Genomic DNA, 228,707 nt, shown 5'->3' on the forward strand with positions numbered 1-228,707 from the left:
ATGTACACCGACCGCGCATCGGCGTCGGCCTGCCGAGTGAGTCTTTGAGGGGGAATAGGTCGATCGTCCAGGTCCCGGGGGCCGCGGTGGCGGGGAAGGTGATGGTGCGTTTCCAGGTGCCGTTCGTGGCGGTGCCTGCGGCGAGGTCCATGCCCCCGAATCCCGCGCTTTGGTCGGTTTCGTTGCTGCTGGCGGAGATGGTGGGGGTGCTGACCCCGGAGGGGTCGCTGGCTTTGACCGTGACGGTGATGGTCTTATCGCCGGTGGAGGGGCTCACGGTCGTCTTGTCGACGGACCCGCTGACGAAAACTGGACCCGTGATATCCGCGCTGACTTTCGCGGCCGACGCGCTTGTCGCTGGTGCGGGGGATGGAATGGGTGTCGGCGTCACGAACGAAGCCGTGGGCTGCGGGGCTGCCGCAGGGGTGGACTGGAGTGGCAAGACCGCCGCAGCCTCCGAGGGGCTGAAGCTTGGTGTTGCCCAAGCCGTGCCCGCTCCTCCACCAATAGTCACGACCCCGAGAGTGATCGCCACTGTAATGAGCGCGCGCAGGCGCAGCGAAAGTCCGTTCACGTTTCCCCCCGGGGCGTGGCATCCATGCACACGCTCCAGGCTGAACGTAGCAGTGCTCAGGCAGGACCGAAGACACAAGAAGAAGGACACATGGGCCTCCCCAGGGGCTCTGAAGCGAGGCCGTTGCGACGGAGTGTATTGCGATAGGCGACGCTTGTGGGCGAGACGCTGTGCCACCGCCCGGACAAGATCGTGATCGTAACCAGCACCGATTATGAGACAGTCCTCAGCGCCGTGCGACATCGCGTGAAGCCCGGCGAAGCCGGGGAGGACTCCTATCGACTCGACGGGGCCTTTCGTGAACTGAGTGGATTGTCCGGACACGTAGGACTGAGGGTCCGAGTAGATGAGAGTGACCCTCGCGAAGTCGCACCTTCGGAGCATGAGCGGCAGGGTGACTAGGTGGGGGGCGCATCATGCCCGTTATATCGATCGCGATATCGAGGCTCGGGTCGAGTCGCTGAAGCATCGCTCCCACGCGTCGAACGCCCCCTCGCTTGCATCCATCGACGTTCGTGCCTCCGTGAGCGCATAGATCTCGGCCCGTCGGCGAAGTCGTCGCTTGGAAGCCTGCGAGGTCTTGTCCCGCGGATGGATGCCTCGGAGAAGTTGGGCGTCTACTGGGCCATCGTCGATGACCTCGTAGCGGGCTCACGGGCGGAAACAGCCGGGGCGGGCATATTTGAACCGCACGGAGCGTGCACGGGCCCATGCTCCATGCGGAGGGCGTCTCGTTTCGCCGCGCTCGCCAGATGGACGAGGGCTTCGCTCGCTCAGTGGTCGGCAAGAGTAGGTCGGGGGCGACGCGAAAACTGCCTCTCGCCGGGCAAGGCAAAACCCCCGCGGATAGAAGCTCCGCGAGGGTTTCTGGGATGACGTAATGATCATCCGTGTGGCTCCGACGGGCGTCGATCCCGTGACCTCACGATTTTCAGTCGTGCGCTCTACCAACTGAGCTACAGAGCCGAACGGCATGTCTGCCGCTTCCGAGACGAAAGGCCTTCTCGAAAGAAGGCCCGTCGCTGTGGAGCGACCCTGACGGGACTTGAACCCGCGACCTCCGCCGTGACAGGGCGGCACGCTAACCAACTGCGCTACAGGGCCATGCGTATTAAGTTATTCCACCGGAAAGTGACCCCAACGGGATTCGAACCCGTGCTGCCGCCGTGAAAGGGCGGTGTCCTAGGCCGCTAAACGATGGGGCCGGATGAGCCTGAAACCTTACGATTTCATCCTCGCTTGCCGACGACCGAGCCTACTTCACAATCTCGGAGATTGCCAATCGAGGGCGTGGCGTCCGCGCCGACGGCGTGTCGTGGGCCCAGGATGGGGCGCGACAGCGGGAACTCGCCCTGTTGTACGTGTGACTCGTGTTGCTACTGTTGGCCGAGTTGCGAACCGGTGAGATGAGGTATTCCCGTGACGCTCGAGCGCCCCGACGAATCAGATGACTGCGGCTGCGCGCCCACTGCGAAGGAGCAGCGGCGCCTCTGGCCGTCGTTCGACCGACGCAGCGCGCTGAAGCTCGGAGCTTTCGGGGCTGTCGCCGTCGGCGCCTTCGGGGCTGCGGCGTCGAGCTTCGGTTCCCCCGCCTTCGCCGCCGACTACCCCTCGTGGGCCGATGTCGAGGCTGCGCGCGCGAACGAGTCGGCTAAGGCGGGTGAGATCTCGCGCATTCAGGGCCTCATCCAGGGTCTGCAGTCCGAGGTGGCGCGCACGCAGGCCGAGGTCATCGCGCGTTCCGACGAGTACTACGCGGCGCAGCAGGCGTATCTCGACGCCGACTACCGCGCTCAGCAGATCCAGTCGCAGGCCGACGCGAAGGCCGCCGAGGCCGTCGACGCCGCGAACAAGGCAGGCAAGGTCGCCGCGCAGCTGTACCGCGCGGGCGGTGACGACACCTCGCTCGACCTGTTCTTCTCGGGCTCGGCCGCGACGGCCGACGATCTGCTGGCCAAGCTCGGCACGATGGACAAGCTCCTCGACCGCAACCGTTCGGTGTACGCCGCAGCCATCACGGCGCGCGACTCCGCGCAGCAGCTGAGCAACCAGGCCGGCGACGCCCGCACCGAGCGCGACCGTCTGCAGAAGATCGCCGAAGAGAAGATGGTCGCCGCTCAGCAGGCCGCCGAAGCGGCTCAGGCCGCCCTCGCCGAGCAGCAGTCGAACCAGGTCGTGCTCGAAGCCCAGCTCGCCGCCCTGCAGGACACCACGGCCAAGACCGTCGCCGACTACCAGGCCGGTGTCGAGGCCGAGCGCAAGGCGCGCGAAGAGCGAGAGCGCCGTGCCCGCGAAGAGGCCGAGGCGCGCGACCGCGCCGAGCGCGAGCGTCGCGAGCAGGAAGAGCGCGACCGCCAGAACAACAACAACAGCGGCGGTGGTGGCGGTAGTAGTGGCGGCGGCGGCGGCGGAGGTGGCGGCGGCGGCGGCGGCGGAGGCGGCGATGTCGGCGGCTCCGGGTGGGCGCGTCCCTCGTCGGCGGGCACCACATCGGGCTACGGCCCCCGCTCCAGCCAGTGCAACGGCAGCTACTGCGCCAGCTCGTGGCACCTCGGCCTCGACTTCGGCGCGGGGTGCTACTCGCCGATCTACGCGGCTGCCGACGGGCGCGTCACGTACGCGGGCTACAACGGCGGCTACGGCAACTACATCCGCATCCAGCACGGCGACGGCTCGTCGACCGGCTACGCCCACATCGTCGACGGCGGTATCTACGTCTCGTACGGCCAGAGCGTGGGTGCCGGTCAGCAGATCGCCGCCACCGGTCAGACGGGTAACTCGTTCGGCTGCCACCTGCACTTCGAGGTCTACCCGCCGTGGGGCGGCACGACCGACCCGGCGGGATGGCTGCGCGATCGCGGCATCTACACCTGATCCGGTCCACCTCATCCGGTGAACGAGAGAACCCCCGGTCGATGACCGGGGGTTTTCTGCGTCAGACCGAGGTCAGAGGGTGTTGGGCGCTTCGCCCGAGCCCTGCGTCTTGGTCTGGGCGTCGTGCTCCTCGAAGCGCGTGAACGCCTCGCCCACCAGGCGCTCGGCCTCGGCGGCATCCGCCCAGTCGTCGACCTTGACCCACTTGTTGGGCTCGAGGTCCTTGTAGTGCTCGAAGAAGTGCGTGATCTCCTTCTTGGTCCAGTCGTCGATGTCGCCGACGTCCTGGATGTGGTCCCAACGCGGGTCCTTCGCGAGCACGGCCACGACCTTGTCGTCGCCACCGGCCTCGTCGCTCATCTTCAGCACGCCCACCGGACGGACCTTGGCGAGGATGCCGGGGTGCAGGTCGCGGTCGAGCAGCAGCAGCACGTCGAGCGGGTCGCCGTCTTCGCCGAGGGTGTTCTCGAAGAAGCCGTAGTTGGCCGGGTAGCCGAACACCGTGTAGAGGATGCGGTCGAGGTACACACGGCCGGTGCCGTGGTCGACCTCGTACTTCACGCGGCTGCCGCGGGGGATCTCGATGACGGCGTCGTACGCGCCCATACTCGTGCTCCTTAGATCTGTGGATTTCCGCGCCCAGCCTATCCGGCACGCACCTCGCCGCACGGGCGTGCACGACTCCGGCGTAACGCGCGCTCTCACGACCGGTGACGCCGCCGCGCGCACGGGCACGATGGTACGCGCGACACCGCGCGACCGCCGAGCCCGCCGCTACCGTGGAGGCATGGACCACCGCCCCGGGCTCGACCCGTCCGTCGCCGAGGTGCGCCGCGCCGTGCGCGCGGTGCTCGACACGACCGACGGCGCCGTCGTCGTCGCCCTCTCGGGTGGCGCGGACTCGCTGGCTCTCGCGGCGGCGACCGCGTTCGAGGCCAAGGGTCGCGGCATCCGGGTCGAGGCGGTCGTCATCGACCACACCCTGCAAGCGGGATCGGATGCCGTGGCGGCTCGCGCCGCCGAGGCCGCGCGCGGGCTGGGCGTCGGCGCGCGCGTCGTCGCCGTCGAGGTCGCGACGGAGGGCGAGGGGCTCGAGGCCGCGGCCCGCGCGGCACGCTACGCGGCCCTCGCCCGCGCGGCCGAGCAGGTCGGCGCCGACATCGTCCTGCTCGGTCACACGCTCGACGACCAGGCCGAGACGGTGCTGCTGGGGCTCGCGCGGGGCTCGGGCAGCCTGAGCCTCGCCGGCATGCCGGCGGAGCGACGCGACTCGACGGGCCCGCTGTGGGTTCGGCCTCTGCTGGGCGTGCGTCGGGGTACGACCGTCGCCGCGTGCGCCGCCGAGGGACTCGAGCCGTGGGCGGACCCGCACAACGTCGACCCGGCGTACGCCCGCGTGCGCGTGCGGGAGCGCGTGCTGCCCGTTCTCGAAGCGGAGCTCGGCCCGGGGATCGCCGAGGCCCTGGCCCGTACCGCGGAGCAGCTGCGCGAAGACGCCGCGGCCTTCCAGGACATGATCGACGAGACGATCGAAGACATCGTCGAGCACGCCGAGGCCGGGATCTCGGTCTCGGTCGCCGCCCTCGCCGCGAACCCCGCGGCGCTGCGCAACCGCATCGTGCGCTACGTCGTCGAGAGCGAGTTCGGGGTGTCGCTGTCTCGGGCCCAGACGCTCGAGGTGGCCCGGCTGGCGACCGACTGGCGCGGGCAGGGGCCGATCGATCTGCCCGCGTGTCTCGCCCGACGCGTGGGTGCCCGCATCGAGATCGTCGCGCGGGCGGCATCCTGATTCCCCCGACGTAGACTTTCGGAATGCGCGCGGCCGACATCTCCGACGACATCAGCGAAGTCCTCCTCACCGAGGAGCAGATCCATGGCAAGCTCGCCGAGTTGGCGACGCAGGTCGCCCGCGACTACGAGGGCCGCGACGTGGTGCTGGTGGGGGTGCTCAAGGGTGCGGTCATGGTCATGGCCGATTTCGCCCGGCACCTGCCGATCCACGTCTCGATGGACTGGATGGCCGTGTCGTCGTATGGCGCCAGCACGCGCTCGAGCGGCGTCGTGCAGATCCGCAAAGACCTCGACACCGACATCACCGGCAAGCACGTGCTGATCGTCGAAGACATCATCGACTCCGGTCTCACCCTGAGCTGGCTGCTCGAGAACTTCGCCTCGCGCGGAGCCGAGTCGGTCGAGGTGCTGGCGCTGCTGCGCAAGCCCGACGCCATGAAGGTGCAGGTCGACTGCCGGTACGTGGGCTTCGACATCCCCAACGACTTCGTCATCGGGTACGGCCTCGACTACGCCGAGCGCTACCGCAACCTCCGCGACGTCGCGGTGCTCGCGCCCCACGTCTACTCCTGACCGCGTCGAGAGCGGGCGTGTACGCCCATGACGAACGCACAGGCCCGGCATAGTTCGCGGGCGTTAGCCTAATTCGACCGCATTCTGCGGAGGATCACGAAAGGGCTGGGCTCGCCCACCATGAATTTCAAGAAGATCACGCGTAATCCGATCATCTACGTTCTGCTGGTCGGTCTGCTTCTGGTCATCGGCTTCTCGCTCATCTCCAACCTCAGCGGTGCGCGTCAGGTCTCCACCCAGGAGGGTCTGCAGCTGCTCAAGGGCGGGACGGTCACCCAGGTGGTGACCAACGACCCCGATCAGCGCGTCGATCTCACGCTGTCGCAGCCCTTCGAGGGCGCCGATGACGTGCAGTTCTACTACGGGCAGGCCCGCGCGAGCGAGGTCGCCACCGCGATCGATTCCGCCGCCCCCTCCGACGGCTTCAACGACGTCGTGCCCAAGGCCAGCTGGTTCGACGGCCTGCTGGGCCTCATGCTCCCGCTCATCCTCCTCGGCCTGCTGTTCTGGTGGCTGCTCTCGAGCGCCCAGGGCGGGGGGAGCAAGGTCATGCAGTTCGGCAAGTCGCGCGCCAAGCTCGTGACCAAAGAGACGCCCACGGTCACGTTCCAAGACGTCGCCGGATCCGACGAGGCCATCGAAGAGCTCGAAGAGATCAAAGAGTTCCTGAAGGACCCGAAGAAGTTCGAAGAGGTCGGCGCCCGCATCCCGAAGGGCGTGCTGCTGTACGGCCCTCCCGGAACCGGCAAGACCCTGCTCGCCCGCGCCGTCGCCGGTGAAGCCGGTGTGCCGTTCTACGCGATCTCGGGCTCGGACTTCGTCGAGATGTTCGTCGGCGTCGGCGCGAGCCGCGTGCGCGACCTCTTCAACCAGGCGAAAGAGAGCTCGCCCGCCATCATCTTCATCGACGAGATCGACGCCGTCGGTCGCCACCGCGGCGCCGGCATGGGCGGCGGTCACGACGAGCGCGAGCAGACGCTGAACCAGATGCTGGTCGAGATGGACGGCTTCGACCCCAAGGTCAACGTCATCGTGATCGCGGCGACCAACCGCCCCGACATCCTCGACCCCGCTCTTCTGCGCCCGGGCCGTTTCGACCGCCAGATCGGCGTCGACGCCCCCGACCTCAAGGGTCGCCAGCGCATCCTCGAGGTGCACGGACGCGGCAAGCCGCTGTCGGACTCGGTCGACCTCGAGGTCGTCGCGCGTAAGACGCCGGGCTTCACCGGCGCCGACCTGGCGAACGTGCTCAACGAGGCCGCGCTGCTCACCGCCCGCTCCAACGCGCAGCTCATCGACAACCGCGCGCTCGACGAGGCCATCGACCGCGTCATCGCCGGTCCCCAGCGCCGCACCCGCGTCATGCGCGACAAGGAGCGGCTCATCACGGCGTACCACGAGGGCGGACACGCTCTCGCGGCGGCGGCGATGAACCACACCGACCCGGTCACGAAGGTGACGATCCTTCCCCGCGGCAAGGCGCTCGGTTACACGATGGTGCTGCCGCTCGACGACAAGTACTCCATCACCCGCAACGAGCTGCAGGACCAGCTGACGTACGCCATGGGCGGCCGCGTCGCGGAAGAGATCGTCTTCCACGACCCCACCACCGGCGCCTCGAACGACATCGAGAAGGCGACGAGCATCGCCCGCAAGATGGTCACCGAGTACGGCATGACGAACGAGGTGGGCCCGGTCAAGCTCGGCTCGTCGTCGGGCGAAGTGTTCATGGGCCGCGACATGGGGCACGGCCGCGACTTCTCGGAGCGCATCGCCGAACGCATCGACGCCCAGGTGCGGGCCCTCATCGAGCAGGCGCACAACGAGGCCTACCAGGTGATCAACGACAACCGTGCCGTGCTCGACCGCCTCGCCCTCGCTCTGCTCGAGAAAGAGACGCTCGACCACATCGAGCTCGCCGAGATCTTCACCGACGTCAAGCGACTGACGCCGCGCCCGCAGTGGCTGTCGTCGGGCGATCGTCCGGTCTCGACCCAGCCGCCGGTCGACGTGCCGCGTCGCGCGCAGCCCGCCGGTATCGCGGCCTCCACCGAGGCGCAGTCCCAGACGCAGGCTGCCACGCAGCCCCGTCCGAGCGGGCAGACGCGACCGGCCACCGCCTGAGGCGCCGTGGCCGTCGATCGGGAGCGCGTCGCCGCATTAGTACGCGAGTTGCTGGGGGCGATCGGGGAAGACCCCGATCGCCCCGGCCTGCGTCAGACGCCCGCGCGGGTCGCGGAGTCGTGGGCGGAGTTCTTCGCGGGCGTGGATCAGGATGCCGGCGTCCCCCTGCAGCACACCATCTCGGTGTCGCGCGGACCGGCGCCCGACACTCTGCCCTCGGGCGCCGTCATGCTGCGCGACATCTCGTTCCGCTCGATGTGCGAACACCACCTACTGCCCTTCCGCGGGCGCGCGCACGTCGCCTACCTGCCCGGTGAAGAGGTCGTGGGCCTGGGCGCACTGCCGCGGGTCATCGACATCCTCGCCGCGCGACCGCAGGTGCAGGAGCGCCTGGGCGAGCAGGTCGCCGACGCGATCGCCCACGCACTGGACGCGCGCGGAGTGCTCGTCGTGCTCGACGCGACGCACGAGTGCGTGACCATGCGCGGGGGACGCCAGACCGAGGCCTCGACGGTGACGATCGCCGCCCGCGGCGCCTACACCGAGCCCGCGGCCCGCGCCGAGCTGGTCGCGCTCATCGGAGCGCGAGCGTGACGCTCATCATGGGCATCGTCAACGTGACGCCCGACTCGTTCAGCGACGGCGGCCGCTACCTCGACCCCGATGCGGCCATCGCGCACGCGCGATTCCTGCGCGACCAGGGTGCCGACCTGCTCGACGTGGGCGGCGAGTCCACGCGCCCGGGTGCCCAGCGGGTCGCGCCGCGCGTCGAGCAGCAGCGCGTGCTCCCGGTGGTGGAGGCCCTGGCATCCGAGGGCGCGTTCGTGAGCATCGACACGATGAACGCCGTCACGGCGGTCGCCGCCGTGCGCGCGGGCGCTCGGCTCGTCAACGACGTGTCGGGGGGACTCGCCGACCCCGACATGCTGGCGGCGGTCGCCGAGACCGACGCCGAGCTGGCGCTCGGACACTGGCGTGGCCCGTCGACCGAGATGTACGCCCGTGCCGACTACGCCGACGTCGGACGCGAGGTGGCCGCCGAGCTGGCCGCGCGCGTCGAGGCGGCCGTGGCGGCGGGCATCGCGCCGACGCGCATCGTGGTCGATCCGGGGATCGGCTTCGGCAAGCGCGGGGCGCAGAATTGGCAGACGCTGCGGGCTCTGCCCGAGATCGCCGGCCTCGGACACCGCGTGCTCATCGGGACCAGCCGCAAACGATTCCTCGCCGAGGTGCTCGGCGACGACGCCGACCTCGGCCGCCGCGACCTCGCTACGGCCGTCACCAGCGCGCTCGCGGCCCGCGACGGCGCCTGGGCCGTGCGCGTGCACGATGTGCCGACCACACGCGACGCGCTCGCCGTCGCGCGCGCGTTCACCGATGCAGGGGAGTCCTGATGGATGCCGCCGACGAGATCACGCTGACGGGGGTGCGCGCCTTCGGGTACCACGGCGTCTACGCCGATGAGAAGCGCGACGGTCAGGAGTTCGTCGTCGATGCGGCGCTGGCCATCTCGCTGCGGCGGGCGGCCGAGACCGATGACGTCGCCGACACGGTGCACTACGGCGAACTCGCCGAGCGCATCGTCGCCCTCGTCGAGGGCGAGCCGGTCGACCTGCTCGAGACCCTCGCCCAGCGCATTGCCGACGACGTGCTCACCGACGAGCGGGTGGCATCCGTGCGCATCACGGTGCACAAGCCGCAGGCGCCGATCCCCGTGCCGTTCGGCGACGTCGCCGTGACCGTGCGGCGGAGCCGCGCGTGAACGTCCGACTGGCCCACGGCCTCGACGCCGCCCCGCGCGCGACCCCGGTCACGGCCGTCGTCGCCCTCGGCGCCAACCTGGGCGCGCGCGCCGACACGCTCGCCGCCGCCGTCGACGAGCTGCGCACCCTGCCGCTGACGGGCGAGGTGCGCGTCTCGGCGCCGCTCGAGACGGTGGCGGTCACGCTCACCGGAGAAGACGCCGACGCCCCCCGGTACCTCAACGCCGTCGCCCTCGTGCAGACGCGTCTCGCCCCGACCGAGCTGCTGGCCGCGCTGCACCGCATCGAGGCGCGCCACGGGCGGGTGCGCCGCGAGCGGTGGGGCGATCGCACGCTCGATCTCGACCTCATCGCGTACGGCGACGAGACGATCGACCGCGACGACCTCACCGTGCCGCACCCCCGCGCCCACGAGCGCGAGTTCGTGCTGGCGCCGTGGCTGGAGGTGGATCCGGATGCCGAGATCCCCGGCCGCGGCCGGATCGACGCTCTTCTGTCGGGGCTGCGGGGCAGCGCGTGAAGCGCACGGGGGCGGGCATCCTCGTCATCGCCGCGGTCATCGGGGCCGTCGTCGGATTCGTGACCGACACCCTGCTCACCGCGACGGGGCGCGCCACGTTCTCGCCCGCGGCGAGCCTGCCCACCATCCTGGCCCTGCTCGGCGTCGTCATCGTCGTTCTGGCCGTGCCGGTGTATCGGGCGACGCGCCGACGCGGCGCCCGCCGGATCGACCCGTTCCGCGCGCTGCGCATCGCCATGCTGGCCAAGGCGTCGTCGCTCGTGGGGGCGGCGGCCACCGGGTTCGGCATCGGACTTCTGGCGTTCCTGCTGAGCCGTCCGGTGACGCCGTCGATAGGCTCGATGGGATCGATCATCGCGACGATCGTGTGCGGAGTCGTCCTCGTCGTGGCGGGGCTCGTGGCCGAGCAGCTCTGCACCATCCGGAAGGACGACGATGACGATACCCCCGGAGACACCCCCGCCGGTCCCGTCGGAGCCTGAGCACCCGCTCGCGGCGCCGGCGCTCCCCGAGCAGCACGAGGCACCGGTCACCGCGACCGAGGCCGGGACCGACGTGCTCGACGAGCGCACCTACCCTCGCATCCTCGAGCCGCGCGCGGCGGGCCGACTCCCGCTCGGCGACGGCACGTGGCACCAACTGGCGCGGGCGTACGTGCGCGTGCAACTCATCTCGCAAGCGGCGGTGATCGTCGTCGTCGCGGCCGTCGCCATCGGCATCCAGGTGTTCACGCAGGTGCCGTGGCAGTGGATCCCCGCCGGGGTGATCCTGATCGTCACGACGATCGGCCTGATCATCACGCCGCGACAAGCGCGTTCGGTCGGCTACCAGCTGCGCCGCGACGACCTGGTCTTCCGCCGCGGCATCCTGTGGCAGCGGGTCGTGGCCGTGCCCTACGGGCGCATGCAGCTCGTCGACATCACCCACGGGCCCCTCGACCGCGGCTTCGGCATCGCGCAGCTCAAACTCGTCACCGCCGCGGCCTCGACCGGCGTGACCATCCCCGGACTCACGCAGGAGGCGGCCGAGCAGCTGCGCGACACGCTCATCGCCGTCGCCGAGACCCGCCGGACGGGACTGTGAGCGACGACCGCTCCGCGGGTTCCGCGGAGTCCCCGGGCGAACCGGAGTTCGCCGATGACGCGACCGGACCGGATGCCGAGGGTTCCGCCGCCGCGACTCCCGCCGCCGCATCGGGTGTCCCGGAGGGCGCCGCGGCCCCCGCCGGGCCGCTGCGGCGACCGGTCGTGCGCTCGCCATACAGCGACGGCGAATGGCACCGACTTCACCCGCTGACGCCCGTGCTGCGCGGTGGACTGTCGCTGGTCGTGATCATCGGTCTGCTCGTGGCGAACCTGCGGGAGCGACTGATCGAGTGGTTCTTCCCCGCCTTCACCGACCTGCCCCCGGGGGCGCTGCCGCCCGACCCGGTCGACTTCCTGTTCGCGAACAACCTCCTGCTGATCGCCGGCGGAATCGCCCTCGTGGTGGTGCTGGTCCTGCTGGGGATCTTCCGCCTGTCGTGGCGGTTCCACACCCTGCGCATCGGCGACGACGACGTCGAGGTGCGCTCGGGCGTGCTGTTCCGCACGCACCGACGGGCGCCCCTCGACCGGGTGCAGGGCGTCAACCTCACCCGGCCGATGGTCGCGCGTCTGCTCGGCCTCGCGAAGCTCGAGGTCGTGGGAGCGGGCCTCGATGCCAACGTGAAGCTCGAGTACCTCTCGGGCAAAGACGCTGAGGCGATCCGCGGTGACATCCTGCGTCTCGCTTCCGGTCGACGCCTCGCCGAGGCGGGGGCGCGCACCGCCGGGCGGTCGTCGGTGGCCCGCCAGGCCGCCGAGGCCGTGGGAGCGGGCCTGCAGGGACTCGTCGACGGAGAAGACCTCTCGGATGCCGAGCCCGAGAGCATCGTGCGGATCCCGATCGGGCGGCTCGTGGCATCCCGCGTCCTGAGCGGTTCCACGCTGGTGCTCATCGCCCTCGTCGTGGGCATCGTGGTGGCGGCATCGGTGTCGACGCTCTGGGTGCTGTTCACCGTCGTGCCCATGTTCCTCGCCTTCGGTGCGTACTACGTGCGCTCGATCGCACGGGGGCTGCGGTACTCGATCGCCCCCACGTCCGACGGCGTGCGCGTCACCTTCGGCCTGTTCACCACGGTGTCCGAGATCGTTCCGCCGGGCCGCGTGCACGCGATCGAGGTGCGTCAGCCCCTACTGTGGCGCCCGTTCGGCTGGTGGAGCGTGTCGCTGAACCGGTTGTCGGGGCGCGCGTCGAGCGACACCAGCAGCGACCAGTTCGCCGCGGTACTGCCGATCGGCACCCGCGCCGACGTGGAGCGTGTGCTGCGCATCCTCGCCCCGAGCCTGTCGAGCGCCGAATGGACACTCGTGTTCCGCGACGGCATCCTGGGTCCGGTGGACGACGACCCCTACGTGACGACCCCCGCTCGCGCGCGGCTGCTGCGGCCCCTGTCGTGGCGCCGCAACGGCGTGCGGCTGACCGACGACGCGCTGCTGCTCCGCCGCGGCTTCGTGTGGCGCTCGCTGACCGTGATCCCGTTGGCGCGACTGCAGTCGATCGGTCTGCACCAAGGTCCGCTCGCGCGAGCGCTTCGGACGGCCACCGTGACGGGACACGTCATCGCCGGGACCGCGCAGACCGCGATCGGAGCGATCGACCGCGACGACGCCGTGCGCCTGTTCGAGCAGACCGCTCTGACGACCGTGGCGGCGGCGGCGGGCGACCGCAGTCACCGGTGGGCCGGATGAGCGGCGGGCGCGACGGTCGTCTCGGCGTCGGCATCATCGGCGCGGGCCGGGTCGGCCCCGTCATCGGCGCGGCGCTCGCCGGTGCCGGTCACGCGCTGACGGCGATCACCTCGGGATCCGACGACGACCGCGTCGAGGCCATCCTGCCGGGGCTGCCCGTGCTGAGCGCCGACGAGGTGGTGCGCCGCAGCGAGCTGGTCGTCATCGCGGTTCCGCACGAGCAGCTGCCGGGCCTGATCGCGGGCCTCGCCGATGTCGGCGCGTGGCAACCGGGCCAGCTCGTGCTGCACACCGACCCGGCCTACGGCGCCCGGGTGCTCGACCCCGCTGCCCAGCGCGGCGCGATCCCGCTCGCCATCCACCCGGCGATCGTCTTCACCGGGGCCTCGTCGATCGATCTGCGCCAGCTGGCCCAGGCCTACGCGGCGGTCACGGCGCCCGGCCCCGTTCTGCCGATCGCCCAGGCGCTGGCCGTCGAGCTCGGGTGCGAGCCGGTGGTGGTGGCCGAGGAGGACCGCACGGTCTACGCCGAGGCGATCGCGACGGCGACCGAGTTCTCGCGTTCGATCGTGCGCCAGTCCTCCGACCTGCTGACGCGCGTGGGCGTGGACAACCCCGGGGGGTACCTTTCGGCGCTCGTGCGCTCCAGCGTCGACCAGGCTCTGATCGAGGGCGCGGGACTTCGAGGGCTCGACGGCGACGATACGATCGACGGATGATCCGCACCCTTCAGGATCTGCGCACCCGACTCGGAGAAATCCGAGGCGCAGATCGACCGGCGGGCGGCCCGCGCGTCGCCCTCGTCTCGACCCTCGGCGCTCTGCACGACGGTCACGTCGATCTGATCCACGAGGCCCGCTCGAACGCCGATGTCGTCGTCGTGTCGACGTTCGTGAACCCCCTGCGCTTCCGCACCGCGGAAGAGACGGCGAGCTACCCGCGTTCTCCCGACGCCGACGCGCGCGTCCTGGCCGAGCTCGGGGTCGACGTCGTGTTCGCCCCGACCGCCGAGGAGTTCCTGCCCCGGGGAACGACCACCACCCGCGTCTCGGCGGGCGATGTCGGCCTGCGGTACGAGGGGCGCGTGCGTCCGTTCTACTTCGATGGCGTCCTGACCGTCGAGGCGAAACTTTTCCATCTGGTCGCCCCCGACGTGGCCGTCTACGGCGAACGCGACGCGCAGCGGGTGTTCCTGGTGCGTCGCATGATCCGCGATCTGGACTTCGCGATCGACGTGGCCACCGTGCCGACGGTGCGCACCCCCGACGGGCTGCCCGTGTCGAGCCGCGTCGCGCTGCTCGACGATGCCGAGCGCCGCGCGGCCTCGCTTCTGCCGCGCGCCCTCGAAGCGGCCGCCTCGAACGCCGATCTGGGCGTCGACTCCTGCATCGCCGCGGCCCAGTCGTCGCTGATGGGCGAGCAGCGCATCACCCTGGAGTACCTCAACGTGGTCGACCCGGCCACGTTCCTGCCCGTCGACGAAGGCCACACGGGGCGTGCCCTCGCCCTCATCGCGGCGACGGTCGCGGGACACCGCTTCATCGACAACACCGAGATCTCGCTGCGCTGACGCGGAGGCGGTGGCCGCGCGGGGGCGGTTGCGCTGTCGTCGCCGAGCGACGTCTGGGCCGCGCCACCGCGCATCGGTGCCGGGCGCTCGCCGACGTGTCTGTCGCAGGACACCGGGCGCGGGGCGCTGCGCGCCGGGCGTGGGGCGCCGTGCGCCCGTCGCTGCGCGCCGGTCGCCGCGCGCCGCGCACCTACCGGCCGCCACGGCGCCGGTGATCCCGGCGAATAGACTGGAAGCGACCCCGAGGAGCATCCCTGATGACCGACGCGCCCGCGAACGACACCGCCGAACCGACCGAAGACGAGGTCTTCGAGCAGAAGGCGGTCCGCCTCGCCAAGCGCGAGCGCCTGCTCGCCGAGCGCGCCGACGCGGCCGGTGGGCCGTACCCCGTCGCGGTGCCCGTCACCACCACGATCTCGGCGTTGCGCGCACGGTTCGGCGATCTCGAGGCGGGTGCCGAGACCGGCGAGGTCGCGGGCGTCGCCGGACGTGTGGTGTTCAGCCGCAACACCGGCAAGCTCTGCTTCGCCTCGCTGCAGGCCGGAGACGGCAGCCGGATCCAGGCGATGGTCTCGCTCGCGAACGTCGGCGAGGAGTCCCTGCAGGCGTGGAAGGAGCTCACCGACCTGGGCGACCACGTGTTCGTCTCGGGTGAGGTCATCTCGAGCCGACGCGGTGAGCTGTCGATCATGGTGTCGGAGTGGACCATCGCGGCCAAGGCCGTGCTGCCGCTGCCCAACCTGCACTCCGAGCTGAACGAAGAGAGCCGCGTCCGCAGCCGGTTCCTCGATCTCATCGTCCGCGATCGGGCACGCGAGACCGTGCTCGCCCGGGCGAAGGTGAACGCGAGCCTGCGCCGCACGTTCACCGACCGCGATTTCGTCGAGGTCGAGACGCCCATGCTGCAGGTGCAGCACGGTGGCGCGAGCGCGCGTCCGTTCATCACGTCCTCCAACGCCTTCGACACCGAGCTCTACCTGCGCATCGCGCCCGAGCTGTTCCTCAAGCGCGCCGTCGTGGGCGGCATCGACCGCGTGTACGAGATCAACCGCAACTTCCGCAACGAGGGCGCCGATTCCACGCACAGCCCGGAGTTCGCGATGCTCGAGGCCTACCAGGCCTACACCGACTACAACGGCATCGCCGATCTGACGCAGACCCTCATTCAGGATGCCGCTGTCGCGGTGGCCGGTTCGACCACGGTGACGTGGGCCGACGGCACCGAGTACGACCTGGGCGGAGAATGGGACCGCATCTCGATGTACGACTCGCTGTCGCAGGCCGCGGGTCGGACCATCACCCCCCAGGCCTCGCTCGACGAACTGCGCGTGCTCGGCGCCGAGGCCGGCGTCGACGCCCCGCCGCACGAGACGCACGGCAAGTGGGTCGAGGAACTCTGGGAGCACTTCGTCAAGGGCGGGCTGACCCGCCCGACCTTCGTCATGGACTTCCCCGTCGACACGAGCCCCCTGGTGCGCGAACACCGCTCGATCGCGGGCGTCGTGGAGAAGTGGGACCTGTACGTTCGCGGCTTCGAGCTGGCGACCGGGTACTCCGAGCTCGTCGACCCCGTCATCCAGCGGCAGCGTTTCGTCGAGCAGGCGAAGCTCGCCGCGCGCGGCGACGACGAGGCCATGCCGATCGATGAGGAGTTCCTGCGCGCGCTCGAGCACGGGATGCCCCCCACCGGTGGCATGGGCATGGGCATCGACCGCCTGCTCATGGCCATCACCGGACTCGGGATCCGCGAGACGATTCTTTTCCCGCTGGTGAAGTAGGTCGCTCGAAGATCCACTCCGGCAGGCGTCCGGCGTCGAGCATGGTCAGCACGATCGCGCTGAGGCCGTGCGCACTGTCGATCTCGACGGCGGCCTGCGCGTAGGTGCCCGCGTGCGACGAGCGACCGGTGGCCCAGGCCAGCCAGGCGCAGGCCGATAACGCACCGGGACGCCGCTCGCGCGGAACCACCGACGCCACCCGTCGGCAGAGCTCCAGCGCGTGGCGGAGCCTGTCGGCGTCGGGAGCGGGGCCCTCGCCCCACATCGGCCGCGCCAGGTCGACCGGGAAGGGTTCACCGTCGCCGAAGGTCGTCTGTGCGTCGAACACGGCGTCGCCGACCGTGATGTCCCCCGCCCACTGCATGAGGGCGACGTCGCGCAGTGCGGGGCGCTCGAGGCAGAACGCGAGCGCGGCCAGCCGCGCAGGGGTGACCTCGTCGGGGCGGGTTCGGGCGGCGTCCTCGAGCAGCGCGGGAGGGTCGGCCAGGGCGGTGACGATGTCGTCGGCCGCCCCCTGGCGTGCAGCGCTGAGTCGCGCTCGGTCGCGGGGCCGGGCCAGCACCCGGTCGACGTCGTCGAGGAGGCGCGCGACCGCGCGGGCCAGTGCGGGGTCGGGGTCGGGGAGTTCTGCCGCCGAGAACTGGTCGGGCGCGACCAGCGTGTCGGGGGCGTCGGTCAGGGCGGATCCGATCTCGGCGAGGGGACGCCCGGCCGGTATCGACGGGTCGAGGTAGCTGTTCCAGGCGTTCGCGCCCACGACGAGCGCGTCGACGACCCTGAGCCCGCAGATGTCGGCGCGGGCCAGGACGGCGTCGACGAAGTCGCGGTGGGGGAGAGGGGCATCCCCGTTCAGCGTCTCGTCGGCGTAGACGGCGAGGGCGATGGCGTCGGTGCGGGCGACCTTGCAGGCGGTGCCGATGACGGTGGAGGCGATGCTGTCGAGCTCTGCCTGCCCGCGCCCGTGGGGCAGGTCGACGCGCAGAGCGCCGAGCGACCGGCCGTGGGCGAAGGGCACCAGCACGAGACTGCGGTGGGGCGTGCACTCCAGCAGGCGGGGGACGAGCGCGAGGAAGGACGACGAGGACGAGGCTCGGACGACGGTGGTGGTCATGGGTCGAGAGTGCCGCGGAGGGAGCGGTCCGCGCGGGCCGAAATGGCTCGACGGTGGACAGTTCCCCAGGGTGCAGGGGTGGGGAGGACGGGTGCGGCGACCGTTGATCCCGGCTGCCCGGGTATTCTGGGGGCATGGATGCCACCTGGGTCGCGATGCTGTGGGCGATCCTGCCGACCCTGGTCGTGTCGGTGGTGTTCTTCTTCATCCTCCGCAACGTCATCCGCATGGATCGCACGGAGCGCAAGGTGTACGCCCGCATCGAGGCGCAGGAGCGCGCGAAGCGCGGACTCCCGCCGGTCGCCGCGAGCAGCGAGGGTTCCGCGAACTGACGGACGCGCGGTCGATGTCGGACGCCGTCGCTACGCTGGGTCCACAACCCGTCCAGGAGGACCCGTGATCAACGCCGCGTTCGAAACGAGCTGGCTCGTCATCACGCTCTTCGTCGTCGACCTGGTGGTGCGCATCGCCGCGATCATCATCGTGCCGCGCAATCGGCGCCCCACGGCCGCCATGGCCTGGCTGCTCGCGATCTACTTCATCCCTTTCGTCGGCGTCTTCCTCTTCCTGCTGATCGGCAATCCGCGGTTGCCGCGCAAGCGCCGGCGCAAACAGGCCGCGATCAACGAGTACATCCACGACACCAGCGCCTCGCTCGAGTTCGGCACGCTGCAGCCGAACGCACCCGACTGGTTCCGCGCGCTCGTGGGCTTGAACCGCAACCTGGGTGCCATGCCGCTCGCGGGCGACAACGCCGCGACGCTCATCGCCGACTACCAGAGCAGCCTCGACGCCATGGCCGACGCCATCCGCCAGGCCCGGCGCTACGTGCACGTCGAGTTCTACATCCTGCAGTCCGATGACTCGACCGACAATTTCTTCCGCGCCCTCGAAGAGGCCGCTGCGCGCGGCGTGGTGGTGCGCGTGCTGCTCGACCACTGGGCGAACCGGGGCAAGCCGTTCTACAAGCAGACTCTGCGACGGCTCGACGCGATGGGGGCGCACTGGCACCTCATGCTGCCGGTGCAGCCGCTGCGGGGCCGCTACCAGCGTCCCGACCTGCGCAACCACCGCAAGCTGCTCGTGATCGATGGCGACGTGGCCTACATGGGGTCGCAGAACGTCACCGACTCCTCGTACAACCTGCGCAAGAACATCCGCCGCGGCCTGCACTGGGTCGACCTCATGGTGCGCGTCGAGGGTCCGGTCGTGGCGAGCATCAACGCGGTGTTCCTGTCGGACTGGTACAGCGAGACCGACGAGACCCTGAGCGACGAGATCGACCTGTTCAGCGTCACCTCGGGTCCGGGCGAACTCGACTGCCAGATCGTTCCCTCGGGTCCGGGCTTCGACTTCCAGAACAACCTCAAGCTGTTCCTGGGGCTGCTCTTCGCCGCCCGTGAGCGCATCATCATCGTGAGCCCCTACTTCGTGCCCGACGAGGCACTGCTGCTCGCCATCACCACGGCCTGCCAGCGTGGGGTGCACGTCGAACTCTTCGTCTCCGAAGAGGGCGACCAGGCGATGGTCTACCACGCGCAACGCAGCTACTACGAGGCGCTGCTGCGCGCCGGCGTCACGATCTGGATGTACCGCAAGCCGTACATCCTGCACAGCAAGAGCGTGACCATCGACGACGAGGTGGCCGTGATCGGCTCCAGCAACATGGACATGCGCTCGTTCGGTCTGAACCTCGAGGTGTCGCTCCTGGTGCGCGGCGAGGGATTCGTGCACGACATGCGCGAGGTCGAGGGGCGGTACCGCGAGCTCAGCCGTCAACTGACGATCGAGGAGTGGCGCACCCAGCCCCTGCGCTCCACGATCCTCGACAACCTCGCCCGCCTCACCTCCGCTCTGCAGTGACGCGATCGCGGCATTCGCCGCTGGCATCCAGGATCTTCGGCCATCATGAGCCGGAACGTCCCCCCGTTGGAGGTTCCATGTCTCGTCGCTCGCTGTCCCTCGCCGGAGTCATCGGTGCCGCCCTTCTCGCCGCGGGAGCGCTCACCGGTTGCGCGACCGGTGCCGCCTCGTCGGCCGCGTCGGCCGATCCCTCGGTCTCGACCCCGGATGCCACGGCCGCGGCGCCCGCCAACGAGATCGGTGCCGCGTGGCTCGAGGGAGGCCGCTCGATCGCGCTGGTCACCCAGGGGAGCTCGTCGTGCCCGCCCGTGGTGAGCGGTGAACCGTCGGTGGCGGACGGCACGGTGTCCGTGACGCTCGAGGAGTCGGGCCGCGACTCCTGCACGCGCGACATGGCGCCGCGCGCGACGCTGGTGGGACTGCCCGAGGGGACCGACGTCACCCGCGCGTGGACCGTCTCGGTCGACGGTGTCGCGCAGGGCGAGGTGTCGCTCAATGGGCTGCCGTCGGCGGCCCCCGCGGGACTGACCGACTTCGCCCCCAGCGCCGGATGGGTCGATGACTCGCTCGTCGCGATCCTCACCTACGGCAGCTCGGGATGCCCGCCCACGGTCGAGTCGGTCACCACGTCGGCGAGTGACATCGCCGTGCAGTTCGCCACGCCCCCGAGCGATCAGATCTGCACGATGGACATCGCTCCCCGCGTCACGCTCGCCGATGTGGGCGGCAACGTCCCCTCGGGCGATGCGTCCGTCGTGCTGTCGGGGGGAAACGTCGAGACGACGGGCGCGATCGCGGTCATCGGCACCCGCTGACGGCGGGGGTCACCGCTCCACCACCAGCAGGTCGCCGACCTCACACTCGAGCACCCGGCAGATGGCCGAGAGCGTCGAATAGCGAACGGCGCGAGCGCGGTCGTTCTTCAGGACCGAGAGGTTCACGACCGAGACCCCGACGAGTTCGCTCAGACGGGTGAGCGTCATGCCGCGTGCCTCCAGGAGCTCGTCGAGGCGGCAGTGGATGCCGGTGGGGCCCTCGTCGCTCGCCGCGGGACTCATACCAGCCCCTCCGTGTCGCGCTGGAGGCGGATGCCGCGCGAGAAGACGAGCGACAGCGCCAGCACGCCGAGCCCCACGAGAGCCCACACCAGGTCGAATGACGTGCCGACCACGAAGACTTCCCCCGCCGCCGGGTTGAGTTCATCCGCGGCCATCATGCGCCCGAGTCCGGACAGGCCCGCCGAGAGGATCCCACCCACCAGCAGAGCGCAGCCGGCGACCTGCGTGGCCAGGACGAGTGCACGGTGGAACGGCCGCCGCCACAGCAGCAGCAGGAAGAAGAGCACGACGGCGCCCACCGTGATCAGCACCGTGAGGGCGCCGAACGAGGCGCCCAGCACCAACAGGGTGCGCGCACCCGTGCTGAGCACCGTGGCCACGACCCAGGCGGACTCGTACCGCGCGGACGCGATGCCCGCACCGCCCGCGGCGGCGGAGTGTTCGACCTCGGCATCGGTGAGAAGACTGAACCCGCCGTCGCCCGTCGCGATGCCGATCGCCGCCCGAACGCCCGGAAGCGCCAGGGTGAGGCCCATCACGGCGCCCGCCGCGACGAAGAGCCAGACGATGCCGCGCTCCATGCGCGGGGAGACCCAGGAGGGATTCGACATCAGACCAGCCCCTCGGTGTCGCGCTGTAAGCGGTCGCCCACGGCGAAGACCGTGCCGACGAGGGCCACGACGAAAGCGACCCCGATGAAGCTCGGCAGATCGATCTGCGACACGGTGCCGCGGTCGTAGGTGCGCTCCGAGAGCCAGGCGATGGCGCCGTTGGCGACCATGTTGTGGAAGAACGGCACACCGGCCACGCCGGCGAGGGCGACGATGCCCGCGGTCGACACGAGGACCGTCTGCCGCCGGCTGAAGATCCGCCCGCGCAGCACCGAGGTGGTGACGAGCAGCAGCAGCGTCACCACCGTGACCACCACCGCGGCGAACAGGCCCTCGGCGAGGAAGAGCGCCCACAGGGAGGGGGCGGGGAGGGACGGGGCGGTGACCACGCCGCCGGTCAGTTCGATCGGCACGGGGGCACCGGCGGGGCCGATGGGTGCCTGGGCGGCGGTGTCCACGAAGGGCATCGGCACGCGGACGTTGCGGTTGGGGATGGCCGCGACGATGTTCGCGACGCTGCGGACGACGGCCCACACGGCGATCGCGACGCCGACGACGATGAAGAAGACGTAGCCGGCGGTGTCGCTGGGGGAGAGGACACGGGACGTCGGACGGGGGGAGGTCATGACAACTCCTTATCGATGATCGTTGTTATCGGTTGTCGATAAAGTAACGACTATCGATGTGTTGCGCAAGACCGGCCGGCGTCTCGGTATGCCCACGGCGAACATGGGTCCCCGGCATCCGGCCGCTGGTTACTCTCGATGTACGGCGCGCGGAGGCGTGCCTGTCAGCCCATTTTTGGAGGGACTGAGGATGTTCGAACGATTCACCGATCGTGCTCGTCGTGTAGTGGTGCTCGCCCAAGAAGAGGCGAAGATGCTGAACCACAACTACATCGGCACCGAGCACATCCTTCTGGGCCTCATCCACGAGGGTGAGGGCGTGGCTGCCAAGGCGCTGGAGTCGCTGGGCATTTCGCTCGACGCCGTCCGTGAGCAGGTGCAGGACATCATCGGCCAGGGGCAGCAGCAGCCGACCGGCCACATCCCCTTCACGCCGCGTGCGAAGAAGGTCCTCGAGCTGTCTCTGCGCGAAGCGCTGCAGCTCGGCCACAACTACATCGGGACCGAGCACATCCTGCTCGGTCTCATCCGCGAGGGCGAGGGTGTCGCAGCCCAGGTGCTCGTCAAGCTCGGCGCCGACCTGAACAAGGTGCGCCAGCAGGTCATCCAGCTGCTCTCGGGCTACCAGGGCAAGGAGCCCGCGGGCGTCGCTTCGGGTGCCGGCGAGCAGACCTCGACCGGCACGCAGGGCGGCTCGGCCGTGCTCGATCAGTTCGGTCGCAACCTCACGCAGGCCGCGCGCGACAACAAGCTCGACCCCGTCATCGGGCGCGAGAAAGAGATCGAGCGCGTGATGCAGATCCTGTCGCGTCGCTCGAAGAACAACCCCGTCCTCATCGGTGAGCCCGGTGTGGGTAAGACGGCGGTCGTCGAGGGCCTCGCGCAGGCCATCGTCAAGGGCGACGTGCCCGAGACGCTCAAGGACAAGCAGGTCTACTCGCTCGACCTCGGTTCGCTGATCGCCGGGTCCCGCTACCGCGGTGACTTCGAAGAGCGCCTGAAGAAGGTCACGAAAGAGATCCGCACGCGCGGCGACATCATCGTCTTCATCGACGAGATCCACACCCTCGTGGGTGCGGGTGCCGCCGAGGGCGCGATCGACGCCGCGTCGATCCTCAAGCCCCTCCTCGCCCGCGGTGAGCTCCAGACCATCGGTGCCACCACGCTCGACGAGTACCGCAAGCACTTCGAGAAGGACGCAGCCCTCGAGCGCCGCTTCCAGCCGATCCAGGTGGCCGAGCCGAGCCTGCCCCACTCGATCAACATCCTGAAGGGGCTGCGCGACCGGTACGAGGCGCACCACAAGGTGCAGATCACCGACGGCGCGATCGTCGCGGCGGCCAACCTCGCCGACCGCTACATCAGCGACCGCTTCCTGCCCGACAAGGCCATCGACCTGATCGACGAGGCCGGTGCCCGCCTGCGCCTGTCGATCCTGTCGTCGCCGCCCGAGCTGCGCGAGTTCGACGAGAAGATCGCCAAGGTCCGCGAGCAGAAGGAGCTGGCCTCCGAGGAGCAGGACTTCGAGAAGGCAGCGTCCCTGCGCGACGAGGAGAAGTCTCTCCTCGCCGAGCGCCTGCGCCTCGAGAAGCAGTGGCGCTCCGGCGATGTCGCCTCGCACGCGGTGGTCGACGAGGGTCTGATCGCCGAGGTGCTCGCCCAGGCGACCGGCATCCCGGTGTTCAAGCTCACCGAAGAAGAGTCCAGCCGCCTCATGTTCATGGAGAAGGCGCTGCACCAGCGTGTCGTCGGCCAGGAAGAGGCGATCGCGGCCCTGTCGCGCACGATCCGTCGTCAGCGTGCGGGCCTCAAGGACCCCAAGCGTCCCTCGGGCTCGTTCATCTTCGCCGGCCCCACGGGTGTCGGAAAGACCGAGCTCGCCAAGGCGCTCGCCGAGTTCCTCTTCGACGACGAGGGCGCGTTGATCTCGCTCGACATGTCGGAGTTCGGTGAGAAGCACACCGTCTCGCGTCTGTTCGGTGCCCCTCCCGGGTTCGTCGGATTCGAAGAGGGCGGCCAGCTCACCGAGAAGGTGCGCCGCAAGCCGTTCTCGGTCGTGCTCTTCGACGAGATCGAGAAGGCCCACCCCGACATCTTCAACTCGCTGCTGCAGATCCTCGAAGAGGGTCGCCTGACCGATGGTCAGGGTCGCGTCATCGACTTCAAGAACACGGTGATCATCATGACGACGAACCTCGGTTCGTCGGCGATCGCCGGGGGCCCGGTCGGCTTCCAGGTCGAGGGCAACGCCCAGACGTCGTACGAGCGGATGAAGGGCAAGGTCGACGAAGAGCTCAAGCGCCACTTCAAGCCCGAGTTCCTCAACCGTGTCGACGACGTCATCGTCTTCCCGCAGCTGAGCAAGCCCGAGCTTCGCCAGATCGTCGGCCTGTTCGTCAAGCGCCTGGCCGACCGTCTGCTCGACCGCGACATGACGGTGGAGCTGTCGGACGACGCGAAGGACAAGCTCATCGAGATCGGCTTCGACCCGACCCTCGGTGCGCGACCGCTCCGTCGCGCCATGCAGCGCGAGGTCGAGGACCGCCTCAGCGAGAAGATCCTGCACGGCGAGCTCGAGGCGGGAGACCACGTCAAGGTCACCGTCGAGAACGGTCAGTTCGCGTTCGAGACCGCCCCCCGCGGCGAGAAGGTCGCGATCGGGGTCGGAACCGCTGGCGAGATCGCCGCGACGCCCGACACCCTGGCGGGCAGCTGATCGCATAACAGACGAGGGCCCGGATGCCATGGCATCCGGGCCCTTCGTCGTCGCGGCGTACGCTGGGTCGATGACCTCTTCCGCGCCGTTCGCCGTCCGCCCCGCCGGTACCGCCGACGTGCGACGCATCCACGAACTGCTCGAGCCGTTCGTGCAGAAGCGCATCCTGCTCGGCAAAGACCTCGTGGTGCTCTACGGGTCGGTGCAGCAGTTCGTCGTGGCCGAGGCCGACGGCGTCGTCATCGGCTGCGGCGCCCTGCACGTCATGTGGGAAGACCTGGGTGAGGTGCGCACCCTCATCGTTCACGACGAGTGGCTGCATCACGGCGTGGGGCGGGCCATCGTCGAGATGCTCGAGGAGCGGGCGCGCGAGCTGGGCGTCAGCCGCCTGTTCTGCCTGACCTTCGAGGTCGACTTCTTCACGCGTCGGGGGTTCGCCGAGATCGGCGAGCAGGTGGTCGACCCCGACGTGTACTCGCAGCTCGTGCGCAGTCCCGACGAGGGCGTCGCGGAGTTCCTCGACCTCGCGCACGTCAAGCCCAACACCCTGGGCAACACGCGCATGCTCAAGCAGCTCTGAGCGCGCCGTGGGCGGGGACTCAGCCGTGACGCCTACCCTGGAACCATGACCGATGCCCCCCGAAGGCGGAGGCAGTCCCCGGCGGTCTATCGTCGACGTCGTCTCGCGGCAGGGCTCTTCGCCCTGATCGTGATCGGCCTCGTCGTGTGGCTCGTCGCGGCTCCGCCCTGGCGCGCCGTCCCGACGGCCGAAGAGACGCCTGCCACCGCCGAGAGTGCCCCCGACCCCGCCGTCTCGTCGGCTGCTCCGCCGGCCGCGGCGACTCCGAGTTCCACCCCGACGCAGAGCGTGTCGTCGGGGCCCGTCGAGTGCACCGCCGCCGACATCTCGGTCGAAGCGCTGTCGGACAAGGCCGAGTACGCGCAGGGCGAGAACCCGCAGCTCTCGATCCGCCTCACCAACTCGTCCGCGAACGCCTGCACCATGAACGTCGGAACGAGCGCGCAGTCGTTCACCGTGACGAGCGGCTCCGACGTGTGGTGGCGCTCCACCGACTGCCAGTCCGAGCCGAGCGATCTCGAGGTCACCCTCGCCGCCGGCCAGACCGTCACCAGCTCGGCTCCTCTCACCTGGGACCGCACGCGTTCCTCGGTCAGCTCGTGCGAGAGCGAGCGGCCGTACGCGCCGGGTAGCGGAGCCACGTACCACCTGAGCGTGTCGATCGGCGGCATCCCGTCGGCGGGGACGGCGTCGTTCGTCCTGCAGTGACGCGTACAGCGACGAACGGAGGGGTGGATGCCATGGCATCCACCCCTCCGTCATCACCGGGTCAGCTGCGCGGGGAATCCTTGCCGAACACCTCGCCCTGCAGAGCGTCGTAGCCCTCCTTCTGCGGGTCGCCGTGCAGACCGCCGGAGAGGGCGTACTCCTCCTCGGGCGAGAGCACGAGGCGGTGACGGCCGTAGACGGCGAAGGCGACGAAGATCACCGCGTAGACAACGATGATCGCGACGATGGCCAGCAGGTAGGCCGAGTTCAGCAGCAGGCCGAAGAAGACGACGGCGGCGATGATCGCCGCGGAGTAGGCCCCGAACAGGCCCCACGGGCTCTTGTACGGACGCACCGCGTTCGGGAACTTCTTGCGGAGCACGATGAACGAGACCATCTGCAGGAAGTACGCGAGCACCGCGCCCCAGACGGCGATGTTCAGCACGATCGCGCCGGCGGGGCTGGCGTCTCCTCCCGCGGCCTGCACGATCACCAGGGCGAAGAAGCCCAGCACCGCGCCGAACACGAGGGCGACCCACGGGGTCTTCCGGGCACCGGTGAGAGAGAGCCAGCGCGGGTAGTAACCGGCGCGCGAGAGTGAGTACATGTTGCGGCCGTAGGCGAACATGATGCCCATCAGCGACGCGAGGAGCCCGACCAGGGCGAGCAGCGACAGGAGTGCCGCGGCCTGGTCGCCGACCATCGCGCGGAAGCCGTCGAGCAGGGGTTCGACGGAGGTCCCGGTCTCTTCGGCTCCGAGCACCCCGGTGTTGAGGAACAGCACGATGAGACCCGTGACGATGAGCGTCCCTCGGGCCCAGAGGCCGGCCCGCGGGATGTCGCGAGCGGGGTCGTGCGACTCTTCGGCGGCCAGCGGCAGCTCCTCGATGCCGAGGAAGAACCACATGGCGAAGGGGAGGGCCAGCAGGATCGCCCCGACGCCGTGGGGGAGGAACTCGGTCTGCCCCGCATCGGGGACGATGTTCCACAGCGAGGCCCAGTCGAACGCCCCCGTGACCAGGGACATCACGCCGAAGACCACGATGATGCCGATCGAGATGATCGACACGACGATCGCGAAGCCGAACGAGATGTTCGCGCCGGCGGCGTTGAGGGCGATGAAGAGCGCGTAGAGGATGATCCACCACACGAACGCGGGCAGGCTCACGCCGGTGAGCAGCTCCAGCGCCGAATCGGCGTATTGGCCGGAGAAGTAGACGACGACCGCCGTCGTGGCGACGTACTCGATGGTCTCGGCGAGGCCCGTGGCCAGGCCACCCCAGGGGCCCATCGCGGATCGCGCGAACGAGTAGGCGCCACCGGTGTGGGGCATGGCGGCGGCCATCTCGCCGATCGAGAACGTCAGCCCGTAGTACATGACCACGAGCAGCACGAAGGCGATGAGCATGCCGCCGAAGCCGGCGTTGGCGACGCCGAAGTTCCACCCCGAGAAGTCGCCCGAGATGACGGCGGCGACCGCGAGGCCCCACAGCCCCCAGACGCCGGCCGAACGTTTCAGGGTGCGTTTCTCGAAGTACGTGGAGTCGGTCGCCGTATAGGTGGCGCCGGCGACCTTTCTGCGGGAACTGCTCGAGGTGGACATAGGGCCTCCAGACGGTAACGGGCAGGCTTCAGGAGCGCCTGCGCAGAATCATGGCCTTCTATTGGTCGACCTGTCTACCTTTGGCGTGTAAGTTCCTCGTTACGACCTCCGCACGCGAGGTCGCGACGAGCAGGCGAGAGGGACACCATGGCGGGCAATCTCACCACCGCAGAACTGGATGCCGCGATCGAGGCCGGCGAGATCGACACGGTCGTCGTGGCCTTCCCCGATGCGCAGGGCCGCCTCGTCGGCAAGCGCGTCGCGGCGCGTTTCTGGCGCGACGAGGTGCTGCCCCACGGGGCCGAGGCCTGCAACTACCTGCTGTCGGTCGACGTCGACCTGAACACCGTCGACGGCTACGCCATGTCGAGCTGGGAGACGGGCTACGGCGACATGCTGCTGGTCCCCGACCTCGACACGCTCCGCCGCCTCCCCTGGCAGCCGGGCACGGCGCTGGTGATGGCGGATCTCGCGTGGGGGGACCGTCGGCACGTCGGGCAGTCGCCCCGCGGCATCCTGAACGCCCAACGCGCGCGTCTGGCGGAGCGGGGACTCACCGCCTACGCGGGCACGGAGCTGGAGTTCATCGTTTTCGACGACTCCTTCCGCGAAGCCTGGGCCAAGGGGTACACGGGCTTGCGCGCCTCGACCGACTACAACGTCGACTACAACCTGCTCGCCACCACGCGGCTCGAGCCGCTGCTGCGCGACATCCGCATCGGCATGGACGGCGCGGGCATGTACTGCGAGGGCGTGAAGGGCGAGTGCAACCTCGGCCAGCAGGAGATCGCCTTCCGCTACGCCGAAGCGCTCGAGACCGCCGACAACCACACGATCTACAAGAACGGCGCGAAAGAGATCGCCGACCGCCACGGCAAGTCGCTGACGTTCATGGCCAAGTTCAACGAGCGCGAGGGCAACAGCTGCCACATCCACCTGTCGGTCCGCGGCGACGGCGGCGACGCCGTGATGGCGGGCGACGGCGCGCACGGCTTCAGCCCCCTCATGGAGCACTGGATCGCCGGCATTTTGGCGACCCTGCGCGAATTCACGTTGCTGTACGCGCCGACGATCAACTCGTACAAGCGTTTCGCGCTGGGCTCATTCGCCCCCACCGGGGTGGCCTGGGGCGTCGACAACCGCACGTGCGCGCTCCGCGTCGTCGGCCACGGCTCCTCGCTGCGGGTCGAGAACCGCGTGCCCGGCGGAGACGTGAACCCCTACCTCGCCATCTCGGCCATCATCGCCGGCGGCCTGTACGGCATCGAGAACGAGCTGCCGCTTCCCGAGCCCCTCTCGGGCAACGCCTACACCTCGGGCGTCGACACGCTGCCGACGACCCTGCGGGAAGCGGCGGAGCTGTTCCGCGCGTCGACGATCGCCCGCGCCGCCTTCGGCGACGACGTCGTCGAGCACTACCTCAACCAGGCGCGCATCGAGGTCGAGGCCTTCGACGCCGCCGTGACCGATTGGGAGCGGGTGCGTGGTTTCGAGCGCCTCTGATCCGACCCGGACCCCCGTCGTCGGGCTCACGACCTACCTGGAGCGAGCGAAGCAGGGCGTGTGGGACGTGCGGGCATCGTTCCTGCCGCAGCAGTACTTCGACTCCGTCACCGCCTCGGGGGCCAGCGCCGTGCTGCTGCCGCCGCAGCCGCGCCCCGAGCGAGCGGCCGCCGCCGTGCTCGACGGGCTCGACGGCCTCATCCTCACCGGGGGCCTCGACGTGCAGCCCGAGCTGTACGGCGCCGAACGTCACCCGCTCACCGACCCGGCGCGCGCAGACCGCGACGCCTGGGAACTCGCTCTCCTGGCGGGGGCGCGGGAACGCGGCATCCCCATCTTTGGCATCTGCCGGGGGCTGCAACTTCTCAACGTCGCCCTCGGCGGCACGCTCCACCAGCACCTTCCCGAGGTCCTCGGCACCGAGCGGTACCGCGTGGGCGGAGGCGTCTTCGCCGAGAACGTCGTCGAGGTGGATGCCTCGACCCGACTCGCCGGTCTCGTCGGCGCCGGAGTGCTCACCGTCCACAGCTACCACCACCAGGGCGTCGACCGGCTGGGCGCGGGCCTGCGGGTGACGGCGCGCACCGACGACGGACTCGTGCAGGCCGTCGAGGCCGAGGGCGACGACTACCTCGTGGCCGTCCAGTGGCATCCCGAGGAGAACGCCGAAGACCGGCGGCTGTTCCTGGGACTCGTCGCCGCGGCGGCGGCGTATCGCGCCGCGCGTTCCGGCACCGACATCTCCACCTCCGAGCACCAGGGAGCTCTCGCATGAGCACGTTCACCGTCACCGACCCCTCGACCGGGTCGCCGATCACCACGCTCGAGCGCGCCGATCTCGCCCAGGTGGATGCCGCCGTCGCCGACGCCGTGCGCGCCCAGCGCGCGTGGTCATCCCTCGCCCCCGTCGCCCGCGCCGACGCACTACGGTCGTTCGCCCGGGTCGTCGAGGCGCACGTCGACGAGCTCGCCGCGCTCGAGGTGAAGAACTCGGGCCACCCCATCGGCTCGGCCCGCTGGGAGGCGCAGCACGTCGCCCAGGTGCTCAACTACTACGCCGGGGCGCCGGAACGCCTGATCGGGTCGCAGATCCCGGTCGCCGGAGGGCTCGACGTGACCTACCACGAGCCCTACGGCGTGGTCGGGATCATCGTGCCGTGGAACTTCCCCATGACCATCGCCGCCTGGGGCTTCGCGCCGGCGCTCGCCGCGGGAAACGCCGTCGTGCTCAAGCCGGCCGAGCTCACCCCGCTGACGGCGATCCGGCTCGGCGAGCTGGCGCTCGAGGCCGGGCTGCCCGAGGGGCTCTTCCGCGTCGTTGTCGGCTCGGGCTCGGTCGTGGGCCAGCGCTTCGTGTCGCATCCCGACGTGCACAAGGTCGTCTTCACCGGCTCGACCGAGGTCGGCACCGAGGTGGCCGCCGGGTGCGCGCGAATGCTCAAACCGGTGACCCTCGAGCTCGGCGGCAAGAGCGCGAACCTCGTCTTCGCCGACGCCGACCTCGAGAAGGCGGCGGCCGGCGTCCCGGGCTCCGTGTTCGACAACGCCGGGCAGGACTGCTGCGCCCGCAGCCGCCTGCTCGTGCAGCGGAGCGTCTTCGACCGGTTCCTCGAGCTGCTCGAACCGGCCGTGTCGGCCTGGAAGGTCGGCGACCCGACGCGGGAGGACACCCAGATGGGGCCGCTCATCTCGGCCTCGCACCGCTCCACCGTGCAGGGCTTCCTCGACGGGGCCGACGTGGCGTTCCGGGGATCCGCGCCCGAGGGCGACGGCTTCTGGTTCGCTCCGGCCGTGGTGCTGGCGCAGCCCGGCGACCGCGTCGCCCGCGAGGAGGTGTTCGGTCCGGTCCTGGCCGTGCTGCCCTTCGACGACGAGGCGGATGCCATCCGCCTCGCCAACGACAGCGCGTACGGCCTCGCGGGCTCGATCTGGACCGAGAGCCTGGGCCGTGGCATCCGGGTGTCGCGCGCCGTCCGCAGCGGCGTGCTGTCGGTGAATTCGCACTCCTCGGTGCGGTACTCGACGCCCTTCGGCGGCATGAAGGCGTCGGGCCTCGGTCGCGAGCTGGGTCCCGATGCCGCCGAGCACTTCACCGAGGTGAAGAACGTGTTCTACGCCACCGAGTGAACCCGTCGTCCTGACCCCCATTCCCCACTTGCCCCCGAACACACAGGGGGACGCGGTACCGCTCGAAAGGAACCACCCGCAATGACCATCGACCTCACCCAGCGTCTCGGCGGCCGCGTCGCCATCGTCACGGGCGGCGCGAGCGGCATCGGCCTCGCCACCGCGCGCCGCTTCGCCGCGGAAGGCGCGCGCGTCGTGATCGCCGACCTCGACGAGACCACCGGCACCGCGGCCGCCGCCGAGGTCGGCGGCGTCTTCCGTCAGGTCAACGTGGCCGACGAGGTATCGGTCGACGCCCTCTTCGACGGCGTGGCCGCCGACCTCGGCAGCGTCGACATCGCGTTCAACAACGCCGGCATCTCGCCCGCCGACGACGACTCGATCGAGACGACCGAGCTGCCCGCGTGGGACCGCGTGCAAGACGTCAACCTGAAGAGCGTCTACCTCTGCTCGCGCGCCGCCCTGCGGCACATGGTGCCCGCCGGCCGGGGGTCGATCATCAACACGGCGTCGTTCGTGGCGCTGCTCGGCTCGGCGACCTCGCAGATCTCGTACACGGCGTCGAAGGGCGGCGTGCTCGCCATGACCCGCGAGCTCGGCGTGCAGTTCGCCCGCCAGGGCATCCGCGTGAACGCCCTGTGCCCCGGACCCGTCAACACCCCGCTGCTGCAGGAGCTGTTCGCCAAAGACCCCGAGCGGGCGCAGCGTCGGCTCGTGCACGTGCCGATGGGGAGGTTCGCGGAGCCCGACGAGATGGCCGCGGCGGTGGCCTTCCTGGCATCCGACGACGCGTCGTTCATCACCGCGACGGCGTTCGTCGTCGACGGGGGAATCACCAACGCCTACGTCACGCCCCTGTGAACCGGTGACATGACAGGCTGAGACGGTGACAGACGCGCCGCTCGACGACCTGCGCCGAGCCGTGTACCGGCCGGTGCGCAGCGGCAACGCGCTCGAAGACACCACGGCGCGCATCGTGCAGACCGTTCGTCTCGGCCTGGTCGCTCCCGGGGAGTCCCTTCCGGCGGAGCGCGAGCTCGCCGCGCTGTACGGCGTGAGTCGCGACACCGTGCGCGAGGCGATCCGCGAGCTGGCCGACGCCGGATGGCTCGAGACGCGGCGCGGACGCTACGGCGGTACGTTCGTGATCGACCCCGTGCCGCGTCCGTCGGAGCCCGCGGTGGTGGCGCCGACCGAGCTCGCCGACGTGATCTCGCTGCGCGGCGTGCTCGAGACCGGGGCGGCGTGGGCCGCCGCGGGCCGCGCGCTGTCGGCCGACGAGCGCGATGTGCTCTGGGCTCGGCACGAGGCGGCGGCCACGGCCTCCGGCGCGGACTACCGGCGCCTCGACACGCTGCTGCACCTGACGATCGCGGAGTTCGCCGGCATCCCCTCGCTCGTGCCCCTCGTCGCCGACAACCGGGCGCGCGTGAACGCCTGGCTCGACACGTTCCCCCTGCTGCCGCGCAACATCGATCACTCGACCTCGCAGCACGCGGCGATCGTGTCGGCGATCCTGGCGGGGAGACCGGATGCCGCCCACGCGGCGATGCGGGATCACCTGGCCGGGTCGGAGGCGTTGCTGCGGGGGTTCCTGGCGTAGCGAGCGGGGCCTCGGCCTCGAGTCGCCCGGCCGCGCGGTGCGGTTCCGCGACGCGTCGCCGCGGGGCCGCGGAGCCGCGGTTAGGCTCGGAGGATGGCCGGAGGCAAGAAGCGCAAGGGGAAGAAGGTCGCCGTGGACTTCAAGAACACCGCGCTGACCGATGCGTTGCAGACCCAGGACATGGCGGCGATCGCCTTCGCCCTGCGGCACGGCCCGACGGTGGTTCCGCTGATGAGCGCGGGAGACCCCGACAACCCGCTCGACGTCGGCGAGGTGTGGACGTACCGCGACCCCGACTCCGGCGAGATCGCACTGCTGCTGTTCAGCGACGCCGCCCACAAGCCCGAGACGCTGCCGCCGCACGTGGCGCTGCAGTCGCCGCAATGGCTGCGCGCGTTCCTCGGAGCGCACCAGGATGCCATCACCTCGGTGTTCCTCGACATCGCGGGGCCGCACCCGATCCAGGCGTCGCCCGCCGATCTGATCGCCGCGCTCGACGCCTGAGACCCGACCGCGGACCGGCCCGCGCTCGAGGGTGAAGTATCGGACTCGCGCGGGTGAAGGACGCGTGCAAGACTCGGGGACATGGAGTTCCTGATCGCCGGTGCCGTGTGCGCCGCCGGACTTGTCATCCCCGCGGTCCTGGGTATGACGTCGCCGCACCGCCGCCGGCGGGCCGCTCCTCCCGGTCGCTGATCGACCACGCGGGTTTATCTTCCGGGGGATCTTTCACGCCCTCACCCGGCCCGGTTCGGGTCGTCCGCTGCTCAGCGCAGCGTGATCCCACCGTCGGGGGACCTCGACGGCGGCGCCTGAGCGCGGCGTCGAGATCGCGGTGCCTCGACCGTGGCACCTCGACCGGGGCGTCGAGATCGCGGCGCCTCGACCGCGGCGTCGCGGCGTCGGTCCGAGTGGCTCAGAACCCCGGTTCGCTGTCGTCGCGCGGCATGCCGCGCACCTGCAGCTCGTTGAGCGCCTGCGCGAGCTTGCGCGACGAGGCGTCGAGCACCGTGTGATAGCCCAGGCGCTTCGCTTCGGACGCCCTCTGCGCGGCCTGCGTGACGTTGCGGATCTCGCCGGTGAGCGTCAACTCGCCGATCGCGGCGAGGCGCTTCGACACCTTGCGGTTCTTCACGGCGTTGGCCACCGCGATGGCGATGGCGAGGTCGGCCGCGGGCTCGACCAGGCGCACCCCGCCGACGGTCGAGACGTACACGTCGCGGTCGGACAGGGTGAGACCCATGCGACTTTCGAGCACGGCGAGCACCATCGCGACGCGCGACGAGTCGACGCCGTTCACGATGCGCCGCGGGTTGGGTGCCGTCTGGCGCACGGCGAGTGCCTGGATCTCGACGGGCAGGGCCCGGCGGCCCTCCATCGCGATGGTGACGCACGTGCCCGGCTCGGGCTCGCCGTGCCCGAGGAACAGGGCGCTCGGGTCGGACACCTCGGAGATGCCGGTGCCGGTCATGTCGAAGCAGCCGACCTCGTCGGTGGGGCCGAAGCGGTTCTTGAGCGCGCGCACGAAGCGCAGCGACGTCTGCCGGTCGCCCTCGAAGTGGCACACCACGTCGACGAGGTGCTCGAGGATGCGGGGTCCGGCGATCGAGCCGTCTTTGGTGACGTGGCCGACGAGGATGACAGGCAGCCCGCGTTCTTTCGCGACACGGATCAGCGCCGACGCGACCTCGCGCACCTGCGCCGGCTGACCCGCGGCGCCGTCGCTGTGGGACGAGGACACCGTCTGCACCGAGTCGACGATGAGCAGGCCGGGCTCGACCTGGTCGATGTGCCCGAGGATCGTGGCCAGGTCGGTCTCGGCGGCGAGGAACAGCTCTTCGTGGAGCGCGCCGGTGCGCTCGGCGCGCAGACGCACCTGGGCGGCGGACTCTTCACCGCTGGCGTAGAGCACGCGGCGCCCCGCGCGAGCGCTTTGCGCGGCGACCTCGAGCAGCAGCGTCGACTTGCCGACCCCGGGTTCGCCGCTGAGCAGGATGGCCGCACCCGGAACGATGCCGCCGCCCAGAACGCGGTCGAATTCGCCGACGCCGCTGGTGCGCCGGGGGGCGTCTTGCGTGTCGATCTCGGTGATGCGCCGGGCCATCCGGGCCGCGCCCGGAGCGACCGGGGCGATCGATCGGACGATCCCCGTCTGCTCGGCGGCCTCGACCACGGTGCCCCACGACTGGCACTCCCCGCACCGGCCGACCCACTTCAGCGTCGTCCACCCGCACTCGGTGCAGCGGTACGGAGCGGGGGCTACAGCGGGACGTCGGGATGCCATGGCATCAGGCTACGCGGGGCCTCCGACATCGCCGGCGCCGGGCCGCGGCATCCGGGATCTGGCGTTGGGCGGCCGCTCGCGCATAAACGCCCTTCCTGCGGATAAACGCGGTGAGAGAGCGTTTATGCGCAGGATCGGCGTTTATGGGTGAGTCACCGTGCCGCGCCGGGCTTGAGGTGTAGCGCGGCGGGGTGCGACCGGGCGGGGGTGCGACCGGGCGGGGCGTGCTCGGCTGGGCGAGGGTGTGGCCGGGGCGGGTGTGGCCCGACCGGGCGCGGCGGCGGGCTGGGCCGGGGCGGCATCCGTGCCCCGCTGCCGGCGGCCCCCACGCATAAACGCCATTCCCGCGCATGAACGTGGTGAGAGAGCGTTTATGCGCACGGATAGCGTTTATGCGCGAACCGCCGCGCCGCGCCGTGCCGCACTCCGCGCCCGACGCCCGGCCCGCCGTGAAGAGCCCCGCGTCAGTCGCGCAGCGACTCCGCCACCGTCGTCAACGCGTCGGCCGAGCGGCGCAGAAGCCCGAGCTCGGCGTCGGAGAACGGCGTGCCGGCGAGGGGCACCGCCCCGCGCGCCGAGACGATCGACGGCACCGACAGGGCCATGCCGTCGATGCCGTGGAAGTCCTGCAGCACGGTACTCACGGGGAGGATGGCGTGCTCGTCGCGCAGGATCGCCTCGACGATGCGCGCGCTCGACAGGCCGATCGCGTAGTTCGTCGCCCCCTTGCCCTTGATGACCTTGTACGCGGCATCGCGGACGTCGACGGCGATGGCATCCAACTCTTCCGTGGTGAAGCGGCCCCCTCCGGGCAGCTCGAACTCGGTGATGGGGACGGATCCGATCGTGGCGGTCGACCACAGGGGGAACTCGGTGTCGCCGTGCTCGCCGACGATCCACGCATGCACGCTCGCGGTGCTGACCCCCGCCCGCTGGGCGAGCTGCCACCGCAGACGCGAGGTGTCGAGCACCGTGCCCGAGGCGAAGATGCGGCGCGTCGGCAGGCCGGTCGCCTGCTGCGCGAGCACCGTGAGCACGTCGCAGGGGTTCGTGACGATGACGTAGACGGCGTTCGGTGCGACCTCGAGCAGCTTCGGCATCATGTCGCGGATGATCCCGGCGTTCGTGGCGGCGAGCTCGGTGCGGGTCTGGCCCGGGTTCTGCTTCGCGCCGGCCGTGATGACGACGACGTGCGACCCCTCGGCCACCGACACGTCGCTGCCGCCGGTGATGTCGCTGGTGCCGGTGAACTGCGTGCCGTGGGCGAGGTCGAGCACCTCGGCCTCGACCTTCTCGGTGGCGATGTCGTAGAGCGCGACGTGCCGCGCCGATCCGCGGATGAGGGCCGCGTACGCCACGCTCGCCCCCACGCTTCCCGCGCCCACGACCGTCAGCTTGGAGTTCTCGATCACGCTCATGCTCCGATCCTGGCAGCGGTCGCGAACCGGTTCCAGGGGGGTGCTTCGACGGTGGACGAACGGATGCCGGGGACTCGGTGCCGCGGGCGGTGGCGGCCTGATTTCTCATGAGTTCGGCCAGGGGCCGACGCCGAGGGCCCCGTCGACCCGCTCGGATTCGCGGCATCCCGTCGAGTGTCGTAAGCTGTTCGGCGGTGACGTGTCCGAGCGGCCGAAGGTGCAACACTCGAAATGTTGTGTAGGTTCACCCCTACCGTGGGTTCAAATCCCACCGTCACCGCCACCACGAAGGCCCCGAATCCTCACGGATCCGGGGCCTTCGTCATTCCTGTGCGACGTCGCGGTGACCCCGGCGACGTGTCGAGCTCGGCGCGGAACCGACGCCCCATCCCCGCCCGGTCAGCCCACCCGCGGCTGCTGCTGGGTGATGCAGTGGATGCCGCCGCCGCGGGCGAAGATCGGACGCGCGTCGACCGTGACCACCCGCCGCCCGGGGTAGGCGTCGGCCATGATCTCGACGGCGCGCGCGTCGGCGGTCTCGTCGCCGAAGCCGCACAGCACGACGCCGTCGTTGGTGACGAGGTGGTTGATGTAGCTCCAGTCGACCCACCCGTGGTCGTCGCGCAGCGTCGTCGGCGCGGGCACTCCGGTGATCGCGACCGTGCGACCGAGTCGCGCGAAGGCGGTCTCGAGCTCGCCGCGGATGAGGCGTGAGACCTCGAAGTCGGGGTGCGCGGCATCGGTCTGCTCGTGCAGCAGCACGTGCTCGGGCGAGGCGAACGTGGCGACGATGTCGACGTGGCCGTTGGTGCCCAGGTCGTCGTAGTCGCGGGTGAGGCCGCGCGAGAGCCAGACGGCGTCGGTCGCGCCGAGGGTGCGCGCCATCTCGGCCTCGACGCGGGCGCGGTCGGCGTGGGGGTTGCGGCGGGGGTCGAGCTGCACGGTCTCGGTGAGCAGCACGGTGCCGGTGCCGTCGACGTGCAGTCCGCCGCCCTCGGCCACCAGCAGCGAGTCGATGCGTTCGGCGCCCAGATGCTCGGCGACGACGCGGGCGATGCCGGCAGAGGTCTGCCACTCGGCCCAGTCGGGGGCGCCCCACCCGTTGAAGATCCAGTCGACGGCGCCGAGGACTCCCGGGCGGTCGGGGTCGACGACGAACGTCGGTCCGATGTCGCGCATCCAGAACTCGTCGAGCGGGGCCTCGACGATCTCGATCGACGAGTCGAGCATGCGGCGGGCGCGGGTCATCTCGGTGGGGTCGACGACCATGCTCACCGGTTCGAACTCGGCGACGGCGTGGGCGACGTCGGTCCAGGCGCGGTAGCCCTCTTCGCGCGTCTCGGCGCCCTCGCCGAGCGTGATGCCCTCGCGGGGGAACGCCATCCACGTGCGCTCGTGCGGGGCGGATTCTGCGGGCATGCGCCACATGTCGTGCTCCTTGGCCGGTCGGTCGGTCGGGTCGGGTCGCGCGGGTCGCGCGGAGGGGTCGGTCAGAAACCGGTGGTCAGCACGCGATCCAGGGCGTCGACGAAGACGTCGACCGAGGCGCGCGTGATGACCAGCGGCGGCTTGATCTTGAGGACGTTCTGGAAGTCGCCGGTGGGCTGCATGATGACGCCGAGCTCGAGCAGGCGATCGCAGATGGCGGCGGTTTCGGCTGCGGCGGGCTCGAGGGTCTCGCGGTCGCGCACGAACTCCACGCCCAGGTACAGCCCCGAGCCGTGCACGGTGCCGATGATCGGGTGCGCCTGCGCGAGTTCTTCGAGACGGCCCTTGAGGTGCGCGCCGACGACGCGCGCGTTCTCTTGCAGGCCCTCCCGCTCGATGACGTCGAGCACGGCCAGGCCGATCGCCGACGAGACGGGGGAGCCGCCGGTGGACGAGAAGAAGTACCCCTGTGTGCGGTAGCGGTCGGCGATCTCGCGGCGCGTGATGACCGCCCCGAGCGGGTGTCCGCCGCCGATCGACTTCGCCACCGCGATGATGTCGGGCACGGCGCCCTGCTGCTGGAAGCCCCAGAACCACTCGCCCAGGCGGCCGAAGCCCACCTGCACCTCGTCGGCGATCGCGAGGCCGCCGTGGCGACGGATCGCGGCGTAGACGTCGGTGAGGTACCCCTCGGGCAGGGCCACGCCGCCGGCGTTGCCGAAGTACGTCTCGGCGATGAATCCCGCGGGCGCGCGACCGGATGCCGCGAGCTCGTCGATGACGGCGACGGCCTCGGGGGCGTAGTTCTCGGCATCCGTCCCCCGGTGCCGGCCGCGGTACGAGTTGGCCGCGTCGACGGTGTGCACCCACGCGGGGCGCGTGTCGAGGGCGAAGGGGTTGTCGGCGACCGAGGTCGACACGGCATCGCTGGCGTAGGTCCAGCCGTGGTAGGCCTCGCGCATCGCGACGATGTCGGGGCGGCCGGTCGCCGCCATCGCGAGGCGGAGGGCGAGGTCGGTGGCCTCGGAGCCGGAGTTGACGAGGAACACCGTGTCGAATCCGTCGGGCAGCGTCGCCGCCAGACGGTCGGCGTAGTCGGTGATCGCGCGGTAGTGGAAGCGCGAGTTGGTGTTGAGCAGGCGCATCTGCCGCGAGCCCGCTTCGACGACGTGCGGGTGGGCGTGGCCCACCGACGCGACGTTGTTCACCATGTCGAGGTACACGCGGCCGTCGACGTCGATGAGGTGTTCGCGCCAGCCGCGCTCGATGCGCGGGGGAGCGGAGTAGTAGTGCTCCTGCACCTCGGCGAGCACCTCGTGCCGCCGGGCGAGCACGTCGTCGTCGGCCGGGATCGCGGTGGGCATGCCGAGGGCCTCGCCGGGGTCGCCGGCGACGTTCCGCCATGCCGCGGCGAGGGCGGGCGAGACGCGCGCGGGCGGCACGGCGCCGTCGGCTGCACGCCGGACGACGAGGCGGGTGCGCGCGGGCAGGATTCCGGATGCCGAGTCCTCGGGCGTGCCGCTGACGATCACCGTCTCGTCGCCCGAGGTCCAGGTGACGGCGTCGCCGTCGACGGAGATCTCACCGGGGGCGAGCGGGGTCGGCTCGGCGAGCCAGAGCGTGACGCCCGTCGGGATGGTCGCCGTCGTCGACGGCAGGGGGTCGACGGTGCCCGTGAGCTGAGCGCGCCCGGCGGGCACGGTGACCATCGCGGCACCGGCGTCGAGGGCGTCGAGGGCCGCGGCATCCAGGGCCGACGGATCGAGCCAGGCCCCCGCGTCGTTCAGGGGCGATTCGGTCGTGGCGTCGAGTTCCACCCACGGCGAGGCGAAGGGCAGCAGGGTCCGACCCGTCCAGCCGCGCGCGTCGAGCGCGGGGCGACCGAGGGCGGCGCGCGTCGAGGCGGTGATCACCGGGAGGGGGACCGATGCCGCCTGCACGAGGATCCGGAACTCGCGGTCGAGTCCGTCGGTGGCGTAGGCGTTCTCGTCGTCGAGGCGCACCTGGGCGCGGCCGCTGAGCACGAGCACGGCGCCGCGCAGGATGACGAGCGGCCAGAGCGCGGTGATCTCGTCGTCGGTGAGATCGCGCAGCTCGTCGAACGCGCGGATGGCGGGGAGCGCCGACTCGGGGGAGGCGCCGTCGTGGTGCAGCACCGACGACACGGTCGTGGCGATCTCGCCCACGCGCCACGACGTGCACACGTCGCCGAAGTCGATGACCGCGTCGGGCACGACCGTGCCGTCGGCGCGCAGCACGTTGTCGTCGGTGACGTCGAAGTGCCCGGCCTGCACCGGCAGGGCGTCGGCCACCGGGGCCAGCGCCGCACGGGCGGCGTCGGCGGCCCGCTGCACGACGCCCCGCACCTCGGTGTCGGGTTCGAGGGGGAGCAGCGTGTCGATGACGCGACCGGCGTGCCGCAGGTCCCACTGCAGCACCCGGCCGCTGGCGGGGTGGGTGAAGTCGGCGAGCGAGAGGCTCACGGCGCCCGAGAGCGCGCCCAGCGCCGCGACGACGGTGGGGGAGAGGTACCCGGAGCCGTTCAGGGTGCGGCCCGAGATGTTCTCGATCACGCGGGCATGGATGCGGCCCTGCGACGACTCCCACCAGGCGGACATGACGCCGCGCGGACCCTCGACGATCCGGGGGATGCGCACGTGCGGGCTGCGCTCGGCCACGAGGGAGGCCGCGGCGTCCTGCATGTCGATCTCGGCCGCGCTGAAGACGGGGTTGCTGAGCTTCAACACGCCCAGCGGATCGCTCTCGCCCCGGGGGAACACGCGGAAGTTCTGATCCTGCTGGCTGCCGAGGGCGTGCACGTCGATCTCGACGCCGAAGACGTCGGCGAACAGACGGCGCACCTCGTCGTCGGACAGCGTGGGCGTGGGCAGATCGACCTGCGAGAAGTAGTCGAAGACGGCGGTCGTGTCGGTGGTCATGTCGATTCCTCGGAGACTCGGGATGTCAGAGAGAGGCGTGCGGGGTGGTCGCGACGGCGCCGGCGACGGTGCCCGCCGCGTCGCGGGCGACGACGACGACGAGCGGACCGGTGGGGGCGACCCATTCGCTCACGGCCTCACCGTAGGCGCCGGGGGCCACCTCGGTCGAGCCGCTCACGCGGTCGCCCTCGCGGCTCGTCTCGATGCGGATGCCGTCGACGTAGGCGACCACGTCGGCGGCGGGGCCACCGCTCACGATCGCGGTGAAGCGCACGCGCGTGCCGTCGAGCGAGACTCCGTCGACGCGCAGCGAGAGCGCGCCCTCGGCGGCCGGCTTCGGGTCGGCGAACACGGTCTCGTCGGGCAGGGTGGGCGTGCGCGGAGGTGCGGTGCGCCGCTCGCCGAGGTCGGCGATGGCCGAGCCCAGCTGCACGAGCCGGGTGTCGCTGTACGCGGGCCCGGCGATCGTCAGGCCCACCGGCATCCCCGTGTCGGCCATGGTGCCCATCGGCACGGTGACGGTCGGGATGCCGAGGTGGCGGGGCACGAGGTTGCCGTTGGAGACCCAGACGCCGTTGCGCCACGCGATGTCGGCCGAGGCGGGGTTCACGTCGGCGTCGGCGGGACCGACGTCGGACTGCGTGGGGAAGATCACGGCGTCGAAGCCCTCGGCCTCGAGCCAGTCCTCGAAGTCGACGCGGCGGGTGTGCTCGAGGCCCCGGAGGCCCCGCTCGAGGCTCGCGACGTCGTGCCAGTCGGGTTGCCACTCTCGGGCGCGCTGCACGTAGTCGGCGATGTCGTACGAGATGTCGAAGTGCCAGATGCCGTAGCGGTCGTGCAGGGAGCCGGGCGGCGGGGGGAAGATGAGCGCGGCGTCGGCGTCGGCGAGGCGGTGCAGCTCGGGGTCGCCGTTCTGACGCAGGAACGTGTCCATCGCCCAGACCGCCAGGTCGCCGACCTCGTCGTCGAGGAACTCGCGGGTGACGAACCCGCGGTCGAGGAAGTCCTCGTCCCCGTCGTGCAGCTTCTCGTAACGGTCGACGACGGGGAAGTCGGTCTCGACGACCTCGGCGCCGGCGGCTTCGAGGTCGGCGCGCAGGGACTCCCACAGTCGAATGACGCTCGCGCGCGTGGCGATGGGGATCGCGTTGTCGGGGTCGCCGTTGATGTAGATGCGGGGCACGGCGAAGCGCAGACCCGCGAGCGGCGGGGTCTCGAGCTCGGCGAACGAGGCGGGGCGTACCTCGGAGGGACGAGGGAGCGCGATCCAGGGCTGCGTGCGCCACAGGTCGCCCTCGGTCACGGCGTCGTCGGAGATCACGGCATCCAGGACGTGACGCAGGTCGGGCATCGAGCGGGTGTGCGGCACGACGACGTCCATGGTGGGCACGAGCGGCCAGTTGCCGCGCACCGAGATGACACCGCGCGAGGGGGTGTAGGCGACCAGGGCGTTGTGCGAGGCCGGCGCGCGCCCCGACGACCACGTCTCCTCGCCGAGGCCGAAGGCGGCGAAGCTGGCCGCGGTGGCCGTGCCCGAGCCGTTCGACGAGCCGGAGCCGAACGCCGAGGTGAGGTACTCGCCGTTGTAGGGCGACTCCGCGCGGCCGTAGACGCCGCGCTGCATGCCCCCGGCAGCCATCGGCGGCATGGTGGTGAGGCCGAGGAACACCGCGCCCGCGGCCCGGAGGCGCTCGATCGCGAAGGCGTCGTCTTGCGCGATGAGGTTTCGGAAGGCGGGGGATCCGGATGCCACGGGCAGACCTTCGACCCGGTAGCTGTCCTTCGCGGTGAAGGGGATGCCGTCGAGGCGACCGCGCTGCTCGCCACGGGCGCGGCGGGCGTCTGCGGCGCGCGCCTCGTCGAAGACGCGCGGGTTGAGCACGGGGACGGAGTTGAGGCGGATGCCCGAGCGGTCGTAGGCGCCGATGCGGTTGAGGTAGCGGGCGACGAGCTCGACGCTGGTGACGATGCCGGCGTCGAGGGCGGCGTGCAGTCGGTCGATGTCCGCCTCGACGACGGTGAAGGCCTCGGTGGTCATGGCGGTAAACATACACCGTTTGTTTTACGGGAACCAGGCTTTTCCGACACCCCGATGCGTAGGCTCGGAACGAACCCCGGAGGCCACCATCGCTCGACCCACGACCCCGCTGCTGAACCGCGATCTCATCGCGCGCACGGCGCTCGCGCTCGTCGACCGTCACGGCCCCGACGGGGCGAGCGTGCGCCGGGTCGCCGCCCGTCTCGGGGTGAACCCCGCCTCGCTGTACAACCACGTGCCCAACCGCGCGGCCATGGTCGAAGACGTGCGGGCGCTGGTGTCGGAGCACATCGACTTCGCGCCGCTGCGCGACCTCCCCTGGGAAGAGGGCCTGCGCGCCTGGGCGCGGTCGTACCGCCGCGCGTTCGCCCGTCACGCGCGGGCGATCCCCCTGCTCATGACCGAGCGGGCGTCGGCGCCGGTGCTGCTGGCCGGGTACGAGCACTTCGCCGTCGCCGCCGAGGCGGTCGGATGGCCGCAGCGCGACCTGCTGCCCCTGCTCACGGTCTTCGAGTCGTTCATCCTCGGCAGCGTGCTCGACATGTCGGGTCCGAGCGTGGTGTTCGATCCCACCGGGCAGGAAGAGACGGTGCCGCGCTTCGCGGCCGCGTTCGCCGCGCTCGCCGACGAAGATCCCGACGACCCGGTCGCCACCCGAGCGTTCGAGCTGGGGCTCGACATGCTCATCGCCTCGGCGCGTCCGCGCTGAGGAGTGGTTCGACGCCCCGGAGCAAGACCTCGCCGTCACGGCATCGGACCTGCGACGATTCCGGGATGGATGCCACCACCGACGCCGCCCTGCTGCCCGACCGGCCGCGGGTCGATCACCGCCGTCCGATCGCCCTCGTGGTGGGTGTCGTCGCCGCGGTGCTCTTCGTCGGACTCCGCTTCGCCGTCGAGCTGAGCGGATCGGCGCCGCTGCCGATCGACCAGTGGTGGGACGACGCGATGGCCGACCTGGCGAACCCCGTCGCGGTCATCGTCGCCTGGATCCCCGCGATCGTCGGCGGCACGATCGGCATGATCGTCATCGGGGTCGCGACCACCGTCGTCTTCCTGCTGCGGCGGCGACCCTGGGACGCGCTCGCCGTCGCGTCCTCCATCGCCCTGGTCGTGCTGATCGGGGCGCCGCTCGCCGCCGTGATCGCCCGCGCGCGGCCCGCGGACTCGCTGGCCGAGACCGTGGCCACCTCGTTCCCCTCGGGGCATACCGCCGTGGCGACCACCATCGCCGTGGTCCTCGGTCTGATCCTGCGCCGAGGCTGGGTGTGGACGGCGGGGGTGGTGTGGGTCGTGGTGATGATGTGGAGTCGCACGTACCTGCACGCGCACTGGTTGTCCGACGTGACGGCGGGCCTGCTCGAGGGGATCGCGGTCTCGACCCTGGTGTGGGCGCTGGTCGAGGTGTGGCGCGTGCGTCGAGCGCAACGCCTGGTCGCGACGGGCGAGTGAGCGTTATCGTTCGCGGATGACCTCCGCATCCGCCGCTGCCGGCAAGGCCCAGGATTCCCGCGCTTTCGAGGCCGCCGCACGCGTCGGCTACGTCGTGCTCGGACTGCTCCACCTGCTCATCGGCGTGATCGCCGTCGGCATCGCCACCGGTGGGGGAGGTGACAGCGCCGACCAGAGCGGCGCCCTGCAGCAGGTGCGCGATGCTCCCGCCGGCCTCGCCCTGCTCTGGGTGATCGCTGTCGGTCTCGCCGCCCTGGCCGTCTGGCAGATCGCGGAGGCCTTCGTCGAGCGCGACTCCGATGCCAAGAAGCGCTGGGCGCATCGGGCGAAGTTCGTCGGCACCGCGATCGCGTACGTGGCCATCGCGGTGACCGCGGTGACGCTGGCCGTGGGCGGCAGCTCCGACTCGTCGGAGTCGTCGCAGACCCTGAGCGCGCGCATCCTCGCGATGCCGGGCGGCGTCGCCCTGCTGGTCGTCGTCGGCGTGGCGGTCGCTGCCGTCGGCGTCGCGTTCGTCGTGCGCGGGTGCACGCGCGCCTTCACCAAGAACCTGTCGATCCCCGCGGGGACCGCGGGTCGCGGCATCCGGGTCTTCGGCACGGTCGGATACATCGCCAAGGGCGTCGCCGTGGGGGTGGCGGGTGTGCTGTTCGTCGTGGCCGCCGTCACGCACGACCCGAACGCCGCGGGCGGGATCGACGCCGCCCTGCGCTCGCTCGCCGCTCTGCCGTTCGGCCAGGTCGTGCTGTGGCTCGTGGGCGCGGGGCTGATCGTGTACGGCCTGTTCTGCTTCGCCCGCGCGCGCTACGCGCGCATGTGACCGCTGGTGCCCGCAATAAAGGGGGCGCAACCCCCGGGCCGTTTCCAGGTGCGGCGGGTATTCCGGAAGCCGAACCTTCCGATCGAGAGGAACCGCCATGCGGGGAGTCATCATGCACGCCGCCGGAGATGTGCGCGTCGAGGACCGCGCCGACCCGGTCATCGAAGAACCGACGGACGCCGTCATCCGCCTGGCCGCCTCCTGCATCTGCGGCTCCGACCTCTGGCCGTACCGCGGATCCGACGACGTGGATGCCACGCCCATGGGCCACGAGTACGTCGGTGTCGTCACCGAGATCGGCTCCGAGGTGAAGAAGGTCGCGGTCGGCGACTTCGTCGTCGGGTCGTTCATGGCCTCCGACAACACGTGCGAGATCTGCCAGGCGGGCTACCAGTCGCGCTGCGTTCACGTCGTGCCGATGGGGCGCGTGGGCACCCAGGCCGAGTTCGCGCGCATCCCGCACGCCGACGGCACGCTCGTCGCCACCCCCGGTCAGCCCGACGACGACCTCATCCCCTCGCTCCTGGCCGCGAGCGACGTGCTGGGCACCGGCTGGTTCGCCGCGGTGGCGGCCGAGGTCGGCCCCGGTAAGACCGTCGCCGTCGTCGGCGATGGAGCGGTGGGACTGCTCGGCATCCTGGCCGCGAAGCAGCTCGGCGCCGAGCGCATCATCGCGATGTCGCGGCACGCCGATCGGCAGGAGCTCGCCCGGCGGTTCGGTGCGACCGACATCGTCGAGGAGCGCGGAGACGAGGGCATCGCCCGGGTGAAGGAGCTCACCGGCGGCCTCGGCGCGCACTCGGTGATCGAGGCCGTCGGCACGCAGCAGTCGATGGAACAGGCCGTCCGCTCCACGCGCGCGGGTGGTCACGTCGGCTTCGTCGGCGTCTCGCACGACGTGACCCTCGAGGGTCAGGAGCTGTTCCGCTCGGCCGTGCACCTGCACGGCGGTCCCGCTCCCGTGCGGCGGTTCCTCCCCGCGCTCATCCAACTCATCTGGGACCGCGAGATCGATCCCGGCGCCGTCTTCGACCTGACCCTTCCGCTCGAGGAAGCGGCCGAGGGGTACAAGGCCATGGACGAGCGTCGCGCCACCAAAGTGCTGCTGACGATCCCATGACCACCGCGACGCGGGAACGTCGCGCGGGGGCGGCGGCGGGCCTCGCTCTCGCGCTGATCGCGCTCGCCGGCTGCACGGGGGAGAGGGCCGCGTCCCCCGCGGCGACGCCCGCGTCGACCCCGACGGCCGGAACCCCCGGGTTCGTCGTCCCCGACGGGGAGCCCGAGGTCGTGGCATCCGGATTCACCACCCCCTGGTCGGTGGCCTTCGTCGGGGACACTGCCCTCGTCAGCCAGCGCGACACCGGCGAGATCCTCGAGATCGTGGGCGACGACACCCGCGTGGTGGGGGAGGTGCCCGACCTCGTGGCGCGTGGCGAGGGCGGGCTGCTCGGCATCGCCCACGCCGACGGCATGCTCTACGCCTACGTGACCACCCCCGACGGCAACCGCGTCTCACGCTTCGCGCTCGAGGGCTCGGCCGGATCCTTCGCCCTGGGGGCCGCGCAGACGGTGGTGGACGGCATCCCCTCCGCGAACACCCACAACGGAGGCCGCCTCGCCTTCGGCCCCGACGGCATGCTCTACGTCACCGCGGGCGATGCCGGCGATCCCGACGCGGCGCAGGACCCGGAGTCGCTCGGCGGCAAGATCCTGCGCGTGACGCCCGGGGGTGACGTGCCCGCCGACAACCCCGTCGCCGGCTCGCCGGTGTGGAGCATGGGGCACCGCAACCCGCAGGGCCTCGGGTGGGATGCCGAGGGCACGCTGTTCTCGTCGGAGTTCGGCCAGAACACCTGGGACGAGCTCAACGTCATCGAGCCCGGCGCGAACTACGGCTGGCCCGAGGTGGAGGGCACCGGCGGCGACGACCGGTTCGTCGATCCCGTGCAGCAGTGGGCGCCGGTGGATGCCAGCCCCAGCGGTCTCGCGGTCGTCGACGGCTCGGTGCTCATCGCGAACCTGCGGGGCCAGCGCCTGCGGGTGGTCCCCACCGCCGACCCCACGAGCGCACGGGAGTTCTTCGTCGGGGAGTTCGGTCGCCTGCGCGACGCGGTGCTCGCTCCCGACGGATCGCTCTGGATCGTCACGAGCAACACCGACCGCGGCGGGGGCGGCGACGACGCCGTGCTGCGGGTGCCGCTGACGGCGGGCTGAGCGGCCCGTCCGGTCACCGGAGTCGGAGCGCGCCCTACGGCGTCAGCACCGTGACCCCCGCGTCGGCCAACGCTGCCGCGAGGTCGGGAGAGGGCGGCGCGTCGGTGATGAGGTAGTCGGCCTTCTCGAGCGGGGCGACCTGGGCGAACAGGCGCCGGTCGAGCTTGGAGGAGTCGGCGAGGATCGCCGTGCGATCGGCGCGCTGGATCATCTCGCTCATCATCGTGGCGTCGCCGAGGTTGCTGGTCGAGAAGCCCGAGGCGTCGACCGCGCCCACCGCGATGAGCGCGTAGTCGCAGCGGATCTCGACCTCGGGGGTGTGCGAGTTCATCGCGAGGGTCACCGGCCCCGTCGTCGCTTGCGTGATGGTGCGCACCGCTCCGCCGAACAGGAAGAGGTCGCGGAAGACGCTGGGGGAGATCTCGGCGGGGATGCGCAGGTTGTTCGTCGCGATGGTCAGGTTGCGGTGGTTGCGCAGGGCGCGGGCGACGGCGAGTGTGGTGGTGCCGGCGTTCAGTACCAGCACCGAGCCGTCCTCGATGAGGTCGGCGGCCAGCGTGGCGATGCGTTCCTTCTCGGAGATCTGCATCTGCAGGCGCACATCGAGGCCCCGGTCGCGGCCGGGAACCGACATCGCGCTGACGGCGCCGCCGTGCGTGCGGACGACGATGCCTTCGCGGTCGAGCTGATCGAGGTCGCGGCGCACCGTGTCGATCGAGACGCCGAAATGCGAGGCGAGGTCGACGACCGTGACCTGACCCGACTCGGCGACGTAGGCGGCCAGCTCGGCTTTGCGTCCCGCGGGCAGTCGCCTCTTCGTCGTGGCTGTGGCTGCGTCCATGCCGTCATCTCTAGCACAGAGCGGCAACCGAATCGGCACTCGTTGTGTGAAAACGGCATGGAAACGCAGTAAAGAAGCGTTTTTTGCTGCTTGTCGCGCAGTTCGATGCGGCAATTGTCACGAATCTGCATCGAACGCTTGACCGACCCCGCAGGTGAGCGCATACTCGTGCTGAAAGCAGCAATAACGCGCACAACAGCGCTAAATACAGCAAATCTCAATGAGGAGAAACGATGGACAACAGCGGGCGCCGGCGTCGGAACGCCATCAAGCTCGTCGGTGTCGCAGCAGCGGCCTCGACCCTCCTGGCCATGGCGGGGTGCTCGTCGAACGGCGCCGCCACCTCGGCAGACGGAGACGTCACGATCGAATTCGCCCAGTGGTGGGAGCCCGAGCTGGGAGACGGCCAGTTCCGTGGCCTCATGGACCAGTTCGAGCAGGAGAACCCGGGCATCAAGGTCGACCTGGTCAGCGGACCGTACGCGTCGACCAAGGAGCAGCTCTTCGCCGGAGCTGCCTCCGGCACCATGCCCGACGTCGTCGGTCTCGACGGCGCGTGGGTGAGCGACTTCGCCAAGCAGGGCGTCATCGCCGACCTGACGAAGCTCATGAGCGACTCGGGCTACGACGACAGCCAGCTGGCCAGCCAGATCCAGGTCGACGGCAGCACGTACATGATCCCCGTCGTGAACTTCGTCTACCCGATGTTCACGAACGACGGCATCCTCGCGGAGGCAGGTGTCAGCGCACCGCCGTCGACGCGCTCCGAGTTCGCCGACGCGGCCAAGAAGATCTCGGCGCTCGGCGGCGACGTCTCGGGGTGGGTGCTTCCGCTCTCGCTCGAAGCTCCCAACGGCGTGCAGAACGACGTCATGTCGTGGGCCTGGGCCTCGGGCGGCTCGATGCTGAAGGACGGGCAGCCCGACCTCACCAACGCCGACGTCACCTCGGCCACCGACTACATCCAGCAGCTGTGGAAGGACGGGGTCATCGCCCCCGGCTCGTTCACGATGAAGGAGCAGGACAAGGTCGAGGAGTTCACCAACGGACGCGTCGGCATGATGATCGACTCGCTCGCGCACATCAACCTCATCCGCGAGTCCAACCCCGACCTGACCTTCTCGATCTCGGCGATCCCCGCCGAAGACGGCTTCACCGGTGAGCGGGGCATCCCCTACGCCTCGTGGGGGATCGGCGTCGCCGAGAACTCCGAGCACAAGGACGCCGCGTTCAAGCTCGTGCAGTTCCTGATGGGCACCGACGTCAACAGCGAGCTGTCGACGATGGCCAAGGCCTTCCCCGGCAACACCGAGAGCGTGCCGACCTTCGTCGAAGACGACGCGCTGTTCAAGACGGCCTTCGACATCTACAAGGCCGGCTACCCCGCCAACGAGTTCACGGGCCTCCCCGTCGCCGAGGAACTCATGCGCCAGTTCGGCACCCAGTTCCAGTCGGCTCTGGACGGTCAGCAGTCGATGAGCGACGCGCTGAAGAAGACGCAGGACGAATGGACGTCGGAGTTCTGATCCGACCCCGAACCGGGATGCCGCACCGCCCCCACGCACGGTGCGGCATCCCGCTCAGCGAAAGCCGCACATCATGACCATGCGCACCCTCACACCCCCCGACACCGAGGTGATCGTCACCGGACGACCGCTCTCGCGCCGCACCCGCCAACTCCGCAAGGCCGGCGAGGCCTACGCGTTCCTGTCGCCGACCCTGATCCTGCTGTTCGTCCTGATGATCGTCCCGATCGTCATGGTGATCGGCTACTCGTTCCAAGACAACGTCATCCTGAACAAGAGTCCCCAGGTCGTGGGCGTCGACAACTACGTCGCGATCCTCACCGACCCGGGCTTCTGGAAGGCGACCGGCAACACCCTCTTCTTCACCCTCACCAGCGTCGCCGCACACCTCGTGCTCGGACTCTCCTTCGCGATGCTGCTGAACAGCCGGCTCATCGGCGCGATCCCCCGGGCGATCTTCCGCGGCCTGTACGTGCTGCCGTGGCTGTTCACCGTCGCCGTCATCGCCGTGCTCTGGCGCATGCTGCTCTCGCCGAACGGCATCGTGAACTTCCTGCTGAACACCGACATCGAGTGGCTCGCCTCTCCGTCGCTCGCGCTCGGCACGGTGACCTTCATCAACATCTGGGCCGGCTACCCCTTCTTCATGGTGAGCCTGCTCGCGGGACTCCAGGGGATTCCGAGCGACCTGTACGAGGCGGCGACCGTCGACGGTGCCAGCCCCGCGCAGCGGTTCTGGAACGTCACCATCCCGCAGCTGCGCCCCATCATCGTCAGCCTCGTGCTGCTCGACCTGATCTGGACGTCGCAGCAGTTCGCCCTCATCTGGCTGACCACGGGCGGCGGTCCGATCGACGTCACCGAGATGCTCAGCACCTACACCTACAAGCTCGCATTCGCGAAGTACGACTTCTCGATGGCCTCCACCTCGGCGGTGCTGGTCCTGGCGATGTCGATGATCATCGCGGTGCTCTACGTCCGCCAGCAGAAGGCGAGGGACTGACATGGCCCTGACCACCCCCGCGCGCCCGCGCGCCATGAGCACCGTCGCACGCCGCCGGTTCGCCCAGACCGGCGTGTTCATCGGCCTCCTCCTCGGTGCGGTCTTCGCCGCGGGACCGGTGCTGTGGATGCTGTCGAGCTCGTTCAAGTCGAACACGCAGATCTTCGAGCTCCCGCCGCGCCTGATCACCGAGACGTTCTCGTTCGACGCGTACATCTCGATCTTCACCAACCCCGAGACGGTGCGCTTCTTCATCAACAGCTACGTCGTCGCGGGAGCCGTGACGATCCTCACGCTCCTGGTGGCGATCCAGGCCGCGTACGCCTTCAGCCGCTTCGAGTTCCGCGGCAAACGCATCGTCAACGTCATCATCGTCAGCGTCCAGGCCGTGCCGCCCATCACCCTGCTCATCCCGTACTTCGGGCTCATGGTGGGACTCGGGCTGTACAACACCTACCCGGGCCTCATCTTCACCTACATGGTGTTCACGCTGCCCTACGCGATCATCATGATGACCGGGTACTTCAACACCCTGCCGAAGGAGCTCGACGAGGCCGTCCGCGTCGACGGGGCCGGATCCTTCACCGCCCTCTGGCGCGTGCTCGTACCCATCTCGATCCCCGGGATCGTCTCGGTGGGCATCTACACGTTCATGATCGCGTGGAACGAGTTCCTCTTCGCGCTGACCCTCACGCGCACCATCGACATGCGCACGGTGCCGATCGGCATCCAGTTGCTCATGGGACAGCACTCGTACGAGTGGAACCAGATCATGGCGATGAGCATCCTCGGCTCGATCCCCGTGCTGCTGCTCTTCCTGTTCTTCCAGCGCTTCTTCATCAGCGGCCTGACGGCCGGCTCGGTGAAGAGCTAAGCCACCCGACCCCACCCAACAAGGAGAATCTCCGTGCTCTACACCGGCAAGTCCATCCTCGACGTGGCGAACGCCCACAGCTTCGCCATCCCGGCCTTCAACATCAGCGACTGGTCGATGTTCACCGGGATCATGGACATCAGCGAAGAGAAGTCCGCTCCGGTCATCATCGCCATCCACCCCGACGAGGTCTCGCACATCACGACCGACCTGATCGCCGCGATGCGCTCCCGCGCGCACCGCTCGAGCGTGCCCGTCGCCATCCACTGGGACCACGGCGGAACCTACGAGCAGATGATCGTCGCGATCCAGTCGGGCTTCACCTCGGTGATGATCGACGCCTCGCTCGAGCCCTTCGAGCAGAACGTCGCCCTCACCCGCAAGGTCGTCGAGGCCGCGCACGCCGTGGGCGTGCAGGTCGAGGGCGAGCTCGGCACCATCGGCGCGAACGACAGCTACGGAGAATCCGGCGCCGCCGAGATCATCTACACCAACGTCGACGACGCGGTGCGCTTCGTCGAGCAGACCGGTGTCGACAGCCTCGCGATCGCGATCGGCACCTCGCACGGGCTGTACCCGGCCGAGAAGAGCCCCGAACTGCGTCACGACCTGCTCGAGCAGATCAAGGCCGCGGTCGGCATTCCCCTCGTGCTGCACGGCGGCTCGAGCAACCCGGATGCCGAGCTTCGCCGTGCGGTCGAGCTGGGCGTGAACAAGATCAACATCTCCAGCGACATCAAGGTGGCCTACCACGACCGCATGCGCGAGATCCTCGGCACCGACCGGCGCCTGCGCGAGCCCAACGCGATCCAGCCCGAGCCCATCGCCGCGATGAAGATCACCGCGGCGGAGAAGATCGACCTGTTCGGCGCCGCCGGCAAGGCCGACCTGTACTGATCGGACGGTGACCGACGTCATGGCAGAAGACCTCGTCCTCGGACTCGGCGGCACCGTCGACTACGAGATCCGATGGGATGCCGCGGTGCTCTCCGCGCTCGCGCAGGAGCACGGCATCCGTCGAGACGAGCTGACCACCACGACGCCGATCATCGACGAGCGCTCGCTCGTGATCACGGTGCTCGCCTTCCTCGCCACCGGCGGGGGAGGCGAGCGCTTCGTCCTGTCGTCGCGGATCGTCGAGCAGTTCGCGTCCCACTTCGACAAGGAGATCACGCTCGGCGGCACGGGCGTGCGCGCGGGCATCGCGCTCGATCGCATCGGCGTCCCCACCGTGCAGCACCTCGTGAGCATCGACGACAACGTGCGGCGCCTGCTGCCGGCCTCGATGCGGGTGGTGTCGTCGGCGACGCGCGACACCCTCGACCCGCACCTGATCGTGCAGTACCCCGAGGGGACGACCGTGCACCTCGCGGACGCGGCGGTGACCGCTCCGGCATCCAATCGCCTGATCTTCGCCAACGACGCCCCCAACCGCGAGATGGCGATCGCCGAGGGACTCGGTGAGGTGCTCGAGGGAGCCGCGGCGTTCCTGATCTCGGGCTTCAACACCATGCAGGATGCCGACCTGCTCGCGCGTCGGCTCGACGACCTCGTCGCGGCGATGGGCCACCTGCCCGCCGACGCCCTCGTGTACTACGAGGACGCGGGCTTCTACCAGCGGGAACAGTCTGCCCTCGTGCGCGCCCGCCTGCTCGATCGCATCGACGTGTACGGCATGAACGAAGACGAACTGCAGGAGTACCTCGCCCGGCCCGTCGACCTGCTCTCACCCGACGACGTGGCTGCCGCGCTCGCCGAGGTGCACGGCCTCATTCCCGCGCGCACTCTGGTGGTGCACACGAAGTACTGGGCGATCGCCGTGGGTCCCGCGGCCGCCGCGCACCTCGCGGGTCTCGACAGTGCGGTGCGCACCGCCGCGACCCGGTACCGGCTCGGCGATGCCTGCACGGCCGCCGACCTCGACGAGACCGCTCGTCTTCCCCGCCACGCGGGTGGGACGGCCGTGGTGGCAGCGCTCCGCGAGCGCCTGGGGGCCATCGGCGTGCCCGCGTTCGTCGTCGACACCGCCCACCCCACCACGATCGGCCTGGGCGACACGTTCGTCGGCGGATTCCTGGCCGCCGTGCCGGCTGCGGCGCGCACGGCGACGGGGGCTGCCCTGGAGCGTGCGCTCGACGCGGCGGCGACCGCGCCCTGACCGGGGCGGACCAGCGCGCACTGCCTTGGGCGCTCCGCGCGTGACGAGCGAGGCCCCGTCAGCGCGTCGCGGTGTCGGCGTCGGGGTCGGAGAAGGGGCCGCACGCGGCGATCACGCGGCGCAGGCTCACCGCCGCCTCCCACGCGTCGAGGGGCTCCTCATCGGCCGCGAGCTCACGCAGGCGGTCGGTGTACCGCGTGAGCGCCGTCTCGGCCTCGTGCAGCTGCGGGCCCGTGCTCTGCGGGTCGGGCGGCGTGACGGCCAGGTGCGACACGCTCTCGATCGCCTGGGCGAGCGCGCGCCGGGCGTCCGGGGGCAGGCGCGTGTCGACGTCGGGCCCGGCGGTCAGGCGGCCGAGGGCCGCCGCCAACTCGCGGGTGGCGTCGGCGATGCCGGTGAGGGCGTCGAGGCGGCGGCGGTTCAGGTCACGCGGAGCCTGCAGGCGCCGGCCGCGGGGGTTGTATCGGCGGCTCTCGTCGGCGAGCTCGACCTCTTCTTTCACGTCGGCGAGGGTGCCGGTGAGACCCTCCGAGGCCGCGTCGGCGGCGGCGGGGTCGAAGGCGTGACCGGCGAGCGAATCGGCGATCGCGCGCAGGGCGTCGCCGAGAGCATCGCGCAGGTGGCCCAGCCGGTCGTCGGCCCGCTGCACCCGCAGCGGGGGCACCACCACGAGGTTCACCACCACACCGACCACGACGCCGAAGGCCATCGTCATCAGGTACGACGACGAGTAGCCGTCGGGGTCGGCGCCGCCCAGCAGCAGCACGAAGAGTCCCGCGATGGCCACCCAGTCGCGGCCGACGCCGAGCGCGCGTACGCCGGCCAGCAGCACGCCGATCAGGATGACGACCGCGACCGCCACGATGCGCGGCAGGCCCGCTCCCACCACGGCGAGGCTCGCGAGGCCCAGCCCGATGCCCAGCGCGAGACCGACGACCGCCTGCACCCCGCTCGAGGCGGAGCGGGCGACGGTGGGGTACATGCTGACGAGCACGCCCAACGGGGCGTAGTACGAGTACTCGCTCTGCGCGAAGGGCACGAGGGGCGCGAGATACCAGGCGAGGGCGGCCGCCGCAGCGGTCTTGGCGGCCAGCAGGAGGCGGTCGGGGGTGACCGCGTCGGACCACCACCGTCGCGGATCGAGGGACGGGGACAATCTCATGAGCGATGAGTGCGCGGGCGAGTCGACACCGAACCCATCCTGCGGGCGTCGCGACGCGCGGTCGCGGGGGTTGCCGTGGCGCGGCGGGCGAGGTACCCCTCAGCTGCGTGGGCGGTAGGCCTCCCACAGCACCCGGGTGTGGCGCGCCTTGGCCTTCTCCACGCCCGTCTCGTCTTTGCGTGCCGCGCTGACCCACTCGGCGGCGCGGCTGGCCATGGCGCCGAGCACCATGCGCACGTCGGCGTGCGAGGCCGGGGGAACCACGGCGTCGGCCGCCGGCATCCGGCCCTTCGCCGCCAGCTCGTCGCGCACGTGCCGCACGACCAGGTCGGCCACGCCGACGGCGTGACTGTTCACGACGCAGTGTGCGGCCCCCTCGATCTCCCACCGGCGCGCGGAGCGGGCGCGGGCGACCAGACGCGAATGCAGCCGGCGCGGCGAGGGGCGGTCGAACTCGCCGCGCACGAGCAGCAGGGTCGCGTGAGCCGCACCGATGCGGTCCGAGATGCGGTAGCGCAGCATGTGCGGCAACGTCTCGAAGAAGTAGAGGAACCCGCACAACAGGTAGGCCGACACCGCCAGCAACGCGATGTGCACGGACTCGCGCAGCGTCGACTGCACGAAACGCACCGCTTGGGTGAGGGCGTGGGCCTCGCTCTCGTCGACGACGGGACTCACGAGCACCGCGTGCGAGAGGTCAGGCCGCCGCGCGAGCACCTCGGTGACCACCTGCGTGCCCATCGAGTGCCCGATGAGCACGGGGTCGTCGAGGTCGTAGTGGTCGAGCACCCCCTCGACCTGGTCGGCGAAGAAGGAGGCGGTGGGCTGCTCCCCCGAGGCGGGGACCCCGCCGAAGCCCGGCAGGTCGAGGGCGAAGACGTCGCCCTCGTTCGCGAGCAGCGGTGCGAGGAACTCGAAGTACGTCGATGCCACCCCGATGCCGGCCACGAGCACGAACGAGCGCCCCGTCGTGGCCCCGCTGGATACGCGGGTGACCCTGGTTCGCGCGTCGCCGCGCCGATAGGTCTCGACCTGGACGTCGGCGGGTCTCGGGTCGCGGGGCATCGATCCAGGATGCCGTACTCGCCTGGGCGCTCTGTCAATCCCGGGGGCCGTGTCGACCGCGTCGGCCTAGCCTCGACCCATGAGCGATTCCTCCCGAGAAGAAGAGACCCTGGGTGCCGTCCGCGACAGCGACAACCCCGCCGAGAAGGACCCCTCGGACTGGGTCACCGGCGACGAGCCGATGACCGCCCCGCAGCGCAGCTACCTCGACACGCTGGCACGCGAAGCCGGCGAGGAGATCCCCGCCGACCTGAACAAGGCCGAGGCGTCGGAGCAGATCGAGCGTCTGCAGGCCGAGACCGGCCGCTCCACCAACTGACGGTCGCCTCGCGACCCGGGCGTCCCGTCCGACCTGCTGGTCAGGTCGTGCGGGACGCTTTGTCGTGGAGCCGCAGCTCGTCGATGTCGTGGGTCTCACCGCGGGCGATGTCGTCGAGGAAGTCGGCCACGATGCGCCGCTCGGCGGCACCCAGACGCCCGGCGGCCGCGGAAGCCGAGGAGTGGCGCACCGCCAGCACGCGGCGGGCGGGGGAGTCGGCGTCGATGGTCTCGCGCACGACGATCGAACGGCGGTCGCCCGGGTACGGTCCGCGCTCCACCCACCCGGCTTCGGCCAGTCGATCGATGAGGGCGGTGGTCGCCGCCGACGAGATGCCCAGCATCTCGGCCAGCAGGCGCGGGGTGACGGGGGCATCGTCGGCGTCGCGCTGCAGCAGGAACCGCAGCACCTTGGCGTCGTTGGGGCCGATGCCGAGCGACTGGAGTGCGGCCCGCTCGGAGGCGACCCCGGACTCGGTGAGGTCGGTGAGGGCCTTGACGACGTCGTCTGCCGACGTGGTGTCTTCCATCTCGCCTCCCGCGATCTCTCGGCGGCCTAGTGTCTCCGAGGCCGATCAAGTAGACAGCCTCGCTACTAACCATGGTAGCTGTCCGCCTCGCGCAGGGGCAGGGGGCTGGGCGATTCCCTGTCATAGGATGCCCAGGTGGAGAACGACTCGGGCGAAACGCGCTATTGGTACGGCGCCGCGGACGAGGATCGTCGCCGACGCGCCATCGAGGTGCTGCAGGCCTTCCGCGTGTACCGCGCCGCCGAGGTGGCGATGCGCCGACGCACCCGCGAGTCGATGTCGATGGGCGAGAACGAGCTCCTCGTGCTGCGCTACCTGCTGCGGGCCGCCGGACAGCAGCGTCAGGTCTCACCGAGTGAGCTGACGCGGTACCTCGGTGTCTCGACGGCGTCGACGACCGCCATCGTCGACCGTCTCGAGAAGTCCGGCCACGTCACCCGCACGCCCCACCCCACCGACCGGCGCAGCATCTTCATCGTCGCCACCGCGGCCAGCGACGACGAGGTGCGCGCGACGCTCGGGACGATGCACTCCCGCATGATGAGCGCCGTCGTCGACATGACGCCGGAAGAGAGCGCCGCGGTCATCGCGTGCCTCGGCCGCCTGCAGGATGCCGTCGACCAGGTCGATCCGCACCCGGAACCGGTCGACTCCGAGCGGTGAGTCGCCGACCGACGTCAGCGGGGTGACGCTCGGGGCATCCGGGCGGCAGTCCGCCGGTCCGGGTCAGGACCCCGGGTGCTCCGGCTCGGGCACCAGCAGGAGGCCGCCCGAGGAGTTCGCGGAGTTCGCCAGGTCTTCGACCCACGCGCGGCTCAGCAACGCCGGCTCCGGCTCGTCGAAGACGAAGCGCAGGGGGATCGACGGGTGCAGCCACACCGTGCTGCGACCCACGTCCTGCCCCGGACCGTGCGTCCACGACAGCGTGAAGCTCTCGCCACGGCGGAGCTTGGTGGCGATGACCACCTTGAGGTGCGCGAGCGCGCGATCCTCGATGTCGATCGGTGTCGCGGCGTCTCCGTAGTAAAGCGTTCCCACACGCTCACGCTAGTCGTGTGGAGCGTGGAGCCCGTCGGGGTTGCCTCACCGCCCCGCGCCGTGGCACCGGATGGCGGATGCCGCTCTGCGTTCCTCGGCTAGGCTCGGACGCATGGGCAGATTCATCTACGACACCGTCGCGAACGCCGTCGACATCGATGACCGCACGCTCGCACACCTGCGCATCGTCGTGATGAACAAGCTGCGCCGCTCGGAATCGTTCATGTTCGACGTCGAGGTCGGTGACGGCAGTGGCCGCCGCAGCTTCTGGATGCACCCGTCGGTGCCCATCCAGTTCCACTTCTACGGGAGCCGTCAGCCCCGCATCAACCGCGTGTGGGTCGAAGACCTCATGCTCGCGGCATCCGGACCCAACGGCCTGGCCATCACGCCCGAGCCCAGCGAAGACGCGGGCGTCGAAGAGGGCTGATCGTCGGCGCGGCGCCGAGAGTGCCGCGGGTCGGGCGCGTTCAGTGCGCCGATGACGAGGCGTCGGCCTCGGCGGACGGCGCGATGTCTTCGGCGACGAGCATGATGCCGCCCGAGGAGTTCGCCGATTCGGCCAGCCGCTCGATCCACTCGCGACTCAGCATCGTGGGTTCCGCCTCGTCGAAGACGAAGCGCAAGGGAATGGCCGGGTGCAGCCACAGCGTGCTGCGGCCGCGCTCCTCGTCGTCGCGGTGACGCCACGAGAGCGTGAAGCTCTCGCCACGACGGAGCTTCGTCGAGATCACGACCTTGAGATGCGCGAGCGCGCGATCCTCGATGTGGACGATCGTGCCGCTTCCGCCGTAATGAATGGTCCCCATGCGGCCCACGATACGCGAGGGTCTCGCCGGATACGCCGAGGATTGCCCGGTGTCAAGACCGCCGGACGGGACGGGGTGCCCCTGAGATCGTGGGACCTTCACGGAAGGAGGGCGCCATGACTCATCCCCCCACGCCTTGGCACCCGGAACCCGGCGACGAATCCGACGATCTCCCCCACGTCTTCGACGGACTCATCGGCATCGACGTCATCGACGGCGAGCTCGTCCCCCGCGCCTCGGAGCCGCCACGCCGCTGATGCTCCCAGGGCCCTCGTAGGCGCGCTGGATAACGTCGAGGTCATGACGGACTCGCTGGACGAACAGCAGATCACCGTCTCGGGTGCGGCGTTGCGAGCCCTGAGGGACGATTTCCAACGGTTCCTCATGGAGTACCGCTTCGGGCTGGCCGAGGTCGAGACAAAGATCTCGATCCTGCGCGAAGAGTTCCAGGAGATGCACGCCTACAACCCGATCGAGCACGTGTCGAGCCGGGTGAAGTCACCCGACAGCCTGGTCGACAAGGTGCGGCGCAAGGGCGTCGAGACCGACTTCGACTCGATCCGCGCAGCGATCACCGACATCGCCGGCATCCGCATCACCTGCAGCTTCGTCGATGACGCCTACCGCTTGTCCGACCTGCTCACCCGGCAGGACGACATCACCGTGCGCGAGGTGAAGGACTACATCGCCGAGCCCAAGGCCAACGGCTACAAGAGTCTGCACGTGATCGTCGAGGTGCCCGTGTACCTCTCGACCGGCCGGGTCGACGTTCCCGTCGAGGTGCAGTTCCGCACCATCGCGATGGACTTCTGGGCCAGCCTCGAGCACAAGATCTACTACAAGTACGACCGACTCGTGCCCGACGATCTGCTCGCCGAGCTGAAGAACGCCGCCGACACCGCGGCCGAGCTCGACGCGCGCATGGAACGGCTGCACCGCGAGATCCGCGGAGCGCAGCCGGGGGTGGTCTCGCTCTGACGAGCCCGTCAGAATGGAACGATGAGCGACGACGCCGGCCTCCTCGACGAGGTCGCAGCCGAACTGCTCGTCCTGCCGCCCGCGCGATTCACCGCGGCCCGTAATGCGCGAGCTGCCGACGTGGCGGGACCGGTCGGTCGCCGCATCGCGCAACTGCGCAAGCCCACGGTCGCCGCGTGGGCGGTCAACCTGCTCGTGCGCGACGGGCAGCTGGGCGAGGCCGTGGAGCTCTCCCGCGCTCTGCACGAGGCGCAGGACGACCTGGATGCCGCGGAGCTCGCCCGCCTCGGACGTCAGCGGCGTCAGCTCGTCACCGCCCTCGCCCGGCGCGCGGGAGAGCTCGCCGCCGCGGAGGGCACGCCGCTGAGCGGCGCGATGATCGACGCGGTGCAGAAGACCATCAACGCCGCCGTCGTCGATTCCACGGTCGCGGCGGCCGTACTGACGGGACGGCTCGTGGCGCCCGTCGACCTGGCCGATCTCGAGGCCGATGCCCTGGGGGCCGCGGTAGCCGGGTCGGTCCCCGGCGTGGTGCCCGCCGCCGCTCCCCACGACGATCTCGCGGCCCGACGCGCGCGCAAAGCCGCCGAGCGGGCCGTGCGCGAAGCCGAGCGTGCGCGCGCCGAGGCCGATCGCGACCTGGCCGGCGCCGACAAGCGGCTGGACTCGGCGCGAGAGAAGGCCGATCGGGCGAACGAGCGGGTCGACGCGCTGCGCACCGACCTCGAGCGGGCGGAGGGCGACGCCGCGGCCGCGGCCGCCGCGGTCGATGCGCGTGAGGGCGAGCGCGCCTCGGCCGTCGAGACCGCTCGGTCGGCGGCCCGAGCGCTCGAACGGGCGGAAGCTGCGAGCGATGACGGAGAGAGCGCATGACCGAGTCCACGGTGACGGCGATCCTCGACGCCGCGCGTCGGCGCCTGACCGACGCCCCGCGCGAGCGCATCGGCGAGCTGCAGGAGGGGCGGCGGTTGCTCGGCATCCCGCGTGCGGCGCGCATCGCGCAGCGCGGGACGGCGTGGCACCTCGGGGTGCTGCTCGTGATCGACGACGGCGTGCTCGCCACGGGCGACATCGTGCGCTCGCACGAAGAGGTGCGCCGCGGTTTCGCCGCCGAATCGCAACGCCGCCGCGCCGAGCTGTCGGCGGCGGCGGCGCGCGGCGGAGTGCCCGAGGGTGAGACGGTGCACATCGGGTGGCACCCCATCGACCTCGCCGCCCTCGATGCGGCATCGAGCCCCCTCGCCGTCCGCGGGGGAGAGGCGCTCGTGCGCTGGAGCGCGGCCGGGGGATACCAGCCGCTCGCCCGATACCTCGAGGAGCGCATCGAGCTGCTGCGTCATCCACCTGAGCGCGCGTGACGCCCCGCGCATAGTCGGGGGTTCGCCGGGTGTCAACTCTCGCGTCCCCGGTCTGTTCCGCGAGCGACGCTGGTCTATCGTGAGCGACGTGCAGCAGGTATGGCCAGGATCCAGTTATCCCCTCGGGGCCACTTACGACGGTAACGGGACGAACTTCGCCCTGTTCAGCGAAGGAGCGGAGCGCGTCGAGCTCTGCTTCTTCGAAGAAGACGGAACGGAGACGCGCTTCGAGCTCGTGGACGTCGACGCGTTCGTGTGGCACGGCTACCTCCCCAACATCCAGCCCGGACAGCGGTACGGCTACCGCGTGCACGGGGAGTACGACCCGGCCAGCGGCAAGCGCTACAACGCGAGCAAGCTCCTGCTCGACCCGTACGCCAAAGCCGTCGAGGGGCAGATCGACTGGGGCCAGCCGGTCTTCAGCTACGAGTTCGGCGACCCCGACTCGTTCAACGACGAGGACTCCGCCCCGCACATGATGAAGGGCGTGGTCGTCAACCCGTTCTTCGACTGGTCGGGCGATCGCCAGCCCAAGATCCCGTACGCCGAGAGCTTCATCTACGAGGCCCACGTGCGCGGTCTCACCCAGCTGCACCCCGACGTGCCCGAGGAACTGCGCGGCACCTACGCCGGCATCGCCCACCCGGCCGTCATCGACCACCTGAAGAAGCTCGGCATCACCGCCATCGAGCTCATGCCGGTGCACCAGTTCGTCAACGACTCCACTCTGGAAGAGAAGGGTCTGTCGAACTACTGGGGCTACAACACCATCGCGTTCCTCGCTCCGCAGAACACCTACTCCTCGACCGGTGACCATGGTCAGCAGGTGCAGGAGTTCAAGGCCATGGTCAAGGCACTGCACGCGGCGGGCATCGAGGTCATCCTCGACGTGGTCTACAACCACACCGCCGAGGGCAACCACATGGGCCCGACCCTCTCGATGCGCGGCATCGACAACGAGGCCTACTACCGCCTCGAAGACGACGACAAGCGCTACTACACCGACTACACCGGCACCGGCAACAGCATGAACGTGGGCAACCCCCACACGCTGCAGCTGATCATGGACTCGCTGCGCTACTGGGTACTCGAGATGCACGTCGACGGCTTCCGCTTCGACCTCGCCTCGACCCTCGCTCGCGAGTTCTACGAGGTCGACAAGCTCGCGACCTTCTTCGAGCTCGTGCAGCAGGATCCGGTGGTCTCGCAGGTCAAGCTGATCGCCGAGCCGTGGGACGTGGGCCCCGGCGGGTACCAGGTCGGGAACTTCCCGCCCCAGTGGACCGAGTGGAACGGCAAGTACCGCGACACCGTCCGCGACTTCTGGCGCGGCGAGCCGCAGGCCCTCGCGGAGTTCGCCTCGCGCCTCACAGGTTCGGCCGACCTGTACGAGCACTCCGGTCGGTTCCCGGTGGCATCCATCAACTTCGTCACCGCGCACGACGGCTTCACGCTCCGCGACCTCGTGTCGTACAACGAGAAGCACAACGACGCCAACGGCGAAGACAACAACGACGGCGAATCGCACAACCGCTCGAGCAACATGGGCGTCGAGGGGTCGACCGACGACCCCGATGTGTTGAAGCGTCGCGCGCAGCAGCAGCGCAACTTCATCGCGACGCTTCTGCTGAGCCAGGGTGTGCCCATGCTGCTGCACGGCGACGAGCTCGGTCGCACGCAGGGCGGCAACAACAACGGGTACGCCCAGGACAACGAGATCACGTGGGTGGACTGGTCGAACATCGACACCCCGCTCATCGAGTTCACCGCCGCCCTCGCGCGTCTGCGTAAGCAGCACCCCACCTTCCGACGTAGCCGGTTCTTCGACGGCCGCCCCGTGAAGATGGAGGAAGGCGCTCCCATCCCCGACGTGGTGTGGCTGCGTCCTGACGGCTCACTCATGCAGCCCGAGGACTGGGACAACGGCTTCGGGCTCGCGGTCGGCGTGTTCCTCAACGGGCAGGGGATCCGCGAGCGCGACCGTCGCGGCGAGTCGATCAGCGACGACCACTTCCTCGTGCTCTTCAACGCGGGTGACGACAAAGTCGACTTCCGGCTTCCCGACTTCGAGTACGCCCCCAAGTGGGACGCCTACGTCGACACGGCGGGCGAGCGTGCCAACACCGAGCCGCTCAACCCCGGCGAGACGCTGCCGCTGGAGCCCAAGTCGCTCATGGTGCTGCGCGAGCACCACCTTCCCGAGCCCGAGATCGACCACTCGGTCGCGGCCTCGCTCACGGCGCAGATCCAGGTCATCGGCAACGACGACCTGCCAGGTCAAGCACCCAAGCCGGAGCTGTGAGCGAGATGCGGCATCCGCTCTCGACCTACCGCCTGCAGATCCGCGAATCGTTCACCCTCGACGACGCCGCCGAGGTCACGGGATATCTCCGTGACCTCGGGGTCTCGTGGGCGTACCTCTCGCCGATCCTCGAGGCCACCCCCGGCTCCGACCACGGCTACGACGTCGTCGACGCCACGCGCGTCGATTCCGCCCGCGGAGGTGCGGAGGGTCTCGACCGCTTCGCCGCCGCGGCGCGCGCCGAAGGGCTCGGCATCCTGATCGACATCGTCCCCAACCACATGGGCGTCTCGGAGCCGCGCTCGAACGCCTGGTGGTGGGACGTGCTGCGTCTGGGGCGCGCCTCGGCGCACGCGACCGCCTTCGACATCGACTGGGAGTTCGGCGGCGGCAAGGTGCGCGTGTCGGTGCTCGGCGACCACCTCGACGCCGTCATCGACGAGATCTCGTACGACCCCACGCCGGCCGACGACGCCCCCGACGGGCTCATCCGGTACTACGACCACGCCTTCCCGGTCGCACCGGGAACGGGGACGGATGCCGCGGCCTCGGGCTCGCGCGATGCCATCGAGGCGCTGCTCGACGCGCAGAACTTCGAGCTGCGGTTCTGGCAGGACGAGGCGGCCGAGCTCAACTACCGCCGCTTCTTCGCCGTCACGACCCTCGCGGGCGTGCGCGTCGAACGGCCCGAGGTTTTCCAAGCGACCCACGCCGAGATCCTCCGCTGGGTGCGCGAGGGTCTCGCCGACGGCCTGCGCGTGGACCACCCCGACGGCCTCGTCGACCCGGGCGGCTATCTCGACCAGCTCGCGGCCGCTCTCACCGAGGCCGGCGGCCCGGATGCCGGGTACGTGCTCGTGGAGAAGATCCTCGAGCACGGCGAAGCCCTGCCCTCGTGGTGGAAGACGGCCGGCACGACCGGATACGACGCCCTCGCCGAGATCGACCGCGTGCTCACCGACCCCGCCGGAGAGGCGGCGCTCGACGCCCTCGATGCGCGACTGCGTACCGCCAGCGATCTCGCACCGCTGACCGGCTGGCACGACCTCATCCACGACACCAAGCGCAAGATCGCCGACTCCATCCAGGTGTCGGAGATCCGCCGGATCGTGCGCGGCCTTCCCGCGCCGCTCCGCGAGGAGTTCGAGGTCGAGGTGCTGCAGGACGCCCTGGCCGAGATCCTCGCGTGCTTCCCGACCTACCGCTCGTACCTCCCCGCCGGTCGCGCGCACCTCGACGCCGCCGCGGGCGAGGCCGAGGTGCGCCGCCCCGAACTGGGGGACGTGATCGAGAAGCTCGTGCCCGCGCTCGCCGACACCGCGCTCGAGATCGCCTGGCGCTTCCAGCAGACCACCGGGCCCGTGATGGCGAAGGGCGTCGAAGACACGGCGTTCTACCGCTTCACGCGTCTCGGCTCGCTCACCGAGGTGGGCGGCGACCCCGGGCAGTTCTCGCTCGACGTCGCCGGCTTCCACGCGGCGCAGGCCGCGCGGCACGCCTCGTGGCCGACCGCGATGACGACGCTCTCGACCCACGACACCAAGCGCGGCGAGGACACGCGTGCCCGCATCGCGGTGCTCGCCGAGATCCCCGAGCGCTGGGCCGAGGTGCTCGAGGAGTTCCGCGGCATCGCCTCGACCGGGCACGGGCCCTTCGACGCCCTGCTGTGGCAGGCCATCGTCGGAGCATGGCCCGCCACGGCATCCACGCGTCACGGGCTGTCGGAATACCGCGAGCGTTTGCACGCGTACGCCGAGAAGGCCGCGCGCGAGGCGTCGGAGGTCACCGGCTGGTGGGAGCAGGACGAGGCCTTCGAGGACCGCATGCACGCCCTGGTCGACGCGGCCACCGGTCGCGCTGCCGACCGCGTGCGCGCGTTCGTCGACGAGATCTCGGCCGCCGGCTGGTCGAACGGCCTCTCGGCCAAGCTGCTGCAGCTCCTCGGCGCGGGTGTGCCCGACGTGTACCAGGGCTCGGAGCTCTGGGAGCAGTCGCTCGTCGACCCCGACAACCGCCGCGCGGTGGACTTCGCCGAGCGTCGCCGGCTGCTCGCCTCGATCGACGCCGAGGGTGCCGCAAGCCCCGCGGTCGATGAGACGGGCGCGGCCAAGCTGCTCGTGACCTCGCGCGCCCTGCGCGTGCGGCGCGAGAAGCCCCTCGACGTGTACCGGGCGCTGGAGGCTGCGGGAGTGGCATCCGATCACGTCGTCGCCCTGGACCGCGGCGGGGTGTTCGCCGTGGCGACGCGTCTGCCGTGGGGCCTGGCCGAGCGCGGGGGCTGGGGCGACACCGTGCTGCTGCTGCCCGAGACGCCGGTCACCGACGTGCTGACCGGCCGCGAGTTCCCCGGCGGCCCCACCCCTCTGTCGGCCCTGCTCGCGACGTACCCCGTCGCCCTCCTGGTCCGCTGACCTCTCGCGTGAGGCGCCGAGAATCGTCGCCTCACGCGCCCCCGAAGCGACAATTCTTGGCACCTCACGCGTAAGGAACGACCTCATGAGCATTGCCGTCTGGGCACCGAAGAGCACGCGGGTGCGGCTGCGCCGGCTCGACGACAGCGGCGACACCGTCGTCGAGGACATCGAGATGGCGGCCGGTGACGGCGGCTGGTGGACGTCTCCGACGCGCCTCGCCGACGGCGAACGCTACGGCTTCGTGCTGGGCGACGGCGACGACCTGCGTCCCGACCCGCGCTCGCGCCGCCAGCCCGGCGGCGTGCACGAGGCCTCGGCGTGGTTCGACCCGTCGGTCTACACGTGGAACGACACCGCCTGGACGGGCAAGCAGCTCGCGGGCGGTCTGATCTACGAGCTGCACCTGGGGACCTTCACCCCCGAAGGGACCCTGGATGCCGCGGTCGGCCGCCTCGAGCACCTCGTCGACCTGGGGGTGACCCACGTCGAGCTGCTGCCCGTCAACGGCTTCAACGGCACCTGGAACTGGGGATACGACGGGGTGCTCTGGTACACCGTGCACGAGGCCTACGGCGGACCCGAGGCGTACCAGCGCTTCGTCGACGCGGCCCACGCGGCGGGGCTCGCCGTCATCCAGGACGTCGTCTACAACCACCTCGGCCCCTCGGGCAACTACCTGCCCGAGTTCGGCGAGTACCTGCGCGAAGGCAGCCGCAACACGTGGGGAGACTCGGTCAACCTCGACGAGGACGCGGTCCGCTCCTACATCGTCGAGAACGCCCTGATGTGGATGAGCGACTACCACGTCGACGGTCTGCGCCTGGATGCCGTGCACGCGCTGCTCGATCACCGCCCGGTGCACGTGCTGCAGGAGATCGCCGAGCGCACCGACGCCCTGTCGGCGCACCGCGGCCTGCCGCTCACGACCATCGCCGAGAGCGACATGAACGACCCGAAGCTGATCCTGCCGCGCGAGGCCGGGGGCTACGGCCTCACCGCGCAGTGGTCGGACGACTGGCACCACACCGCGCACGTCGCGCTGACCGGCGAGACCATCGGGTACTACGAGGACTTCGCGGCGCTCGACGCGTTCGAGAAGGTCTCGGAGGGCGGCTTCTTCCACGACGGCAGCTACTCCACCTTCCGCGAGGAGAAGCACGGTCACCCCATTCCGGATGCCGTGCCCAACTGGCGTCTGGTCACCTTCGCCCAGGACCACGACCAGATCGGCAACCGGGCCGCCGGCGACCGGCTGTCGCAGTCGCTGCCCTACGACCGCCTCGCGGCGGCCGCCGTGCTGACGCTGACGGCGCCCGGCACGCCCATGCTGTTCATGGGCGAGGAGTGGGGCGCGACCACCCCGTGGCAGTTCTTCACCTCGCACCCCGAGCCCGAGCTCGGCAAGGCCACCGCCGAGGGGCGCATCGCCGAGTTCGAGAAGATGGGCTGGGACGAATCCACCGTCCCCGACCCGCAGGACCCGTCGACCTTCGAGAACTCGAAGCTCGACTGGGACGAGGTCGGCGAGGGCGACCACGCGCAGCTTCTCGGGCTGTACCGCGAGCTGGCGAAACTGCGCCGCGAGCGTCCTGAGCTCACCGAACCCTCCCGTGAGGGACTGTCGGCGTCGACCCGCGAGGCGTCGGGCGGTCGCGTCTACGAGCTGCGGCGCCGAGACCTCTCGGTGATCGTGAACCTGTCCGAGGTCGAGATCACGGCATCCGTGGCCCGCGAGGCCCGCGTGCTGCTCGCGACGACCGAGGGCGTGGTGCTCGACCGCGACACCCTGACGGTGCCGGCGGGAGCCAGCGCGATCGTCGCCCCCGCGCGGTAAGACACCACGACGGCCCCATCCCCGCGCGGGATGGGGCCGTCGTCGTGCGCGGCTCAGACCTCGAGCGAGCTGCGGCCCGTGTGCCCGGGCGGGAGGCCGGAGTGGTCCACGCGGAGGCGCACCGCCGGCGCGCGGCCGCGGTGTCAGTCGATGCCCGGACGCAGCAGTCGCAGGCCGCTCACGGCCACCGGCACCAGCAGCACGACGACGGCCACGATGATCGCGGTGATGCCGATCGGCGTGCTCTGCGGGGAGCCCGTGAAGCGCTCGACCGCGAGCCAGCCGAGACCCCAGGCCAGGGCCAGGGCCGGGGCCACGCGCCAGGAGCTGCGCCACGCGATGGCGAGTCCGATGAGGGCCACCACGATCAGAACGGCGATGCCGATGGCATCCGCCCCCTGCTCCCAGCTCGGCGGGACGACCGTGGTGAGCCAGGCGGCCGTGTTCGCGACGGTGGCGAGGGTGACCCACCCCAGGTGAAGGCCCGTGACGCCGTCGATCAGCACGGAATCGACCACTCCGCCGCGGGGCTCGCGCGTGGCGACGGCGACGCGGAAGGTCCACCCGAGGGCGGCGAGCAGCAGCACGATCACGACGACCGTGAGGAACAGCGTGCCGAAGCGCGCGGTGACCAGCCACAGCCCGTTCAGCGTCATGGTGAGGGCGATGAGCCAGCCGAGCGCCCGCTGGCGCGGATTCGCGCGCTGTCGGGGGAGGGCCTGCCAGATCGCGTAGACGATCAGTCCGAGGTAGATGAGCGACCAGATCGAGAAGGCGGGGCCGGCGGGGGCGAGATACGAACCGTCGGTGTCGAGTGCGCCGCCCTGCTGGTCCTCGACGGCGGAGTTGCCGAAGGCTCCGGCTCCGATGACCGCCGCGATGAGCATGAACGACAGCGCGGAGAGGACGACGATCTGGCGTGCGAGGTCGACCCCGCGTGATGGTGTGGAGGCGTTCATGTCTAGAAGACTAGATAAGCTAGCGAGTTTTACGCATCGGGCTTGACATCACGGCATCCGGTATCGACGCGGGGCGGCGCGGCTCGACCGCGCGGAACGGGATGCCGAGGAGCTCGGGTGCGGCCCGGTCAGGCCGAGACGACGCGGGCGGCGAAGGAACGCAGCAGCCGGGTGGGCTGCTCGACCGAGGCGGTGCGCACGTGCGCCGAGACCTCGTCGAAGGCGTCGGCGTCGAAATAGCCCGCATCGCGGTAGACGACCATGCGCGCCACGAAAGCGTCGGCCGTGGGCTCGGGGTGGAACTGCGTCGCCCACAGCCCCGCACCCGCGCGGTAGGCCTGCACGGGGCAGGCGTCGTTCTCGGCGAGCAGAGTGGCGGTGGGCGGCACGCTCGCGGTTCCCTCTTTGTGGGCGGTCAAGGCCTCGAACCGCGGACTCAGGATGCCGAAGAGTTCGTCGTCGCGACCGGCCGCGGTCAGGGTGATGTCGGTCGGTCCGGTGCCCTCGGGGTGCATCAGCGTGACCTCCCCGCCGAGCAGGCGCGTGACCACTCCGATGCCGAAGCAGGTGAACAGCGCGTTCGTGCGCCCCTCGATCGCCGTCGCGGCCAGACGCTCGAGGTCGCCTTCGAGCCGGCGCTGCGCGTCGGTCTTGTCGGGGTCGGTGACGTTGAAGGGGCTGCCGCCCACGACCACGGCAGCGAAGCGGTCGAGGTCGTCGGGAAGGGGATGACGCACCAGGTCGTGGTGGATGAGGTCGTCGTCGCCGACGCCCAGGCCGTCGCGGAACGACGCCCACTCGGCCGCAGCCGCCGTGCGCTGCGGCCGGGCGCAGACGTAGAGCAGGCGTGCGGTCATCCCGAAATTGTATGCGGGTGAGTGCGCGGCGGGCAGGCCCTGGACATACGGCGACACGAGGTTTCAGGGCCGTCGCGCGTGACGCGCCGCCGCGTCAGCCGCCGGCCGGCGACGTGACGGGTCGGGTCAGTGCGGGCACCGCGTCGACCCGGATCCGCACGCGGTCGCCGGGCGTGAGACGCACCTCGGCGGGGTGCTGCACGTGCACGCCCGTCCCGTCGTCCACGCGCAGCATCGAGCGCCGCATGCTCCCGAGGAACGTGCTGGATTCGACGACCGCGTCGACGCCGGAGTCGCCGGGCGCCACCACGCGCACATTCTCGGGGCGCACGAACACCTCGCACGGGCCGTCGGGGGCGGGGGCGAGCAGCGGCAGCCGCTGACCCCAGACCGACACCGTCCCCGCGGAGACGATCCCGGGCACCACGCTCGACGCTCCCACGAACGCCGCGACCTCGGCGCCGGCGGGCCGCGAGTAGAGGTCTTCGGGGCTCCCCACCTGCAGGATGCGACCGGCGCCCATCACGGCGACCCGGTCCGACACCGCCAGGGCCTCCTCCTGGTCGTGCGTGACGAAGACGGTCGTGGTGCCCAACCGCAGCTGGATGCGGCGGATCTCGTCGCGCAGCTGCACCCGCACCTTGGCGTCGAGGGCCGAGAGGGGCTCGTCGAGCAGCAGCACACGCGGCTCGGTCACCAGAGCGCGGGCGAGGGCCACGCGCTGCTGCTGACCGCCCGAGAGCTGGTGGGCGTATCGATCGCCGAGGTGGCCGAGCCCGACGAGGTCGAGGGCATCGCTCGCGCGCCGGCGGGCCTCGGTCGCGCCGACCCCGCGGCGGCGCAGTCCGAACGCCGTGTTGTCGAGCACCCGCAGGTGCGGGAACAGGGAGTACGACTGGAACACCATGCCGATGTCGCGCTTGTTCGTGGGGACGCGCGACACGTCGCGCCCGCCGATGCGCACCTCGCCGCCGTCGGCGTGCTCGAGTCCGGCGAGCACGCGCAGCGCCGTGGTCTTGCCGCAGCCCGAGGGCCCGAGCAGCGAGACGAACTCCCCGGGGGCGACGTCGAGGTCGACGCCGTGCAGCACGCGGGTGGATCCGTACTCCTTGACGACGCCGCGCAGTTCGACCCCCGCGCGGGTGCCGGTGGCGAGGGTGCTCGCGGCGGCGTCGGGGAGCGCCCGGATGGGGGTGTCGGCGGCGGTCATGGGGTCTTCCTTCCGGCGCCGATGCGTCCGACGCGGCCGATGACGAGGAGCAGCACGAACGCGAACGCCAGTGCGAGCAGGGTGAAGATGGCGGCGACCCAGCCGTCTTGCTTGTTGACGACCACGAGGGCCGTCTGCAGGGTCTGACGGTTCAGCAGCGAGGCGATCGTGAACTCGCCCAGCACCACCGCCACCGAGATGAGCGCGGCGGCGAGCAGGCCCTGCCGCAGATTCGGCACGATCACGCGCAGCAGCACGGAACCCCAGCCGGCGCCGAGGGTGCGCGCGGCCTCGGCGAGGGTCGTGACGTCGATGGCGTCGATCGAGGCCTGGATCGAGCGGTAGGCGAAGGGGAGCACGAGGATGCCGTACGCGAAGGCGAGCGTCCAGGCCCCGGTCCCGAGAGTGCGACCGATCTGCAGATAGATGGGGGTCAGCCCCACCACGAGCACGATCGCGGGCAGCGAGATCGGCAGCAGGGCGACGAACTCGAAGACGCGTCGCAGGCGCGGGAACGCGAGCGCCACCAGCACCATGGTCGGGGTGAACAGCCCCACCACCAGCAGCACGGTCACCCCCGCGAGGAGCAGGGAGTTGCCGAGGCCCGTCCAGACGGGGCGGTACTTGGCGGCGTTGGCGGGGTCGAACAGGCCGGCCCACCGGTCGAGGGAGAGGCCCGAGCCGCCCGGCAGCGGAGTCAGGGTGAAGAGCACCGTGGCCACGAAGGGGACGGCGAACACCACGCCGACGACGAGGCCGATGATCACGCGCACCGCGCGCGGGGGAGCGAGGGGGTTCACGACTGCCACCTCGCCGCGCGACGCTGGACGAGCGAGTACAGCGCCATGGCGACGGCCACGACCACGATCATGCCGAGCGCGAGGGCGCCCGCGAGGTTCTCGCGCCCGAGGACCGTCTCGCTGGTCAACGCGGTGCGGATCTGCAGCGGGACGATCTGCGACCCCTGGCTGGCGAGGGCGGCGGCGGTCGCGTACGACGAGAAGGCGTTGGCGAACAGCAGCAGCAGGCTCGCCAGGAACGAGGGGGCGAGCACCGGCATCCCCACGTGTCGCCAGAAGCCGGCGCGGGTTCCGCCGAGGGTCAGGTGCGCCTCCACCCACTGCGGCTTCAGCGCGGCGAGGGCGGGCATGAACGTGATGATCATGAGCGGCACCTGGAAGATGAGGTAGGCCAGCGCGACGCCCGGCAGGTCGTACAACCACACGCCGTTCTCGTAGAACGCGATGCCGGTCAGCTGCCGCACGAACACCGTCACCACTCCCTGCGCCCCGATCGCGGCGATGAGCACGAAGGCGAGCATGACGCCGCCGAACTGGGCGAGGACTCCGGATGCCGCGTCGACGGCCGTGCGGATCGCCCCCGTCTCGGGAAGCCCCAGCAGGGCCAGACACACCAGCGCTCCCACGATCGCCCCCACGATCGCGGTGACGAGCGACAGCGCCGCAGAGTTGACGAAGGTGGTCACCACCAGCGGGTCGCCCAGAGCGGCGAGGTTGGCGAGGGTGAACGCCCCGTCGCCGTCGACGAACCCCGACGCCACGGCGAGCACCGTGGGCAGGGCCAGGAACAGCGCGACATAGGCGACGAAGGGGAGCAGCCCCAGCCAGGCCCAGCTGCGGCGCGCCGCACCCCGCGGCGCCGGAGCGGAGGGCTCCGGCGCCGCGGGGGCGACGACCTGGTGAAGGACGGTCACTGCAGCGCCGTCGCCCACTTCTGCCCGAGCGTCTCACCGGCGGCCGTGGACTGCGCCTCGGTGGGGACGACCGTGTCGTCGGGGGCGGCGGGCAGGGCTGCGGCGAGCGTCGCGTCGATCGTGCCGGCCGATGTCATGGCCTCCATGCGGGCCGGACGCGCGCCGCCCTTGAGCCACAGGTTCTGCACGTCGTCGCTGTACAGGAACTCCTGCCACAGACGCGCTGCGGCCGGGTTCGGCGCATCTTTGTTGATGGCCTGGTTGTAGTAGCCGGCGTAACCGGTGCCGGGGAGCACGACGGTCTTCCAGGTGGGAACGGCCGAGGCCTGGGCGGCGTTGAGGTAGTCCCAGTCGAAGACGACCGGGGTCTCGCCGCTGGCGATGGTGGCGTCGGTCGGGTCGACCTTGAGGAAGTTCCCGGCGGCGTTGAGCTGCCCGAAGAAGTCGATGCCGGGCGTGAAGTCGTCGAGCGTTCCCTTCTGCTGAACCGTCGCCAGGCCGACGGCCGCGAAGGCCGAGCCCGCCTGCGTCGGGTCGCCGTTGATGGCCACGGCGCCCTTGTAGGCCGGCTTGAGCAGGTCGCTCAGCTGGCTGGGCGCGGGGAAGCGGGCGGAGTCGTAGCCGACCGACATGTACCCGCCGTAGTCGCCGACGAACAGGCCCGAGCTCTCTTTGAGCGCGTCGGGGATCTCGTCGAAGGTCGCGACCTTGTAGGCGGCGAAGGAGTCGGTGTTCTGCAGGGCGACGGCGAGACCGAGGTCGAAGACGTCGGGGGCGGTGTCGAGGCCCTGGTTGGCCGTGGCCGCCTGGATCTCCTCGGCGCTGGACACGTCGGGCGACTGCTCGTTGATCGTGATCTCGGGGTACCGCTCGGCGAACAGGTCGAGGATCTCGCCGTAGTTGGCCCACGTGCGCGGCAGCGCGATGACGTTGAGCTGGCCCTCGGCCTTCGCGGCCGCCTCGAGGTCGGTGAGGGTTCCGAAATCGGCGAGGCTCGTGGCCGTGGCGGCGTCGACGCCACCCTCGGACGAGGAGGCGGAGCTGCCGCCGGCGCACCCGGCGAGCGACAGAGCCGCGACGGTGACGAGGGCGATACCGGCGATGGACCGGCCGGGGGAAAGGCGCGGGAATGACATGGATTTCCTCTCGTGTCTCTCGGGGGATCGACGGGGACGCCGATACGAGACGGAGGAAAGCTATGGGCGGCCCGTGACCATTCGGAGCGGGACGGGTGAACTCGGCTCGTCCGCCGTCGAAACGGATGGGGGACGAGGCGAGGGCGTCGGGCGGTGCTCAGCGGGAGGAACGCGTCGCGCGACGGCGCACCAGCGCGGCGCCCAGTGCGAGGGCGGCGATCGCCCCGAGCGCGGCCGCCGACGAGAGCTCCCCACCGGAGCGGGCGAGTTCCCCGCCCGTGGCCGCCGTGGGGGAGGGGACCGGGTCCGCCAGCGAGAAGCTCGGTGCGACCGCGCCGATCGCCACCGGCCACCGGGCGTCCGCGAGGTAGGCGTCGAGGAAGGGGGCCCGATCCCCGGCGGTCGGCACATCGGCCGACGTGCCCTGCGCGTGCAGGGTCAGGATGCCGCCGTCGATCGTGACGGTGGTGTCGCGAGGGGAGGGCCGCCAGAGGAGGGAGTCCGTCGTCCCCACCGTCAGCAGCGCGGCGTGCCCCGGGGACAGCGTCCAGTCGATGGCGCGAAGGGTCACGACCGTCGTGCCGCCGGCATCCACCGGGGTGAGGGTCTCATCGATGAGGGTCGGGATGCCGTCGGCGCCGACGTCCCACAGCCGCACGTGCGCCGCGCCCTCGCCGCGGGTGTGGAGCACCACCGCGGCGCTGCCGGTCAGGCGCGTCTCCTCGGCGACGGGGAGCGACAGCGTCTGCGAGGCGCCGAGGGTCTCGGCGGTTCGCGGCGCCGTTCCGAAGAACGACCCGTCGCCGTCGTCGCCGTCGGGCAGGGCGCCGGCGCCCTCGCCCGTGTCGACGTACTGCGCGGGGGCGAGGTTGGACGTGACCTCGCGCGTCGCCCCCGGCCACTCCGCCTGGGTCCGCCAGCGACCGAGGTTGTCCTGCAGGGCGAACGAGGGCGCGGGACCCTGCTCGTCGCGAAGGTGGGCGTCGAAGAACGCGCGCACCTCGCCGAACCAGTCGGCGCGCCCCATCTGCAGGCGACCGGCGGAGTCGACGTCGTTTCCGGCGACGTGGTCCCACGGCCCCGCCCAGGCCGACACCGGCCCTTCCAGGCCGTCGACGACGTCGACCAGTCCGTCGGCGCGGGTGTTGCGCTCGGTCCAGCCCTGGGTGAACAGCAGCGGTACCGTCGACCCCTCCGCCCGGCTCGCGAGATCGCGCGCGGCCCATTCGGGTGACGCGCGCTCGGCGACGAGGGTGTCGGCGAGCAGCGACGTCGCGCACTCGGGGTGACGTTTCTCGTAGGTGGCGTTGTCGCGGTAGCGGTCGGTGTCGGGCGGGATGACGAGGCCGTCGACGTGTCCCGGGGTCGCGATGCCGGGAAGGGCGGCCATCTGCAGGTACGCCTCGGGCGTGGCCCGATTGTTCTCGGTCGGGATGCCGTTCTCCCACAGGTACGAGTACGGATCCCACACCGGTTCCTGACTGACGACGGCGGCGAGGCCGGCGGGACGCGCGGCCACCCCCATCAGGCCCGTCATCGCGTCGTAGGACTTCCCGTACATCCCGACCCTGCCCGTCGACCAGGCGGCGCTCGCCGCCCACTCGACGGCCGCCGTCACGTCGGCCTGCTCACCCGGACCGGCGAAGTCGAGGCACCCGGTGCTGCCGCCGAAACCGCGCAGGTCGACGAAGACCATCGTGTACCCGGCGGCCAGGAGGCCGCCCTCGTCGATGAGCGCGCGATGGCGCTGTGTCGGACCGGTGAAGGGCCGGTGCTCGTCGGCGGCGGCGCCGCTGTGCGAGAAGTAGGGACCGATCGAGAGGATGACGGGGGTGCGCGCATCCGGAGGCAGGTGCGCCGGCCGCAGCACGTCGGCGTGCAGCTCGACGGGGTCGCCGTCGGTGGAGGCGGCGGGCGAGGGCAGGTACTGCTCGGTCCACACCGCGCCCTCGGGGACGGAGGGGTTCTGCGCGTGCGTGACGCCGGAGGCCACGTCGGAGGCGGAGGTCGTCGTCGTCGGCGTCGCCGGGGCAATGGATGCCGCGGGTGTCGGCGCGATGTCGAGGTCGGGGGTCGCCGCGGACGCACCGCCCGCCCAGAGCAGCGTCATCACCACGCTCGACGTGACGATGAGCCCGGCCGTTCGACCCCGCATTCCCACTCCCTTTTCCCCCGCAGGTTATCGCGCGGCGGATGCGCGGATGCGAGAGCGCGAGCTGCCCCGGCTCAGCGTGAGGAACGCGCCGTGCGGCCCCGCACGACGCCCACGAACGCCTCGACATCGGGCGTCGTGTTCTCCCGCAGCCAGGCCAGCGCGACCGTGGACACGGGTCCGTCCCGCAGGACCCGGTACTCCACGTCGCGACGACGGTGCGCGCGAGCGAGGGACATCGGCACGATCACCACACCCACGCCGGTGGCGACGGTGGCGATCGCCTGGGCGGTGTCGCCCGGCGGCGCGAACGCGGGGGGCACGGCATCCGGGACGACGACGTGCAAGACGTCATCGGCCGCGGCGATCACCACCTGCCCCGCGAGGTCGGCGAGTGCGAGCTCGTCGGCGGCGGTGAGCTCGGAATCCGTGGACATCACCACGACCGGCTGCTCCTCGTAGAGCTCGATCACGTGGAGGTCCTCGGATGCCGCCAGAGGCAGGCGCACCAGGGCGGCATCGAGGTCGTCGATGGCCGCGCGCTGGTGCTCGACCGTGATCTCTCGAAGCTCCAGCGAGACGTGGGGCATGCGTTCACGCCACAGATCGATCCACTTACCGGGCGTGGCGCCGGGGACGGCGCCCAGGACGAAGGTGCGCGGCTCCTCCCGAGGCGGCGGGGTCGGGCGCGCGACACTCTTCTTCGCGGGTCGTGCGCGGCCCGCGGCGACGGGACGGGCGGGTCCGCCGCGCCGGGGCGCGCCGCCGCGTCCCCGAGAGCCCTTGCCGTTCACCATGACTCCAGGCTAGCCGCGGGAGTAACGTGAGAGCATGATCGGTATTCTGGCGCTCGTCGTCGCGGGACTCGCGGCCCTGCTGCACGTGTACATCTTCGTGCTCGAGAGCGTGCGCTGGACGAACCCCCGTACGCGGAAGGTCTTCGGCATTCCCGACCAGCAGACCGCTGAGATCACGAAGTCGATGGCCTACAACCAGGGCTTCTACAACCTGTTCCTGGCGATCGGCGCGATCATCGGGATCATCGTCTGGGTCGTCAGCGGAATCGGCGACCCGGTCGGGCGCACCCTGCTGGCCTTCTCGCTCGGCTCGATGCTGGCCGCGGCTCTGGTGCTCGTGAGCACGGGCCGCAAGAACCTGCGCCCCGCGGTGATGCAGGGCACCCTGCCTCTCATCGGGCTCGTGCTGACGTTCCTCGCCTGAGCTCCGCCCGCGCGGAGCCGACGGCGGCCGGGCCCGTCGGGTACACGAAAACCCGCACGCTCCGAAGAATCGTGCGGGTCGTGGATGCCGATGAAACGGCGGAGTCAGGCGGCCAGGCGCAGCCCCCGACGGTCGGTGGCGACGGCTTCGCCGTCGTTGATGATCTCGTCGTCGCCGATCAGCGAGCCGGTGGCAATGCGGGCGTTGTGGCCCACCTGCGTTCGCACGCCGATGTGAGCACCCGCGCCGATCACCGCGCCAGCGCAGATGTGCGCGTGCGGCTCGATGTGCGCCTCGGGTCCGATGACGGCGTCGGACTCGATCCAGACCCCACGACCGACGCGAACGCCCGCGGCGATCTGCACGCCGGGTTCGACGTAGGCACCGTTCTCGACCAGCGCCGACGGGTGGACCTTCGCGCCGTGCGCGACGAGTCCGCGACCGTTGACGTGCTTGCGGTAACGCAGCGTCTCGCCATGGTCGTTTTCGATGTCGATGTAGTTCTTACCCACGATCCCCTCCGGACGGCTATCGGGTCAGCCGACATGTATGACAACGGGTGCAGAATCGGCTTCATTCCCTCGAATGCTTCTTCGTCGCCCGTGCCATGATCGGTTTGCTCGACGTCGAGAGAAAGTGCGGCACGGTTCCCGGCGTCGGTGTCTTCCCCCGTTCTCCCACGGGGAAGCGAAAGGCGCGGGCGGGTTGACACGCGGGGCGTGCGGGTGGGGTGACGTGGCGTCGGCGCGCGCGGGTCGGTCCGCTCCGCTGCGTCACGCGGCGGGACACCTCACGCGGGCTGGCAGGTGGGGCACCAGTACACGTTTCGTTCGCTGGTGGACGAGGCGCCGAGGCTCGTGGCGCGGATGGGCGTGCCGCAGCGCCGGCACGGGGCTCCGTCGCGGCCGTAGACCCAGAACCGTCGTCCGGGGCGGCTGTCCCCGGTGAAGGTGCGTTCGGGGCGGGGGAGGTTGGCGCGGATCATGCGCTCGCCGAGGGCGATGGTGGCCTGCACGTCGATCTCGTTCGCCGGGGTGGTCGGCGCGATTCCGCGCACGAAGAGCAACTCGTTCGCGTAGACGTTGCCGAACCCCGCGACGTTGCGCTGGTCGAGGAGTGCGACGTGCGCGGCGCGATCGTCGGCCGAGACGCGGCGGACCGCCTCTGCCTCGTCCCAGTCATCGGCCAGCAGGTCGGGTCCGAGATGCCCGATCACGGTGTGCTCGTCGACCGTGCGGAGGACCTCGACCATCGCAAGGTCGAAGCCCACGGCATCCGCCCCGCTCACCCCGACGATCGCGCGTGCCTTGAAGGCTTGACGTCGCCACCGTTCGCCGGGCCGGTAGACGTCCCACCGGCCCTCCATCTTGAGGTGGGAGTGCAGCGTGTAGCCGCCGATGCGGTGCAGCAGGTGTTTACCGCGCGCGGCGACCTCGTGCACGGTCTCACCGCGCAGATCGGCGGTCGCGCTGCCGGGCACGCGGATGTCGAACCGCGTGACGACCTTGCCGGTCAGTGCCGCCGACAGCTTGGCGGCGGCGCGGTAGACGGTGTCGCCCTCAGGCACGGTGCACTCCCGGGTCGTGGGGCGCGGAGGGGTTCGCCTGGGTCTGGGTCTGGGCCGAGGCCGCCGCGGCGTCGGTCGCGCCGGATCCGCGTTCGGGCCGACGCGGCCGGACGAACGGCGCGGGCGACGTCGGTGCGGGGGCGGTGCGGGCCACCGGCCCGCCGCGCTCACGCACGAGCGGCCTCGCGAATGGCGTCGCCGGCGGTGAGTTTGCGCAGGGTCAGCCCCTTCGGGGACTCGACGAACCCCGCTTCGCGGAGCGCGCGTCCGACCGCGGTGCCGTACACGAACGCGCCGTTGACCTGCTCGACCGTCAGGGTCTCGAGGCGACGTCTCTTCGCCGTCTCGGCGAGGTCACGTGTCGCGGACTGCAGCTGCGCCTCGTCGTCGGTGAAAGCCAGCGCGCTGCGGCCGCCACGCTCGAGGTACAGCGTCAGGTCGCCGTCGACGAGCACGACGAGTCCGCCGGCCTTGCGTCCGGGGCGGTGCGTGACGCCCTCGATCGACGGCCACCCGAGGGCCGCACCGTAGGGATTGGCCGGGTCGGTGGCGGCGAGGGTGATTGCGCGTCGCGGTGGGGGGTCGGCGACCGCCGCGAACTCGCGCAGACGGTCGACGGTGGCGGAGGCGGCGAACTGCGCCGCCCCGAGCTTCTCGATGACGTACCCGCGGCGGCAGTGGCCCGCCTCTTCGAAGCCCGCCAGGATGCGGTACACCTGCGCGAAACCGCCGGGGACCCCCTCGGACTGCACCGCCCCTCGCGTGACGACGCCGTACCGATCGAGCAGCAGGCTCGCGGTGGCGGTGGCCCGGGCGGCGGGGTCCGGCTCGCGTTCGGGGAGCAGCGACCATCGGCCGCCCAGCGACGGCGGGCGAGGAGCCGAGGTTGCGCGCGGCATCGTCGCGCCCCGGTACATGCGTGCGCGCGGAGCCCGACGGGCGACGCGGTGGGACTGCCCGCCGCCGCTCAACAGGGTGCGCACCGGCGCGAAGGTGTCGTTCGTGACGCGTCCCGCCCAGGTGAGGGCCCACAGGGCGTCGTTCACCGACTGCTCGTTCTCGGCGCCGGCCAACTGCCTGAGCTGGGCAGCGAAGTACGCGCCCCCGCCGTCGAGAGCGCCGAGGATCCGCGCCTCCAACGAATCGGGCGCCGGATCGTCGGCGTCATCCGGGTCTTGCCGCGTGAAGGGGGCGGCCTCCGCCGGGTGCAGGGCGATCCAGCCGTCGCGGCCGGGCAGGGTGCCGTGTCCCGACCAGACGACCTCGCCCGTCGCGGTCAGCTCGTCGAGCAGGGCGGGGGAGTAGTCGGCGACACGCGACGGCAGCACCAAGGATTCCCACGCGCTCGCGGGGAGGGGAACACCCGCGAGTTGCTCGATCACCGCGAGCACGCCGTCGATGCCCTCGAGCGGGCGGCCGAGGTGCTGCCAGACCGGCAGGAACCGCGCGTAGGCGGCGGGGGGAACGGGTTCCACGCTGCCGCGGATCGCCGCCAGCGAGCGCATGCGCAACCGGCGCAGCACTTCGACGTCGCACCACTCGGTGGCGTCGCCGCGGTTCCCGCCCGACGCCTCGGGAAGGAAGAAGCCGCTCGCGAGGCGCCCCTGCGACTCGAGGCGCTGCAGCGTCAGTCGCGCGACCGCGATCCCCACGCCCAGGCGAGCGGCCACCGCGTCGGTGGTGAACGGCGCGTGCGTGCGCGCGTATCGGGCGACCAGGTCGCCGAGCGGGTCGGCAAGGGGCTCGAGGAAGGCGTTCGGGATGCCGACGGGAAGTGCGGCGCCCAGCGCGTCGCGCAGACGCCCGGCGTCTTCGATACCGGCGACCCGAGCGACGCCCGCGATCGTCAGGCGGATCGCGCGGCGGTCGTCGACGAGGGTCGCGAGGTGACGTTCCGCCTCGGCCAGGGCGTCGGTCTCGGCGTCCAGTCGCGCGGCCACCTCGCTCGCGTCGAGCGGGCCGAGGATGCGCAGCAGATCGGCGACGCCCTCGACGCCTCGCGCGCGACGGTCGGGGTCGAGCCGCTGGGCCTCGCGCTCGAACTGGGCGATCACGTCGGGGTCGAGGAGCTCGCGCATCTCGACCTTGCCGAGCAACTCGCTCAGCAGAGCAGGGTCGACCGACAGCGCGGCGGCGCGGCGCTCGGCGAGGGGCGAATCGCCCTCGTACATGAACGCCCCGACGTACCCGAAGAGCAGATCGCGGGCGTACGGCGAGGGCTGCGAGGTCGTGATCTCGACGAGGCGGATGCGCCGTTCGCCGATCTGCCGGGTCAGGCGCAGCAGCGCGGGAAGGTCGTAGACGTCTTGCAGCACCTCGCGGAGCGTCTCGAGGATGATCGGGAAAGCCGGGTGGCGCTTCGCGACCTCGAGCAGCTGAGCCGAGCGTTGGCGCTGCTGCCACAGGGGGGAGCGACGGTTCGGATTCAGTCGGGGCAGGAGCAGGGCGCGTGCCGCGCACTCGCGGAAGCGCGAGGCGAACAGCGACGAGCCGCCCACTTCGTCGGTGACGATCTGCTCGAGCTCGTCGGGCTCGAAGACGAAGAGGTCGGCCCCGGGCGGTTCGGCGGCGGCATCCGGAACCCTCGCGATGATGCCGTCGTCGCTCGCGACGGCGGCCCCCTCGACGCCCAGGCGCTCGCGGATGCGGGCGTTCACCGCGAGGGCCCACGGGGAGTGCACCTGCATGCCGTACGGGGAATGCAGGATGATGCGCCAGTCGCCCACCTCGTCGCGGCTGCGCTCGACGGTGAGCGTGCGGTCGGTGGGCAGGCTGCCGGTGGCCTCGCGCTGTTCGGCCAGGTAGGCGAGCAGGTTGGAGATGGCGTTGTCGTCGAGACCGGATTCGCGCAGGCGCTTCTCGGCCTTGGACCGGTCGCCCCCCGCCAGCTCTCTCGAGAAGGCGCCGAGTGCCTCACCCAGCTCGGCGGGGCGGCCGATGCCATCGCCGTGCCAGAAGGGCAGCTTGCCCGGTTGGCCGAAGGCGGGTACGACGTTCACCCGGTCGTGCGTGATCTCGACGATGCGCCAGCTGGTCGTGCCCAGGGTGAAGACGTCGTTGACGCGCGACTCGTAGACCATCTCTTCGTCGAGCTCGCCCACGCGGGCGTTCTGCGACTCGCCCGCGACGAAGACTCCGAAGAGGCCGCGGTCGGGGATCGTGCCGCCGCTGGTGACCGCCACCCGCTGCGCGCCCGGCCGACCGGTGAGCGTGCCCGCGTCGCGGTCCCACACCAGGCGTGGGCGCAGCTCGGCGAACTCGTCGGACGGATACCGCCCGGCCAGCAGGTCGAGGGTGGCTTCGTAGGCCGAGCGGGGAAGGGATCGGAACGGCGCGCTGCGCTTGACGGTCTCGAACCACTCCTCGACGTCGATCGAGCCGAGGGCGGAGGCGGCGACCGTCTGCTGCGCGAGGATGTCGAGCGGGTTCTGCGGCACCGAGATGGCCTCGATGCGCCCCGCCAGCATGCGCTCGGTCACGACGGCCGTGTGCAGCACGTCGCTGCGGTGCTTGGGGAACAGTGCCGCGCGGCTCACCTCGCCCACCTGGTGGCCCGCGCGTCCGACGCGCTGCAGCCCGGAGGCCGCGCTCGGGGGCGACTCCACCTGGATGACGAGGTCGACCGCGCCCATGTCGATGCCGAGCTCGAGGCTGCTGGTCGCGACGACGCAGCGCAGGACGCCCGACTTCAGTTCGTCTTCGACCTGGGCGCGCTGCTCCTTCGAGACCGAGCCGTGGTGGGCCTTCGCGAGGATCGCGGCGACGCCCGCCGACGAGCCGGCCTGCGCCATCTGCGCCGCCGGCACGGTCGGATCGGGCACCTCGATGCCGACCCGCTCGGCGTAGATCTCGTTCAAGCGCCCGGTGAGCCGCTCGGCCAGGCGGCGGGAGTTCGAGAAGACGATGGTCGATCGCCGCTCGAGGATCCGGTCGACGATGGCCTCTTCGACGTGCGGCCAGACCGACCCGGCCATCTCGGTGCTCTCGGGGCGATCCGAGAACCACTCGCCGTCGGCGGCCTCGTCGGGGGCGGGGCTGCCCGGCGGCGGAGGCGGATTGAGCATGTCTTCGATCGGCACGACGACCGACAGATCGAACGCCTTGGTGGCTTTAGGGGCCACGATGTCGACCGGCTGCGCACCGCCGAGGAACCGCGCGACCTCGTCGATGGGTCGAACCGTCGCCGACAGGCCGATCCGTTGCGCGGGCTTGTCGAGCAGCGCGTCGAGGCGCTCGAGGCTCACGGCCAGATGGGCGCCGCGCTTGGTCGCGGCGACCGCGTGCACCTCGTCGATGATGACCGTGTGCACGCCGCGCAGGGTCTCTGCCGCCTGGCTGGTGAGCATGAGATACAACGACTCGGGGGTCGTGATGAGGATGTCGGGCGGGGCGGTGACGAGCTTGCGGCGGTCGCTGGAGCTCGTGTCTCCGGAACGCACGCCCACGGTGACGGACGGCACCTCGATGCCCAGCCGGCGGGCGGACTGACCGATGCCGACGAGCGGGGAGCGGAGGTTGCGCTCGACGTCGACGCCGAGCGCCTTCAGCGGCGAGATGTAGAGGACGCGGGTGGTGGTCGGTGGGGTCTTCGCGAGGGTGGTCTTCGCGGCGCCGCGCGGGCGACGCGGCGGGGGAGCGGCCTCGGGCCCGTCGGGAGCCTTTTCGCGGAAGATGCGGTCGATCGCGAAGAGGAACGCCGAGAGCGTCTTGCCCGAGCCGGTGGGGGCGACCACGAGCGCGTTGCGCCCCGACGACACGGACTCCCACGCGCCCTTCTGCGCGTTGGTCGGAGCGGGGAACGCACCGCGGAACCAGTCCCGCGTGGCGGGCCCGAATCTGTCGAGTACGTCAGCCATGCCGCCATCCTCTCTCGGACCTCCGACATCGGGTCGGGGTTGACGTTCGCCCGTCGCGGAACGGCCGCTGCCCTCGGGTGTCCGTCCCTTGCTTCGCGGCCTCTCGACCGAACGATCGACCCCTGTCGTCACCCCTCGGCCGGGGTGCCCCCCTCGGCCAGACGCGCCTCGAGGAACGCGCGCACGTCGTCGAGTTCGTCCTGCGAGACCGAGTGGGTCAGCCCGGGGTAGACGCGACCGCTCAGCTCGCTGTGGGCCGGCAACCACTGGGCCGTCATGTCGACGAGGTGCGCGGGGATGACGTCGTCGCGTGAACCGCGTCCCCAGAACACGGGCGGTCGTCGCTCGGCCAGCACGGCGTCGCCCGGAAGCTCGCCGGCGGCGGCGTACCCGGCCAGCACGACGGTGAAGGCCACCGCGTCGGGGTCGACGCGCAGGGTCTGCACCGCGACGGCGCCGCCCTGCGAGAACCCCAGCAGCCCGACCGGCCGCGGCCCGACCTCTTCGCGGATCCAGGAGAGCAGCCCCTCGGCGGCGCGCGTGATCGCGACGGGGTCGCGGCCGTCGAGACCCTCGATCGGGTACCACGACGCCCCGGGGGTGGGCCACGGCGGGGTGTGCGGCGCGCGCACGCTGGCCATCACGAAGTCGGCGGGCAGGTGCGGCACGAGCCCGAAGAGGTCGTGCTCGTCGGACGCGTAGCCGTGCAGCAGCAGGAGCACCGGCCGATCGCCGCGTTCCTCGGGCGGCGCGGACCAGCGCACGAGGGCGGAGTCGAGGGGAGGGTGGGTGCTCATGCGGCCCATTGTCGCAAAGGCCTCCGACATCCGCTGTGGGCGAAGACACGCGGCATCCGGGGCGGACGGTTGATATACAGGGATCATGCCCGTACGCACCCCCGACCCCGATTCCGGCGACAACGGCGACGAGAACGAATCGTTGTCGGCGTCCTTCTCGGGCGCCTCGGGGGGCCCGAACCCCAACCCGGGGTGGTTGAGCGAGGTGGAGCTGGCCGAGGCCCGCCGCCGCCTGCCGATGCTGTACGTCGAGGCGCTCCCCGTGCGCACCGACGGCATGGGGGCCGTCACCCAGGTCGGCATCCTGCTGCGGGCGACGCCTCTCGGCGAGATGACCCGCACGCTCGTGTCGGGGCGCGTGCGCTACGGCGAGACCGTGCGCGACGCACTGTTCCGCCACCTCGAGAACGACCTCGGCCCCATGGCCTTCCCCTCCCTGCCCCCGTCGCCGACGCCGTTCACCGTCGCCGAGTACTTCCCGATCCCGGGCGTCAGCGCGTTCCACGACGATCGCCAGCACGCCGTCGCGCTCGCCTTCGTGGTCCCCGTCACGGGAACCTGCGAACCGCGTCAGGACGCCCTCGAAGTGACGTGGCTGTCGCCGCAGGAAGCGGCATCCGAGGCCCTCTCCGACGAGATGGAGGGCGGGCGGGGCACGCTCATCCGCCTGGCGCTCGCCTCGGTCGGCGCGCTGCGCTGATCCCCTCGCGGATGCCGTTCCGCGGCCTGGCGGAGGCGTCGTCGGTCCTCGACGTTGCCGGTGTCGGAGGTCGTCCCTAGGGTCGGAGGATGCCGCATCCTCCCCTCGAACCCCTGTCCCTCCCGCTCGACCGCGCCGGCTGGTTGAGCTTCGCCGGGGAGCGCCCGGCCGAGCGTCTCGCCCGCGTGGCCGAGATCGACCGCCGTCTCGTCGCCGAGACGGCGCTGACCACGAGCGAGCGCCTCGACCTCTGGAACGACGCCGACATCGCGCTCGCCGAGGCCGCCGCGCCGTCGCACCTGCTCAGCGAGTGCCACCCCGACTCCGACGTGCGCGCCGCCGCCGAGGCGCAGGCCCAGGCGATCGACGCGGCGCAGGCGCGCCGGCTGCTCGATCGCGACCTGTGGCACGTGTTCTCCGACGCCGACGCCGCGGGCCTCGACGCCGCGCAGCAGCGCCTGCTCGACCACCTCCGGCGCGATTTCCGCCGCGGTGGTGTCGACCTCGACGACGCGGGCCGCGCGCGCGTGCAAGAGCTCGCCGACCGCGACACCGCTCTGTCGCAGACGTTCTCACGCCACATCCGCGAAGGACGCCGCGAGATCCGCGTCCCGGCCGCCTCGCTCGACGGACTCCCGGCCGATTTCCTGGCCGAGCACCCCGCCGACGACGAGGCCATGGTGACGCTGACCACCGAGTACACCGACCTCATGCCGGTGCGCGAGTACGCCCGCGACATCTCTGTGCGTCACGCCCTCGTCGGGGCGTACAACGATCTGGCGTGGCCCGAGAACGAGGCCGTGCTCGCCGATCTGCTCGCCGTCCGCGCCGAGCGGGCCGCCCTTCTCGGCTACGGCGATTGGGCCGATTACGAGACCGAGACGCGCATGATCGGGTCGAGCGCCGAGGTGCGCGCGTTCCTCGATCGGGTGGCCGAGGCCGTCGCCCCCGCCGCCGCGTCCGAGTACGCCCGCGTGCTCGAGCGCCTCCGCCGCGACGAGCCCGACGCCACCGAGGTCACGATCGCCGACTTCTGGTACCTGCTCAGCGCGCTCAAGCGCGAGGAGTACGACGTCGACGCACAGCTCGTCCGTTCCTACTTCCGCTTCGACCGCGTGCTCGACGGCGTCCTCGCCACGACGGCGCGCCTTCTCGATGTCGAGTACGTCCCCGTCGACGCGCCCTCGTGGCACGACGACGTGCGCACCTACGACGTGGTCCGCACGGGCGAGCGGCTCGGCCGCATCCACCTCGACCTGCATCCTCGCGACGGCAAGTACAACCACGCCGCGTGCTTCGGGCTCGTGCCCGGCATCACGGGGCACGCGCTGCCCGAGGGGGCGCTGCTGTGCAATTTCTCGCGCGGTCTGCTCGAGCACGACGAGGTCGTCACCTTCTTCCACGAGTTCGGTCACCTCGTGCACGACATCCTCGGCGGTCATCACCGCTGGGCGTCCTTCACGGGGATCGCCACCGAGTGGGACTTCGTCGAGGCACCGAGTCAGCTGCTCGAGGAATGGGCGTGGGATGCCGAGGTCCTGGCATCGTTCGCGGTGAACGACGAGGGCCAGGCCATTCCCGCCGACCTCGTCGCGCGCATGCGCACCGCCGACGCGTTCGGCCGCGCCCTCGAGGTGACCCGGCAGCTCGGACACGCCACGACGTCGTACCGCCTGCACGTCGAGCGTCCGACCGACCTTCAGGCTGCGGTCGACGGCTACTACCGGTCGGCGAGCCCGGTCACACCCCTCCCCGGGTCGCACTCGTACGCCGGCTTCGGCCATCTCACGGGCTACGGCGCCTGCTACTACACCTACCAGTGGAGCCTCGTGATCGCGCGCGACCTGCTGTCGGCCTTCGCCGGCGACCTGTTCGACGTCGAGACGGCGCTCCGCTACCGGCGCGAGATCCTGGAGCCCGGCGGAACCCGCGACGCGCGCGACCTGGTCGAGGCCTTCCTGGGTCGCGAGAGCACGTTCGACGCCTACCGCGACTGGCTGGCGGGGGCGTGATGCGGTGAGGGCCGCGGCATCCTGGATCGGATGCCGCGGCCCTCACGGTCGGCGGGGTCAGGCCGTCGGCGGGGTCAGGCCGTCGGTGGGGTCAGGCCGTCGGTGGGGTCAGGCCGTCGTCTCGCGGGCGATCGCGGCGACGAACGCGTCGATGTCCTCGGCGGTGGTGTCGAACGAGCACATCCAGCGCACCTCGCGGCGCAGCTCGTCCCAATCGTAGAAGCGGAAGCTCTGGCGGAGGCGGTCCGCGACACCGGCCGGCAGGGTCGCGAAGACACCATTCGCCTGCGTCGGCTGGGTGAACTGCACGCCCTGGATCGAACCGTCGGCGAGCCCCGCTTCGACGCCGGCGCGCAGGCGCTGCGCCATCGCGTTGGAGTGGCGGGCGTTGCGCAACCACAGGTCGTCCTCGAGCAGAGCCACCAGCTGTGCCGAGACGAAGCGCATCTTGCTCGACAGCTGCATGTCGAGCTTTCGCAGGTAGGTCAGGCCGGTCGAGGCCGCCGGGTCGAGAACGACGATGGCTTCGCCGATCATCGCTCCGTTCTTGGTCCCGCCGAAGCTCAGCACGTCGACGCCGGCATCGCGGGTGAACGCCCGCAGCGGCACGTCGAGGGCTGCGGCGGCGTTGGAGATCCGCGCGCCGTCCATGTGCAGGCGCATGCCGTGCCCGTGCGCGTGAGCGGCCAGGGCGCTGATCTCGTCGACGGTGTACAGGGTGCCGAGCTCGGTCGACTGGGTGATCGAGACCACGAGCGGCTGGGCGCGGTGCTCGTCGCCCCAGCCCCAGGCTTCGCGGTCGACCAGTTCGGGGGTGAGCTTGCCGTCGTCGGTGGGGACGGTCAGCAGCTTGATCCCGCCGACGCGCTCGGGGGCGCCGCCCTCGTCGACGTTGATGTGCGCGGTGGATGCCGTGATCACGGCGCCCCAGCGGGGGAGCATCGACTGCAGCCCGACGACGTTGGCGCCCGTGCCGTTGAAGACCGGGTAGGCCTCGACGCCGTCGCCGAGCAGGCCGGTGAACAGCTCCTGCAGGCGGGCGGTGTAGACGTCTTCGCCGTAGGCCACCTGGTGGCCCTCGTTGGCCGCGGTGATCGCGGCGAGGACGTCGGGGTGGATGCCGGAGTAGTTGTCGGAGGCGAAGCCGCGCACCGATGCGTCGTGGAGGGGAGTCACCGCTCCAGCGTAACGACCAGGGGCGCAACCCCTCCTCCCCAGGGCGCGAAGTCGGACTCCGCTCCCCATTCGGCCCGGCGCGCCGACCGGAGGTCGTCTGACCCGACGAGAATGAAGGGATGCACATGGACCCCGAGGCGCTCAGCATCGCCGGCGAGTTGTTCTCGCCGTCGGCGATGGCGCGTGCCGACCGGCTCCTCGTGTACGGCTCCGTCGAGGTCGGCGAGGTCAGGACGCTCGACGGTGTCCTCGTGGTGACGGCGCAGTCGTTCGGAGCCGCGGGCTACGAGCACCTCGAGCTGCGGGTGCCCACCGACCTCTCCCGTCTCGCCGGGTGGTGCTCGTGCGGGCGCGGACCCGAGTGCGAGCACGGGTGCGCGGCCGCGCTCGTGCTGTTCGATCGCGTGCTGTCGGCGGGTCGCCCGACGCGTCCGGAATGGCAGCGGTCTCTCGACGAGCTCTTCGCGGTCGCGCCCGCGGCGGCCACCGACGAAGACCCCGTCGAGCTCTGCCTGTTCCTCGCCGTCCGTCGCGGGGGTGGGCACGGCCGCAGCACCGCCCTCACCCTCACGGCGCGTCCCGGCATGCGCGGAACGCGCGGAACCTGGATCAAGGGGCGGGCCGGCTGGGCGGCGCTGTCGTCGCTCCCCGCCGATCCGCGGGCGCGCGCCGCCCTCGACAGTCTGGGCCGCGTCGGTCGATCCGGCCCCGGCGCGTTCCTGTCCGACGAGTGGATGCCGTTGTCCGCCGTTCCCCCGCACTCGCTGTGGTTGCACCTCGAGAACGTGCTCGCGGCCGGAGTGCCGATCGTGTCGAGCGCGGGCGCCCACCACCCGGTTCACCTCCCCGACGACCCGGCGGTGCCCGCGATGGCCGTCGATCGCCGTGGCTCCGCGGTGCTCCTGCGGGGGATCGTCGAGGGGATGGCCGACGAGGTCGCGGCGCGGCCGTCGTGGGTCGTGGGAGACCCCGCCGTGGCGGTGGCCTTCGTCGCGGATCGCGACGGAGACGACGAGCGCATCACCCTCGCTCGCCTGTCGACGCCGGTGGCCGACCCGCTGCGCGGTCTGCTCGCGCGCACGGGAGCCCTCACCATCGACGATGGCGGGTCCGAGACCTTCTTGCGCGAGTATCTGCCCCGTCTCCAGCTCGAGGCGCCCGTGGTGTCGCCGCGCGGCACCGTCGAGCTCCCCCCGGCGCCGCGGCCGGTCCTCGAGGTGCTCGTGGCGCACGGCTCGGGCTCGGCGACGCTCGCCACCCGGTGGGACCGTTCGGCGACGCGCGGACGCCGCGACGACGAGCACGAGCGCGGGGTGATCGCCGCCGTCGACGCCATCGGCGCCGACCTGCGCATCTCCCTTCCCCGTCCCCCGGCGACGGGTACGACTCCCGCCCGGGCGCTGACGGCGGCCGATGCCGCGATCCTCGCCGTCGAGGCCGCACCGCGCCTCGAGGCGCTCGACCACGTGCGGGTGCTCGTCTCCGGCGACGCGCTGACCTACCGGATCGCGTCGGAGGCCCCGTCCGTGCAGCTGAGCACGGGAGCCGACGACGGGAGCGACTGGTTCGACCTCCACGCCCGCGTGACCGTGGGCGACGCCGAGGTCGACTTCACCGATCTCTACACGGCCCTCGCTCTCGGCGATCGGGCGCTCTTCCTCGGCGACGGAACGTACGTGCGGCTCGACACCCCCGAGTTCGACCGACTGCGCGCGGTCATCGACGAAGCGCGCACCCTCGCCGATCGCCCCGAGGCGGGGATGAAGCTCAACCGCTACAACGTGGGACTGTGGGACACCCTGGCCGAGATGGGCATGATCGCCGCGCACGAGGCCGAGTGGTGGCTGCGCGTCCGGGGCCTCACCGACGAGGCCGCCCTCGCCTCGATCGACCCGCCGGCCGGACTCCGCGCCACGCTGCGCGACTACCAGCGCGCGGGCCTCGACTGGCTGCACTTCCTGCGCGCGCAGGGGCTGGGCGGGATCCTGGCCGACGACATGGGCCTCGGCAAGACGGTGCAGACGATCGCGATGATGCAGGCGGCGCTCGAAGCCGATCCGCTCATGCCCCCCTTCCTCATCGTGGCTCCCACCAGCGTGGTGGGCAACTGGGCGCGGGAGTGCGCCACGTTCGCCCCCGGGCTGCAGACGGTCACGATCACGGCCACGCGGGCGCGACGAAAGACGAGCATCGCCGAGGCCGCCGCCGGGGCGCACGTCGTGGTGACCAGCTACGCGCTGTTCCGTCTCGAGCAGGAGCAGTACGCCGAGGGGGAGTGGTCGGGCCTGGTGCTCGACGAGGCGCAGCAGATCAAGAACCCCGCCTCGCGCGGGTACCGTGCGGCACGGGCCCTGTCGGTGCCCTTCACGCTCGTGGTCACGGGCACGCCGATGGAGAACAACCTCCTCGAGCTCTGGGCCCTGGTGTCGCTCGTCGCTCCCGGTCTGCTGGGCACCCGCGAGTCGTTCACGACGCTGTACCGCACGCCGATCGAGAAGCATTCCGATGGCGCACGGCTCGACCTGCTGCGCCGGCGCATCCGCCCCTTCCTGCTCCGACGCACCAAAGAGCTGGTCGCCGCCGAACTCCCGCCGAAGCAGGAGACGATCCTCGAGGTCACCCTGCACCCCGCGCATCGCAAGCTCTACGACCGTCGCTTCCACCGGGAGCGTCAGCGGCTGCTGGGGCTGCTCGACGACGCCGACGGCAATCGCTTCGCGATCTTCCGCTCCCTGACGATGCTGCGCCAGCTCGCCCTCGACCCGGCCCTCGTCGACGAAGGAGAAGCGCCGTCGGCGAAGCTCGACGCGCTCGAAGAGCTCCTCGTCGAGGCCGCCGCCGAGGGGCACCGCGTCCTGGTCCTCAGCCAGTTCACGCGGTTCCTGCGCGCGGCGCGGCAGCGGTGCACCGACGCCGGGCTCGCGTCGGGCTACCTCGACGGCACGACGACCCACCGCCAGGCCGAGATCGACCGCTTCCGCGACGGCACCGATCCCGCGTTCTTCGTCTCGCTCAAGGCGGGAGGCGTAGGGCTCAACCTCGTCGAAGCCGACTACGTCGTGCTGCTCGACCCGTGGTGGAACCCCGCGGTCGAGGATCAGGCCATCGACCGCGCCCACCGCATCGGGCAGACGCGCCCGGTGATCGTGTACCGGCTCGTGTCGTCCGACACCGTCGAAGAGAAGGTGGTGGCGCTGCGCGAGGCCAAAGCCGACCTGTTCTCGCGCGTGCTCGACGGGGGCTCCGACGAGGGCGACGGCGTCTTCGCGGGTGGCCCGCGCCTCACCGCCGACGACATCCGCAGCTTGCTCGACTGACCGTCCCGCCGGCGGCGCCGAGCGCCGGGGTCTGGCCGATGTCGGAGGTCGGGTCTACCGTGTGGCTATGTCCGCATCGCCGCCCTCCGCCACCGCCCCGGCCGGCGCTCCGACGACCGGGAACCGCACCTTCCTCGCGGTGCTCGTCAACACCGCCGCGGCGAACGTCACGACCAGCTTCCTGTGGTTCGCGCTCACGTTCTGGGTCTATCTCGAGACCCGCTCGGTGCTGGCCACCGGCATCGTCGGCGGGGCGTACATGCTGCTGCTCGCCGTCTTCGCGATGTTCTTCGGGTCGCTCGTCGACCGCCACCGCAAGCATCGGGTCATGGTGTTCTCCGGGCTCGTCACCCTGACGGCGTTCCTCGTCGCGGGCGCCCTGTGGCTGGCCTTCCCCGAGGCGGCGCTGCTCGATCTGGGCGGTCCCTGGTTCTGGCTCTTCGCCGGCGTCATCCTGGCCGGAGCGGTCGTCGAGAACATGCGCAACATCGCGCTGTCGACCACGGTCACGCTCCTCGTCCCCGTCGAGCGCCACGCGAACGCGAACGGTCTGGTCGGCACGGTGCAGGGTCTGGCCTTCGTGGTCACCAGTGTCTTCAGCGGCTTGTCGGTGGGCTTCCTCGGCATGGGCGGCACCCTGGCCATCGCCATCGCGCTGACATTCGTCGCGCTGGTGCACCTGTTGACCATCCGCATCCCCGAAGAGCGCCCGGCCGCGGGCGCCGAGCCCGGCCCCCTGGTCGACGTGCGCGGGGCGATCCGCGCGGTGCGAGCGGCTCCCGGACTCTTCGCGCTGCTCATCTTCTCCACCTTCAACAACCTCATCGGCGGCGTCTACATGGCCCTGATGGACCCCTACGGTCTCGAGCTGTTCGACGTGCAGGTCTGGGGCGTCGTCCTCGGCGTCACCGCGACGGGGTTCATCGTCGGCGGCGGGCTCGTGGCGCGGTTCGGACTCGGCCGAAACCCCATCCGCACGATGCTGTGGCTCGTCATCGCGATGGGGGCGCTCGGTGCGATCTTCACCCTGCGGGACTGGTGGTGGCTCTACGTCGCCGGCATCTGGGTGTACATGGCGCTCATCCCCCCGGTCGAGGCTGCCGAGCAGACGATCATCCAGAAAGTCGTGCCGTTCGAGACGCAGGGGCGGGTGTTCGGTTTCGCCGCCGCCTTCGAGTCGGCGGCCGCGCCCGTCACCTCGTTCCTCATCGCCCCGATCGCCGAGTTCGCGATCATCCCCTACATGCGGGGCGGTGAGGGTCAAGCGACGTGGGGCTGGCTGGTCGGCGACGGAGCGTCGCGCGGCATTGCGCTCGTGTTCGTCTTCGCCGGACTGTTCATGGTGGTGGCCGCGTCGCTCGCGTTCCTCACGCGCTCGTACCGCACCCTCTCGCGGCAGTACCGCACGGCCGAGGTCAACGCCGACGTGGCGGACGGGCCCTCTCCCGTCGATGACCGCGAGGTGTCGGTGCACAACGCCGCCGCCCCGCCGATCGCCGACGCCGCAGCGACGACCGCGGCGTCTCCCGCGCGGACCGCCGACGCCGCAACGTCGACCGCGCACGCGACGCCGACCGCGCTTGCGACGCCGGACGACCCGCGCGGCTGACCCTGTCCGCGACGCCGCGAGACGCGCGCGGCTGAAGCTATCCGCGACGCCGCGGAACCCGCACCGCTGACGCGGTCAGGCGGGAGCGTCGATACCGATCGTCACGTCGTTCCAGGCGGTCGCGTCGTCATCCCACAGGGCGATGAACGACGCGGCGAGGGCGTCCTCGAGCCCCGACAGGCTGGTGACGCGGAAGATGACCGCCGCGGCCGTCGGCTCCCGCCCGGCGTCGCGGGCCGCTTTCGCGTAGCCCTGCGCAACCGCGCGCACCCAGGTCTCCGATGCCGCCTTGGCCGTCGCGTAGTTCGCCCCACCCGCGAGCGGACGTTCCACCGCGTTCGACGACACGATCGCCAAGCGCCCCGCGGGGGAGGCGCGCAGGTCGTCGTCGAACGCGCGGCTCACGTGTCGGAGCGCCGTCACCGACTGCAGCAGGAAGGCGAAGTCGTCGTCGCTCTGTCCGGCCAGGCCCCCGCCGCCCCGCCATCCACCGACCAGGTGCAGCAGGCCGTCGATGCGACCGTGCCCGGCGCGCACGCGATCGCGCAATTCACCGACGGCGCGCTCGTCGGTCAGATCGCAGCGTTCGACGGCGATGCCCGGCAGGTCCGCCGCCATCATCGCCAGACGTTCGTCGGAGCTTCCCACCACGACGACGCGCGCCCCGGTGTCGAGCAGTGCGCGCGCACAGGCGTGTCCGGCGGCGCTCGTTCCGCCCGCGAGCAGCACCGTGCGCCCCCGCACTCCCTCGTCGTCGTTCCGTGCGTCGGTCATCGTCATCCCCTCGCCCCCGGCCGGCCCCGACGCCCGCGTCGTCGTTCCCGCGAGAGCCAGGGTACGGCCGTACCCCGTTCCCGCGTCAGTCCGTCCCGCGGATCCCCTCGGTCGACGCGATCACGGGCCGCATCTTCTTCTCGAGCGCTTCGAAGAACATCGACAGCGGGAACTCGTCATCCAGGACGGCGTCGGTGTACCCCTTCGGGAGCCCGGCGAGTACGTCGTCCGAGAGTCCCCGCGCCCACACCGAGGCGGGGTGCGGGGTGACGACCGCGCGCACGAGGTCGTACGCGGCGAGCCAGTGTGCGACCTTGGGGCGGTCGATCGAGCGCCAGTACAGTTCGTCGATCGCGTCGGCCAGCGCGATGACCGCGGCGGGCACCTCGTCCCAGTCGAATGCGAGCGAGGTGTCGGTCCAGTGCAGCACGCGGTGCTGGTGCAGCCAGGCGAAGAGCAGCTGTCCACCGAGGCCGTCGTAGTTGCGCACGCGCGAGCCGGTGATGGCGAAGCGGAAGATGCGGTCGAAGATCACGGCGTACTGCACGAGGCCGGCGTGCTCGCGCATGGCGATCTCGGCGGCATCCAGGTCGTCGCGGGCCGACAGTCGGGCCTGAAGCGACACGCACTCGCGGAACGCCGTGAGGTCGCAGCGCAGCTCCTCGAGCGAGTAGAGGAAGAACGGCATCCGCTGCTTGATCATGAACGGGTCGAACGGCAGGTCGCCGCGCATGTGCGTGCGGTCGTGGATGAGGTCCCACATGACGAACGTCTGCTCGGCGAGGTCCTGGTCATCGAGCAGACGCGCGGCCTCGGCGGGCAGCTCGAGCTTGGTGATGTCGGCGGCGGCGCGGGTGACGCGACGGTAGCGCGCGGCCTCGCGGTCCTGGAAGATCGCCCCCCACGTGAAGGTGGGGACCTCGCGCATGGCGACGGTCTCGGGGAAGAGCACCGCGGAGTTCGTGTCGTACCCGGGTGTGAAGTCGATCAGTCGCAGCGAGACGAACAGGCGGTTGGTGTACTCGGTCTCGAGACGCGCGATGAACTCGGGCCAGATGGCCTCGACGAGCACGGCTTCGACGTGGCGGTTGCTCGAGCCGTTCTGGGTGTACATCGGGAAGACGACGAGATGACGGATGCCGTCGACCCGGTGCTCCTGCGGCTGGAAGGCGACGAGCGAGTCGAGGAAGTCGGGTGTGCCGAGGCCCTCGTTCTGCCAGCGCCGGAAGTCGGCGATCGAGGCCGTGAGGTAGGCGTCGTCGTGGGGGAACAGCGGGGTAAGCGCGCCGATGGCCTCGACGATCTCGTCGACGAGGGGACCGGCGGCGGCGGTGTCGTCGATCGAGCCGTCCTTCGCCTGCAGCGTGTGCAGCGCGGTGGCGGCTCGCTTGAGCTGAGCCCACGCGGGGGTGTGTTCGACGTCGTCGACGGCTCGGCCGTCGAGCAGATCGTGCGCGGCACGGGAAGGCGTGGCGATGGTCATGGCATCCTCCGATCAGGCTGTAAATATTCCTGCTGAAGTGGCATGCTAACGGAAAACTTACGGACACCGCCAGGGTGGCCCCCGCACGCCCTGCTACTGTCGAGCGCATGACCGAGGCCCCTGCCCGCGCCGCGCGCCTGGAGGACTCCGTCGACGCCGCGATCGTCCGCGAGATCTCGCTCGACGCGCGCGCCACGCTCTCGCACCTCTCGGAGCGCGTCGGGCTGTCGGTGTCGGCCGTGCAGTCGCGACTGCGCCGACTGGAGTCGCGCGGCATCGTGCGCGGATACCGCCCCGTGCTCGACGCCGAGGCGCTCGGCCGGCCCCTCGCCGCCTTCGTCGAGATCACGCCGCTCGATCCGGCCCAGCCCGACAACGCCCCCGAACTCCTGTCGCATCTGACCGCCATCGAGGCGTGCCATTCCATCGCGGGCGAGGCGGCGTACATGCTCTTCGTGCGCGTGCCCACGCCGCGCGATCTCGAGACGCTCATCCGCGACATCCGGGCGGCAGCCCAGGTCAACACCCGCACCACGGTGGTGCTGCAGACCTTCTTCGAGGCGCGCCCGATCGAGCCCGCCGCCTTCCCCGCGTGAGCGCGGCCGAGATACATCGCGAGACGGATGCCCAGCCCACCCGCGGCGCGTAGCGTGGCCGCGATGTTCACTCCGCGCCCGCTGCAGCGATACCAACTGGTCACCGACCTCGGCATCGCCCTCGTCTTCGGCCTGCTCGCCATCGCCACAGAACTCGCGGGCGGGTCGGGCGCCACCGCCGGCGTGGACCTGGCCCTCGAGACGCTCGGCGGGATGCTGGTGGCCGTGGCCCTGACCGTGGCCGTGGCGCTGCGCCGCCTGCAACCGGCCCTGGCGCTGATCTTCGCCTGGGCGGGGGCGCTGCTGCAGATGGGTTTCGGGCGGCAACCGTCGCCCAGCGACGTCGCCATCTTCGCGGTCCTCTACGCCACCGCGGCCTACGGGACGCGCCGCGTGTTCTGGGGCGGCTTCGCCTCGGCGATCGCCGGGGCGATCATCGTGCCGCTGTACCTCGTCGGTCGCGGGGTGACGGCGCCACTCACCGCGAACGAGTGGTTCGCGGTCGCCGCGTTGCTGCTGGCATCCGGGTTCGCGCTCATGCTGGCGTGGGTGTCGGGGGCGCTGGTGCGCACGGCCATGCGTGCGACCGCCAACAGCAGGGCGCAGCGGGCGGCCGAGGCCGAGACGATCGCCGAGCAGCAGCGGGTGCGCATCGCCCGCGACATGCACGACGTCGTCGCCCACTCGCTCGCCGTCGTCATCGCGCAGGCCGACGGTGCGCGCTACGCTGCCGCGACCGACCCGCAGGCCACGACGGCGGCGCTCTCGACGATCTCGTCGACGGCACGCGCCGCCCTCGGAGACGTGCGCCTGCTGCTCACGCAGCTGCGCCACAGCCAGGCCGAGGGGCCGCAGCCCACCCTCGCCGACATCGAGACGCTGTACACCCGCATGTGCGCGGCGGGCCTCGTGGTCACCGCCGAGGTCGATCCCTCCCCGCCCGGCGAGCCGCCGGCCGCCATCCAGCTCGCGGTCTACCGCATCATGCAGGAAGCCCTCACGAACGCCCTGCGGCACGGCGTCGACCCACGTGTCCGCGTGCACCTGGCGTGGTGGCCCGACCGGGTGGAGCTGTCGATCCGCAATGCCCGTGCCACGGCATCCGTCGCCCCGGCCGCGCCGGGCGGTCACGGCCTCATCGGCATGCGCGAGCGCGCGCAGTTGGTCGGCGGCCGACTCACGGCCGAACCCGAGTACGGCGAGTTCGTCGTGCGGGCGACCCTGCCGATCGGGCGCCCGGCGTGAGCCCCGCCCCCGCCCCCGCCGGACTCGATCGGCGCAGGAGATGCCGCACCCTCGCTCGACCAGAAGAGGAACCGCCCGCATGACCGCTCCCATCCGTATCGTCCTCGTCGACGACCAGGTCCTGTTCCGCGCGGGCATCCGCATGGTGATCGACTCGCAGCCCGATCTCGAGGTGGTGGGCGAGGCCTCCGACGGGCGCGAGGGCATCGACGTGGTGCGGGCGACCCGCCCCGACCTCGTGCTCATGGACGTGCGCATGCCCGTCATGGACGGCCTGACCGCCACGGCGGAGATCCTGAGCGAACCCGCGCCCCCGCGCGTCGTCGTGCTGACCACCTTCGACCTCGACGAGGCCGCCGCGCGGGCCATCCAGCGCGGAGCGAGCGGGTTCCTGCTGAAGGACTCGGAGCCCGAGTTCCTGCTCTCGGCGGTGCGCACCGTGCACGCCGGCTCCGCCGTGATCGCCGCCGAGGCGACGCGGACGCTGTTCGCGCACATCGCCGACGGCGGCGCCGAGCCGGTGCCCGCGAGCTACACGAGCCTCACCGACCGCGAGCGCGAGATCTTCGCGCTCGCCGCGGCGGGCCTGAGCAACGCCGAGATCGCAGAGCGCGAGTTCCTGTCGGAGGCGACGGTGAAGACGCACATCAGCCGCGTGCTCACCAAGCTCGCCCTGCGCGACCGCGTGCAGCTGGTGGTCTTCGCGTTCCGCCACGGCCTGGCCTGACCCGCGCCCCGCGTCGACTCCGCGCCTGCCTGCACCCCACGCCGGCGCGAAGCGGTCAGGGCGTCGAGGGGGATGTCTCGGGGTCGTGGGCCCAGGTCGGGGCGAGCGCCCGGATGCGTGCCGCGCGCCACTGCCACGTCGCCCACAGTCCCGGCCAGAGCGCCGGGGCGGCGGCGCCGCCGATGGTCAGTCGCTCGCGCCAGAGGGTGCGGCCCGCCTCGCCCGGGGCGGCCGAGACCGCCATCTGGTGGTCCCAGACATCGAGGCTCGCCAGCGGGCCGGTCAACGGGACCCCCCAGTCTCGGAACACCCGCACGCGGCCGTTGCCGTCGTGGGTCTCACGATCGGCGACCGAGATCAGCTGCCGGCCGACGGGAAAGATGCCGGCGACGCTCATCTGCACCGGAACGTCGTCCCCCGACTCGAACGAGGTGGGCATCGTGCCGAGCGCGTCGACCTCGAGCAGGGGGCCGTACAGCTCCGCGACGGCGCGCGGGGAGTGCAGCGCCCGCCACGCGGCATCCGGGTCGCAGTCGATGACGAACTTCAGCAGAATGCGCATGTCACCGATCGTGCCCGACGTGGCCGTCTTCGCCGGTACCGCTTGACGAACACGCGGTGACGCTCCACCGTTCTAGGCTCGGAGGATGCCGAAACACCCCGCCCTCTCGCAGTCCGACTACCAGGTGCGGCTGGAGTGGGGTGGCGCGGGCCTCTCCCGCCTGGCCGACGCCCACGTCGTGGTCCTCGTGCAGACCCTCGGCCTGTCGGCGCGCGCCCTGGCGGCGGCCGAAGCCGGGGCGCCCCTCGACGCCGTCGACGATGCGGCAGCGGCCCTCGTCCGCGCCTCGGCCGCGACCGGGGCGCACGTCGTGGTGGGAGGCCTGCGCAACGCTGCCGCCGTCGCCGCGCACGTGCTCGAGGTGCAGCGCACGCGCGGCGAGCGCACGAGTATCTCGATCGTCGCGGCGGGGTACCCCGACGGCACGGATGCCGAGGGACTCCGCTTCGCCGTCGACGACCTGCTGGGCGCCGGGGCCGTCGTCGCCGCTCTGGGCGACCTCGGTATCGACCACGCCTCGCCCGACGCCGCCGTCGCCGGCGAGGGCTTCCGCGCTCTCGGCGGGGCCGTGCGCCACCTGCTCACGGCCAGCGGCACGGGGCGTCGGCTCGCCGCAGACGGGCGCCGCGATGAGGTGTTGGCCGCGGCCGCGCGCGACGCCGCATCGGTCGTGCCGGTGCTGCGCGACGGAGCGTTCGTCGCCCCCTGACGCGCGCTCAGCGCGGCGTGGAGGCGGCCAGGCGCACCGCGGGCGAGATCTCGCGCCGCACCCAGGACAGGGCGAAGCGCGGGTCGAAGGTGGGCGCGCACTTCGCGCACGAGGTGGGACGCGTGGCCTTGCGATGCCGGTAGGCGACGTGGCCGGCGGGACAGGTGCCGACCCACGGCGCGAGCTCGGTGGCCGTCTCGCCCGCGTGCGTCGTTCCGCCGACGTACCCCAGCTCGCGCGCGGTGCGTTTCCACGCCGCGCCGTGGCCGGCCCGGGCTCCGGCGAGCGCGTGCGCCACCTCGTGCAGCAGCGTCTGGTGGTTCGTGTCGTCGTCGTAACGCGCGGTGAGGTAGCGCGAGACGCTGATGCGCTTGCGGCCGTAGTCGCACAGACCCGCGCGGCGCTTGGCGTTGTCGAACGCGAACGTCCACGACGCGTCGAGGTGCAGGGCGATCAACGCCTCGGCCCAGACGCGTACGCGGTGCAGATCGGACATGACGGGAAGCCTAGGCGGGGCCTACGACACTCAGCTCGCGACGACCTCGCGCGTGCGTCGACGCTCGGCGGCGTCGATCGCCAGCAGGGTCGACTCGAGCTGCGCATCGGTGGCGCCGGCGTTCTGGCGCAGGAAGAGCGCCTGCTTGAAATCGCGACGCGCGGCGTCGTAGTCGCCCTCGTCGTAGTGCACCTTGCCGCGGTGCTGCAGGGCGAAGGCGGCGATGCTGGCCCACCCCTGGCCCTCGGCCTCGTCGGCGCACATGGTGAGTTCCTGCTCGGCGGCGGCGAATGCCCCGCGGCATTGCAGGATCGTGGCGTGCAGGATGCGGGCGCGCAGCAGGTCGCGGCGGGTGCCGGCCATGCGGGCGACGCGCACCGACTGGTCCGAGATGACGAGCGCCTCGTCGAAGCGGTCGAGCACCTTCAGCAGCCACACGCGTTCGAGCAGGGCGTGGAGGCTGCGCTGCGAACCGATCTCCTCGAGTCGTTCCGCGCACTCGCGAGAGTCGGTGACCTCGCGCAACGTGTCGGGGTCGTACCCGTGGATGTAGCTCACCGTCGCTCCTCTCGGTCGGGCAGGAGTTCCAGTTTGCGTGGCAGGCGCGCTCAGAACGCCCGCGCCACGCGGTCGGGGCGCGAACACGCCGCCGTCACCGTTCGAAGATCGACGCCGAGGGCTTGGGCGACGGCGTCGCGTCGGCATCGGTCGACGCCCGCGCCCCGCGCATGAACTCCTCGATCTCGGCCCCCTGGGCCACTTTCGCGGGGTGGGGACCGGCCGCCATGAGACGCGGGAGCCATTCGACGGGCAGGGGGGCGGCGGAGGCGGCGACGACGAGATTGCCGAAGCGGCGGCCCTTCAGCACCTGCACCTCGGCGAGCACGATCACCTCGGGCAGCACCGCGCGGATCGTGGCGACCTGTCGTCGGGCGAAGGCGAGGCCGGGGCCGTCCGACACGTTGACGAGCAGGACGCCGTCGGGGGCGAGCAGACGCGCGGCGTCGCGGTAGAACTCCACCGTGGTCAGGTGCGCCGGGGTCTGCGCGCCCGAGTACACGTCGCTCACGAGCAGGTCGACGGCGCCGGTGAGCCCGGCGGGGAGCTTGGCGAGACCGGCGCGCGCGTCGCCGATGCGCACGCGGATCGCGGCGCCGCGGGGAAGGGGGAGGTTCTCGCGCACGAGATCCCAGAGCGCCGGCTCCAGTTCGATCACCTGCTGGCGGGAGCCGGGGCGGGTGCTCTCGACGTAGCGGGGGAGGGTGAGGGCCCCCGCGCCCAGGTGCACCGCGGTCAGCGGCTGTCCCGGCATCCGCAGGCGGTCGATGACCGCTCCCATGCGCGCGACGTATTCGAAGTGCAGGTGGGTGGGATCGTCGAGGTCGACGTGCGACTGGGGGGTCGCGTCGACGACCAGCTCCCATCCCGAGACGAAGCCCGACGGCGACACCCGCGCGGTCGATCCGTCCGACAGTCGCGCCGTGGGGGCGTCGTCGGGTTCGATGCGCATGCGTGCCATCCCTCCACGCTAGCCGGGCCCGTCGCGCGAGATGCCGAACCCCGACGCACGCCCTGGCCGCGAAGCGACGACTCTCGGCTCCTCGCGCTGCCCGAGGCGGGCAGGGTGCGCACCGCGGCGGCGGGGGGATGGGCGGAATGCGCCATCGGTGGTCCGGGAGGGCATCAGGATGCCGGATTCTCGAAACACGATCGATACACGCGGGCAATGGGCACGACGCCGCCCGCCCTGTACGGTCGGGGGAACACAGCAAGCGGAGCGCGGCACGATGACGTGACAGCGCCGTCGTTCTCCTCCCTTTCCCCCCGGAAGGTGTACCGAAATGCTCAGTTCTCTTCGACGACGTCTGCTCGTCGGCGGCGCCACCGTCGCCATCGGCGCGCTCGCCCTGTCGGGCTGCACGAGTCAGCGCGACGACGACGGCGGCGGCGACGCCGGCGGTGACGTCGACTCCACATTCGTGTTCGGCGCCTCGGGCGATCCGTCCAGCCTCGACCCCGCCTTCGCCAGCGACGGAGAGTCGTTCCGCATCTCGCGGCAGATCTTCGAGGGCCTCGTCGGCGTGGAGTCGGGCACCGCCGACCCCGCCCCCATGCTCGCCGAGAGCTGGGAGCAGTCGGACGACGGCCTGTCGTACACCTTCACGCTCAAAGAGGGCGTGACCTTCCACGACGGCACCGAGTTCAACGCCGACGCCGTCTGCTTCAACTTCGATCGCCAGAACAACTTCACCGGCATCGCGCAGTCCGAGAGCCTGTCCTACTACTGGGGCAAGATCATGCGCGGCTACGCCGACACCGGCACCTCGATCTACGGCGGCTGCGAGGTGGGAAGCCCCACCGAGGTCACCATCACGCTGACCGAACCGTTCGCCGGTTTCATCCCCGCGCTGTCGCTGCCCGCGTTCGCGATGCAGAGCCCCACCGCGCTGCAGGAGTACCAGGCCGACGAGGTGGGCGGAACCTCCGAGGCGCCGACCCTCAGCGAGTACGCCCAGGGCCACCCCACCGGCACGGGTCCGTTCCAGTTCGACTCGTGGGAGCCCGGCGCCGAGGCGACCGTCAACGCCTACGAGGGCTACTGGGGTGACCAGGGCCAGGTGCAGAAGGTCATCTTCCGCGTGATCGGCGACACCACGGCTCGTCGCCAGGCGCTCGAGTCCGGCTCGATCGACGGGTACGACCTCGTGGCCCCCGCCGACCTCGGCGCGCTCGAGTCCGCGGGCTACATGCTCACCAACCGCGACCCGTTCAACATCCTGTACCTCGGCATGAACCAGGCCGACCCGGCGCTCGGCGACATCCGCGTGCGCCAGGCCATCGCCCACGCCATCGACAAGCAGCAGCTGGTCACCCAGGTGCTGCCCGAGGGCACCACGGTGGCCTCGCAGTTCATGCCCGACAGCGTCATCGGCTTCAACTCCGGCGTGACCACGTACGACTTCGATCAGGCCGCCGCCAAGGCCCTGCTCGCCGAAGCCGGCTTCACCGACGCCAACCCGCTGACGCTGACCTTCAACTACCCGGTCAACATCTCGCGCCCGTACATGCCGAACCCCGAGCAGATCTTCACGAACCTCCAGTCGCAGCTGCAGGCCGTGGGCATCGTGCTCAACCCGGTGTCCAACGAGTGGGGCGAGTACCTCGACCTGATCCAGGGCGGCAGCGAGCACGGCATCCATCTGCTCGGCTGGACCGGCGACTACAACGACCCCGACAACTTCGTGGGCACGTTCTTCGGCGGCACGTCCAACGAGTGGGGCTTCGACAACGCGGAGCTGTTCTCGGCTCTCACCTCGGCCCGCGGCCTCGCGACCGAGGCCGAGCAGGACCCGGCCTACCAGGCCGTCAACGAGCAGATCGCGACGTTCCTCCCCGGCATCCCGCTGGCCAACCCCGTGCCGACGCTCGCGTTCGCACCCCGGGTGAAGTCGTACCCCGCCAGCCCCGTGCAGGACGAGGTCTACAACGAGATCGAACTCACCGAGTGATCCGGATGCCGCGGGCTCCGCGTCGTGACGACGCCGGGGCCCGCGGTTCCGCGTCCCCCCGTTCCCGACACCCTGTGAGAACCCGTGCTCCGCACCATCGGCAGGCGCCTGCTCCTGCTCATCCCCACTCTGTTCGGTCTGTCCGTCCTGCTCTTCGCCTGGGTGCGCGCGCTCCCGGGCGGCCCCGCCGTCGCCCTGCTGGGTGAGCGGGCCACCCCCGCCGCCGTCGCTCGCATCAACGAGCTCTACGGCTTCAACGAACCCCTCTACGTGCAGTACTTCACGTGGCTCGGGCGTCTGATGACCGGAGACTTCGGCTCCTCGATCCAGACCGGCCGGCCGGTGCTCGAGGAGTTCGTGCGCCGCTTCCCCGCCACCCTCGAGCTGTCGATCGGCGCGCTCATCGTGGCGGTGGGCATCGGCATCCCGCTCGGCTACTGGGCCGCGCGCCGTCACGGCAAGATCTGGGATCACACCGCCGTCGTGCTGAGCCTCATCGGCATCACGATCCCGGTGTTCTTCCTGGCGTTCATCCTCAAGTACGTCTTCGCCGTGCAGCTCGGCTGGCTGCCCTCCGACGGTCGCCAGAACCCGCGCATCGACGCGACGCACTACACGAACCTCTACGTCTTCGACGGGCTCATCACCGGGGAGTTCGACGCGTCGTGGGATGCCGTGCTGCACCTGATCCTGCCCGCGGTCGCGCTCGGCACGATCCCGCTCGCGATCATCGTGCGCATCACGCGCGCCTCGGTGCTCGAGGTGCAGAACGCCGACTACGTCCGCACCGGCCGCGCCAAGGGCATCGGCCGCTCGACGCTGCGCAACCGCTTCATCCTGCGCAACGCCATGCTGCCGGTCATCACCACCGTGGGACTGCAGGCGGGCCTGCTCATCTCGGGGGCGGTGCTCACCGAGACGGTGTTCGCCTTCCCGGGCATCGGGCAGTTCCTCGCGCGGGCCATCTTCACGCGCGACTTCCCCGTGCTGCAGGGGTTCATCATCTTCATCGCGATCGCGTACGCGCTCATCAACCTGCTGGTCGACCTGTCGTACAGCGTCATCGACCCGAGAGTGAGAGTCCAGTGAGCTCCGGCATCCTCCCTCCCGCCCCCAGCGGCGGTCCCGTCGACGACAACGCGATCGTCGACGGCCAGCTCCTCGCCGCCCAGGCGCGCGGGGGCGGATTCTGGCAGGACGTGTTCCAGCGGCTCCGCCACAGTCCCGTCGCCTGGATCGGCGCGATCATCGTGCTGGCGTTCCTGCTCGTGGCGGCCCTCGCGCCGCTGCTCGCGCCGTACCCGGCCGAGTCCCTGCCCGGACAGCGTTTCATCACGCCGACCGACATCCCGGGGCCGGGCGAGATGGCCGAGTTCCCCCTCGGTCTCGACCGCTTCGGCGGCGACGTGCTGTCGAAGCTCATCTGGGGCGCCCAGGCGTCGCTGCAGATCGGTGTCATCTCGACGGCGATGGGCCTCATCGGCGGCATGGCGCTGGGGCTGCTGGCGGGCATGTTCGGCGGGTGGGTCGACGCGGTGGTCATGCGCTTCGTCGACATCCTGCTCTCGGTGCCGAACCTGCTCCTCGCCGTCTCGATCGCCGCCATCCTCGGCCAGAGCCAGCTCGCGATCATGATCGCGATCGGTGCGTCGCAGGTGCCGGTGTTCGCGCGGCTCCTGCGCGCCTCGATGCTGCAGCAGCGCGGCGCCGACTACGTGCTGTCGGCGCAGACCCTGGGCCTCAGTCGACGGACGATCACGATGACCCACGTGCTGCCCAACAGCGTCGGGCCGGTCATCGTGCAGGGCACGCTCACGCTCGCGACCGCCGTCATCGACGCGGCCGCACTGTCGTTCCTGGGCCTCGGTGGCGGACTGCCGCAGACCGCCGAGTGGGGCCGCATGCTCACGTACGCGCAGGCCGAGCTGGCGATCGCGCCGTGGCTGGCGTTCCTGCCGGGCATCTGCATCGCCGTGACCGCGCTGGGCTTCACGCTGCTGGGCGAGTCGCTCCGCGAGGCGATGGACCCCCGCACCCGCGCGCGGTAGCGGGCGCCCGTCCCCGGCCCGCTCGCGCGGGTCGGGGCCGCGGCGTTGTCGGCGCGGCATCCATGTCCCACTTCATGCAGTCTCATCGACCGTTTCTCCCACGAAGCGGGACATGCCCCGGCGCGTGAGCCGCTGCGCCGCCGGCGGTGGGTGCCGTGTCCCACTTCGTGCAGGTCTGCCGACCGTTTCTCGCACCAAGTGGGACATGCCTCAGCGCACGTGCCGCGGGGCCGTGGGCCAGCGGGTGCCGGGGGACATCGCCCGCTGCACCGCGCGCTGCGTCAGCCCGCCAAGCCCAGCTCGTTGCCCGGGATCGACGCGAGCAGGCGGCGCGTGTACGGGTCGCGGGGGTTGGTGAAGACCTCTTCGCTGGATGCCGCCTCGACCAGGCGCCCGTCCTTCATCACGCAGACGTAGTCGCTGATCAGGCGCACGACCGCGAGGTCGTGCGAGATGAAGAGGTAGCTCAGGCCGTACTCGCGCTGCAGGTCGCCCAGCAGGTCGAGGATCTGCGCCTGTACGAGCACGTCGAGCGCCGACACCGGCTCGTCGCACACGATCAGCTCGGGCGAGAGGGCGAGGGCCCGGGCGATCGCGACGCGCTGCCGTTGCCCGCCCGACAGTTCCGAGGGGTAGCGGCGCAGCATGGATGCAGGCAGGGCCACGTCGTCCATCAGCTGGCGCACCCGCTTCGCGCGTTCCGCCTTCGAGCCGCGCTTGTAGAACGACAGGGGCTCCTCGACGATGCGCTCGACGGTGAACATGGGGTTCAGGCTCGAGTACGGGTCCTGGAAGATCGGCTGCACCTTCTGGCGGAACTGCCGCAGGGCGTCGCCCTTCAGAGCCGCGACGTCCTGCCCGTCGAACGTGATCGATCCGCTCGTGGGCTCGACGACCTTCAGCAGCATGCGCGCGGTCGTGGTCTTGCCCGATCCCGACTCGCCCACGATGGCGACGGTCTGGCCGCGGGGGATCGCGAGCGACACGTCGTCGACGGCGCGGAAGTCGTCGCCCCGCCCCCTCGTCGGGTACACCTTGGTGAGGTTCGAGATCTCGACGATGTGGTCGCGCACCGGCTCGGCGGCGCGCGAGCCGCGGAAGTCCTCGGGGCGCAGTCGCACGGCCGCGACCGAGGGCGCCGCCGCCACCAACGACTTCGTGTACTCGTGCTGGGGGTTCTCGAGGATCTGGCGTGCGGGTCCCTGCTCGACGACGCGCCCGCGGTGCATGACCACGACTCTCGATGCGCGCTCCGCGGCGAGACCCAGGTCGTGGGTGATGAGGAGCACGGCTGCGCCCAGCTCGTCGGTCTGCTTGTCTATCTGGTCGAGGATCGTCTGCTGCACGGTGACATCGAGCGCGCTCGTCGGCTCGTCGGCGATCAGCAGGCGCGGCCGGCAGGCGAGGCCGATCGCGATGAGCGCGCGCTGGCGCATGCCGCCCGAGAACTCGTGCGGGTACTGCGTCGCCCGCTTCTCGGCATCCGGCAGTCCCGCGGCCTCGAGCGCCTCGACGACCTTGCCCTTGACGTTCGCGCGTTCGGCCAGGCCGTGGGCGAGCAGCGTCTCGGCGACCTGCGTGCCGATCTTCGCGACGGGGTTGAGGTTCGACATCGGATCCTGGGGCACCAGGCCGATCTGCCGGCCGCGTACCTGACGCATGCGGGCCTCGCCGAAGGTGGTGAGGTCCTCGCCGTCGAGCAGGATCTGGCCGCGGGCCACGCGGCCCCCGGAGGCGAGCAGACCGATGATCGCCATGGCGGTCGTCGACTTGCCGGAGCCGGATTCGCCGACGATGGCGATGGTCTCACCCGCGTGGATGTCGAGATCCACCCCATCGACGGCCCGCACGGGGCCGTCCATGGTGGCGAAGTCGACCGCGAGATCACGGACCGAGAGAAGGGGCAGGGGGGATGCCGGAGCGGGGGGACCGGCGACATCGGAGGTCATCCCACCATCCTCGCCCGCGCTGCGCGTTCTGCCCACCCCTTCCGCCCGATCGTCACACCCCCGTAACGCGCTCGGATCCGCACGACTCCGGCGGATGCGCCCGCTCACCGTCGGTGTGCGCCCGCCGCGCGGACGGTGCAGGAGCTGTGCGCGCCGTGCGCCGGCAACCGTCCGCGACGGGCCGCGCCGCCCCGCGCCGCCGACCCCCGTGCGCGCGCATCGCGGCGTTACGGTGGCACCATGCGCGTGGACCTCAACGCCGACCTCGGCGAGACCGTCGACGGGATGCCGACCGCCGACGACGAGGCCATGTTCGCCGTCGTCTCCAGCGCCAACGTCGCCTGCGGGGGACACGCCGGAGACGCCGCCTCCATGCGCGCCTCGGTCGAACGGGCGGCACGGTTCGGTGTCGCGGTCGGCGCGCATCCCTCGTACGACGACCGCGCGAACTTCGGCCGTGTCCGGCGCGACCCCGCCCCGGACGACCTCCGGGCGAGCATCGCCGCCCAGCTCGACGCGCTCGCCGCGGCCGGTGCCGACCTGCGCTACGTCAAACCGCACGGGGCGCTGTACCACGCGGTGATCGACGACGCCTCGCAGGCCGCAGCCGTCGTCGCCGCGGTCGCCGACCTCTCCGCCCGGCTCGGCCGCGCCCTGCCGGTGCTGGGTCTTGCGGGGGCGATCGCCGAAGCCGCGGCAGCGGCGGGCCTGCCCTTCGTGCGCGAGGCGTTCCTCGACCGCGGGTACGCCGCCCACGGGCAGCTCGTGCCCCGCGGGGAACCGGGAGCGCTAGTCGACGACCCCGCGCTCGTCGCCGAGCGGGCGCTGCGTCTGGTGCGCGAGGGCGAGGTCGTGGCCGTCGACGGTACGCGCATCGCGGTCGAGGCGGCCTCCCTGTGCCTGCACGGCGACACTCCCTCGGCGGTCGCGATGGCCCGGGCGGTTCGCGGGGCCCTCGACGCTTCGGGCATCGAGGTGCGCGCGCCGTGGTGACGCTCCGGCCGATGGGGGAGCGGGCCGTGCTCGCCGAGGTCGTGGACCTCGCCGCGGTCCTGGCGCTCCACGCCGCCCTCGCCGCCGATCCGCCCGCCGGGGTCGACGAGCTCGTCCCCGCCGCACGGACCGTCCTCGTGGGGTTCGATCCCGCTCGCACGTCGGCCGACGCCGTCCGCTCCTGGATCCGCTCCGTCGCCGGCACGACCCCGGATGCCGTCGCACCCGGCCCCCTCGTCGAGGTGCCGGTGCGCTACGACGGCGCCGACCTCGACGACACCGCCGCGCTCGTCGGCATCCCCGTCGCCGATCTCGTGGCCCGCCACGCCGGGGCGGAGTGGACTGTGGCGTTCACGGGCTTCGCCCCCGGGTTCGCCTACCTCGTCAGCGCCGATTGGCCGTTCGACGTGCCGCGCCTGACGCAGCCGCGCACCCGCGTGCCCGCGGGGGCGGTGGGGCTGGCCGCGGAGTTCAGCGGAGCGTATCCGCGCGAGACCCCCGGCGGCTGGCGCCTGATCGCCTCGACCGACGCCGTGCTCTTCGATCCGGATGCCGCCGACCCGGTGCTGCTCCCACCTCGCTCGCTCGTGCGGTTCGTGGCGCAGCGCGCCCGCGTCGCCGTCGTCGCACCCTCCGCGCCGGGATCGGGGTCGAGCGGAGGGCGAGCGGCGAGCGGAGGAGGGGATGCCGGTGACTCGCCCTCCCCTCCTCCCTCGCCCTCCCTTCGCCCCACGCCGGAGGCGGACTCCCCGCCCGCCCTCCGCGTGCTCGCCCCCGGCGGCTTCACCACCGTGCAGGACCTGGGTCGACCCGGCCGCGCCGCCCTCGGCGTCGGGCGCTCGGGCGCCGTGGATCGCGCCGCGCTCCGCATCGCCAACCGCCTCGTCGGCAACGACGAGGGTGCCGCGGGCCTCGAGATCGCTCTCGGCGGTTTTGGCGCCCGGGCCGAGAGGGACACGTGGGTGTGCGTCACGGGCGCGTTCGCCGAGGTGCGCGTCGACGGGAGGACTGTGGATGCCTACGCGCCGGTGCTCGTGCCCGCCGGAGCCGAGCTGCACATCGGGACCGCCCGCGCCGGGCTGCGCTGCTACCTCGCCGTGCGGGGCGGCGTCGTCGCGCCGGTGGCGCTGGGCTCGCGCGCGACCGACGTGCTGGCCGGGCTCGGCCCCGCGCCCGTCCGCGCGGGTGAGGGCGTTCGCGCGGGGGACCCGGCATTCCCGATCCCGGTCGTCGACGCGTTCCCGTGGTCGGTGCCGCCGACTGTGATCGACGTGCGCATCACCGCCGGTCCCCGCGCCGACTGGTTCGCTCCCTCGGCGTGGTCGACGCTGGTCGACGCGGAGTGGACCGTGTCGACCCACTCCGATCGCGTGGGCATGCGTCTCGACGGACCCCCGCTGGAGCGCACGCGTCACGACGAGCTGCCCAGCGAGGGCATGCGCCCCGGCGCGATCCAGGTGCCGCCGCACGGACGACCGGTGGTGCTGCTCGCCGACGGTCCGGTGACCGGGGGATACCCCGTGATCGCCGCAGTGGCGGATGCCGCGCTCGACGCGCTGGCGCAGGCGCGGCCGGGTGATGCCGTGCGATTCCGGCGTGCCTGACCGCCGATTCGGCCGCCCCGCCGGACAGGCGTGCGCGTTTATACCGCAGGTGTGCGAGGTCGTCAAGAATCGGACTGGACACGGCGCGTCCTCCCGCGTATGCTTGGACTTTGCGCTCCTCGATTCCCCCTGCCCTCATATGGTGGTCGGCTGAGCCTGCCCGTCCCCGCTTCATCGCGGTGTGCGACGGTGGGTTTTCGGGGCAGGAACGCACTCCACCTGACGACAAGGAATCACGAGCCCCTCGCCCGGGCTTCTGGAGGTTATTCCCTTGGCTGCTGCGAACACCGCATCCACCACCACCACCCCCAAGAGCGGACGCGGCGCATCCCGCCTCTCGTTCGCCAAGATCTCCGACAAGCTGACCGTTCCCGATCTGCTCGCCCTGCAGACCGAGTCGTTCGACTGGCTCGTCGGTAACGAGGCCTGGAAGGCGCGCGTCGCCGAGGCTCAGGCCGTCGGCCGGACCGACGTCCCCGAGATCAGCGGTCTGGAAGAGATCTTCGAGGAGATCTCCCCGATCGAGGACCTGAGCGAGACCATGCAGCTCTCGTTCACGAACCCCTATCTCGAGCCCGAGAAGTACTCGATCGAAGAGTGCAAGGAGCGCGGCAAGACGTACGCCGCCCCGCTCTACGTCGAGGCCGAGTTCATGAACCACCAGACCGGTGAGATCAAGACCCAGACGGTCTTCATGGGCGACTTCCCGCTCCAGACCGACAAGGGCACGTTCATCATCAACGGCACCGAGCGTGTCGTGGTCTCGCAGCTCGTGCGTTCGCCCGGTGTCTACTTCGACAAGACCCCCGACAAGACGTCCGACAAGGACATCGTGTCGGCCCGCGTCATCCCCTCGCGAGGCGCCTGGCTCGAGTTCGAGATCGACAAGCGCGACCAGGTCGGCGTGCGCATCGACCGCAAGCGCAAGCAGTCGGTCACCGTCTTCCTCAAGGCCCTCGGCCTGACCAGCGAAGACATCCTCGCCGAGTTCGCCGGCTTCGACTCGATCGAAGAGACGCTCTCGAAGGACACCATCCTCACGAAGGAAGATGCCCTCCGCGACATCTACCGCAAGCTGCGTCCGGGCGAGCAGGTCGCCGCCGAGGCCGCCCGCGCGCTGCTCGACAACTTCTACTTCAACTCGAAGCGCTACGACCTCGCCAAGGTGGGTCGCTACAAGATCAACCAGAAGCTCGGTCTCGACAAGCCGCTGAGCGACTCGGTGCTGACCGTCGACGACATCGTCGCCACGATCAAGTACATGGTGCGTCTGCACCGCGGCGACGCGTCGTTCGACGGCGTGCGCGGTGGCCAGTCCGCCGACATCCGCCTCGACACCGACGACATCGACAACTTCGGCAACCGCCGCATCCGCGCTGTCGGCGAGCTCATCCAGAACCAGGTCCGCACCGGTCTGTCCCGCATGGAGCGCGTCGTCCGCGAGCGCATGACCACGCAGGACATCGAGGCGATCACGCCGCAGACGCTGATCAACGTGCGCCCCGTCGTCGCCGCGATCAAGGAGTTCTTCGGAACCTCGCAGCTGTCGCAGTTCATGGACCAGAACAACCCGCTCGCGGGTCTGACCCACAAGCGTCGCCTGTCGGCGCTGGGCCCGGGTGGTCTGTCGCGTGAGCGTGCCGGCGTCGAGGTCCGTGACGTCCACCCCTCGCACTACGGCCGTATGTGCCCCATCGAGACGCCCGAAGGCCCGAACATCGGTCTGATCGGCTCGCTCGCCTCGTTCGCGCGCATCAACGCGTTCGGCTTCATCGAGACCCCGTACCGTCGCGTCGTCGACGGTCGCGTGACCGACCAGATCGACTACCTGACCGCCAGCGAAGAGAGCGACCACATCGTCGCTCAGGCCGGTGTCGCGCTGCAGGCCGACGGTCACTTCGTGGAGGACCGCATCCTGGCCCGCCGCGGTCAGGGTGGCGAGGTCGACCTGTTCCCGAACGACGAGATCGGCTACATGGACGTCTCGCCGCGCCAGATGGTGTCGGTGGCGACCTCGCTCATCCCGTTCCTCGAGCACGACGATGCCAACCGCGCCCTCATGGGTGCGAACATGCAGCGTCAGGCCGTGCCGCTCGTGCGCAGTGAGTCGCCCATCGTCGGAACCGGTATGGAGGGCTTCGCCGCCATCGACGCCGGTGACGTCGTCACCGCCGACAAGGCCGGTGTGGTGCTCGAGGTCTCGGCCGACGTCGTGACCGTCCAGCTCGACGAGGGTGGCACGCAGGACTACTTCCTCCGCAAGTTCGACCGCTCCAACCAGGGCACGTCGTACAACCAGCGCGTGGTCGTCTCGGCCGGCGAGCGCATCGAGGCCGGCGAGGTCATCGCCGACGGTCCCGCGACCGAGAACGGTGAGCTCGCCCTCGGCAAGAACCTCCTCGTGGCGTTCATGACCTGGGAAGGCCACAACTTCGAGGACGCGATCATCCTCAGCCAGGACCTCGTGAAGGACGACACGCTGTCGTCGATCCACATCGAGGAGTACGAGGTCGACGCGCGCGACACCAAGCTCGGTAAAGAGGAGATCACCCGTGACCTCCCCAACGTGAGCCCCGACCTGCTGAAGGACCTCGACGACCGCGGCATCATCCGCATCGGTGCCGAGGTTCGCCCCGGCGACATCCTGGTCGGCAAGGTCACGCCCAAGGGTGAGACCGAGCTCTCGGCCGAAGAGCGTCTGCTCCGCGCGATCTTCAACGAGAAGAGCCGCGAAGTCCGTGACACCTCGCTCAAGGTGCCCCACGGCGAGCAGGGCACGATCATCGCCGTCAAGGAGTTCAACGCCGAAGACGGTGACGACGAGCTCGGCTCGGGCGTCAACCGCCGCGTCGTGGTCTACATCGCCCAGAAGCGCAAGATCACCGAGGGCGACAAGCTCGCCGGCCGCCACGGCAACAAGGGTGTCATCGCCAAGATCCTCCCGATCGAGGACATGCCCTTCCTGTCCGACGGCACGCCGGTCGACATCATCCTGAACCCGCTCGGCATCCCGGGTCGAATGAACTTCGGCCAGGTGCTCGAGCTGCACCTCGGATGGATCGCCCAGCAGGGCTGGAAGGTCGAGGGCACGCCCGAGTGGGCGACGAACCTGCCCGAGGCCGCTCGCGAAGCAGCCCCCGGCACGAAGGTCGCCACCCCGGTGTTCGACGGTGCGTTCGAGGCCGAGATCGCGGGTCTGCTCGACTCGACGATCACGAACCGCGACGGTGACCGTCTGGTCGACTCCACCGGAAAGACGCTGCTGTTCGACGGCCGCTCCGGAGAGCCGTTCCCGGCGCCCATCTCGGTCGGCTACATGTACATCCTGAAGCTGCACCACCTCGTCGACGACAAGATCCACGCGCGTTCGACGGGCCCGTACTCGATGATCACCCAGCAGCCGCTCGGTGGTAAGGCGCAGTTCGGTGGTCAGCGCTTCGGTGAGATGGAAGTGTGGGCGCTCGAGGCCTACGGTGCCGCGTACGCGCTGCAGGAGCTCCTGACGATCAAGTCCGACGACATCCTCGGCCGCGTGAAGGTGTACGAGGCGATCGTCAAGGGCGAGAACATCCAGGAGCCCGGCATCCCCGAGTCGTTCAAGGTGCTCATGAAAGAGATGCAGTCGCTCTGCCTGAACGTCGAGGTCCTCTCGGCCGACGGCACGGTTGTGAACCTCCGTGACACCGACGACGACGCCTTCCGCGCTGCGGAAGAGCTCGGCATCAACATCTCCAGCCGCTTCGAGTCCTCGTCGATCGACGAGATCTGAGCTCCTAGCTCAGCGACCCAGCTCAGATTTCAGAGAATTCCGACACAGGAGAACCAGTGCTCGAATCAACCACTTTCGATCAGATCCGTATCGGTCTGGCCACCGCCGACGACATCCGTCGTTGGTCCTTCGGTGAGGTCAAGAAGCCCGAGACGATCAACTACCGCACGCTGAAGCCCGAGAAGGACGGCCTGTTCGGCGAGCAGATCTTCGGGCCCTCCCGCGACTGGGAGTGCGCCTGCGGCAAGTACAAGCGCGTGCGCTTCAAGGGCATCGTCTGCGAGCGCTGCGGCGTGGAGGTCACCAAGAGCTCCGTCCGCCGCGAGCGCATGGGCCACATCGAGCTCGCCGCGCCCGTCACGCACATCTGGTACTTCAAGGGCGTCCCCTCGCGCTTGGGCTACCTGCTCGACATGGCGCCGAAGGACCTCGAGAAGGTCATCTACTTCGCCGCCTACATGGTGATCTCGGTCGACGAAGATGCTCGTCACCGCGACCTCGCCATGCAGGAGAACAACATCCGCCTCGAGCTGAAGACGCTCGGCGACCGCCGCGATGCCCGCATCGCCGCCCGCCTGGCCAAGCTCGAAGAGGAACTCGCCGCCCTCGAGGCGGAAGGCGCCAAGGCCGACCAGAAGAAGAAGGTCAAGGACGCCGCCGAGAAAGAGATGACGGCCACCCGCAAGGGTGCCGACGAGCAGATCGCCAAGCTGGAGCGCGTGTGGGAAGACTTCCGCACACTCGAGGTCGGTGCCCTGAAGCCCGAGGACGACGTCTTCCACGAGCTGCAGGACCGCTTCGGTCAGTACTTCGAGGCCCACATGGGCGCGGAGTCGATCAAGCGTCGTCTCGAGATCTTCGACCTGGCCGCCGAGAGCGAGAACCTGCACCTGCAGATCTCCGAGGGCAAGGGCCAGCGCAAGATCCGCGCGATCAAGCGACTCAAGGTCGTCAACTCGTTCCTGCAGACCGGCATGTCGCCGGCCTCCATGGTGCTCGACGTCGTTCCGGTGATCCCGCCGGAGCTGCGTCCCATGGTGCAGCTCGACGGTGGCCGCTTCGCGACCTCCGACCTCAACGACCTCTACCGTCGTGTGATCAACCGCAACAACCGCCTCCGTCGTCTGATCGATCTCGGTGCCCCCGAGATCATCGTCAACAACGAGAAGCGCATGCTGCAGGAGGCCGTCGACGCCCTGTTCGACAACGGCCGCCGTGGTCGCCCCGTCACCGGTACCGGCAACCGCGCCCTGAAGTCCCTGAGCGACATGCTCAAGGGAAAGCAGGGTCGCTTCCGCCAGAACCTGCTGGGCAAGCGCGTCGATTACTCGGGCCGTTCGGTCATCATCGTCGGACCCCAGCTCAAGCTCCACCAGTGCGGTCTGCCCAAGCAGATGGCTCTCGAGCTGTTCAAGCCCTTCGTGATCAAGCGCCTGATCGACCTGGGTCACTCCCAGAACATCAAGGCCGCCAAGCGTGCGGTCGAGCGCTTCCGTCCCGAGGTCTGGGACGTGCTCGAAGAGATCATCCGCGAGCGCCCCGTGCTGCTGAACCGTGCACCCACCCTGCACCGTCTCGGCATCCAGGCGTTCGAGCCCCAGCTCGTCGAGGGCAAGGCCATCCAGCTGCACCCGCTCGTGTGCGCGGCGTTCAACGCCGACTTCGACGGTGACCAGATGGCTGTCCACCTGCCCCTGTCGGTCGAGGCTCAGGCCGAGGCCCGCGTGCTGATGCTCGCGTCGAACAACATCCTGAAGCCGTCGGACGGCCGTCCGGTCACCCTGCCCTCGCAGGACATGATCATCGGTCTGCACCACCTCACCACCCTCAAGGAGGGTGCGTCGGGCGAAGGCCGTGCGTTCGGTTCGGTGGGCGAAGCGATCCTGGCCAAGGACGAGGGCACCCTCGACCTGCAGGCCAAGGCGCGCATCCGCATCCCGGGTCTGACGTTCCTCGAGGGCCAGGCGCCCGAGGGGTACGAGAAGCACGGTCTCGTCGACGCCTCGCTCGGTCAGGCGATCTTCAACGACACGCTCCCCAAGGGCTACCCGTTCGTTCGCGAGCAGGCCGACAAGGGCAAGCTGTCGCAGATCGTCAACAAGCTGGCCGAGGAGTACCCCAAGGTCGAGGTCGCGGCATCGCTCGACCGCATCAAGGACGCCGGCTTCTACTGGGCCACGCGCTCCGGTGTGACGGTGGCGCTGAGCGACATCCTCACGCCCCCCAACAAGGGCGAGATCGTCGCGGGCTACGAGAAGCAGGCCGCGAAGGTCCAGGCGCAGTACGAGAAGGGTCTCACCACCGACGCCGAGCGTCGTCAGGAGCTCATCAAGATCTGGACCGAGGCCACCGACGAGGTCCAGAAGGCGATGCGGGACAACTTCCCCGCCGACAACACCATCAACCGCATGGTCTCGTCGGGCGCCCGTGGTAACTGGCTGCAGATCCGCAACATCGCGGGTATGCGCGGCCTGGTGAACAACCCCAAGGGTGAGATCATCCCGCGTCCGATCATCTCGTCGTACCGTGAGGGTCTCTCGGTCGCCGAGTACTTCATCGCGACGCACGGTGCTCGTAAGGGCCTGGCCGACACCGCTCTGCGTACCGCCGACTCGGGTTACCTGACCCGTCGTCTGGTGGACGTCTCGCAGGACGTCATCATCCGTGAGGAAGACTGCGGCACGTCGAAGGGCCTCGAGCTCCCGATCGCCGCGGCCGACTCGAGCGGCGCGCTGGTCATGGATGCCAACGTCGAGAACTCCGTGTTCGCCCGCACGCTGGCGACCGAGGTCGTCGACGCGCAGGGCACGGTTCTGGCCGAGGCCGGCGACGACGTGGGCGACGTGCTCATCGACAAGCTGGTCGCCGGTGGCATCGAGTCGATCAAGGTCCGCTCGGTCCTGACGTGCGACTCCGCCGTCGGTGTGTGCGCGAAGTGCTACGGCCGTTCGCTCGCGACCGGCAAGATCGTCGACATCGGCGAGGCCGTCGGCATCATCGCGGCCCAGTCGATCGGTGAGCCCGGTACCCAGCTGACGATGCGTACCTTCCACACCGGTGGTTCCGCGTCGGCCGACGACATCACGCAGGGTCTGCCCCGCGTGCAGGAGCTCTTCGAGGCCCGTACCCCCAAGGGTGCGTCGCCGATCGCCGAGGCCGACGGTCGCATCACGATCGACGAGACCGACAAGGCCAAGAAGGTCATCCTCACGCCCGACAACGGCGACGAGCCGGTGGTCTACCCCGTCCTGAAGCGCGCGACGCTCCTGGTCGAAGACGGCCAGCACGTCTCGGTGGGTGAGCCCCTCCAGGTCGGAACGCTCGACCCCAAGGAGGTCATGCGCGTGCAGGGTGCCCGCGAGGTGCAGAAGTACCTCGTGAACGGCGTCCAGGGCGTGTACCGCTCGCAGGGTGTGCCGATCCACGACAAGCACATCGAGGTCATCGTCCGTCAGATGCTCCGCAAGGTCACCGTCGTCGACCACGCCGACACCGACCTGCTCCCGGGTGAGCTCGTCGACTTCAAGCGGTACCAGAACATCAACCGCGCGGCGGTCGGCGAGGGCAAGCGTCCCGCGTCGGGTCGTCCCGAGCTGATGGGTATCACGAAGGCGTCGCTCGCGACGGAGTCGTGGCTGTCGGCCGCGTCGTTCCAGGAGACCACCCGCGTCCTGACGCAGGCGGCCATGGAGGGCAAGAGCGACCCGCTCGTCGGCCTCAAGGAGAACGTCATCATCGGAAAGCTCATCCCCGCCGGAACCGGACTTGCGAAGTACCGCAACGTCACGGTCGAGGCGACGGAAGAGGCCAAGAGCGAGCGGTACCCCAACCGCATCTTCGCCTCGGACGGCGCGTACAGCGACGCCGACCTGAGCTACGTCGATTTCGACAGCTTCTCGTCGGACGACTTCACGCCCGGTACGTACAACTGAATCGACGGATGCCGCACCTCGGTGCGGCATCCTGATTCCCCCGAAGGCCCCCGGTTCACGCCGGGGGCCTTCGTCGTGTCGGCGAGGATGGCGTGCGCGACCGGATCATGTCCGTGCACGGCGGCCGTCGCGACCGCGCCCCGTTCCGTCGATGTGAGAGCGCACGCGGGTCGGGCGCGCTCCCACGGCGTGTCGAGGACCGCTTCGGCGGGGGGAGTGCGCCTACCGTGGTCGAGGAGGAACGAATGGCTCGAATCGGGGGGCGGAGCCTCTGGCTCGCATGGCCGGCCGGACTGCTGTCGGCGGCCGCGGTCGCCGCGCTCTTCGTGCTCGCGGCCCCCGGGGTCCCCGCGCTCGTCACGTTCGTCGGTGACACCCTCCGCGCCGCCACTTCGTCCTCGCCCGCCGCCGCTCCCGAGCCGGTCGGGCCCGCGGAGGATTGTCGGCATCTGTACTCGCAGCCCCTCTGGTCGTCGCTGGTCTGGTCGCCCGAGGCCCTGCTGTCCCAGCGGCGCACGCCGGCGCTGTCGACACCCGAAGCCGTGGCGGCGGCGTCTCCGACCGTCGTGGTGACGTGCCACTGGCGGGGCGAGAGCGGACGCTTCGTCGAGACGACCGTGTCGACCGTCACGCCCGAGGCGGCGACGGCCGTGCCCGCCGTCTTGACGGCACAGGGCTTCGACTGCGAGACCGTCGAGGCCGCGACGCACTGCGAGCGGCAGGTGGGGGATCTCGTCGAGGTGCACGACCTGCGCGCGGACCGCTGGGTCTCATCGACCCTCTCGGGGTGGATGCCGACCGACTACGCCGCGATCGTGGCATCCCACGCCTTCGGCGAGTAGTACTTCTCCGCGCGCGAAGGGGGCGCTCAGGCGGACGGTGAGGGGGATGCCGTGGGCGACGGGGTCGCCGCGGGGAAGATCGAGGCGATGACGCTCGCCGTGTAGCCCGTGGGGGCGAGGTTCGAGTACTGGGTGTCGATGAGCACGCCGTCGCGCCAGAAGAGGGTGCGGCCGTCGTTGACGGGGTAGGTGTCGTTGATCCAGGTCTTCTCGCAGCGCGTGCCGTCGTCGGGCGTGTAGCAACTGAAGCCCTGCGTGGCCACGAGGTCGTTCAACATGTCGAGGGCGGGTCCGCGGTCCATCGCCGAGATGCGGGTGACGAGTCCGGTGGTGTCGGCGGCGGGGTCGCGCCAGATGCACACGAGGGTACCGTCGTCGAGCGTGCCCGAGGGGCCGGCCGCCGGATCGTTCAGCGGCGTGGATCCGAGCTGGGCCAGCACGTCGGCCGACAGCAGGGCGCGGCAGTCGGTGGGAAGTGCCACGGGTTTCGCCGACGGGGTGATCGTGGGGATCGGTGTCGGGCTCGCGCTCGTCGCCGCGGCGCTGGGTCTCGCGGGCGCGGCGTCGCCGCCGGTCTCGGGGGCGCACGCGCTGAGTGCCAGCGCGGCGACGCCGATCACCGCGACGGTGGCGACCTGGAGGAACGGGCGACGGGGCATGGGAACACCCTAAGCGCCGCCGCAGACACGGTCGAGACGCGGATCGCACGGCACGCCTGCGCGCTCGGGCGCGGTGCCCGGGATAGCCTTGCGCCGCAAGCACCGCGTGAGGAGACACCGATGAGCGACCACCAGTCGTACGGCAACCCCGTCGACGAGCCCAAGGATGAGCCGCGCGACGTCGTCGGGCAGGCCCACGAAGGCCTCGCCGATGCCGAAGCCGCCCGTCGTGACGCGGTCGACCCGGCGGTCGCCGAGGCCGCCTGGGACGAGCGCGAGGCGCACGAGCGCGACGCCACCTCCCTCGGCCAGCACGCCCCGGTCGAGCACCAGGACGCCGGCGACTCGTCGGCGCGGGGCGAACACCCCGCCCCGGTGGTGCACGACGCGTCTCCGGTCGAGCCGGTGACCGCGTCGGCATCCGCCGGTTCGTCCTCCAGCGACCTCGACGACGAAGACGCCCGCTGGGCCGCCTACGCCGCGTCGGCCGAGCCGGAGCCCACCACGACCTCGCGCACGTCCGACACGACGCCCACCACCGAGGCGCCTCGGTACGACGATGACCGCACGACGGCGTATCCCGCCGCCGCGGGGGTCACCGCCGCCGGCGCCGCCACTGCGGCGACCACCCCCGTCGCGTCCTCCGTCGCCGACGAGCCCACCCGCGTCGTCGGGGGCCCTCAGCCCATCTTCGTGCAGGCACCCGAGGCGCCTCGCCCGCGCGGCAACCGCGGCGCGGCCGGCGCGATCGGCCTGCTCGCCGCCCTCGTCTTCGCCGTGCTGTACCTGGCGGCCACGCTCGGTCTGCGTCTGCTGACCGGTGACGTGCAGGTCGCCGACCTCGGCCAGGCCGCTCTGTCGACGCTGGCCACCTGGGGCCTGTGGGTGCCGACCGTCACGTTCTACTTCGGTTTCTGGTTCCTCGGCGCGCTCATCAACCGCGGACGCTGGGGGCACTGGGTCGTCTGGGGCCTCGTCGTGGGCGTCATCGCGTGGCTCGGGCACCTGCTCGGCGTGCTGCTGGCCGCCCCGTTCTGGATGGTCACCGCACGCGAGTCGGCCGAACTTCTCCGCGACAACGCGCTGGCACCGTTGGCCATCGTCGCCTTCGTGCTCGGCCGTGAGCTGACGATCTGGTTCGGCGCGTGGGTCGCCGCGCGCGGTCGCCGCGTCACCGAGATCAACGCCGAGGCGCAGCGCGAGTACGAGCGCACGCTCGAAGCGGGTCCCCAGCTCGCGGGCTGACGGATGCCATGACGAACGAACCGCGACCGGCCGGGGTGACCCCGCCGGTCGCGGTCGTTTTCGCGTCGGTGACGTTCATCGCGTTGTCGATCGGCGGGCTCGGTGTCATGAGCCTCGTGCTCGACGCCGACGTCATCCCCGTGCGCGGGCTCGGCGCGATCCCCGGCGTGATCGGGCAGCTGCTGGCGCTGCTGGCCTTCGCCGGCGTGCTGTGGTGGGGCCTGCGCGCCGACCCGCCGGGGTACCTGACGGCGGTGCCCTGTGCGGTCGGTGCCTACGTCGGCGAGGTGCTCGGGATCGTCGTCGGCGCGATCGTCGGGGGTGCCGACCCCGCCCGCGGGCTCGCCGCCGCCGGCAGCGTCGCCCTCGGCTTCCCGGGTGCGGTCGTCGCGGGTGCGGGCCTGCTGGCGGGCCTGTTCGGGGTGCTGCTCGTCCGCTCGCGGTCGAACGGCCCGCGGTGGCGCTGGGAAGACGACGACGAGACGCGCTGAGACGTCGACGACCGGGGCGGGCCTGTCGTGCCGCCCGGGGATGCCGACGCGCCCGGTCGCGGCATCCTGACTTCTCCGGGCGTGTCGCACTAGCGTAGGGGCCGTGGAGCGGTCGCTCGAAAGCCAGGTCGGTCAGGCGGTGGATGCCTGGCTGCGTTGGCTGCCCCGGTGGGAGCCCGCCCATCACCGCGGCCGGGTCGCCCCGTGCCGTCGCTGTTTCGGTTCGCCCGTGCTCTCGGCGGCCGGACTCGGGTCCGACGTGCCCCACGGGGTGCAGCACGGCCTGTCGACACGGGTGAAGGCCATCGTCGATCACGCGGTCGCCGACTACACCGCCCGAAACCTCCCCATGCTGCAGAACGAGCTCGATCAGCAGGCCGATCGCAACCGGCGGCGGTCGTATCGGCCGGCTGAGGGGCTCGAGCCGGAGTTCGAGGGGATGCCGCTCGACCCCGACCCCGAGCCGGGTTCGCCGTTCCTGTTCACGCTGACGGGCCTGGCCGCCGAAGAGGAGGCATCGCTTCCGGTCCTGCCCCCGCTGTCGGATGCCGCGAAGGCGGCGCTGCGGCAAGAGGTGGGCCTCGCCGACGACTACGCCAATATGATCGGTCGCGAGGTGTGCACGGTGCTGCTGCACCATCGGCTGCGCATCCAGGCGGCGGTCGCCGAGTACGTGGAACCGCAGATCGCCGCGATGCTCGACGACCTGACGCGTTCGCTCGACGCCCCGTTCGATCCGCGCGAACCGGGCCCCTCGGCATCCTGAATCTCACGGCCCGGGAAACGCTCCCCGAGGCGGTCGCGGCGCTCGCGGCGTGCTGTGGGGGAGGGGTGGTGGGGACGAGCTGCGGGGCACACAAAGGCGCTTTTGTTAGCATGCTCCAGTTGTCCGCCCGCTGAGTCGCGGGCGCGTCGTCCGGGAGGGGGCTCGATGCCGCAGCGGCTTCCGTCGTCGCCGCCCATCCTGCCCGGGCTGGCCTACATCCGCCCGCTCGGCTCGGGCGGCTTCGCCGACGTCTTCCTCTACGGGCAGGACATGCCCCGCCGCGACGTCGCGGTCAAGGTCCTGCCCAGCGATGCGCGCGACGCCGACCTGCTGCGCATGTTCAACGCCGAAGCCGACGTGCTCGCGCACCTGTCGGCGCACCCGTCGATCGTGACCGTCTACCAGGCGGGCATCTCCGCCGACGGGCGGCCCTACATCGTCATGGAGTTCTGCCCGGGGTCGCTGGCGCAGCGCTACCGCGTCGAGCGCATGCCCGTGGCCGAGGTGCTCTCGATCGGGGTGCGCATGGCGGGAGCCCTCGAGTCGGCCCACCACGCCGGGCTCATCCACCGCGACGTCAAGCCCAGCAACATCCTCGTCACCACCTTCGGTGCCCCGGTGCTCGCCGACTTCGGCATCTCGTCGTCGCTCGCGCCGCACGGTGCCGACGAGATGCTGGCGATGTCGGTGCCGTGGAGCGCTCCCGAGGTGGTCGCGGAGCAGACCGCCGGAACCGTCGCGAGCGAGGTGTGGAGCCTCGGGGCCACCGTGTACTCGCTGCTGGCGGGGCACAGCCCCTTCGAGCGCCGCGAGCGCGGGCAGAACTCGCGCGAGCAGCTGCGCCGCCGCATCGCCCGGGCGACGTACACCGACATCTCGCGCACCGACGTGCCCCCCTCGCTGCAGGCGGTGCTGGCGACGGCGATGTCGCGCAACCCCGGTGATCGCCAACCCAGCGCCCGCGCGTTCGGCGAGGCCCTGCAGCGGGTGCAGTCCGAGCTCGGATCACCGGCGACCCCGCTCGAGGTGCCGGCGGCCGAGTGGACGCCCGGTGCGCGCACGGTCGACTTCGCCGACGCCACCCAGCGCGGGCCGGTGCGCTCCCGCCTCGAGCGCGAGGGATCCCGCAAGGTCCGCGGCGCGTCGGGCATGGCGGGCCTCGCGCGCGACGAGGACACCGACATCGCCTCTCCCTCCTCGCCGACGTACCGGGTGCTGCCCTGGGTGCTGGCCGGCGCCACGCTCGTGACCGCGGGCGCCGTCGCCGTGGCCGCGCTCTACGCCACGGGGGTGCTGTGATGAAGCGCCGGACCCTCGTCGGTCTGGGCTCGAGCCTCGCGGCCGTCGCCCTCGTGGTGACCGCCAGCATCGTCTGGCCCGGTCTCGACGCCCAGCAGACGCCCGAGGTCGACACGTCGGTGTGGGCGCTGCAGACGGGCGAGGGGCAGCGGTACGCCCGCGTGAACACGACGGTGGGCGAGCTCGACACCGTCCGCACCGCGGGCAACCCCAGCCAGGTGGCCCAGAGCGGCGACGGGGCGTACCTCTTCACCGACAGCTTCAGCAAGCTCACCCGCATCGATGAGGCCCAGCCGATCGATCTGCAGCGGGAGCAGCTCGAGTCCGCGCCCGACACCCCGGCCGGCACGACGTCGGTGGTGACGGCGGGCGACTACGCCGTGTACCGCACCGACACCGGCACGCTGTTCGCGGGTCGGCTGAGTCGGGCCGGTCAGAGCACGACCGAACTCGATCCCTTCGGAACGGCCGGCGACGAGGGCGCCCAGTCCTACACCGCGGATGCCATCGCGCTCGACGCGAGGGGAATGCTCTTCGCGTACTCCTCAGCGGACGCCTCGGTCATCCGATACGACCTCGAGGCCGACGAGGTCCGAGCCCGCGACGCGCTCGACGTCGACGTGGCGGCCCCCGTGCTGTCGGCGGCGGGAGACGCCTGGGTGCTCGTCGACCCCGACGCCGGACGCGTCTGGGTCCGAGGGGCGGACCCCGTCGACATCGACACGGGCGAGCAGACGGTCGTCGGTGAGGCCGACGCCGATGCGCGGTCGGTGTACATCGCCGACGAACAGTCGCTGTGGAGCGTTCCCGCCGACGGATCGGAACCCCGTCGCGAGGTGGGCGGTGGCGGCGCCGTGCTCGGTCAGCCCGCGCGACCGCTCACCCACCAGGGCGTCGCGTACGCGGCATGGCTGCTGCCCGGAGACGCGCGCGGCACGCTGTGGCGCTCCGACCAGGGCGAGACCGACCTCGACTACGGCGGGGCGACCATGCCCGACCAACGGCGACCGGTCTTCGTCGCGACCGACCACGCCGTGATCCTCAACGAGACGCGATCGGGGTGGGTGTGGACGGTGCCCGACGGCGCCCTCGTGGCCTCCAGCCAGAACTGGTCGCTCGACGACCGCACCGAGCAGGCGGCCGTCCAGAGCGAGGAACAGCTCAGCGTCGTGCTCGACCCGAAGCCGCCCGTCGCCGAACCCGACTCCTTCGGCGTGCGCGCCGGGCGCCTCGTCACGCTTCCGGTGCTGCTGAACGACCACGACCCGAACGAAGACGTGCTGAGCATCGTGGCCGAGAGCGTCACCGGTCTCGACCCCGGCTTCGGCTCCCTCACCGTCACCGACGCCGGGCAGCGCCTGGCCGTGCGGGTGACGCCCGGCGCGACCGGGACGGCGACGTTCTCGTACGCCGTGACCGACGGCACCACCGCCGACGGGCTCACCTCGCCCCCCACCACCGTGACCCTCACCGTCTCGCCCGCCGACACGAACTCCGCCCCCGTCTGGTGCGGCGTCGAGACGTGTCTGCAGCAGTGGCCGACCCCCGAGGTCGCGCGCGGGGGCACCATCACCGTCCCGGTGCTGCCCGGGTGGGTCGACCCCGACGGAGACCCGCTGCTGCTGCTGTCGGTCGACAACCCGGGCGGCGTCGGCACGGTCGCCGCGACCCCCGCCGGCGACGTCGTCTACCAGCACGCCGACGACGGCTCCGGCGGCGAGCAGAACGTCCAGCTCGACGTCACCGTGGCCGATACCGCGGGAGCGACCACGACGAAGCCGCTCGTCATCCGGGTGGCGCCCGACCCCACCCTGGCCGTGCAGTCGTTCACCCGGCTCGACACCGCCGGCTCGTCGCTGACCGTCGACGTCGGGCCCCACGTGACGGGAACGGCCGGTGACGTCACCCTGACCTCGGTGCGCGTGCTCGACGAGGCCACCGCCAACGCCACCGTCGTGGGCGGCAGCACCACGTTCGATTTCTCGGCGTCGCAGCCGGGGGTGTACCGCGTCGACTTCACCGTCAACGGCGGAGGACGCGACGCCAACGGCACCGCGCGCATCACGCTGCTCCCGGGCGACGCCCCCGCGCAGCTGTCGACCTCGCCGGTCGTGGCGTTCGTGCGACCGCAAGAAGACGCCACGCTCGACGTGTTCTCGGCCGTGTCCAACCCCACCGGCCGAGTCCTGCTGCTCAGCGACGTGCAGCCGGCCGCCGAAGACGGCGCGTCGTTGACGGTGGACACCGTCGGGCAGAACGATCTGCGCGTCTCGGGCAGCACGGCCGACGGCAGCGCGGGTCTGCTCGGAACGGTGGGGTACACCGTCAGCGACGGCACCGACGACGAGGGATCCCGGGTGACCGGCGAGGCCACCGTGTACCTCCTTCCGCCCGCCCCCGAGATCGCGCCCATCGCGGTCGACGACACCGTGACGGTGCGCGCGGGCGCGCAGATCGACATCCCCGTGCTCGACAACGACATCTCGCCCGCCGGGGGACGACCCACCCTCGACCCGTCGAGCGTGCAGGCTCAGCCGGCCAGCGACGCGCTGGCCTTCGCGTCGGCCGGGGTGCTGCGCTACCTCGCTCCCACCGCGCCGGGGTCGTACGAGGTGACCTACCGCGTCTTCACGACCGGCACCCCGGCGCTCTGGGACGAAGCGACGGTGCGCATCACGGTGCTCGGCGGCGAGGCCAACCGCGCCCCGCTGCCCGACACGCTCGAGGGCCGCGTCCTCAGCGGCGGGACGACCACGGTGGAGTTCCACGGCTTCGGCGTCGACCCCGACGGCGACGCCGTCACCCTCGATCGCATCGTGAGCCAGCCCGACCGGGGTACGGCATCCGTGACGCCGGATGGTTCGTCGATCGTCTACTCGTCGGTGCCGGGCGACCGGGGGCAGATCACGTTCCGCTACCGGGTCTCCGACACCGCCGGCGCGACCGGTGAGGGCACGGTGCGCATAGGCGTTCTCGACGCCGAGGCCAACCCGAGTCCCATCACCTTCACCGACTACGTGCAGGTGCAGGCGGGGGCCGACAGCGAGATCCGCGTCAGTCCCCTGGCCAACGACATCGACCCCACGCAGGGCCGCCTCACGCTCACCGGGGTGCGCCCCGATCTGCCGCAGACCCTGGTCGACGGCAGCGACAACCCGGAGTACGCGCGCCTGAACGGTTTCGTGCGGACCCTGACCGACACGGGCGTGGTCCTGCGCGCTGGTGAGTCGCCCGGCACGATGTCGTTCCTCTACGACGTCGAGTCGGACTCGGGCAACACCGGGCGCGGGCTCATCGTGGTGAAGGTCGTGCGCGAGAGCGTGCCCGACTACCCGGTCGTCGCCGACACCGTGCTGACCGTCGAGAACCGCGACGACTTCACCTCGGGCGTCGACGTGCTCGCGGGCAAGGCGACCTGGTCGGCGGGCGACGTCGGGTCGCTCGACGTGGCGCTGTGGGGACAGCCCGCCGATCTCCGTGTCGACGGGCGGCAGATCTCGGGCGAGCTGCCCGCCACCCGCCGCGTCATCCCGTTCGCCGTCTCGGGCCGCTCGGGTGACACCGACGTCACCACGTACGCGTTCCTGCGCGTGCCGGGCGACGACGATCTGAGCCTGTCGCTGCGCCCGGGCATGGCCCAGCGCGTCGACGAGCTCGCCTCGGTCGAGTTCGACATGGCCTCGCTGGTGGCCCTCCCTCGACGCGCGACCCTCGAAGTCGGCCCCGACGTCACGACCACCGGGGCCCGCGCCGAGGGCCGCTGCAGCGTGACCGGATCCGTGGTGCGCTACGACGCGGGTACCGGTTCCCCCTGGACCGATGCGTGCCAGGTGCCCGTGCGGGTCGCCGGCACGCAGGACTGGACCGTGCTCTCGGTGCCGATCGGTGTGATCGCCCGCGATCCCCAGCCCGAGTTGCGGCCGGGCGCGCTCAGCGTCGGACCGGGCGAGACGGCGACCTTCGACCTGCGTAACATGACGTCGTGGCAGCTGGGACGTGAGGACTGGGGCGCGATCCGCTACGCGCTGGAGTATTCGGGCTCGGCCTTCCAGGTCGCGCTCGACGGGTCGACGGTCACCGTGACCGGCACCGACCGCGCCGTGCCGGGTACCGACAACGCCGCCATCATCTCGGTCACCAGCCACAACGCCGTCGCCCCGGCCCGACTTGTGCTGCGCGTGGGCGCGGCCCCCTCGACCCTGCCGCAGGGTGGCACGACGTCGTCACAGTGCTCGCAGGCCTCGGGGTCGAGCTGCAGCATCGGTGTCATCGGCATCACGGGTGAGGTCAACCCGCTGCCGCGCACGCCGCTCGAGGTCGTGGGCGTGCGCCCGACGGCCTCGTGCACCGGGGTGACCTTCTCGGTGGCGTCGTCGTCCAGCATCGTCGCGTCGTGGTCGGCCGACGCTCCCGGTGCGACCTGCAGCGCCAGCGTCACCCTGCGCGACGCCCAGGGGCGCACCACCGCCGCCACCCGCGACGCGCGGGTCGTGCTCGATCTGCTGGGCTACCCTCGCGGCCCCGCGAGCGTGCGGCAGACCGCGTACTCCGACGGCTCGGTGACCCTGCGCATCGACCCGGGCGAGGCCCGCCGCGCCTACCCGTCACTGGCCGGCTACACGGTGCGGTGGCGCGGCGAGGTCGTCGCGCAGTGCGGCCCCGACGGCGCCTGCCCGACGATCGCCGCCCCCAACGGGGAGCAGCGCGAGTACGTCGTCAACGCCGTGAACAGCGTGGGGGAGTCCACTGCCTCGGTGCGCACGACCGCCTGGGCCTACGACACCCCCAACCGCCCGGCGGGGGCGAGCTTCGAGCCCGTGCAGACCGGGGGCGACGGCAAGGTCGCCGACCTGACCATCACCGGCATCGAATCGGCCGAGACCGGCACGCTCGAGGTCAAGAGCGCCTCGGGTGAGACGAAGAAGGTCGACGTCGGCCGCAATCAAGACAGCGTCACGCTGCGGGGCTTCACCGTCGGCAGCAACACCGGTACCGAGGTGTCGGTCACGCCCATCTCGCGCTTCACGGTGCCCCCCGGGCTCGGCGGATCGCAGACCGGGCAGGCGCTGGTGTTCACGGCCCACGGGGTGGGAAAGCCCACGCAGCTGGAGCTGAAACTCACGTCGACGCAGAACGGAGGCGGAAAGGTCACGATCAGCGCCGAGGGCTCCGCGTCGACCAACGGCGACGACTCGACCCTGCGCTACGGCTTCGCCCTCGACGGCGCCTGCCGGGTCGACGGCGAGAAGAAGCGCGCCGAGTTCCCCGGCAAGGACGACGGCAAGACGTACACGGTGCGGTTGTGCGTCGACTCGGTCTACGACGGGCGTGTGTACGGGTCGGAGACCATCGAGCAGACGGTCGACGCGAAGCAAGACCCCTCCGCGCCGCGCGGCTACACCTTCCGGGTCGGAGCGAGCCCCGACGTGGACGGCGACGAGGCGCGCTGGCGGATCAGCGGCATCCAGGAGGGTGACGATCCCCCGCGCAACAACGAGACCGTTTACGAGAACTGGGGTCCCGGAACCGAGGTGTTCGACCGTGACCCGAACATCGGCGTCTACTTCCAGCACGAGGTCTGGCCCACGCGGTCCGAGCGCGGCACCGTGAGCCCGGCCTCCGGGAGCGCGCCCTACCAGGTGCAGGCCCGCGCCTCCATCGACTCCTGCGTCGCCGGGAGCCAACTGAAAGCGGAGTGGGACACCAGCAACGGCATCGGCAACGGAACCCCGTCGTACGCCGGGGCGACCTACCGCGACAAGAACGACAAGAAGCTCGACCCCCAGGACGATCCCCGCACCGTTCCTCGCGGCGCCGTCAGCGTCACGGGCGTCACCGTCAAGATCGACTGGTCGTCGCGCGACTGGGGGCTCGAATCCGCGACTCTCGAAGTCAGCGGCAAGTGCGATCCCGGCAAGGCCGCCGAGCCCTCCCAGCCTCCCAAAGACACCCCGCCCGACTGACGCCCCGTCCACCGACGTCCGGCACCCGACACCCCGCCCCCCCCCCCGCCACAGGAAGACACCACCGACATGACGATCACCCAGGAGCAGGCCACCTGGTTCTCCCAGACCTTCTCGCAGATCGCCGACAACGTCGAGCGCGCCGTCCTCGGCAAGCGGCACGTGGTCGAACTGGTGCTCACGGCCATGCTGAGCGACGGACACGTGCTGCTCGAAGACGTCCCCGGCACGGGCAAGACCTCGCTCGCGCGCGCCGTCGCGCAGTCGGTGCAGGGCACGAACACCCGCATCCAGTTCACTCCCGACCTGCTCCCGGGCGACATCACCGGCATCACGGTCTACGACCAGAAGACGGGCTCGTTCGAGTTCCACACCGGCCCGATCTTCGCCAACATCGTCCTCGCCGACGAGATCAACCGCGCGAGCCCGAAGACGCAGTCGGCGCTGCTCGAGGTCATGGAAGAGGGCAGCGTCACCATCGACGGCGTCTCGCGCGAGGTCGGCGTGCCGTTCCTCGTGCTGGCGACGCAGAACCCCGTCGAGCAGGCCGGCACCTATCGCCTGCCCGAGGCGCAGCTCGACCGCTTCCTCCTGCGCACCTCGCTCGGCTACCCCGACCACGCCGCGACCATCCGCATCCTCGACGGCGGCGCCGTCGCCACGGCCGACCTCCGCCCGATCATCACGCCGCAGGCGCTCGTCGGCATGGCCGACCTCGCGGCATCCGTCTACGTCGACGCGCTCGTGCTCGACTACATCGTGCGACTCGTGGATGCCACCCGCACGGCCGACGAGGTGCGGCTCGGCGTCAGTATCCGCGGTGCGCTGGCCCTCACCCGCGCGACGCGCGCCCGTGCGGTGTCGCAGGGCCGCACGTACGCGACCCCCGACGACGTGAAGGCGCTCGCCGTGCCCGTGCTCTCGCACCGGCTGATCCTTCACCCCGAGGCGGAGTTCGACGGCGTGACGCAGGAGGCCGTCGTGGGTCAGGTGCTGCTCGACACCCTGCCGCCCACGCAGCGCGAAAGCGCGTGACGATGGCGGTGGCCGTGGCATCCGCACCCCCGGGGGTCGGGTCATGCCCGATGTGAACCTCACCGAGTCGCGTCTGACGCGCACGTCGGCCGGCACGATGGCGACCGGCTCGCGCACGTCGATCACCTCGACGTCGACCCGCCGGCAGCGCCGGATCGTGCGCGCGGTCGTGCAGGTCGCCGAGGCCTGGCGCGTGGCGACCGAGGCGGTGGCCGCGGCTGCGCGGTGGGCGGGCAGAACCGTGCGCCCGGCCGGTGCCGTGGTCGTGGTGGCCGCTTCGCTCGGGCTGGCGTTCGGACTGATCTTCGGCTGGGTCGAGTGGATGGTCGCGGGCAGCGCCGCCCTGCTGCTGCTGGTGATGGCCGTGCCGTTCCTGTTCGGCGCGCGCGCGTACGCCGTCGACCTGGCCCTCACCCACGAACGCGTGGTCGCGGGCCACGGGGTGACCGGCGAGATCGTCGTGCGCAACGAGAGTGCGCGCCCCACGCTCCCCGGTCGTCTCGACATCCCGGTCGGTCGCGGGCTCGTCGAGTTCGGGGTGCCGCTGCTCCGCCCGGGTCAGGACACCACCGAGCCGCTCGAGATTCCACCGCTTCCGCGCGGTGTCGTGCGGGTCGGCCCCGTCACGACCGTGCGCAGCGACCCGATCGGTCTGCTCCGGCGCGAGCACGCCTTCGACGACGTGCACGAGGTGTTCGTGCACCCCCGTACGGTGGGGCTCCCCTCCACCAGCGCCGGCCTCATGCGCGACCTCGAGGGCAACGCCACCCGCCGCCTGGTCGACGCCGACATGTCGTTCCACGCGATCCGCGAATACGTTCCGGGGGACTCCCGGCGTCAGGTGCACTGGAAGTCGACGGCGAAGACGGGCCGGCTGATGGTGCGCCAATACGAGGAGTCCCGTCGCTCGCGCATGGCGGTGGTGCTCGCCGCCGCGACCCAGGAGTACGCGGATGCCGACGAGTACGAGCTCGCGGTGTCGGCCGCCGCCTCGCTGGGTATCCGGGCGGTCCGCGACGCGCGCGACATCGACATCGTCACCGGGTCCGAGATCCCGCGCGTGGTGAAGGGGCGCCTGCGCGCGATCCGCCATGTGCCGGTGATCTCGCCGCGTGCTCTGCTCGACGGGTTCAGCGGACTCGACCGGCACGAGAACACGATGCCGGTCGAAGACGTCTGCCGCTTGGCATCCGAAGCCAACGAGCGCCTCTCGATCGCGTTCGTCGTCGTCGGGTCGGCCGTCCCGCTCGGGCGTCTGCGGCAGGCCGCGTTGGCGTTCCCGGTCGACACGGCGGTCGCCGCCGTCATCTGCGACGAACGCGCTCATCCGCGCATGCAGAGCATCGCGGGTCTGACGGTGCTGACCATCGGCACCCTCGACGATCTGTCCGGACTGCTCGCGCGGGGAGCAACGTCATGAGCGCGCGGCGCCGAGACACCTCGGCCCGTCGTCGACGCGAGGCGTCGATTCCGCGACGGGTCGCGGGGGCGTTGTTCACCGCCGCGTGCATCGTGCTGGCGGCGGTCGCGGCGTGGCCGATCTACGCGTCAGCGTCGTTCCTCGTGCTGGTCGTGGGGGCGTCGATCGTCGCGGCCACGGTGGTCGCCCTCGTCGCGTGGCGGCGCGGGGGCGGGTGGGCGCTCGCGGGCGGTCTGGCGGGGGCGTTCGTGCTCCTCGCGGTCCCGCTCGCCGTGCCGTCGCGCCTCACCTCGCCGCTCGACGCGCTGCGCGGCCTCGGAGAGGCCCTCGCCGGGCTCGTCGTCGCGTGGAAGGACCTGGTCACGGTCGACCTGCCGGTCGGCTCGTACCGCAACCTGCTCGTCCCCGCCCTCGTCGTCTTCCTGGTCGGCACGGGGGCGACCCTTGCGCTGGCGTGGCGCGGCGACCGTCGCGCGACCGGTGCCGTCGTGAGCGGTCTGGCCATGGTCGGCTTCGGTCTGTTCTTCGGCCGCACCGCGACCAGCGCGCCCCTCGTCGTCGGTCCGCTGACGTTGGCGTCACCGGTCGAGACGGCGGTCGGACTGTGCGCCCTGCTGGTGGCGGTGCTGTGGCTGGCCTGGCGCGCGCACGACGAGCGCCTCCGCGCGCTGCAGCGGGCGAGCGACGTGTCGGCGGCTCCCGTCGCGCCCGGCAGGTCGGCCACCGACCGTCGCCGCGCGGCTCTCGGGGTGGCGATGCTCGGGGTCGCGGTGGTGGCGACGACCGCGGTCGTGCCGTGGGTGGCGCGGGATGCCGACCGGCAGGTGCTGCGTTCCGCGGCCGGTCCCGACGCCCAGATCGCCGAGGCGGTGAGCCCGTTGGCCCAGTACCGCGCGATGTTCGCCGATGCGCGCGCCGACGACGTGCTGTTCCGCGTCAGCGGCGAGGGTTCCCTGCCCGAGCGCATCCGTGTCGCAACCCTCGACATGTACGACGGTGAGATCTTCCGCGCCTCCGGCGACACGGGCGGGGGGTTCCTGCGCCTGCCGTCGGTGCGCGACGCGGGGGAGGGGCGCCCCGTCGACGCCGACATCGAGATCGTCGACGGCGACGGGATCTGGATGCCGACCGCCGGGAGCCTCGCCTCGGTGACGTTCGAGGGGGATCGGCGCACCCTGCTCGCCGACCGGTTCTACTACAGCGCCGCCGCCGAAGCCGGCGTCCAGACCGCCGACGGAGGCCTGAGCCAGGGCGACCGCTACCGGCTGTCGGCCGTCGAACCGGAGGCCGTCGACCTCGCGAGCCTGACCCCGCCGGGAGTGGCCGACGGGGTGTCGGGCGGAGACAACCTGCGACGCTGGGTGCAGGAGCACGCCGCCGGCTCCGACGGGGCCGCCCTGCAGTCGCTGGTGCAGCTGTTGCGCGCTCGCGGATACCTGAGTCACAGTCTCGCGCCGCAGGGCTCGGCGACCCCGGCCTGGGCGGCCGAGCTTCCCGGGTACCAGGTGCAGCCGAGCGCCTCCGGGCACTCGCTGGCGCGCATCGACGCGATGTTCGAGCGACTGCTGGAGCGGGAAGAAGATCCACGGGCCGAGACCTCGGGCAACTTCGTCGCCGCCGTCGGCGACGACGAGCAGTTCGCCGTCGCGACCGCCCTCATCGCCCACGAGCTGGGATTCCCCGCTCGGATCGTCGTGGGCACGCGCCTCGTCTCCGCCGACGCCGAGCTGTCCACGTGCGCGGCCGGCGAGTGCCGCGCCCGTGATCTGAGCGCGTGGACCGAGGTGCAGGGCGTCGACGGGCGCTGGGCCGCCATCGACGTCACACCGCAGTGGGAGCAGTCGCCGAGTCTCGAGGTGACGCAGCAGCAGGACCCCGAGAACGTCACCGAGGTGCGTCCCGACACCGTCGAAGAAGTGGTGCCCCCGGCGCCCGTGCAGGAAGACAACGCGCTCGACGACGACGTCCCCACCGACGACGGCCTCGATCTCGCCTGGCTCTGGCCCGTGCTGCGGGTGGTGGGGATCACCGCGCTGGCGCTGCTGGTGCTCTTCGGCCCGTTCCTCGCCGTCGTCATCGCGAAGGCGCTGCGCCGGCGCGGGCGCCGCCGCGACCCCGACCCGCGTGCCGCCATCGCGGGCGGGTGGGACGAGTACGTCGACGCGGGCATCGACGCCGGCCGGACCGTTCCCCTCGCGCCGACCCGCAGCGAACTGGCCCGAGCCTTCGCCACCCCGTCCGCGACCCGTCTGGCCGAAGACGCCGATCGGGCGGTGTTCGCCCCCACCGCGGTGAGCGCCGACGAGGTCGCGGCCTTCTGGCGCATCGTCGACGCGGATCGCCGCGTGCTGCTGCGTCAGCGGGGTTTCTGGCGGCGCGTCCGCGCGGCCGTATCGTTGAGATCGTTCCTGCGGTTCCTCGCCCCACGCCGTCCGCGGCGGGGGTCGCCGCATCGCGACGAGAGGGGGAAGCGTCCCACCGCCCCGGCGGGACGCGACACGACATGACCGATTCCACCGGCTGGATCCTCGGTGCGGCTTCGCTCGCGCTCGCCGTCATCCTCTACCTCTGGCTCGCGCTCGCGCTCGCCGCGGTCTTCCGCAAGATCGGGGAGCCCACGTGGAAGGCCTGGATCCCCGTCCTGAACGTCGCGACGGTGCTGAAGCTGGGCGGCTTCTCGCCGTGGCTCGTGCTGCTCAACATCGTCCCGATCTTCGGCGGGATCGCTTTCATCGTCGTCTTCATCGTCGCGGTGCACCGGATCTCGGTCGGCTTCGGTGCCGGCGCGGGCATGACCGTCGTGGGTGCGCTGTTCCCCGTGATCTGGGCGAGCATCCTCGGCTTCGGCTCGGCGCGTTGGGAGGGCGACGACGCGGCCGCCCCCCGCTCGGCCGTCGACGAGGATTCCGCCCCGGCGCGCCGCGGTCGTGACTTCGACGGGCCGTACGTGCCGCTGATCGGCGGCTGGACGCCCGACCCCGCGGACTCCGCCCGTGATCAGGATGCCGAGGGCCCGGCCGAGTCCGTGCCCGCCGCTGTGCCGGGCACGGCGCCGGTCGCGGTGCCGTTCGCGGCCCCCTCCGGATCGCTCTCCGACGCCGCCCCGTCGCCGAGCGACTGGGCCCCGCCCGCCGACCTCCGCCCCGCGAACTTCGACGGTCCGCGCCGCGCGAGCGGGTTCCCGCCCGCCGCCGACGTCCCGTCGACCGCGACCTCAGCGGCCGACGCGCAGCCCGCGTCGCCCGCCGTCGAGCCCGCCCCCGTCGCCCCGACTCGCGTCGCCCCGACCCCGCCGGTACCGACGTCGGTCTTCGACGTGCTCGACGCCCTGCGCGACGAGGCTCCCGCCACCGGGGAGACCTCTCTTCCGCGCGAGCCCGCGGCCGCCCCCTCGGCACGCGGTGAGGTGCGACCGGACTCGCGCGAGACCGACGACGACGCCTCTCGCGTCCGCGACGACGGCTTCTCCCCGGTCAGCGACCGCCCGCTTGCCGGCGCACCGGCGCGCGGCGACGCGGCCCCGGCGTGGACCCCTCCCGCGACGTTCCCCGATGCCGCGTCGGCGGCCGGCGTCGACGAAGACTCCGACGGTTCCGAGGCAGCGCCGTGGGCGAACCCGCCGCGGCGCACGCCGCGACCGGATGCCGACGGCGCGACGCCCGCGTCGGGCTCTCCGCTCACGCGTCCGGCGCCCGAGCCCGTCCCCGCGCCGCGCGCAGCGGTCAGCGCCGTTCCCGACGACTTCCCCGAGCTGTCCGAGGCCGTGTCGGCGGTCTCGGAGGCCCCGGATGCCGGATCGCCGCGATCGGCGCGCACCTCGGTCTCGGCGTTGTACACCCAGCCGGAGGTGCCGTCCGATCAGGCCGACGACGACTTCGACGAGCTCGATCGCACCGTCGTCACGCGGCGCAAGCGCATCCCGTGGGCACTGATCCCGTCGGGTGGTACCCCCGTCGACCTCACCTCGTCCGTCGTCATCCTGGGGCGTCGCCCGGCCCTCGACCCGTCGCGCCCGGACGCGCAGCTCGTACCGATCTCGGATGACACCCGCACGGTGTCCAAGACGCACGCGCGCCTCGAGCTGCGCGGCGACACCTGGTTCGTGACGGATCTCGACTCGACCAACGGGGTGCTCTTCGCCACCCTCATGGGGACCGAGGTCGAGGCCCCTCCGGGGGAGGAGATCGAGGCCGGCGAACGCTTCTTCCTCGGCGACGCGGAGGTGCGTCTGTCGCGGAGGGACGTGTGAGCGGCCCCTACGACCGCCCCGACGATCCCGACGAGGTCACCCTCTGGTCCGGTCGGCTGCGGCCCTGGCCGGCGGCCCCGGTCCCCGAGGGAGACCTCGACGACGAGACCGTCCGCTCGGGAAAGACCGACCTCGACGACGACACCGTGGTGTCGGGTCGCCTCGCCCACGACGACACGGTGCGTTCGACGCGACCCGAGGTCGACGATGACACGCTCCGGTCGGCTCCCGCCCTCCCCGACGACGACACGGTCGTATCGCGAAGCGCGCGCATCGACCCGGGTGCGGCGGCTTCGGATGTCGACTCCTCGGATGCCGATGACCCGGCGGACGCCTTCACCACCACCGCTCCGCGCCGCCCGCTCGCGTCGATCCCCGACGTCGATGAGGTGACACGGCGTCGCGCGGCGCCGGTGCCCGATGTCGACGAGGTGACTCGTCGCCGTCCCGCGTCGGTCCCCGACGTCGATGAGGTGACGCGGCGTCGCCCGGCGCCCGCTCCCGATGTCGATGAGGTCACGCGCCGTCGCCCGGCCCCGGCCGCGACCCCCGCCCCGACCCCCGACGTCGACGAGGCGACCCGCCGCAGACACGTCGCGCCCGACCCCGACCTCGACGACACCACCGCGCCCGGCGTGCGAGCACGTTCTGCCATTCCCGACGGCGTGTCCCCCACGACGCCACCCGCTCCCGACCTCGACGACCAGACCGCCTCGGGCGCTCGTCGCCGCGCGGCGCGCGCGGCCGACGGCGCGGCAGGCGGCGCCGCGGCACCCGACCGCGAGGCACCCGATCGCGAGGCGCCCGCTCGCATCGCGCCCGACCGAGTCGCGCCCGACCGAGAGGTGCCCGGCACGGTCCGCGCCGCGCACATCCCGATCGCGGGGGAGCAGCAGGCCTACGCCCCGCGCACGGACGAACCGGTGCGGGTGGAACGCCGCCCATCGGCATCCGCGGTCCGTTCCGAGACCGACGTCCCCGCCAGCCGTCGCCGCACGGGTCGTCGCGGTGCGCTCCGTGCACTGGTCCTCGCGGGCGTGATCGTCGTGCTGCTGGGTGTCGCGGTCGCCGCCGCGGTGCTGCTGCTCGGCTGAGTGACCGGCACCCGGCACACTCCCAGCCCGAGGGGCCGCACACGTTTGCCCCGCTCCCGGGGAGCGCGTATCATTGGCCGGGTGTGCGTTCACGCGCGCCGTGCGTCATGCCTCCGGGCAGGTCGTTCGGATCAACGCTCGCACCATCTCAGGGATTGGCCTGCGAACAGGTCACCCCCACGGCATATCCACCACGACCGCGTCCGATCATTCTGGCGCGTGGCGGATTCCACGTGAGCCCGACACGTCACGAATCGCAAGATCCACGACGTTTCGGGGGAGACACGACGCTGTCACCGTGCAGCACCCTGCGCAGAACCGCAAGGAACCGCGCAGCACAATCAAGGAGAGAACGTGCCAACCATTCAGCAGTTGGTTCGCAAGGGCCGCTCGCCGAAGGTCACAAAGACCAAGGCTCCCGCGCTGAAGTCGAACCCCCAGCAGGCCGGCGTGTGCACCCGCGTGTACACGACGACCCCCAAGAAGCCGAACTCGGCCATGCGCAAGGTCGCCCGCGTGAAGCTGCGCAACGGCACCGAGGTCACCGCCTACATCCCCGGCGAGGGCCACAACCTGCAGGAGCACTCGCTCGTGCTCGTCCGCGGCGGTCGCGTCAAGGACCTCCCCGGTGTCCGTTACAAGATCGTCCGCGGTGCACTCGACACCCAGGCCGTCAAAAACCGTAAGCAGGCTCGCAGCCGCTACGGTGCGAAGAAGGGCTGAGTCAGATGCCTCGTAAAGGTCCCGTCACCAAGCGTCCGGTCGTCAACGACCCGGTCTACGGTGCTCCGATCGTCAGCCAGCTGGTCAACAAGATCCTCGTCGACGGTAAGAAGTCGATCGCAGAGTCGATCGTCTACACCGCCCTCAAGGGTGTCGAGGCGAAGAACAGCCAGGACGCCGTCGCCACGCTGAAGAAGGCGCTCGACAACGTCCGTCCCACCCTCGAGGTCAAGAGCCGCCGCGTCGGTGGCTCGACCTACCAGGTGCCCGTCGAAGTCAAGCCGCACCGCGCGAACACCCTCGCGCTGCGCTGGCTCGTGAGCTACGCGAAGGGTCGTCGTGAGAAGACGATGACCGAGCGTCTGCAGAACGAGATCCTCGACGCCTCGAACGGCCTCGGTGCCGCGGTCAAGCGCCGCGAAGACACCCACAAGATGGCCGAGTCGAACCGCGCCTTCGCGCACTACCGCTGGTAACAGCTCCTTCTTCGACGGGCTCGGGCGGCCGACCCGGCCCGCGAGCCCGTCGAAGAACCCACGACATCCGCCACCACACGTAAGGACACCCCGTGGCACAAGACGTGCTCACCGACCTCACCAAGGTCCGCAACATCGGCATCATGGCGCACATCGATGCCGGCAAGACGACGACGACCGAGCGCATCCTGTACTACACGGGAACCAACCACAAGATCGGCGAGACGCACGACGGCGCTTCGACGACCGACTGGATGGAGCAGGAGCAGGAGCGTGGCATCACGATCACCTCCGCTGCTGTGACGTGCTTCTGGGACAAGAACCAGATCAACATCATCGACACCCCCGGGCACGTCGACTTCACCGTCGAGGTGGAGCGTTCGCTCCGCGTGCTCGATGGCGCCGTCGCCGTCTTCGACGGCAAAGAGGGCGTCGAGCCCCAGTCGGAGACCGTGTGGCGTCAGGCCGACAAGTACAACGTCCCCCGCATCTGCTTCGTCAACAAGATGGACAAGCTCGGCGCGGACTTCTACTTCACCGTCGACACCATCATCAACAAGCTCAAGGCGAAGCCGCTGGTCATCCAGCTGCCCATCGGCGTCGAGAACGACTTCATCGGTGTCGTCGACCTCGTCGAGATGCGCGCACTCGTCTGGGCGGGCGACGCCAAGGGTGATGTCACCATGGGCGCCAAGTACGACATCCAGGAGATCCCGGCCGACATGGCCGACGTCGTCGCGAAGTACCGCGAAGAGCTCCTCGAGACCGTCGCCGAGACCGACGAAGAGCTCCTCGAGAAGCACTTCGGTGGCGAAGAGCTCACCGTCGCCGAGATCAAGGCCGCGATCCGCAAGCTGACGGTCAACTCCGAGATCTACCCGGTGCTCTGCGGCTCGGCGTTCAAGAACCGCGGTGTGCAGCCCATGCTGGACGCCGTCATCGACTACCTGCCGTCGCCCCTCGACGTGCCGGCCATCGAGGCGCACGACCCGAAGAACGAAGAGACGATCATCGAGCGGCACGCCGATCGTGAAGAGCCCTTCACCGCGCTGGCGTTCAAGATCGTCACGCACCCCTTCTTCGGTCGTCTGACCTACATCCGCGTGTACTCCGGTCACCTCGACTCGGGCGCGCAGATCGTCAACTCGACGAAGTCCAAGAAGGAGCGCATCGGGAAGATCTTCCAGATGTACGCCAACAAGGAGAACCCGGTTCCCTCGGTCACCGCCGGCCACATCTACGCGGTCATCGGCCTCAAGGACACCACGACCGGCGACACCCTCTGCGACGCGCAGAACCAGGTCGTCCTCGAGTCGATGACGTTCCCCGAGCCCGTCATCGAGGTCGCGATCGAGCCGAAGACCAAGGCCGACCAGGAGAAGCTGGGTCTCGCGATCCAGAAGCTCGCCGAAGAAGACCCCACGTTCCGTGTCGAGCAGAACAACGACACCGGCCAGACGGTCATCAAGGGCATGGGCGAGCTGCACCTCGACATCCTCGTGGACCGCATGAAGCGCGAGTTCAAGGTCGAGGCCAACGTCGGCAAGCCGCAGGTCGCGTACCGCGAGACGATCAAGAAGACCGTCGAGCGTCACGACTACACGCACAAGAAGCAGACCGGTGGTTCGGGTCAGTTCGCCAAGATCCAGTTCGCGCTCGAGCCCCTCGAGGTCACGGCCGAGAAGATCTACGAGTTCGAGAACAAGGTCAGCGGTGGTCGTATCCCCCGCGAGTACATCGGACCCACCGACCAGGGCTTCCAGGACGCCATGAACGTCGGCGTTCTCGCCGGCTACCCCATGGTGGGTGTCAAGGCGATCCTGCTCGATGGCGCGTCGCACGACGTCGACTCCTCGGAGATGGCGTTCAAGATCGCCGGCTCCATGGGCTTCAAGGAAGCGATCCGCAAGGCCAACCCCGTCATCCTCGAGCCGCTCATGTCGGTCGAGGTGCGTACTCCCGAGGAGTACATGGGCGACGTCATCGGTGACCTCAACTCGCGTCGCGGACAGATCCAGTCGATGGAAGATGCCCAGGGCGTCAAGGTCGTGCGGGCGCTCGTTCCGCTGTCCGAGATGTTCGGCTACATCGGCGACCTGCGCTCGAAGACCTCGGGCCGTGCCGTGTACTCGATGGAGTTCGACAGCTACGCCGAGGTTCCTCGCGCCGTTGCTGACGAGATCGTCCAGAAGAACAAGGGCGAGTAACACCTCCCTCGCGGATGCCGGGAGCCCCTGCTTCGGCACGGGTTCCCGGCATCCACTCAAACTGAATACCGACTCTCTAGTAATCTGAGAACAACCCCCGCGAAGAACCGGTCGCAATCCAGTGCCCGAGACCTCGCAACCAACGTCCTGAGGAGGACCCAGTGGCTAAGGCCAAGTTCGAGCGGACCAAGCCGCACGTGAACATCGGAACGATCGGTCACGTCGACCACGGCAAGACCACGCTCACCGCTGCCATCTCGAAGGTGCTCGCCGACAAGTTCCCGTCGGCCACCAACGTTCAGCGTGACTTCGCGTCGATCGACTCGGCGCCGGAAGAGCGTCAGCGTGGTATCACGATCAACATCTCGCACGTCGAGTACGAGACCCCCAAGCGCCACTACGCGCACGTCGACGCGCCCGGCCACGCCGACTACATCAAGAACATGATCACCGGTGCCGCGCAGATGGACGGCGCGATCCTCGTGGTCGCCGCCACCGACGGCCCGATGGCTCAGACGCGTGAGCACGTGCTGCTCGCCAAGCAGGTCGGCGTTCCCTACCTGCTCGTCGCGCTGAACAAGTCGGACATGGTCGACGACGAGGAGATCCTGGAGCTCGTCGAGCTTGAGGTTCGCGAGCTCCTCTCGTCGCAGGACTTCGACGGCGACAACGCCCCCGTCGTCCGCGTCTCGGGCCTCAAGGCTCTCGAGGGCGACGAGCAGTGGGTCAACGCCATCGTCGAGCTCATGGAAGCCGTCGACGAGTCGATCCCCGACCCGGTGCGTGACAAGGACAAGCCGTTCCTCATGCCCATCGAGGACGTCTTCACCATCACGGGCCGTGGCACGGTCGTCACGGGTCGCGCCGAGCGCGGTACCCTCGCGATCAACTCCGAGATCGAGATCGTCGGCATCCGCCCGACGCAGAAGACCACGGTCACGGGTATCGAGATGTTCCACAAGCAGCTCGACGAGGCCTGGGCCGGCGAGAACTGTGGTCTGCTCCTCCGCGGCACCAAGCGTGACGACGTCGAGCGTGGCCAGGTCATCGTGAAGCCCGGTTCGGTCACCCCGCACACCAACTTCGAGGGCACGGCGTACATCCTGTCCAAGGAAGAGGGCGGCCGCCACAACCCGTTCTTCACGAACTACCGCCCGCAGTTCTACTTCCGCACCACCGACGTGACCGGCGTCATCACGCTGCCCGAGGGCACCGAGATGGTCATGCCCGGTGACACCACCGAAATGTCGGTCGAGCTCATCCAGCCGATCGCCATGGAAGAGGGCCTCGGCTACGCGATCCGTGAGGGTGGCCGCACCGTCGGCGCCGGTACGGTGACCAAGATCGTCAAGTAAGTCTCTTTCGACTTCACTCGGCACAGGCCGGGCCTTCGGGCCCGGCCTTTGTCGTTCCTGCGCGAGGCATCGTCGCAGCTGTCACGGACTCCGGATGCCATGCACCCACCCGTTCTGCGTGATGGCGGACACTACGAGGCGAGGCCGTGCGCTCCGCGAATCGGGCCGCGCGGGTGAAACCCGTAAGCTGAACGGGTGAGTGACACCCCCTTCGAGCCGAGCCGACGCTCCCGTCGCGAGGCGCGGGCGGAGGTCGACACCGCCCTTTCCGAGCCCTCGCTGAGCGTCGGCCACGATGACCGTGGCGCGTCCGACCGTCCCGCCGACCGCCCGCGTGCCTCGAACGATCGCCCGGCTCGACACCCGGCAACCGGGTTCTTCGGTACCTGGAAGCCCCTGGTGGCCGCCGCCGCGGCGCTCGTCGTCGCCATCGTCGTCGGGCTGTTGGCCGGCGTCGCCTTCAACGGAGCCGCGGGTCGCAGCGTCGGCAGTGTGCTGGCATCCGTCGTCGTCGGGGGGACCGGCCTCGGGCTGATGGCCCGCACGCGGCCCGCCGGATTCTTCTCGCTGCGGGGCCTCGACGTTCTCTGGGCACTCGTGCTCGGCGCGATTCTGCCCTTCGTCGCCGGCATCGCGGCGGGGTCCCTCGGGTGGCCGGCGTTCGCGGCGCTGTCGCCGCGGTGGCTGCTGCTGGGTGTCGTGGCGCCGTTCGTCGTCACCGCCATGCTGGCCTTCTTCGCCATCGGCTTCGTCTTCCCGGCGGCTCTGAGCTATGCGTCGACGCGCTTCACCCCGACCATCGCTCGCGTGGTGGCCGGCGTCGTGTCTGCTCTCGCATTCGCGGTCATCCCGCTCGTCTTCTCGGGCACCGTGTCGGGCATGCCGACCGCGCTGTTCGTGGGCCTCGGCATCGCGGCATCCGTCTTCGTGGGGCTCTCGCTGCGCTTCTGGGGGCCGCTGCTGCTGAGCCTCGTCTTCCCGATGGTCTGGGTCGCGCTCTCGGTCGCCGGCTACCTGCTGGCCTGAGGGCTCAGCGTCCGCGGAGCACCGGTACGGCGGTGACCGACAGCGCACCCAGCACGGCGAGCTGCACCGCAGCGACACCCGCGGCCGCGCCCGCGACGCCGAGCGTCGATGCGCCGATGAGCACCGCGGGCACGATCAGCACCGCGCCGACGCACACCGCGGCGAGGTAGGCGCCGTCGCGCCCCGCGGGCAGCACGACGCACATGCCGAGCGCCGTGGCGATCGTCATCGCCGCCAACGCGATCCCGCCGAAGAGGGCGGTGAGTGACGAGATCTCGAATCCCGGGCCCAGCACGATGGGCGTGGCCCACGGGACGACGAGGGCGAAGCCGGCGCCGAGCGCGATCGCGAGCAGGGCGTGCAGGCCGACGGCGCGGCGCATGCGGCGGAGCCCCGCCTCGCCGGTGGCCGACGAGACCCACCCCTGGAACGAGCCGGTGATCATGTAGACGCCGATGTAGCCGTACTTCAGCACGCGGTCGAAGGGGGCGAAACCGATGGCCGCGGGCGCGCCGGCGATACCGAGCGTCGAGAGGGGCGCCGTCTCAGAGAACGTCAGCAGCCCGGCGGCCAACGCCGTGCGCCAGCCCCCACGGTAGGCCGCTCGCGCGTCGGCGATCGCCGCACGCGTCGAGAAGCGTTCACGCAGTCCGATGAGCCACGTGGCGACGAGGAACGCCGCGAGCGTGCCGACGAGCAGCACCGCCGGGTAGAGCAGAGGGATGCCGGTGGCCAGCGCCGCGATCGCTCCGGCGAGGTTGAGCACGATCCGGGGGACCGCGTCGAACACGAGCGCCAGGAGCGGTCGACCGACCCCGACGGCGTACCAGCTGAGCGACAGACCCTGCAGCGAGAACGCCAGCGCCGAGACGATCGCGAGCGCGTGATCGTCGGCGTGGCTGGCCAGGGCGGCGACGACGGCGACGAGGGGCAGAACGACGAGGCTGTTCGCCCCGCGCACGACGATGCTCGCGCGGAAGACCCGCGAGGGGTGCGCGGACCGCGCCGCCTCGACCGGGCCGCGCACGGCCCACCCGAAGGTGATGAGGGTGGCCGCGAGCGTTCCCAGGGCCTGCCCGATGGCGATCTCAGCGAAGCCGGTGGGGCCGGCGGCGCGCGTGATGAGCGGGAGGGCGATGAGGGGCGAGATCGCCGACAGCGCCGACACGGCCGTCAGCAGGGCGACGCTGCGGGCCCGGTGGGGCCGCGGCGCCTCAGGCGCGGCCGAAGACACGGCCGGGTTCGCGCGCGTCTCCGCGTCCACTGTCACGTGAGTCGTTGCGCTCGTCGTCACCGAGGGGGCGCAGGATCACCGCGATGAGGATCCAGGTGATCGCGAACCAGAACATGCTCGTGAGCGTCGCCGACAGCAGGTACGACGCCAAAAGGCCCGCGGCCACGGGTTTGCGTTCGCGGGGGACGCAGACGAACACGGTCACGAAGAGGGCCACGAGCAGGCCCAGGCCCACGATCCCGCCGTCGTAGAGCACCTGCACGGGCAGCATGATGATGTGCCCGCTGATGCCCGGGGTGCCCGGCTGCTCGTGCCGCAGCCCGAAGGTGTTCGTGCCGTTGCCGAACCACAGGTTGACGCCGTGCATCTCCTGCGCCGCGAGGCGGGCGACCTCGAGGCGGAAGCCGATCGTGCCGCCCTGGAAGTCGACGTCGCCGATCTTGTTCTGCTGTTCGGGGTTCGTGGGGTCGGGTTCGCGCGTGGGCGCGGGAGAGGGGGTCACCTCGTCGACCGGCGTCGCGGAGACGGATGCCGTGGGGCTCGCCGACGGAGGCAGAGTGCGGTCGGCGGGCTCGGTGCCGCCGAGGGCCGCGATGATGCCGTACGTGACGACCAGCGTCACGACCAGCACCCCGGCCGGGAGCACGCGGGTGAGGCGCTCGCGCCAGGCGGAGCGGAGCGAGAACACCGTGAACAGGACGAAGACGCCCAGACCCAGCACCAGGCTGAACACCGCGGTGCGCGTCTGCGAGGCGACGAGGCCGAGCGGCACGGCGATCGCGATGGCCGCGGTCTCCCACCGGCCGATCCCGCGTCGGGTGATCGTCAGCAGGGTCCAGAAGATCAGAATCGAGGCGTAGATGTTCGCCTCGATGGCCGTCAGGCGCGAGACGTAGACCTCGTACAACCAGTCGAAGTCGGTGCCGAGGGCGATCTGCCCGCGGGTGACGTTGGCGACGACGTAGGCGGCGAAGCCGACGAGAGCCCACGGTGCCACCGAGATGCGTCCGAGACGTGCCGCGAGGTCCGCGCCTTCGGCGAGAGCCATCATCGAGACGAGCAGCAGCAGGTCGATGACGAGCCAGATGAGGATCGACGCGCTCCACGTCAGGCTCGGCGAGAACACGAGCGTCGTCACGACGTTCCACGCCACGAACGCGGCGTACACGAGCGGCACGGGGTGACGGAGTGCGCGGAGGAACGCTCCGCGCAGCATCGGGTGCACCAGCATCCACGCCGCGAGCGCCAGCGGAACGACCTGCTCCACGCGTACGCGGAACCCGACGATCTCGGCGTCGTAGCGTCCGAGGAACGAGCTCACCACGACCGCGCCGATGAGGATGAGCGTGATGAGTCGCGTCCGAGCGCTGAGGCTCGGGCGGGCGTAGGCGAGGGCGGGGGAGAAGGTCATGAGCGGGGGACCAGATCCCAGAGTTCCGCACGAATACGGCGGTCGAACGTGTCGCGAGCGAAGAGTCGTTCGAACCGCTCGCGGGCTGCCGCGGCGGCGACTCGGATATTCGTCTCGTCGAGAGCGTCGAGGGCGTCCGCCCAGGCCTGGGCATCGCCCGGTGTCACCAGCAAGGGGCTCTCTCCCACGATCTCGCGGAGACCGCCGGCGTCGCTCACCAGCAACGCGCGCCCTGCCCCGAGCGCCTCGATCGCGATGGTCGGCAGGGGGTCGGGCAGCACACTCGGGACGACCACGACGTGTGCGGCGTCGAGGTGCGAGCGCACATCGGCCGTCCGACCGACAACGGTGATCTGCGAGCGCCGCGGAGACTCCCTGACGAGCTCGGGCACGTCGACAGCCTCCCCGATGGGCGGGGCGTCACCGAGGATCTCGAGCGTCATATCTGTGCGCTTCATGCGGCTGAATGCGTCGAGGAACACACGGTGTCCCTTCCACGCGTTCCATCGGCTTGCGATGACCACGCGGATGCCACCCGTGAACGGCGGGAGATCGGTCGGCGGTGCCGTGTCGAAGCCGTTGTGCACGACGGTCGTTCGTCCACGAAGGTGGGAGGGCAGCGCCCGCGCGACAGCGGAGCTGACGGCGATGATGTGGTGCGCGTAGCGCAGGAACGGGATGACGGAGCGGGAACGGGCGTCGATGTGCTCGTGCAGGTGCAGCACCACCCGCGCACCGGCGAGGCGTGCCGGCGGCGCCACCAGCGCAGAGGCCGCGGTGTTGACGTAGACCAGTGAGGGGCGTGCGGCGAGCAGGCGGAGCCCGGTGCTCACCGCCCGTCCGGCCAGGCCGAGCAGGCGAGTCGGGCGGAGGTATGCGCGACGCATGATCGGGAGCGGGAGATGTCGCACCTGGATGCCATGTTCCTCGAGCGTCCGCGAGAGCTCGCGCTCGGGATAGTCGATGTCGGTCGGCAGCCAGACCTCGAGATCCAGATCGTCGGGGACGGTGCGCAGCACCTCGAGGAGAACCCGATCGGCGCCGTACATCTCGTCGGACGGGTGAACCACGATTGCGCGACCGCGACTCACTGGCTGCTCCGGCTCTTGAGCTCCCGGGCGGGGATGCCACCGAAAACGGCCCCGGGTGGAACGTCGCGGGTCACGACGGCCCCGGCGGCCACGACAGCGCCGTCGCCGATCGTCACGCCCGACGTGATGGTCACGCCGCTGGCGATCCAGCAGCCCGAACCGATGGTGATCGGAGCCCATTCCACGCCCTGCGACTTCACATCGAGCGACGGGTCGCTCATCACGTGGTCTTCGGCGAAGACCCGGACGCCGGGACCGAGCATCGTCTTCTCGCCGATGATCACCCCTCCCGAGCACCCGATGTAGCAACCGGGGGAAAGACTGCTCCCATCGCCCATGACGAGCCCTACGCCGATGGCGCGTGAGTAGTAGCTGCTGGGACGGATCAGCGTGCCCGTGCCGATCGAGACGCGGTCACCGAGCCGGATTCCGTCGCGGCTGAGCCCTTGGATCTCGGCGAAGTCCTCGACGATGAGGTCCGAGCCGACGTGCACGAGGTGGGGGTTGCGCACACGAACCCCGCGGCCGATCAGGGGAAGGCCGCGTGCCGTCCCGAGGCGTGGACGCAGAAGCGCGCCGCGCGCCGCCATCGGGCCGACCTTGCCGGCGAGCTGAGCGCTGACGATCCTCCAGCGGTCGCTGCCGGCGCTACTCAGCCGCTCGCGCTGTTCGCCGACGATCTTGTGAAGAAATCCCATTATTCAGCGAGTCCTTTGGCGAAGCGGGCGAGGACGGAGGCTGAAACGTCGCACCGGAACCGATCGTTCATACGGGCTGAACACTGAGAGCCGCGCGACGCTCCCTGTTGCGCCCCCTGTGAAGTATCCCCGCTATCGAAAGGGAAATCTGGGATGTTCCCGAGAAAGGGAGCCCGTCGCGGGGAGAGGAGAGCGAACGTCATCTCGTCGCGTCCCCCGTTCCGTCAGCGGGAAAAGGGTCCGTGGGCGCTGGACTCGCTCATTCCCGGAATGCTTTGAACCGACTCAGGTAGCATACCGATCGCGCGGCAGGTGCCCGTCGCGCCCGACGCCGGATGACCGACTCGCGGCGTGATCGGATGAAAATGTCACGTAAGCCCACCCGTCGCCTTCGACCTCGCACGATCGCCTGGATCTCCCTCGGTGCTCTGAGCGCCATCCTTGTGGCGCTCGCTGCCGCGGTGGCGATAGGCGGTTTTGTCGCGCAGAAGGAACTGCGAGCGGCCGTGCCTGTCGTGTCGAAGATGCAGGACCAGTTCGATTCGGATGACCGTTCCGACCTCGCTGCGTCCATGACTGAGTTGCAAGGGCACGCCGCCGCCGCGCGGGGTGCCGCCGACACCCCGCTCTGGTGGATCGCCGAGCAGGCCCCGTTCATCGGGCCGTCGCTGCACGCCGTGCGGGAGTCGACCGTGGCCGTGGACGAACTGGCACAGGGGGTGCTGCCTGCGCTGATCGACGTGGATCCCGCGTTGCTGCGGCCAAACGGCGGGGCCTTCGACATCGCTGCGATCTCACAGCTCGCCGGCCCGGTGTCGCAAGCGGCCGCCTCGGGCGAGCGTGCCGCGGACGCCCTGTCCGGCGTGGATCTGAGTGACACCCCGGGAATGCTGCGCGGCCCGTTGTCGCAGCTGACCGGTGCCGTGGGGGCCCTGCAGCCCCCCCTTTCACGAGCGAACGCGCTTCTGCCCCACGTGCCGTCGATGATGGGTCAGGACGGGCCGAAGAATTACCTGCTCCTCGTGCAGAACAACGCGGAAGCGCGCGGAACCGGTGGTATCCCCGCGTCGGTCGTCGAACTCCGACTCGAGAACGGGAAGATGGACATCGTCCAGCAGGCGTCGAGTTCCGACTTCGCGAACGAGCGCGCCACGCCGATTCTTCCGCTCGACCCGCAGGTCGTCACCCTTTTCGACGACAAGATCGGTCGTTGGTCGCAGGATATGACGTCGACACCTGATTTCACCCTGTCGGCGAATCTCGCTCAGGCGTACTGGACGGAGCGATTCGGCACGTCGGTGGACGGCGTCATATCCATCGACCCCGTCGCGCTGTCGTACATCCTGAAAGCGACCGGACCCATCACGTTGGCGACCGGCGACAAGCTGACGTCCTCGGACGCCGTGAAGATCCTGCTGAGCGATGTCTACGCGCGCTACCCCGACAACAAGAACCAGGACCTGTTCTTCGCTTCGGCCGCGGTGGAGATCTTCGACGCGATCTCGTCGGGGGACTTCGCTCCCGTCCCGTTCGCCGCCGCGATCGTCAAGGCAGTCGATGAGAACCGGGTTTACTTCCATTCCTTCGACGAGGCCACGGAGGCGGCCTTCGACGGATCCCGTCTCTCGGGGCCGCTGCCCGTATCGGACGACGCCGAGAAGACCACGGTCGGTGTGTTCGTCAACGACCTCACCGAAGCAAAGCTCAGCTATTACACGAACATGAGTACGGAGGTGCTCGTCGACCGCTGCTCGGCGGTCCCGACGTACACGACCATCGTGACCTTCGAGAATGGCCTCGACGAGGCGACATCCAACGGGCTCGTGCGCTATGTGAACGCTGGCGCGCATTATGCCAAGGGAACCATCGGCACGGATCTGCAGTTCTATGGTCCGTCCGGTGCGACCTTCGTGAACGCGGCGATCGACGGCGTCGATGTGGCGATCACCACGGGTGAGCACCTCGGCCGCCCGGTCGGTCGCATGTGGGTGGTGAACCCGCCCCAGATGGTCCACACGCTCGCCGTCAAGTTCGCGGGGAGCCCGGGCGACGGCGACGACGTTGCTCTTGTTCACACCCCGATGGTGAACCCCGTGACGTCGACCGTCGTAGAGGTGCCCTGCGGCAACTGACCCGATACGTGTGGGCGGCCCTCCGCTCACACCGGGACCCGGTTTTAGAGGATGGCGAAGACGTACGCGTAACCCGCGAGCAGCCCGAGGTTCATGAGGCCCGCGATGGGGGCTAGGATGCCGAAGCCACGGCGGACGATGACCGCCACCACCGCGAGAGCGAGTCCGAGGAAAGCGCCGGCGGCACCGAGAGTCAGAGTGCTGGTTAGGGGGATCGTCTCGACGAACACCGCCCAGAGGCGCGCCACCACGATCAGCTGGACGCCCAGGGAGGCGAGCGCGGCGAGCAGCGACAGTGTTCCGAGGACTCGGGGGGCGGTCTTCACGGGCCGAGCCTACCCGAGGGCTGTTCCGCGGCCGGAATCGGACGGGTGGGCGGGAAGACGACGAAGTGGTAGAGCGCGAAGCGCAAAACGGTGATGAACGCGATCGACACGAGGTTGACGATGTTCAACCCCACGGGCCCCGTCTCTCCATAGATCGCCTCCAGCGCCCGAGCGCCACCCCAGACGCCCGCGGCGCCAGCTCCGGTGCAGAGGGCGTTGACCAAGAGGAAACGCAGCATCTGCGAACCGGCTCCCGTGCGTGAGCGGGAGCGGAACGCCCACTCCCTGTTGCCGAAGTACGCGTTGACGAGGGCGATGAGTGACGCGATCACCTTCGCAGCCACCGGTCCGACCCCCGCGAGCAGCAGCAGATTGAAGGCCGCGATCTCGATACCAGTGCTGACCGCTCCCACGATGAGGAAGCGCACGGACAGAGCGCCCGCGCGACCAAGATTCCTGGTGCGCCCCACGAGTGTCATACGCTACAGGTTCGGGGGAGATACCGGGTGAAAACAACCCGGAGAGAAGTGGGGATGCCAGGGTGCAGGCGCAAGACCATGTCGCGGTCGTGATACCGGCCTTCAACGAGGCTGAGGCGCTACCGATCTTCCTTGCGGAGATCAAGGCCTCCTTCGCGGTCGCGGGGCGGACCGTGTCTCTCATCGTCGTAGACGACGCGTCCACAGACCACACCGCCGAGGCGGGTTCCGCCTTCGCCGACGTCGTTCGTTCCCCCGTCAATCGCGGGCATGGCCCGACCGCCCTGACGGCCTATACGCAGGGTCTGCGAAGCGGCGCCGGCGTGATCGTGCACGTCGACGGCGATGGACAGTTCTACGGCGACGACATCGTCCGCGTCGCCGTCGCCCTGGACCGGGTGGACTCCGACGTCGTCCACGGCGTGCGCCGCGGGCGCGCGGACCCCTGGTTTCGTCGGTGTCTGAGCGCCCTCGTGCGCTTCGCCGTTCTCCTTCTCTGCGGCCGTTCGGTTCCCGATGTGAACACCCCGCTGCGCGCGTACCACCCGGACACACTCACGCGCCTGGTGGACGGGGTACCCTCCGATGCCCTTGTCCCGCACGTGCACTTCTCGATCGCGGAGGCGCGTAAGCGACTCCGCGTCCGGTATGTCGCCGTCGAGAGCATCCCTCGCCGCGGGACGGTGGTCCAAGGCACGATGTGGGGGACCGGACGATCCCGCGTGGTCCTTCCTCCTCGCCGTCTCCTTCGTTTCGCGGGCCGTGCGCTCGCGGAGCTCTGGCGCATCGACATCGCCGGTGCGCGGCGGTCGTCGCGGCCCGTCGCGACCGTGCGTGGCTGATCGTGCGCCTGTTCATCGCAGCTACCGGACTGGGGATGTGTCTGGTGGTGGTACTCCTGGCCACGCTGTCGCCCACCCCCATCGACCAGGGGTATGAATCCGCGATTGAGCGGGTCCTCTCGGTTCTCCACCGCAACGGGGTGCCGGCCTGGTTCGGTTACCGCTGGTTCGAGTTCTCTGCGAACGTGGCGATGTTCGTCCCGCTCGGGTTCTTCCTCGCGCTGGTGTTCCCGACACGCTTCCTGTGGATGGCCCTGCCGCTCGTCCCGGCGCTGTCGGCAACCCTCGAGATGGTGCAGTACTTCGTCCTGCCCGCGCGTTTCTCAACCGTGAACGACGTCATCGCGAACTCGATCGGCGGCTGGCTCGGCGTCGCTGTCGCCGGAATGGTCGTCCTTGCCGTCCATGTGCGCGACCGGCGCATCATCCGTGTCTGGCGGGAGAAGAACGTCATCGGCGTGAAAGAACCACTCGCATGACCCGGTTCCTGCCCCGCTCCGGCCTCGCTGCCGTGGCATCCGCTCTCCTCGTCAGCGCTCTCGCGTACGTCCCGATGATCCTCAGTGGGCACCTGACCCGCGATTCGGGGGTTTTCCTCTACACCGGGATGGTGGTGTCGCGCGGAGGAATGCCCTATGTCGAGTCGTGGGATCACAAGGGTCCGTTGCTGGCAGCGATCGAGGCCCTTGCGTGGCAAGTCGGCGGGGGGATCGTGGGTGCTCCGATCCTCGAGGGCATCGTGATGTTCGCCGGTCTCGCCGTCGCAGGGGTCCTCTGGTCGCGACTGATCGGGTACGCGGCCGTACCGGCGGTCCTCGTCGTCGGGGTCACCTATCTCGGAGTCTTCGAGGGAGGCAACTTCACGGAGACCTGGCTCTTCCCCGTCCAGCTCGTCGCCTACTCGGCGGCTGCCCATCTCGGGCTGCGGTCCGGTTTGGATGCGCCTAGCCGCGCAGCGGCGTCGGTGGGTCTCGTGCTCGGCCTCGCGCTGGCCGTGGGGCTGTTCACCCGCATGAACAACGTCGTAGGACTCGTTCTCGTCGTGTTGGTCGGCGTCGTCGTCCTGCGCCGTCGGTGGATCTTCGTCGCCGCGGCCGTCGCCGCTGTCGCCGCCGTGGGAGCGGCCCTCACCCTGTGGCTGTGGAGCGGCGATGCGCTCCGAGCCGGCATCGACCAGTACCTGCGGTACAACCTGTTCTACTCGGGTGGGACGACGACCTCGGACCGTCTCTCCGCGTTCGGCACCCTCGCGCAACTGCTCGTCTCCGGCGCCGTCGTGGTCGCCGTCCTCCTTCTTGCGGGCGCGTGGCTCGCCCTCGGGCGGAAACAGGGTGCCGTCGACGGTACGCCGACGTTCGTCTTGGCGGTGTTCTTCGCCGTGGGCGGTCTGGACGCGCTGTCGCAGATGGTTTCCGGTCGGCCCTACCCGCACTACCTCGTCGTCGCGATCGCCGGATTCGCGGTCGCGGGCATCGTCCTCGTGGCGTGCCTTCTTGCCCTCGCGTCGCGGATGCCCGCGTCGTCCGGCCGGCGGGGGAGGAGAGTCGCTCGGGCGATCGTGGTGGCCGGGGCGATACTCCTCGTCCTCGCGGGCTCGTCGTCGAGCGCTCTGCAGTGGGCGCGCATCGCGAAGGGATCCGGGGTGTTCGTCGCCGGGTCCTATCAGGCGCAGCTCGTCGATCGGGTCGTGGCGGAGACGACCCCGAACGACCGGGTGCTCGTGCACGGAGCGGAAACGTGGATCCTCGCGGCATCCGAGCGACTGTCGCCCACGTCGATCACCTACTCGCTCCCCGTGGAACAGGGGTACGGCGGACTTCCTGCTCAATACCTGGCCGACGTGACCTCCTTCCCCCCGTCGCTCATCGTCGAATCGCCCGAGTCGTGCGGAATCTCGATCGAATGCCCGCCCGACAAGGCGAACTTCACGGGGCTCGCTCCCTTCGTCGCGTCGTCGTATCAGCTCGAGGGCGAGGTCGTGGGGTTCCGGTTCTGGCGGCGGAACGCCGGATGACTCGTGCACGGAAACACACGCGGCACGGAGTGAGCAGTTCACGATTGACGGGAGACAGCATGGCCGATGCGGCAGTGGTGGGGAGTGGGCCGAACGGACTCGCGGCCGCGGTCACGCTCGCGCGAGCGGGGCTCGACGTCGTCCTCCTCGAGCGCAACGACACGCTGGGCGGCGGCGCGCGCACCATGGAACTCACGCTCCCGGGATTCCGCCATGACGTGGGCGCCGCCGTGCACCCCATGGGTCTGGCGTCACCCTTCTTCCGCGCATTCCAGCTCTCGGAGCGCATCCCCTTCACAGTGCCGGAGATCTCGTACACCCACCCGCTCGGCGGCGGGCGGGCCGGTGTCGCCTACCGCGACCTCGCGCGCACGGCGGAGCATCTCGGAGCGGACGGCGCCGCGTGGCGTCGGCTCTTCGGCCCCCTGGTCGCGCACGTGAACGGGCTGAGCGACTTCACCGCCTCCCAGCTCCTCCGCGTCCCGCACGATCCGATCACGGCGGTCCGCTTCGGTCTCCGTGTGCTCGAGCAGGGGTCAACCCTCGGCGGCCTGCGTTTCGCCGACGATGTCGCTCCCGCCATGCTCACCGGCGTCATGGCTCATTCGATCGGTCGGATACCCTCCCTCGCATCCGGGGGCGCGGGCCTGGTCCTCGCCGCGCACGCACACGCCCGCGGATGGCCCGTCCCGCGTGGCGGCACGCAGACGATCATCGATGCGATGCGCGACGACTTCCTCGCCCACGGTGGACGGATCGCGACGGGTGTCGACGTGGCCGACTCCCGCGACGTCCGGGCCCCGATCCGTGTCTTCGACGTGTCGGCGCAGGCACTCGCCCGTATCGGTGGAACAGAACTGCCGCCGTCTTACGTCCGTACGCTTCAACGGTTCCGATACGGCGACGGCATCGCCAAGGTCGACTTCGCGCTCGACGGACCCGTCCCGTGGCTAAACGAGGCGACCCGTCGCACCGGGACGGTACACCTGGGCGGCACCGCTTCGAGCATCCGCCGCGCGGAGGCCGACGTCGCAGCGGGACGGATCCCCGCTCGCCCCTACGTCCTGGTCGCCCAGCCGACGGTGCTCGACGACAGTCGGGCGCCGGTAGGCAAGCACGTGCTGTGGGCGTACGTCCACGTCCCGCGGGGATCCGACTTCGACCCGACGCAGCAGGTGACCGCGGCGATCGAGGAAGAAGCTCCGGGGTTCCGCGATCTCGTCCTCGCGTCGCACGCGATCACCGCGCACGACCTTCCCTCCTGGAGCCCGAACTTCGTCGGGGGCGACATCTCGTCCGGCGCGCTCTCGATGGTGCAGATGGTGAGACGACCAGTCCTCTCCCCTGTGCCGTGGCGCACCCCCACCCGCGGGGTCTACCTGGCCTCCTCGTCGACGCCGCCGGCGACGGGCGTGCACGGACTCTCGGGCTATTACGCGGCGCGTGCCGCGTTGCACGACATGTTCAGGTCGCCGCCGCCGGCTCTCGGCGTCGACGCCTGAGGGCGCGCAGCAGGTTCCGTTCCGGGAACCACCGGCTGAGCGGCAGGCAGAAGAACGCGGCGTAGGCGTAGAGGTTGTCGAAGAAGTCAATGCCCATCATAAGGAAGACACCCACGTGGAACGTGATGATGAGGATGAGGCCGAGACGGAACAGTCCCGGCAGGAAGACGGCGAAGACGAGCCATCCCTCGGCGAACAGGGTGACCCAGTCCAGCGCCTTCCAGAAGAGGGTGCTGTCGATGGACAGGGCGAACTCGCCGAACGGACCCGGAATCGGCCCGGCTACGTCGTCGCGGGCCACGAAGTAGCGCGTCGCCTCGCGCGCCGGGTCCAGCCAGCCCGCCGCCGCCTTCGGGACGGCCGCGGTGAACATCGCGAAGCCGACCACGGTGGCGAAAAGGAAGAGCGGGTAGCCCGACGTCGTCCGAGCGCGTCGTCGCGCGTCGAGAGACCATGCCGCACCCCATCCGGCCAGACCGCACGCGAGAGGGGTGAGATCGAACAGGATGAAATGGTCGACCTTGCCGTAGGAGTAGCTCAGCCCGGCCGCGAAGAGCAGCACGGCGGTCATCACCGTGGACGCCCAGAGCGTTTTCCATCCGACGAGGAGCCAGATCGCCACGAGAGCTCGGACGACCGTGAGCGCGATGAGTGCGCCCGCGGTGGGCTGCTCGCTCAGCAACACGAACGGTCCGGGCGGCGGAGAGAAGAACTGCGCGGGAACCTCGGTGATCCACAGCAGGTCGCCGGAGAACAGCAGGACCTTCAGGGCGAAGACGATCCGGAGCGCGGCGAACGCCCGTGGGGCGGGCCGGTAACCCCGGCAGATCCACTCGATGGCCGCTGAGACCCGATCCCTCATAGGTCGACCTTCCGTACGGTGGGCTCGCCCACAGGTTCGGCCGACACCTCGACGATGTCCAGGTCCACCGGCTGCCAGGTGAAGGTGACGCTCCGTGCCGTTCGGCCCTCACCCACGCGTGCCGCCTGGGCTCCGAGCCACTGCCGTGTCTCGTCCGAGAGGTCTTCGCCCGATTTGATGAGGTTCGTCATCGCGAAGCGGGCGCTCGAATAGTGGAACTGCTCGAACAGATCCTCCGGTTCGACGCTCAGGGTGGTGCCGTCGTCGTAGGCGACGTCGATGCGCACCGTGTCGATCTGGCGGTGGCCTTCTCTATCCGGGGCCTGACCGAACGTGGGCATGCTGATCGTCGGAAAAGCCTCCGTCGAAGAACGCCAGTCGATGACACCTTGGACGACGAGAACGACCGCAAGAAAGCCGAAACCCGCCGCTTTCCATGAAGAACGCGAATGCAGCGTCACGGATTTCCCCCACCCTATGAACCTCGACTGATCATAGCTTCGCCGAGCGGACGACCCGTGCGATGCGGGATGCCGGGAGGAACGCGATAGCGTCGTCGCCGAGACCGACAATGAGGAGCAGTATGCCCGCCGGCCCCGCAAAGAGCGTCCATGGCGCCTTCACCATCCCCTCGCTGGACGGGATCCGCGCCATCGCCGTGGCGATCGTCTTCATCGGCCACGGCTTCACTCTCGGTGGCCCCTGGCCCGGGCACGTGGGCGTGACGATCTTCTTCTTTCTGAGCGGATATCTGATCACGACGCTGCTGCGACGAGAATATGACGGGGCGGGGCGAATCGCCCTCGGAAAGTTCTATCTCCGCCGTGCGGTGAGAATCCTTCCGCCCGCGTACATCACCATCGCCATCGCGGTGATCGTGGGGCTCGTCGGGTGGCTTCCGTCGACGCAGAATGTGTGGGGCGTTCTGGCGGAGCTGCTTAATGTCACGAACTACTACATGATCTGGGCGAACAACGCGACCGGAGATGTCCACACGGGGCTCCCGCCGGAGACCAGCATGCTCTGGTCGCTCGCCGTCGAAGAGCACTTCTACCTGATCTTCCCTGCCGCACTCATCCTGATGCTCCGGCGACGGTTGAACTATCGCCGGATCGGCTACATCCTGGTGGCCGCATGTGTTCTCGCGGTGGGGTGGCGGGTCTTCCTCGAGGCGACGACCCAGGACTTCTATCGTCTCTACATCGCTAGTGACACACGGTTTGATGGTCTCCTCGCCGGGGCGGCGATGGCCCTCCTTTGGAATCCCGCTCTGGGCGATCGATCCCCGCTGGGACTCTCGGACCGCGTGATGCGTTACCTCGCCGCACCGATCGCCGGTCTGGTCTTCGTCGTCGCCGCGTTCGCTCCTGACCCGTTCCGACTCACCATCGCCGACTCCGCCATGTATCTGGCTCTCATCCCTCTCTTCTGGCTCGTTATCGTCCACCCCGGCGGCGCGACCGGGCGCATCCTGAACCAGCGGTGGATCGCACACGTCGGGGTGCTCTCCTTCTCGGTCTACCTGCTGCACCGACTCGTGCTGCACCTCCTCGGCCCGATCGTGCCGGTCGCGCCTCTGGCCGATGTGCTCTCCCTCGTGGTCACTCTGGCGGCGGCGCAGGTGATGTACATCGCCGTCGAGAAGCCGCTCGGTCGGCTTCGGAGGCGCCTGGAGGCGCGCTTGCCCGGTCGCCGGGGATCCGCCGGTCGCGGGTAGCCCACGGGCTCGTCCGGCGCGGAGACGGCATCAGGAGCGCTGCGGGGCCTCGTCCCGTGCACGGGAGGCCCACTCGATCAAGCGCGCGGGCGGTGCGTACATGAGCGACCCGGAGCGGGTCCGGACCAGCCCGCGATGCAACCACCACGCGCCGGCGACGGCCGCGGCGGTCAGCAGCAGGATCGACAGCCCCGCCGCGTTCCTGATCGCGGGGGCGGCGCCCAGCAGAGAGAGCGGCACCGTGCACGCGACGATGATCGGGATGTGCGCGACGTAGATCGGTAGCGTGTTCGAGCCGATTCGCGACATTCCCGGTACCCACTGGAGGAGGCGGGCGAGGGCGAACCCGCCGGCCACGCCCAGGACGCAGAGCGCGAAACGCCCACCGGGGAAATGCATGTTGATGATCCCCAGGGAGGTCAGACCTCCCACCGTCAGCCACGCGGCGAGAAATACGAGAAGCGTCGTGAGGCGCGCCTCGGTGTAGAAGCGCAGGATCCGTGCGGAGAACGCCACGCCGGCAGCAAAGAAGACGTAGTACTTAAGGGCGCCCTCCCAGCCGTCACCGATAACGCGAAGGAACCCCTCGGGCACGGACGAGGCGACGCTCATCCACGCCACGGAGAACAGCGCGGGAATGCCGACGCGGACCCAGATCGGTGCCCGGGCGGTCAGCTTCGCAAGGGCGAAGAAGAGCGCCAGTGCCCAGAGGAACCACATTTCGCCGTTGGGGCGGAAGGGGGAGAGCGCCACCTTGGCGAACTGCGTCGCGAAGGTGTTGTCCGGTTGGTCGGGAAGGAAGAGCATCTCCGCGACCTTGTATGCGAAGACGACGGGCTGCCAGATGAGGAACACCCACAGCAGGAGGATGAGCTTCCGCGAGAACAGCTCTTGCCAGGATCGGCGTTCGACCCACGAGACGGCGAAAAGCCCGGACGCGGCGAAGAACAGCGGCATCCGCATCGTAGAGGCGAAGTTCACGATGAACTCGATCGTCGGCGACGACGCGCCGAGGAAGCCGAGTTCGATCCGTGTGTGAAGGAGAACCACCATCAGGATGGAGAGTGCTCGTGCGCGGTCGACCCAGTCGATCCGCGCGCGCACCGGCATCGTCAATTCGTGCCCCCTGTGGTTGTTCTCGAGCGCGGCCCCCGCTGCGACCATCAGCGACTCTATCTGGTGGCTATGAAAGACTCCAGCCGTGCTAGATCGCGAGCACGGCGTCGCTCGACGGAATTACCGAATCAGGCGGAGGCGGCGCGAGCGGCTTTCGCAAAGAATTCGGCGACCTGGTACACCGCGGGCCGCAGTTCCTCGAAGGACCGTGCGTACGTTTCGTCTGAGCGGCGGTAGGGATCCACGATGTCGAACTCGTCGGGAGTCGCAGGGGGCTCCACCGTGCCGCGGAGTGCAGCGGCGAGTCCAACGGCGGCGCGCATACCCTCCTCCGGTGTGGACGCTCCGGAGTCAGCGACCGCTTGCTGCAGACGCGGCTCGATGGCATCCGCGATCCGTGCGAGCTCCCGCAGGGTGAAAGCGCGTCGCATCGAGGCCGGCAGCGACTCGACGACGAGGCGCCGGTGATCGCGCGCCATCGTCACGATGAGGTCGGCCTCGCGGATCATCGAGGTGTCGATCTGTCGGGCCCGGTGCGCGGTGGTGTCGATCCCCTCCGTGGCGGCCAGACGCTGTGCCTGCTCCGGCACGCCGCTGCCGACGAGGGCGCCGGTACCGGCGCTGGCGACATGCACGTCGCCGAACGGCGCCAAAGACTGCGCGAGGAGCAGCTCGGCGACGGGCGACCGGCAGATGTTGCCCGTGCAGACCGACAGAATGGAGAACGTCACTTCTCGTCCGCTCGATCACGCCGCGAACGACGATCGCCGCCCCCGCGCGGGGAAGAGGTCTCCTCGGGTGCACTGTACGAGTAGGCACCGTAGCCGTAGCTGTCGGGGCCCTTCGACGGCAGCATCGTCACGATCACGCCGAATAGACGACTGCCGATGGCCTGCAGCTTCTCAACGGCAGCGGTCAGCTGCGGCTTCTTCGTCGTTCCGGACGCGGCGACCATGAGCACACCACTCGTGAAGCGCGAGATGACGGCCGCGTCGGTGACCAGGAGCAGCGGGGGAGCGTCGACGAGCACATAGTCGAAGGCGTCGGAGAGCGCCGCGAGCGTCCGCTGCATAGCCTGGCTGCCGAGCATCTCGGACGGGTTGGGGGGCGTCCGCCCCGAGGGCAGGACGAAGAGCTTGCCCGTTCCCCACTGCTGGAGGACGTCGACGAGTTCGGCGCGGCCGATGAGGACGTCGGTCAGACCCACGCCGCCTTCGACACCCATGTAGTCGGCCACGCGAGGGAGGCGGAGGTCGCCGTCGACAAGCACGACGCGGGCGCCGGTCTCTGCGAGGGCGATGGCGAGGTTGGCGGTCGTCGTGGACTTTCCTTCACCGGGACCGGCGCTCGAGACCACGAAGGAGCGGGAGGAGCCGTCGACGTCCACGAATTGGAGGTTTGTGCGGAGGCTTCGGAATGATTCGGCTCGGGGGTTGCGCGGGTCCGCGTGAACGATCAGCGGACGCTTCTTCGCGTCGGGGTCCAGGGCGATGCCACCGAGAACCGGGGCCTCCGTGGCCGCCTCGATGTCGTGCAGCGAGTGGATGCGGGTGTCCAGAACGGAGCGAAGCACCGCGATGCCCAGTCCGGCGGCCAAACCAACGATCAGTCCGAGCGCGACGTTCAGCGGGGTGTGCGGCGAGGAGGGCGAGGTCGGCACGAGCGCCGGCGCGATCGTCTCGACGCGAACGAGGCTGGCAGCCTCTCCCTCGGGCTTCTCGAGGCGATTGACTACGACATCGGCAAAATTGGTACCCACCGAGTTTGTGATGGCGGCGGCCGTATCCGCATCTGCCGCCGTGGCGCGAATGGTGATGATCACCGAATTCTGCGGCGAAGAAGCTGAAATGGATCCGGCCAGCTTCTGCGCGGTCGTGTCGAGGTTCAGATCGTCGATCACGCGGTCCAGGACGACGGCACTGTCGACGACGTCGACGAAACTGACCACGGCCTGGCGGGCGAAGGTTGTGCCCTGCGCCAGCTCGCTGATCCCCGAGCTATCTGATCGCACGGACACGTAGAGCTGGCTGCTCGCCTCATAGGTCGGGGTCTGCAGCAGCGAGTACCCGAACGCTCCCGCCCCGCCGAGAATCGTCATCGCAAGAATGAGGATCCAGTTGCGGTGAAGGATCCGGAGATAGTCGCGCAGTTCCAAGCCTCGTCCATTCGCCAGTAAGCAGGTGATCGGGTGCCCGGCTGTCTTGCGCAGATTCTCGGGCTATTCTTTCCCGAAACAATCCGCGCCGTCACGGCGCCCCCTCGACTACCCTACGACATCTGTGGAACGGCGCCGGAAATGGTGCCGAGGAGACGCCATGAACGATCTGCGAACGCTGTTCGGGTCGACCGAGGAACGCGAAAGCACGGAAACGGAAAAGCAGACGTCCTCGATCAGCTCTGCGGCGCTGCGAGAGCTCGTCGGGGTCGGCTCCGCGGGATCGACCGCCCCCACGACGTCGACCGGCCTGCTTGACCTGGTCGGTGCGCCGACCGCCGTCTCGATCTCGTCGGCGGGGGACCTGTCGCTTGTCGCGGGTGCCCCGCGTCCGCCGTCTCCGAACGCGTCTTCCGGTCTGGCGGCCCTCGTCGGCGACGGGCCGGCGGCAGCCGCGCCGTCGACCTCCTCCGCCGACCTCGCCGCGCTTGTCGGCGGCGGCGAACGGGATACGGCCCCGTCGTCATCGTCGGCCGATCTGTCGGCGATGGTCGGTTCCCGCTCCGCAGAGAGGATCGACGACACCGCGTGGCGCGCACCCGATCTGGCGCAGGCGGGGAGGCGTCCGCTTTTCGGCGGTCGGCGTAAGGCGGGTCCCGTCAACTATCTCAGCTTCGCCGTGGCGACACTGGCGGTCGTGGCGCTGGTCGGAACCGCGTCGTTCGCGGTGGTCCTGCGCGCGACGGCCAACCCCGCCGACGATGCCATGGTCAGCCTGCGTGAGAGGGAAGCCGAGCTCGCCAACGAGACGAAGGTCCTCGAGACCGCCGTCGACCTCTATGCCGGCTCCAGCTCGGAAGCCGCCGCCCTCGCCGAGACCAGCGCTCCTGTCCTCGCCGCCCTCCAGGGAAGGGTCGACGGCGCCGCACTGACGACGGCGGAGAACGCGCGCGTCATCCTGGCGGAGAAGGCCAAGGCGGCGACCCCGGTCTCTGTCCCGGCCTACCAGCGCGACTCGATCGACGAGAAGTCGCTCGACGATGTCGGCCAGGCGATCGACGACGTCCGTCTGGCGCGGGAGACCCTCCCGCCCCTCATCGCCGAGGCGCGCGACGCGCGTTCGTCGGTCGTCACGGCCCTGTCCGACTACCGCACGGCGCTGGGTTCGCTGGGAACGGGGATCCAATCCGAGGCGGCGACACTCGTCTCAGCCAATGACTCCGCAGGGTCGAGCTTCCGCACGGCGGTCACCAATGCTGCCGCGCGCATCGTGAGCGCGCAGCAAGCCGGTGGCGACGGCCTCGCCGACATGCCGGCGTACGCGGTGGCGGTGGACGCGTTGCGCGCCGAGAACGCGCGCATCATCGCCCTGGAAGAGGCGGAACGGGAGGCCACGCCGAACCGGCCCACCACGCCCAACGGCGGGACCGACAACGGTCGCGACCCGGACTCCAACCCCTCCGACCCGGGCACTCCCTCCCCGGAGCCCTCCCCGCCTGCTCCTTCTCCCGACCCCGAGCCGTCGCCGGAGCCCACCCAGCCGGAACCGACGCCGGACCCCGAGCCGGAACCGACGGAACCGTCCGTCCCGAACCCCGACCCGACCGCCCCGATCGAAGGTGGCACCGCATGACGGAAGCGCACGCGGACCAGACGCGCCGCCGCCGTCGTCAGGAATCCACGGAACCCGTCTCGTCCGGTCGAGGCAGGGTTGCGGGCGCGATCGTCGGATGGACGCTCGGCGCCCTTGGATTCGCCGCGTGCGCGATCGGTGTTGTGGCATTGGCGTTCATGCAGCAGGCGGGTGTCGTCCGTACCGACCTGCTCGGTGCGCAGACGAAACTGTCGTTCGTCCCCCAGATCGTGGCGAACCGCGACATCGACGGTCTCAATCAGGTCTCGGGCGAAGTGCTCCAGATGACGGAACGGGCGGATGCCGGGTCATCGGGGCCCTTGTGGGATCTCGCCTCGTCCATTCCTTTCGTGAATGACAACACCGAGGCGGTGCAGGAACTCACCGCGATGACGCGGGACCTGACCGGCCGCGCCTTACCGCCGACGGTCGCGCTGCTCTCAGCATCCGATTTCTCCTCCCTCGCCGTCGAGGGGGGCGGCATCAACCTCGAGCCTTTCCGTCAGGCGGAGGGCGCTCTTCCGGAGATCACCAGCGCGTTCACGGATGCCAAGGTCGTCACCGACGGTATCGACCGGACGAACCTGCTCCCCATCGTGACCGAACCGCTCGACCAGGTCGCGCAGATCGTCGATCAGGCGGCTCCCTCGCTGACCCTTGTCCAGAAGTACCTTCCGTCCTTGCTCGCGGCGGCCGGCGGGGACGGCCCCAAGACCTACTTGGTCGTGTTCCAGAACAACGCCGAGATTCGCGCGACCGGTGGGAACCCGGCTGCATCGAGCGTGATGGTCGTGGACAACGGCCGCATCGAGCTCAAGGAGCAGTCCGACTCGATGGCGTTCTACGCTGCGGGTCAGGCGGGGCGCTCGGCGCTCGACCTGCCCGAGAGCGCCCTGGCGCTCTACCCGGACACGTTCACGCGGTACTCGCAGGACTACACCTTCACTCCCGACTTCCCCACGACCGCTCGCCTCTTCGAGTCGCTCTGGGACCGCACCGACGGGTCGCAGTTCGACGGCGTCATGTCGATCGACCCGGTCGTGCTCGCGCACATGCTTGAGGTCCTCGGGCCGGTGGATCTCCCGTCGGGTGAGCAGATCACTTCCGACAACGCCGTCAAGCTGCTGCTGAGCGACGCGTACCAGCGGTTCGGCGACGCCGGCGACAACGGGCGCTCGTCGGACGAGTTCTTCGCGATGGTGTCTTCGACGGTGTTCTCCCGCCTCGCGGGCGGACAGTGGAACCCGATCGCGATGTTCGATCAGCTGACGCGCAGCGCTCAGGAGCAGCGCATCAATCTCTGGTTCACCGACGAGCAGGCCCAGGCGCTCGTGACCGAGGTCGGTCTCGACGGTGGCCTGCGGTCGGACAATGCGGCGTCCACACAGCTCGGTATCTACCTGAACGACTTCTCCATCGGCAAGCTCGAGTACCACCTGACCACCGAGGTCTCTGCCACCTGCAACGCGGCCGATCGCACGGTGAACGTCTCGATGAACATGCACAACGACATCACCGATGACATCACCAACGCGTACACACTCGGGTTCCGCAACAGCGATTACGGGCTCCCGAAGACCACGATGATGCTCAACGCCCTGTTCTTCGCCCCGCCGGGCGCGACGATCACGGCGATGGATCCCTCGGGCGGCGACATTCCTTCGCTCTCACGCAGCGGGGTGGAAAACAACAACACCGGTGAGAGTCGGATGGTGACGCTCGGTCAGAACGAGAATCGGACGGTCTCCTACACGGTGCAGCTCCCGGCGGGCCCGCTCGGCCCGCTCGATTTGCGTCACACCCCGACGGCGAACGACACTTCCGTCTCGATCGACGCGTCGTGCGACGCCTTCCGCGCGGGTTTCACGGAATAGCGCGCGTATCGGGCGCGGAGAACGATGTGTGCTCCGGCGCAATGTCGCGCCTCGCCCGAGCGCTGCCGATTTCGTCCCGATTCCTAGCGATAAGCTGAGGGGATCAGTCCGATATCGGGGTGAAATCGTTTCAGACGAGTGGGGGCACGCACGCCTATGGCTTCATCAGTCGCAATCATCGGGACGCGTGGCTATCCGAGCTACTACGGCGGTTTCGAGACGGCGGTGCGGAAGCTGGCTCCCTTCCTCGCTGGGGAGGGGTGGAACGTCACCGTCTACGGTCGTTCCGGCTCGACGAAGACCGATGACCCGGAGCGGGACACGCGCGTCCGGACTGAGGTCACCCGTGGCATCGAGAGCAAATCCCTCAGCACCCTGTCGTACGGTCTCACGGCGAGCATCCACGCCGCCCGGACGAAACCCGACGTCGCGCTTGTCATGAACGTCGCGAACGGCTTCTTCCTGCCGCTGCTCAAGATGCGGGGCATCAAGACGCTGGTCAATGTGGACGGCATCGAGTGGGATCGCGCGAAGTGGGGCCGTCTCGCGAAGTTCATCTTCAAGACGGGTGCGCGGATGACGGCCCGGTTCGCCGACGACCTGGTCTTCGATTCGCGCGAGATCGAGCGACGATGGAACACGGAGTTCCACCGTCAGGGCGTGTTCATCCCCTACGGCGGAGACGTCCCGCCCGATCTCCCCGTCGAGCCGGGGCTGACGCATCGCGGCTACGCACTCGCGGTGGCGCGGTTCGTCCCGGAGAATACGATCCCCGAGTTCCTCGACGCCGCAGAGGTGATCGCAGAGAAGTACCCCGTCGTCATCGTGGGATCGTCCGGCTACGGTGGTCCTCTGGACGAGCAGGCGCGTCTTCTTGCGGAGCGGAACCCGAACGTCCACGCCTTGGGCCACATCAGCGACGATGCACGTCTCCTCGCCCTCTGGCAGCACGCGGGCGTCTACTTCCACGGGCACAGCGTGGGGGGCACCAATCCGACCCTCGTCCAGGCGATGGCCACGGGTACTCCGATCGTGGCGCGGGCCACCGTCTACAACCGCGAGGTGCTCGGCGACGGCGCCCACTTCTGCGAGCCGAACGCTGCATCCATCGCCGAAGCGGTCTGCGCGCTCATGTCCGAACCCGAGCAGCAGCAGGCGGCGTCGACGCACGTGGCGCGTCGCGCGAGGGAGTCCTACACCTGGGAGGGCGTCAACGGCGCCTACCGGGACGCGCTTCGTCGACTGAGCGCGGACTGACCGGCCGCGGGTCTTTCGCGCCGAACCCCCGACCGCCGAGGAGCAGACGTGTCCGTCACCCCGATCCGCATCGCTGTCGCGATCGCCAGCTACAAGCGGCCCGATGACCTTGCGGCGCTGTTGGCGTCCATCGAGGCCATGGACGTCTCCCCCGATCTTCACGTCATCGTCGTCGACAACGACCTGAACGGATCAGCCGAAGACGTCGCGCGGGCGAGTCGCCTGAACGTCGACTACGTCGTGGAGGCGAAGCCGGGAATCGCGGCCGCTCGCAACGCGAGCCTGGACCGCCTCCCCCCGGATGCCACGCACGTCGTCTTCGTCGACGATGACGAGATCGTCCCCGTGGCGTGGATGGACGCGCTGCTCGACGTGGCGAACCGGTACGAAGCGGAGATCGTCTGCGGCCCGGTGCGAACGATCTTCCCGCCGGAGGCGCCCCGATGGATCGAGCGCGGCGGATACATCCAGCGCTCACCGGAGGCGGAGGGGCTGACCTCCCGCACTCCGGCCACGAACAACACCCTGCTGTCGCTCGCGGCCTACCGGCGTGCGGGATCGCCGCGTTTCGACGAGAGCTTCTCCGCGACGGGCGGAAGCGACACCGACTTCTTCACCCGGCTCATCGCCTCGTCCGGCGCGAAAGTCGCTTGGGCGCCGTGCGCCGAGGTGACGGAACTCGCCCCACCGGATCGGTTGCGGTTCCGGTGGATCATGCGCCGCTACATCCGCATCAACAACGTCTCGGGGCGTTTGATCCTCCGCTCGACGCCCCCGTGGAAGCTGGCGGTGCGCGCAGTCGTTCATATCGCGGTCGGAACGGCCAAGACGGCCCTGGCGCTTGCGACCGGCAAGGGGCTTCGGTTGCGCGACACCGCGCAGATCACCCGCGGTCTCGGCTGGATCGGCGCCGCGAGCGGACGGCATGTGCAGGAGTACCAGCGCCCGACGCCGTGACGACGTCTCTTCGGATCGTCGAACTCGTCAGCGCTTGCGCACCAGCGACGTGACCGTGCGCAGCCGCCGGCGGTTGGCCGGGAGGAGGAAGTTGACGGCGGCAACCCACAACAGGGCGACGGCTACGCCGATGGCGAGGGCGAGGGGGCCGGAGAACAGGACGGTGCTGACGTAGCCGGCCGCAGCGACCGGAACCCCGGCGATGAGGACGGTCAGCAATCCCGAACGCGTGAGCGACCAGGCCGGTAGGCCCGACGTCCGCCCCGCCCACCACATCTGGATGATCCAGAACAGGAAGTACCCGACCGAACCGCCGATGCCGACGCCGACGGGCCCCCACGGGGCCCCGACGAGGATTGACACGACGACGATCGGCTGCGTGACCAGGTAGATCTTCAGCTGCTTGCCGGTGAGGCCGAGCGACACGAAGATCCAGTAGGGGACCTGGCCCAGCGCACGGAACACTCCCACCAACGCAAGGGCTTGCAGGATCGGCGCGACGGCCAACCACCGATCCCCGAGGACGAGGAGCACGATCGGCTCCGCGAAGCCGACGAGGGCCGCGTAGAAGACGGTCGCCAGCGTGACGGTGAAATGCTGGCCGGTGCGGATGTACTCGATGAACCGGGCGCGGTCCTCCTGGATCCGCGAGAGAACCGGCACCGCCACGCGAGAGAGCGGAGCGGTGAGCTGGTTCAACGGCAGGACGACGAGCTGGAAGGCCCTGCTGTACAGGCCGACGACGTTGGATCCGAACAGGACGCCGAGGACGACGGTGTCGATGTTCTTCGCGGCGTACGCGATGCCCTGGGTTCCCGCTAGCGCGCCGCCGAACCGCAGGAAGCGCCGGATCGAGGTCTTTCGAGACGGGAGAGATGGATGCCACCGTGCCAGCATCATGTCCAGCACCAACGCCAGAACGGCCACCGCCAGTGCTTGCGCGACGAGGGCCCAGTACCCGAACCCGTTCACCGCTAGCACGACGGCGAGGACCAGCGCGATCGCCTGGGGGAGCGCCTCGGTGACGCCCAGCGTCATGAACCTCATGTCGCGGTTGATCTGGGCCTTGTACTGCGCCGCGACGCCGTTCAGCAAGAAGGTGACCGACAGCATCTGGGTGATCGCGACGAGCGCCGGCTCGTCGTAGATGAGGGCGATGCCCCACGAGCTGGCGAAGACCACGAGTGCGAGGACGAGCCCGATCGCACTGTTGAGCCAGAACAGATTGCTCTTCTCCGAGGAGGAAAGCGTCTTGGCCTGGACGGCCGCCATGGACAGGCCCATGTCGCGAAGGAGCTCGCCGAGACCGATCACGGCGGTGACCATCGCGAGATAGCCATAGTCGCGAGGGTCGAGAAGGCGTGCCAGGACGACGATCGAGATGGCGAGCAGTCCCAGCCGGATCCCTTGCCACAACAGAGTCGCGCCGGCGCCCCCGAGGGCACGACGGCCGAGGCCCGAGCTCAAGAGGCGATCGCCAGAGCGCGGCGGGCCACGTCCCGGATCCGGGCGCGAGCGGCACTCACCTGAGCGATGACCTCGTTGGTACGCGCCGCCTGAGCGACGAGGTCGTGGAGAATCTCTACGGAACTGCGGTCCACCGATGCCACCGTCATCCGGTGGTAGCCGATGGCGTCGAAGTGTCGCGCTACCTTGGTGTCCGGCTCGGCGATGAGGTTAACGGGGACGGCACCTTCGGCCGCCGCGACGATCAGGACGTGCAGGCGGTCGCTGAGCGCGACGGCGGTTTCGAGGTAGATGTCGCGAAGACGGTCCTCCTGCGCGCGGTGGCCGGCGACGACCTCCCAGTCGACGAGTTCGCCGCCGAGTTGCGCGTGGAGCTCCTTGCTGCGGGCGGAGTCGCGCGCCACTTGGGTGATCACGGTCATGGTGAGGTCTTCGCGGGAGGCGAAGTCGCGGATGGCGGTGATCGTCTCGGCGGATAGGGGCTGGCGGTCACCCCGGTAGGACACGACCAGACGCCGTCGTGGTTGTGTTCCGGAATCGGCGCCGGGGAGGAATCCCCAGTCGGGCATGACCTCGCCGATACCGAAGTGCTCCCGGGAGTCGACGTCGCGCCAGGCCACCATCGAGGACAGGCGGTACAGACGCCGGAAGCGTTCGATCACCGCAGAATTGGGCTTTCGCTGACCGATGCCCAGGCGCAGAGCGCGACCGCCCCGCGCGCGGACGGCGAGGATGAGGGGGAGAAGCCGTCGCTGACCCTTGTAGATGTCCTCCTCGAGGAGGAGCTCGCCGGGCTTGTCCACCCACCATGTGTCACGCCGGAGCACCGACCGGTAGGCGGACCGTCGCCAGTCATCGACGTCGCGGTAGACGACATCGGAGTCCCGGAGATCGAGGGCCGCGAGGAAGTCCGCGCTCGCGTCGCCGAGGAGGATGTGGAGTTCGCCCGCGCGGGACAGCTCGTCGAAGAAGGCTCGCCGGAGGATGACGTCGCCGATGTTGTCTTCCTGGCCGGTACCTCGCACATAGATGCGGCGCATTCACTTGCCTTTGCTCTGAAGGGTCTGTTTGGCCGTCGCGCCGATCGCATACACGATGGCCGCAGGACCGGGTCGCCCGAAACGGATGCCGGCGAGTGCGGTTCGGATCATGGAACCGACCGATCCGCTCCGCCGGGCGAAGCCCAGGGACTGGGTGAGGATGAAGTCGCCGAGCAGCCGCGGCTGGTCGGCGAGGAAACGGCGCGCCCAGGCGACCGAGCCCTCCGGAGCGATCCGCTTCGAAACGGAGCCCTCGGTCGCGTAGTAGCTGGCGAGAGACTCCCACGACTGGAGGACCGTCAAGTCGGGGTGTGCTGAGGCCACGGAGGTCAGCCACGAGACGTCCTGATGGAACTTCAGATTCTCGTCGAAGGGAACCTCGAGGGCGAGTTCTCGGGGGAAGACCAGGGTGGAAGCCTGGACGAACCCGTGACCGCTTCGCGGCGACCGCTTCGCGAACATATATGCGCGGAGATCCTCGCCCGGGCGGATGGGGAAGGCGGGCTGGATGAGTTCGGAGCCGTTCATACGCTTCATACGCACGCGGGACGTGGCGATCCAGGGCCCCGCGGTCTCGGAAGCGAGGCGCGTCAGGACGGCGACCTTCGTCGGTGCCCACTCGTCGTCGTCGTCGAGAAGTCCGATCAGGTCGCCGGTCGCCTCGCGGATGCCGCGCTGACGCCCTGCGTTGCCTCCGGCTCCCGGCCCGACGCGGACCACGCGCACCCGATCGTCCTCGGGCAGCGTGAGATCGTCCGTGGTGTCGGCCGCGACGATGACTTCGTGCACCGGCGTTGTCTGCACCAGGGCGCTTCGGACAGCGCGCGCGAGTTCGGGGCGGCCGATCGTCGGGATGACGACGGACAGTTTCACGGGTCTCTTCTCTCTTTCGGACGACGACGTGCGCGCACGCGAGCTTTGCACGAGGCGGTCACACCGATCGCGGCTTCCCCTGTACGGAGAGCGCTTTGCGCCGCCGAGGCTCGAAGGTGGGGGAGTGTTCTCCGAGGGTGAATGCGGGATCCGCCTTCTCCTGTACCTGCACGACGGTCGCTAGTCCGACGCAGACCCACAGCAGGAAACTCACCGGGCTCTCCTGGAGCGTCGGAAGGACGATCTGGGAGACCAGAGTCCCGCTGAGGGCAGCCGCGGGGAGGAACCCGACGATGCTTCGGGATCGTGCCGCGCGGTTAGCCAGAAGGCCGAGCAGGATGAGGAAGATCGCCAGGACCAGCGGCCCCGCTTCGAGAGCGAGGAGGAGCCAGTAGCTCTCCACGTGATAGTTCGTCTCGAATTGCAACGATCTGGGCCCGACAACTCCGAGCCCCATCCCGAGCGGATGCACGAGAAGCTGAGCGAGCCCCTCCTGCAGGCTCGCGGCGTGACCGCCGAACGACGTGTCCGTCTCCTCCTCGAGCGCGCCGCCGATGTACAGCGTCGCGGCGGCGATCGTCGCGACGCCGGCGACAAGCAGGAAGCCGACGGACAGGATCTGCGAGGACTTGCGAAGCGCGCGAGCCAGGAGCACAGCTCCGAGGATGGCGGCGCCGAATAGTCCGCTCCGGGACTCGGTGAGAAGGATGGCGGCGGCGGGCAAAAGCGTCAGGAGGAGACGCCGCGAGGTCCGTAGCCCTGGGGCGCACCACACCACGGCGATCGAGATCAGCATCGCCGCCGCGAGTTCGTTCGGTGCGACATACGGGCTGAAGGCTCGTGGCGTCAAACTACCCGAGGAGAAGAGGGAAGTCGGAAAGCGCTGCCCCGCGGGTACCGGCAGGCGGCCGATGTCCAGCAGCCACTGAATACCCTGCGTCCAGGTGGCGATCGCGATCGCCGCGCTGATCTGGGCGGTCACGATGATCGTCATCAGCATCCGTCGCACGTGGCGCACCTCGACGAACGCCGGGACCAGGACGAGGAGGAGCAGCGGCTCGTAGTCGTTGCGCCACCCGTAGAGCGCCTGCTCGAGGGACGGGGTGAACGTTCCGCTCACGAGGGGTAGGAGGGCGAGGAGGGCGACGAGGACCGCGATGCTGGTGGGTGCACGGTTGAAGCGCCGGTTCACGAGCGCTGCGACGAGGAGAAGGCCGATGACGGCGTCCTTGATGACACCGTAGGCGGTCCCCACCGCCCCTGGCGCGACCTGAGACACGAGTGCGTTGAAAGGCAGGAGAAGAATGAGGGCATAGATGCCCACCAGCGGGAAACGCAGCACGACGATCACACCAGCTATCCCGAGGATCCCGATGAGAACGGGGATCGGGCCCAAGAGAAGAACGAGCGCGACGAGCACCACTGCTGCCGCGGCAGACGTGATAATCGAACGAGTCACCGTGGTGCCTTCCCTGGGGCATCAGCCAGCCCCCCGCGCATCGTGCTTTTCCAGGATATGCGCTCGACCGGTCCTTCCTTGCATTCTCCGATACGATCGACGTAGGCACGGGCGCCTGTCCAATCAATCGTTCAGGGGTGTTTGTGCGAAAAGAACAGGCCGATGGGGGGTCAGACCCCATTTCCTTTCCATACCGATGGTGTTCTGCGGTGCAGTTGACCCAGCGAGAGGCCGACGCGTCGACACGTCGGATCGGGGCGACATGCGCGTGATGCTCTGCCACCCGTCCGCCGAGCTCTACGGAAGTGACCGGATGGCGCTGGAAGCCGTCGTGGGTCTGCGCGACCGAGGCGCCCACGTGACCGTCGTGCTTCCCGTCGACGGTCCGCTCCGAACCGAGTTGCGGGCAGTCGGTGCCGACGTGCTGGTGCGGGATGTTCCCGTCCTGCGAAAGTCGGCATTGCGACCGGCCGGGTTCGCGCGCCTTGTCTTCGACCTGGTCCGACGGGGGCCCCGCATGGTGCGGGTGATTCGCCGCGTGCGTCCCGACCTTGTATACGTCAACACCATCGTGCAGCCGTGGTGGGCACTGGCGGCTCGTCTCCTTCGCAAGCACGTGGTCTTCCACGTGCGCGAAGCGGAGGTGGATCCACCGGCCCTGGTCCGGCGCGCGCTCTTGTCGCCCCTTCGTCTCGGGCATTCGGTCATCGCCAATAGCCAGTTCACGGCGCGACAGATCTTCCGCGATTGCCCCTCGGTGCGCACCCGCACCAGCGTGATCTACAACGGCAAGGACTGGTCCGCGTACGCGGTGCCCCACGAACCCGCGCCGGAAGGCGCGTTCCGTGTCCTCTACCTCGGTCGCCTCAGCCCCCGCAAAGGCACGGATGTCGCGGTTCGTGCTGTGGCGCTGATGCGCCAGGCGGGGACGGATGTGCGACTGACGCTCGCCGGGGCGGTGTTCCCGGGCTACGAGTGGTACGAGGCCGAGCTGCGTGACCTTTGTCGCGAGCTCTCCCTGGGCCCGGACGTGGTCTCCTTCACCGGATTCGTGGCCGACGCGCCGCCGTTGTTCTCCACGGCTGACGCGCTGGTCGTGCCTTCGCGGGCGGAGCCGTTCGGAACGGTCGCCGCGGAAGGGCTCGCCGCGGGTGTGCCCGTGATCGTGTCCGACGTGCAGGGCCTGGTCGAGATCGTCGGCGACGGGCGTGAGGGGCTGGTGGTCCCCGCTGACGACCCGGAGGAGCTGGCAACCAAGCTGGAGACGCTGCGGACGGACGACACGCTGCGGCACCGGCTCGTCGAGCAGGGACGACGGAGCGTCGCCGAGCGTTTTTCCCGCGAACAATACCGCGCGCAGGTCGCCGCGGAGATCTTCCGTGCTGCCGGGCGCGAAGAGTGAAGGATGTGACGAACGTGTCCGTGACCACGGTGATTCTCGTGACCTACAACTCGGCCGACGATCTCGAAGGCTGCATCCGCACGCTCGGCTCGTCGGATGACGTCGAGGTCGTGATCGTCGACAACAAGTCCTCCGATGATTCCGTTGCGATCGCTCGCCGCCTCAAGACCGAGGGGCTGGTGACCCGCATCATCGAGAGCGAGACGAACGACGGCTTCGCGCGCGCTGTGAACCGCGGAATCGCGACGGCGGCTGACGGCGGGGTCTTCCTCCTGAATCCGGACGCGCGCATCACGGGAGCTGATCTCGCCCGCCTCGTCGCCGCCGCGGACGCCGATCCGACGATCGGCATCATCGCTCCCCTCGTCGACAGCGGACCGCATGTCCCGACGCTCGCGGCAGGGAAGCAGCCGCGACTGTGGCCTCTTTTCACGCATTTCACCGGGCTGGCTCGGGCATTCCCTCGCGTGGAATTCCTGCGCGGACGCCATCTGTATCGCCAGAACCATTCCTACACGCAGGACGTCGAGTGGGTCTCCGGATGCGCCTTGTATCTCGCCCCTCAGGCGCGGGAGCGCATCGGATTCCTCTCCGAGCGATGGTTCATGTACGGAGAAGACATCGAACTGGCGGACCGGGTGCTTCGACAGGGCTATCGGGTGGTGCTGAACGCTGACGTCGTCGCCACCCATGAGATCGCCGCCTCTGTGAACGCCGCTGGTTCGTCGGTCTCGACGCTCTGGGCCGAGAACACCTTCGACTTCTACGTGTGGCGTTTCTCCGCTGGGCCGGTGCGGAGGTTCCTGTGGCGGGCCATCTTCTCGGCAGGACTCGGATCCCGGGCCCTTCTTCTCGGCGTCAAGGCACGTCGAGCAGGTGAGAAGGGGACGGCCATGCGGGCACGGGCCGCGAGGTTCCGGAGATTTGCGGGTGCGGTGTGGTCGACGAGCCCGACGCGCTGAGTCATCGCGTGCCGCGGCGGGCCGTCCTGGCGCTCGCCGGAGTGGCGGCGTTCACGGTCTTCCTCGCGTCCTGCGCGCCCGACCCGGACGACGACGCTCCGGACTACGCTGTGGAGCTGAACCAACTGCTCCGATCGGCTCCCCAAGGAGGACGGGTCGAGTTGCCGGCCGGCACACAGGTCGTCCGATCGACGATCAGACTTCGACCCGGCGTCGAGTTGGCCGGGCATGCCGACGGATCGACCCTTAAACTCGCCGACCGCACGGACACGCCCTTCGTCCTCGCCAACAGCGCGGACAACGTGAAGGTGACGGGTGTCACCTTCGACGGCGGCGTCCAGTCCACGCAGGGGGTCTCCCTGCAGATCGACAGCTCCTCTGGCGTCACCGTCAGTGGATGCACGTTCATCCGGATGAAGCACGCGGTCCGTGTCTACGCCGAGTCCGGACGCTCGGCGTCGAACGTGGTCATCGACTCCTGCACCTTCGATGACATCGTCGACTTCGCCGTGCGGGTCGAGTCGGGTGCCCGCAACATCAAGGTCACCTCTAACACCATCGACAAGGTCGCCAAGGGCCAGGCTCCGTCACCGTCGGCGATCTACGTGCGCGGCCAGAACGTCGTCGTCCAGGGGAACACAGTGAAGAGTTCCTACGACACCGGCGTGATGGTGGCGGGTGACGATGCGAGCGACGTCACCATCCAGAACAACACCCTTTCGACAGACATGGTAGGGATCTACTTCGGGAGCGGAGCTCGCTCGGGCACGGTGACCGGGAACACGATCACCTCAAAGAGGGACTTCGGCATCCATCTCCATGATCGACGCGGGGGCGTGGTCGACGTCCAGGTGACGCAGAACACCATTGGGCCGACGGGGAAGACGGGTGTCGAGATCGAGGGCGTCCAGAAGGTCGTGCTGCGCGATAACAAGATCTCAGACGTCGCTCAGCGCCCCGGAGGCCCCGATTACTGGCGCTGCGGCGTCGCGATCAGCAAGCTGCAGGATCAGGCGGCTCAGTCCGTCCTCGTGGAGGGCAATACGATCTCGGGCGAGCCGGGACAGATGGTCTACGGCGTTCTCGTCACGGACAACACGCAGAACGTCATCGTCCAGGACAACCAGGTTGAGGGCGCGCGGACGGCGTCCTACCAGGTCGAATCGGGCGACGGCGGGCCGTATCTGGTGGAACGAGCCGATGGCTCCGTCGTCGCCCGAAAGGGTGTTACCCGGCAATGGTGAAGGGGCGACCCCATGCGACGGTCCGCCCGTCCGGACCGGACACGCTGATCCGGAACCGGTAGTCGCCCGGGCTAGCGACCGCTCCACCCGTCACCTTCCCGTCCCATGCGATCTCACGTGCCCCGGACAAGTAGGAGCGGGAGTCGGTGATGGTCCGGACGAGCTTTCCGCTCTTCGTGTAGATCTGGACGGTGATCGTCGTGCGGTCCCCGGTCACGAGGCGGAGCGAAACAGCGCTACCGGGCTTGACTGACGATGGATTCACCCGATTCGATGACACCAGGAATTTCGGGGCCGACGAAACGGTCACTTCCGCGCCGAGAGACGAGTCCACCGGAACGGCCTGCAGGGCTCCGCGATCGTAGATGTACGCGGTCGTGTTCGCGACGGGAATCCGCGTCGTGGCGAAGTCCGGTCGGTACAGGGCCTGGGTCACGAAGTTCCGACCGTAGAAGACCACTCCGCGGGTGCTGGTCCCGTAGTGCGCGGTTACGTCGTCGAAGATGATGCGTCCGCTGGTCTTGGAGGTCGACGACTTGAACACGTGCAAGTCGGTGACGGTGATGGGGTAGTCGATCTTCTTGTCGACATTGGACCCGTAGCTCTTGTAGCTGGGGTTCAGTCCGTCGAAGTAGAGCGTCTGCCGAGACCATCCCTCTGGTCCCGCGTTGCCCACCTTGCCCTCGAAGATCTCGCCCTTGGCATCCGTGATCTTCATGTAGATCGAGCTGTTGCTGTTGTCGCCGTACGTCCAGACCGACACCGCGCTCGGCCGGCCCGAAACGGGCAGGTTCATCGTGAGGGAGGTGCCCTCAGCCGTGGAGGCCTTGTAGTTGTAGTCCAGGGCGATTGCCCCCGACCCCGCTACGCGTGTGTTCACGGCGGACACTTTCGACGTCGCGCCCTCGCCCAAAGACTTCGACTTGACGTCGGTCGTCCGCGCGAGATCGCTGAGAACCGTCGACGTGCCCGCGCTCGGTGAGGCGGTGCCGGCGGCGACGGATCCGGCCATGCCGGCACCGGCCCGGGCCAGAGCGGAGTAGGCCGGCTTCTTGCGTCCTGACTGTTCGATCAGCCCGTAGTTGTCGAGCCTGCTCGCGCTGCCGCCGATCTCCACGAGGTTGAACCACGCGTACGCCGCCACGCCGTGCGCGGCCGCGTCGATCATCGATCTGCTCAGGTACGCAGCTTGATCCGCCTCGCTCACCCCGGCCCCCGAGCCGCAGCTCGCACACGTCGACCACCCCGTCTCGGTGATCCACAGCGACCGCCCGGGCGCGTTCCGAGCGATCCACGACTGGGCGGCCGAGATCCAGCTGTCGATCGTGCTCGATTCCGGGGCACCCTGAACGTAGGTGTGCAGCCCGATCCCGTCGAAGGAATCGATGGCCCCGGCCTCCCGCAGGCTGTTCAGATACTGCTCGGAGTATCCCGCGAGCCCGCCCGTCACGACGATGGCATCCGGCTGGACCTTCTTGATCGCCGCGTACGTCGCCTTGAGCAGGCGCGCGTAGGCGGAGGCGTCGGGTGACGGCTTCCAGTACTGCTCGATGTTCGGTTCGTTCCAGATCTCCCAGACCTTGACCCGGTCCTTGTAACGCTCGACGGTCGCGATGGCGTAGTTCACGTAGTTCGCGGTGTCGGCGGGCGGGTAGTACCGCGCCGACGAGCTCGGGGTCCCGGCCGGAGCGCTCGTCGCCCAGTCGGCCGTGTACACGAGCTTGCCGATGATGTCGATGTTGCGCGCACGCGCGACCGAGACGGCCTGGTCGAACTTCGGCCAATCGAAGAACCCCTTGCGCGGCTCGACCCGGTTCCACTCGAACTCCTCGCGCGCATACCGCACGTAGGCGTCCTCCATCGCGGCCGCGTCGGTGTCGGCCTTGGCCAGGCTCTCGTACGTGGTGAGCGAGGAGTTCACCGCAGCGACGGAGCCCGCCGTGGCGGACGCGGCGCGTTGAGCGGCTCCGACGAGATACGGCGTGGCGACCGTGAGTTGACCGGACAGCGTGCCGTTGGCAGTGGAGTCATACTCCAGTACAGCCCGCACCACGCCAGCCAGGGGCGTTCCGCCGTCGGACTTCCCGTCCCATCGGGTCGTTTCGGTCTTCGCGCCCTGCACCGTCCCGGTGAACGTCCGAGTGTTCTTCGACGGGTCGATCAGACGGAGGCGGTAGTCTCCCGCGCCGCCCGCGGTGAACCTGACGTCTGTGGTGCCACTGCCGGGGATCACGGAGCCGGTGCTCGATCGGGGAGCGGTCCACCCGCTGTCATCGACCCGGAGGTTGTCCACGCGGACCGATCCTGTCGCGGGCTGCGTTCCATTCCGGACCACCACGACCCGGAAGAGGGCGATGGGCGCGTCGATGATCCCGTCGCCGTTGCCGCCCGTGGTCGCGGACGGCGCCTTCGAGAGATCGACGGTCGCGGTGGACCAGTTCTTGTTGCTGATGTTGCCGACCCGGTAATAGAGGACCTCGCCGGTGGCATCGCGCACACGGAGGTAGAGCGTGTTGAAGGAACCGTCGCCCTTCACATCCAGCTTGAGGGCGCGCAGACCTGTCGTGTCGATGTCCTGCGGCGTCGCCACACGTCCGATCTCGAAGGTTCCGCCGCCGAAGTCGTAATCCATCTTGAGCGACCGGTCTCCTTCGGTCGCGTCCGTGGAGGACGAGATCGAACCGCGTCCCGACACGAGCGTCCAGTCGTCCGCCGAGCCGAAGCTCTCCGCGGTGACCAGACCTGCCGCGATGGTCGCCCCGAGCGCCGATGTCGGCGTCACACTGGGAGCAGGAGACGGCGCCGTCGTCCGCTGCTGGTCGTCCGTGGGGGAGGGGCTCGCGGACGGCTCGGGCCGAGGAGTGCCCGTCGGCGTCGGCGAAGGAGTCGGCGACGGGGACGGGGATGCCGCAGGGGACGGGGATGCCGGAGGCGTCGGCGAAGGAGTCGACGACGGGGACGCCGCAGGGGACGGGGATGCCGGAGGCGTCGGGTAGCCCGTCTCCATGGGTAGCGCGGCGCCCGTGGAGGACTCGAGAGCGGCGCCGGTCGCGATGTGCTCGGAGAGAGCGGACATCGCGTGGGCGCCCGGTGCGGGCAGCGTCGCGCTCAGCGCGACGACGGTGGCGATACTGAGGATTTTGAGCATCCGGAGCGTCCTCGGGGGTAGGAGACGCCACCGGAGTGTGACGGCCCGTCGGGTACCTGTCTTCTGCCCGCCCGCGGGAATCTCCCGGGCGAGCGGCAACGCAGTCGGGGAACGTCGTCACGTCGGCTCCGGCGTCCCCTCCTTGCGGTGAGGACAGAGCCGGGGTGTCATGACTGCGAGCCCGCATGGGGCGCCGGGTAGTTGCAAGATTCCCCACCACAGTCTTACCCGCGCTCACAGCAGAGACAAGCGAATCTCTGCGAAAATTACCGGTAATGCGCTGTCGGTCCCGCCGAGGTCAAGCCCGCGCGCTTTTTCCGCGCCCGACGCGCTGCACGAGCACAATGAATCGCAACCCGTCGGCATCCCGCCGACACCAGTCCGGAAAGGGAGACGCACATGGGTGTGGACGACATCATCAACAAGGGCAAGAAGCTTCTGGACGAGAATCGCGACAAGATCGAAGATGCCCTCAAAAGCGAGAAAGCCGAGGAAGTCAGCGACAAGATCCTCGACGGTGCGGCGGACGCGATCAAGAAGGTCGTTCCGGCCGAGCAGCACACGAAGGTCGATGAGGTCCGACAGAACGTCGACAAGCACATCGGCAACGCCTGACGCACGCATTCTCGCCGCGGCGCCGTTCTTCTGCGGGCCGGCGCCGCGGCCGCCCTTGCGCGGCGACCTCGTCAGCCGAGCGGAGAGAACAGTCTGTCGACAGGCCACACGATCGCGAAGACCGTGCCGACCATGTCCGCCCGCGGGACGAAGCACGCGCAGTCGTCGCCCATCACCAGGTAGGAGCCCTCAGGAACGGTGAGGGGAGCGAAGCACCGCGCGGAGACCGGAACGCTGTCGCAGCCGAGCTGGCCGGCGATGAAGGGCAGGTCGACTGCGCACGCAGTCCTGGTCGATCGCGGCGCCGTCGACCTCGATCCGGCCCTCGTCGGTGCAGCACTGGACAGTCGTCCCCGGTGCACCGATGACGCACTTCACGAGGGCATCGAGATTGCTCGGGCCGAAGCCGAAGAGACTGCCCACCCACTCGGCCACGAGGCGGAGAGGGCAGGGCGCTGCGGCATCCTCTTTTCATGATTCAGGGCGGGAGAAGACCACGACCTCTCCCGGTGTGGGGTCCGACCAGGTCAGGTCGATGCGGTCGGCCCGGAGCCGGTCACCCGCCTGGATCGTGGGTGAGATGGATGCCGACGGTACCCGGACGGCTTGACGATGAACAGCTGCCCGAGCGCCACGACGAGCAGGACCACCACCCATGTGGTGACGGGCGGGCGTCACACTCGCCGCCACCGCATCCTCGCCGACGACGTGTCCGAGATATTCGTTCGCGTGTGCATTCCGGCCCCCCGTGTCGCTACCCGGCGCCAATTGCCGACGCGACAGGGCGGCTCCGCAGGCCCGATCAGGGTAGGCGCGGCGTACACCCGTCAAGGGGCGGGAGAAGAGCGGGCTCGCGCCGTTCACCCTCATAGGGAAGAGGGTAGAAGTGCCCACGGGGACCGGATGCTGAGGATCTGCCGCGCGCGACACGCCCGGGTTTGCGACTCGCTTCGGGGCTACGTAGACTAATGCAGTTCCACATTCCGGCGTGCGCTCGGCGCGCGCCAGGATCACTGTCAGGGCAGTGCACAGGCGGCGCGAAAGCGCAGGGTCCTGGGCCGCCGGCAGCAGAACAGACACCGAGCCCCTTCCTTCATCGGATTCGCACGCGTGCGTGCGGGGTGGGCCGGATGCCATGGCATCCGGTTTGACAGCTGAACAGCGGTGCAGCATCTCTCGCGTGAGCGAGGGGAAGTGCCAGGGTGCGAGAGCACCACCGTGCGTCCAATGCCCCAGGTCGGGTAAGACGCGAGAAAGAGAGAGAGCAGACAATGGCGGGACAGAAGATCCGCATTCGCCTGAAGTCGTACGATCACGCCGGGCTGGACTCATCGGCGCGCAAGATCGTCGACACCGTGACCCGTGCCGGTGCCACCGTGGTGGGCCCGGTTCCCCTTCCGACCGAGAAGAACGTCGTGTGCGTCATCCGGTCGCCCCACAAGTACAAGGACAGCCGCGAGCACTTCGAGATGCGCACCCACAAGCGCCTCATCGACATCATCGACCCGACGCCCAAGGCCGTCGACTCGCTGATGCGCCTCGACCTCCCGGCCGATGTCAACATCGAGATCAAGCTCTGAGGTTCGACATGTCTGACATCAACTCCAAGATCTCCAAGGGCCTCCTCGGCACCAAGCTCGGCATGACTCAGGTGTGGGACGAGAACGGCAAGCTCGTTCCCGTCACCGTCATCGAGGTCGCTCCGAACGTCGTGACCCAGCTGCGCTCGCTCGAGAAGGACGGCTACAACGCCGTTCAAATCGGCTACGGCCAGATCGACCCCCGCAAGGTGAACAAGCCCCTCACGGCCCACTTCGACGCCGCCGGCGTGACCCCGCGTCGCCACCTCACCGAGGTGCGCACGGCGGATGCCGCCGACTACTCGCTCGGCCAGGAGCTGACCGTTGACGGTCTCTTCGAAGCCGGCCAGCGCGTCGACGTCGTCGGCACCAGCAAGGGCAAGGGCACCGCGGGTGTCATGAAGCGTCACAACTTCAAGGGTGTGTCCGCTTCGCACGGTTCGCACCGCAACCACCGCAAGCCCGGCTCCATCGGCGCATCGTCGACCCCGAGCCGCGTCTTCAAGGGCATGCGCATGGCCGGCCGTATGGGTGGCGAGCGCGTGACCGTCCTCAACCTCACGGTGCACGCCGTCGACGCCGAGAAGGGCCTGATGCTCGTCAAGGGCGCTGTCCCCGGTGCTCGTGGCCGCATCGTCTACGTCCGCAACGCAGTGAAGGGTGCCTGATCATGGCTGACTCGACTCTCGCGCTCGACGTCGTGAAGGCCGACGGCAAGAAGGCAGGCTCCGTCGAGCTGCCCGCCGCGCTCTTCGACGTCAAGACGAACATTCCCCTCATCCACCAGGTCGTCGTGGCGCAGCGCGCCGCGGCACGCCAGGGCACGCACTCGACCAAGCGTCGTGGCGAGGTCTCGGGTGCCGGCCGCAAGCCCTTCAAGCAGAAGGGCACCGGTAACGCCCGTCAGGGCTCGATCCGCGCGCCGCACATGACCGGTGGTGGCATCGTCCACGGCCCCAAGCCGCGTGACTACAGCCAGCGCACGCCCAAGAAGATGATCGCCGCCGCCCTGCTGGGTGCGCTCAGCGACCGTGCTCGTGGGCAGCGTCTGCACATCGTCGACAGCTTCGCCATCGAGGGTGCCCCCTCGACCAAGGCTGCCGCTGCCGCGCTGAAGGCCTTCGGCGCCGTCAAGAACGTCCTCGTGGTCATCGACCGCGACGACGAGCTGACGGTGAAGAGCGTCCGCAACCTCGCGTACGTCCACGTGCTGACCGTCGGCCAGCTGAACACCTACGACGTGATCGTCTCCGACGACATCGTCTTCACCAAGGCCGCTTACGACGCGTTCGTCGCGTCGAAGTCCGCTGCCACCGAGGAGGTCTCGGCATGACCGCCGTCAACAAAGACCCGCGCGACATCATCCTGAAGCCGGTCGTCTCCGAGAAGAGCTACTCGCTCATCGACGAGGGCAAGTACACCTTCCTGGTGGACCCGCGCTCCTCGAAGACCGAGATCAAGCTCGCCATCGAGAAGATCTTCGGCGTCAAGGTGGCCTCGGTCAACACGATCAACCGCGTCGGCAAGGCCCGTCGCACCCGCTTCGGCACCGGCAAGCGCAAGGACACCAAGCGCGCCATCGTGTCGCTCAAGTCGGGCACCATCGACATCTTCACGTCTGTCGGCTGACGGTCGGGATAGAGGACAAGAACAATGGCTATTCGCAAGTACAAGCCCACGACCCCCGGTCGCCGCGGCTCGTCGGTGGCCGACTTCGCCGAGATCACCCGATCGACGCCTGAGAAGTCGCTGCTGCGCCCCCTGTCGAAGACCGGTGGCCGCAACAACCAGGGCCGCATCACCACGCGTCACATCGGTGGTGGCCACAAGCGTCAGTACCGTCTGATCGACTTCCGTCGTAACGACAAGGACGGCATCGACGCCAAGGTCGCTCACATCGAGTACGATCCCAACCGCACCGCGCGCATCGCGCTGCTGCACTACGCGGACGGCGAGAAGCGCTACATCATCGCGCCGAACAAGCTGTCGCAGGGCGACGTCGTCGAGTCGGGTGCCGGCGCTGACATCAAGCCCGGCAACAACCTGCCGCTGCGCAACATCCCCACCGGTACCGTGATCCACGCGATCGAGCTGCGTCCCGGTGGCGGCGCGAAGATGGCCCGTTCGGCGGGCGTCTCCGTGCGCCTCGTCGCCAAGGACGGCCCCTACGCGCAGCTTCGTCTGCCCTCGGGTGAGATCCGCAACGTCGACGTGCGCTGCCGCGCCACGATCGGCGAGGTCGGTAACGCCGAGCAGTCGAACATCAACTGGGGCAAGGCCGGCCGCAAGCGCTGGCTGGGCGTCCGCCCGACCGTGCGTGGTGTCGCCATGAACCCGGTCGACCACCCGCACGGTGGTGGTGAGGGTAAGACCTCCGGTGGTCGTCACCCCGTTTCGCCGTGGGGTAAGGCCGAAGGCCGCACCCGTCACGCGAACAAGGAAAGCGACAAGCTGATCGTCCGCCGTCGCACCGCCGGCAAGAAGCGTAAGTAGGAGTAGAGGAAGATGCCTCGCAGCCTTAAGAAGGGCCCCTTCGTCGACGAGCACCTGCTTCGCAAGGTCGTCTCGCAGAACGAAGCCGGTTCCAAGAACGTCATCAAGACCTGGTCGCGCCGTTCGATGATCATCCCCGCCATGCTGGGACACACCATCGCCGTGCACGACGGTCGCAAGCACATCCCCGTGTTCGTGACCGAGACCATGGTCGGTCACAAACTGGGCGAGTTCTCGCCCACCCGCACCTTCCGCGGCCACGTGAAGGACGACAAGAAGGGCCGCCGCCGCTGACGCGGTGGCGCTAGAGGAGAGAGAAATGGTGGAGTCCATCGCACGCGTGCGACACATCCGCGTGACCCCTCAGAAGGCTCGTCGTGTCGTCGCGCTCATCAAGGGCAAGCAGGCCGAAGAGGCCCTCGCCATCCTGAAGTTCGCGCCCCAGGGCGCGAGCGAGCCGATCTACAAGCTCGTCGCCTCGGCGATCGCGAACGCTCGCGTCACCGCTGACAAGACGAACGAATACCTGGATGACGCCGACCTGTACGTGAAGAACGCGTACGTCGACGAGGGCACGACGCTCAAGCGTTTCCGTCCCCGTGCACAGGGTCGCGCCTTCCAGATCAAGAAGCGCACGAGCCACATCACGGTCGTGCTCGCGACGCCGGAAGACGCTGCTGCGGCCCCGGCGCGCGCCAACAAGAAGGCGAGCAAGTAATGGGACAGAAGGTCAACCCGTACGGCTTCCGCCTCGGCATCACTACCGACCACGTGTCGCGGTGGTTCTCGGACTCGACGAAGGCCGGTCAGCGTTACGCCGACTACCTCGCCGAGGACATCAAGATCCGTCGCCTGCTGACCACCTCGCTTGACCGCGCCGGTGTCAGCAACATCGAGATCGAGCGCACGCGTGACCGCGTCCGCGTCGACATCCACACCGCCCGTCCGGGCATCGTGATCGGTCGCCGCGGCGCCGAGGCCGAGCGCATCCGTGCCGACCTCGAGAAGCTCACCAGCAAGCAGATCCAGCTGAACATCCTCGAGGTCAAGAACCCCGAGGCCGATGCTCAGCTCGTCGCGCAGGGTGTCGCCGAGCAGCTCACCGCTCGTGTGGCGTTCCGCCGCGCGATGCGCAAGGGCCTGCAGGGCGCGCAGCGTGCCGGCGCCAAGGGTGTCCGCATCCAGGTGTCGGGTCGCCTCGGCGGCGCCGAGATGAGCCGCTCGGAGTTCTACCGCGAAGGCCGTGTGCCCCTGCACACCCTGCGCGCGAACATCGACTACGGCTTCTACGAGGCCAAGACCACCTTCGGCCGCATCGGCGTGAAGGTCTGGATCTACAAGGGCGACCTCACCAACAAGGAGCTCGCCCGCGAGCAGGCCAACGCGCCCAAGTCCCGCGGTCGTGACGACCGCGGTGGCGACCGTCGTCGTGGCCCGCGCAACGAGGCCCCCGTGGCAGAAGGAGCGTCGGCGTAATGCTCATCCCCCGCAAGGTCAAGTACCGCAAGCAGCACCACCCCGGCCGTTCCGGCCAGGCCACCGGTGGCACCCAGGTGTCGTTCGGTGAGTACGGTATTCAGGCGCTGACCCCCGCTTACGTGACCAACCGTCAGATCGAGTCCGCTCGTATCGCCATGACGCGTCACATCAAGCGTGGCGGAAAGGTGTGGATCAACATCTACCCCGACCGCCCCCTCACCAAGAAGCCGGCCGAAACCCGCATGGGTTCCGGTAAGGGTTCGCCCGAGTGGTGGGTCGCGAACGTCAAGCCCGGCCGCGTCCTCTTCGAGGTCGCGGGTGTCGACGAGCAGCTCGCTCGTGAAGCACTGACCCGAGCCATTCACAAGCTGCCCCTGAAGGCACGCATCATCAAGCGCGAGGAGGGCGACGCGTAATGGCGATCGGCACCAAGCAGCTCGCCCCGAGCGAGCTCGACACGTTCGAAGACCAGCGCCTCGTCGAGGAGCTGCGTAAGGCCAAGGAAGAGCTGTTCAACCTGCGCTTCCAGTCGGCCACCGGCCAGCTCGAAAGCCACGGTCGCATCCGTGCAGTCAAGCGCGACATCGCGCGTCTGTACACCGTGATCCGTGAGCGCGAGCTCGGCATCCGCGCCACCCCGGCCCCGGTCGAGGCGACGAAGGCGAAGAAGAGCAAGGCGAAGAAGGCGGACGCCGCTGACGACGCCGCGAAGGAAGAGGCGGAGTAATGGCTACCGCGAAGAAGGCAGAGGCCGAGGCGCAGGTCGTCGGTCACGAGCACTCCGAGAACGATGTGCGCGACGAGAACGCCCGCGGTTACCGCAAGGCGCGTCGTGGGTACGTCGTCAGCGACAAGATGGACAAGACCATCGTCGTCGAGGTCGAAGACCGCGTGAAGCACCCGCTCTACGGCAAGGTCATCCGCCGCACCTCCAAGGTCAAGGCGCACGACGAGACCAACTCGGCGGGCATCGGCGACCTGGTCGTCATCAACGAGACCCGTCCGCTGAGCGCCACCAAGCGCTGGCGCCTGGTCGAGATCCTCGAGAAGGCCAAGTAAGCCTCGCGCTTACTTGGAATCCAAGGAGTAAAAAGTGATTCAGAACGAATCCCGGCTGAAGGTCGCCGACAACACCGGCGCCAAGGAGCTGCTCACCATCCGCGTGCTCGGCGGCTCCAACCGTCGTTACGCGGGCCTCGGTGACGTCATCGTCGCCACGGTCAAGGACGCGATCCCCGGTGGAAACGTCAAGAAGGGCGACGTGGTCAAGGCCGTCGTCGTCCGTGTCGTGAAGCAGACCCGCCGTCCCGACGGCTCATACATCAAGTTCGACGAGAACGCCGCCGTGATCCTGAAGAGCGACGGGGAGCCCCGCGGCACCCGCATCTTCGGACCCGTCGGTCGTGAGCTTCGTGACAAGAAGTTCATGAAGATCGTCTCGCTCGCCCCGGAGGTCATCTGATCATGGCGAAAATCAAGAAGGGTGACCTGGTTCAGGTCATCACGGGCGCCAAGCCCGAGCGTGGCGGCGACCGCGGCAAGCAGGGCAAGGTCCTCGAGATCCTGACCGAGCAGAACCGCGTCATCGTCGAAGGCGTGAACTACGTCACCAAGCACAACCGCGTGGGCCAGTCCCAGCGCGGCACCAAGACCGGTGGCATCGAGACGTTCGAAGCCCCGATCCACATCTCCAACGTCGCGCTCGTCGACCCCTCGACCAAGAAGCCGACCCGCGTCGGCCGCCGGGTCGAGGAGCAGGTGAAGGACGGCGTCAAGCGCACCGTCCGCGTGCGCTTCGCGAAGAAGTCAGGCAAGGACCTCTGAACATGAGCACCGTGACTGCCGCGGAGACTGGCAAGATCCAGCCCCGCCTGAAGCAGAAGTACAACGCCGAGATCAAGAAGGCTCTGCAGGAGGAGTTCGGTTACCCGAACGTCATGCAGATCCCCGGACTGGTCAAGGTCGTCGTGAACACCGGTGTCGGCGAGGCCGCTCGCGACAGCAAGGTGATCGATGGTGCGGTCGACGACCTCACCAAGATCACCGGTCAGAAGCCCGTCGTCACCAAGGCTCGCAAGTCCATCGCGCAGTTCAAGCTGCGCGAGGGTCAGGCGATCGGCGCGCACGTCACCCTCCGCGGTGACCGCGCGTGGGAGTTCGTGGACCGTCTCGTCAACCTCGCTCTGCCCCGCATCCGCGACTTCCGCGGTCTCTCGGCCAAGCAGTTCGACGGCAACGGCAACTACACCTTCGGTCTCCAGGAGCAGTCCGTGTTCCACGAGATCGATCAGGACCGCATCGACCGCGTGCGTGGATTCGACATCACCATCGTCACCACCGCGAAGACGGACGAGGAAGGCCGCTCGCTGCTGCGTCAGCTCGGCTTCCCCTTCCAGTCGGCCGACGCTCAGGCCTGAACTCGGGCCCCCGGGTTTCCGGGGGCCCCTCATCGAAGGTCGGCTGTCGCGTAACGGCAGTCGAAACCTCATGAACGAAAGAAGCAACACATGACGATGACAGACCCGGTCGCAGACATGCTGACCCGTCTGCGCAACGCGAACTCGGCTCACCACGACTCCGTGTCGATGCCGAACTCGAAGCTGAAGACGAACATCGCCCAGATCCTCAAGCAGGAGGGTTACATCGCCGACTGGACCGTCGAAGACGCCCGTGTCGGCCAGACCCTCAACATGACGCTGAAGTACGGCCCGAACCGCGAGCGGTCGATCGCCGGCATCAAGCGCGTCTCCAAGCCCGGCCTCCGCGTGTACGCGAAGTCGACCGAGGTCCCCACGGTCCTCGGCGGGCTCGGCGTCGCCATCCTGTCCACCTCCTCCGGTCTCCTCACCGACCGTCAGGCCGAGCAGAAGGGCGTCGGCGGGGAAGTCCTCGCCTACGTGTGGTGATCTGAGAATGTCGCGTATCGGACGTCTTCCCATCGACATCCCCGCCGGCGTCACCGTTTCGGTGAACGGCCGGGAGGTCGCCGTCAAGGGCCCCAAGGGCGAGCTCGAGCTCACCATTGCCCAGCCCCTCGAGGTGTCGGTCGAAGAGAACCAGGTTCTCGTCACCCGCCCCGACGATGAGCGCGAGTCGCGGTCGCTCCACGGCCTGACCCGCACGCTCATCAACAACAACATCATCGGTGTCACCCAGGGCTACACCAAGGGCCTCGAGGTTGTCGGTACGGGTTACCGCGTGGCGCAGAAGGGCAGCTCGATCGAGTTCGCCCTCGGTTTCTCGCACCCCGTCCTGATCGAGCCGCCCGCAGGTATCACCCTCACGGTCGAAGGCAACAACAAGGTCACCGTGAGCGGCATCGACAAGCAGGCCGTCGGCGAGGCCGCCGCCAACATCCGCAAGATCCGCAAGCCCGAGCCGTACAAGGGCAAGGGTGTGCGGTACGCGGGCGAGGTTGTGCGCCGCAAGGCCGGAAAGAGTGGTAAGTAGCCATGGCTGTCAAGACAAAGTCCGTCGCCCGTGCCCGTCGCCACGCGCGCCTTCGCAAGAAGGTCGTCGGCACCGAGCTGCGTCCCCGTCTCGTCGTGACGCGCTCGGCGCGCCACGTGTTCGTCCAGGTCGTGGACGACAGCAAGGGCCACACCGTGGCCTCTGCCTCCACCCTCGAGACCGACCTGCGCGGGTTCGACGGTGACAAGACCGCCAAGGCCCGCAAGGTCGGCGAACTCGTCGCCGAGCGTGCCAAGGCCGTGGGCGTCGCCGACGTCGTGTTCGACCGTGGCGGTAACCGCTACGCCGGCCGTGTCGCCGCGATCGCCGACGGAGCTCGCGAAGGAGGGCTGAACCTGTGAGTGACAACAAGGAGACCGAAGTGACCGAGCAGACTGCACCGGTAGAGGGTGCGGCTGCGGCCACGGCCCCCGCCGAGCGTGAGCGCGAGCCGCGTCGCGGTGGTCGCGAGCGCAACACCAACCAGCGCGACCGTGGTTCGCGCGACCGCAACGAGAGCCAGTTCCTCGAGCGCGTCGTGACGATCAACCGCGTCTCGAAGGTGGTCAAGGGTGGTCGTCGCTTCAGCTTCACGGCGCTCGTCGTCGTGGGTGACGGCAACGGTGTCGTGGGTGTCGGTTACGGCAAGGCCCGCGAAGTCCCCCTCGCCATCTCCAAGGGTGTCGAAGAGGCCAAGCGCAACTTCTTCCGCGTCCCGCGTTCGGGTTCGACCATTCCCCACCCCGTCCAGGGTGAGGCTGCCGCCGGTGTGGTGCTCCTGCGCCCCGCCGCTGCCGGTACCGGTGTTATCGCCGGTGGTCCCGTCCGCGCCGTCCTCGAGTGCGCCGGCATCCACGATGTCCTGTCGAAGTCGCTCGGCTCGTCGAACACGATCAACATCGTGCACGCGACCGTCGCAGCCCTGAAGCAGCTCGAAGAGCCCCGCGCCGTGGCAGCCCGCCGTGGCCTGGAGTTCGACCAGGTCGCCCCGGCCCGCCTCGTGCGCGCCGAGGCCGCCGCCCAGAAGGTAGGTGCCTGATGGCCGAGCGTCTGAAGGTCACGCAGATCAAGTCCAAGGTGAGCGAGAAGCAGAACCAGCGTGACACGCTGCGTTCGCTCGGTCTCAAGCGGATCGGCGACTCGGTCGTCCGTCCCGACGACGCGCAGACGCGCGGTTACGTCAAGACCGTCGCCCACCTCGTCAAGGTTGAGGAGATCGACTAATGGCTGACAAGAAGGACGAGACCGCAACGGTCGCCGCCCCGAAGAAGGCCTCGGCCCGTAAGACGGCTGAGAAGAAGGAAGCCCCCGCGGCGCGCCCCGGCGTGCTGAAGGTCCACCACCTGCGTCCCGTCCCGGGAGCCCACAAGGCCAAGACCCGCGTGGGTCGCGGTGAGGGCTCGAAGGGTAAGACCGCCGGTCGCGGTACCAAGGGAACCAAGGCCCGCTACCAGGTCCGGGTCGGCTTCGAGGGTGGGCAGATGCCGCTGCACATGCGCACCCCGAAGCTCCGTGGCTTCAAGAACCCGTTCCGCGTCGAGTACCAGGTCGTGAACCTGGACAAGCTCGCCGAGCTCTACCCGCAGGGTGGCGACGTGACCGTCGCCGGCCTCGTGGCCAAGGGTGCCGTCCGCAAGAACGAGAAGGTCAAGGTGCTCGGCACCGGCGACATCTCGGTCGCGCTGACCGTCTCGGTCGACAAGGTCTCCGGCTCCGCTGAGCAGAAGATCGTCGCCGCCGGCGGTTCCGTCAACTGACGCACGACCCCTGAGGGGCCGGCGGCCTTACGGCCGTCGGCCCCTTCTGGGTTAGTCTGATTTGGTGTGCGCCCTGCGGCGTGCCGAGATCGTTCTGGAGGAATCCCCTTGTTCAGCGCCATCGCGCGGGTTTTCCGCACGCCCGACCTGAGGCGGAAGATCGCCTTCACGCTGGGCATCATCGCCATCTACCGGCTGGGTGCCCACGTCCCCACGCCCTTCGTCGACTTCCCCAACGTCCAGCAGTGTCTGAACCAGTCGGGCGGCACCGAGGGGCTGCTTTCGCTGGTCAACCTCTTCTCGGGCGGCGCTCTGCTGCAGCTGTCGATCTTCGCGCTCGGCGTCATGCCCTACATCACGGCCACCATCATCGTGCAGCTCCTGCGCGTCGTGATCCCGCACTTCGAGACCCTCTACAAAGAGGGCCAGGCGGGGCAGGCCAAGCTCACCCAGTACACGCGTTACCTGACGATCGCTCTCGCTCTCCTGCAGTCGACGACCCTCGTCACCGTTGCCCGCTCGGGACAGCTGTTCGGCTCGGCCGGCATCCCCGAGTGCCAGCAGCTGCTCACCAACGACATCTGGTGGGCGCAGCTGCTCATGATCATCACCCTGACCGCCGGCACCGGCCTGGTCATGTGGTTCGCCGAGCTGGTCACCGAGCGCGGTGTCGGCAACGGCATGTCGATCCTGATCTTCACCTCGATCGCGGCGACGTTCCCCGGCGCCATGCTGTCGATCCTCACCTCGCGCGGCGTGGAGGTCTTCCTCCTCGTCCTCGCCGTGAGCATCGTGATCGTCGCGCTGGTCGTCTTCGTCGAGCAGTCCCAGCGCCGCATCCCCGTGCAGTACGCGAAGCGCATGGTCGGGCGTCGCACCTACGGCGGCACGAACACCTACATCCCGATCAAGGTGAACATGGCCGGCGTCGTGCCCGTCATCTTCGCCTCGTCGCTGCTGTACATCCCCGCCCTCATCGCGCAGTTCAACCAGCCGCAGGCGGGCCAGGAGCCGGCCGGTTGGGTGACCTGGATCTCGCAGTACCTCACGCGCGGTGACCACCCGCTCTACATGCTCGTGTACTTCCTGCTGATCGTCGGCTTCACGTACTTCTACGTGGCCATCACCTTCAACCCGGTCGATGTCGCCGACAACATGAAGAAGTACGGCGGGTTCATCCCCGGCATCCGTGCGGGTCGTCCGACGGCCGAGTACCTCGACTACGTGCTGACGCGCATCACCCTGCCGGGGTCCATCTACCTCGGTCTGATCGCCCTGCTGCCGCTCGTGGCGCTGGCGACGGTCGGGGCGAACCAGAACTTCCCGTTCGGCGGAGCATCGATCCTCATCATCGTGGGTGTCGGTCTCGAGACGGTGAAGCAGATCGACGCGCAACTCCAGCAGCGTCACTACGAAGGGCTGCTGCGATGACCGCGCGTCTTCTGATCGTGGGGCCCCAGGGCTCGGGCAAGGGAACGCAGGGCGTCCGCGTCGGCGACGCCCTCGGCATCCCGGTCGTCTCGACGGGCGACGTCTTCCGTTCGAACGTCGCCGAGGGAACAGACCTCGGTCTGCAGGTGAAGTCGATCATCGACGGGGGAGACCTCGTCCCCGATGAACTGACGAGCGCGGTCGTGCGCGACCGCCTCTCGCAGGCCGACGCCGCCGAGGGCTTCCTGCTCGACGGGTATCCGCGGAACCTCGCCCAGGTCATGCACCTCGACGAGTTCCTGGGCGGACGCGACGAACGTCTCGACGCGGTCATCGCCCTCGTGGTGCCCCGCGACGAGTCGCTTGCGCGCTTGACGGCCCGTGCGGCCGAGCAGGGCCGCGCCGACGACACCGAAGAGGCCATCGCCACGCGTCTGGGTATCTACGAGCGCGAGACCGCGCCCATCCTCGACGTCTACGGCACGCGCGGCATCGTCGACGAGATCGACGGTGTCGGCGGGCTCGACGAGGTCACGGCACGCATCTTCGCCGCCCTCGAGGCGCGCGGAATCGCCTTGTCGGCTGTCTGACGTGGCGCTGCGTTCCTCCATCTACAAGAAGCCCGCCCAGCTGCGGTCGATGATCGAGCCGGGTCTCATCACGGCTGATGCTCTGGATGCCGTGCGCGCACGGGTCGCGCCCGGGGTGACGACGCTCGAGCTCGACGCCGAGGCATCGCGCGTGATCACATCGCGCGGAGCGGAATCGAACTTCCAGATGGTGCGCGGCTACCGTCACACGATCTGCGCCTCGGTGAACCAGGAGGTCGTGCACGGCATCCCGAACGACCGGCCGCTGCAGGCGGGCGACATCCTCTCGATCGATGCCGGAGCGCAGTTCCGCGGGTGGAACGGCGACTCTGCGTTCACCGTGATCGTGCCCGGGGATGCCCCCGAAGAGGTCGTCTCGCCGCGTCGCCGGCTGTCCGAGGTGACCGAGGGGTCGCTGTGGGCCGGGATCGCGGCGCTCAGTCGGGCCTCCCACCTCGGCGAGGTGGGTGCGGCGATCGAGCAGTACATCGCCGACAATGCCCCCGAGGGCGGGTACGGCATTCTGCGCGACTACGTCGGGCACGGCATCGGACGCAAGATGCACGAGTCGCCGAGCATCTTCAACTACGCCGTGGCGGATCGCGGACCCGAGGTGCGCCCCGGTCTCGCGGTGGCGATCGAGCCCATGGTCGTCATCGGCGACCAGCAGACCTTCACCGAAGACGACGGGTGGACCGTCTCGACCGTCGACGGCACGGCCGGCTCCCACTGGGAACATAGTGTCGCCGTGCATGATGGGGGCATCTGGGTTCTCACCGCGCATGACGGCGGTGCCGAAAAACTGGCGCCGTTCGGTGTGGTGCCGAAGGAGATCGATTGATGATGATGGCGGCTGCACGCAAGTCCACGAACTGGTTCGCGATCGGCGTCACCGCCGCCGCCCTCGTGGTCGTGCTGATCGTGGGCGGGGTGGTGTGGTTCGCCAACAGCCAGGCGACCTCGGCCGGCACCCTGCCGCAGGCGTCGGCGGTGAACACCGACACGGGCGCCATCGCCGTCGGGTCGGGCCCCAAGACGGTCGACACCTACGTCGACTTCATGTGCCCCATCTGCAACCAGTTCGAGCAGAGCTACGGGCCCACGCTCGACCAGCTCGTGCAGAGCGGTGAGATCACGTTGAACATCCACCCGATCTCGATCCTCGACAGGCAGTCGCAGGGAACGCAGTACTCCACTCGAGCGGCGTCGGCCGCGTACTGCGTGGCCGTCGACGACGCCGCGAACGTGCCGGCCTTCGTGAAGGCCCTGTACGCGCAGCAGCCCTCGGAGGGAACGGCCGGTCTCGACGACGCCACCCTCGCCTCGATCGCGACGACGGCCGGAGCATCGGATGCCGTGGCCTCCTGCATCTCGGATGGCACGTACACGAAGTTCGTCACCGCGATGACGCGCGAGACGCCCCTTCAGCAGGGCGCCGCGGGAATCTCGACCCCGACCATCGCGGTCGACGGCGCGGTGCTGACCAACCAGACCGATCTGTCGGGCGATCCGCAGAAGGACATCGTCGCGCGCCTCAACAGGTGACCGCGGCCCCGGCGAGTTGCCGGGTCACGTGATACCACGTATGCTTGATCTTTGGTGCGTTGCGCCTTCATTGGCGTGTCGAAGCACCGAATCCCCATCCACCGCAGACCAGCCGGTCTGTCCAGAGCGTGAGCGAGTATATGGCGAAGAAAGACGGTGTCATCGAGATCGAGGGCACGGTGTCCGAAGCACTGCCCAACGCGATGTTCCGTGTCGAGTTGACGAACGGGCACAAAGTGCTCGCGACCATCTCGGGCAAGATGCGACAGAACTACATCCGTATCATCCCCGAGGACCGCGTCGTCGTCGAGCTGAGCCCCTACGACCTCACTCGTGGTCGTATCGTCTACCGCTACCGCTGAGCCCGGCTGAGAAGTAACGATCCGCATCCGCGGATCGAAGACAGCGAAACAGGAACATCATGAAGGTCAATCCCTCCGTCAAGCCCATCTGCGATCACTGCAAGGTGATCCGTCGTCACGGGCGCGTGATGGTGATCTGCAAGAGCAACCCGCGTCACAAGCAGCGCCAGGGCTGAGTTCGCTCAGAGCTCGACACTTTTCAACTGAATACACACCGGCAGGATCAGATCTCGCCCGCGTCAGCGGGCGGGGGACACCTCGGGGCGGAGGCCCGAGCACCGATCCTGCTTCACACCTCCACGACACTCTGAGGAGAGCCGCATGGCACGTCTCGCCGGCGTCGACATCCCGCGCGACAAGCGCGTGGTGATCGCACTTACTTACATCTACGGCGTGGGTCGCACCCGCTCCGTCGAGATTCTCACGGCAACGGATATCAGCCACGACATCCGCGTGAAGGACCTCACCGACGACCAGTTGGTCGCGCTTCGCGACTACATCGAAGGCACCTACAAGGTGGAGGGTGACCTCCGTCGCGAGGTCGCCGCCGACATCCGCCGCAAGGTCGAGATCGGTTCCTACGAGGGCATCCGCCACCGTCGCGGCCTCCCGGTGCGCGGTCAGCGTACGAAGACGAACGCTCGTACCCGCAAGGGACCCAAGCGCACCGTCGCCGGCAAGAAGAAGGCGCGCTAGGCCTCCGCCGGCGCAGGATTCAGGAGAACCGCACATGGCACAGGCCAAGTCCGCAGCGCGCAAGCCGCGCCGCAAGGAGAAGAAGAACATCGCCGTGGGTCAGGCCCACATCAAGTCGACGTTCAACAACACCATCGTTTCGATCACCGACCCCTCGGGTGCCGTCATCAGCTGGGCTTCGTCCGGCGGTGTCGGGTTCAAGGGCTCGCGCAAGTCGACGCCGTACGCCGCCGGCATGGCCGCGGAGTCGGCCGCTCGCCAGGCGCAGGAGCACGGCGTCAAGAAGGTCGACGTCTTCGTGAAGGGACCGGGTTCGGGTCGTGAGACCGCGATCCGTTCGCTCACGGCTGCCGGCCTCGAGGTCGGCTCGATCCAGGACGTGACGCCCCAGGCTCACAACGGCTGCCGTCCGCCCAAGCGCCGCCGCGTCTGACGCGTCCGTTCCCGGGGAGTGCTCGTCGCTCCCCGGGAACGCCGCGCTTACGCGCGACTCAGACTTCCGGATGCCACGGCTCACCCTCGGCGCATCGCTCAGGTGACTCGGCATCCCGCGAGTACAACTCAACACCTCACCCCATTACACGTGTCATATAGCGGGCACGTGATCGAAAGGAACACATAGTGCTCATCGCACAGCGTCCCACTCTGACCGAGGAGAAGATCGGGGAGTTCCGCAGCCGTTTCATCATCGAGCCGCTGGAGCCCGGTTTCGGTTACACGATCGGCAACGCGCTGCGTCGCAGCCTTCTGTCGTCGATCCCCGGCGCGGCCGTCACGAGCATCCGCATCGACGGCGTTCTGCACGAGTTCAGCACCATCCCGGGCGTGAAGGAAGACGTCACCGAGATCATCCTGAACATCAAGCAGCTCGTCGTTTCGAGCGAGCGCGACGAGCCCATCACGGCGTACCTGCGCAAGACGGGTTCGGGCGAGGTCACCGCCGCCGACATCTCCGCCCCGGCGGGTGTCGAGGTGCACAACCCCGAGCTGGTCATCGCCACGTTGAACGACACGGCCAAGTTCGAGCTCGAGCTCACCATCGAGCGCGGCCGCGGCTACGTCTCGGCTACGCAGAACCGCAACGAGTACGCCGAGGCCGGTCAGATCCCGATCGACTCGATCTACTCGCCGGTGCTCAAGGTCAGCTACCGCGTCGACGCCACGCGCGCCGGAGAGCGTACCGACTTCGACAAGCTCGTCCTCGACGTCGAGTCGAAGGCGTCCATCGCGCCGCGCGACGCCGTGGCGTCTGCCGGTCGCACCCTCACCGAGCTGTTCGGTCTCGCCCGCGAGCTGAACGTCGAGGCCGAGGGTATCGAGATCGGACCCGCCCCCGTCGAGACCGTTCTCTCGAACGAGCTGTCGATGCCGATCGAGGACCTCGATCTGTCGGTGCGCTCGTACAACTGCCTCAAGCGTGAGGGCATCAACACCGTTTCGGAGCTGGTCGCCCTTTCGGAGACGCAGCTGATGAACATCCGCAACTTCGGTCAGAAGTCGGTCGACGAGGTGCGCGACAAGCTCACCTCGCTCGGACTGTCGCTCAAGGACTCGGTGCCCGGTTTCGACGGCGCCCAGTTCTACAGCGGCTACGACGAAGAAACCGTCTGACCCTGTCGGACCCGACCGAACCTTCTACTGGAGTAATACGACATGCCTAAGCCCACGAAGGGTCCCCGCCTCGGAGGCGGCCCGGCCCACGAGCGTCTGCTTCTCGCGAACCTCGCCGCAGCGCTGTACACGCACAAGTCGATCAAGACGACCGAGACCAAGGCCAAGCGTCTTCGTCCGCTCGCCGAGCGACTGATCACCTTCGCCAAGCGCGGCGACCTGCACGCTCGTCGTCGCGTGCTGTCCGTGATCGGTGACAAGGGTGTCGTGCACACCCTCTTCACCGAGATCGCGCCGCTGGTCGCCGACCGTGAGGGTGGCTACACCCGCATCACGAAGGTCGGAAACCGCAAGGGCGACAACGCCCCGATGGCCGTGATCGAGCTCGTCCTCGAGCCCGTCGCGAAGAAGGCGTCGAACAAGGCCGCCGCGGCTCCCGCCGCCGCAGCCCCGGTCGCCGAGGAGCCCGTCGCCGACGAGGCCCCCGCCGAAGAATCCACCACCGACGAGGCCGCCGACGCCGGCGCCGAGTCGCACGAAGAGGGCGCAGCGGCCGAGGCCGCAGCCGAGGACGCCGTCCAGGACGACGCCAAGGCCTGAGTTCTCCCTCTCGGTACGATGCCCCCACCCTTCCGGGTGGGGGCATCGTCGTTTCACCGGCGTCCTTCGGCAGGGTGCGCGGGGGAGGGGTGGGAGATCACCCCGCGTAGGCTGATCGGGTGCGCATTCGTCTCGACATCGCCTATGACGGAACGAATTTCCGCGGATGGGCGCGTCAGCCGGGTCTGCGGACGGTGCAGGGCGAGATCGAAGAGGCGCTCGAGCGCATTCTCGGCGGAGACCCGCGCCTCGTCGTCGCCGGCCGCACCGACGCGGGTGTGCACGCCTCGGGGCAGGTCGCGCACATCGACCTCGATGCGGGGCAGATCGCGCGGCTTCCGCGCCGGCGGCGTGACAACGACGAAGCGGATGCCGTGACGGCCCTGGCGGGCCGTCTGCGCGGCGTTCTGGGCTCGTATGCCGACGTGACGGTGCGCTCGACGACCGTGGCTCCTGAGGGCTTCGACGCGCGATTCTCGGCGGTCTGGAGGCGCTACTCGTACCGCCTCGCCGACGCCACGACGGGCTACGACCCCCTCGATCGCCTGCGCACGACCGCGGTGCGCAGCACCCTCGACCTCCCGGCGATGGATGCCGCGGCGCAGCGGTTGATCGGCCTGCACGACTTCGCGGCGTACTGCAAAGCGCGAGAAGAGGCGACGACGATCCGCACGTTGCTGGAGTACGACTGGCGCCGTGCCGACGACGGCGTGCTCGTGGCGAACGTTCGCGCCGACGCGTTCTGCCACAGCATGGTGCGCGCGTTGGTCGGTGCGTGCGTGGCGGTGGGCGAGGGGCGTATCGAGGTCGACGATGTCGTCGCCATCCGTGACGCGAGGATGCGCATCCCGGAGACGAAGGTGCTGGCGGCCCGAGGATTGGTGCTGGCCGAGGTCGGATACCCGGCCGACGACCTGCTCGCCGCCCGCGCGGAGCAGACCCGTCGGCGGCGCGACGACGAGTGACGCGGCATCCTGATCCCCTCGGGCGGAACGGGTGCAACCCCACCGCTCGTGCAGATCGCTCGGTCGTATGCTGTGATCGCCATGAAGGTCATCTCGTACAACCTCAACAAGCACCGGGCCGCCGGTGAACTCGTCGCTCTCGTCGAGAAGCACGAGGTCGACGTGCTGTGCCTGCAAGAGTGCGACAGCACAGACATCCCGGAGCGCATCGGTGGGCTTCGGCTCGCCGACGCGACGCAGCGCAACAGGCTCGGGCTCGCGCTGTACTACCGCGAGAACGCCTACCGCGCCGAGGACGTCCGGGCGATCAGCCTGAAGAAGTCCCTGCACGACTACGTTCTGAAACCCGCCGAGGAGCGCATGCTGGGCGTGCGACTGCGCGACATCGACAGCGGTCGCGACATCATCGTGGCCTCGTTCCACGCGGCTCCACTGACGGCGCTGAACTCGTTGCGGCGCCACCAGATCCGCACCGCTCTCACCGAGCTGCAGAACCTCGGACCGGGGCTTCCCGCCCTCATGGTGGGGGACTACAACTACCCGGTCTTCAAAGAGAACCTGGGGCAGAAGGTGCGCGACCAGGGGTATGAACTGACCCTCAGCGATACCCGCACGTACACCCGGTACCGCTTCTTCCGTGGGCACTACGACTTCGCGACGTCGATCGGCTTCGACATCGCGCACATCAAGACGCTGCCGCAGGGCCTGAGCGACCACCTGCCGATCCTCATCACCGCCGAGGTGACGAACTCCCGTCCGGCGAGCCTCGAGGCCCACATGGACGAACAACGCTGAAGGGGGCCGCCCGAAGACGGCCCCCTCCGCGTTCGCGGCGGTGACTCAGGCGGAGGCCGCCTGACGGCGACGGCGTACCGCGGCGCCCACGGCGACGGCGCCACCGGCAGCGACCAGCGCTGCTCCGGCGATCCAGAAGCCCGTGGTGCTGTTCGCGTCGAAGCCCGTGACGGCGAGCCCGCCCTTCGAGGTGTTGTCGGAGGTGGGCGCGGTGACGACGACGCTCGAGTGCAGCACGACCTTGCTCGAGAGACCGGTGAAGGTGAGGTAGTACGTGCCCGTCGCGTTCGAGGGGAGCTTGATCGCGACGTTGAGCTTTCCGAACGCGGCGGTGGTGCTCAGTGAGTTGTTCGTCTGCACTGCGACCGACCCGAGCGTGACGGCGCTCGCGTTGGCTCCCGTGATCGAGATCGCCACCTGCTCGTCGGTCTGGAAGGGGGCCGTCGAGGTGGTGAACGTCGCGGAGCCGCCCGGGACGACCGTCGACGGCGACACCGAGACGGCGGCGGGGTCGGTGTACGCGTTGGCGGCCGTCGGCGCCATCAAAGCGGCCGCGGCGAGTGAGAGGGCGGCGACGGCCCGGATGATCGTGGTCTTCATGATGTGCCCCATCTGCTTGGCGTAGTCGAGCCGGTGTGCTGAGTTCGAAGTGGTGCTCGCTCCCCTGAGATGAGGGAAGGCGACTCCTCGTCAGAGTCTCGGGGAACCGTCGCGCGCGCACCCTTGCGCTGCGCCAGGTTTCACGTCTCGCCGTGCCCGACTTCACCCGGGCGTCGGGCGGACTCAGCCTCGCGGGAAACGGCACTCGCCCCCGCGCGGGATCTCCGACGGATCGCGCGTCGGGGTCGCGTGAGCGCCGAGCTCGGCGGTGCGGGGGAGCTGCACCTCGAGATCCAGCTGCGCGCGCTGCCCGGGTGAGAGGGTCACCGACCACTTCACGACCTCCCGCCCGTGCGCGGTCCCCCCGGCGAAACCGGGAGCGGCGGCGGTGTCGCCGCCGGTCTGACGATCGAGGAGCCGCGCCCCCTCGGGGAGGTAGACGTAGACCCCCGTCAGGGCGTCGCCGACGGGTACGCCGTACTCGCCGCCTCCGGTGACGTACGCCGGGAGCGACGCGGGGTCGGGTGCGTCGCTGCGCAGCTCGACGTGCAGCGACGCGCGGTCGGGGCCGCACCAGGCCGTCTCGACCTCGGGGTGCAGGTAGTAGTCCATCTTCGAGCCCGTGCCGTCGTTCAGGTACACCCCGAACATGCTGCGCGTCGCGTCGGTGGCGGGCAGCGCACCCTGCAACGGGGTGCCGTCGAGAATGGCCTGGGTCTCGGCATCCGCGTTCCACACCAGCAGGCGTCGCTCCTCACCCGCTCGCGTCACCGCCGAGATGAGAGCCGTCGGATCGGCGCGCCCTGCGGCGAGCGACTGGAACACCGCCGTCGCGGCGCTCTGGAAGAAGGCGTCTTGCACGTCGGGATCGTCGTAGCGGCGGTAGACCTCGTCGAGCAGCAGCGAGACCGCGTTGTCGGCGGTCAATTCCTCGCCCGAGGGCAGTGCGACCGGGCCGGTGGCGCGCAGCAGGTACGACAGCGTGACCGGGTCGAGCGTGACCACCCCGTCGACCGAGACACCGTGCAGGCGCCGCCACATCTCGCGCGCCAGGGGCGCGCCGACGGAGAAATCGGGGATCTGCGTCGAGTTCTGCACGAAACGGGCCGGGCGCGTGTCGAAGAGCGCGCGGTCTTCGTCGGTGAGGGGGAGGACGGGACCCGCCTCGGCGACGTCGGTGAAGTCGCTCGACGACGCCTGCGACACGAGCGAGATGCGGCCGCCCGCCGTGTCGACCTGGGCCACGGCGCCCACGACTCCGCCGAGGGAGCGCCACTCGGCGTTGTTCTGGAAGAGCACCAGGTACGAGCGCGGTCCGTCGGCGCCGAACATGGTCGGCACGATCTCCGTCGCCCGGTGCAGCGAATCGGCGCTGTCGGCGGCGCGGATCAGCAGGGCCGTCGACTGTTCGACGGTGCGGGCGAGATCGCCGAGAAGGGGTGCCCGATCGATTCCGGACAGGTCATCGGCCGCGCGACGCAGCGCCGCCGCCGCGAGGGCCGCGGCGGGTTCGACGGCGGCGATCCGCGCGACGTCGATGGTGCCGTCGACGGGGGTCAGCGCCGCCGGGCTCAGGTCGGACGCCGACGCGGCCAGCGGGGCGAAGGCGTGCGCGGCGACGTCGTCCAGGGCCGCCGCGGAGCGTGAGACGGCGGCGAGCTGAGGGCCGACCCACGGCAGGTGGGTGGCCGCCCGCCAGACCGGATCGCCCGTGAGGGCCGCGGCCGCCGCGGTGTCGTCGCCGATCGTGGCGAGGGACGCCATCGCGGCTGAGGGATCGTCGACCGCGGTGGCGGCGGCGACCGTCGCCTGCGCGGAGCGAAGGTGGTCGGCGGCCAGCCCCGCTCGCACCCCGATCCACGTGGCGCCGCCGAGGCCCGTGACCAGGAGCAGCGCCACGGTCCACGAGAACACGCGTGCGGCCACGTCGGCCGGACGGCGAGGGGTGTCGATCACGCGAACACCCTAGACGGGGCCTTCGGTGGTGGCGCGACCGGGTCGCCGCGGGCGTCTTACACTGGGCAGAGGATCCGGGGGAGAGTACATGAGGCTCGCAGCGCGCAGAAGCAAGGCGATCATCGGGGTGACCCTGATGGGGGCGACGCTCGTCGCGTTGACCGGGTGCGGAGCCCCCCCGTGGGCCCAGGGCGGCGCGCAGGCGTCGTCGTCGGCGTCTCCCACGGCCGCGAACAGTGCCGCACCGCAACCGGTGCGCAACGATCTCTCGAGCGGCTCCACCAAGAGGACGCTGACCGCGGGAGCAGTCGGCGCAACGGTCGACTACTGGTCGACGCTGTCGATGGACCGCTGGACGCCGACCGCTCTCAAACCCGTCAGCATCTCGATGGTGACCACCGTGACGCCCGACGACGGTCAGAAGGTCTACCTGCAGCGCGCGACCATGACCGCCGTTCCCGGCAACGCCTCGCAGTCGTTCGCGCCCCTGACGGCCCAGAGCGATCAGACGGATGCGCCGGGATATCTGGTGCTCGCCCCGTACAGCTACTCGCAGACCTTCAACGTCGGCGAGGTCCCCGATGACTCCACGTTTGTCACCCTTCAGTTCACCTTCGAGTTCCTCGTCCAGACCACCCCGAACTCGAGCGAGTTCGCGAAGCAGACCGCGACCGACACCCTGACCGTCGCGATCGCCGGGGGCGGCCAGGCCACACCCGCGAGCTGATCAGCCGCGCACGCGCTCCCAGCGGTCGCCGCCCTGACGCGTGGCCGTGGCGGCGGCATCGTCGGCCGCGGCGATGAGAGCGCGGAGGTCGAAGTCGGCCGCCTCGGCGGGGACCCATCCCACGCTCGCGGAGAGCTGGACGTCGATATGGCCCGAGACGTCCACCTCGGTGATGCGGCGGAGGGTGTCCCTGACGTGCTCGCGCAGGACGGTGTCCGGGCGGGCGAGGACCACCACGACCCGTCCCCGTGTCTCGCGGCCGAGGTCGGCTTCGGCGGGGAAGGAGTCGGCGACGATCCCCTCGAACTCCGTGACGAGCCGGCCCCAGCTGCTCTCGCCCGCGGCGCTGCGCAACTGAGCGGGGTCGTCGAGACGAACGGTGAGAACCGCCCACGACTGCTCACGAGCGCGCCGTGCGCGAGCGAGGCGATCGGATGCCGTGGCGACGAAGTGGGGCCACGACGAGGCGGAACGAGTCCCCGTGGGGGAGACCGAGGTGAAGTACAGCAGGGACACCGTCGCGCAGACGAGGTACACCAGCATGGCGAGACCGTTGAGGACGCGGGGGAGCGTGAGGTCGCCCATCTCGGCGGGGGCGGCGACGCCCGCGACCATCACCGCCGCCCCGAGCGCCACGAACGTCGCTGAGACGATGGCCAGAGGAAGGGCGAGGCGTTCGAGCCGATCGGCCGCCCGGAGCAGCTCGAGGTTCGTCAGGCCCGCGAAGACGGCGGCGCCGAGGAACGCGACACGGAAGGCGAAGCCGTAGGCCGAGAGATCGGGGACCACCACGAATACGGCGGCCGTCGCGACCGCCTGCGCGGCGCCGACCCAGGGCAGGGCCCGCACGCCGCGTCGGGCTCGGAAGCCAGACCAGACCAGCGCGGGGGCGCCGAGCATGAGTCCGAGCCCCGCGCGCCGGATCGCTTCGTCTTCGACGATCGATCCGGCTACCGAGACCCAGGTGCTCGTCATCGCCAGCACGAACGCCAGCGACCAGAGCAACGCCGACCGCGAGGGGCGGTGCAGGAAGCCCAACCCGATGAGCATCACGGTGCCCACCGTGGCGACGGTGGCCTGGGCGAGACCCAGGTTGGAGAGGGCGTCGGCGGGGATCACGAGGACTCGGCGGGGGTGTGCGCGGGCAGCACGACGGTCACCGTGGTGCCGGTGCCGAGCTCGCTCTCGATGAGGAGGGAGCCGCCCTCGTCTTCGATGATGCTGCGGATGATGCCCATGCCGAGCCCGGTTCCCGGAGTCGAGCTCTCGCGCACGGACTGCGCGCGGAAGTACGGGTCGAAGACACGCGCCAGATCGGAGGGATGGATGCCGATACCCGTGTCGGCGAAGCGGAGGATGACGTCCTCGGGGGTGAGCTCGCCCGAGATGAGGATCGAGCCGCCGGCCGGGGTGTACTTGATGGCGTTGCTGAGGATGTTGTCGAACGCCTGACGCAGCCGGAAGGCGTCGCCGACGACGGCGGCTGTCTCGGGCAGGTCGTCGACCACGCTGACGCGGCGGGAGGCCGCCGCCGGTCGGAAGGACTCCAACGACGACGCGATGATGCGGGTGGCGTCGGCGACCGAGGGGGTGTTCTGCTCGCGGAAGACCCCGCGCGAGTTCGCGAGGATCTCGGAGATCAGCTTCTGCATGCGCTCGCCGGCGCCGGCGATCACCTCGAGCTGGTCGCGCACCTTGGGGGTGAGGCCCGGGTCGTCCAGCGCGAGGTCGGCGTGACCGATGATGGCGGTGAGCGGGTTGCGCAGCTCGTGCGAGACGGTCGCGGCGAGACGCTCGCGCGCGCGCTCGGACTCGATCAGAGCCGTGATGTCGTGCACGATGAGCAGCGTGCTCTCGGGTTCGTCCGAAGAGATGAGGCGCCGCGTCGACACCGACAGCGCGTGCCACTCGCCGTGGGTGTCGAAGAGCCACGTGCGTTCGTCGTCGAACTGCTCGCCGCGTGCCGCGCGGGTGAACGGGCGCTCCGCCTCGGGCAGCGGGTCGCCGCGAAGAGTGGCGTACTCGACGGCTCCCCCCGGACGCTGGGACTCGTCACGCTCGATGCCGTACAGGTCGACGTAGGTGTCGTTCAGCGCCAGCACCTCGCCGTCGGCCGACAGCCGGGCGATGCCGGTGTCGAGCCCGTTCAGCATCTGCGAGACGCGGCGCTCCTGCCCCGACACGCGCTGCAGGGTGCCCTGCAGGCGGCTGGCCTGCCGTCTGAGCAGTTGCTTGAACGCCCGCGTCTGCCGGGCCGAGAGGAACGACGTGATGGCGATGAACGTGAGCGAGAGCAGCACGACGATGAGTCGCAGAGCGGTGACGGGTCCCGCCGCGTTGACCGCGGCATCCACCACGATGATGAAGCCCACCGTGGCGAGCGCCGAGATCATGTACGCGAGGCTGAAGTGGGTGGCGATCCAGATGATCGGGAAGACCCAGAAGAAGCCGAACCGCAGATCGGTCCCGAAGCTCAACAACCCGATGCCGACGATATCGGCGAAGGGGATCGCGGCGACCGCCGCACGCGGGAGGCGGTGCCAGGGCACGACGATCGCGACGGCCGTCAGGGCGATGATCACACCGACGCCCGACGAGAACGGCCACAGGAGGAACAGGGTCGGTTCGAGGGCCTGCACGAGCAGTACCGTGATGACCACGCTCGCCCCGAGGACGAGCTGCAACAGCCACACGGAGCGTGTGTAACTGCTGGGTCCGGTGCCGTCGTCGTCCTGTGCGCTCACGGGAGGAACCGCCGGCGGCACGCTCCTCATGGATGCCATGAGATCGAGTGTATAGAGAGTGGTGTAGTCTTCTGCGCGCCATCCTGTCTCTGCTCGCCGCACGTGCCCTTCTGGGGCGCGGTGCCCGGTCAGACTCCCCCTGAGGCCTGCATCCCGCAGCGTGATGGTCGATTCTCGACCTCTGCGCGCCTTGCGCCGTTACCTCAGGAGACACCTGTGAGCACGCCCCTCCGCCGTCGCGCCCTGCGCGCGAGCGCCCTCGCCCTCGTTCTGGCTTTCGCCGGGCCGGTCGCGCTGACCGGCTGCGGCCAGATCAGCGACGTCATCGGTGCCTTCCCGGGGCAGGGTGGCAACCAGGCGGCCGTCGTCCCGACCCCCGCGCCGTCGGCGTCCGCCGACAAGCCGTTCGACTCGCAGTTCACGTACGACGGCTCGGTGTCGCTCTCGACCGAGGTCGCCGACGGCCTCGAGGTGCGCCTCGACGTGTGGGCGGTCAACCCCAAGCGCACGATGGAGTGGACGCCGACCAACGAGAAGCAGTTGGGCTTCGCGGTCAACGTCGTCGACCACCGCGTCGACGAGAAGGCCGTGCTCGCTCAGAAGCGTCGCGTCTACGTCTCATCGCTGTCGGTCACGTCGCAGACCGCGCAGACCAGCGGTCAGGTGTCGAGCCCGTTCCAGTTCAGCGCCGACCCGCGCACGCTCGTCCCCTCGGACACGCTCCGTTCCGACCGCGGCCTCTTGCTCAACAGCTTCCAGGGCGGCCTGCTGGTCCCCACCACCTCGATCCGCCAGCTGCCCGGTGACACCTATGGCATCACGCTCGAGTTCGCCCTCAACGTCGCGGTCGAGGGCTCGGCCAACACCGAGACGTCGTTCGGGCAGCAGACGGTGTACCAGTACCTGCCGATCGCGATCTTCGCCGACAGCGACCAGGGGTCGGCCTCGTCGGGTTCCACCACCGCGCCCAGCAGCGGTCGCGCTCCCGGGTGGGGGCAGTCCGACAGCCAGGGCTGAGCCGGACCGGTCGCCCGCCGCGGCGGCCCACCGGGCGCGGCGGCTCAGCGACGACGGAGACGGCGGCTCTCGAGCAGGTGGGAGAGCTCACCGACCTCGGTGATCACGACGTGCTGGAAGGCCAGGTCGGGGACGTCGTCGTACCCGATACCCGGCATGCGGGAGGCGAACGCGCGTCGGACGGCGGCATCCTGCGCGTCGCGGTCCGACGCCACGGGCGCCACGACGACGACGGTGTCGCGCGCGGGGATGCCGGTTGCGGCGCGGGGGATCGCGTCGTTGGCGGCGTCGAGCAGCTGTCGCATCATCGTCTCGGCGCGCTCGGAACTGTGCGCGGTGCGGATGAGGTCGAGCTCGGGCACGCGGATGACGGTGACCTGGGCCGTCGCGGCATCGGCGAGCAACGCCGCCGCCTCGGAGCGCAGTGATCCGCGATCGTGCTCCCGTGTTCCCGGGATCGGAGCGTCGTCGAGGTGGCGACCGATGCGCACGGCCGCGAGCGAGACCAGCGCGATGGCGACGGCGCTGACGGCGGCCGTGGTCTCGGCCGAGACGAGTCCTCGTCCGAGGAGGGGATCGAGGCCGGCGACCGCCACCACGGCCAACCGGGCGACGTTGTAGACGCCGTACAGGCCGAGGGTCCACGTCATCAACCGCGCTCCGGAAAGGTCCGCGAGCGGGCGGCGCGCCATCTCGAAGGCGCCGAGCAGGGCGAGCACCGCGAGGCCGGCGGTCTTGACCAGCGTCGCATCGTCGAGGGGGACGAGGAACGTGAGTCCGAACATCAGGATGCCCCCGGCGCCGACGCTGATCGCACCGATCGCCGATCGGGAGTTCAATCGACGTGCTCCGGCCCAGAGCAGACCGACGGCCACGACGTTCGTGGCGTTCCCCGCCGCTGCAGCGGTGGTTCCGCCTCCGGCCGCCTCGAACAGGTTCATCGCTCCGCAGAGCAGCGCCGACACGGCCGACAGGTTGCAGTACCGCACGAGGTCTGCCCGGGCTCCGCCGCGATCGTCGCGGGCGCGACCGTGCGTGAGGACGATCGTGGCGAGAGCGAGACCCGCGGCGAGAATCGCGGCGAGGAGGGCGAGGAAGATCACGGAACTCTCGCCTCCTTCGGGGGGCCGGCGCAATCTTGAGCAAATCTTGCGGGGAAGAACGACGTGTGTCCTGGCCGTCTTGCGGCGAACCTACCAGAGTGGGTCTTGGCCGATCCGCCACCGCTCCCACAGGAAGACCACCGTCATGACCGATGCGCGCAGCTTCTCCTCCCCCTCCCGGGAGTTCTCCCACACCGCGGGCGAGCTGACGACGGGGGCTGTCGAGGAGAACCACGGCTTCGCCGACGACTTCTCCGCCGTGCTCGAGAACACCACGGTGCACCGCTCCACCATCGGGTGCGTCATTCCCGCGTACAACGAGGAAGAGTCGATCGCCGACGTCATCGAGGCACTTCTGTCGCAGACGCGTGTGCCGGACGTCATCCACGTGGTGGTGAACAACACCTCGGACGCGACCGTCAAGATCGCCTCGGAGTACAGCGGCCCGCACGAGATCACCACCGAGCTCGGCGAGCAGTTCACCGAGGTGTTCGTGCACGACATCGGCAAGAACCCCGACAAGAAGGTGGGCGCCCTGAATTACGGGTACTCGCTGGTCGAGGGATACGACTACCTTCTGGGTGTGGACGGTGACACGATCGCCGATTCGAAGGCCGTCGAGTATCTCGAGACCGAGGCCGTCTCCGACTCGCGCATCGGCGGCATCTCCGCCATCTTCACGATCGACGACAAGCCCATCAAGGGCCTCGTGGCGCGATTCCTCACCGCGGGTCAGCGCACGCAGTTCGCCGCGTTCAACCTGCAGAACATGCTGCGCGGTCGAAACATGGCGGTGCTCGGCGGGCAGTTCTCGATCTTCTCGACCAACGCGCTGCGCGAGGCGATGAAGCAGAATCACCAGGTCACGCCGTGGGTGAAGGACTCCGAGGTCGAGGACTCGCTCCTCTCGCTGCAGATCAAGAGCGCCGGGTACCTGACGAAGATCAGCCCCTACGCCCGCGCCGACGTGGGCGGCATGACGACGCTGTCGGGCTACGACGCCCAGCAGGTGAAGTGGACCTACGGCGCCATCGAGCTCATGTGGCCCGGCCAGCGCGGCGACACCAAGGGGCAGCCGTTCCACCCGAACCTCCGTCTGCGGTGGTTCGAGAACTTCGGCATGCTGACCAACCTGTTCGTGCGCGTGGCGTTCCTCACGCTGCTCGCCGGCTCGCTGACCCTCAACGCCTTCGTCTTCTCGCCGCTGTGGCTGATCCCGCCCGTCATCGCGATGCTGCTGAACCTGCGCATCGCACGCACCATCAAGTCGGTGGACCGCTCGGACATCCTCTTCGCCATCCTCTTCTTCCCGGCGGAGATCTTCATGTGGATCCGCATCAGCCACTTCGTGCGCTCCTGGACCCGATTCCTGTCGCGCAAGAAGGTCGACAACTGGGCCATGCAGGCCAAGGCCGAGCGCGGTGGCGGACTCGGCCACTGGACGCCGCTGGTCGTGCTGGTGGCTGTCGCCATCGCCCTCGCCGTCATCTGGATCATGGTCGGACCGATGGTGCAGTCCTCGATCCTCTGGATCGGCTGGCCCATCGTCGGTGTGGTCACCGTGCTCCAGACCGTCATGATGTTCACCAAGCTCGTCCGTCGCCACCACGGCTTCAAGGTCTGACGGACCCACGGTCTGATCGCCCGAATGCATCAGAAAGACGGATGCCTCGGCCCTGGGGAGGGTCGAGGCATCCGTGCTGTCCGCGGGGTTCGCGCGAATCAGGTGGGAGCGAGCAGCTCCGACGTGAGGCGGTATCCGACACCGCGTACGGTCTCGATGTACCGCGGGTTCGCGGGATTGTCACCGAGTTTGCGTCGCAGGTTCGTCATGTGGGCCTCGATCGCCCGCTTGTCGGCCTCGCCGACGAAGTAGCTGGTGACGTAGGACTCCCCGCGGAGCACGAGCGTCAGGTCGGCCTTGCTGCGCACCCGGCGCTTGGACTCCATGAGGGTCGCGAGCAGGTCGAACTCGGTGCGCGTGAGTTCGAGCTCGTCGCCGCCCACCCGCACGAGGCGGCTGTCGGGGTCGAGCTGCAGATCGCGGTGGACCACCCACTGGGCGCCGGTGGGGGTGAGGTCGTTCGTGGCCATCGCGCCCGCGGCGGGGCGCGGGACGATCTCGGCACCCGCGGGTGTGGAGCGGGGGTCGGGGCCCTGCGAGGAGGGCACCACGACGGGAGCGCTCGGGGTCGCCACGGGGGGCGGCGTCTCGGTGCGAGGAGTGGGGAAGGACGGCCCGACATTGTCTTGGCGCGGGGCCGACGACACGGCGGGCCCGCCGCCGCGCGGGCGGCGCAGCAGCGCCTCGATCCGCGCGCGCAGTTCGCGAGGGCGGAACGGCTTCACGACGTACTCGTCGGCTCCGGCTCCCAGGCCCAGCACGACGTCGGCCTCTTCTTCGAGGCCGGTGAGCATGATGATGTAGGTATCGCTCTGCTGCCGGATGCGACGGGCGGCCTCGAACCCGTCGATGCCGGGCATGTTGACATCGAGCGTGGTGATGAGGGGCTGGTAGGCGATCACCGCGCGGACGCCGTCGATGCCGTTGCCGACGGAGACGGTGGAGAAACCCGCCGCCTCGAGGACCTCGACCAACAGGTGTCGGATATCGGGATCGTCCTCGACGATCACCGCGGTCTTCAGCATTTCAGTGCTGTCGCTCATGTCACCCACTCTTCCGGCTTCGCACGCTGGCGTGCCCACGTTCTCCCCCGAGCCGCGGTGTCGCAGAGCGACGAGCGCAATCCTGGCACATATTCGGCCCATCCCGGCCCGATTGCGCGGGATGCGACGGGCCTCAGCCCCGCTCGCGCGCCAGTTCGGCGGCCGCAGCGGGCCACCAGGTCCCGGCCACCGGGCCGCCGTTGCATTCGCCGTCGCTCTCGCCCGGCGGCTTGATCCAGAGGTTCGTGTCGACGACGTCGTCGCCGTACGATCCCCCCGCGCTGCCCACCAGTCGGCCCGAGGGGTTGCACCACTCCGCGCCCGCGGGTCCCGCGCCGTTGCGCGACGTGTCGATGACGGCGTGAGTGCCGCCGAGCTGTTCGGACAGCGCGTGGGCGTAGGCGAACTCCGCGGCGGTGTCCTGGTAGTTCGAGACGTTCAGGGCCACGCCGCGGACGTCGGAGAGCACGCCCGTCGAGCGAAGGAGATCGGCCATCTCGGTGACGGGATGCCACGCGGAGTGGCCGCCGTCGATGTAGATCCAGGTGTTCGTTCCGCGGATGTTGTCGACGGCTCCGCGCAGGTAGGACGCCCGGTCGGAGAACGAGCCGCAGGAAGAAGACAGTGCGATGCTGTCGGGTTCGAGCACGACGATCTTCTGGATGTCCGACGCATTGCCCAGCGCATCGCCGATCCGGGCGGTCCACTCGCGATAGGCGTCGGGATCGAGGCCGCCGGCGGAGTGGTTGCCGCAGTCGCGATCGGGCAGACCGTAGACGGCGATCGACAGCGCGGCATCCTGATCCCGCGCCTCGGCGGCCAGGTGCGCGACGCGGTCCCAGACCTCGTCGATCGGGTCGATCTCGGGGGTGAGCCAGTAGGTCGTCGGTTGGGTCGAGAGCCAGCTGGCGGCGTCGTTCTCGTCGGCGCTGCCGGCGGCGGCGCTCGCTGCCTGCGCGGCCTTGGACTCGTCGGGCGCCACGATGCGCGTGTCGACCGCGGGAGGTCGAGCCGACAGAGTCTGGAAGAGGGTGGTGACGAGACTTCCCACGACGGCGATCACCGCGATGAGCGCAGCGATCACGACGACCGCGCCGATCGCCAGGACGGCCCGGGGAACGCGGCGGCGGGGCCGGTTCGGGCGGTGTGTTCTCACCACGATCAGGACTCTAGTCGAGCGTTCGTCGGTCGGGGCCGCGTTAGCTAACCGAGGTGCCGATATAGGCTGTATCGGTGGGAAAATTGGTTTACAACACGCTCGGGCACTCGTTCGACATCGAAGACCGGACCCTGTCGCATCTGCGACTGGTGTTCATGAACAAACTGCGTCGCGCGGAGCCGTTCATGTTCCATTACGCCCACGGCGACGGCAGTGGTACGCGGAGTCTGTGGATCCACCCCTCGATCCCGCTGGTCTTCCACTTCTACGGCAGCCGAGCCCCCCAGCTGAATCGGCGCTGGATCGACGACATGATGAACGAGGCCAGTTCGCCGAACGGTCTCGCGGTCGGCATCGAACCGGAACCCGACGGAGCCGTGGCGGTCGTGTGATCCGGCGTCAGCCGCACTCGGCGTCGACGACCTCGCGGACGCGGTCGAGGAACGACACGATCTGATCGGCGGTGTCGGCCGGAAGGTCGAGGGCGAACTCGCGGATGCGGGCGGTCACCGGGTCGATGGCATCCGGGTCCTGATCCCGGTCGAACGGGACGACGAACTTGCTGCGTCGGTCCGCGGGGTTCGCCACGAAGGTGATGAGCCGGCCCGCGTGAAGGCGGTCGAGCATCCCGGTGACGGATGCCGTCGAGATGCCCAGCGCCTGGGCGATCTCGGTCGGGGTCACGTGATGGCCGTCGTCGGTGCGCTCGAGGATGAGTCGCATCGCCGCGCGCGCGTTCTCGCTCGGGCCGCAGTCGGTCTGCCGGCGGCGGGAGAGCCGGGCCTCCGCCAAGCGGAGTCGTTCGACGGCGCGGGCTGCGCTCGTGGCGGGTTCGTCCGTCGCGATCGTCATACGCCTCCTGTCGGATCCGGGCGAGGTGACCGACAGTCTAGTTAGGTTAACGAGATTCCAGGCGGTCGATACGTCTTGGGCGGCGTCCGATAATTCACCTCTGCGGCCGCATATTGTCGGGTTTTCCTGGCCGATAGTTAGGCGGCCTAGTAAAACATGAGTGCGAAATATCTCCCGAGGGAGACGTTCCTGGGCCTTTCGTACTCCGGGTCGTCCGTACAGCCCTTCTCTTTCCCCGACCCGTCGGGCGGGGTCATTCTCGACCCCGGAGCGCACCGACCTCGACGTCGCTCACAGCGCCCGCCTGACGCGTCCGCTCAGCGTTGGCCGGCGGCGTGTCGGTGAGCGATGACCGACATCCACTGCATCCCCGGACACGGCGGCGCCGAACGGCCGCGCATGCGCTCCCACGCCTCGACGTAGATGCCCTCGAGAAGGGCGTCGGCGGAGGCGGCGACGCCGGTGAGGGAGAGCAGCACCGCGTATACGCGCGGGGCGGTGGCGTCGTAGAACGCGACGAAGGCGTCGCAGTCGCCACTAGCGGCGCGGACGAGCAGAGCGTCCACGTCGGCGTCCTCACTCGCTGTAGATGCTGTCTCGGTCATCGTCATGGTCACCCCCTTCGTCGCGTATCGTCAGTCAACCGCGCAGCGCCTCGAGGACACGGGGCTTGCGCGATCCGGCCGGGTGGCGTAGTCGCCGCGATCCGTCGCGCAGAACGCGCGCGTCGTCGTCAAGCCCACCGGATCCACGTCTCGCGGCTCGTACCGTGGTCGCATGAGATCTGTCGTACGGTGGGCGCTCGCCCTGGCAATGCTGTTCGCCGGTGTGTCGCATCTGACCTTCGCGCGCCGCGATTTCCAGGCGCAGGTGCCGGATGCCCTGGTCGAACGGGGGCCCCTCGATCGCGACGCCGTGGTCGTGGCATCCGGGGTCGTCGAAGCGGGTTTCGGCCTGGCCCTGCTGGTGCTGCCCAAAGAACGTCGCCGGGTGGGGGCCGCCCTCGCGGCCTTCTTCGTCGCGATCTTCCCGGGCAACATCGATCAGTGGCGCAAGCACCGTTCGGCGTTCGGTCTGGACACCGACCGCAAGCGCCTCGTTCGCCTGTTCTTCCAGCCGGCTCTCGTCACGGCGGCCTGGTGGTCGACGCGATGACCGCGCGATGAGCGACGTCACCAGCCTGGAACTGCTCTTCGACGACGACACCGACGCGGCCGTCCGACGCGAGTGGGACCTTCTCGTCGCGGCTGACCTCCCCAGCCAAGCTCGGCACACGGGCGAGAGCAACCGCCCGCATCTGACGATGCTGGTGCGCGGGACCCTCGATGAGATGGATGCCACGGGACTGGCTTCGTCACTCCCGCTGCCGCTCACGCTCGGGGCGCCGCTGCTGTTCGGCGTCGGTCGCACCCGCGTCATCGCCCGCTCGGTCGTTCCCACATCGGCCCTGCTCGACCTGCACGCGCGCGTGCACGAGCGCGCGGGTGCCGGCGACGACGCCGACCACACGCGTCCGGGTTCGTGGACGCCGCACGTCACCCTGGCGCGACGCGTGCCGGTGGACCGGATCGGCGAGGCGCTCTCGGCGTTGGCACGAGGAGGCGGGGCGGACCTCGCGGGGCGGGCGACGTCGATCCGTCGCTGGGATGCCGCCACGAGAACGGTCTCGGACATCGCGTGACGTGGCACCCTGGAGGAGTGCTGACCGATGACGCCTTCGCCTTCTTGCGCGAGTACCACCTGGCCACCCTCTCGACCGTCGGCCGTTCGGGTCGGGTGCACTCCGTTCCCGTGGGCTTCACGTACGAAGACGGCATCGTGCGCGTCATCGGCTCGCGCGGCACCCAGAAGTTCGTGAACGCCGCGCGCAGCGGCCGCGCCTCGGTGTGCTCGGTCGCCGGGGCGCAGTGGATCAGCTTCGAAGGGTCGGCGCAGGTCACCGATGATCCGGAGGCCGTGGCCCGCGCAGTGGAGCTGTACGCCGCGCGGTACCGGCAGCCCCGTGAGAACCCGGAGCGCGTCGTGCTCGAGATGACGGTCGAGCGCACGCTGGGTTCGGCGGCGTTCCGGGCCTGACGGGCGTACCCTGGAGGTATGTCCTTCGTCACTCCTTCGGTGCCCTCCGGGCGTGAGGGGGTCGTCGGCGCGCGGAGCGCCGGCGGCACAGGCGTCGTGCGCGCCGCTTCCCCCGCCGTCTGACCGACGGGGCCCGCTCGCCGGTGTGCGAGCGACCACCTCGATCCCGTGTCGTCCTCTCGACCGGTCGATCACCTTCGCGCGTGCGCTCCTTCTCGCACGCACGTCTTCGTTCCGCCCGCGCGGGCGGACCCTCTCTTCGGGATACCTCCATGCACGCTCTCTCCGCCTCCACCCTCCGTTCCGCCTTCGTCAACGTCTCCACCCGTGAGCGCAGCGCCCTCACGGTGCCCACCGACATCGAGGCTTCGCCGTGGGACCGCCTCGACTACGTCGGATGGCGCGACGCCGAGTCGCCCCTGCTCGGGTTCGTCGTCGCCGAGATCGACGGCACGCCGGTCGGTCTGCAGTTGCGCCAGACCGAACAGCGCACCCGCACTCGCGCACAGTGCTCGTGGTGCACCGACGTGACGCTGCCGAACGACGTCGTGCTGTTCTCCGCGCGACGGACGGGCAAAGCGGGCCGGGCGGGGAACACCGTCGGTACCCTGCTCTGCGCGGGATTCGAGTGCTCGCGCAACGTGCGTCGGCTCGATCCGCCCGCGTACCTCGGTCATGACGCTGCGGCGGCGCGCGATCGTCGCGTGGCGTCTCTGCGATCGCACGTCGACGCGTTCTTCCGCGATCTGCGCGACGGGGTCTGACCCCGCGGCGCGGGAGCGGACTCGTCGGGGCGAGGCCCTCGGCGGTCCGCTCTGCTGCGATACTCGACGCGGGGATCCCGGCATCCGCTGACCCTCCGATCGCGGGGAAGTCGCAACGCCCGACCGACGACGGGTCGGAGGACGCATCCCGTGCGGGACGCGGCCCCGGATCATGGTCGGCGAGGGGGACGCGCCCCGGCACGCCCGCCGAGCGTGCGGGCAGACCCCGACCGGCGGGTCCCGCGCAGGTGGGGCGCCCGTCGTCCGGTCGTCCCCGTTCTTTCGCGGACCTCCGCACCGGGGTGCTCGAGGGGCGCACGTTCGCGTCGTTGCAGGACTTCGCCGTCGCCGCGGTCCTCGAGGGCGGATACTCGGTGTCGACCATCGCGCGTCTGTTCCGCATCCAGCAGTGGCGTCTGCAAAAGTGGGTCGATGAGGCCGCCGCCGCGCCTCGGGTGAGGCGGGGATGACACGGATGACGGACGTGACGGTGGACGATCGACTCGACGGTGTTCTGCGTGGCCTCGCCGACCGGGTGCGGGCCCTGCGAAGGGTGCGGGACTTCTCGGTCGCCGGGTTGGCTTTCGAGGCCGGCATTTCGGAGTCACGCGTCCGCGCGATCGAGTCGGGACGCGCGACGGCGTCGCTGGCGACGCTCGTCGCCCTCGCCGAGACCTTCGAGATCGAGATCGCCGAGCTCTTCGGCGGCGTCACGCGCACGGCGTCGGGCGACGAGGCGACGCGCAGCGAATACGTGGTGCCGAGCGAGGTCGTGTGGGGAGGCGACCTTCCCCCGGCGCCCTGGATGAGCGCGCCCGAAGCGAAGGTCAGCCCGTACGTGGTGCCGAGCGAGGTGGTGTGGGGTGGGGAGCTCCCCGCCGCGCCCTGGAGTTCTGCGGTGGCCGCGCCGACCATGCCCGAGCCGCCCCTCGCGCCCGTCCGGCCCGAGTCGGCGGTTTATCCTCCGACAGAGCAGACGTGGGGCGGGCCGCTGCCGCCCGCGCCGTGGGTGCGCCACGAGGCGCCGGTACGCCCGCCGGAAGCCGCGTGGTCTGCGATGCACGCACCCGCGCCCATCGAGACGGCGTCCCGCCCGGCCCCGCCGGCGACCGGCGTCGTCGCCTCGCGACCTCAGCCCGTCGCCGGCTCGGTCATGACCGGCGTCGAGCGTGCCCCGGCACCGCGTCGGCAGCCCCGCACCTTCACCGAACTGCGCGAAGGAGTGCTGGCGGACCGCGAGTTCCGCTCGCTGCGCGAGTTCGCCGTCGCCGCGGTCGTCGAGGCCCGGCATCCGGTCTCGGTCGTCGCCCGTGTCTTCCGCCTGCCCTCGTGGCGCCTCGAGAGGTGGATCGCCGAGACCGGCGCCTCTCCGCGCTGAGCCCGGGAGTCCGGGGCGTCGTCGCCGATGCGCCCCGGACCACGGCTCACAGGGCGCGGAGCTTGTCGAGCAGGGGAGCGGCGATCTCGTCGACGAAGCGCTGCTGCTGCTCGTCGCCGACCTGCACGATGGCGATGTCGGTGAAACCGGCGTCGATGAACGGCCGCACGCTCTCAGCCAGCTCATCGAGGTCGGGGCCGCAGGCGATCGACTCGGCGACGTCTTCGGGTCGCACGAACTGCGATGCGCCGGCGAAGCCCGCGGGGGTCGGGAGGTCGGCGTTGACGGCCCAGCCTCCGGCGAACCAGCGGAACTGGTCGTGGGCGCGTGCGATGGCGGCATCCTTGTCGGGGTCCCAGCTGATCGGGATCTGACCGATCTTGCGCGACGCGCCCTCGTGGTGCTCGTCCCAGCCCTGGACGATCTCGGCATCGGGCTCGGTGGTGATGAGGTGGTCGCCCAGGGGAGCGAAACGCGCGATCGAGTGCTCGCCCGACACCGCCACACCGATCGGCACGCCGCCGTCGGGCGCATCCCACACGCGCGCGGAGTCGACGCGGAAGTATTCGCCGTCGTAGGTGACGAGGTCGCCCGTGTGCAGGGCGCGGATGATCTCGATGGCCTCGACCAGCATGTCCTGGCGGGCGTGGACCGCCGGCCAACCCTCACCGACGACGTGCTCGTTGAGGTTCTCGCCCGAGCCGAGGCCGAGAGTGAACCGCCCCTCCGACAGCAGCTGAAGGGTTGCCGCCTTCTGTGCGACGACGGCGGGGTGGTAGCGAACCGTCGGGCACGTCACGTACGTCATGAGCTCGACGTCGGTCGTCGCCTGCGCGACGGCACCGAGCACGGTCCACGCGTAGGGCGCGTGACCCTGGCTGGTGAGCCAGGGCGAGTAGTGGTCGCTCGAGACGAGGAAGTCGTAGCCGGCGCGCTCGGCGCCGACGGCGTAGTCGACGAGCGCCCGGGGGCCGCTCTGCTCGGTCATGAGGGTGTAGCCGAATCGCGTCATGACCGCCACGGTAGGACCGCCGAGGGACGCGTCCGCCGGGGTTGCGCACGACGCCCGGATACGGCAGCGGGCCCACGGCGATCGCCGCGGGCCCGTCATCGTGCGGGGTCAGTCCTCGGGTGCGTGGATGACCTTCTCGCCGTCGAACGTCTCGCGTTCCTTCTTCTGGTCGTCGTTGCGGGTCTTGCGCAGGCTGAGGAACGTCGCCACGGCCACGGTCGCCGCGATGAACAGCAGCGAGAACCAGATCGGGATCTCGGGCACCCACAGCAGCGGCTCGCCGCCGTTGATGAAGGGCAGCTCGTTGACGTGCAGGGCGTGGAAGACGAGCTTCACACCGATGAACGCCAGGATGACGGCCAGTCCCTGCGCGAGGTACACGAGGCGCTCGAGCAGTCCGCCGATGAGGAAGTAGAGCTGACGCAGGCCCATCAACGCGAAGGCGTTGGCGGTGAAGACGATGTACGCCTCGTTGGTCAGACCGTAGATTGCGGGAATCGAGTCGACCGCGAAGACGAGGTCGATGAAGCCGATCGCGATGATGACGAGCAGCATCGGGGTGACGAAGCGCTTGCCGTCCTTCTTCACCGTCAGCTTGTCGTCGTTGTACTCCTCGCTCACGGGGAGGACGCGGCGGACGAACTGCATGAACTTGCCGTTCGCGGGGTCGCTGTCGCCGTGCGAGAACGCCTGGCGGTAGGCGAGGAAGAGCAGCAGGGCGCCGAAGATGTAGAAGATCCACGAGAAGTTCTCGATCAGCGCGGCACCGACGGCGATGAATGCGCCACGCATGATCAGCGCGATCACGATGCCGATCATCAGCACCTTCTGCTGATAGATCTTCGGCACGGCGAACCCGGTCATGATGATCAGGAACACGAAGAGGTTGTCGATCGACAACGCCTTCTCGGTCAGGTAGCCGGCGAAGTACTCGCCGCCGTAGGTCCACCCCGAGACGGCGCCGATACCGACGCCGAAGAGCAGGGCCAAGCCGATGTAGAACGCCGACCATCGAGCGGACTCGGCGATCGTGGGCTCGTGGGGCTTTCGCACGTGCGCGAAGAACTCGAAGACGAAGAACGCGATCGTGATCGCGATGGTGATGATCCAGACCAGGGGTGTGACGCCCAAGACGGCCTCCAGGGAGAATAGGTGTACGCCAGAACACCAAGGTCTCTTCCACCCGGCGAAGCGGGCCGACGTCCCGGGTCCACGATGGCGTGGCCGTATTGACGAGATCGTCGCGTGGGAGTACTCCCCTTGCTGCGCACGATTCTACGGGATGAAGATGTGCGTGGGTGGGCTGGACGCCGTTTCGAGCGATGTGCTATTCGATCCTGAGTCCTGCGGCCGCCGCCGGGTCAGGTGCGAGCACCCACGATCGCGTCGACGAGAGCGAGCATGTCGTCGCGATGGAAGGCCTCGCGACTCAGGGCGCGCAGGATCACTGCTCCGACCAGGGCGTCGGCGGCGGCGTCGAGACGGGGCCCGGTGGCTCCTCCCAGCGCTTCGGACAATCGCGCCATGAGAGGCGCCGCGAGGATCTCGGTGCGCAGTCGTCGGCCGGTCTCGGCACTTCCGGCGGCCGCGGCGACGAGCGAGTGCAGCATGCCCTCGCCCTCGGGGCTGGCGCGCAGGGTGAAGAGTTCGTCGAGCCAGTCGGCCAGGTCGATGCGCGCGTCTCCGGTGTCGGGGAGGTCGCGCCGGCCGCCGAGCAGGCGGCCCTCGAGGATCGCCTCGGCGATGACGTCTCCCTTGCTCGGCCACCAGCGATAGATGGTCTGCTTGCCGACGCCGGCGCGCCGGGCGATGCCCTCCATCGTGAGGTGGTCGTAGCCGCGCTCCACGAAGAGGGCGACGGCCGCATCGATGATCGCGAGGCGCGCCGCCTCGCTGCGAACGGGTCCACTGCGCGGAAGAGCCATGACACACATTCTGGACGACCTCGAGCCGAATCGAGACGAGACGGTGCGTGTTATCTTCGACGGACTGGTCGGAGCCGACGGTGCTCCTCCGCGCGCACCGCACGAGAGGAACATCCCGCATGGCTGAACTGCTGCACCGTCTCGGAACCTTCGCGGCGCGCCGCGCGTGGACGGTGATCGTCGCGTGGGCCGTGATCCTCGGCGTAGTGGTGGGCGGCTTCCTGCTGGGCTCCAAGGGCCTCAGCTCGAGCTTCGACATCCCGGGCACGGCATCCGGGGACGTCATCGCGAAGCTGCAGGAGGAGCTGCCCGACTTCAGCGGCGCCTCGGGAGCGGTGGTGTTCCGCACCGCCGACGGCTCGGCGCTGACCGATGAGCAGAAGAGCGGGATCTCGGGGCTGGTCGCCTCGGCAGGCGATCTGCCCGACGTGGCGCGCGTCACCGATCCCTTCTCGACGCAGCAGCAGCTCGACGATCAGCGACAGCAGGTGGTCGACGGCCGCCAGCAGCTCGCCGACGCCCGCGCGCAGGCCGAGTCGGGCGCGCAGCAGCTCGACGCGGGGACGGCGCAGCTCGACGCGGGCCAGCAGCAGCTCGATGCCGCCCGCGCGCAGCTCGAGGCCGCGCCGCTGCCCACCGCGCAGAAGCAGGCGCAGCTCGAGGCCCTCGACCAGCAGCAGGCGCAGCTCGACCAGCAGCGCGCGGCGCTCGCGCAGCAGCAGACGCAGGTGACCGACGGCCTCGCGCAGATCTCCGCGCAGGAGACCCAGCTCGCCGACGGAGCCGAGTTGCTGTCGTTCGCGGATGCCATCCGTCTGGTGTCCGACGACGCGTCCACCGCGATCGTCAACGTCGGTTTCAGCGAGCCGCGGCTGGAGCTGTCGGAGGCCTCGAAAGACGCCGTCGTCGAGCACTTCACGGCCGAGCCGGTGCCGGGCGTCGACGTGGCGTTCAACACCGAGATCGCTCAGGGTGTGCCCGAGATCCTCGGCGTCGGCGAGGCCATCGGCGTCGCGATCGCCGCCATCGTGCTCGTCGTCGTTCTGGGCTCGGTGCTCGCAGCCGCGTTCCCCATCGTCACCGCGCTCGTCGGCGTCGCCATCGGGGCCATGGCCACGCTGTCGTTCTCGGGCGTGGTGCAGATGGCATCCGTCACCCCGATCCTCGGCGTGATGCTCGGCCTCGCCGTCGGCATCGACTACGCGCTGTTCATCCTCTACCGCCATCGGCGCCAGCTGCTGCAGGGCGCCGAGGTGGTCGAATCCATCGGCCTCGCCAACGGAACGGCCGGGAACGCCGTCGTCTTCGCCGGGACGACCGTGATCGTGGCCCTGCTGGCGCTCAACATCACCGGCATCCCCTTCCTCGGCCTGATGGGAACGGCGGGGGCGGTGAGCGTGCTGGTCGCCGTGCTCATCGCGGTGTCGCTCATCCCCGCGCTGCTGGGGCTGGCCGGTCCACGGATCCTCACCCGCAAGGCCCGCGCCAGGGCGACGGCCGCCGCGGACGCGATGGAGCGCCCGCGCCGGGCCGCGGGCTCGGCCCCGGCTCCCGTCGACTCCGCCGAGCATCCGCGTCGTGCAGCCCGGTCCGCCGAGCCTCCCGTCGCCTCCGCCGAGCACCCGCGTCGCGCCGCCCGCACGGGGTCGATCGCGACGGTCTCCGCGGTGAAGCCGATGTCGACGCTGCGTGCCGTGCTCACCATGGTGATCGCGACCCTGGCGCTGCTGGTCGTGGCGATCCCCGCCCTGTCGATGCGGCTGGGCCTGCCCGACGGCGGGTCGGAGGCCGAGGACTCCACCGCGTACCAGGCGTTCACCTGGACCGACCAGGCGTTCGGCGCCGGGGCGAACGCCCCCCTGCTCGTGACCGCGACGCTGCCCGCCGGCACCGCCGAGGCCGACGTGCAGGGTATCCAGCTCGACGTCGCGCGCGAGCTGTTCGCGCAGGACGATGTGGCCGCGGTGGCCCCGGTCGCGGTGTCGGACGACCGGACGCTCGCGGCGTTCCAGGTCATCCCGAAGGAGGGCCCGAACGCGGTGTCCACCGAGCAGCTCGTGCGCGATCTACGGTCCCTCCCCGCGGTCGACGGCGACATCGAGCTGGGGGTCGCGGGCGCCGCCGCGATCAACATCGACATCTCCGAGGGTCTCGCCGACGTGCTGCCGATCTACCTCGTGGTGGTCGTGGGGTTGTCGTTCCTCATCATGATCATGGTCTTCCGCTCGCTGCTGGTGCCGTTGATCGCGACGGTGGGCTTCGTGCTGTCGTTGTTCGCGACCTACGGCGCGGTCACCGCGGTCTTCCAGTGGGGCTGGCTGGGCGGCATCCTGGGCGTGCACAACCCCGGCCCGATCCTCAGCTTCCTACCGGTGATCCTCGTCGGCATCCTGTTCGGTCTCGCGATGGACTACCAGTTGTTCCTCGCCACCGGCATGCGCGAGGCGTGGGCGCACGGGGCCGCGCCCCGACTGGCGGTGGCGCAGGGGTTCCGCGCCGGACGCACCGTCGTGACGGCCGCGGCGATCATCATGATCGCGGTGTTCTCGGGCTTCATCGCGTCGGACGCGGTGATCATCAAGTCGATGGGTCTCGGCCTCGCGCTCGGCGTGCTCTTCGACGCGTTCATCGTGCGCATGCTCCTCATCCCCGCGATCATGCACGTTCTCGGAGGGTCGGCCTGGTGGCTGCCGCGATGGCTCGACCGCATCGTGCCGAACGTCGACGTCGAGGGCTCGGCGCTCGAGCGTCGTCACCCGGCGCATCACGACGCGTGAGCATCTCGGGCCAGGTCGGCGCAAGCCCCGGTCGGCTCGCGACGAAGGGGGTCAGGATGCCAGTCACCACCCTTTCCGAGGAGGACGACGATGACTGACCGCGAAGAGACCCAGGACGCCCCCGTGATGGACGGTGCGACCGACGCCGGGGTCGAAGAGAAGAAGCAGGGCGAGCAGGAGCAGCGCGCCGCTGACGCCCAGGTGAACGACGACGTGTCGAACGAGGACCTGAAAGACGACCTGCGCAGCATCCGCGGCTACGGCGAAGACCGCTGAGAACGGCGGCGACTCCCGTCCGGAGCCGCGTGGGGGAGGGCTCGACGGACGGGAGTCGTCGGTGGCACCGAGATCGGTGCCTTCCGCGCCGGCGATGCCGGGGTGGTGAGAGGAACGTTACGCCTGCGTGGGCCGGATAGGTCCGGATCTCAGCCGATCCGAAGGCGGCGCCGCAACATCTCGCGGGTGCGCCAGGTGGTCCCCCGGAGCCGGTGTCTCCGTCGGGCCCGAGAGAGCGCGCGCCCCCACAGGCGTAGGACCGCGGCCTCGTCGTACGCGCGTGCCCTCTCGACGGCGGCACGGCGCATGCGGGCGAGGGTCGCCGGGCTGGCGGATGCCGCGTGCGCGAGCGCCTCACTCAGCGCGGCGACATCACCGGGCGCCACGAGCCACCCGGTGCGTCCGTCGGCGATGAGCTCGCGGGGGCCGTACGGCACGTCGTAGGCGATGGGCAGACAGCCGGCGGCCATCGCCTCGGCCACCACGAGCGAGAAGGCCTCGGAACGACTCGTCAGCAGGAGCGTCGAGGCGCGCCGGAGGGCATCGCGCGCGGCGGGATCGAAGCCGTGGAACACGACGCCGTCGCCGGCCCGTCGCTCCAGAGCGGCGCGGGAGGGACCGTCGCCGTACACGTCGAGGTGCACCTGCGCGCCGTGCGACCGTGCCAGCCCGATGGCGTCGACCGCGTCGTCGACGCGCTTGATCGGCTCGAGCCGGGCCACCACCACCGTGCCGTCGCGCGGTGCACGAGTATCGGCGTCGGGCACGTCGACCGGATGCGGTACCGCGGTCAGCAGGGGGATGGGCCCGACCTCGCGCCGCACGTCGGCCACCTGCCGTGGCGTGCAGAACACGACGGCGTCGAAGGCGCTGAGCCGCGAGAACACCTCCGCGCGGGAGGCGCGGATGGCGCTGCCGTCGTCGGTCAGGTGGGAGCCGTGCACCACGTGCAGCACGACCACGCCGGCTCGGCGATACCCGGCCGCGAACCGTGCCATGGCCTTGCTGTCGACGAGCAGGAACGACCGGGCACCGCCGGTCAGCCGGTCGAGCCACGCGGTGTACAGCTCCCTCACCCCGCGCCACGCGGCGCGAGGGGCGCCGCTCTCATCGCAGGCCACGATGACGCGCCGGGTACGGCCGGAGCCGTGGGCGACATCGCGGCGGTCGCTGACGGCGATCGTCCCGTCGGCGCGGAGGTGATCGATCTGCTGCACCGCCCCCGCGGCATCCGTCCGTATCCGCCGCACCAGGAGGCCCCCGGTGTACTCGGCGGTGGCCGAGGCCGGCAGGGGTGAGAATCCCGCACCCGCGGCGACCGGACGGCCTCGCAGAGTGTTCTCGCGAAGCCAATCCCACAGGTTGGTGAGGTGCACCCCCGGGGCGAGGGCACCGCGACGCTCGAGCTGCGCCGACACGGCGACCCGATCGTCGCGGTCGTCGCACGTCAGCACGTGCACGGGGGAGCCGTGGTCGGCGAAGGCGCGCGACCGCTGCAGGAGGGCGGCGGTGAGGCCGCCGTACTCAGCGGGTATGCCCCACGTGAGGACGAACTGCCGACCGCGGGGAAGAGAGGGGCCGCGCGTCATCCGGCGTCGTCGGGGGAGATCTCCCCGGCGGCGATCGCGTCGGCGTACGTGCGGATGTCGGGACCCGGCTCGTAGTCGATGAAGCGGTCCTTGATGCGGGCGTTGATCTGCGCGAACGCCTCGTCGGAGGAGATGCCGTCGCTCTCGCGGGCGATGGCGACGACGGCCTCGCGCAACACCGCGTCGGCGTCGTCGAGGATCTTCTGGCGGGCGGGCTCGTTCCAGCGGATATCCGAGGTGTCCATGGCGACAGATTACGACGGGCCGCAGACACCGAGACGCGGGTTGCGCGCACCGCGCGGGTGTGCGGCGAGGCCCGTCGGCGCAACCCGACGCCCGCGCGGAGGAGCCTCGACGAGGATGGGGACATGGTGATCGCGAAGCTCCGCACCGGTATCCGCGACCTCGGGTGGTGGGTGCGCGACTACGTCTACGCCGTGCGCGGTCAAGTGCGGGCGCTCACCGGTCGGGACGCCCCCGATGCGCTCGCCGAGGGGAGCGGGACCCCGATCGTGCTGCTGCCCGGGATCTACGAGACCTGGCGCTTCATGGAACCTCTCGCGAGAGCCCTGCACGACCGCGGGCACCCGGTGCACGTCGTCACCGAGCTGGGCGGCAATCTTCGGCCCGTGGCCGACGCCGCCGATCGCGTCGCCGCGCTGCTCGTCGCGCGGGGGCTCGACGACGTCGTGCTCGTGGCCCACAGCAAGGGCGGGCTGATCGGCAAGCACGTCATGGCCTTCCATCCGGAGGGCGAGAGGGTGCGCGCCATGGTGGCCGTGGCCACGCCCTTCGGCGGCTCGCGCTACAGCCGGCTCATGCCCACCCCGTCGTTGCGGGCTTTCGCCTCGGGCGACGCGACCGTGCGCGCGCTCGCCGCTGCGGCCGAAGCGAACGTGCGGATCGTCTCGGTCTACGGTCTGTTCGACCCGCACATCCCCGAGGGGAGCGAGCTGGCGGGGGCGCGCAACGTCCGGCTCGCCGGTGGCGGGCACTTCCGCGTATTGGCCGACCCGCGGGTGATCGCGGAGGTCATCCGCGTCGCGGAGTGACGCCTCGCGGACGTCGTCCCGCCACGGTCTCGAGCTGCGGCCCCGACGGCGTCACCGACCGCCGCCGCCGCCTCCGCCCATTCCGCCGCCCGAGAAGCCCCCGCCGAACGACCCGCCCGAGAAGCTCCCGGATCCGCTCGTCGTGGCCGTCGCCGGGGCGCTGGCGGTGCGCATCGATCCCATCGTGGCGAGGAAGGCCGTCGACGAGAAGCCGTTCGAGCCGGCGTACCAGCCCAGCTCGCCGCCGTTCTCGCGCACACGCGTGTCGAGGACCTGCGCCCATTCGCGCTCGACTCCCCACACCACGGCCCACGGCAGAAGGCGCTCGTACAGGTGCAGCACGTGCGCCGAGTCCGCCGTGTCGACGGGGCGCCGTTCGGCTCCCTCGGGACTCTGCAGAACGCGCAGGCGGTCGGCCTCCGCGAGCTGCAGGTAGTCGCGCAGGCCCCGAAGGTGGTCGCGGGCGGGGGCGCCGGCGTCGGTGACGCGGTCGCGGTAGCGCAGCAGGACGAACGCCAGGATGCCGAGGACCACGGTCGCGGGAATCGCGGCGATCTGCCACCACGTGGGGGCCGTTCCCATCGCCGCGAAGATGAGGGCTCCCACCGCGACGACGAATGCCGCCACCGCGGTGATGCCGGCGCCGATCGAGAGGCCGTGACGCTGCGGGTGGGTCCATCCCCGCGCCCGCAGTTCTGCGGAGGCGCCGGGGGGAAGCGCCTGCAACGCCTTCGCCACGTCTTGCCGGTCGGGCCCCAGCACGACGCGGGCACCGGGCCGGGCTCCCGAGCCGAAGACGGCCGTGAGCACCGCGGCGTGCAGGGGGCTCGCGTCGTCGGTGCGCACGAGTTCGAGCATGAGGGTCTGTACGTCGTCCGCTGACTCGACGATGCGCAGATGGCCCGCGATCGCCGTGTCGAGCAGAGCGGCGGGGATACCGGCGCCCCCGCGCTGCACGAGTTCAGCGCCCTGCAGCACGTCGACGTCGGACGGTGGGGCGTACTCGGGCACGATGACCCCGCGCCCGGCGGCATCCCGCCCGCGGCGGCGCGCGACGACGGCGGTCCCGATTGCGGCCACCGCCAGGCCCACCGCGCCGAGGGAGAGCCCCGCCAGAGCGGGCGCCGCGTCGACGGAGAACTGCTCCATGGGAGTGCGGACGACTTCGCCTGGGACGAAGGTGCCGGGTGAGAAGCCCACCGCGACGGTGACGTTCTCACCCGCGCCGAGGTCCCGTGCCCCGGCGGTCCAGACGAGCGACCCCGTTGCATCCGAGGTGCGGGTGATGTCGCACCGCGCGTCGGAGCCCTGCTCTCCGACGTAGCACGCGGCCGCCCCGTCGATCGCCGTCGGTGAGAGCGACGAGTCGACGCTCAGTCGGACCGAGACCTCGCCGAACGGCTGCTCCCAGTCGGTGCCGTTGATGTCCCGGTAGAACTCGTCGGTGTCGGTGTCGGCGAACGACCGGATGGTGTCGCGCTGCGTGTACGAGATGACGTAGGTCTGCACGCCGCGCACGTAATCGTCGTCGCCCGTGAGCACCCGCACCTCGCGGCGCCCCTCCTCGATCTCGTAGGGCACGTCGGCGCCCGACGCGTCGGTGACCGACACGACACGGGTCTGCAACGGCACTCCGTCGTAATCGTCGGGGATCGCCCGCACGATGCCGCGGTTCTGATCCTCGTCGGGGAAGCGCGCCACGATGGTCTCGACGACGGCGAGCTCGGCGTGCCCGTCCGAGGTGCGCGACAAGCTCATGTCGGCGTCGAAGGAGTCGAACGTGAAGTCGTCGGTGTCGGCCGCGGCCGGGCGGGGGATGGCGACGAGCAGAACCGCCAGTGCGAACACCGCCACGAGGGCAGCGGCGCGGCGAAGGGCTCGAGACGGCGGGGGGAAGACGTCCATGCTGCGACGTTACCGCGCGGGGTTCCGGCGGGGATCCCCCGTGAGGGGGACTCAGGGTAGGAGCACCGCGCCGCGATGGTCGTCGGTGGTGAAGGCGCCGATGGCGACGGCGCTGACCTCGACGGAAGACAACGTCATCGTTCCCGACAGCGTGGTGAGGAAGGCCGTGTCGGCAGCGTCCCGCCCCGTCGCGATGCGGACGAAGTGGGGGCGCGGCGCCAAGCGGGTGGCATCCACCACCTCCCACCGTCCGTCGACGAAGGCCTCGACGACGGCGTGGAAGTCCATGGGGGACAGGCCGGGGGCGTAGACGGAGACGAGTCGGGCGGGAACGCCCAGGGCGCGCAGAAGCGCGATCGTCACGTGGGCGTAGTCGCGACAGACCCCTTCGCGGCTGCGGAGGGTGTCGAGAGCGGTATCGGTGGGCCCGCTGGACCCGCTCACGTAAGACAGCGCATCCGCGACCCACTGCGGCACGAGCGAGACCAGTTCGCGGGGTGCGGCCCCGCCGAAGTTCGGGATGCCGTCACCCAGGGCGTCGGAGGGGACGTAACGGCTGGGCCGGAGGTAGCGCACCGCGTCGAGCTCATCCGAGGGAGCGGGGGCGGTCGGGCTCGTGACCTCGGCGTCGTAGTCGATCCGAACATGGCCGACCGGCAGCGTCACGCGATGCAGGCGTCCGCCGTGGTGGTCGACGCTCTCGGTGACGGGCAGCACCCCGGCGGTGGTGCGCACCTGGAGTCGCTCGTCATCCGTCCACCCCGAGGCGGCCGCGATCGAGAGGACGACGTCGGCGTCGCTGTCGACCTGGAGCTCGATGGCCGCGGTGACTCGCGCTCTCACGCCGCCACGTCCGGGACGGTCTCGGGAACGACGGCCGAGGGGGAGACGGCGGGGACCCCCGCGATCGCGCAACACGGTTCTCCCGTCGAGGCGCAGGCGTTCGTCACGGCGCACCGCATGCGCCCGAGGAAGGCGGTGACCGCCGTCGTCTCGGCTTCGGTCATTCCGCGGGTGGCCTGCATCATGCGTCGATGCATCGCCGCCAACGTGTCGCGCATCTCGTCGTCGGCGTGGATCGTCGCAGACACCAGCACCTTCCGGCGATCCGTCGGGTGCGGACTCCTCCGCACGTGGGCACTCTTCTCGAGACGGTCGAGCAGCGCGGTGATGGATGCCGTCGACACGCCGAGATGGCGCGCCAGGTGGATCGGAGTGACGTCCTGACCCGACCCCGCCGCCCGCGTCAGATAGCGCAGAACGAGCAGCTCGTTCTCGCCCATCGCCATCGAGTCCTGGGTGCGACGGCGCATGGCCATCTCGGCGCTGCGATACGCACGCAGTGCCTCCATGACCCGGGATCCCCGTTCGTCGTCGGCGCTTTCGCTGTACCAGTACGACGGAGGCGTGCTGCTTTCGGTCGTCATCCGGTCCCCTAATATCTTGTTTGCCTATTCGCTAGTCTAACTAGTAAGTTCTCAAACAAGCAACGAGCAGAGGGGTACACCATGGCCAAGCTTTTCTACGGCACGACCGTCGAGCCGATCATCATCGAGGACCGACTGCTGGCACACGTGAAGGTCGTCGTGGCGACCAAGCTCCGTCGTGGCGAGAGCTTCACCCTGTCGTGGGTGCACGGCCCGAACGAACCGGCCGGACGCTCGACGATCTGGCTGCAGCCGTCGATCCCCCTGCGGTTCGTCTTCGACTCCGAGCAGCCCGAGTCCCTCGACCAGAACATCCTCAAGCGCATGGCCAACGACGCGAACTCCTCGCGCGGACTCAGCCTCGACGGAATGCTCGACGCAGCTCCGGCGGCCGAGGCCCCGGCGCGTCCGGCGCCCCGATCCGCGAACGCGACGCGCTCGCTCGCCCGCGTCGCGTGATCGGGGGCCCGCCGGGGGCCCCGACTGCCGCACCGCCGGCCCGCACGCGCATCGACGCCGATCTCGCGGCGGCGACGCGTGACACAGCGCAGAACCTCACCTCACGTCCGTCGCAAGAGAGAAGCTCATGAACCCCGTCGCCGCCTGGGACCTGCCCACCGAACCGATCTCGGTCGTCTTGATCGAAGACCGGGAAGCGGTCACTCCCCGCTGACGCGCTTCGCGGGCTCGTCAGTCCCGCACGCGCTCGCGGCGCCTTCCCGGCGGATGCGCAGCGCTCCCAGGGCGAGGATGATCGTCCCGACCACCAGGAACGCGACCTTGGGTCCCGTCGGCGAGTCCGCGGCGAGAAAAAGCGTCGGGGCGGCGAAGACGAGAGCCGCGATGCCGCAGAGGAAGACTCCCGCAAACGGTCGGATCGACGTCATGAGCTTCCCCTCCTCGTGGATGTCGAGCACAGCCTAGCGAAGCGGGTCGGGCGGCGATCCCTAGCGCTCCCCGGCGTCCGCGTCCACCACCGCGCGGTCGGTCGCCGCGGTGGGTACCGTTACGCGGACCGACGAAGGGAACCCCCCGTGCGCCTCCGACCGGCCGTTCTGGCCATCTCCGTACTTTTCGCCTCGCTGGCCCTCGCTCCCGCGGCGGCACAGGCCACGACGGGACCGGCGGTGACCATCGACCCGGCGGCCGTGGCGATCGGCGAGACCACCACCGTCACGGCGACAGGTCTCGGGGGCCTCGAGACGGCCACCTTCGGGATGGATGCCACCGACGCCGCGGCCTTCGACGGAGACGGCGTCGACGCGGGCGGGACGACCGCCCGCGTCGCGGTGGTCGACGGATCAGCGACCGTCGAGCTCATCCCGACGCGCGCCGGTGAGATCGTAATCGCGGTCGGCACGGGGGAGTCGACGTTGGCGCAGGCGACGGTCACCGTCACCGCGGCGACGGCGGAGCCGGTTCCGGCGACCTCGTCGGCACCCGAGTCGTCCGCCTCCCCCTCGGCGGGGGAGGATTCCGCTCAGGCGGAACCCGACGCCGAGGCGGAGACAGGTCGACTCGCGTTCGTCCTCGTTCCGCTGATCGCCGCCGTCATCGTCGGAGTCGGCCTCATCGTCGTGATCTCCCGCAGTCGCCGGGGGCGTCGCGGCGACTGAGACACACCGGTCAGGGGACGACGTAGCCCGCGGCGCGCACGAGCGCGTACCACTCGGCGCGGGTGAGGTCGATGTCGGAACCCGCCGCAGCCTCGGTGAGGCGCTCGGGCGTGGTGGTGCCGAGCACCACCTGTATTCCGGCCGGGTGTCGGGTGATCCACGCGACCGCGATCGCGAGGGGCGTCACCCCGTAGCGCGCGGCGAGCTCGCCGATGACCGTGTTGAGCTCGGCGTAGGCCGGGTTGTCGAGGAAGACCCCACCACCCCGCGATCCCTGCAGCGGAGACCAGGCCTGCAGGGTGATGCCCTCGATGCGGCAGTACTCGATCAGGCCGCCCCCGTCGAGCACGGCCGACTGCGCCGTGCCCTCCATGTTCGCCGCGAGCCCCTGGGTGAGCAGAGGCGCGTGGGCGATGGACAGTTGCACCTGGTTGGCCACGAGAGGCTGGCGTACGGCCGTGCGCAGCAGGTCGATCTGACGCGGTGTGTGATTCGAGACGCCGAACGCCCGCACCTTGCCCGCGGACTCGAGGTGGTCGAAAGCCCGAGCCACTTCGTCGGGCTCGACGAGGGCATCGGGGCGGTGGAGAAGAAGCACATCGACGTAGTCGGTGCGCAGAGCCCGCAGGGATTCTTCGACCGATGACACCAGGTGGTCGTACGAGAAGTCGAAGTACGGCCCCTCCCGAACGATCCCCGCTTTGGTCTGCAGGCGGATCTCCGACCGTTCGGCCGAGTCGAGCGACAGGGCTTCGGCGAACCGGCGTTCGGCGGAGTGCAGTTCGGCCGCGTAGATGTCGGCGTGGTCGAAGAAATCGATTCCCGCGTCGCGCGCGGCGCGGTAGAGCCGGCGGACGTCCTCGTCGCTCTTCCCGTCGATCCGCATCATTCCGGCGACGACGTGGGGGACTCGAGTGCCGGAGGGGCCGAGGGGGACGGTGCGCATGCTTCCCACGTTAGCCGGGGAGCTCCGGGAGAGCATGCGCGCCGAACGTCAGCTGGGAGGATCGACCTCGTCGTCCTCGTGCGCGCCGACCGTGACGTCTCGTTCCACCTCGGTGTGCTTCTCGTCGTGTTCGGTACTCGAAGTCGGTGCGTCGTCTTCGAGGTCGAGACCCGTCGACCCACCGCGGGGCACAGCGCGCAGAAGCTCGTTCATCTCGGCCATGAAGCTGCTCAGCTGCTGCTGCTGCCACCGCAGATCACGGGTTCGGTCCTCGGCGTCTCGGAGGACCGACGCCGCGTGCGTCGTGATCGTGTCGGCGATGCGCTGTGCTTTCTCGCGGGATCCGTCGAGGATGTCGCGCGCGCGCACGTGCGTGTCGGCCTCGACCTGCTGCGCCTGGGCGCGGGCCAGCCGCTCGTAGTCGTCGGCCCGGGCGCTGATCCGGCGCGCGTGCGCGAGTGCCGCCGCCACCTGATCGCTCGCATCGGAGGTG

The 228,707-nt window shown here is 69.9% G+C and carries 213 protein-coding genes, 4 tRNA genes and 1 pseudogene (1 of these 218 running past the window's edge); 140 read left to right on the forward strand and 78 right to left on the reverse strand.

Annotation, left to right across the window (positions count from 1 at the left end):
• The 4 genes from ASG45_RS04295 to ASG45_RS04310 all read right to left on the reverse strand — a co-directional run.
• A partial coding sequence (locus ASG45_RS04295; RefSeq protein WP_055833315.1) for a hypothetical protein occupies positions 1-277 on the reverse strand: 277 nt, incomplete at its 3' end.
• A 1,190-nt stretch (positions 278-1,467) separates the two neighbouring features.
• Positions 1,468-1,540 (reverse strand) — tRNA-Phe (locus ASG45_RS04300).
• 64 nt (positions 1,541-1,604) lie between these two features.
• Positions 1,605-1,678 (reverse strand) — tRNA-Asp (locus ASG45_RS04305).
• A gap of 28 nt (positions 1,679-1,706) precedes the next feature.
• Positions 1,707-1,779 (reverse strand) — tRNA-Glu (locus tag ASG45_RS04310).
• Between the two features lie 214 nt (positions 1,780-1,993).
• On the opposite strand from ASG45_RS04310, the gene ASG45_RS04315 reads away from it, so the two are divergent.
• Positions 1,994-3,448 carry a M23 family metallopeptidase gene (locus ASG45_RS04315; RefSeq protein WP_055833319.1) on the forward strand — a complete coding sequence of 485 codons (1,455 nt, stop codon included), beginning with the start codon at positions 1,994-1,996 and terminating at the stop codon, positions 3,446-3,448.
• Between the two features lie 72 nt (positions 3,449-3,520).
• Here ASG45_RS04315 and ASG45_RS04320 read toward each other — a convergent pair whose 3' ends face one another.
• Positions 3,521-4,054: an inorganic diphosphatase gene (locus ASG45_RS04320; protein WP_055833321.1), complete on the reverse strand. Its 534-nt coding sequence runs from the start codon at positions 4,052-4,054 to the stop codon at positions 3,521-3,523.
• Positions 4,055-4,235: 181 nt separating this feature from the next.
• Between ASG45_RS04320 and tilS the strand changes: the two genes are divergently transcribed.
• The 13 genes from tilS to lysS all read left to right on the forward strand — a co-directional run bounded on the left by tilS (position 4,236) and on the right by lysS (position 16,338).
• Positions 4,236-5,237 carry a tRNA lysidine(34) synthetase TilS gene (tilS, locus tag ASG45_RS04325; RefSeq protein ID WP_055833324.1) on the forward strand — a complete coding sequence of 334 codons (1,002 nt, stop codon included), beginning with the start codon at positions 4,236-4,238 and terminating at the stop codon, positions 5,235-5,237.
• 23 nt (positions 5,238-5,260) lie between these two features.
• Positions 5,261-5,812: a hypoxanthine phosphoribosyltransferase gene (gene hpt / locus ASG45_RS04330; protein ID WP_055833327.1), complete on the forward strand. Its 552-nt coding sequence runs from the start codon at positions 5,261-5,263 to the stop codon at positions 5,810-5,812.
• 120 nt (positions 5,813-5,932) lie between these two features.
• Complete coding sequence (gene ftsH, locus ASG45_RS04335; RefSeq protein WP_055833329.1) at positions 5,933-7,936, forward strand: ATP-dependent zinc metalloprotease FtsH; 2,004 nt, start codon at positions 5,933-5,935, stop codon at positions 7,934-7,936.
• 6 nt (positions 7,937-7,942) lie between these two features.
• The gene (gene folE / locus ASG45_RS04340) at positions 7,943-8,530 is read left to right on the forward strand and encodes a GTP cyclohydrolase I (RefSeq protein WP_055833331.1); all 588 of its coding nucleotides are present in this window, start codon (positions 7,943-7,945) and stop codon (positions 8,528-8,530) included.
• Positions 8,527-9,330, forward strand: a complete 804-nt coding sequence (folP, locus tag ASG45_RS04345; protein WP_055833335.1) for a dihydropteroate synthase — start codon at positions 8,527-8,529, stop codon at positions 9,328-9,330. The genes folE and folP overlap by 4 nt, the downstream gene beginning before the upstream one ends.
• Entirely contained in the window at positions 9,330-9,698 is a 369-nt protein-coding gene (folB, locus tag ASG45_RS04350) for a dihydroneopterin aldolase (protein ID WP_055833339.1), read from the forward strand. The genes folP and folB overlap by 1 nt, the downstream gene beginning before the upstream one ends.
• Entirely contained in the window at positions 9,695-10,219 is a 525-nt protein-coding gene (gene folK / locus ASG45_RS04355; protein ID WP_055833342.1) for a 2-amino-4-hydroxy-6-hydroxymethyldihydropteridine diphosphokinase, read from the forward strand. The genes folB and folK overlap by 4 nt, the downstream gene beginning before the upstream one ends.
• The gene (locus ASG45_RS04360; protein WP_055833345.1) at positions 10,216-10,701 is read left to right on the forward strand and encodes a DUF3180 family protein; all 486 of its coding nucleotides are present in this window, start codon (positions 10,216-10,218) and stop codon (positions 10,699-10,701) included. The genes folK and ASG45_RS04360 overlap by 4 nt, the downstream gene beginning before the upstream one ends.
• Positions 10,655-11,302 carry a PH domain-containing protein gene (locus ASG45_RS04365; protein ID WP_082516452.1) on the forward strand — a complete coding sequence of 216 codons (648 nt, stop codon included), beginning with the start codon at positions 10,655-10,657 and terminating at the stop codon, positions 11,300-11,302. The genes ASG45_RS04360 and ASG45_RS04365 overlap by 47 nt, the downstream gene beginning before the upstream one ends.
• Positions 11,299-12,990: a PH domain-containing protein gene (locus ASG45_RS04370; protein ID WP_235561567.1), complete on the forward strand. Its 1,692-nt coding sequence runs from the start codon at positions 11,299-11,301 to the stop codon at positions 12,988-12,990. Before ASG45_RS04365 ends, ASG45_RS04370 begins: the two co-directional genes overlap by 4 nt.
• Positions 12,987-13,709: a DUF2520 domain-containing protein gene (locus ASG45_RS04375; RefSeq protein WP_055835780.1), complete on the forward strand. Its 723-nt coding sequence runs from the start codon at positions 12,987-12,989 to the stop codon at positions 13,707-13,709. Before ASG45_RS04370 ends, ASG45_RS04375 begins: the two co-directional genes overlap by 4 nt.
• Positions 13,706-14,560 carry a pantoate--beta-alanine ligase gene (panC, locus tag ASG45_RS04380; protein WP_055833348.1) on the forward strand — a complete coding sequence of 285 codons (855 nt, stop codon included), beginning with the start codon at positions 13,706-13,708 and terminating at the stop codon, positions 14,558-14,560. The genes ASG45_RS04375 and panC overlap by 4 nt, the downstream gene beginning before the upstream one ends.
• Positions 14,561-14,817: 257 nt before the next feature.
• Entirely contained in the window at positions 14,818-16,338 is a 1,521-nt protein-coding gene (gene lysS / locus ASG45_RS04385; RefSeq protein ID WP_055833351.1) for a lysine--tRNA ligase, read from the forward strand.
• Here the strand turns inward: lysS and ASG45_RS04390 are convergent.
• On the reverse strand, positions 16,289-17,449 hold the full coding sequence (locus ASG45_RS04390) for a DUF4192 family protein (RefSeq protein ID WP_055833354.1): 1,161 nt from the start codon (positions 17,447-17,449) through the stop codon (positions 16,289-16,291). The two genes, lysS and ASG45_RS04390, sit on opposite strands and share 50 nt — an antisense overlap.
• A 134-nt stretch (positions 17,450-17,583) precedes the next feature.
• Between ASG45_RS04390 and ASG45_RS04395 the strand changes: the two genes are divergently transcribed.
• The 3 genes from ASG45_RS04395 to ASG45_RS04405 all read left to right on the forward strand — a co-directional run bounded on the left by ASG45_RS04395 (position 17,584) and on the right by ASG45_RS04405 (position 20,127).
• Entirely contained in the window at positions 17,584-17,781 is a 198-nt protein-coding gene (locus ASG45_RS04395) for a hypothetical protein (RefSeq protein WP_055833357.1), read from the forward strand.
• A gap of 64 nt (positions 17,782-17,845) precedes the next feature.
• The gene (cls, locus tag ASG45_RS04400; protein ID WP_055833361.1) at positions 17,846-19,312 is read left to right on the forward strand and encodes a cardiolipin synthase; all 1,467 of its coding nucleotides are present in this window, start codon (positions 17,846-17,848) and stop codon (positions 19,310-19,312) included.
• Between the two features lie 77 nt (positions 19,313-19,389).
• Positions 19,390-20,127 carry a hypothetical protein gene (locus ASG45_RS04405; protein WP_055833364.1) on the forward strand — a complete coding sequence of 246 codons (738 nt, stop codon included), beginning with the start codon at positions 19,390-19,392 and terminating at the stop codon, positions 20,125-20,127.
• A gap of 9 nt (positions 20,128-20,136) precedes the next feature.
• Here the strand turns inward: ASG45_RS04405 and ASG45_RS04410 are convergent, their stop codons facing one another.
• The 3 genes from ASG45_RS04410 to ASG45_RS04420 are packed head-to-tail and all read right to left on the reverse strand — an operon-like array spanning position 20,137 to position 21,607.
• The gene (locus ASG45_RS04410; protein WP_055833368.1) at positions 20,137-20,370 is read right to left on the reverse strand and encodes a helix-turn-helix domain-containing protein; all 234 of its coding nucleotides are present in this window, start codon (positions 20,368-20,370) and stop codon (positions 20,137-20,139) included.
• A complete protein-coding gene (locus tag ASG45_RS04415; protein WP_156459369.1) occupies positions 20,367-20,981 on the reverse strand; it encodes a hypothetical protein in 615 nt (204 codons plus the stop codon). Before ASG45_RS04415 ends, ASG45_RS04410 begins: the two co-directional genes overlap by 4 nt.
• Entirely contained in the window at positions 20,981-21,607 is a 627-nt protein-coding gene (locus ASG45_RS04420) for a hypothetical protein (RefSeq protein ID WP_055833376.1), read from the reverse strand. Before ASG45_RS04420 ends, ASG45_RS04415 begins: the two co-directional genes overlap by 1 nt.
• Before the next feature lie 190 nt (positions 21,608-21,797).
• Between ASG45_RS04420 and ASG45_RS04425 the strand changes: the two genes are divergently transcribed.
• The 3 genes from ASG45_RS04425 to ASG45_RS04435 all read left to right on the forward strand — a co-directional run bounded on the left by ASG45_RS04425 (position 21,798) and on the right by ASG45_RS04435 (position 25,611).
• Positions 21,798-24,323 carry an ATP-dependent Clp protease ATP-binding subunit gene (locus ASG45_RS04425; protein WP_055833379.1) on the forward strand — a complete coding sequence of 842 codons (2,526 nt, stop codon included), beginning with the start codon at positions 21,798-21,800 and terminating at the stop codon, positions 24,321-24,323.
• Between the two features lie 70 nt (positions 24,324-24,393).
• Positions 24,394-24,903: an amino-acid N-acetyltransferase gene (locus ASG45_RS04430; protein WP_055835783.1), complete on the forward strand. Its 510-nt coding sequence runs from the start codon at positions 24,394-24,396 to the stop codon at positions 24,901-24,903.
• Between the two features lie 45 nt (positions 24,904-24,948).
• Positions 24,949-25,611, forward strand: a complete 663-nt coding sequence (locus tag ASG45_RS04435) for a hypothetical protein (protein WP_181016005.1) — start codon at positions 24,949-24,951, stop codon at positions 25,609-25,611.
• Positions 25,612-25,672: 61 nt separating this feature from the next.
• Here the strand turns inward: ASG45_RS04435 and ASG45_RS04440 are convergent, their stop codons facing one another.
• The gene (locus ASG45_RS04440; protein ID WP_055833382.1) at positions 25,673-27,214 is read right to left on the reverse strand and encodes an amino acid permease; all 1,542 of its coding nucleotides are present in this window, start codon (positions 27,212-27,214) and stop codon (positions 25,673-25,675) included.
• A 147-nt stretch (positions 27,215-27,361) separates the two neighbouring features.
• Here ASG45_RS04440 and ASG45_RS04445 point away from each other — a divergent pair, with 147 nt between their 5' ends.
• The 6 genes from ASG45_RS04445 (at position 27,362) to ASG45_RS04470 (ending at position 32,951) form a co-directional block, all read left to right on the forward strand.
• Positions 27,362-28,717 carry a glutamine synthetase family protein gene (locus ASG45_RS04445; RefSeq protein ID WP_055833386.1) on the forward strand — a complete coding sequence of 452 codons (1,356 nt, stop codon included), beginning with the start codon at positions 27,362-27,364 and terminating at the stop codon, positions 28,715-28,717.
• A complete protein-coding gene (locus ASG45_RS04450) occupies positions 28,698-29,492 on the forward strand; it encodes a gamma-glutamyl-gamma-aminobutyrate hydrolase family protein (RefSeq protein WP_055833389.1) in 795 nt (264 codons plus the stop codon). The genes ASG45_RS04445 and ASG45_RS04450 overlap by 20 nt, the downstream gene beginning before the upstream one ends.
• A complete protein-coding gene (locus ASG45_RS04455; protein WP_055833391.1) occupies positions 29,489-30,844 on the forward strand; it encodes an aldehyde dehydrogenase family protein in 1,356 nt (451 codons plus the stop codon). Before ASG45_RS04450 ends, ASG45_RS04455 begins: the two co-directional genes overlap by 4 nt.
• 81 nt (positions 30,845-30,925) lie before the next feature.
• Positions 30,926-31,705 carry a 3-oxoacyl-ACP reductase gene (locus ASG45_RS04460; RefSeq protein WP_055833395.1) on the forward strand — a complete coding sequence of 260 codons (780 nt, stop codon included), beginning with the start codon at positions 30,926-30,928 and terminating at the stop codon, positions 31,703-31,705.
• A 25-nt stretch (positions 31,706-31,730) separates the two neighbouring features.
• Positions 31,731-32,447: a FadR/GntR family transcriptional regulator gene (locus ASG45_RS04465; RefSeq protein ID WP_055833396.1), complete on the forward strand. Its 717-nt coding sequence runs from the start codon at positions 31,731-31,733 to the stop codon at positions 32,445-32,447.
• A gap of 93 nt (positions 32,448-32,540) precedes the next feature.
• Entirely contained in the window at positions 32,541-32,951 is a 411-nt protein-coding gene (locus tag ASG45_RS04470) for a hypothetical protein (RefSeq protein WP_055833399.1), read from the forward strand.
• A 412-nt stretch (positions 32,952-33,363) separates the two neighbouring features.
• Here ASG45_RS04470 and radA read toward each other — a convergent pair whose 3' ends face one another.
• Positions 33,364-34,731: a DNA repair protein RadA gene (radA, locus tag ASG45_RS04475; RefSeq protein ID WP_055833403.1), complete on the reverse strand. Its 1,368-nt coding sequence runs from the start codon at positions 34,729-34,731 to the stop codon at positions 33,364-33,366.
• Positions 34,732-35,195: 464 nt separating this feature from the next.
• A complete protein-coding gene (locus ASG45_RS04480) occupies positions 35,196-36,149 on the reverse strand; it encodes an L-lactate dehydrogenase (protein ID WP_055833405.1) in 954 nt (317 codons plus the stop codon).
• A gap of 193 nt (positions 36,150-36,342) precedes the next feature.
• On the opposite strand from ASG45_RS04480, the gene ASG45_RS04485 reads away from it, so the two are divergent.
• Positions 36,343-36,432: transfer RNA gene (locus ASG45_RS04485), tRNA-Ser, on the forward strand.
• A 116-nt stretch (positions 36,433-36,548) separates the two neighbouring features.
• Here the strand turns inward: ASG45_RS04485 and ASG45_RS04490 are convergent.
• The 3 genes and pseudogenes from ASG45_RS04490 to ASG45_RS04500 form a co-directional block, all read right to left on the reverse strand.
• Positions 36,549-37,577, reverse strand: a complete 1,029-nt coding sequence (locus tag ASG45_RS04490) for an agmatine deiminase family protein (RefSeq protein WP_055833408.1) — start codon at positions 37,575-37,577, stop codon at positions 36,549-36,551.
• Between the two features lie 62 nt (positions 37,578-37,639).
• Positions 37,640-40,516, reverse strand: a complete 2,877-nt coding sequence (locus ASG45_RS04495; protein WP_055833410.1) for an aminotransferase — start codon at positions 40,514-40,516, stop codon at positions 37,640-37,642.
• A gap of 364 nt (positions 40,517-40,880) precedes the next feature.
• Positions 40,881-42,554 (reverse strand): annotated as a pseudogene (locus ASG45_RS04500) (amidase); the annotation flags it as partial.
• Here ASG45_RS04500 and ASG45_RS04505 point away from each other — a divergent pair.
• From ASG45_RS04505 to ASG45_RS04525, 5 genes are all read left to right on the forward strand, one after another.
• Positions 42,553-43,263, forward strand: coding sequence for a TetR/AcrR family transcriptional regulator (locus ASG45_RS04505; protein ID WP_268773228.1), 711 nt, complete (start codon positions 42,553-42,555; stop codon positions 43,261-43,263). The pseudogene ASG45_RS04500 and the gene ASG45_RS04505 sit on opposite strands and share 2 nt — an antisense overlap.
• 65 nt (positions 43,264-43,328) lie before the next feature.
• Entirely contained in the window at positions 43,329-44,006 is a 678-nt protein-coding gene (locus ASG45_RS04510; RefSeq protein ID WP_055833416.1) for a phosphatase PAP2 family protein, read from the forward strand.
• Between the two features lie 16 nt (positions 44,007-44,022).
• Complete coding sequence (locus ASG45_RS04515; protein WP_055833419.1) at positions 44,023-44,826, forward strand: DUF1206 domain-containing protein; 804 nt, start codon at positions 44,023-44,025, stop codon at positions 44,824-44,826.
• A 97-nt stretch (positions 44,827-44,923) separates the two neighbouring features.
• Positions 44,924-45,946, forward strand: a complete 1,023-nt coding sequence (locus tag ASG45_RS04520) for a zinc-dependent alcohol dehydrogenase family protein (protein ID WP_055833421.1) — start codon at positions 44,924-44,926, stop codon at positions 45,944-45,946.
• Positions 45,943-47,043 carry a PQQ-dependent sugar dehydrogenase gene (locus ASG45_RS04525; protein WP_055833424.1) on the forward strand — a complete coding sequence of 367 codons (1,101 nt, stop codon included), beginning with the start codon at positions 45,943-45,945 and terminating at the stop codon, positions 47,041-47,043. Before ASG45_RS04520 ends, ASG45_RS04525 begins: the two co-directional genes overlap by 4 nt.
• 34 nt (positions 47,044-47,077) lie before the next feature.
• Here ASG45_RS04525 and ASG45_RS04530 read toward each other — a convergent pair whose 3' ends face one another.
• Positions 47,078-47,884: a DeoR/GlpR family DNA-binding transcription regulator gene (locus ASG45_RS04530; protein WP_055833427.1), complete on the reverse strand. Its 807-nt coding sequence runs from the start codon at positions 47,882-47,884 to the stop codon at positions 47,078-47,080.
• A gap of 233 nt (positions 47,885-48,117) precedes the next feature.
• Here ASG45_RS04530 and ASG45_RS04535 point away from each other — a divergent pair, with 233 nt between their 5' ends.
• The 5 genes from ASG45_RS04535 to ASG45_RS04555 all read left to right on the forward strand — a co-directional run bounded on the left by ASG45_RS04535 (position 48,118) and on the right by ASG45_RS04555 (position 53,445).
• Complete coding sequence (locus ASG45_RS04535; protein ID WP_055833430.1) at positions 48,118-49,410, forward strand: ABC transporter substrate-binding protein; 1,293 nt, start codon at positions 48,118-48,120, stop codon at positions 49,408-49,410.
• Between the two features lie 73 nt (positions 49,411-49,483).
• Positions 49,484-50,413 (forward strand): carbohydrate ABC transporter permease, encoded by a 930-nt coding sequence (locus tag ASG45_RS04540; RefSeq protein ID WP_055833432.1) that lies wholly within the window; start codon positions 49,484-49,486, stop codon positions 50,411-50,413.
• 1 nt (position 50,414) lies between these two features.
• On the forward strand, positions 50,415-51,287 hold the full coding sequence (locus ASG45_RS04545; RefSeq protein ID WP_235561568.1) for a carbohydrate ABC transporter permease: 873 nt from the start codon (positions 50,415-50,417) through the stop codon (positions 51,285-51,287).
• Positions 51,288-51,320: 33 nt separating this feature from the next.
• Positions 51,321-52,184: a ketose-bisphosphate aldolase gene (locus tag ASG45_RS04550; protein ID WP_055833435.1), complete on the forward strand. Its 864-nt coding sequence runs from the start codon at positions 51,321-51,323 to the stop codon at positions 52,182-52,184.
• A gap of 7 nt (positions 52,185-52,191) precedes the next feature.
• On the forward strand, positions 52,192-53,445 hold the full coding sequence (locus ASG45_RS04555; protein WP_235561569.1) for an ADP-dependent glucokinase/phosphofructokinase: 1,254 nt from the start codon (positions 52,192-52,194) through the stop codon (positions 53,443-53,445).
• 58 nt (positions 53,446-53,503) lie between these two features.
• Here the strand turns inward: ASG45_RS04555 and ASG45_RS16445 are convergent, their stop codons facing one another.
• Positions 53,504-54,607, reverse strand: coding sequence for an FUSC family protein (locus ASG45_RS16445; RefSeq protein WP_200943391.1), 1,104 nt, complete (start codon positions 54,605-54,607; stop codon positions 53,504-53,506).
• 99 nt (positions 54,608-54,706) lie between these two features.
• A complete protein-coding gene (locus ASG45_RS04565) occupies positions 54,707-55,672 on the reverse strand; it encodes an alpha/beta fold hydrolase (protein WP_055833440.1) in 966 nt (321 codons plus the stop codon).
• A 79-nt stretch (positions 55,673-55,751) separates the two neighbouring features.
• On the opposite strand from ASG45_RS04565, the gene ASG45_RS04570 reads away from it, so the two are divergent.
• The gene (locus ASG45_RS04570; protein ID WP_055833442.1) at positions 55,752-55,991 is read left to right on the forward strand and encodes a DUF3072 domain-containing protein; all 240 of its coding nucleotides are present in this window, start codon (positions 55,752-55,754) and stop codon (positions 55,989-55,991) included.
• 40 nt (positions 55,992-56,031) lie between these two features.
• Here the strand turns inward: ASG45_RS04570 and ASG45_RS04575 are convergent, their stop codons facing one another.
• Positions 56,032-56,520, reverse strand: a complete 489-nt coding sequence (locus tag ASG45_RS04575; protein ID WP_055833446.1) for a MarR family winged helix-turn-helix transcriptional regulator — start codon at positions 56,518-56,520, stop codon at positions 56,032-56,034.
• 135 nt (positions 56,521-56,655) lie between these two features.
• On the opposite strand from ASG45_RS04575, the gene ASG45_RS04580 reads away from it, so the two are divergent.
• Positions 56,656-57,183 carry a MarR family winged helix-turn-helix transcriptional regulator gene (locus tag ASG45_RS04580; RefSeq protein WP_055833449.1) on the forward strand — a complete coding sequence of 176 codons (528 nt, stop codon included), beginning with the start codon at positions 56,656-56,658 and terminating at the stop codon, positions 57,181-57,183.
• Between the two features lie 63 nt (positions 57,184-57,246).
• Here ASG45_RS04580 and ASG45_RS04585 read toward each other — a convergent pair whose 3' ends face one another.
• Positions 57,247-57,558, reverse strand: a complete 312-nt coding sequence (locus tag ASG45_RS04585) for a DUF7882 family protein (RefSeq protein ID WP_055833451.1) — start codon at positions 57,556-57,558, stop codon at positions 57,247-57,249.
• Between the two features lie 112 nt (positions 57,559-57,670).
• Between ASG45_RS04585 and ASG45_RS04590 the strand changes: the two genes are divergently transcribed.
• Complete coding sequence (locus ASG45_RS04590) at positions 57,671-57,988, forward strand: DUF7882 family protein (RefSeq protein ID WP_055833454.1); 318 nt, start codon at positions 57,671-57,673, stop codon at positions 57,986-57,988.
• A 40-nt stretch (positions 57,989-58,028) separates the two neighbouring features.
• On the opposite strand, the gene ASG45_RS04595 is transcribed toward ASG45_RS04590, so the two are convergent.
• Complete coding sequence (locus ASG45_RS04595) at positions 58,029-58,367, reverse strand: DUF7882 family protein (RefSeq protein ID WP_055833458.1); 339 nt, start codon at positions 58,365-58,367, stop codon at positions 58,029-58,031.
• A 116-nt stretch (positions 58,368-58,483) separates the two neighbouring features.
• Here ASG45_RS04595 and ASG45_RS16105 point away from each other — a divergent pair, with 116 nt between their 5' ends.
• The 7 genes from ASG45_RS16105 to treZ all read left to right on the forward strand — a co-directional run bounded on the left by ASG45_RS16105 (position 58,484) and on the right by treZ (position 67,253).
• The gene (locus ASG45_RS16105) at positions 58,484-58,624 is read left to right on the forward strand and encodes a hypothetical protein (RefSeq protein WP_156458694.1); all 141 of its coding nucleotides are present in this window, start codon (positions 58,484-58,486) and stop codon (positions 58,622-58,624) included.
• A 43-nt stretch (positions 58,625-58,667) separates the two neighbouring features.
• A complete protein-coding gene (locus ASG45_RS04600) occupies positions 58,668-59,345 on the forward strand; it encodes a GTP pyrophosphokinase (RefSeq protein ID WP_055833460.1) in 678 nt (225 codons plus the stop codon).
• Positions 59,346-59,366: 21 nt separating this feature from the next.
• Positions 59,367-60,218 (forward strand): hypothetical protein, encoded by an 852-nt coding sequence (locus tag ASG45_RS04605; RefSeq protein ID WP_055833463.1) that lies wholly within the window; start codon positions 59,367-59,369, stop codon positions 60,216-60,218.
• Positions 60,215-60,703: a hypothetical protein gene (locus ASG45_RS04610; RefSeq protein WP_055833468.1), complete on the forward strand. Its 489-nt coding sequence runs from the start codon at positions 60,215-60,217 to the stop codon at positions 60,701-60,703. The genes ASG45_RS04605 and ASG45_RS04610 overlap by 4 nt, the downstream gene beginning before the upstream one ends.
• 79 nt (positions 60,704-60,782) lie before the next feature.
• Positions 60,783-63,005, forward strand: a complete 2,223-nt coding sequence (glgX, locus tag ASG45_RS04615) for a glycogen debranching protein GlgX (protein WP_235561570.1) — start codon at positions 60,783-60,785, stop codon at positions 63,003-63,005.
• 5 nt (positions 63,006-63,010) lie between these two features.
• Positions 63,011-65,416 (forward strand): malto-oligosyltrehalose synthase, encoded by a 2,406-nt coding sequence (treY, locus tag ASG45_RS04620; RefSeq protein ID WP_055835798.1) that lies wholly within the window; start codon positions 63,011-63,013, stop codon positions 65,414-65,416.
• A gap of 85 nt (positions 65,417-65,501) precedes the next feature.
• On the forward strand, positions 65,502-67,253 hold the full coding sequence (gene treZ, locus ASG45_RS04625; RefSeq protein ID WP_055833471.1) for a malto-oligosyltrehalose trehalohydrolase: 1,752 nt from the start codon (positions 65,502-65,504) through the stop codon (positions 67,251-67,253).
• 143 nt (positions 67,254-67,396) lie between these two features.
• Here the strand turns inward: treZ and ASG45_RS04630 are convergent, their stop codons facing one another.
• The 8 genes from ASG45_RS04630 to ASG45_RS04665 form a co-directional block, all read right to left on the reverse strand.
• A complete protein-coding gene (locus ASG45_RS04630; protein WP_055833474.1) occupies positions 67,397-68,212 on the reverse strand; it encodes a tryptophan-rich sensory protein in 816 nt (271 codons plus the stop codon).
• 128 nt (positions 68,213-68,340) lie between these two features.
• Positions 68,341-69,069: a glutamine amidotransferase-related protein gene (locus tag ASG45_RS04635; protein ID WP_055835801.1), complete on the reverse strand. Its 729-nt coding sequence runs from the start codon at positions 69,067-69,069 to the stop codon at positions 68,341-68,343.
• A gap of 94 nt (positions 69,070-69,163) precedes the next feature.
• Positions 69,164-70,279, reverse strand: coding sequence for an ABC transporter ATP-binding protein (locus ASG45_RS04640; RefSeq protein WP_055833476.1), 1,116 nt, complete (start codon positions 70,277-70,279; stop codon positions 69,164-69,166).
• The gene (locus tag ASG45_RS04645) at positions 70,276-71,079 is read right to left on the reverse strand and encodes an ABC transporter permease (protein ID WP_055833479.1); all 804 of its coding nucleotides are present in this window, start codon (positions 71,077-71,079) and stop codon (positions 70,276-70,278) included. Before ASG45_RS04645 ends, ASG45_RS04640 begins: the two co-directional genes overlap by 4 nt.
• Entirely contained in the window at positions 71,076-71,993 is a 918-nt protein-coding gene (locus ASG45_RS04650; RefSeq protein WP_055833482.1) for an ABC transporter permease, read from the reverse strand. The genes ASG45_RS04645 and ASG45_RS04650 overlap by 4 nt, the downstream gene beginning before the upstream one ends.
• The gene (locus ASG45_RS04655) at positions 71,990-73,129 is read right to left on the reverse strand and encodes an ABC transporter substrate-binding protein (RefSeq protein WP_055833486.1); all 1,140 of its coding nucleotides are present in this window, start codon (positions 73,127-73,129) and stop codon (positions 71,990-71,992) included. The genes ASG45_RS04650 and ASG45_RS04655 overlap by 4 nt, the downstream gene beginning before the upstream one ends.
• A 157-nt stretch (positions 73,130-73,286) precedes the next feature.
• Complete coding sequence (locus ASG45_RS04660; protein WP_055833488.1) at positions 73,287-75,284, reverse strand: CocE/NonD family hydrolase; 1,998 nt, start codon at positions 75,282-75,284, stop codon at positions 73,287-73,289.
• 71 nt (positions 75,285-75,355) lie between these two features.
• Entirely contained in the window at positions 75,356-76,078 is a 723-nt protein-coding gene (locus tag ASG45_RS04665; RefSeq protein WP_055833491.1) for a LysR family substrate-binding domain-containing protein, read from the reverse strand.
• 34 nt (positions 76,079-76,112) lie between these two features.
• On the opposite strand from ASG45_RS04665, the gene ASG45_RS04670 reads away from it, so the two are divergent.
• Positions 76,113-76,502 (forward strand): DUF1304 domain-containing protein, encoded by a 390-nt coding sequence (locus ASG45_RS04670; RefSeq protein WP_055833494.1) that lies wholly within the window; start codon positions 76,113-76,115, stop codon positions 76,500-76,502.
• Positions 76,503-76,606: 104 nt separating this feature from the next.
• Here the strand turns inward: ASG45_RS04670 and ASG45_RS04675 are convergent, their stop codons facing one another.
• From ASG45_RS04675 to ASG45_RS04695, 4 genes are all read right to left on the reverse strand, one after another.
• The gene (locus tag ASG45_RS04675; RefSeq protein ID WP_055833497.1) at positions 76,607-77,014 is read right to left on the reverse strand and encodes a transferase; all 408 of its coding nucleotides are present in this window, start codon (positions 77,012-77,014) and stop codon (positions 76,607-76,609) included.
• Positions 77,015-77,292: 278 nt separating this feature from the next.
• The gene (locus tag ASG45_RS04680) at positions 77,293-78,069 is read right to left on the reverse strand and encodes a DNA-formamidopyrimidine glycosylase family protein (protein ID WP_055833500.1); all 777 of its coding nucleotides are present in this window, start codon (positions 78,067-78,069) and stop codon (positions 77,293-77,295) included.
• Between the two features lie 167 nt (positions 78,070-78,236).
• Complete coding sequence (locus tag ASG45_RS04690) at positions 78,237-82,925, reverse strand: ATP-dependent helicase (RefSeq protein WP_055833506.1); 4,689 nt, start codon at positions 82,923-82,925, stop codon at positions 78,237-78,239.
• A gap of 128 nt (positions 82,926-83,053) precedes the next feature.
• The gene (locus tag ASG45_RS04695) at positions 83,054-83,722 is read right to left on the reverse strand and encodes an alpha/beta hydrolase (protein WP_055835804.1); all 669 of its coding nucleotides are present in this window, start codon (positions 83,720-83,722) and stop codon (positions 83,054-83,056) included.
• Between the two features lie 85 nt (positions 83,723-83,807).
• On the opposite strand from ASG45_RS04695, the gene ASG45_RS04700 reads away from it, so the two are divergent.
• Together ASG45_RS04700 and ASG45_RS04705 are read left to right on the forward strand one after the other, a co-directional pair.
• Positions 83,808-84,422: an NUDIX hydrolase family protein gene (locus ASG45_RS04700; RefSeq protein WP_055833509.1), complete on the forward strand. Its 615-nt coding sequence runs from the start codon at positions 83,808-83,810 to the stop codon at positions 84,420-84,422.
• Positions 84,423-84,511: 89 nt separating this feature from the next.
• Positions 84,512-86,434, forward strand: a complete 1,923-nt coding sequence (locus ASG45_RS04705; RefSeq protein ID WP_055833514.1) for a M3 family metallopeptidase — start codon at positions 84,512-84,514, stop codon at positions 86,432-86,434.
• A gap of 108 nt (positions 86,435-86,542) precedes the next feature.
• Here ASG45_RS04705 and ASG45_RS04710 read toward each other — a convergent pair whose 3' ends face one another.
• Positions 86,543-87,610 carry a threonine aldolase family protein gene (locus ASG45_RS04710; protein ID WP_055833516.1) on the reverse strand — a complete coding sequence of 356 codons (1,068 nt, stop codon included), beginning with the start codon at positions 87,608-87,610 and terminating at the stop codon, positions 86,543-86,545.
• A gap of 119 nt (positions 87,611-87,729) precedes the next feature.
• On the opposite strand from ASG45_RS04710, the gene ASG45_RS04715 reads away from it, so the two are divergent.
• The gene (locus ASG45_RS04715) at positions 87,730-90,927 is read left to right on the forward strand and encodes a DEAD/DEAH box helicase (RefSeq protein WP_200943392.1); all 3,198 of its coding nucleotides are present in this window, start codon (positions 87,730-87,732) and stop codon (positions 90,925-90,927) included.
• Positions 90,928-90,994: 67 nt separating this feature from the next.
• Positions 90,995-92,536 (forward strand): MFS transporter, encoded by a 1,542-nt coding sequence (locus ASG45_RS04720; RefSeq protein WP_082516455.1) that lies wholly within the window; start codon positions 90,995-90,997, stop codon positions 92,534-92,536.
• 75 nt (positions 92,537-92,611) lie between these two features.
• On the opposite strand, the gene ASG45_RS04725 is transcribed toward ASG45_RS04720, so the two are convergent.
• Together ASG45_RS04725 and ASG45_RS04730 are read right to left on the reverse strand one after the other, a co-directional pair.
• Complete coding sequence (locus tag ASG45_RS04725) at positions 92,612-93,310, reverse strand: SDR family NAD(P)-dependent oxidoreductase (RefSeq protein ID WP_055835808.1); 699 nt, start codon at positions 93,308-93,310, stop codon at positions 92,612-92,614.
• A gap of 85 nt (positions 93,311-93,395) precedes the next feature.
• On the reverse strand, positions 93,396-94,793 hold the full coding sequence (locus ASG45_RS04730) for a DUF6421 family protein (protein ID WP_156459371.1): 1,398 nt from the start codon (positions 94,791-94,793) through the stop codon (positions 93,396-93,398).
• A 107-nt stretch (positions 94,794-94,900) separates the two neighbouring features.
• Between ASG45_RS04730 and ASG45_RS04735 the strand changes: the two genes are divergently transcribed.
• The 3 genes from ASG45_RS04735 (at position 94,901) to ASG45_RS04745 (ending at position 97,361) form a co-directional block, all read left to right on the forward strand.
• Complete coding sequence (locus tag ASG45_RS04735; RefSeq protein ID WP_181016003.1) at positions 94,901-95,389, forward strand: Lrp/AsnC family transcriptional regulator; 489 nt, start codon at positions 94,901-94,903, stop codon at positions 95,387-95,389.
• Positions 95,390-95,452: 63 nt separating this feature from the next.
• Entirely contained in the window at positions 95,453-96,634 is a 1,182-nt protein-coding gene (locus ASG45_RS04740; protein WP_055833522.1) for a sensor histidine kinase, read from the forward strand.
• Between the two features lie 79 nt (positions 96,635-96,713).
• Positions 96,714-97,361, forward strand: coding sequence for a response regulator (locus ASG45_RS04745; RefSeq protein ID WP_055833525.1), 648 nt, complete (start codon positions 96,714-96,716; stop codon positions 97,359-97,361).
• Between the two features lie 55 nt (positions 97,362-97,416).
• Here ASG45_RS04745 and ASG45_RS04750 read toward each other — a convergent pair whose 3' ends face one another.
• A complete protein-coding gene (locus ASG45_RS04750) occupies positions 97,417-97,923 on the reverse strand; it encodes a hypothetical protein (RefSeq protein WP_055833527.1) in 507 nt (168 codons plus the stop codon).
• Positions 97,924-98,008: 85 nt separating this feature from the next.
• Here ASG45_RS04750 and ASG45_RS04755 point away from each other — a divergent pair, with 85 nt between their 5' ends.
• Positions 98,009-98,632 carry a 2-phosphosulfolactate phosphatase gene (locus ASG45_RS04755; protein WP_055833529.1) on the forward strand — a complete coding sequence of 208 codons (624 nt, stop codon included), beginning with the start codon at positions 98,009-98,011 and terminating at the stop codon, positions 98,630-98,632.
• A gap of 7 nt (positions 98,633-98,639) precedes the next feature.
• Here the strand turns inward: ASG45_RS04755 and ASG45_RS04760 are convergent, their stop codons facing one another.
• The 3 genes from ASG45_RS04760 to ASG45_RS04770 all read right to left on the reverse strand — a co-directional run bounded on the left by ASG45_RS04760 (position 98,640) and on the right by ASG45_RS04770 (position 100,647).
• Positions 98,640-99,128, reverse strand: coding sequence for a SprT-like domain-containing protein (locus ASG45_RS04760; RefSeq protein ID WP_055833532.1), 489 nt, complete (start codon positions 99,126-99,128; stop codon positions 98,640-98,642).
• 30 nt (positions 99,129-99,158) lie between these two features.
• On the reverse strand, positions 99,159-99,686 hold the full coding sequence (locus ASG45_RS04765) for a tetratricopeptide repeat protein (RefSeq protein WP_055833535.1): 528 nt from the start codon (positions 99,684-99,686) through the stop codon (positions 99,159-99,161).
• A gap of 94 nt (positions 99,687-99,780) precedes the next feature.
• Positions 99,781-100,647 (reverse strand): spermidine synthase, encoded by an 867-nt coding sequence (locus ASG45_RS04770; RefSeq protein ID WP_055833538.1) that lies wholly within the window; start codon positions 100,645-100,647, stop codon positions 99,781-99,783.
• A 322-nt stretch (positions 100,648-100,969) separates the two neighbouring features.
• On the opposite strand from ASG45_RS04770, the gene ASG45_RS04775 reads away from it, so the two are divergent.
• The 3 genes from ASG45_RS04775 (at position 100,970) to ASG45_RS04785 (ending at position 104,685) form a co-directional block, all read left to right on the forward strand.
• A complete protein-coding gene (locus ASG45_RS04775) occupies positions 100,970-102,637 on the forward strand; it encodes an ABC transporter substrate-binding protein (protein WP_055833541.1) in 1,668 nt (555 codons plus the stop codon).
• Between the two features lie 84 nt (positions 102,638-102,721).
• Positions 102,722-103,726: an ABC transporter permease gene (locus ASG45_RS04780; protein ID WP_055833544.1), complete on the forward strand. Its 1,005-nt coding sequence runs from the start codon at positions 102,722-102,724 to the stop codon at positions 103,724-103,726.
• Positions 103,727-103,779: 53 nt separating this feature from the next.
• Entirely contained in the window at positions 103,780-104,685 is a 906-nt protein-coding gene (locus ASG45_RS04785) for an ABC transporter permease (RefSeq protein ID WP_235560547.1), read from the forward strand.
• Positions 104,686-104,966: 281 nt separating this feature from the next.
• Here the strand turns inward: ASG45_RS04785 and ASG45_RS04790 are convergent, their stop codons facing one another.
• Positions 104,967-106,634, reverse strand: coding sequence for an ABC transporter ATP-binding protein (locus ASG45_RS04790; protein ID WP_055833549.1), 1,668 nt, complete (start codon positions 106,632-106,634; stop codon positions 104,967-104,969).
• A gap of 240 nt (positions 106,635-106,874) precedes the next feature.
• On the opposite strand from ASG45_RS04790, the gene pxpA reads away from it, so the two are divergent.
• From pxpA to ASG45_RS04815, 5 genes are all read left to right on the forward strand, one after another.
• On the forward strand, positions 106,875-107,627 hold the full coding sequence (gene pxpA, locus ASG45_RS04795) for a 5-oxoprolinase subunit PxpA (protein ID WP_055833553.1): 753 nt from the start codon (positions 106,875-106,877) through the stop codon (positions 107,625-107,627).
• An 11-nt stretch (positions 107,628-107,638) separates the two neighbouring features.
• Positions 107,639-109,231 carry an urea amidolyase family protein gene (locus ASG45_RS04800; protein WP_200943402.1) on the forward strand — a complete coding sequence of 531 codons (1,593 nt, stop codon included), beginning with the start codon at positions 107,639-107,641 and terminating at the stop codon, positions 109,229-109,231.
• A gap of 271 nt (positions 109,232-109,502) precedes the next feature.
• Complete coding sequence (rpoB, locus tag ASG45_RS04805) at positions 109,503-113,000, forward strand: DNA-directed RNA polymerase subunit beta (protein ID WP_055833556.1); 3,498 nt, start codon at positions 109,503-109,505, stop codon at positions 112,998-113,000.
• A gap of 56 nt (positions 113,001-113,056) precedes the next feature.
• Entirely contained in the window at positions 113,057-116,932 is a 3,876-nt protein-coding gene (rpoC, locus tag ASG45_RS04810) for a DNA-directed RNA polymerase subunit beta' (RefSeq protein ID WP_055833560.1), read from the forward strand.
• A gap of 245 nt (positions 116,933-117,177) precedes the next feature.
• The gene (locus ASG45_RS04815) at positions 117,178-117,774 is read left to right on the forward strand and encodes a hypothetical protein (protein ID WP_055833564.1); all 597 of its coding nucleotides are present in this window, start codon (positions 117,178-117,180) and stop codon (positions 117,772-117,774) included.
• Positions 117,775-117,800: 26 nt separating this feature from the next.
• Here the strand turns inward: ASG45_RS04815 and ASG45_RS04820 are convergent, their stop codons facing one another.
• On the reverse strand, positions 117,801-118,433 hold the full coding sequence (locus ASG45_RS04820; protein WP_055833566.1) for a hypothetical protein: 633 nt from the start codon (positions 118,431-118,433) through the stop codon (positions 117,801-117,803).
• A gap of 120 nt (positions 118,434-118,553) precedes the next feature.
• Here ASG45_RS04820 and ASG45_RS16555 point away from each other — a divergent pair, with 120 nt between their 5' ends.
• From ASG45_RS16555 to ASG45_RS04895, 15 genes are all read left to right on the forward strand, one after another.
• Positions 118,554-119,678, forward strand: a complete 1,125-nt coding sequence (locus ASG45_RS16555; RefSeq protein ID WP_055833569.1) for a hypothetical protein — start codon at positions 118,554-118,556, stop codon at positions 119,676-119,678.
• An 8-nt stretch (positions 119,679-119,686) separates the two neighbouring features.
• A complete protein-coding gene (locus ASG45_RS04830; RefSeq protein ID WP_055833572.1) occupies positions 119,687-120,169 on the forward strand; it encodes a hypothetical protein in 483 nt (160 codons plus the stop codon).
• Positions 120,170-120,272: 103 nt separating this feature from the next.
• The gene (locus ASG45_RS04835) at positions 120,273-120,935 is read left to right on the forward strand and encodes a hypothetical protein (RefSeq protein ID WP_055833574.1); all 663 of its coding nucleotides are present in this window, start codon (positions 120,273-120,275) and stop codon (positions 120,933-120,935) included.
• A 165-nt stretch (positions 120,936-121,100) separates the two neighbouring features.
• The gene (locus ASG45_RS04840) at positions 121,101-122,234 is read left to right on the forward strand and encodes a serine/threonine-protein kinase (RefSeq protein WP_055833577.1); all 1,134 of its coding nucleotides are present in this window, start codon (positions 121,101-121,103) and stop codon (positions 122,232-122,234) included.
• A complete protein-coding gene (locus tag ASG45_RS04845; protein WP_055833580.1) occupies positions 122,234-128,197 on the forward strand; it encodes an Ig-like domain-containing protein in 5,964 nt (1,987 codons plus the stop codon). The genes ASG45_RS04840 and ASG45_RS04845 overlap by 1 nt, the downstream gene beginning before the upstream one ends.
• Before the next feature lie 69 nt (positions 128,198-128,266).
• Positions 128,267-129,232: an AAA family ATPase gene (locus tag ASG45_RS04850; protein WP_055833583.1), complete on the forward strand. Its 966-nt coding sequence runs from the start codon at positions 128,267-128,269 to the stop codon at positions 129,230-129,232.
• 43 nt (positions 129,233-129,275) lie between these two features.
• Positions 129,276-130,652 (forward strand): DUF58 domain-containing protein, encoded by a 1,377-nt coding sequence (locus tag ASG45_RS04855; protein ID WP_055833586.1) that lies wholly within the window; start codon positions 129,276-129,278, stop codon positions 130,650-130,652.
• Positions 130,649-133,159 (forward strand): transglutaminase domain-containing protein, encoded by a 2,511-nt coding sequence (locus tag ASG45_RS04860; RefSeq protein ID WP_082516457.1) that lies wholly within the window; start codon positions 130,649-130,651, stop codon positions 133,157-133,159. Before ASG45_RS04855 ends, ASG45_RS04860 begins: the two co-directional genes overlap by 4 nt.
• A complete protein-coding gene (locus tag ASG45_RS04865) occupies positions 133,156-134,901 on the forward strand; it encodes a DUF5684 domain-containing protein (RefSeq protein WP_055833587.1) in 1,746 nt (581 codons plus the stop codon). The genes ASG45_RS04860 and ASG45_RS04865 overlap by 4 nt, the downstream gene beginning before the upstream one ends.
• Complete coding sequence (locus ASG45_RS04870; protein WP_055833591.1) at positions 134,898-135,995, forward strand: hypothetical protein; 1,098 nt, start codon at positions 134,898-134,900, stop codon at positions 135,993-135,995. The genes ASG45_RS04865 and ASG45_RS04870 overlap by 4 nt, the downstream gene beginning before the upstream one ends.
• 354 nt (positions 135,996-136,349) lie before the next feature.
• Positions 136,350-136,718 carry a 30S ribosomal protein S12 gene (rpsL, locus tag ASG45_RS04875; RefSeq protein WP_017201609.1) on the forward strand — a complete coding sequence of 123 codons (369 nt, stop codon included), beginning with the start codon at positions 136,350-136,352 and terminating at the stop codon, positions 136,716-136,718.
• Between the two features lie 5 nt (positions 136,719-136,723).
• Positions 136,724-137,194, forward strand: a complete 471-nt coding sequence (gene rpsG / locus ASG45_RS04880; protein WP_055833595.1) for a 30S ribosomal protein S7 — start codon at positions 136,724-136,726, stop codon at positions 137,192-137,194.
• Positions 137,195-137,286: 92 nt separating this feature from the next.
• Positions 137,287-139,401 (forward strand): elongation factor G, encoded by a 2,115-nt coding sequence (fusA, locus tag ASG45_RS04885; RefSeq protein WP_055833598.1) that lies wholly within the window; start codon positions 137,287-137,289, stop codon positions 139,399-139,401.
• 161 nt (positions 139,402-139,562) lie between these two features.
• Positions 139,563-140,756: an elongation factor Tu gene (tuf, locus tag ASG45_RS04890; protein ID WP_055833601.1), complete on the forward strand. Its 1,194-nt coding sequence runs from the start codon at positions 139,563-139,565 to the stop codon at positions 140,754-140,756.
• Between the two features lie 195 nt (positions 140,757-140,951).
• Positions 140,952-141,782: a hypothetical protein gene (locus ASG45_RS04895; RefSeq protein WP_055833604.1), complete on the forward strand. Its 831-nt coding sequence runs from the start codon at positions 140,952-140,954 to the stop codon at positions 141,780-141,782.
• A 4-nt stretch (positions 141,783-141,786) separates the two neighbouring features.
• Here ASG45_RS04895 and ASG45_RS04900 read toward each other — a convergent pair whose 3' ends face one another.
• From ASG45_RS04900 to ASG45_RS16560, 4 genes are read right to left on the reverse strand one after another with little or no spacing between them, the layout of a single operon-like run.
• Entirely contained in the window at positions 141,787-143,016 is a 1,230-nt protein-coding gene (locus ASG45_RS04900; protein WP_156459372.1) for a hypothetical protein, read from the reverse strand.
• Positions 142,997-144,427 (reverse strand): O-antigen ligase family protein, encoded by a 1,431-nt coding sequence (locus ASG45_RS04905; protein WP_055833609.1) that lies wholly within the window; start codon positions 144,425-144,427, stop codon positions 142,997-142,999. Before ASG45_RS04905 ends, ASG45_RS04900 begins: the two co-directional genes overlap by 20 nt.
• Complete coding sequence (locus tag ASG45_RS04910; protein ID WP_162242834.1) at positions 144,424-145,497, reverse strand: glycosyltransferase family 4 protein; 1,074 nt, start codon at positions 145,495-145,497, stop codon at positions 144,424-144,426. Before ASG45_RS04910 ends, ASG45_RS04905 begins: the two co-directional genes overlap by 4 nt.
• 17 nt (positions 145,498-145,514) lie before the next feature.
• Positions 145,515-146,216, reverse strand: coding sequence for an acyltransferase (locus tag ASG45_RS16560; RefSeq protein WP_055833611.1), 702 nt, complete (start codon positions 146,214-146,216; stop codon positions 145,515-145,517).
• A gap of 365 nt (positions 146,217-146,581) precedes the next feature.
• Here ASG45_RS16560 and ASG45_RS04920 point away from each other — a divergent pair, with 365 nt between their 5' ends.
• The gene (locus tag ASG45_RS04920) at positions 146,582-148,348 is read left to right on the forward strand and encodes a DUF4012 domain-containing protein (protein WP_162242835.1); all 1,767 of its coding nucleotides are present in this window, start codon (positions 146,582-146,584) and stop codon (positions 148,346-148,348) included.
• 44 nt (positions 148,349-148,392) lie between these two features.
• Here the strand turns inward: ASG45_RS04920 and ASG45_RS04925 are convergent, their stop codons facing one another.
• Positions 148,393-148,674 carry a hypothetical protein gene (locus ASG45_RS04925; RefSeq protein ID WP_055833617.1) on the reverse strand — a complete coding sequence of 94 codons (282 nt, stop codon included), beginning with the start codon at positions 148,672-148,674 and terminating at the stop codon, positions 148,393-148,395.
• Positions 148,671-149,153: a GtrA family protein gene (locus ASG45_RS04930; protein WP_082516459.1), complete on the reverse strand. Its 483-nt coding sequence runs from the start codon at positions 149,151-149,153 to the stop codon at positions 148,671-148,673. The genes ASG45_RS04925 and ASG45_RS04930 overlap by 4 nt, the downstream gene beginning before the upstream one ends.
• Before the next feature lie 89 nt (positions 149,154-149,242).
• Here ASG45_RS04930 and ASG45_RS04935 point away from each other — a divergent pair, with 89 nt between their 5' ends.
• The 4 genes from ASG45_RS04935 to ASG45_RS04950 are packed head-to-tail and all read left to right on the forward strand — an operon-like array spanning position 149,243 to position 153,511.
• Complete coding sequence (locus tag ASG45_RS04935) at positions 149,243-149,995, forward strand: glycosyltransferase family 2 protein (protein ID WP_235561589.1); 753 nt, start codon at positions 149,243-149,245, stop codon at positions 149,993-149,995.
• Between the two features lie 2 nt (positions 149,996-149,997).
• The gene (locus ASG45_RS04940) at positions 149,998-150,474 is read left to right on the forward strand and encodes a VanZ family protein (protein ID WP_156459374.1); all 477 of its coding nucleotides are present in this window, start codon (positions 149,998-150,000) and stop codon (positions 150,472-150,474) included.
• Positions 150,471-152,009 carry a hypothetical protein gene (locus tag ASG45_RS04945; protein ID WP_055833628.1) on the forward strand — a complete coding sequence of 513 codons (1,539 nt, stop codon included), beginning with the start codon at positions 150,471-150,473 and terminating at the stop codon, positions 152,007-152,009. Before ASG45_RS04940 ends, ASG45_RS04945 begins: the two co-directional genes overlap by 4 nt.
• A gap of 59 nt (positions 152,010-152,068) precedes the next feature.
• Positions 152,069-153,511 carry a phytoene desaturase family protein gene (locus ASG45_RS04950; protein ID WP_055833631.1) on the forward strand — a complete coding sequence of 481 codons (1,443 nt, stop codon included), beginning with the start codon at positions 152,069-152,071 and terminating at the stop codon, positions 153,509-153,511.
• Here ASG45_RS04950 and ASG45_RS04955 read toward each other — a convergent pair.
• Both ASG45_RS04955 and ASG45_RS04960 read right to left on the reverse strand, forming a co-directional pair.
• Entirely contained in the window at positions 153,474-154,373 is a 900-nt protein-coding gene (locus ASG45_RS04955) for a hypothetical protein (RefSeq protein WP_055833633.1), read from the reverse strand. The genes ASG45_RS04950 and ASG45_RS04955 overlap by 38 nt on opposite strands.
• A complete protein-coding gene (locus ASG45_RS04960) occupies positions 154,370-154,834 on the reverse strand; it encodes a hypothetical protein (RefSeq protein WP_156459375.1) in 465 nt (154 codons plus the stop codon). Before ASG45_RS04960 ends, ASG45_RS04955 begins: the two co-directional genes overlap by 4 nt.
• A gap of 122 nt (positions 154,835-154,956) precedes the next feature.
• On the opposite strand from ASG45_RS04960, the gene ASG45_RS04965 reads away from it, so the two are divergent.
• Positions 154,957-156,090: an acyltransferase family protein gene (locus ASG45_RS04965; protein WP_055833638.1), complete on the forward strand. Its 1,134-nt coding sequence runs from the start codon at positions 154,957-154,959 to the stop codon at positions 156,088-156,090.
• A 30-nt stretch (positions 156,091-156,120) separates the two neighbouring features.
• Here ASG45_RS04965 and ASG45_RS04970 read toward each other — a convergent pair whose 3' ends face one another.
• The 3 genes from ASG45_RS04970 to ASG45_RS04980 form a co-directional block, all read right to left on the reverse strand.
• On the reverse strand, positions 156,121-157,254 hold the full coding sequence (locus ASG45_RS04970; RefSeq protein ID WP_082516463.1) for an acyltransferase family protein: 1,134 nt from the start codon (positions 157,252-157,254) through the stop codon (positions 156,121-156,123).
• Positions 157,255-157,334: 80 nt separating this feature from the next.
• A complete protein-coding gene (locus ASG45_RS04975) occupies positions 157,335-157,937 on the reverse strand; it encodes an arsenate reductase/protein-tyrosine-phosphatase family protein (protein WP_055833643.1) in 603 nt (200 codons plus the stop codon).
• Complete coding sequence (locus ASG45_RS04980) at positions 157,934-159,361, reverse strand: polysaccharide biosynthesis tyrosine autokinase (RefSeq protein ID WP_055833646.1); 1,428 nt, start codon at positions 159,359-159,361, stop codon at positions 157,934-157,936. The genes ASG45_RS04975 and ASG45_RS04980 overlap by 4 nt, the downstream gene beginning before the upstream one ends.
• A gap of 160 nt (positions 159,362-159,521) precedes the next feature.
• Between ASG45_RS04980 and ASG45_RS16455 the strand changes: the two genes are divergently transcribed.
• The 4 genes from ASG45_RS16455 (at position 159,522) to ASG45_RS05000 (ending at position 165,082) form a co-directional block, all read left to right on the forward strand.
• A complete protein-coding gene (locus tag ASG45_RS16455; RefSeq protein WP_055833649.1) occupies positions 159,522-160,994 on the forward strand; it encodes a hypothetical protein in 1,473 nt (490 codons plus the stop codon).
• On the forward strand, positions 160,991-162,868 hold the full coding sequence (locus ASG45_RS04990) for a DUF4012 domain-containing protein (RefSeq protein ID WP_082516464.1): 1,878 nt from the start codon (positions 160,991-160,993) through the stop codon (positions 162,866-162,868). Before ASG45_RS16455 ends, ASG45_RS04990 begins: the two co-directional genes overlap by 4 nt.
• A gap of 156 nt (positions 162,869-163,024) precedes the next feature.
• A complete protein-coding gene (locus ASG45_RS04995) occupies positions 163,025-164,125 on the forward strand; it encodes a glycosyltransferase (protein WP_055833654.1) in 1,101 nt (366 codons plus the stop codon).
• A 48-nt stretch (positions 164,126-164,173) separates the two neighbouring features.
• The gene (locus ASG45_RS05000) at positions 164,174-165,082 is read left to right on the forward strand and encodes a glycosyltransferase family 2 protein (protein WP_055833657.1); all 909 of its coding nucleotides are present in this window, start codon (positions 164,174-164,176) and stop codon (positions 165,080-165,082) included.
• A 27-nt stretch (positions 165,083-165,109) separates the two neighbouring features.
• Here the strand turns inward: ASG45_RS05000 and ASG45_RS05005 are convergent, their stop codons facing one another.
• From ASG45_RS05005 to ASG45_RS05020, 4 genes are read right to left on the reverse strand one after another with little or no spacing between them, the layout of a single operon-like run.
• A complete protein-coding gene (locus ASG45_RS05005; protein ID WP_055833660.1) occupies positions 165,110-166,549 on the reverse strand; it encodes a lipopolysaccharide biosynthesis protein in 1,440 nt (479 codons plus the stop codon).
• A complete protein-coding gene (locus tag ASG45_RS16375) occupies positions 166,546-167,589 on the reverse strand; it encodes a polysaccharide pyruvyl transferase family protein (RefSeq protein ID WP_055833662.1) in 1,044 nt (347 codons plus the stop codon). Before ASG45_RS16375 ends, ASG45_RS05005 begins: the two co-directional genes overlap by 4 nt.
• Positions 167,590-168,462, reverse strand: a complete 873-nt coding sequence (locus tag ASG45_RS05015; RefSeq protein WP_055833665.1) for a glycosyltransferase family 2 protein — start codon at positions 168,460-168,462, stop codon at positions 167,590-167,592. It abuts the gene before it with no gap.
• Positions 168,463-168,520: 58 nt separating this feature from the next.
• Positions 168,521-169,921: an O-antigen ligase family protein gene (locus ASG45_RS05020; RefSeq protein WP_162242836.1), complete on the reverse strand. Its 1,401-nt coding sequence runs from the start codon at positions 169,919-169,921 to the stop codon at positions 168,521-168,523.
• A 262-nt stretch (positions 169,922-170,183) separates the two neighbouring features.
• Between ASG45_RS05020 and ASG45_RS05025 the strand changes: the two genes are divergently transcribed.
• Genes ASG45_RS05025 through ASG45_RS05035 form a run of 3 tightly spaced genes read left to right on the forward strand, consistent with a single transcriptional unit; the run spans position 170,184 to position 173,529 of the window.
• Positions 170,184-171,323 (forward strand): glycosyltransferase family 4 protein, encoded by a 1,140-nt coding sequence (locus ASG45_RS05025; RefSeq protein WP_055833671.1) that lies wholly within the window; start codon positions 170,184-170,186, stop codon positions 171,321-171,323.
• Between the two features lie 5 nt (positions 171,324-171,328).
• Positions 171,329-172,285, forward strand: coding sequence for a glycosyltransferase family 2 protein (locus ASG45_RS05030; RefSeq protein ID WP_055833674.1), 957 nt, complete (start codon positions 171,329-171,331; stop codon positions 172,283-172,285).
• A complete protein-coding gene (locus ASG45_RS05035; protein ID WP_055833677.1) occupies positions 172,261-173,529 on the forward strand; it encodes a right-handed parallel beta-helix repeat-containing protein in 1,269 nt (422 codons plus the stop codon). The genes ASG45_RS05030 and ASG45_RS05035 overlap by 25 nt, the downstream gene beginning before the upstream one ends.
• Here ASG45_RS05035 and ASG45_RS05040 read toward each other — a convergent pair.
• A complete protein-coding gene (locus ASG45_RS05040) occupies positions 173,513-176,311 on the reverse strand; it encodes a FlgD immunoglobulin-like domain containing protein (protein WP_055833680.1) in 2,799 nt (932 codons plus the stop codon). The two genes, ASG45_RS05035 and ASG45_RS05040, sit on opposite strands and share 17 nt — an antisense overlap.
• Before the next feature lie 765 nt (positions 176,312-177,076).
• Here ASG45_RS05040 and ASG45_RS05045 point away from each other — a divergent pair.
• The 33 genes from ASG45_RS05045 (at position 177,077) to ASG45_RS05210 (ending at position 196,646) form a co-directional block, all read left to right on the forward strand.
• On the forward strand, positions 177,077-177,292 hold the full coding sequence (locus ASG45_RS05045) for a hypothetical protein (RefSeq protein ID WP_055833684.1): 216 nt from the start codon (positions 177,077-177,079) through the stop codon (positions 177,290-177,292).
• A gap of 1,271 nt (positions 177,293-178,563) precedes the next feature.
• The gene (gene rpsJ / locus ASG45_RS05055; RefSeq protein WP_013584016.1) at positions 178,564-178,872 is read left to right on the forward strand and encodes a 30S ribosomal protein S10; all 309 of its coding nucleotides are present in this window, start codon (positions 178,564-178,566) and stop codon (positions 178,870-178,872) included.
• An 8-nt stretch (positions 178,873-178,880) separates the two neighbouring features.
• Positions 178,881-179,540, forward strand: a complete 660-nt coding sequence (gene rplC / locus ASG45_RS05060) for a 50S ribosomal protein L3 (RefSeq protein WP_055833690.1) — start codon at positions 178,881-178,883, stop codon at positions 179,538-179,540.
• Positions 179,541-179,542: 2 nt separating this feature from the next.
• On the forward strand, positions 179,543-180,205 hold the full coding sequence (gene rplD / locus ASG45_RS05065) for a 50S ribosomal protein L4 (protein ID WP_055833692.1): 663 nt from the start codon (positions 179,543-179,545) through the stop codon (positions 180,203-180,205).
• A complete protein-coding gene (rplW, locus tag ASG45_RS05070; protein WP_055833695.1) occupies positions 180,202-180,501 on the forward strand; it encodes a 50S ribosomal protein L23 in 300 nt (99 codons plus the stop codon). The genes rplD and rplW overlap by 4 nt, the downstream gene beginning before the upstream one ends.
• A 24-nt stretch (positions 180,502-180,525) precedes the next feature.
• Positions 180,526-181,365 carry a 50S ribosomal protein L2 gene (rplB, locus tag ASG45_RS05075; protein WP_055833696.1) on the forward strand — a complete coding sequence of 280 codons (840 nt, stop codon included), beginning with the start codon at positions 180,526-180,528 and terminating at the stop codon, positions 181,363-181,365.
• Positions 181,366-181,377: 12 nt separating this feature from the next.
• Positions 181,378-181,659: a 30S ribosomal protein S19 gene (gene rpsS, locus ASG45_RS05080; RefSeq protein ID WP_013584011.1), complete on the forward strand. Its 282-nt coding sequence runs from the start codon at positions 181,378-181,380 to the stop codon at positions 181,657-181,659.
• A 25-nt stretch (positions 181,660-181,684) separates the two neighbouring features.
• Positions 181,685-182,083, forward strand: coding sequence for a 50S ribosomal protein L22 (gene rplV, locus ASG45_RS05085; RefSeq protein ID WP_055833699.1), 399 nt, complete (start codon positions 181,685-181,687; stop codon positions 182,081-182,083).
• A complete protein-coding gene (rpsC, locus tag ASG45_RS05090) occupies positions 182,083-182,841 on the forward strand; it encodes a 30S ribosomal protein S3 (RefSeq protein ID WP_055833702.1) in 759 nt (252 codons plus the stop codon). Before rplV ends, rpsC begins: the two co-directional genes overlap by 1 nt.
• Positions 182,841-183,260, forward strand: a complete 420-nt coding sequence (rplP, locus tag ASG45_RS05095) for a 50S ribosomal protein L16 (protein ID WP_055833705.1) — start codon at positions 182,841-182,843, stop codon at positions 183,258-183,260. The genes rpsC and rplP overlap by 1 nt, the downstream gene beginning before the upstream one ends.
• The gene (gene rpmC / locus ASG45_RS16565) at positions 183,260-183,571 is read left to right on the forward strand and encodes a 50S ribosomal protein L29 (RefSeq protein ID WP_013584007.1); all 312 of its coding nucleotides are present in this window, start codon (positions 183,260-183,262) and stop codon (positions 183,569-183,571) included. Before rplP ends, rpmC begins: the two co-directional genes overlap by 1 nt.
• Positions 183,571-183,903, forward strand: coding sequence for a 30S ribosomal protein S17 (rpsQ, locus tag ASG45_RS05105; protein WP_070408572.1), 333 nt, complete (start codon positions 183,571-183,573; stop codon positions 183,901-183,903). The genes rpmC and rpsQ overlap by 1 nt, the downstream gene beginning before the upstream one ends.
• Before the next feature lie 34 nt (positions 183,904-183,937).
• Positions 183,938-184,306 carry a 50S ribosomal protein L14 gene (gene rplN / locus ASG45_RS05110; RefSeq protein ID WP_055833708.1) on the forward strand — a complete coding sequence of 123 codons (369 nt, stop codon included), beginning with the start codon at positions 183,938-183,940 and terminating at the stop codon, positions 184,304-184,306.
• A 2-nt stretch (positions 184,307-184,308) separates the two neighbouring features.
• Positions 184,309-184,668 (forward strand): 50S ribosomal protein L24, encoded by a 360-nt coding sequence (gene rplX / locus ASG45_RS05115; RefSeq protein ID WP_055833711.1) that lies wholly within the window; start codon positions 184,309-184,311, stop codon positions 184,666-184,668.
• A 2-nt stretch (positions 184,669-184,670) separates the two neighbouring features.
• Positions 184,671-185,261, forward strand: a complete 591-nt coding sequence (rplE, locus tag ASG45_RS05120; protein ID WP_055833716.1) for a 50S ribosomal protein L5 — start codon at positions 184,671-184,673, stop codon at positions 185,259-185,261.
• Between the two features lie 90 nt (positions 185,262-185,351).
• Positions 185,352-185,750 (forward strand): 30S ribosomal protein S8, encoded by a 399-nt coding sequence (gene rpsH, locus ASG45_RS05125; RefSeq protein ID WP_055833719.1) that lies wholly within the window; start codon positions 185,352-185,354, stop codon positions 185,748-185,750.
• 7 nt (positions 185,751-185,757) lie between these two features.
• Entirely contained in the window at positions 185,758-186,294 is a 537-nt protein-coding gene (rplF, locus tag ASG45_RS05130) for a 50S ribosomal protein L6 (protein ID WP_055833722.1), read from the forward strand.
• Positions 186,295-186,296: 2 nt separating this feature from the next.
• Positions 186,297-186,656, forward strand: coding sequence for a 50S ribosomal protein L18 (gene rplR / locus ASG45_RS05135; protein WP_055833725.1), 360 nt, complete (start codon positions 186,297-186,299; stop codon positions 186,654-186,656).
• A complete protein-coding gene (gene rpsE / locus ASG45_RS05140) occupies positions 186,653-187,333 on the forward strand; it encodes a 30S ribosomal protein S5 (protein WP_070408571.1) in 681 nt (226 codons plus the stop codon). The genes rplR and rpsE overlap by 4 nt, the downstream gene beginning before the upstream one ends.
• On the forward strand, positions 187,333-187,518 hold the full coding sequence (gene rpmD / locus ASG45_RS05145; RefSeq protein ID WP_013583998.1) for a 50S ribosomal protein L30: 186 nt from the start codon (positions 187,333-187,335) through the stop codon (positions 187,516-187,518). Before rpsE ends, rpmD begins: the two co-directional genes overlap by 1 nt.
• Positions 187,518-188,051 (forward strand): 50S ribosomal protein L15, encoded by a 534-nt coding sequence (gene rplO / locus ASG45_RS05150; RefSeq protein ID WP_070408570.1) that lies wholly within the window; start codon positions 187,518-187,520, stop codon positions 188,049-188,051. Before rpmD ends, rplO begins: the two co-directional genes overlap by 1 nt.
• A gap of 108 nt (positions 188,052-188,159) precedes the next feature.
• Positions 188,160-189,482 (forward strand): preprotein translocase subunit SecY, encoded by a 1,323-nt coding sequence (secY, locus tag ASG45_RS05155; protein ID WP_055833728.1) that lies wholly within the window; start codon positions 188,160-188,162, stop codon positions 189,480-189,482.
• Entirely contained in the window at positions 189,479-190,072 is a 594-nt protein-coding gene (locus ASG45_RS05160; RefSeq protein ID WP_055833731.1) for an adenylate kinase, read from the forward strand. Before secY ends, ASG45_RS05160 begins: the two co-directional genes overlap by 4 nt.
• A gap of 1 nt (position 190,073) precedes the next feature.
• Complete coding sequence (map, locus tag ASG45_RS05165; protein WP_082516472.1) at positions 190,074-190,913, forward strand: type I methionyl aminopeptidase; 840 nt, start codon at positions 190,074-190,076, stop codon at positions 190,911-190,913.
• Complete coding sequence (locus ASG45_RS05170; RefSeq protein ID WP_055833734.1) at positions 190,913-191,617, forward strand: DsbA family protein; 705 nt, start codon at positions 190,913-190,915, stop codon at positions 191,615-191,617. The genes map and ASG45_RS05170 overlap by 1 nt, the downstream gene beginning before the upstream one ends.
• Positions 191,618-191,757: 140 nt before the next feature.
• Positions 191,758-191,979: a translation initiation factor IF-1 gene (gene infA, locus ASG45_RS05175; protein WP_013583992.1), complete on the forward strand. Its 222-nt coding sequence runs from the start codon at positions 191,758-191,760 to the stop codon at positions 191,977-191,979.
• A gap of 59 nt (positions 191,980-192,038) precedes the next feature.
• On the forward strand, positions 192,039-192,155 hold the full coding sequence (gene rpmJ, locus ASG45_RS05180; protein WP_005050492.1) for a 50S ribosomal protein L36: 117 nt from the start codon (positions 192,039-192,041) through the stop codon (positions 192,153-192,155).
• 145 nt (positions 192,156-192,300) lie between these two features.
• Positions 192,301-192,675, forward strand: coding sequence for a 30S ribosomal protein S13 (gene rpsM, locus ASG45_RS05185; protein ID WP_055833737.1), 375 nt, complete (start codon positions 192,301-192,303; stop codon positions 192,673-192,675).
• 34 nt (positions 192,676-192,709) lie between these two features.
• Positions 192,710-193,108: a 30S ribosomal protein S11 gene (gene rpsK, locus ASG45_RS05190; protein WP_013583990.1), complete on the forward strand. Its 399-nt coding sequence runs from the start codon at positions 192,710-192,712 to the stop codon at positions 193,106-193,108.
• A gap of 188 nt (positions 193,109-193,296) precedes the next feature.
• Positions 193,297-194,286, forward strand: a complete 990-nt coding sequence (locus ASG45_RS05195) for a DNA-directed RNA polymerase subunit alpha (RefSeq protein WP_055833740.1) — start codon at positions 193,297-193,299, stop codon at positions 194,284-194,286.
• Positions 194,287-194,328: 42 nt separating this feature from the next.
• Positions 194,329-194,886, forward strand: coding sequence for a 50S ribosomal protein L17 (gene rplQ, locus ASG45_RS05200; protein WP_055833743.1), 558 nt, complete (start codon positions 194,329-194,331; stop codon positions 194,884-194,886).
• Between the two features lie 119 nt (positions 194,887-195,005).
• A complete protein-coding gene (gene truA / locus ASG45_RS05205) occupies positions 195,006-195,851 on the forward strand; it encodes a tRNA pseudouridine(38-40) synthase TruA (RefSeq protein ID WP_055833746.1) in 846 nt (281 codons plus the stop codon).
• Positions 195,852-195,932: 81 nt separating this feature from the next.
• Positions 195,933-196,646, forward strand: coding sequence for an endonuclease/exonuclease/phosphatase family protein (locus ASG45_RS05210; protein WP_055835835.1), 714 nt, complete (start codon positions 195,933-195,935; stop codon positions 196,644-196,646).
• A gap of 45 nt (positions 196,647-196,691) precedes the next feature.
• Here ASG45_RS05210 and ASG45_RS05215 read toward each other — a convergent pair whose 3' ends face one another.
• Both ASG45_RS05215 and ASG45_RS05220 read right to left on the reverse strand, forming a co-directional pair.
• Positions 196,692-197,246 (reverse strand): hypothetical protein, encoded by a 555-nt coding sequence (locus tag ASG45_RS05215; protein ID WP_162242837.1) that lies wholly within the window; start codon positions 197,244-197,246, stop codon positions 196,692-196,694.
• A gap of 183 nt (positions 197,247-197,429) precedes the next feature.
• On the reverse strand, positions 197,430-199,202 hold the full coding sequence (locus ASG45_RS05220; RefSeq protein WP_055833751.1) for a DUF4012 domain-containing protein: 1,773 nt from the start codon (positions 199,200-199,202) through the stop codon (positions 197,430-197,432).
• 88 nt (positions 199,203-199,290) lie between these two features.
• Here ASG45_RS05220 and ASG45_RS05225 point away from each other — a divergent pair, with 88 nt between their 5' ends.
• Complete coding sequence (locus ASG45_RS05225; RefSeq protein ID WP_055833754.1) at positions 199,291-199,929, forward strand: hypothetical protein; 639 nt, start codon at positions 199,291-199,293, stop codon at positions 199,927-199,929.
• Here ASG45_RS05225 and ASG45_RS05230 read toward each other — a convergent pair whose 3' ends face one another.
• A complete protein-coding gene (locus ASG45_RS05230; RefSeq protein WP_055833757.1) occupies positions 199,930-201,048 on the reverse strand; it encodes a diguanylate cyclase in 1,119 nt (372 codons plus the stop codon).
• Complete coding sequence (locus ASG45_RS05235; RefSeq protein WP_156459377.1) at positions 201,045-202,712, reverse strand: sensor histidine kinase; 1,668 nt, start codon at positions 202,710-202,712, stop codon at positions 201,045-201,047. Before ASG45_RS05235 ends, ASG45_RS05230 begins: the two co-directional genes overlap by 4 nt.
• A 177-nt stretch (positions 202,713-202,889) precedes the next feature.
• Here ASG45_RS05235 and ASG45_RS05240 point away from each other — a divergent pair, with 177 nt between their 5' ends.
• Positions 202,890-203,690 (forward strand): hypothetical protein, encoded by an 801-nt coding sequence (locus ASG45_RS05240; protein WP_055833762.1) that lies wholly within the window; start codon positions 202,890-202,892, stop codon positions 203,688-203,690.
• A 44-nt stretch (positions 203,691-203,734) separates the two neighbouring features.
• On the opposite strand, the gene ASG45_RS05245 is transcribed toward ASG45_RS05240, so the two are convergent.
• Entirely contained in the window at positions 203,735-204,793 is a 1,059-nt protein-coding gene (locus ASG45_RS05245; protein ID WP_055833765.1) for a hypothetical protein, read from the reverse strand.
• 145 nt (positions 204,794-204,938) lie between these two features.
• On the opposite strand from ASG45_RS05245, the gene ASG45_RS05250 reads away from it, so the two are divergent.
• Positions 204,939-206,417, forward strand: a complete 1,479-nt coding sequence (locus ASG45_RS05250) for a glycosyltransferase family 2 protein (RefSeq protein ID WP_055833768.1) — start codon at positions 204,939-204,941, stop codon at positions 206,415-206,417.
• A gap of 98 nt (positions 206,418-206,515) precedes the next feature.
• On the opposite strand, the gene ASG45_RS05255 is transcribed toward ASG45_RS05250, so the two are convergent.
• Both ASG45_RS05255 and ASG45_RS05260 read right to left on the reverse strand, forming a co-directional pair.
• A complete protein-coding gene (locus ASG45_RS05255) occupies positions 206,516-207,460 on the reverse strand; it encodes a response regulator transcription factor (protein ID WP_200943394.1) in 945 nt (314 codons plus the stop codon).
• Positions 207,461-207,593: 133 nt separating this feature from the next.
• Positions 207,594-208,619, reverse strand: a complete 1,026-nt coding sequence (locus ASG45_RS05260) for a glycoside hydrolase family 6 protein (protein ID WP_235560518.1) — start codon at positions 208,617-208,619, stop codon at positions 207,594-207,596.
• Between the two features lie 74 nt (positions 208,620-208,693).
• Here ASG45_RS05260 and ASG45_RS05265 point away from each other — a divergent pair, with 74 nt between their 5' ends.
• Positions 208,694-209,011 carry a DUF7882 family protein gene (locus ASG45_RS05265; RefSeq protein WP_055833774.1) on the forward strand — a complete coding sequence of 106 codons (318 nt, stop codon included), beginning with the start codon at positions 208,694-208,696 and terminating at the stop codon, positions 209,009-209,011.
• Between the two features lie 7 nt (positions 209,012-209,018).
• On the opposite strand, the gene ASG45_RS05270 is transcribed toward ASG45_RS05265, so the two are convergent.
• Both ASG45_RS05270 and ASG45_RS05275 read right to left on the reverse strand, forming a co-directional pair.
• The gene (locus tag ASG45_RS05270) at positions 209,019-209,471 is read right to left on the reverse strand and encodes a MarR family winged helix-turn-helix transcriptional regulator (RefSeq protein ID WP_055833777.1); all 453 of its coding nucleotides are present in this window, start codon (positions 209,469-209,471) and stop codon (positions 209,019-209,021) included.
• A 317-nt stretch (positions 209,472-209,788) separates the two neighbouring features.
• Complete coding sequence (locus tag ASG45_RS05275; protein WP_156458709.1) at positions 209,789-210,082, reverse strand: hypothetical protein; 294 nt, start codon at positions 210,080-210,082, stop codon at positions 209,789-209,791.
• 166 nt (positions 210,083-210,248) lie between these two features.
• On the opposite strand from ASG45_RS05275, the gene ASG45_RS05280 reads away from it, so the two are divergent.
• From ASG45_RS05280 to ASG45_RS15830, 6 genes are all read left to right on the forward strand, one after another.
• Positions 210,249-210,626: a DoxX family protein gene (locus ASG45_RS05280; RefSeq protein ID WP_055833782.1), complete on the forward strand. Its 378-nt coding sequence runs from the start codon at positions 210,249-210,251 to the stop codon at positions 210,624-210,626.
• A 7-nt stretch (positions 210,627-210,633) separates the two neighbouring features.
• Entirely contained in the window at positions 210,634-211,152 is a 519-nt protein-coding gene (locus ASG45_RS05285) for a 2'-5' RNA ligase family protein (RefSeq protein ID WP_055833785.1), read from the forward strand.
• Between the two features lie 17 nt (positions 211,153-211,169).
• The gene (locus tag ASG45_RS05290) at positions 211,170-211,547 is read left to right on the forward strand and encodes a PPOX class F420-dependent oxidoreductase (RefSeq protein ID WP_082509263.1); all 378 of its coding nucleotides are present in this window, start codon (positions 211,170-211,172) and stop codon (positions 211,545-211,547) included.
• 272 nt (positions 211,548-211,819) lie between these two features.
• Positions 211,820-212,311 (forward strand): FBP domain-containing protein, encoded by a 492-nt coding sequence (locus ASG45_RS05295; RefSeq protein ID WP_055833792.1) that lies wholly within the window; start codon positions 211,820-211,822, stop codon positions 212,309-212,311.
• A 302-nt stretch (positions 212,312-212,613) separates the two neighbouring features.
• Complete coding sequence (locus ASG45_RS15825; protein ID WP_235561572.1) at positions 212,614-212,781, forward strand: hypothetical protein; 168 nt, start codon at positions 212,614-212,616, stop codon at positions 212,779-212,781.
• 5 nt (positions 212,782-212,786) lie between these two features.
• The gene (locus ASG45_RS15830; RefSeq protein ID WP_162242838.1) at positions 212,787-213,689 is read left to right on the forward strand and encodes a helix-turn-helix domain-containing protein; all 903 of its coding nucleotides are present in this window, start codon (positions 212,787-212,789) and stop codon (positions 213,687-213,689) included.
• Between the two features lie 46 nt (positions 213,690-213,735).
• Here the strand turns inward: ASG45_RS15830 and ASG45_RS05305 are convergent, their stop codons facing one another.
• The 3 genes from ASG45_RS05305 to ASG45_RS05315 form a co-directional block, all read right to left on the reverse strand.
• Positions 213,736-214,701 (reverse strand): LLM class F420-dependent oxidoreductase, encoded by a 966-nt coding sequence (locus ASG45_RS05305; RefSeq protein WP_055833795.1) that lies wholly within the window; start codon positions 214,699-214,701, stop codon positions 213,736-213,738.
• A gap of 108 nt (positions 214,702-214,809) precedes the next feature.
• Positions 214,810-215,832 (reverse strand): TerC family protein, encoded by a 1,023-nt coding sequence (locus tag ASG45_RS05310; RefSeq protein WP_055833798.1) that lies wholly within the window; start codon positions 215,830-215,832, stop codon positions 214,810-214,812.
• 230 nt (positions 215,833-216,062) lie between these two features.
• Positions 216,063-216,626: a TetR/AcrR family transcriptional regulator gene (locus ASG45_RS05315; RefSeq protein WP_055833802.1), complete on the reverse strand. Its 564-nt coding sequence runs from the start codon at positions 216,624-216,626 to the stop codon at positions 216,063-216,065.
• 119 nt (positions 216,627-216,745) lie between these two features.
• On the opposite strand from ASG45_RS05315, the gene ASG45_RS05320 reads away from it, so the two are divergent.
• Both ASG45_RS05320 and ASG45_RS05325 read left to right on the forward strand, forming a co-directional pair.
• Positions 216,746-219,403, forward strand: a complete 2,658-nt coding sequence (locus ASG45_RS05320; protein WP_055833805.1) for an MMPL family transporter — start codon at positions 216,746-216,748, stop codon at positions 219,401-219,403.
• Positions 219,404-219,493: 90 nt separating this feature from the next.
• Positions 219,494-219,679 carry a hypothetical protein gene (locus ASG45_RS05325; protein WP_055833809.1) on the forward strand — a complete coding sequence of 62 codons (186 nt, stop codon included), beginning with the start codon at positions 219,494-219,496 and terminating at the stop codon, positions 219,677-219,679.
• A 149-nt stretch (positions 219,680-219,828) separates the two neighbouring features.
• Here the strand turns inward: ASG45_RS05325 and ASG45_RS05330 are convergent, their stop codons facing one another.
• Together ASG45_RS05330 and ASG45_RS05335 are read right to left on the reverse strand one after the other, a co-directional pair.
• On the reverse strand, positions 219,829-221,268 hold the full coding sequence (locus ASG45_RS05330; RefSeq protein WP_055833810.1) for a glycosyltransferase: 1,440 nt from the start codon (positions 221,266-221,268) through the stop codon (positions 219,829-219,831).
• Complete coding sequence (locus ASG45_RS05335) at positions 221,265-221,513, reverse strand: hypothetical protein (RefSeq protein ID WP_055833812.1); 249 nt, start codon at positions 221,511-221,513, stop codon at positions 221,265-221,267. The genes ASG45_RS05330 and ASG45_RS05335 overlap by 4 nt, the downstream gene beginning before the upstream one ends.
• 123 nt (positions 221,514-221,636) lie before the next feature.
• Between ASG45_RS05335 and ASG45_RS05340 the strand changes: the two genes are divergently transcribed.
• The gene (locus ASG45_RS05340; RefSeq protein ID WP_055833815.1) at positions 221,637-222,320 is read left to right on the forward strand and encodes an esterase/lipase family protein; all 684 of its coding nucleotides are present in this window, start codon (positions 221,637-221,639) and stop codon (positions 222,318-222,320) included.
• 51 nt (positions 222,321-222,371) lie between these two features.
• Here ASG45_RS05340 and ASG45_RS05345 read toward each other — a convergent pair whose 3' ends face one another.
• Genes ASG45_RS05345 through ASG45_RS05355 form a run of 3 tightly spaced genes read right to left on the reverse strand, consistent with a single transcriptional unit; the run spans position 222,372 to position 225,652 of the window.
• The gene (locus ASG45_RS05345) at positions 222,372-224,225 is read right to left on the reverse strand and encodes a DUF2207 domain-containing protein (protein ID WP_055833817.1); all 1,854 of its coding nucleotides are present in this window, start codon (positions 224,223-224,225) and stop codon (positions 222,372-222,374) included.
• Positions 224,226-224,276: 51 nt separating this feature from the next.
• Complete coding sequence (locus ASG45_RS05350; protein WP_055833820.1) at positions 224,277-225,068, reverse strand: transglutaminase-like domain-containing protein; 792 nt, start codon at positions 225,066-225,068, stop codon at positions 224,277-224,279.
• Positions 225,065-225,652 carry a MarR family winged helix-turn-helix transcriptional regulator gene (locus ASG45_RS05355; protein ID WP_082509266.1) on the reverse strand — a complete coding sequence of 196 codons (588 nt, stop codon included), beginning with the start codon at positions 225,650-225,652 and terminating at the stop codon, positions 225,065-225,067. The genes ASG45_RS05350 and ASG45_RS05355 overlap by 4 nt, the downstream gene beginning before the upstream one ends.
• A gap of 81 nt (positions 225,653-225,733) precedes the next feature.
• On the opposite strand from ASG45_RS05355, the gene ASG45_RS05360 reads away from it, so the two are divergent.
• Entirely contained in the window at positions 225,734-226,111 is a 378-nt protein-coding gene (locus tag ASG45_RS05360) for a DUF7882 family protein (protein WP_055833824.1), read from the forward strand.
• A gap of 200 nt (positions 226,112-226,311) precedes the next feature.
• On the opposite strand, the gene ASG45_RS05365 is transcribed toward ASG45_RS05360, so the two are convergent.
• Positions 226,312-226,539 (reverse strand): hypothetical protein, encoded by a 228-nt coding sequence (locus ASG45_RS05365; protein ID WP_156459379.1) that lies wholly within the window; start codon positions 226,537-226,539, stop codon positions 226,312-226,314.
• Positions 226,540-226,686: 147 nt separating this feature from the next.
• Between ASG45_RS05365 and ASG45_RS05370 the strand changes: the two genes are divergently transcribed.
• Entirely contained in the window at positions 226,687-227,268 is a 582-nt protein-coding gene (locus ASG45_RS05370; protein ID WP_055833830.1) for a hypothetical protein, read from the forward strand.
• A 10-nt stretch (positions 227,269-227,278) separates the two neighbouring features.
• Here the strand turns inward: ASG45_RS05370 and ASG45_RS05375 are convergent, their stop codons facing one another.
• Both ASG45_RS05375 and ASG45_RS05380 read right to left on the reverse strand, forming a co-directional pair.
• A complete protein-coding gene (locus tag ASG45_RS05375) occupies positions 227,279-228,214 on the reverse strand; it encodes an aldo/keto reductase (RefSeq protein WP_055833833.1) in 936 nt (311 codons plus the stop codon).
• 48 nt (positions 228,215-228,262) lie between these two features.
• A protein-coding gene (locus ASG45_RS05380; RefSeq protein ID WP_200943395.1) for a cell division initiation protein crosses the window boundary here: on the reverse strand, positions 228,263-228,707 show its final stretch. 899 nt of this gene lie beyond the right edge of the window; 445 of the gene's 1,344 nt are visible here — the last part of the coding sequence; its start codon lies beyond the right edge, outside the window; it ends in the stop codon at positions 228,263-228,265.

The organism is Microbacterium sp. Leaf436 (genome assembly GCF_001424715.1).
Lineage (GTDB): Bacteria > Actinomycetota > Actinomycetes > Actinomycetales > Microbacteriaceae > Microbacterium.

Excerpts from the sequence above, each read along its gene's own strand:
- ASG45_RS04595 (WP_055833458.1), bottom strand. The coding sequence starts at position 58,367 with ATGGGGACCATTCATTACGGCGGAAGCGGCACGATCGTCCACATCGAG.
- ASG45_RS04760 (WP_055833532.1), bottom strand. The coding sequence starts at position 99,128 with ATGTCCGATCTGCACCGCGTACGCGTCTGGGCCGAGGCGTTGATCGCC.
- ASG45_RS04950 (WP_055833631.1), top strand. The coding sequence starts at position 152,069 with ATGGCCGATGCGGCAGTGGTGGGGAGTGGGCCGAACGGACTCGCGGCC.
- rplC (WP_055833690.1), top strand. The coding sequence starts at position 178,881 with ATGTCTGACATCAACTCCAAGATCTCCAAGGGCCTCCTCGGCACCAAG.
- rpsQ (WP_070408572.1), top strand. The coding sequence starts at position 183,571 with ATGGCTACCGCGAAGAAGGCAGAGGCCGAGGCGCAGGTCGTCGGTCAC.
- ASG45_RS05305 (WP_055833795.1), bottom strand. The coding sequence starts at position 214,701 with ATGACGCGATTCGGCTACACCCTCATGACCGAGCAGAGCGGCCCCCGG.
- ASG45_RS04420 (WP_055833376.1), bottom strand. The coding sequence starts at position 21,607 with ATGACCTCCCCCCGTCCGACGTCCCGTGTCCTCTCCCCCAGCGACACC.
- rplR (WP_055833725.1), top strand. The coding sequence starts at position 186,297 with ATGGCTGTCAAGACAAAGTCCGTCGCCCGTGCCCGTCGCCACGCGCGC.
- ASG45_RS04850 (WP_055833583.1), top strand. The coding sequence starts at position 128,267 with ATGACGATCACCCAGGAGCAGGCCACCTGGTTCTCCCAGACCTTCTCG.
- ASG45_RS05315 (WP_055833802.1), bottom strand. The coding sequence starts at position 216,626 with ATGGCTCTTCCGCGCAGTGGACCCGTTCGCAGCGAGGCGGCGCGCCTC.
- ASG45_RS04480 (WP_055833405.1), bottom strand. The coding sequence starts at position 36,149 with ATGAGCGTGATCGAGAACTCCAAGCTGACGGTCGTGGGCGCGGGAAGC.
- folB (WP_055833339.1), top strand. The coding sequence starts at position 9,330 with ATGGATGCCGCCGACGAGATCACGCTGACGGGGGTGCGCGCCTTCGGG.
- rplE (WP_055833716.1), top strand. The coding sequence starts at position 184,671 with ATGAGCACCGTGACTGCCGCGGAGACTGGCAAGATCCAGCCCCGCCTG.
- rplD (WP_055833692.1), top strand. The coding sequence starts at position 179,543 with ATGGCTGACTCGACTCTCGCGCTCGACGTCGTGAAGGCCGACGGCAAG.
- ASG45_RS05275 (WP_156458709.1), bottom strand. The coding sequence starts at position 210,082 with ATGACGATGACCGAGACAGCATCTACAGCGAGTGAGGACGCCGACGTG.
- rplQ (WP_055833743.1), top strand. The coding sequence starts at position 194,329 with ATGCCTAAGCCCACGAAGGGTCCCCGCCTCGGAGGCGGCCCGGCCCAC.
- rpmJ (WP_005050492.1), top strand. The coding sequence starts at position 192,039 with ATGAAGGTCAATCCCTCCGTCAAGCCCATCTGCGATCACTGCAAGGTG.
- ASG45_RS04435 (WP_181016005.1), top strand. The coding sequence starts at position 24,949 with ATGACCGATGCCCCCCGAAGGCGGAGGCAGTCCCCGGCGGTCTATCGT.
- ASG45_RS04545 (WP_235561568.1), top strand. The coding sequence starts at position 50,415 with ATGGCCCTGACCACCCCCGCGCGCCCGCGCGCCATGAGCACCGTCGCA.
- rplV (WP_055833699.1), top strand. The coding sequence starts at position 181,685 with ATGGTGGAGTCCATCGCACGCGTGCGACACATCCGCGTGACCCCTCAG.
- infA (WP_013583992.1), top strand. The coding sequence starts at position 191,758 with ATGGCGAAGAAAGACGGTGTCATCGAGATCGAGGGCACGGTGTCCGAA.
- ASG45_RS04525 (WP_055833424.1), top strand. The coding sequence starts at position 45,943 with ATGACCACCGCGACGCGGGAACGTCGCGCGGGGGCGGCGGCGGGCCTC.
- ASG45_RS05330 (WP_055833810.1), bottom strand. The coding sequence starts at position 221,268 with ATGACGCGCGGCCCCTCTCTTCCCCGCGGTCGGCAGTTCGTCCTCACG.
- pxpA (WP_055833553.1), top strand. The coding sequence starts at position 106,875 with ATGCGCGTGGACCTCAACGCCGACCTCGGCGAGACCGTCGACGGGATG.
- ASG45_RS04865 (WP_055833587.1), top strand. The coding sequence starts at position 133,156 with ATGACCGATTCCACCGGCTGGATCCTCGGTGCGGCTTCGCTCGCGCTC.
- ASG45_RS04390 (WP_055833354.1), bottom strand. The coding sequence starts at position 17,449 with ATGACCACCACCGTCGTCCGAGCCTCGTCCTCGTCGTCCTTCCTCGCG.
- ASG45_RS04575 (WP_055833446.1), bottom strand. The coding sequence starts at position 56,520 with ATGGAAGACACCACGTCGGCAGACGACGTCGTCAAGGCCCTCACCGAC.
- hpt (WP_055833327.1), top strand. The coding sequence starts at position 5,261 with ATGCGCGCGGCCGACATCTCCGACGACATCAGCGAAGTCCTCCTCACC.
- ASG45_RS04725 (WP_055835808.1), bottom strand. The coding sequence starts at position 93,310 with ATGACCGACGCACGGAACGACGACGAGGGAGTGCGGGGGCGCACGGTG.
- ASG45_RS05225 (WP_055833754.1), top strand. The coding sequence starts at position 199,291 with ATGAGGCTCGCAGCGCGCAGAAGCAAGGCGATCATCGGGGTGACCCTG.
- ASG45_RS04520 (WP_055833421.1), top strand. The coding sequence starts at position 44,924 with ATGCGGGGAGTCATCATGCACGCCGCCGGAGATGTGCGCGTCGAGGAC.
- rpsJ (WP_013584016.1), top strand. The coding sequence starts at position 178,564 with ATGGCGGGACAGAAGATCCGCATTCGCCTGAAGTCGTACGATCACGCC.
- ASG45_RS04565 (WP_055833440.1), bottom strand. The coding sequence starts at position 55,672 with ATGCCCCGCGACCCGAGACCCGCCGACGTCCAGGTCGAGACCTATCGG.
- ASG45_RS04700 (WP_055833509.1), top strand. The coding sequence starts at position 83,808 with ATGCCCGTACGCACCCCCGACCCCGATTCCGGCGACAACGGCGACGAG.
- ASG45_RS04445 (WP_055833386.1), top strand. The coding sequence starts at position 27,362 with ATGGCGGGCAATCTCACCACCGCAGAACTGGATGCCGCGATCGAGGCC.
- rplB (WP_055833696.1), top strand. The coding sequence starts at position 180,526 with ATGGCTATTCGCAAGTACAAGCCCACGACCCCCGGTCGCCGCGGCTCG.
- ASG45_RS04410 (WP_055833368.1), bottom strand. The coding sequence starts at position 20,370 with ATGAGTCCCGCGGCGAGCGACGAGGGCCCCACCGGCATCCACTGCCGC.
- ASG45_RS04930 (WP_082516459.1), bottom strand. The coding sequence starts at position 149,153 with ATGACACTCGTGGGGCGCACCAGGAATCTTGGTCGCGCGGGCGCTCTG.
- ASG45_RS05255 (WP_200943394.1), bottom strand. The coding sequence starts at position 207,460 with ATGAGCGACAGCACTGAAATGCTGAAGACCGCGGTGATCGTCGAGGAC.
- ASG45_RS04840 (WP_055833577.1), top strand. The coding sequence starts at position 121,101 with ATGCCGCAGCGGCTTCCGTCGTCGCCGCCCATCCTGCCCGGGCTGGCC.
- ASG45_RS05360 (WP_055833824.1), top strand. The coding sequence starts at position 225,734 with ATGGCCAAGCTTTTCTACGGCACGACCGTCGAGCCGATCATCATCGAG.
- ASG45_RS05025 (WP_055833671.1), top strand. The coding sequence starts at position 170,184 with ATGCGCGTGATGCTCTGCCACCCGTCCGCCGAGCTCTACGGAAGTGAC.
- ASG45_RS04600 (WP_055833460.1), top strand. The coding sequence starts at position 58,668 with ATGACGGACTCGCTGGACGAACAGCAGATCACCGTCTCGGGTGCGGCG.
- ASG45_RS04605 (WP_055833463.1), top strand. The coding sequence starts at position 59,367 with ATGAGCGACGACGCCGGCCTCCTCGACGAGGTCGCAGCCGAACTGCTC.
- ASG45_RS04715 (WP_200943392.1), top strand. The coding sequence starts at position 87,730 with ATGCACATGGACCCCGAGGCGCTCAGCATCGCCGGCGAGTTGTTCTCG.
- ASG45_RS04945 (WP_055833628.1), top strand. The coding sequence starts at position 150,471 with ATGACCCGGTTCCTGCCCCGCTCCGGCCTCGCTGCCGTGGCATCCGCT.
- ASG45_RS05160 (WP_055833731.1), top strand. The coding sequence starts at position 189,479 with ATGACCGCGCGTCTTCTGATCGTGGGGCCCCAGGGCTCGGGCAAGGGA.
- ASG45_RS04440 (WP_055833382.1), bottom strand. The coding sequence starts at position 27,214 with ATGTCCACCTCGAGCAGTTCCCGCAGAAAGGTCGCCGGCGCCACCTAT.
- ASG45_RS05045 (WP_055833684.1), top strand. The coding sequence starts at position 177,077 with ATGGGTGTGGACGACATCATCAACAAGGGCAAGAAGCTTCTGGACGAG.
- ASG45_RS04845 (WP_055833580.1), top strand. The coding sequence starts at position 122,234 with ATGAAGCGCCGGACCCTCGTCGGTCTGGGCTCGAGCCTCGCGGCCGTC.
- ASG45_RS04530 (WP_055833427.1), bottom strand. The coding sequence starts at position 47,884 with ATGGACGCAGCCACAGCCACGACGAAGAGGCGACTGCCCGCGGGACGC.
- ASG45_RS04590 (WP_055833454.1), top strand. The coding sequence starts at position 57,671 with ATGGGCAGATTCATCTACGACACCGTCGCGAACGCCGTCGACATCGAT.
- ASG45_RS04570 (WP_055833442.1), top strand. The coding sequence starts at position 55,752 with ATGAGCGATTCCTCCCGAGAAGAAGAGACCCTGGGTGCCGTCCGCGAC.
- rplW (WP_055833695.1), top strand. The coding sequence starts at position 180,202 with ATGACCGCCGTCAACAAAGACCCGCGCGACATCATCCTGAAGCCGGTC.
- ASG45_RS05345 (WP_055833817.1), bottom strand. The coding sequence starts at position 224,225 with ATGGACGTCTTCCCCCCGCCGTCTCGAGCCCTTCGCCGCGCCGCTGCC.
- ASG45_RS04790 (WP_055833549.1), bottom strand. The coding sequence starts at position 106,634 with ATGACCTCCGATGTCGCCGGTCCCCCCGCTCCGGCATCCCCCCTGCCC.
- rplX (WP_055833711.1), top strand. The coding sequence starts at position 184,309 with ATGGCGAAAATCAAGAAGGGTGACCTGGTTCAGGTCATCACGGGCGCC.
- rpsH (WP_055833719.1), top strand. The coding sequence starts at position 185,352 with ATGACGATGACAGACCCGGTCGCAGACATGCTGACCCGTCTGCGCAAC.
- ASG45_RS04505 (WP_268773228.1), top strand. The coding sequence starts at position 42,553 with ATGGCGGTAAACATACACCGTTTGTTTTACGGGAACCAGGCTTTTCCG.
- ASG45_RS04540 (WP_055833432.1), top strand. The coding sequence starts at position 49,484 with ATGACCATGCGCACCCTCACACCCCCCGACACCGAGGTGATCGTCACC.
- ASG45_RS16105 (WP_156458694.1), top strand. The coding sequence starts at position 58,484 with ATGACTCATCCCCCCACGCCTTGGCACCCGGAACCCGGCGACGAATCC.
- ftsH (WP_055833329.1), top strand. The coding sequence starts at position 5,933 with ATGAATTTCAAGAAGATCACGCGTAATCCGATCATCTACGTTCTGCTG.
- ASG45_RS16375 (WP_055833662.1), bottom strand. The coding sequence starts at position 167,589 with ATGCGCCGCATCTATGTGCGAGGTACCGGCCAGGAAGACAACATCGGC.
- rpsC (WP_055833702.1), top strand. The coding sequence starts at position 182,083 with ATGGGACAGAAGGTCAACCCGTACGGCTTCCGCCTCGGCATCACTACC.
- ASG45_RS04460 (WP_055833395.1), top strand. The coding sequence starts at position 30,926 with ATGACCATCGACCTCACCCAGCGTCTCGGCGGCCGCGTCGCCATCGTC.
- rpsS (WP_013584011.1), top strand. The coding sequence starts at position 181,378 with ATGCCTCGCAGCCTTAAGAAGGGCCCCTTCGTCGACGAGCACCTGCTT.
- ASG45_RS16555 (WP_055833569.1), top strand. The coding sequence starts at position 118,554 with ATGAGCGACCACCAGTCGTACGGCAACCCCGTCGACGAGCCCAAGGAT.
- ASG45_RS05215 (WP_162242837.1), bottom strand. The coding sequence starts at position 197,246 with ATGAAGACCACGATCATCCGGGCCGTCGCCGCCCTCTCACTCGCCGCG.
- ASG45_RS05340 (WP_055833815.1), top strand. The coding sequence starts at position 221,637 with ATGGTGATCGCGAAGCTCCGCACCGGTATCCGCGACCTCGGGTGGTGG.
- ASG45_RS04995 (WP_055833654.1), top strand. The coding sequence starts at position 163,025 with ATGGCTTCATCAGTCGCAATCATCGGGACGCGTGGCTATCCGAGCTAC.
- ASG45_RS05355 (WP_082509266.1), bottom strand. The coding sequence starts at position 225,652 with ATGACGACCGAAAGCAGCACGCCTCCGTCGTACTGGTACAGCGAAAGC.
- ASG45_RS04660 (WP_055833488.1), bottom strand. The coding sequence starts at position 75,284 with ATGCGGGGTCGAACGGCCGGGCTCATCGTCACGTCGAGCGTGGTGATG.
- ASG45_RS05375 (WP_055833833.1), bottom strand. The coding sequence starts at position 228,214 with ATGCGCACCGTCCCCCTCGGCCCCTCCGGCACTCGAGTCCCCCACGTC.
- ASG45_RS04510 (WP_055833416.1), top strand. The coding sequence starts at position 43,329 with ATGGATGCCACCACCGACGCCGCCCTGCTGCCCGACCGGCCGCGGGTC.
- ASG45_RS04775 (WP_055833541.1), top strand. The coding sequence starts at position 100,970 with ATGCTCAGTTCTCTTCGACGACGTCTGCTCGTCGGCGGCGCCACCGTC.
- ASG45_RS04745 (WP_055833525.1), top strand. The coding sequence starts at position 96,714 with ATGACCGCTCCCATCCGTATCGTCCTCGTCGACGACCAGGTCCTGTTC.
- treY (WP_055835798.1), top strand. The coding sequence starts at position 63,011 with ATGCGGCATCCGCTCTCGACCTACCGCCTGCAGATCCGCGAATCGTTC.
- treZ (WP_055833471.1), top strand. The coding sequence starts at position 65,502 with ATGAGCATTGCCGTCTGGGCACCGAAGAGCACGCGGGTGCGGCTGCGC.
- tilS (WP_055833324.1), top strand. The coding sequence starts at position 4,236 with ATGGACCACCGCCCCGGGCTCGACCCGTCCGTCGCCGAGGTGCGCCGC.
- rpsK (WP_013583990.1), top strand. The coding sequence starts at position 192,710 with ATGGCACAGGCCAAGTCCGCAGCGCGCAAGCCGCGCCGCAAGGAGAAG.
- ASG45_RS04965 (WP_055833638.1), top strand. The coding sequence starts at position 154,957 with ATGCCCGCCGGCCCCGCAAAGAGCGTCCATGGCGCCTTCACCATCCCC.
- ASG45_RS04720 (WP_082516455.1), top strand. The coding sequence starts at position 90,995 with ATGTCCGCATCGCCGCCCTCCGCCACCGCCCCGGCCGGCGCTCCGACG.
- ASG45_RS04955 (WP_055833633.1), bottom strand. The coding sequence starts at position 154,373 with ATGAGGGATCGGGTCTCAGCGGCCATCGAGTGGATCTGCCGGGGTTAC.
- rpmD (WP_013583998.1), top strand. The coding sequence starts at position 187,333 with ATGGCCGAGCGTCTGAAGGTCACGCAGATCAAGTCCAAGGTGAGCGAG.
- ASG45_RS04425 (WP_055833379.1), top strand. The coding sequence starts at position 21,798 with ATGTTCGAACGATTCACCGATCGTGCTCGTCGTGTAGTGGTGCTCGCC.
- radA (WP_055833403.1), bottom strand. The coding sequence starts at position 34,731 with ATGGCATCCCGACGTCCCGCTGTAGCCCCCGCTCCGTACCGCTGCACC.
- rpsM (WP_055833737.1), top strand. The coding sequence starts at position 192,301 with ATGGCACGTCTCGCCGGCGTCGACATCCCGCGCGACAAGCGCGTGGTG.
- ASG45_RS04655 (WP_055833486.1), bottom strand. The coding sequence starts at position 73,129 with ATGTCATTCCCGCGCCTTTCCCCCGGCCGGTCCATCGCCGGTATCGCC.
- ASG45_RS04610 (WP_055833468.1), top strand. The coding sequence starts at position 60,215 with ATGACCGAGTCCACGGTGACGGCGATCCTCGACGCCGCGCGTCGGCGC.
- ASG45_RS04470 (WP_055833399.1), top strand. The coding sequence starts at position 32,541 with ATGGCCGGAGGCAAGAAGCGCAAGGGGAAGAAGGTCGCCGTGGACTTC.
- ASG45_RS05280 (WP_055833782.1), top strand. The coding sequence starts at position 210,249 with ATGAGATCTGTCGTACGGTGGGCGCTCGCCCTGGCAATGCTGTTCGCC.
- rplO (WP_070408570.1), top strand. The coding sequence starts at position 187,518 with ATGGCTGACAAGAAGGACGAGACCGCAACGGTCGCCGCCCCGAAGAAG.
- ASG45_RS05210 (WP_055835835.1), top strand. The coding sequence starts at position 195,933 with ATGAAGGTCATCTCGTACAACCTCAACAAGCACCGGGCCGCCGGTGAA.
- ASG45_RS04855 (WP_055833586.1), top strand. The coding sequence starts at position 129,276 with ATGCCCGATGTGAACCTCACCGAGTCGCGTCTGACGCGCACGTCGGCC.
- ASG45_RS04990 (WP_082516464.1), top strand. The coding sequence starts at position 160,991 with ATGACGGAAGCGCACGCGGACCAGACGCGCCGCCGCCGTCGTCAGGAA.
- ASG45_RS04415 (WP_156459369.1), bottom strand. The coding sequence starts at position 20,981 with ATGTCGAATCCCTCCTGGGTCTCCCCGCGCATGGAGCGCGGCATCGTC.
- ASG45_RS04665 (WP_055833491.1), bottom strand. The coding sequence starts at position 76,078 with ATGGTGAACGGCAAGGGCTCTCGGGGACGCGGCGGCGCGCCCCGGCGC.
- ASG45_RS16445 (WP_200943391.1), bottom strand. The coding sequence starts at position 54,607 with ATGAGATTGTCCCCGTCCCTCGATCCGCGACGGTGGTGGTCCGACGCG.
- rplF (WP_055833722.1), top strand. The coding sequence starts at position 185,758 with ATGTCGCGTATCGGACGTCTTCCCATCGACATCCCCGCCGGCGTCACC.
- ASG45_RS04800 (WP_200943402.1), top strand. The coding sequence starts at position 107,639 with ATGGGGGAGCGGGCCGTGCTCGCCGAGGTCGTGGACCTCGCCGCGGTC.
- ASG45_RS04770 (WP_055833538.1), bottom strand. The coding sequence starts at position 100,647 with ATGGCACGCATGCGCATCGAACCCGACGACGCCCCCACGGCGCGACTG.
- ASG45_RS04670 (WP_055833494.1), top strand. The coding sequence starts at position 76,113 with ATGATCGGTATTCTGGCGCTCGTCGTCGCGGGACTCGCGGCCCTGCTG.
- ASG45_RS04920 (WP_162242835.1), top strand. The coding sequence starts at position 146,582 with ATGTCACGTAAGCCCACCCGTCGCCTTCGACCTCGCACGATCGCCTGG.
- lysS (WP_055833351.1), top strand. The coding sequence starts at position 14,818 with ATGACCGACGCGCCCGCGAACGACACCGCCGAACCGACCGAAGACGAG.
- ASG45_RS05325 (WP_055833809.1), top strand. The coding sequence starts at position 219,494 with ATGACTGACCGCGAAGAGACCCAGGACGCCCCCGTGATGGACGGTGCG.
- ASG45_RS04750 (WP_055833527.1), bottom strand. The coding sequence starts at position 97,923 with ATGCGCATTCTGCTGAAGTTCGTCATCGACTGCGACCCGGATGCCGCG.
- ASG45_RS04635 (WP_055835801.1), bottom strand. The coding sequence starts at position 69,069 with ATGACCGCACGCCTGCTCTACGTCTGCGCCCGGCCGCAGCGCACGGCG.
- ASG45_RS04905 (WP_055833609.1), bottom strand. The coding sequence starts at position 144,427 with ATGACCTTCTCCCCCGCCCTCGCCTACGCCCGCCCGAGCCTCAGCGCT.
- ASG45_RS04375 (WP_055835780.1), top strand. The coding sequence starts at position 12,987 with ATGAGCGGCGGGCGCGACGGTCGTCTCGGCGTCGGCATCATCGGCGCG.
- ASG45_RS04430 (WP_055835783.1), top strand. The coding sequence starts at position 24,394 with ATGACCTCTTCCGCGCCGTTCGCCGTCCGCCCCGCCGGTACCGCCGAC.
- ASG45_RS05250 (WP_055833768.1), top strand. The coding sequence starts at position 204,939 with ATGACCGATGCGCGCAGCTTCTCCTCCCCCTCCCGGGAGTTCTCCCAC.
- rplP (WP_055833705.1), top strand. The coding sequence starts at position 182,841 with ATGCTCATCCCCCGCAAGGTCAAGTACCGCAAGCAGCACCACCCCGGC.
- ASG45_RS04495 (WP_055833410.1), bottom strand. The coding sequence starts at position 40,516 with ATGACCACCGACACGACCGCCGTCTTCGACTACTTCTCGCAGGTCGAT.
- ASG45_RS04320 (WP_055833321.1), bottom strand. The coding sequence starts at position 4,054 with ATGGGCGCGTACGACGCCGTCATCGAGATCCCCCGCGGCAGCCGCGTG.
- rpsG (WP_055833595.1), top strand. The coding sequence starts at position 136,724 with ATGCCTCGTAAAGGTCCCGTCACCAAGCGTCCGGTCGTCAACGACCCG.
- ASG45_RS16455 (WP_055833649.1), top strand. The coding sequence starts at position 159,522 with ATGAACGATCTGCGAACGCTGTTCGGGTCGACCGAGGAACGCGAAAGC.
- ASG45_RS04815 (WP_055833564.1), top strand. The coding sequence starts at position 117,178 with ATGGCTCGAATCGGGGGGCGGAGCCTCTGGCTCGCATGGCCGGCCGGA.
- ASG45_RS04735 (WP_181016003.1), top strand. The coding sequence starts at position 94,901 with ATGACCGAGGCCCCTGCCCGCGCCGCGCGCCTGGAGGACTCCGTCGAC.
- ASG45_RS04365 (WP_082516452.1), top strand. The coding sequence starts at position 10,655 with ATGACGATACCCCCGGAGACACCCCCGCCGGTCCCGTCGGAGCCTGAG.
- ASG45_RS05270 (WP_055833777.1), bottom strand. The coding sequence starts at position 209,471 with ATGACGATCGCGACGGACGAACCCGCCACGAGCGCAGCCCGCGCCGTC.
- ASG45_RS04705 (WP_055833514.1), top strand. The coding sequence starts at position 84,512 with ATGCCGCATCCTCCCCTCGAACCCCTGTCCCTCCCGCTCGACCGCGCC.
- ASG45_RS04490 (WP_055833408.1), bottom strand. The coding sequence starts at position 37,577 with ATGTGGCGCATGCCCGCAGAATCCGCCCCGCACGAGCGCACGTGGATG.
- ASG45_RS04535 (WP_055833430.1), top strand. The coding sequence starts at position 48,118 with ATGGACAACAGCGGGCGCCGGCGTCGGAACGCCATCAAGCTCGTCGGT.
- ASG45_RS04455 (WP_055833391.1), top strand. The coding sequence starts at position 29,489 with ATGAGCACGTTCACCGTCACCGACCCCTCGACCGGGTCGCCGATCACC.
- ASG45_RS05365 (WP_156459379.1), bottom strand. The coding sequence starts at position 226,539 with ATGACGTCGATCCGACCGTTTGCGGGAGTCTTCCTCTGCGGCATCGCG.
- ASG45_RS05170 (WP_055833734.1), top strand. The coding sequence starts at position 190,913 with ATGATGATGGCGGCTGCACGCAAGTCCACGAACTGGTTCGCGATCGGC.
- ASG45_RS04730 (WP_156459371.1), bottom strand. The coding sequence starts at position 94,793 with ATGACCATCGCCACGCCTTCCCGTGCCGCGCACGATCTGCTCGACGGC.
- ASG45_RS04830 (WP_055833572.1), top strand. The coding sequence starts at position 119,687 with ATGACGAACGAACCGCGACCGGCCGGGGTGACCCCGCCGGTCGCGGTC.
- ASG45_RS04970 (WP_082516463.1), bottom strand. The coding sequence starts at position 157,254 with ATGGTCGCAGCGGGGGCCGCGCTCGAGAACAACCACAGGGGGCACGAA.
- ASG45_RS04740 (WP_055833522.1), top strand. The coding sequence starts at position 95,453 with ATGTTCACTCCGCGCCCGCTGCAGCGATACCAACTGGTCACCGACCTC.
- ASG45_RS04640 (WP_055833476.1), bottom strand. The coding sequence starts at position 70,279 with ATGACCGCCGCCGACACCCCCATCCGGGCGCTCCCCGACGCCGCCGCG.
- ASG45_RS04860 (WP_082516457.1), top strand. The coding sequence starts at position 130,649 with ATGAGCGCGCGGCGCCGAGACACCTCGGCCCGTCGTCGACGCGAGGCG.
- ASG45_RS05320 (WP_055833805.1), top strand. The coding sequence starts at position 216,746 with ATGGCTGAACTGCTGCACCGTCTCGGAACCTTCGCGGCGCGCCGCGCG.
- ASG45_RS04690 (WP_055833506.1), bottom strand. The coding sequence starts at position 82,925 with ATGGCTGACGTACTCGACAGATTCGGGCCCGCCACGCGGGACTGGTTC.
- ASG45_RS05285 (WP_055833785.1), top strand. The coding sequence starts at position 210,634 with ATGAGCGACGTCACCAGCCTGGAACTGCTCTTCGACGACGACACCGAC.
- ASG45_RS15830 (WP_162242838.1), top strand. The coding sequence starts at position 212,787 with ATGACGGACGTGACGGTGGACGATCGACTCGACGGTGTTCTGCGTGGC.
- rpmC (WP_013584007.1), top strand. The coding sequence starts at position 183,260 with ATGGCGATCGGCACCAAGCAGCTCGCCCCGAGCGAGCTCGACACGTTC.
- ASG45_RS04820 (WP_055833566.1), bottom strand. The coding sequence starts at position 118,433 with ATGCCCCGTCGCCCGTTCCTCCAGGTCGCCACCGTCGCGGTGATCGGC.
- ASG45_RS04630 (WP_055833474.1), bottom strand. The coding sequence starts at position 68,212 with ATGAACGCCTCCACACCATCACGCGGGGTCGACCTCGCACGCCAGATC.
- ASG45_RS04755 (WP_055833529.1), top strand. The coding sequence starts at position 98,009 with ATGCCGAAACACCCCGCCCTCTCGCAGTCCGACTACCAGGTGCGGCTG.
- ASG45_RS04405 (WP_055833364.1), top strand. The coding sequence starts at position 19,390 with ATGTCTCGTCGCTCGCTGTCCCTCGCCGGAGTCATCGGTGCCGCCCTT.
- ASG45_RS04395 (WP_055833357.1), top strand. The coding sequence starts at position 17,584 with ATGGATGCCACCTGGGTCGCGATGCTGTGGGCGATCCTGCCGACCCTG.
- ASG45_RS05295 (WP_055833792.1), top strand. The coding sequence starts at position 211,820 with ATGCACGCTCTCTCCGCCTCCACCCTCCGTTCCGCCTTCGTCAACGTC.
- ASG45_RS05235 (WP_156459377.1), bottom strand. The coding sequence starts at position 202,712 with ATGGCATCCATGAGGAGCGTGCCGCCGGCGGTTCCTCCCGTGAGCGCA.
- panC (WP_055833348.1), top strand. The coding sequence starts at position 13,706 with ATGATCCGCACCCTTCAGGATCTGCGCACCCGACTCGGAGAAATCCGA.
- ASG45_RS05335 (WP_055833812.1), bottom strand. The coding sequence starts at position 221,513 with ATGGACACCTCGGATATCCGCTGGAACGAGCCCGCCCGCCAGAAGATC.
- ASG45_RS16560 (WP_055833611.1), bottom strand. The coding sequence starts at position 146,216 with ATGGGATTTCTTCACAAGATCGTCGGCGAACAGCGCGAGCGGCTGAGT.
- ASG45_RS04515 (WP_055833419.1), top strand. The coding sequence starts at position 44,023 with ATGACCTCCGCATCCGCCGCTGCCGGCAAGGCCCAGGATTCCCGCGCT.
- ASG45_RS04695 (WP_055835804.1), bottom strand. The coding sequence starts at position 83,722 with ATGAGCACCCACCCTCCCCTCGACTCCGCCCTCGTGCGCTGGTCCGCG.